This window comes from Nocardioides sp. Soil777 (assembly GCF_001428425.1).
In the GTDB taxonomy this organism is placed as follows: Bacteria; Actinomycetota; Actinomycetes; order Propionibacteriales; family Nocardioidaceae; genus Nocardioides; species Nocardioides terrigena.
In genome coordinates this window covers 167790-396271 of record NZ_LMSN01000015.1, presented here as the reverse complement: position 1 = coordinate 396271, position 228482 = coordinate 167790, and the positions used below count along the sequence as shown (strand labels likewise).

Below are 228482 nucleotides of genomic sequence, written 5' to 3'. Positions count from 1 at the left end.
TGGCGCGCACGAACGTCCCGTCCGCCAGCACCAGCTCGACGGCCGTGATCGCGCTGCACTGCAGGCCGTGCTGCCGGGCGTACCAGCTCACCCCGCCGCCCAGCGACGACCCGACCACGCCCACTCCGGGGCTGGACATGTGCATCCCGGCCAGTCCGACCTTGCCGGCCCGGGCGATGACGTCGCCCCAGAGCACGCCGGCCTCGGCGCGCGCCGTACGGCTGGCGGCGTCCACGCGCAACCCGGTCATCGCCGAGGTGCGCAGGAGTACGGCGTCGCCGAGCCGCCCGGCGAGCGGCGGTGCTCCGTGGCCGGTGCCCTGGGGGGCGACCCGGAGACCGGACGCCGCGGCGGCCCGCACGATCCGGGCGACCTCGTGCGCGTCTGCCGGGTAGGCCACCGCTGCCGGGCACTCGTCCACCTGGAGGTTCCACGGCATCCGCGACTCGTCGTAGAGGGGGTCCCCGGGCAGGTGGACGGCACCGCCGGCCAGCCCGCGGAGCGCCTCGGCGTCCGCGGTGGGGAGGGGCGTGGACTCGGGCACGGTCACCACCTCATGGGCTGGGCACGCCAGCATGGCCGGGGTGACTTGAGGATGACTTGAGCCGCCGAGCCATCCGCTCGTGGAGGAGCGCCCGCTCGCCGGCCGGGATGTCGGCGTGGATCGCGTCGCGCACCAGCGGGTTGACGAACTCGAGCGGTTGACCGTCGACGAGGATCTCGCCGCGGGCCAGCACGTCGAGCGCCGCCGCCACGTCCTCCTCCGAGTGCTGCGCCAGGTCGGCCACCGTCACCAGGTCGGCCGCCGGACCCAACACGGCCACCGCACGCGCGACGGTGGTGACGGCCGCCGGCATCCGGCGCAGGCGGAGCGTCACGAGCGACGCGATCGCGCGCGACCCCACCGCCCGGACCGTGTCGACGTGGGCCGCGTCGGGTGGCACCCCCTGGTCGGCCAGTGCTCGCAGCAGCTGGCGCAGGAGGAGCGGGTTGCCCGAGGTCATCCGGTGGCAGGTGGCCACGAACGTGTCGGCGCCGCGACCGAGCCGGTCGGTCACCAGGGCGGCCGTGCCCTGCCGGGTCAGCGGCGCCGGGTGCAGCACCGAGACCGACTCGTTGCCGGCGAGCTCGGCCAGCAGGTAGTCGGCCTCGTGCGCCTCACCGGTGCGCATCGCCAGCACGACCCGCACGGGCAGTCCCTCGAGGCGCTTCACCAGGTAGGCGAGGAACTGCAGTGACGGCTCGTCGCCCCACTGGATGTCGTCCACGCACACCACGAACGGGCCGGTCTCGGCGAGCTGCGTCGCGTGATCGCACAGGCCGCGGAGCACGGCGAAGCGATCGTCCCTGCGTACGACGTCGTCGACGGCCGCGTCGAAGAGCTGCCGGACCACCCCGAAATCGAACCCCTGCTCCAGGGCGCTGCTCCGCGCCGACCTCACCGGCACGCCGGCTGCGGTCGACAGCCGGCGGACCTCGTCGAGCAGGCGGGTCTTGCCGATGCCGGCCGGGCCCTCGATCAGCAGGCAGCCGGATCCGCCGCCCTTGAGGTCGTCGATCATGGCCCGCACGACGGCCATCTCGCGCTCCCGGTCGACGAGCCCGTCGGGTGTCCGAGGTCGCGGGACGATTCGGGTGGCGTCGTCGGCGGCCGTGGGAGTGGGAGCGTCGAGGTCCGGCGACTGGGCCAGCACCTCCGCCTCGAGCGAGCGCAGCGCGGGACCGGGGTCGACACCCAGCTCGTCGGCGAGCACCTCGCGGGCCCGACGCAGCGCCGCCAGCGCCGCGGCCTGGCGGTGTGCCCGGTAGAGCGCGAGGGCGAGGAGGCGCCACCGCTCCTCGCGGAGTGGATCCTCGCTCACGAGCGCCTCGAGGTCGCCGATGACGAGCTGGGCCTCACCGAGGTCGAGACGCGTGGCGAGGAGGCGCTCGCGGGCCAGCGCCCGGAGCTCGGTGAGCCGGCCGATCTCCGCCTCTGCCCAGGTCTCCCCCGCGTAGTCGGCATACGCAGGTCCTCGCCACAGCCGGAGCGCGGTCTCCAGGGTGCACACCGCATCAGCCGGCGCCTGGCCCGCCGCCGACTCGACGGCCGCCTCGAACTCCCACGCGTCCACGGCGTCGGGTGCTAGGCGTAGCACGTAGCCGGGACCGGCGCGGGCGATGACGCCGTCGCGCTGCCGAGCCGTCGCGTCGGGCTCGAGCCGCCGGCGCAGGTGGCTCACGTAGGCCTGCAGCGCGCCGGTGGCGTTGGCCGGGGGGTGATCACCCCACACGCAGTCGATGAGTCGATCGGCCGGGACCACCTGGTCCCGCGGGATGATCAGACCTGCCAGTACGGCGCGCTGACGCCGCCCGCCGAGATCCACGATCGCGCCGTCTCGCGTCGCCGTGAGCTCGCCGAGCACGTGCAGGTGAAGGTGCGGCTGTCCGTCCACCCCATTTCCTCGCGTCGTCTCCGTCGAGGATAGGGCTCGGTCAGGCGTACTCGCTGCCCCGATTTGGGGCACGCGGGCTTACGTTGAGGCCCGTTCTCGGGGGCAGTGCGAGCCCAGCCGCTCGGGGCGGCTCGCGCTACAGGTGCTCGAGCTTGGCGTACGGGCTCGTGACGCGCACCGTCTTGTCGCCGAAGTCGATCGACACAGCGTGGGCCTCGACATTGATGACGCGCCCGAGGCCGTAGAGGTCGTGGCAGACCTGGTCGCCGACGGCGTACACCTCGATCTCCAGTTCAGGCTTGGGCTGGAAGGGGCTCGAGGACTTGCGCGTGGACCAGGATGAGGACGTCATAGGACTCCATTATGCGCCCCAGCCGAAGGAAGTACCTCTTTTCGCGGCCTATCCGTCACGCGGTGTTTGGTTTCTGTCCTCGGTCGTTTGGTCATCGCTACGGCACCCGCGACCCGAACCGTTTCCCTGTGCGGCCGCCGCACGCCTGGCAAGCTCGGCTCCATGGACACCTCGGGGGACCTGCCCATTGGCCTGCACGAGACGTTGTTGACCGATGGATTGAAAGAGCAGCTGGGCTCGATCGTTCACCAGATCCATGAGTACGACGCCGTGGACGACGCGGACCTCCCTCACGTGCTCGCGCAGCACTTGTCGGCCCTGGCCCTCAAGCGGCTGTCCGCAATCAAGGATCCGGTCGCTCGCATTACGCTGGCAAACGCGGTGCTCCAAGCGATCGACGAACTTCCCGACCCGGTCACGACCCCTGCCCGGCAGCTGCACGCCCTGCGTCTGCCGGATGGGCCCGGCACCGACGGCCGCCTGCGCAAGCGGCCGAAGACGCCGCTGAATGACGCAGCCCTGCTCACCAACGCCCCCGGCGAGCCGAGCCTGGCCTCGGAGCTTCGCGCCGAGATCGATTCCGCCGACTCGATCGACCTCCTCTGTGCTTTCGTCATGTGGCACGGCTTGCGCCTGATCGAAGGCGAGTTGGCTGCCGCTCGTCAGGCCGGCATTCCTATCCGAGTGGTCACCACGACGTACATCGGAGGGACCGAGCGTCGCGCGCTCGACCGTCTCGTTCAGGACTTCGGCGCCGAGGTGAAGGTTCAGTACGACGCCAAGCGGACTCGCCTCCACGCGAAGGCCTGGCTCTTCGACCGCCACACCGGCTATGACACCGCCTACGTGGGCTCGTCCAACCTGACCACGTCCGCGATGCTCGAAGGTGTCGAGTGGAACGTACGCCTGAGTGCGGCCGCTACGCCCGCCCTCCTCGACAAGTTCCGGGCGACCTTCGATGCCTACTGGAACAGTCCCGAGTTTGAGTCCTACGACCCGGAGCGGGACCGCGACCGGCTTGATGACGCCCTTCTCGAGGCAAAGGGAGCCAAGAGCTCGGGTCGGGTCACCATCTCGCTCGTGGGTCTCGACGTCCGTCCGTACCCCTATCAACAGCAGATGCTGGATGAGCTCGAGGCAGAGCGCGTCGTCCATGACCGTCATCGCAATCTCGTCGTTGCAGCCACGGGCACTGGCAAGACGGTGATTGCAGCCCTGGACTACCGGCGCATGTGTCAGCAAGCCGGCGGGCATCAACCTCGCCTGCTCTTCGTCGCACACCGCAAAGAGATCCTCGAGCAGTCCATCCGCACCTACCGGGAAGTCCTGGGCGACGCGAGCTTCGGCGAGCTCTATGTGGGTGGGCAGCGGCCAGAGCGGTGGAGTCACGTCTTCGCCAGCGTCCAGTCCCTCACGTCCTATGGCGTCACGGAGATCCCAGCGGACGCGTACGACGTGGTCGTCATCGACGAGTTCCACCACGCCGAAGCACGCACCTACCGGAGCGTCATTGAGCACCTTCGGCCCGCCGAATTGCTGGGCCTCACTGCCACCCCGGAGCGCGCGGATGGGACCGACGTGCGTTCGTTCTTCGACGGACGAACCGCTACCGAGCTACGCCTGTGGGACGCCCTCGGCGCGGACCTCCTTTGCCCCTTCCACTACTTCGCCATCGCGGACGGGACCGACTTGCGGGCGATCACCTGGACGCGAGGCAGGTACGACGAGCGCGAACTCGAGGGCGTCTTTACCGGCAACGACGCGCGCGCACGGATCATCCTGAAGCAGCTTCAGGAGAAGGTGGCCGACCCGCATCGCATGCGTGCCCTCGGATTCTGCGTCTCCGTAGCGCACGCGACCTACATGACCCGGGTATTCACTGAGGCCGGCATTCCTGCTCGCTTGGTCACAGGACAATCCACTGCGGATGATCGCGCGGCAGCTCTCCGCGATTTGCGGGCTGCCACGGTCAACGTGCTCTTCACAGTTGACGTCTTCAATGAGGGCCTGGACATCCCCGACGTGGACACCGTGCTGTTCCTTCGCCCCACTGAGAGTTCCACGATCTTCATGCAGCAGCTGGGTCGAGGCCTCCGCCGGACGCACAACAAGGCCGTGCTGACTGTGCTCGACTTCGTGGGCTACCACCGGCGAGAGTTCAGCTTCGCCAAGAAGTTCGCCGCCTTGACCGGTGTCCACGGGAAGCAACTCCAAAAAGCCGTCCAGGACGAGTTCCCGTTCCTGCCGTCCGGATGTCAGATTCAGTTGGATCGCCAGGCTCAAGAGATCGTCCTCGACAACCTCCGTACGCAGGTCTCCCCTCGCTGGGCGCATCTCGTCAGCGCGCTGCGCCAGGTGGGAGATACGGATCTGCCGACGTTCCTAGAGCGGAGCGGTGTCGAGCTGAGCGACATCAGCCGGCGCGGTTCGTGGACGGCGCTTCGAAGGGACGCAGGCTTCGACTCGCTGCCCGGCTCTGAGTTGGAGGAGCGACTCCTCAAGCGCGTGCGGGCCTTTGCCCATGTCGATGACCCCGAGAGGGCGGCCGCGTACGACGCGCTTTTGCATCAGGACGCTCCCAAGTACGACGAGCTGTCCGAGGGCGAGCAACGGCTGGCCCGCATGCTGTTCTATTCGTTCTGGTCTGACGGAGGTGGCTTCGATTCATACGGCGATGGCCTCGAGTCAATCCGCCGTGAGTCCGCAGCGCGCGCCGAGATCCGGGCAGTGGTCGATATTTCCTACGAGGCCACGCGTCACGTCCCACTCTCACTTGATGGGCCGCTGTCCCCCGTGCCGCTCAAAGTCCATGCCCGGTACCAACGTGAAGAGATCCTTGCTGCTCTCGACTTCCCCCGGCGGCCCAACAGCTTCCGCGAAGGGGTCCTGTATCTCCCGAACCACAACGTCGACGCCTTCTTCGTCACGTTAAAGAAGTCGGAGGCGGACTACTCACCCACCACCATGTACGCCGACTATCCGATAAGCCGGGACCTGTTCCACTGGGAGTCGCAGTCCACGACGTCGACGTCGTCCAAGACTGGCCAGCGCTACCTCACCGGCACTTCGACGGTCCTGATGTTCGTTCGACATGAGGCGAAAGATGACTTCGGTACGTCGCCCTACACCTTCATGGGCCCAGCTAGATACGTGTCCCACAGCGGGGAGCGGCCCATTGCGATTACATGGAAGCTCGAGCACCCGATGCCGATGGAGTTCTTCCAGCACGCCTCGGCGATTGCGCAGTAGGTCTGGGCATCGCTCGAGTGCATGAGCGAACCCCCCACGCAGAAGGGCCCAACACCGCAAGGTGTCGGGCCCTTCTTCAATGCAAGGATCAGCTGCAGCCGCTAGTGCTCCCGCAGCCCTCGCAGACGTAGCACGAGCCAGCCGGCCGCATCTTCGTGCCGCACGTCATGCACAGCGGCGAGTCGACCGCGGTGCCGGTGAGCTTCTCGAACAGCTCCGCCGTGGTCTTGGCCTCGGCGGGGGCCGGCTTGGCCGCAGCCTCGACGACCTCCTCGGCGTCCACGACCTCGGCGGCGACCGGGTGGTCCTCGACGAGCTCGGCGGCGGAGCCGGTCTCCTCGACGATCGGCTCGTAGGAGCCGGTCTCGAGGTGGCGCTGGCGCTCGTCGGCCGAGTAGATGCCGAGCATCGAGCGCTCCTCGAAGGACAGGTAGTCCAGGGCCAGGCGGCGGAAGATGTAGTCCATGATCGACTGCGACATCCGCACGTCCGGGTCGTCGGTGAGGCCGGCGGGCTCGAAGCGCAGGTTGGTGAACTTCGAGACGTAGGTCTCCAGCGGGACGCCGTACTGCAGGCCGATCGAGACGGCGATCGAGAACGCGTCCATGACACCGGCGAGGGTCGAGCCCTGCTTGCCGAGCTTGAGGAAGACCTCGCCCAGCTGGCCGTCGTCGTGGGCACCCGAGGTCATGTAGCCCTCGGCGCCGCCGACCGTGAAGGACGTCGTGCGCGAGACGCGCGACTTGGGGAGGCGCTTGCGGGTCGGGGCGTAGACGACCTTCTCCACGACCTTGGTCGCCGCGGCGTCCTTGGCGTCGGCCGCGTCCTTGGCGTCCTTCTTGGCCTTGCCGCCACCGTCGGAGAGCGGCTGGCCGACCTTGCAGTTGTCGCGGTAGATGGCCGTCGCCTTGAGGCCGAGCTTCCAGGACTGCATGTAGACGTCCTCGATCTCCTCCACCGTGGCGTTCTCGGGGAGGTTGACCGTCTTGGAGATCGCGCCGGACAGGAACGGCTGGGCCGCCGCCATCATCCGCACGTGGCCCATCGGCTTGAGCGAGCGGGCGCCCATCGCGGTGTCGAAGATCTCGTAGTGCTCGGTCTTGAGGCCCGGGGCGTCGATGACGTGGCCGTGCTCGCCGATGTAGGCGACGATCGCCTCGACCTGCTCGGGCTGGTAGCCGAGCTTGCGCAGCGCCCGCGGGATCGTCTGGTTGACGATCTGCATGGAGCCGCCGCCGACGAGCTTCTTGAACTTCACCAGGGAGAAGTCGGGCTCGATGCCGGTGGTGTCGCAGTCCATCATGAAGCCGATGGTGCCGGTCGGCGCGAGCACCGACGCCTGCGCGTTGCGGAAGCCGTTGACCTCACCGGTGGAGATGACGTCGGCCCAAGCCTCGGTCGCGAGCTTGAGCACGCGGCCGTCCTCGGTGTGAAGCACGCGCACCTGGTCGTTGGCGGCCTGGTGCTTGCGCATGACCCGCTTGTGGGCGGTCGCGTTGCGCTGGTAGCCGGCGTACGGGCCGACGATGCCGGCCAGCTCGGCCGAGCGCTTGTACGACGTACCGGTCATGAGCGACGTCAGCGCGGCGGCCATGGAGCGGCCACCCTCGGAGTCGTAGCCCAGGCCCATCGCCATCAGCAGGGCGCCGAGGTTGGCGTAGCCGATGCCGAGCTGGCGGTAGTCGCGGGTGGTGTCGCCGATCGACTCGGTCGGGAAGTCCGCGAAGCAGATCGAGATGTCCATCGCGGTGATGATGAACTCGACGGCCTTGGCGAAGAGGGCGGCGTCGAAGGTGTCGTCGTCCTTGAGGAACTTGAGCAGGTTGAGCGACGCCAGGTTGCACGAGGAGTTGTCGAGCGACATGTACTCCGAGCACGGGTTGGACGCGGTGATGCGGCCGGTCTCGGGGTTGGTGTGCCAGTCGTTGATCGTGTCGTCGTACTGCAGGCCCGGGTCGGCGCACTCCCACGCGGCGACGCTGATCTTGCGGAACAGGTCGCGGGCGTCGACGGTCTCGATGACCTCGCCGGTGCCGCGCGAGCGCAGCCCGAACTCGGTGCCCTCCTCGACCGCGCGCATGAACTCGTCGCTGACGCGGACCGAGTTGTTGGCGTTCTGGTACTGGACGGAGGTGATGTCGGCGCCGCCGAGGTCCATGTCGAAGCCGGCGTCGCGCAGGGCGCGGATCTTGTCCTCCTCGCGCGCCTTGGTCATCACGAACTCCTCGATGTCCGGGTGGTCGACGTCGAGGACGACCATCTTGGCCGCACGACGCGTGGCGCCGCCCGACTTGATGGTGCCCGCGGACGCGTCGGCGCCGCGCATGAAGGAGACCGGACCGGACGCCGTACCACCGGAGGAGAGGAGCTCCTTGGAGGAGCGGATGCGGGAGAGGTTGAGGCCGGCACCGGAGCCGCCCTTGAAGATGAAGCCCTCCTCCTTGTACCAGTTGAGGATCGAGTCCATCGAGTCGTCGACCGAGAGGATGAAGCAGGCCGAGACCTGCTGCGGCGACGGGGTGCCGACGTTGAACCACACCGGGGAGTTGAAGGAGAAGTACTGGTTGACCAGCAGCCAGGTCAGCTCGTGCTCGAAGATCTCGGCGTCGCCGTCGGTCTTGAAGTAGCCGTGGTCGATGCCGGCCTTGGTGTAGGTCTTCACGACCCGGTCGATGAGCTGCTTGAGGCTCCACTCACGCACGTCGGTGCCGACGGCGCCGCGGAAGTACTTGGTGGTGACGATCGTGGAGGCGTTGACCGACCAGAAGTCGGGGAACTCCACGCCGCGCTGCTCGAAGACGGTCTCGCCGGTCTTCCAGTTCTGCTGGACGACGTCGCGACGCTCCCAGGTGATGGCGTCGTAGGGGTGCGTGCCCTCGGTGCTGAAGACGCGCTCGAGGGTCAGGCCCTCGCCCTTGCCCTGCTTGGACGCGGCGCCGGTGCTCACCGTCTCGGTCATGGGTTCTCCTCTGGATCCCTCGTGCTTGGTCAACTCTGGTGGTCAGCCGAACTGCTCGGCTGGGAGTGGTACGCCCGGCACGCCGCTTCCCCACGACGTGCCGGGCAGTCTGTGTCAGCCCGTGGGGGCTGGATGTGCCGCCTCGTCCGGGGCGACCTCGTCGGGGACGAGGCGCTCAGCACGGAGCATGGCGATCTCGTCCTCGAAGTCGTCGGCGCTCTGGAACGCGCGGTAGACGCTCGCGAAGCGGAGGTAGGCCACCTCGTCGAGCTCGCGGAGCGGGCTCAGGATCGCGAGGCCGACCTCGTGGGCCGGGATCTCGGCCTGGCCGCTGAGACGCAGGGCGTCCTCCACGGCCTGGCCCAGGCAGGCGAGCTGGTCCTCGGTGACCGGGCGGCCCTTGCACGCCTTGCGGACGCCGGCGATCGCCTTGTCCCGCGTGAAGGGCTCTGTCGCGCCCGAGCGCTTGAGGACGGTCAGCTGCATCTGCTCGACGGTCGTGAACCGCTTGGCGCAGTCGTTGCAGGTGCGGCGGCGGCGGATCGAGCTGCCGTCGTCGGCGACGCGGGAGTCGAGCACACGGGTGTCGGTGTTGCGGCAGTAAGGACAGTGCATGTGCGGGCCTCCCCCCTCGCTCGTCCGGTCGGGTCGTCGGGGCGCGCTGCAGACACCCCTCATGGGGTGTCAACGCCTGTGGACCAGCCGGTGATTCCTGTGGACAAGTAGCCTCTGGCTGTGAGGTCAGCACCCGGTCCCTGTGGACTAGATGTGGAGAACCACAACGGTGTAACTACTAGATGTAGTGGTAACCGTACGTTGGCTCGGGGACATGTGCAAGTGGTTCGAAATGATCATCCGGGGTGTCGCGGGGGGCCTCGGTAAAACCGCAGGTCAGTGCCCTCGAGGGCCTCCAGATCCGGTCCTTGATGGCCCGTTCGGGCGGCGTGTCGGGGGTCATTCCGGGAGTGTTCCGGCCCCACGGCCAGCCGCCATCGGACACAATGCTCCCGTGGCATCTTCGGGGAAGCGGGCAGGGTCGCGGCGTGGCCCTCGCCAGAGCGGCGGGGTCAACAAGACCGCGCTCGCGCTGGCGGTCGGGATCACGCTGTGCGTGGTCGCCTGGGGCTACCTCGTCTACCTGGCCATCGACTTCGGTACGTCGGCCCGCAGCGGCGAGTCCGGGTCCTGGGCGCTCCTGGGGCTGGCCTCGATCGGCGCGATCGCCTGCCTCTTCACCGGGCTGCTGCTGATCGCCCGGCTGATGCGGGCGCTGGGCATCACCGCGCCCCCCGACGAGGAGCCCTCCGATCCCGCTCCCCCGCGTGTCCCGGGCGGACGCAGAGCGGCCCGCTGAGCGGCGTACGACGTGGTGCCGTGCGCGCCCAACGGGCCGGTGCGGTGACGCTCGCGCGTCGGTGCTGCTAGATCACTCGTGCATCGAGCGCGGGATGCTGGCGTTGGCGATGCGGTTCTCGGCGTCGATCATCCAGGCGAGCTGCTCGAGGCGCTCGAGGATGGTGTGGATGATGTCGGCGGACGTGGGATCGGCGGCGTCGACCTCGTCGTGGATGCGGCGGCCGGTGCCGGCGACGGCGTACAGCGCGGCGACGATCGCGTCGACGCAGTCCGCGGTGTCGATCTCGTCGGCGGGGAACTCGCTCAGCGACGTCTTCGCGGCGACGGTGGCGGCGCGGGCGTCGGGGGTGACGTAGACCGCGCGCATGCGCTCGGCGACGACGTCGGAGAACTCGCGCGCGGCGTCGACGACCTCGTCGAGGGCGAGGTGGAGGTCGCGGAAGTTCTTGCCGACGACGTTCCAGTGGGCCTGCTTGCCCTGCAGGTGGAGGTCGGTGAGGTCCACGAGGAGCTGCTGGAGGTGGTCGGCCAGCTGCTGGTCGGCCTGGAACGCCGGGTGGGCGGTGTGCGTGGGGCGGGGGGCGGTCTGGGTCATCGTGAGGTCCTCTCGTCGGGTGCGAGGACTACTCAACCCGCTTTTCTGGAATGGTTCCAGTAAGGGAAGGCTCGCCTCGTCGGGCTCAGCGGGTCCGGAAGAAGCGGACCGTGTACGCCGCGACCTGGCCCGGCACGCCGTCGACGACGATCCCGCTGACCGTCACCCGGGCCGTGCCGACGGGCTTGCCCGGCCACACGCGGGCCGGCATCTCCCAGACGAGGGTCGGCTTGCCGACGCCGTTGTCGGGGGTGCGGAGCTTGATGCCTTTGATGTCTCGCCCTCTGTGGGTGACGTCGACCGTGGCGCTCGAGAAGTCCGTGCTGTCGGTACCGGAGCTGAGCGACCAGCGGCCGCGGGGGTCGAGGCGACTCGGGAACCAGCCCGCCGTCGGCCACGACACCCACTGCGGGTTGGGGGCCGCCTCGTCGAAAGGCGAGCCGAAGAGGTGGGTGACGTTGGCGGTACGGGTGCCGCCGATCCCGACCGCGTCGAGGTAGGGGTAGAGGAGCCAGCGCCGGTGGCCGACGCGGTGGTTGCCGCCGCCCCAATCGTCGAGGTAGGCCTCGATCTTGTCGCTGTTGCTCTCCCGCGACGTGCCCTCGTAGAGGTTGGACTCCCCGGCCGCGTCGTAGCCCGCGCGCGTCCAGCACGGCCAGTCCCGCGGCGGGTAGTGGCTCACCGCGTGCTTGGCGGTCATGATCAGCGCGGCCGCCTGGGCTTCCTTGACCGTGCTGTCGTCCAGGGTGAGCGGGGTCAGGCCGGACATCCGACGGGCGAAGTTGATCGCGTTGAGCTGTCGCTTCGTGGATTCGTTTGCGAGCCGTCCCGGTCGGCACTTCGCGGTGCTGCCGCCGCGCCAGCGCGGCCGGCTCTGCTGCCCACGGACCCACAGGCGCCGGTAGGCCTGCTTGACCGCCGCCTTGCTGCTCGTGTCGATGGACGTGGTTGCTCGGGGGGTGACGGGGCCCGTGACCTCTCCTCCGGGGTGTGCCGGGGGCGGCAGGTCGTCTCCCGTGGCTGCGTTTGCCTGGGCGAGCGGCGCAGCCAGCAGCGGCAGGACGAGGAGGGCGGCGAGCGAGCGGCGTACGCGCATGGTCTGGCCTATCGAGCGATGGGGGTGGCGAGAACGTACTCCCCCGCGGCCCTGCTCGTCGTCCATCGCCGTACGTCGTCGTCCACAGGGCACGAAGCAGGGGTCGATCTCGCGGCGTTCTTGGCTTAGTTTCTGATGCGTCGGCCGCGCTCGGGCATGGATCCGGCGTTCTCGGGAAAGAAGGTCTTCATGAAGCTTGGCCCCGTACGCCGCGCTCTCGCGGCCGCCTGCATCCTGCCGCTCCTGCTTGCCGGCTGCTCCGACGCAGCGCCCACGCCGGAGATTCCCGATCCGACGACCTCGTCGCCCTCGCCGGACGAGACGGAGACGGGTCCGGTGGAGCCGACGCTTCCACCGGAGGCGGAGGGGGACGGGGTGGAGGCAGCGGAAGCGTTCGTTTCGTACTACTTCGACCTGCTGACCTACGCCCAGGCCACGGGTGACACGTCGAAGTTGTCGAACGTGGCGATCGAGGGTTGTGAAACCTGCCAAGGATCCCTCGAGGCCGTCCGTAGGACCTACGAGGCCGGTGGCTCAATCTCCGGGGGAGCGTACGAAGTGACTGCCATTCGAGCTTCGGAGCAGGGCGCCCTCCCGGGCGGGGGCTCCTCATTCGTAGGGCGTGTCAGCGTCGACCACTCCAGGCAGGTCATCAGCGGCAGCAAGGTCGATGGGCTTGACGGCACCTACCCGGCCGGCACCTCCGAGTTCGACTTCGCCGCTGTTATTCAGACCAGCGGCGACTGGCAAATGGCGGATTGGACGCTCCTGTGAACCGCCGCTCTCATTTCCTGCGAGGTCTCGTTGTGGCAGTCGCTGTGACCGCATCGACCATCATGGGCCTGGGTACTGCTACCGCGGGAGACGAGACGGGAACGGGCGCCAACGCGAGTGGTACGGGAGTGGTCATCTTCGGCCAGCAGCAGCAGGAGCCGAACGAGCAAGGTGGGACACAGCAGAGCGTTGCGCAGCCAGTCGACTCCGGCGAGGACGTGAGCCCTACTCGCTGGGTTCTGCAGCCAGCCTGCGACACGGTCAGCGCCTCGGGGTGCATCGCTACGTACATCTGCGAGGACGGCTCGCCCGCTGCGACGTGGTTCCAGTTGGCGGAGAACGGGGATGTCATCGATCAGTACACCCAGTGCCCGGGGGATCCCGAGCCCGCGGAGACCACCCCGACACAGACCGTCGACATCCCCGCTGAGGTCCTGAACGCCTTCAAGCGGGTCGCGCTCCCCCAGTCCACGATCAACGTGCAGCCTCCCGGCGGCGAGACACTGGTCAACCTCCCGACGATCCTGTCCACGAGCGCGGAGAGGCACCAGATCCCGGTTCGCCTCGAGCGGGTCAACGTCGACGTGCTGCTCGAGGTGTGGCCCAGCCGGTTCGTGTGGCACCACGGGGACGACACCAGCCAGGAGACCGCCGAACCGGGCAAGGCGTGGACCGAGGGCGCCGACGTGGGCGACCTGATCACCCACACCTACGCCAAGACGTCCGAGGGACTCGATCTGAGCGTGGACACGACCTGGTCCGCCCAGTTCAGGGTCGTGGGCCAGCCCAACTGGCGACCGGTCGACGGCACCGTGACCATCGACGGCACACCCGTCACCGTTGCCGTCCTCGATGCCAAGCCGCAACTCGTCCGCTGATGCGGGCGCCGGGATGATGGCGGCCCACGAGACCCACCGGGTGGACCACGTGGGCCGCTATGTCCGAGCGACCCGGCGGGGGCATCCGGACGACCCGCGCGCCGACTGCGACCTGCGGTCGTGGGTACCGCAGGTCGTACTCCGCGGCGGGAGTCTCGAGAGGTTCCGCCGACTGGGACCTGCGGTCGTGGGTACCGCAGGTCGTACTCCGCGGCGGGGGCTTCGAGAGGGGTCCGAGAGCGGACTACGAACGGAGTCACTGGGGACTAGCTCGTAACCGCCGCGAGCACCGTGAACACGCCCCGAAATGCCGCAAGGGGCGGGCCCGATGGGCCCGCCCCTTGTCTTCCCCGGTCCCGCCAGCCGGGGTCGAGTCGGCTGGCGGAGAACTAGAAGGTCAGTCGTCGCTGACCGGCACGCGGAGCTTCTGCCCCGCGGAGAGCGCGACGGTGTCGAGCGCGTTGAGGCGCTCGATCTCGCGCATGGTCGTGCGGACGTCACCGGAGTCGGTGAGGTCGGAAGCGATGCTCCAGAGGCTCTGGCCGGGCTCGACCATCACGATCTCGGTGGCCGGAGTCTGGCCGGCCTCGTTGGTGCCGACGGCGACGGAGCCGAGGAAGAAGCCGGCCATGAGGACCAGGGCCAACGACGCCATGAGGACGACGACACGGCCCCTCCGCGTCAGCCGCACTGCAGACCGCGACGACGTGCGGGCGGTCCGCGAGCTGCGGGTCGGGGCAAAGGCGGGCGAGACGGTGATGGTGCTCATGTTGGCCTCCAGGGGAAGAGTCAGCCGGTGGGTGGTGTCGATCGGTTGATCTGGGATCTGTCTAGAGGAAGCCACCGACAACGCCGCCGAGACTGCCGGTGACTTCGTCCGTGGATCGCTCAGGTGTTCGATCGAGCACGTGTTCGACAGTAGAGCGTGTGTTCGAACGACGCAAGGGTCTGGACGAACATTTGTTCGACGTGTCGCAATCGAGTTCCACACGACACGCGGTTCGAACAAATGTTTGAAGTCGAGTCCGCGACAGGACTACGGTTGGCGTCAACGCAGCACGGACAGGCCCAGCAGCAGGACCGCTCAGGAGGAACCCCATGGCCAGCAAGGACCGCAAGGGCAAGGTCGTCGAGATGCCCGACGGCCCCCCGGACGCGACCGGACTCACCCCGCGTCAGCAGCGCGTCCTCGCCACCATCAAGGAGGCCATCGAGACGCGGGGCTACCCGCCGAGCATGCGTGAGATCGGCGCGGCCGTCGGGCTGACCAGCTCCTCGAGCGTGGCCCACCAGCTCAAGGTGCTGGAGGAGAAGGGCTTCCTCAAGCGTGACCCCAACCGGCCGCGCGCGATCGAGGTGTTCCTCCCCGAACTCATGGCCGCCCGCCGCTCCATCTCCAGCGCCGACGAGACCAGCATCGACGAGACCGACATCGGCAACACGGCTCCCCCGGCGACGTACGTCCCGATGGTCGGCCGCATCGCCGCCGGTGGACCGATCCTGGCCGAGGAGCAGATCACCGAGGTCTTCCCGCTGCCCAAGTCGCTGGTCGGCGAGGGCACCCTGTTCCTGCTCGAGGTGTCCGGCGACTCGATGATCGACGCGGCCATCTGCGACGGCGACTACGTCGTGATCCGCCAGGAGCAGACGGCGTCCAACGGCGAGATCGTCGCCGCGATGATCGACGGCGAGGCGACCGTCAAGACGTTCCAGCGCAAGGACGGCCACGTGTGGCTGCTCCCCCACAACGACGCCTACGACCCCATCGACGGCACCCACGCCACGATCCTCGGCAAGGTCACCGCGGTCCTGCGCCGTATGTGACCCACCCCGGCCTCCGGGCCGGTAGACCCCGGGATCCCCTGACACCCGTGTCGGGGGAACCGCGGGGAAAATCCCGATGCGCCCGGGCGCCTCGCCGCGAACACTGGCCGGGTGGCCTCTCTCGTCGCTCCCGCAGTCCGGACCCGTACGGCGCGCACCACCCCGCCGGTCCGTCGGCCCGGCCTGCGCGAGCTCGGGGTCCTCGCGCTCGTCTACATGGGGTACGCCGTCAGCCGGGTGCTGGCGGACGACTCACTGGCCCCGGCGATCACCCGGGCCGCCCGCATCCTCGACCTCGAGCGGACCCTGCACCTCGACGTCGAGGCCGGCCTCAACCGGTGGTTCCTCGAGCACGACACGGTCGGGGTGGTGGCGTCGTTCCACTACGCGAGCGCCCACTACCTGCTGACCCTGGTGGTCGTCGTCTGGCTCTACGTCCGGCACCGGGCGGCGTACGGACCGGCGCGGCTCGCGCTGGTCGGTGCCACCGGGGTGGCGCTGCTCGCCTACCTGGCCATGCCGACCGCACCCCCGCGGCTGATGGACGGCTGGACCGACCTGCTCGCCGTGCACTCGGCCGCGGGCTGGTGGGGCGGCGAGGCGTCGGCCCCCCAAGGGCTGGGCTGGCTGACCAACCAGCTGGCCGCGTTCCCGAGCATGCATGCCGGGTGGGCGCTGTGGGTCGCCCTCGCGGTCAGCCACGTCACCCGGCGACGGGCCGTCGCGGCGCTTGCCTGGGCCCACGCGCTGATCACGGCCGTGGTGGTCGTCGGGACGGGCAATCACTGGGTCCTCGACGTGGTGGCCGGCTGGGCGGTCGTGCTCATCGCCTGGCGGACCGTCGGCCCGCAGCGGGCGTACGACGAGGCTGCCGGCAGCGACGTGGGCGCTCCCTCGTCACACCTGGCCGACCGGCACTGAGAAGGTGTGGCCTGCTCACCGCCCCCGGCGAGGCGCGAGGCAGCAGGCACCAAGAAGCGGGACCCAGCCCTCAGCCCGACGCGAGCCGCGCGAGCGCCTTCCGCACGAGCGCCGGGTCGGTGGTGGTCCACATCGGCGGCAGCGATGCCTTGAGGAAGCCGCCGTAGCGCGCGGTGGCCAGCCGGGGGTCGAGGACGGCGACGACGCCGCGGTCCGTGGTGGTGCGGATCAGCCGCCCGGCCCCCTGCGCCAACAGCAGCGCGGCGTGGGTGGCCGCGACCTGCATGAAGCCGTTGCCGCCGGCCTTGTCGGCCGCCCGCTGGCGCGCGGACATCAGCGGGTCGTCGGGGCGCGGGAAGGGGATGCGGTCGATGATCACCAGCTGGCAGGTGTCGCCCGGCACGTCGAGGCCCTGCCACAGCGACAGGGTGCCGAAGAGGATCGTGTGCGGGTCCTCGACGAACTGCTTGGCCAGCTCGGGGAGCTGGGCGTCGCCCTGGGCCAACGTGGTGAGGTGCGGCAGCGCGGTGCGGACGTGCTCGGCCGCGGCCTCGGCGGCCCGCCGCGAGGAGAAGAGCCCCAGGGTGCGCCCGTCGGCCGCGTCGACCAGCTCGCAGATCTCGTCGAGCTGGCTCTTGACCAGTCCGTCGCGACCGGGCGGCGGGAGGTGGCGGGCGACGTACAGGATGGCCTGCTGGCCGTAGTCGAACGGCGACCCCACGTCGATGCCGCGCCACGGGAGCACCCCGTCGGCGGTGTCGGCCGGGGCCGCAAGACCGTCCTCGACCCGCTCGGTCGGCTTCAGCCCGATCGAGGAGGCCACGGCGTTGAAGTCTCCACCGAGCATCAGGGTGGCGCTGGTGAACACCACCGTCTTGTCGGACAGCAGCTTGTCGCGCATCTGCCCCCACACCTGCAGCGGCGCCACGTGCAGCCGCGGCGGGATGCGGGTCGACATGTTGGGCGGCGGCTCGCTGAGCCACAGCACGTCCGATTCCAGGTCGGCGGCCATCCGCTCGGCGTTGGCGAAGACGTCCTGCACCATCCCCTTGGCCTGGGTGCGGCCCGGGTCGGCCTCGCCCCCGTCGCCGGCGCTCTCGCGCGGGTAGGCCGACAGGCAGGTGCGCGCGGCGTCGCGGACCAGCGCCAGCGCCTCGCCGAGCTGGTCGGGCATCCGCTCGATCCGCCCGGCCATGGTGGCCTCGAAGGCGTCGGACAGCGCATCCGCGGCCTCGGCCAGCGCGTCGGCCGAGCCGTCCTCCACGATCCGCTGCGAGCGCCGGGCGGCCCGCTCGACGTCGTTGACCGACAGCTCGTCGGTGGCGGCCTGGGTGACCCGGGCGGTGAGCTCGTGGGCCTCGTCGATGACCACGGCGTCGTACTCCGGGATCATCGGCACGCCCTCGATGGCGTCGATGGCCAGGAGCGAGTGGTTGGTGACGATGAGGTGGGAGCGCTGTGCCTTCTCCCTCGCCAGCTCGGCGAAGCACTCCTGGCCGAAGGGGCACTTGGCCGCCCCGAGGCACTCGCGGTGGTTGACGCTCACCTGGCGCCACTCGCGGTCGGTGTGCCGCGGCGCGTTGTCGCGCTCGCCGGTGCCGCCGTCCTCGGCCTCCTTCTCCGCCCAGCCGCGTAGCTCGAGGACCGTCTCGGCCATCGACCCCACCGGGACGTCGACCAGGGCGCCTTGGTCGTCGGGCACGCCCTCGCGGATGCGGTGCAGGCAGGCGTAGTTGGAGCGGCCCTTGAGCACGGCGTACGACGTGTCGACCTTGCTGCCACCGGGCGCACCGGCCACCGCCGACATGAGCCGCGGGATGTCGCGCTCGACGAGCTGGTGCTGCAGCGCGAGCGTCGCGGTCGCGATCACCACGCGCTGGTCGTGGAGCAGGCTGGGCACGAGGTAGGCCAGCGACTTGCCGGTGCCCGTGCCGGCCTGGACGAGCAGGTGCTCGCCGGTGGTGAAGGCGGTCGCGACCGCCTCGGCCATCCGGACCTGGCCGGTGCGCTCCTGGCCCCCGAGCGCCGTCACGGCCTCGTGGAGCAGGGGGGTCACACCGGAGTCGGAAGTTGGCACCGGAGCACCCTATGCGGCGAGACCGACACAGGCCGAAGCCACTCCACAGGGCCGCCCGGTGAGGACGGTCCGACGGAGCGGACGGTCAGACGACGGCCCCGGAGTCGTCGAGCTCGCGGACGACCTTCTCCTTCTTGACCCGGCTCATCGGCGCCCGCTCCTGGAGGTAGGTCAGCAGCGGCGTGGCGGTGAAGACCGAGGAGTAGGTGCCGACCACGAGGCCGACGAGCAGGGCGATCGCGAAGTCGCGCAGCGAGTCGCCCCCCAGCACGGCGAGCGCCACCAGGATGAACATGGTGCCGAGGCCGGTGTTGATGGTGCGCGGCATCGTCTCGATGGCCGCCCGGTTGGCCATCGTGTTGAACTCGTCCTCCGGCCGGGACCCGTGCCAGCGCTCGCGGATGCGGTCGAAGACCACGACGGTGTCGTTGACCGACAGACCGATGATGGTCATCGCCGCGGCCAGGAAGATGCCGTCGATCGGCTTCTCCAGCCACGCGAAGAGACCGACGACCAGGACCACGTCGTGGGCCATCGCGACCACGGCGGAGACGCCGAAGGTCCACTTGAAGCGGACCGCGAGGTAGAGCAGCTGGGCCAGCAGGGCGATCCCGAAGGCGATGAGAGCCTTGTCGCGGAGCTCCTGGCCGAGGGAGGCGCCGATCGTCTGGTCGTCCTCCTTGGTGACGGTGCCGCCGATCGACTCGAGGGCATCCTCGATCTTCTGCTCCTCCTCGTTGGAGATCACGCCGGTGCGCACCGTGAAGTCGGCGGTGTCGGCACCCTGCACGACAGCCTCGCCGAAGCCGGCGCCGGCGATCGCCTCGCGCGCCTCGTCGACCGTGACCTCCTCCGAGACCGAGTAGTCGAGCTGGCGGCCGCCGGAGAACTCGACACCGAGGTTGAGGCCCTGGGTGACGATGCCCGAGACGGCCAGCACGAGCGCGGCCCCGGAGATCCCGAGCCACATCTTGCGCTTGCCCATGATGTCGAAGTCGGAGCGGTCGAGCCACGCGCGGACCCGGCCGATGTTGCCGAGGCCGCTGATCGCGGGACGACGCTCGACGGCCTTCGAGGAGACACTCAGCTCGGAGAGGACCCGGGCGATGACGAGGGCGGAGATCATCGACGCGATGACACCGATGGACAGCGTCACGCCGAAGCCCTTGATCGGCCCGGAACCGAGGATGAAGAGCAGGGCGGCCGCGAGAAGGGTGGTGACGTTGGAGTCGATGATCGCGCTCCACGCCTTGTTGAAGCCCACCGCGAGGGCGCGCCGGAGCCCGGCCGACGGGTAGGCGGCGTACTCCTCCCGCGCGCGCTCGAAGACGAGCACGTTGGCGTCGATCGCCATGCCGATCGCGAGCACGAAGCCCGCGAGGCCGGGCAGGGTCAGCGTGGAGCCGAGGGCAAGCAGCATCGCGTAGGCGATGAGGGCGTACGACGCCAGCGCGATCGTGGCCATCGCGCCGACGAGGCGGTAGACCACGATGATGAAGATGCCGGTGAGGATGAGGCCGATGATGCCGGCCTCGATCGAGGCGTCGATGGCCTCCTCGCCGAGGGTCGGGCCGACGAGGCGGTCGGAGACCAGCTCGAGCTCGAGGGGCAGCGCGCCGCCCTCGATGAGGGCTGACAGGTCGCTGGCGGTGGCCAGCGTGAAGTCACCGGTGATGTCGGTGCTGCCGGTGATGTTGGCACCGCACTGCACCTGCACCTCGGGGCTGGAGATCACCTCGCCGTCGAGCACGATGGCGATCCGGCGCTGGTCGCCGGTCGCGCACGCGGCGTCGCCGGAGAGCTTGCCGAAGGCGTCCGAGCCGGCGCCGCTGAAGTCGACCGCGACGGCGTAGCCGACGCTGTTCTCTCGCTGGACTGCCTCGGCGCCGGTGATCTCGTCGCCCTGGAGGGCGGTGGGGCCGATCTCGAGGAACTGGCCGTCCTCGGCCGGGAGGACCTCGTTGCCCTCCTTGCTGGGCTCGGCGTCCGGGCCGTTGGCCACCGCCACGACCGGGTGCACGCTGAGCTGGGCGGTCTGGCCGATCCGCTCCTCGGCCTCCTGCGCCTCGTCGTCGTTGGTGACGCCCGGGAGCTCGACGAGGATCCGGTTGTCGCCCTGGCGGACCAGGGTCGACTCGGCGACGCCGAGGGCGTCCACGCGACCGCGCAGCACCTCGACGGTCTTGTCGACGTTGGCGGCCGTGGCCTCGGTCGTCTCGGTGTCGTTGGCCTCGAAGACGAACTGCGCGCCACCGCGCAGGTCGAGGCCGAGGTTGGGCTTGACGCCCAGCGCGATCGCGGCACACCCCGCCAGGAGACCGAGGACGAGGAGGAAGCGAAGAACGGCACCGCGTGACATGCGCGACATCCTCTCCCACGACTGGTGAACGCCGTCAATCGCCTCTCCGATCGCGTCATGACGCGAGTGGCTCACGAGATCGGCCCGGGGTCATCCGTGCCGCACGCGCGAAGATGGTTGACTCGTCCCATGCGTAGGGAGGCGGACCGCCGGCCATCGACCAGGCCGACTTCGCGGCCCCCATCGGCACCGACCATCCCCACCGCGCGGGGTGCCGGCGAGCTCCTCCGGCTCCTGCGCGAGCACGAGGGACTGACCCGCAGCGAGCTCATCGAGCACACCGGGTGGTCGCGCTCCACCCTCGGCGCCCGCCTCGACTCGCTGACGGCGGCCGGCCTCGTGCAGAGCTCCGGGGTCGGCGCCTCGACCGGCGGACGGCCCGCCACACGGCTCTCCTTCCACCCCGGGGCGTACGTCGTGCTGGCCGCCGACTTCGGCGCCACGCACGTCACGGTGGCCCTCACCGACCTCGCCGGCACGGTCATCGCCGAGACCACCAGCGAGCTGCACATCGCCGACGGCCCCGAGCCGGCGCTGGGCTGGCTGGTCGACGCCGCGCGGCAGCTCATGGACGAGGCTGGCGCCACCACCACCCAGCTCGCGGGCATCGGGATCGGCCTGCCCGGCCCGGTCGAGCACACCACCGGCGTGCCGATCAAGCCGCCGATCATGCCCGGCTGGGACGGCTTCAAGGTCGCCTCGTGGGTCGAGGAGCGCCTCGGCGCCCCGGTCTACGTCGACAACGACGTCAACCTGATGGCCCTCGGCGAGCACGCGAGCGCCTACCCCGGCGTCGACCACTTCGTCTTCGTCAAGGTCGCCACCGGCATCGGCGCCGGCCTGATCAGCGGCCGTCGCCTGCACCGCGGGGCGGTCGGCTCCGCCGGCGACCTCGGGCACGTCCGGGCGCCGCACGCACCCGACGTACCGTGCGAGTGCGGCAACACGGGCTGCCTGGAGGCCGTGGCGAGCGGCCGCGCGATCGCCGCCGAGCTCTTCCCCGGCCGCCCGCGCGAGGACATCGGCACCCGGGAGGTGCTGGAGCTGCTCGAGCGCAACGACGCCCGGGCCACCGCCGCCGTGCGCCGTGCCGGGCGCGACATCGGCGAGGTGCTCGCCACGGTCGTCAACCTGCTCAACCCGTCGGTCATCGTCGTCGGCGGCAGCCTCGCCGCGGGTGCCCCGAGCCTGATGGCCGGGATCCGCGAGGTGGTCTTCGCCCGCAGCCTGCCGCTCGCCACCAGCCACCTGGACCTGGTGCCGTCGCGGGTGGGCTCACGGGCCGCCATCACCGGGGCGGCAGTTACCGTGATCGAGGAGTTCCTCCAGCCCGACAGCGTCGACGCGCGGCTGGCCACGCTCGGCGTGACCGCCTAGCTGACGGCGTAGGCCTCGAGCTCGCCGGCGAGGTCGGCGTTGGCGCGGCCGCTGACGAGAGACCCGTCACCGGTGTGCTCCAGCGAAGAGATCTCGCCCTCCTGGTGCAGCCGGTTGATCAGGTCGCCGCGCTCGTAGGGCAGCAGCACGGAGAACTCGACGGTCGGGCGCGGCAGGTCGGCCTCGAGCGCCGTGATGACGTCCTCGATGCCCTCCCCCGTCCGTGCCGACACGACGACGCTGTGCGGCTCGCGCGCGCGCAGCCGGGCCAGCACGAGCGGGTCGGCGGCGTCGGCCTTGTTGATGACGACGAGCTCGGGGACCTTGTCGGCGTGGATCTCGGCGAAGACCCCCCGCACCGCGGCCAGCTGGCCCTCGGGGTCGGGGTGCGAGCCGTCCACGACGTGCAGGATCAGGTCGGACTCGGCGACCTCCTCCAGCGTCGAGCGGAAGGCCTCGACGAGCTGGTGGGGCAGGTGCCGCACGAAGCCGACAGTGTCGGACATCGTGTAGATGCGCCCGTCGCGGGTCGTCGTACGCCGCGTGGTCGGGTCGAGAGTCGCGAACAGCGAGTCCTCGACCAGCACGCCGGCGTCGGTGAGCCGGTTGAGCAGGGAGGACTTGCCGGCGTTGGTGTAGCCCGCGATCGAGACGCTCGGGATGTGGTTGCGCGAGCGCTCCTGGCGCATCGTCTCGCGGGTGCCCTTGAGGTCCTTGAGCTCGCGGCGCAGCTTGGCGATCTTGGTGTTGATGCGGCGCCGGTCGGTCTCGATCTTGGTCTCACCGGGACCACGGCCGCCGATGCCGCCGCCGTCAGCGCCGACCCGACCACCGGCCTGCCGGGACAGGTTGCCGCCCCAGCCGCGCAGGCGCTGCTTCATGTACTGCAGCTGCGCGAGCTCGACCTGCGCCTGGCCCTCCTTGGACTTCGCGTGCTGGGCGAAGATGTCGAGGATCAGCCCGGTGCGGTCGATCGCCTTGACCTTGAGCTTGTCCTCGAGGTTGCGCAGCTGGCTCGGAGCCAGGTCGCCGTCGAGGATCACCGTGTCGGCGCCGGTGGCCTGCACGATCTCGCGCAGCCCGTCGACCTTGCCGCGCCCGATGTACGTCGCGGGGTCGGGTTTGGTGCGGCGCTGGTAGATCGCGTCGAGGACCTCGGAGCCGGCGGTCTCGGCGAGCAGGGCGAGCTCGGCCATGGAGTTCTCGGCGTCGGTCACGGTGCCCTCGGTCCACACCCCGACGAGCACGACGCGCTCGAGGCGGAGCTGGCGGTACTCGACCTCGGTGATGTCCTCGAGCTCGGTGCGCAGTCCCGCGACCCGGCGCAGGGCGTGGCGGGCGGCGAGGTCCTGCTCACCGGTGGTGAGGTCCTCGTCGAGCTCCTCGGGGTCCGGGCCGTCGGCCGACACGAGGTCGACGTCGGAATCTCCGTCGGCGTCGGCCTCCTGGTCGGCGTAGCCGCTCTCCCAGTCGGATCCAGCGTCGGGGTCGGCGTCCCACGTGCGGGTCGCGTCGAGCTCGGCGTCGAGGCTGAAGTCAGGTGCGTTCGTCATATGCCGTCAAGAGTAGGCCGACGCTCCTGATACCGCGAGGCGATTAGGAGCCCCCGCCCACCAGCGCGGCCAGGGCCGGCTCGGCCACCTCGCGGGGCAGGTGCCCGAGCATGACGAGCTCGGCCATCCCGTGCACGGTCGCCCACAGGGCCGCGGCCAGCGCCGCCGGGTCACGCCCCACGAAACCCGGGACCTGCACGAGGGCCGCCACCTCGCGGGCGAGCAGCTCCTCGTTGCGCGTGATCAGCGGCGCCATGTCGGCCGCCGGGTCGCCCGGCGGGCAGTACTCCGGGTCGAAGACCAGCGCGAACGACTGCGGGTGGTCGGCCGCGTAGCCGACGTACGCCGCCCCGAGGGCGCGGACGCGGTCGACGGGCCCGGTGGCCGCCACCACGGCTGCCTCCTGCGCCTCGAGCAGCTCGCGCATCGCCCGGACGCCGAGCGCGTGCAGCAGGGCCGCCCGGTCCCCGAAGTGGTGGTAGGGGGCGTTGTGGCTGACGCCCGCCCGGCGGGCCACCTCGCGCAGGCTGATGCGTGCCGCCGGCTGGGTCTCCAGCAGCGACAGCGCGGCGTCCTCCAGCGCGGACTGGAGATTGCCGTGGTGGTAGGACGAACTGGATCTTGACACGAGCAACATCGTACCGGACAGTGGGCACTGTCCAGATTGTTGACACTGTCCAGATCAGGAGCTCGCCATGACCCGCACCCTCGTCATCGACGGCCACCCCGACCCCGACTCCCTGACCGCCGCCCTCGCCCGGGCGTACGTCGAGGGGGCGGGCGACGACGCCGTCCTGCTGTCCCTGCGCGACCTCGCGATCGACCCCGACCTCCACCGCGGCTACCGGTCCGGCCAGGAGGTGGAGCCCGACCTCGCCCGCGCCCGCGAGCTCATCGAGTGGAGCGAGCACGTCACCGTGCTGACCCCGGTCTGGTGGGGCTCGGTGCCGGCGCTGCTCAAGGGCTTCCTCGACCGCGCCCTGGTCATCGGCTGGGCCTTCCGCTACCGCGACGACGGCCGCCCCGAAGGCCTGCTCGCCGGTCGCACCGGGCGGGTGGTGGTGACCTCGGACTCCCCGCGGTGGTACCTGCCCCTCGTCGGGGACACCACCGTCAAGCAGCTGAAGGGCCGGACCCTGGAGTTCTGCGGGATCACGCCCGTCCGGGTCACCCGCTTCACTGACGTGCGCAACGCCGACGGCGACCGGCGGGCGCAGTGGCTCGAGCGGACCCGGGTGCTCGGCGCCGCCGACGCGGGGGTGGAGAGCCGCCCGCTCGCGGGCCGGCCCGCCTGACGACTGCTGGACCGTCGTCCGGATGGGCCGGGTCGACACCGTTACCGGCGGCGCACCCGCACGACCTTCGTCCGGTCGGCGGCGCACTCGGCCACGCCGAGGACGTAGGTCCGCTGGACCGAGGCGTAGTACTTCCCGGGCTGGCGGGGCAGCCGGACCGCGTAGCGGCCGGTCGAGGAAGACCTGACGACGGCCAGGCGCCGGTCCTTGCCCGGTCGCTTGTGCCAGAGCGCCACCGCCTGGTCGCGGCGGCAGGGTCGGACGTCGGAGGAGAGCCGACCGGTCAGCCGACCGGACGCCTTGCGCACGGTGAGCGACGCGGTGCGGGCCGCTCCCGGGCAGCCGCTGGCGGTCGAGGCGGGGAGGCCGGCGCAGCCGTCCTCCCGGTCGGGCACCGCGTCGCCGTCGTCGTCGAGGTCGCAGTCGTTGCCGGTCCCGTCGCCGTCGGAGTCGACCTGGGCGGAGTTGGCCAGGGTCGGACAGTTGTCCCCCACGACGATGCCGTCACCGTCGCGGTCGCCGTCGCAGGCGTCGCCGGTCCCGTCGGCGTCCAGGTCGGCCTGGTCGGAGTTGGCGACCCCGCGGCAGTTGTCGCCGTGGTCCTCGACGCCGTCGCCGTCCGCGTCGCACGACGAGCGGGTCACCGTGATCGACCACGCCGTGAGCCGGCCTGCCACCTGGGTGGCGTGATTGTCGACCACGAGTCGCCAGGTCCGCTGGATGCCGAGGCCGTCGTGCAGGGTGAGCGAGTGGGCCGGGAGGTAGCGACCGGCCGGCGAGCCGTCGGCGTACGGCGCGGCGGCCTCGTCGTCGAAGGTCAGCGCTCCCGGCTGCGCCCCGGGACGGTCGCCCGCGGCCTGCAGGACATTGGTCGCCCCCTCGCTCGCGCCCAGCGCGACGGTGAGCTTGCCGCCGCGCTCGTGGTCGATCGTGTAGCTGACGTCCACGTCCTCCACGGTGGCCGGGTCCTGCACCACGAGCGGCACCCTGGTCCGCTGGAAGTCACCCGCCGCCGGCGCCGGCGGCAGCTCAACGGCGCCGCCGTCGTAGGTGTGGGTGACGACGCAGGGCACCACGGTCGCGGCGGTGGCCGGGCTCGCGGTGGTGGTCGTCGGCGCGGCGGCGAGGGCGCCCGCCAGCAGGGTCAGCAGAGCGGCACGGATCCCGAGAGTCATCGCAGTCATGGCGCGCTCAGGGTAAGCACGACCGGACGCGCCGTGCACCCGACCGGCAGAAGTCAGGCGCGGTGCCGGCCCGCGCCCACGGACTCGCGGGCGTCCAGGAACCCGAGGTCGACGAACTCCTCGCACAGCGCGCGCACGTCGTACGGCGTGTCCGTGGGCCCGAAGGCCAGCACCGGGATGCCGCAGGCGTTGAGCCGCTGGAGCAGCGGGTGGCCCGACGCCAGGTCACCGACGAGGACGAGGACGTCGACGGCGGAGTCCCGGGCCAGGTCGACGGCGTCGATGGTCATCGCGACCATCGATCGCTGGTCGTGCTCGGTCGGGAAGTGGTGGACCGGCTGGATCGCGTGGTGGCGCAGCTGGGGCATCCACTCCTGGGAGCCCATCGGGCTCCAGTCGCCGTAGGCCCGCGACACGCTGACGGTCCCCTCGTCGACCAGCGCGTCGAACAACCCGTCCAGGGACTCCGGCAGGGTGGTGTGCGCGTCGATGAGCACGCCCATGCGCCGCGCCGGTGTGGACCGGGGCAGCTCCCTGCGGCGGCGGGGCAGCGCGGCGCGCGGGTCGTCCAGCGCGATGTGGGCCGCCTCGTCCGACGGCTCGGGGCCGGTCCTCTCCTCGGCGGTCGGAAGCTGGATCACGTCACCGGCCGGACCGCCGCTCGCCCGCAGGTCGGTCCGGGTCGCCATCCACTGGCGCACGAGGGCTGAGAGCTCAAGGCTCCTGGGCTCGGGCTCGGCTTCGGCTTCGGCCTCGACGTCGGCAGCGGTGGGGACGTCGTCCGCCTGCGGTGCCTGAGCCACCTCAGCAGGCTCGGCTGCCTCGGCAGCCCGCAGCGAGGAGTGGATCAGCTCGCTGAGAGAGACCTCGCCACCCTCGTCCGCACCGCCGCGCGAGGCAGGCTCGCCCGTCCGGCCGTGCTGCGCCTTGGGCGCGTTCTGGGCATTGTGCAGGAACCACCGTGATCCGTACGCCATGTCTGGTTCACCATCCCCCCGGAGGCAACGTGTTGTCGCCCCGACAGTGCACCCGTCACGCAGGGCTGTCCGTGGACCCGTCCAGATGTTGACGGTTTGTGGGTGATCTGTCTGGACCAGCGGCCCTCGGTGCTGCCACTCGAGGACCACCAGTCCCACTGGTCACTTGGGAGGCATCCGGATGCCGCCGTCGACGCGGATCGTCTCACCGTTCATGTACGAGTTGGTGAGGCACTCGACCACCATGCTGGCCAGCTCCTCGGCGTGCCCGAGGCGCTTGGGGAAGAGCACCGACTCGCCGAGCTTGGCCTTGAAGGCCTCCGGCTCGGGGAACGCGTCGTAGATCGGGGTGTCGACCAGGCCGGGGGCCACCGTGTTGAGGCGGATGCCCGACGCAGCGAGGTCGCGGGCCACGGGCAGGGTCATGCCGACCACGCCGCCCTTGGACGCGGAGTACGACGCCTGGCCGATCTGGCCGTCGAACGCCGCCACCGAGGCGAGGTTGACGATCGCGCCGCGCTGGCCGTCCGCGTCGGCCTCGTTGCGCGACATCAGGGTCGCCGCCTGTCGGGTCATGTCGAAGGTGCCGATGAGGTTGATCTCCACGACCTTGCGGAAGGCACCGAGGTCGTGCGCGGAGGCGAGCTCCCCGTCGCGGCCGATGGTGCGCTGGGCCCAGCCGATCCCGGCGGAGTTGACGCAGGCACGCAGCGGGGCGATCGCCGCGGCGGCCTCGACGGCGGCGGCGATCTGCTCGGTGTCGGTCACGTCGACGCGCGCGAAGACGCCCTTGATCTCCTCGGCGAGGGCCTCGCCCTTCTCCGCGTCGATGTCGGCGACCACGACGATCGCGCCGCGGGCGGCGAGGGCGCGGGCGACGGCGGCGCCGATGCCCGACGCCCCTCCGGTGACGATGGCGGAAGCTCCGGTGATGTCCATGCGCGCGAGCATATTCGGCGCTCTCCCCGGCTCGCGCGCGGCGTCGGCCCGCTCCGTTCCTGCGCACGTGCGCAGGACTGGAGAGTCATCACACCCGTTTGCCTGCGCACCCGCGCAGGGGAAGAAGCTCGACGTCATCTTCTTCCCTGCGCACCTGTGCAGGGACTCGACCGGTCATCGTGGCCATGACTGCGCACGTGCGCAGGGAACAGGGCCAGCACCCCCGTCAGAGCTGCGCACGTGCGCAGGGAACAGGACCGGCAAGCCCGTCAGAGCTGCGCAGTTGCGCAGGGAAACGACCCCGCGCACCCGGCAGAGCTGCGCACCCGCAGGAATCAGAGGTCGGTCTCGCCCTCCGCGACCAGCACCGCCGGCCCGGTCATGAGCACCCGGTCGTCCTCGGTCCACACGATGTCGAGGCGCCCGCCGGGGACGTCGACGCGGTACGACGTGCCGCGCGGTGCGTCGTCGGCCAGCGCGGTCGCGACCATCACCGCGCACGCGCCGGTGCCGCAGGACCGGGTCTCGCCGGAGCCACGCTCGTGGACGCGCATCGCGACGTGCCGCTCGCCGCGGCGTACGACGAACTCCACGTTGACGCCGTCGGGATAGACGGCGTGGTCGTAGGCGGGCTCGGTCAGCAGCGAGCCGGCCTGGGCGAGGTCGTCGACGAAGGCGACGGCGTGCGGGTTGCCCGTGGAGACGTGCCGGGCGGCGTGGCCGGTGCCGTCGACGGTGACGGTCGTGGTGTCGTGCACCTGCGGGGTGCCCATGTCGGCGGTGAGCAACCCGTCACCGGCGTCGCTGACGACCTTGACGCCGTCGCGGGTGTCGATGGACACCGGGTAGGGCTCCCCCTCGTGGTCGTGGAGGTAGCGGGCGAACACGCGCACGCCGTTGCCACACATCTCGCTCGTCGAGCCGTCGGCGTTGCGGTAGTCCATGAACCAGCCGTCGTCGCCGCGGACCGCCCTCAGCACCCCGTCGCCGCCGATGCCGGCGCGGCGGTCGCACAGCGCGCGGACCCGGGCGGGGTCGAGATCACCGTGGACGGTGCCGTCGGCGTCGGGCAGGACGACGAAGTCGTTCTCGGTGCCGTGGCCCTTGAGGAAGCGGTAGCTCACTCCCCCAGTGTGGCAGGACCGACCAGGGCGGCTGAGCGAGCCGGACGGACTGGACGCGCGCTGGACGAACCGGGATGACCGGGCGGGCCGGTCGGCGAGCCGGCCGGTCAGCCGTCACCGGACCACGCTGTGCCGCAGGCAGGCGAAGTCGCGGTTGCGCGTGACCTCCTCGAGCCGCAGCTCGACGTGGCGCGGCAGCACCGGGGCGCCGGCGCCGAGGGTGACGGGGGCGTACTGGATCCACACCTCGTCGAGGAGCCCGGCGTCGTGGAACTGTCCGACCAGGTCCCCGCCGCCCACCAGCCAGACGTCCTTGCCGGCGGCGACGTCGAGTGCCGCGGCGTGCACCTGCTCGACCGGCTCCGCGGAGAACGTCACGGCCTTGACCGGCTCGAAGGTGCGGTGCGTCATCACCCAGGTCGGCAGGTCGCCCCAGGGGTCGTCGTCGTGGTCGAGGATCCACTGCCACGTCGTGGCCCCCATGACGCAGGCCCCGATCCGCTCGCGGAACGACGCGTAGTGCATCGGCCCCTGCTCGTCGATGTCGCGCGACGTCAGCCAGTCGAGCGAGTGGTCCGGCGTCGCGATGAAGCCGTCGAGCGAGCAGCCCGTGTAGTAGATGGTGGTCATGCCTCATACCTCCTGCGGTTCCAGGTGATCGGATCACCGTCGTCGATCTCGTGGCCGCCGGCACGGAGCATCAGCCGCGCCAGCTGGCGCCGGTGGGCGCCGAAGGACAGGACGTGCGCGATGACGCTGCCGACCCGGAAGGACTCGGGCGGGTCGCACAGGGCGTCGATGAGCCGGTCGTCCCACGCGCCACGCTGCTCCACGTCGCGGCACACCGCGAGCCAGCGCGGGGCGATCGCCTCGTGCCTAGCGCGGAGGCTCGCCGGGTCGTCGGACCCGCGGTCGGGGAAGTCAGCACCCTCGAACGCCGCGACCCAGACCTCCTTGCTGAAGACCTGGTGCTCCAGCACGCTCGCCGCCGACGGCTCCTCGCCGTCGAAGGACAGCACGGTGTGCCGCGGCAGCACCTCGCGCCGGTAGTCCTCGTCGGGGACGGACGCCGCCACGTCGATCAGGTGGGCGGTGTCGTCGATGTCGTGCTGGACCAGCTGGGCGGACACGTGCATGGGATGGACCTCCTCGGACTCGTGGACCCACAGGCTGAGTGGCGGGTGGAAGTGCACGCCGTTGGGCGCGGGGAGCCAGTGCGCGCGGACGTCGCCCGGACCTGCGAAGGTGCTGGGCGGAAAGCCGTACGCCCGGACGAAGGCGCGACCGAACCCCTCGACCGACTCGTACCCCGCCTCGAAGGCCGCGTCGGTCACCGACAGCCCGCGCGAGATCCGCCAGGCGCTCCGCTCGAGCATCACCCGACGACGCAGCGCCACCGGGGTCTCGCCGGTGCCGCGCGCGACTTCCCGGCTGAAGTGGAAGCGCGAGGCGTACGCCGTGCCGGCCATGTCGTCGAGGCGTGGGTTGTCCTCGTCGAGCACGGCGTCGAGCAGCTCGCGCAGGCGGTCACGTCCGGTCACGGATCCAGTGTGGACCGGTCGGGTGCCACAGCACCCGACCGATCTTGCTCGACCCGAGGCCCCGACGAGAGCCGGGACGGGGGTCGGGAGGGGCGACTACCGCGGGTCGACGACCCGGGCCGCCCCGCCGCCGCGCCGCACCGGCTCCGAGACCGCGGTCATCAGCCCACCCGGGCCGAACTCGATCGCGGTGGCCGCACCGATCTCCGCGGCACTGGTGAAGGCGTCGCCGGCCGGGGCCAGCTTGTGGCCCAGGGCCGTGAGCCCCGCGCCGTACGCGGTGATGAAGTCCGGCTCGGCCGTCACGTTGGCGGTGTTGCGCTGCGAGGCCCGCGGGGCCGCAATGGCGCCCGCGACACCCATCCGCAGGTCGATCCGGTTGACCAGCATCTGCAGCACGGTGGTGATGATCGTGGAGCCGCCGGGCGAGCCGAGGGCCATGAAGGGCTTGCCGTCCTTGAGCACGATCGTCGGGCTCATCGACGAGCGCGGGCGCTTGCCGGGCTGGATGCGGTTGGGGTCGGCCGGGTCGTAGACGGTCGAGAAGTCGGTGAGCTCGTTGTTGAGCAGGAAGCCGTAGCGCGGCACCGCCATGCCCGAGCCGCCGGTCTGCTCGATGGTGAGGGTGTACTCCACGACGTTGCCCCACTTGTCGGCCACGGTGAGGTTGGTGGTCGAGATGTTCTCGGTGTCGGCATCGACCGTCCCGCGGGCGGCGGGGGCGCCGCACACGCCGTCATACGACGCGACGTCACCGGCCGCGGTCGGCTTGGTGAGCGCGGTGGTCGGGCTGATCGCGCAGGCCCGCTCGGCGGCGTACCGGTCGCTGAGGAGCTTGCCGATCGGGACGTCCACGAACGCCGGGTCGCCGACGTACTTGCCCCGGTCGGCGAAGGACAGGGCGCTCGCCTCGAGGTAGTGGTGCAGCGCCTGGGTCGGCGTCATCGAGGACAGGTCGTAGCGCTCCAGGATGTTGAGCGCCTCGCCGACCGTGGTGCCGCCCGAGGAGGACGGGTTCATCCCGTAGACGTCGTAGCCGCGGTAGCTGCTGCGGCTCGGCTTCTGGTTGAGCACCTTGTAGTTCTTCAGGTCCTTGCGCGAGAGGTAGCCCCGCGGGACCGGCAGCTCCGTGCTCGGCGTGGTGCGCGGCTTGCGCACGATCTTGACCATCAGGCGCGCGAGCCGGCCCTCGTAGAACGCGTCGAGGCCCTCCTCGCCGAGCATCGTGTACGTCGTCGCGAGCTGCGGGTTCTTGAAGACCGAGCCGACCTCGGGGGCGTCGCCGCCGGGGAGGAACAGCTGGCGGCTGGCCCAGAAGGCGTTGAAGCGCTCCTCGTTGTCCAGCGTCTGCTGGCGGAAGGTGTCGTCGACGACGAAGCCGCGCTGAGCAACGCCGATGGCCGGCTTGAGCGCCTTGGCCATCGACAGCGTGCCGAAGCGCTTGAGGGCGCGCGCCCAGGTGGCCGGGGTGCCGGGCACACCGACGCTCACGCCGCTGGTCACCAGGTCGGGGGTGAAGGGGTAGGGCTTGCCGGTCGCCGGGTCGACGAAGGCGTCGGTCGGCATCTTCGCCGGGGCGGTCTCACGACCGTCGATGGTGCTGACCTCGCCGGTCTTCGCGTCGTAGTGGACGAAGTAGCCGCCCCCGCCGATGCCCGCGCTGTAGGGCTCGGTGACGCCCAGGGTGGCCGCGGCCGCCACGGCGGCGTCGGCGGCGTTGCCGCCCTTCTTGAGGATCTTGAGCGCCGCCGCGCTCGCCTCGGGGTCGACGGTGGAGACCGCGCCGCCGTAGCCGACCGCGGTCGGGATCTTCGCCGTCGGCCGGGCGGCCGGGGTCGGGGACGGCTCGTCGGCGGGTGCCGGCGGGGCGGAGACGAGCAGGCCCGCGACGAGTGCGGACGTGGCGAGGGCGGGTAGGGCGATGCGCATGCGGGCCTCCGAGAAATGACCGACCGGGTGTGGGTGCCCCCACCCTGCGCCTCAGGCGTCCGGTTGTCGATCCCCTCCGGGGTGGAGTGCCGCGACGGCCTCGAGCGTGCGCTCGAGCCGGTGCGGGTCGTCGTACGGGACCCAGACGACGCGGGGGTCCTTGCGGAACCACGAGTCCTGGCGGCGGGCGAAGCGCCGGGTGGCGGCCTGGGTGCGCGCGATCGCGTCGTCGCGGCCCATCTCGCCGCGCAGGTACGCCGCCGCCTCGCGGTAGCCGATCGCCCGGCCGGCGGTGAGTCCCCGCTCGAGCCCGAGGTCGAGCAGCCGCTCCACCTCGTCGACCAGCCCCTCGTCGTACATCCGGCGCACCCGCTCGTCGATCCGCGCGTCGAGGGCGGGGCGGTCGATGTCGACTCCGACCTGGAGGGTGAGCGGGTCGGCGTACTCGAGCTGCGGCAGGCTCGCGGAGTAGGGACGCCCGGTGAGCGCGATGACTTCGAGGGCGCGGACGACCCGGCGGCCGTTGTCGGCGAGGATCCGGTCGGCGGCCTCCGGGTCGAGGCGGGCGAGCCGGTCGTGCATCGCGGGGTGCCCGAGCCGATCGAGGTCGGCCTCCAGCTCGCGGCGCAGAGACTCGTCGGTGCCGGGGAACTCGAAGCGGTCGAGGATCGCGCGGGTGTAGAGCGCCGACCCGCCGACCAGCACCGGCGTCGCACCCCGGCGGCGGATGTCGTCGATCGCCGCGCGGGCCCACCCCTGGAACTGCGCCACCGTGGCCGTCTCGGTGACGTCGAGCAGGTCGAGCAGGTGGTGGGGGATGTCGCGGCGCTCGGCCGGGGGGAGCTTGGCGGTGCCGACGTCCATCCCGCGGTAGACCTGCATGGCGTCGGTGTTGACCACCTCGCCACCCAGCCGCTGCGCCAGGTCGAGGCTCAGCCCCGTCTTCCCGGAGGCTGTGGCCCCCACGACGGCGACCGTGACGGGGTGGGTCGCGGCGGGCATGGTCGGTAGTGTTCCAAACGAGGCGCGGTCCGTCCGGGCCGCACTCCGCACACCGACTTTCGTGGAGGACCAGATGGGTTTCCTGGACGACGCCAAGGCCAAGCTCACCGACGCCGTCGACAAGCACGGCGACAAGATCGCGGACGGGCTCACCAAGGCCGGCGACGCGGTCGACAAGAAGACCGGCGGCAAGTACACCGAGCACATCGGCACCGGGGTCACCAAGGCCCAGGAGGGCCTGGACAAGCTCGACGGCAAGAACGACGACTTCTCGGCCACCACGACCGAGCCGGCCCCGGACCCCGACGTGGTCCCCTCCCCGGGACCCGAGCCGACCACCGACCCGGCTCCCGTGCCGACCCCCTCGCCCGACGCGCCGGGCCTCCCCACCGACCCGACCAACCCGGCCACCGGCTCCGCACCCCGCCCCTGAGGCGGGGCCGCCGACGCTCGCCCCTGAGGCGGGGCCGCCGACGCTCGCCCCTGAGGGGGTGAGCGTCGCCCGTCGGCCACCACTAGGTTGGCTGCCGTGACGGATCGCTTCGTGGTCGTGCCGGCCTCCTACGTCTACCTCCTGCGCGAGGGCGACGGGGGGACCGAGGTGCTGCTCCAGCTCAGGCAGGGCACGCCCTACATGGACGGCCACTGGGCCGCCGCCGCGGCCGGTCACGTCGAACGCGGCGAGACGGCGTACGACGCCGCCCGCCGCGAGGCCGCCGAGGAGCTCGGGCTGACCGGCGCCGACCTCGACTTCGAGTTCACCATGCACCGCACCCGCGGTGGCGAGGCCATCGACGAGCGCGTCGACTGGTTCTTCACCGCCCGATCGTGGGAGGGCGAGCCGCGGGTGATGGAGCCCGACAAGTGCGCCGAGCTCCGCTGGTGCCGCCTCGACGCGCTGCCCACCCCGGTGGTGCCGCACGAGGCGTTCGCGCTCAGCCGGCTCGGCAGCGGCGAGCGCTACCTCGCCCACGGTTTCGACCATTTCCATCAGGCCCATCTCAACGAAGACCCGGAGGGACAACGATGAACAACGAGGACCTCGGCCCGCTCCCCGAGCCGGTCATCGAGGACAAGGAACCCAACCCCGGCGGCGTCGACGCGGTCGGCGGTGACCCCGAGGACGTCAACCTCGCCCGGGACCTCGACCCCGAGGACAACCCGGCCGTCGACGACGTGCTCCCCGACGAGATCGCGGAGGCCGACGACAAGCAGCAGGCCCCCGAGGGCGAGGCGGACGACCAGGAGTCGGGCACCGCGCAGGACCCCGAGGCCGGCCAGGAGTCCGAGGACGGGTCGGTCGAGCCGCCCGCCTGAGCGTTCGACGGCAGCACCGAGATGGCGGCCCCGCAAGTCCACGTGGTGGACCTGCGGGGCCGCTGTCGCGTTGTCCACAGGCGGCGACCTCGTGGTTGCGGCGATGCCCGGCCGGACACAGCATCGAGACATGCCCACCGAGGAGTACGCCGCGCTGCTGCGTCATCAGTCGGGCGTCATCTCGCGGGCCCAGGCGCTGTCAGCGGGACTGGCTCCCCACGACATCAAGCGGCTCGAGCGTCGCCGTGACCTGGTCCGCCTCCACCCGCGCGTCTGGTTCGACCACTCGGGAGATCCCACGTGGCTGCAGCGGGCGTGGGGTGCCGTGCTCGTCGCCTGGCCGGCGGCCCTGTGCCACCAGTCCGCCCTGCGTGCCGAGGGCGGCCCCGGTCGCCGCGAGGACGAGGCGGTGGTCCACGTGGCCGTCGACCGGATGCGTTCCCTGGCCGTCCCCGAGGGCGTGCGCCTGCACCGCCTGGCCGACCTGGGGAGCAAGGTCCGCTGGAACACCTCCCCACCCCGCGTCCGGGTCGAGCACGCCCTGGTCGACGTGGCCGCCGAGGCACGCGACGAGATCACCGCGGTGGCGACCCTCTCGGATGCCGTGCAGGCCCGGTGGACCACTCCACGCCGGTTGCTGGACGCCATCGAGGTGCGCACCCGTCTCCCGCGCCGCGACTTCCTCGTCGGGGTCCTGCGCGACGTCGACGAGGGAGCCTGCTCGGTGCTCGAGCACGGCTACCTCACCCTGGTCGAGCGAGCCCACCACCTGCCCTCGGCCAGCCGCCAGGTGCGCGACTCGCACCGAGGCCCGCTCTACCGCGACGTGGTCTACGAGGAGTACGACCAGGTCGTCGAGCTCGACGGCCGACTGGGACACACGTCCGGCCTGGCCCGCCACGCCGACCTCGAGCGTGACCTCGAGGCCGCTGTCGACCGGCTGGGCACCATCCGTATCGGGTGGGGCCAGGTCTTCACGGGTGCGTGCTCGACGGCCTTCCACGTGGGTCGGCTCCTCCAGGCGCGGGGCTGGACCGGGACCGTCGTCCCTTGCGCGTCATGCAGGACCGGGAAGTGCCGCGCCAGCTGACGCACGTGGGACAGCGGCCCCTGGAATCCACCGGGTGGACCTGCTGGGCCGCCATCCCGAAGAGCCCTCGGTCCGGACGAGCAGCCGGTCGACTCAGCTGCAGGCGGGCGCCGGGGGCAGCGGCGCGGGCACGCCGATGCCCGGCATGCCGAGCCCGACGCCCGACCCGGGCCCTGCGGGCGCCGAGCTGCGGGCCTCCCACGCGTCGCCGGCGCGGGTGCGGCGTACGTCGAGGACCGGGCCGTCGGCGACGAGGTGGTGCGGGGCGGCGTACGTGATCTCGACGACGACCATGTCGCCCGGGCGGACCCCGGCGGCGCCCTCGGGGTTGAAGTGCACGAGGCGGCTGTCGCGGCCGCGACCGGACAGCCGGTGGGTGGCGGCGTCCTTACGGCCCTCGCCCTCGGCGACCATCAGCTCGACGCGGGTGCCGACGAGGGCCTTGTTCTCGGCCCAGGCGATCTCGGTGACCAGCTCGGACAGGCGCAGGTAGCGGTCCTTGACGACCTCCGGCGGCACCTGGTCCTCCATGGTGGCGGCGGGGGTGCCGGGGCGCGGGGAGTACTGGAAGGTGAAGGCGCCGGAGAAGCGGGACTCGCGCACCACCCGCATCGTCTCGAGGAAGTCCTCCTCGGTCTCGCCGGGGAAGCCCACGATGATGTCGGTGGTGATCGCCGCGTCAGGCATGGCCGCGCGGACCCGCTCGATGATGCCGAGGAACTTCGAGGAGCGGTAGGAGCGGCGCATCGCGCGCAGCAGCCGGTCGGAGCCGGACTGCAGGGGCATGTGCAGCTGGTGCATGACGTTGGGCGTCTCGGCCATCGCCTCGATGACGTCGTCGGTGAACTCGGCCGGGTGCGGCGAGGTGAAGCGGACCCGCTCGAGGCCCTCGACCTCGCCGCAGGCGCGCAGCAGCTTGGAGAAGGCCTGCCGGTCGCCGAACTCCACGCCGTACGCGTTGACGTTCTGGCCCAGCAGGGTGATCTCGGTGACGCCCTCGGCGACCAGCGCCTCGACCTCGGCCAGGATCTCGCCGGGGCGGCGGTCCTTCTCCTTGCCGCGCAGCGCCGGGACGATGCAGAAGGTGCACGTGTTGTTGCAGCCGACCGAGATCGAGACCCATGCGGCGTACGCCGAGTCGCGCTTGGTCGGCAGGGTCGAGGGGAAGACCGACAGCGACTCGAGGATCTCGACCTGCGCCTCCTGGTGCGAGCGGGCGCGATCGAGGAGGGCCGGCAGCGAGCCGATGTTGTGGGTGCCGAAGACGACGTCGACGTACGGCGCCTTGTCCGTGATCGTGGCGCGGTCCTTCTGCGCGAGGCACCCGCCGACGGCGATCTGCATGTCGGGGTTGGCGGCCTTGATCGGCGCCAGGTGCGAGAGGTTGCCGTAGAGCTTGTTGTCGGCGTTCTCGCGGACCGCGCACGTGTTGAAGACGACCACGTCGGCCTGCGCGCCGGCGGGAGTGGCGACGTACCCCGCGTCCTCCAGCAGCCCGGTGAGGCGCTCGGAGTCGTGGACGTTCATCTGGCACCCGTAGGTGCGGACCTCGTAGGTGCGTGCAGGCGTCTCAGGCAGCGTCTCGGGAATGGCAGTCATGACCGGTCAAGGGTACGGCGGGCGCTCGGGGCCGGTGGAATCGCGCAACGACCGCCGCCGACCGCGGCCCGCTGCTAGCGTCCGCCCACGATCCCGGCCGAGGGCCGCGACGAGGTCTAGGGGGACCCATGTCGACACGTACCGCACCCGCGCTCCTGGCCCTGGCGTGCGCCGCGAGCCTGCTCACCCATGCCACGCCGAGCACCGCCTCGGCGGCGAGCTGCGACGGTCGCCGGGCCACCATCGTCACCTCTGACGAGCGGGTGACGGGCACCGCCGGCGACGACGTGATCGTGGCGCTCGGGGCACGCGCCCAGGTCGAGGCCGGGGCCGGCGACGACAGGGTCTGCGTGCGCGGTAGCGGGGGCTGGAAGAGCGTGACCGGTGGACCGGGGGATGACCGGGTGCTCGTCGAGACGCGCACCCGGGTGTTCGCCGATCTCCGTCTCGGGACCGACACCTTCCGGGGTGGCCCGGGCACCGACCTGGTGATCTCGGGCTGGCCCGGCGCTCGCAACGCCGACCGCGTCCTGCTGGGCCGGGGGGCCGACGCGCTCGTCCTCGCGGAGGGCGCGGACCACCGTCGGGCGGTCCTGCGCGGCGGTCGGGGCACCGACCTGCTGAGGGTCACGCGCAGGTCCGGGTCCCTCCGCCTCGACGCGGGCACCGCGAGCGCGTCGCTCGACGACGAGGCCCACGCGCGCTGGGACTCCTTCGAGTCGTACGCCGTCTCCTCCGGGACACACCAGGCCTTCGTGGGCAGCCCCGGAGACGACGCCGTGTCCTTCGACGGTCGCGGGGCCGTCGAGGCGGTCACCGGGGACGGCGACGACGTGGTGGGTCTGCGCGTCGACCCCGGACCCACGGCCCTCGTTCCCGGCAGCCGCCCGGACGGGGATCGACACCGGGGCGCCGGGGTCGTGCTCGACACCGGGACCGGCCGGGACCGGCTCGAGCTCGGCACCTCGGCTTCTCTCGTCCGCGGCGACCTGGTCACGGATCGCATCGAGTTCTCCGAGGAGGGCGCGTTGGTCGGCGTCCTCGCGGCCACCGGCGTCGAGGACCTGACGGTGAGCGCTCCGGTCGATGCCGGCGCGCAGGTCCGCAGCCGCGTCGAGCTCGTCGGTGACGATGCGACCAACGAGCTGAAGGCCAGCGCCTGTCACGTGGTGCTGCTCGGCGCCGAAGGGGACGACGAGCTGGGGGTGGGTCTCGACCCTCGAGGCGGCTTCTTCGTGAGCGCCGGTGGCATCGACCGCGGGTGCCGTCGCACGTCGGAGGTGTACGGCGGCCCCGGTGACGACGTCATGACGAGCCGGGTCACCACCTTCGACACCCGTGGCCTGGAGGTCGGCGAAACCGTCAAGGACGTGGAGCTCCCGGTCAAGGACCTCCTCGACGGCGGTGAGGGCGACGACTCCGCCCGCGCGGGTGCCGGGCAGGACACGTGCATCGCAGAGACCCGCATCGCCTGCGAGGCCTGACCTACCCTCGGACCCATGCCGCGCCTGCACGCCTTCGAGCTGCTGCCCGACGACGAGGGACGCGAGGCCGTCCTCCGTGACTGGCAGGCGCTGCGCGACGCCGGGCTCCCGTCGCAGCTCGACCACAAGGGCATGACCAACACCCCGCACGTCACCGTCCTCACCGCCGAGACCCTCGGGCCGGACCACGACGAGGTCGCGCTCGAGCGCCTCGGCCCCTCGCTGCCGGTGGAGTCGCGGGCGTCGGGGATCGCGCTGCTCGGGGGAGCCCGGGTGTCCGTCGTCCGGCTGCTCGACGTCCCCGACGCGCTCATCGGTGCGGTGCTCGCACTGCGCGGCGAGGTACCGCACGCCAAGCACCCGGGATGGCTGCCGCACGTGACCCTGGCCCGGCGGGTGCCGCGCTCGGCGGTCCCGGCCGCGCTCGAGGCGATCGGCCACGAGGACCTCGCCCTCCGCCTCGTCGAGCTGCGGCGCTGGGACCCGGACGCCGGGACGGTCCGCACCCTCTGACCTGCTCCCCGAGGCGGATCAGTGCCGGTCGACGGCACCGGCGAGGACCTTGGCCCCTGCCCCGCCGACGGCGGACGGACGAGGATCGAGACATGGAGGCGCCGACGAACCGCCGCGACGTGTGGACCCGCTGGATCGCGTGGACCACGGTCGCGGAGGTGGCGGGATTCGCCGCTCCGGGGGTCGTCGGCGTCGCCACCTCGAGCCGCACGGGGACGGCCCAGTGGGTCCCGCTCGTCGCGGCCGGCATGGTCGAGGGTGCCGCACTGGGCGCCGGCCAGGCGCACGTGCTCCGCGACGTCCTCCCCGGGCTCCGGGTGCGGGCCTTCGCCGTCGCGACGTCCGTGGCCGCCGGTGTCGCGTACGCCGTCGCGATGCTCCCCGCCGCGTGGCACGGGTGGTTCGCCGACCTGCCCGTGCCGCTGCTCGTGCTCCTCGCCGCCCTCGGCGGCGGGGTCCTGATCACCTCGATCGGGACCGGCCAGTGGCTGGTCCTGCGCGAGGTGCTCCCCCGATCGGCGAGCTGGGTGTTGACGACGGCCCTCGCCTGGCTCGCCGGTCTGGGGGTGTTCCTGGGGGTCGCGACGCCGTGGTGGCACGAGGGGCAGTCAGCAGTGGGAGCCGTCCTCGTCGGCCTGGTAGCCGCCACGCTGATGGCCCTCACCGTGGCGGTGGTCACCGGTGCCGCGTTGCTGCGGTTGCTGGCCCGTGACCGCGAGGTCGCTCAGGTGAGGTGACGCCGCGCGACGAGCTCGCCGAGGTCGGCGAGCAGCCGGGCCGGCTCGCGCAGGCAGACCTCCACGTCGGGCTCGACGTCCGTCAGGGCGTACGCCGCGCCGATGCCGCCGGCGGCCAGCTCGTCGTCGTCGAGCAGCCGTCGCCCGCAGACCGCGACGACGGGCACTCCCGCGGCACCGGCCGCGGTCGCGACCCCGACCGGCGCCTTGCCGCGCAGGCTCTGCGCGTCGAGCGAGCCCTCGCCGGTCACCACCAGGTCGGCGCCCGCCACCCGGTCGGCGAAGCCGAGCAGGTCGAGCAGCAGCCCGATGCCGGGGCGCAGCTCGGCACCCAGCGCGGCCACGAGGGCGAAGCCGACGCCACCCGCGGCCCCCGCCCCCGGGGCATCGCGACGGTCGGCCCCCGTCGCGGTCGCGAGCACGTCGGCCCAGTGCGACAGGGCCGCGTCGAGCTCGACCACCTGCTCGGGCGACGCGCCCTTCTGCGGCCCGTAGACCGCCGCCGCCCCCTCCGGACCGGTCAGCGGGTTGTCGACGTCGCAGGCCACCACGACCCGCGCGTCCGCGAGCCCGGGGTGCATGTCGTCGAGCGCAAGGGCCGAGACGTCGGCGAGGCCCGCGCCGCCGTCCGGGACCGCGGGCGAGGCCACGGCCCCGAGCGCGGCCAGCAGGCCCGCGCCGCCGTCGGTGCTCGCGCTGCCCCCGATGCCCACGACGAGCTCCCGGCAGCCCGCGTCCAGCGCGGCCGCCATCACCTCGCCGAGGCCCCGGCTCGAGGCGGTGAGCGGGGCCGGCACCCCGCCGGGCAGGCGCTCCAGCCCGCACGCGTCGGCCATCTCCACCACCGCGGTCGTCCCCTGACGTGCGTACGCCGTCTCCACCGGCTCGCCGGTCGGGCCGGCCACCGTCACCGGCACCCGCTCGAAGCCGGCAGAGATCGCCGCGTCGAGCGTGCCGTCGCCCCCGTCAGCCACCGGCAGCAGCTCGACCTCGGCGTCCGGGTGCACCCGCCGCAGGCCGAGCGCGACGGCCCGCGCGACGTCGTACGCCGGGAGGGTGCCCTTGAACTTGTCGGGCGCGACGAGGACCCGGGTCATGACGCCGGCACCGCGGTCGAGTCGCGCACGACCAGGTCGCACTCGGCCGTACGACGCCGTGGTCGCGCCGAGGGCTCCTTGAGGGCCATCAGCAGGGCCTGCTCCCCCATGTCGACCATCGGCAGCCGCACGGTCGTGAGCGCGGGGGCCAGGTCGACGGCGACGGCCACGTCGTCGAAGCCGGTGACCGACATCCGGCCCGGCACCGCGATGCCCCGGTCGCGCAGCACCGAGAGCACGCCGATGGCCATGTCGTCGTTGAGGGCGAGGATCGCGGTGACCTCGGGGTGGGCGGCCAGGATCTCCTCCGCCGCCTGCTTGCCGCCGAGGCGGGTGAAGGGTGCCTCGACCACCGGCACGTCCGCGAAGGGGATGCCGGCCGCGGCGAAGGCCTCCTCGATCCCGGCCAGCCGGTCGGCCACGGTGGTCAGGGACCGCAGGCCGGCGACGACGGCGATCCGGCGGTGGCCGAGGTCGAGCAGGTGGCGAGCGACGGCCCGGCCCCCGGCCTGGTTGTCGGGCAGCACGGCGTCGGCGCTGAGGTGGTGGCGCCCGATCACCGCGACCCGGCCGCCGAAGCGGCGGTAGCTCGCCAGGTCGGCCTTGGCCGCGGCCTGGTGGGCGGGGTCGACGAAGCCGGAGCCGGCGATGATGATCGCGCCGACGCGGTTGGCGATGAGGGTGCGGATCTGCTCGAGCTCCTGCTGGGGGTCGCGACCGGTGTGGCAGATCTGCACGGTCAGTCCCTCCCGGGCTCCCACGCGCAGCACGCCGCTGGCGATCTCGGTGAAGTAGGGGTCGCCGATCTCGTGGACCAGCAGCCCGACCGACCGGGACGCACCGCCGGCGAGGCTGCGGGCGTGGATGTTGGCGACGTACCCCATGTCCCGGGCGACGCCGCGCACGCGCTCGGCGACCTCCTCGCTGACGCCCGACGTGCGCGACAGGCTGCGCGAGGCGGTCGCGATCGAGACGCCCGCGGCCTCGGCGACGTCCTGCAGCCGCAGCGTGGGCCTGTCCTTCGCCAACGTGTCCCCCTCCGGGTCCTCGGACACGAGAAGTGCTGTGACCCTTGCCACATCCGTCGTGTGTTGCCTACAGTAACCGAAAGCGCTTACGAAAGCGCTTACGTTCAGCGTAGAGGAGCGACATGAAGGTCACCACCCACCACCGCCTCGGCGTCCTCGCCCTGGCTTCCGCCCTCACCCTCTCCGGGTGCATGAGCTCCGGCTCCGGCGCCGAGGGCGAGGAGGGCGACGGTCCCATCACCATCGGCATCTCCCTCCCGCTCACCGGTGACTTCAGCGAGCCGGGCAAGGGGGTCCAGCGCGGCTACGAGGCCTGGGCCGACTACGTCAACGAGAACGGCGGCCTGCTCGGCCGCGACGTCGAGCTGACGATCCTCGACGACCAGTCCAACGCCGACCGGGTCGCGTCCGACTACGAGAAGCTCATCAACCAGGACGGCGTCGACCTCGTCTTCGGCCCCTTCTCCACCCGCCTCGTCGTCCCCGCCGCCCAGGTGGCCAAGGACTACGGCTTCCTCTTCGTGGAGCCGGCCGGCGCCGCGGAGGAGGTCTTCACCCAGGGCTTCGACAACCTCTTCTACGCCGCTCCCGCGGTCGCGGACGACCACTACAACTACCTCGCCGACGCCATCGAGGCGCTGCCGGAGGCGGAGCGGCCGAAGACCGCGGCGTACGCCGCCATGGACGACCCGTTCGCGATGGGCACGGCCTACGGGCTCAAGACCCGCCTCGAGGAGCTGGGCGTCGAGACCGTCGTGGACGAGGTCTACCCGCCCAACACCACCGACTTCGGCTCGATCGCGGCCAAGATCGCCGACAGCAAAGCCGACGTCGTGGTCGGCGGCACGCAGTACCAGGATGCCGTCAACATGATCGTCTCGTTGCGCCAGCTCGACTACCAGCCCAAGATGGCCGCCTTCTCGACCGCGCCGACCAACCCGGAGTTCCCCGAGGCGATCGGCGACGAGACCGAGGGGATCCTGTCCCCCACCGGCTACACGCCCGAGGCGGACTACCCCACCAACGCCGAGTTCGTGGAGTACTACACCGAGCGCGAGGGGACCCCGCCGGCCGAGGACGAGGCCAACGCGTGGACGACCGGCCAGGTCGTGGCCGCCGCCGTCGAGGCCGTCGGCTGCGCCGACCCCGACCCGGAGTGCCAGCAGCAGCTCATCGACTGGCTGCGCGACAACGAGGTCGACACCGTCGTCGGCCCGCTGACCTGGGACGCCGAGGGCCGCCCCGAGGGCGCCCACCTCATCCAGCAGTACGTCGACGGCGAGATCCGGATCGTGCTGCCCGAGGACGCCGCCGAGGCCGACCTCATCCTCGAGAAGCCCGAGTGGTGACCGGAAGCCCGACCCACCGAAAGGCATCCTGATGTCCCTGTTCTTCCAGAGCCTGGTGCTGGGCGTGCTGCTGGGCGGGCTCTACGCCCTCCTGGCCGCCGGCCTCACCCTCTACTTCGGCGTGATGCGGGTCGTGATGATCGCCCACTCGGCGTTCCTCATCCTCGCGGCCTACCTCGCGTGGTTCTTCACCACCGAGACCGGCCTCGACCCGCTGCTGTCGCTCGTCGTGACGGTCCCGCTGTTCTTCGTCACCGGCGTGCTGATGCAGCGGCTGCTCATCTCGCGGCTGCGCCCGGCGACCCTGACGATGATGTCGGTGCTCCTGACCTTCTCGATCGCCCTGGTGATCGAGGGGATGCTCGGCTTCGTCTTCAGCGGCACCCAGCGCCGGATCCGACTCCCCTACAGCGGTGACAGCATCGAGCTCTTCGGCGCCAACATCGCCGTGGTCAAGCTGATCGCCTTCGGCCTCGCCGCCGTCTCGCTCGGCGCGCTCTTCCTGATCCTCAAGAAGACGCAGTTCGGGCAGGCGCTGCGGGCCACGATCCAGCACCCCGACGCCGCCCGCCTGATCGGCATCAACACCGACCGGATCGCCGGCTACGGCTTCGGGCTGGGGCTCGCCACCGCCGCCATCGGCGGCACGGCACTCGCCCTGGACTCCACGATCTACCCGTCGCTGCACTGGCACTGGATCGGCCCGCTGATGGCGATCATCGTGGTCGGTGGCCTCGGGAGCATCCCGGGCGCCGCGATCGCGGCCATGCTCCTCGGCCTCGGCCAGAGCCTGCTCCAGATCCCGCTCGGGACGACCTGGGCCCAGACCATCTTCTACGTCGCGTTGTTCGCCACCTTGATGGTGCGACCGCAGGGATTCTTCGGAGGTCGTCTTGCCCAGCGCTTCTGACACCACGAGCCGCGGAGGGATGCTCACCAAGGGCATCGGCCTCCTCGTCCTGGCCGCCGCCGTGCTGGCCTTCCCGAGCCTGGCCCCCGACCCCTTCATCCTGTCGGTCGGCGTCGTCATCATGAGCTACGCCGTGCTCGCCACGTCGTGGAACTTCGTCGGCGGCTTCACCGGCTACATCTCGCTCGGCCACGCGTCGTACTCCGGGCTCGGTGCCTACGGCACCGCCCTCCTGGTGATCCACACCGGGATCAACCCCTGGGTCGCGATGATCCTCGGCGGCCTCGGGGTCGCGGTGCTCGCGGTGCCGATCGGCATCGCCAGCCTCCGGGTCCGCGGCGCCTCCTTCGTGATCGTCTCGATCGCGATGGTGCTCATCCTGCTGCTGGTCTTCCAGTCGTGGGGCGAGGTCACCGGCGGCTCCAACGGCCTGCGGGTCCCGCGGCCCTTCGACGAGTCGGTGCTGCGACCCGAGCAGCACGAGCGCTTCTTCTACCTCCACGCGGCGCTGCTCGCGGTGGCGCTGCTGGTCTGGTGGGCGATCGACCGCTCCCGCTTCGGCACCGGCCTCAAGGCCATCCGCGAGGACGAGGACAAAGCCCAGTCGCTCGGCGTGCCCACCTTCAACTACAAGCTGACCGCGTTCGTGGTCTCGGCGTTCTTCACCGCCCTCGGCGGCGGGATGTACGCCCTGTGGTTCGGCTTCCTCGACCCGATCTTCCAATTCTCGATCCTGGTCGGCTCCTACATGGTGCTGATGAGCCTGCTCGGCGGCATCCGCAGCCTGCTCGGCCCGTTCCTCGGCGCCGTGATCGTCGGGTACGCCGTGGAGTTCTTCAAGAACCAGTACGGCGACACCCAGTTCCACCTCGTCGCCATGGGGCTGCTGCTCGGCATCGTCGTGCTCTTCATGCCCGACGGGATCATCCCGGCGGTCTCCCAGCTCATCGACCGGTTCCGCCCGCAGGCCGCCTCCATCCGCGAGGTCAGCGCCGGCGAGCTGGCCGAGCAGCGGCGTACGGCGTCCGGTCCGGGTGCGAGCGCCACGGCCGATCCGGGCGCCGACGACGAGTCGACCGACCGCCTCTCCGAAGGAGTGCAGCGATGACCACCATCTCGACCGGCGCCGGGAGCGGCGCTGCGACCGGCACCCGCATCGGGCTCGCCACCGAGGGCCTGAGCAAGTCGTTCGGCGGCGTCACCGCCGTGGACGGTGCGTCCGTGCAGTTCCACCACGGCAAGGTCAACGCCCTGATCGGCCCCAACGGCTCGGGCAAGACCACGTTCTTCAACTGCGTCACCGGGATGATCAAGCCCGACTCGGGCCGCGCGACCTACCTCGGTGACGACATCACCGGCAAGGCGTCGCACAAGATCGCCCGCGCCGGCATCGGCCGCAGCTTCCAGCTGTGCCGGGTCTTCCCGCGGATGACCGTCATGGAGAACATGCTGGTGGCGGTCCGCTCCACCAGCCTGCGCCACCTGGCGGCCCCGGCCCGCAGCACCGCCGAGGTCGACCGGGCCCGCGAGCTGTTGAGCCGGGTCGGCATCGACCACCTCGAGAACAGCGAGGCCCGGGACATCTCCTACGGCCAGCAGAAGCTGCTCGAGCTGGCCGGCGTGCTGATGGCCGACCCCGAGACGATCATGCTCGACGAGCCGGCGGGCGGCGTGAACCCCGCCCTCATCGACCGGATCGCCACCCTCGTGCGCGACCTCAACGCCGAGGGCAAGACGTTCCTCATCGTCGAGCACAACATGGACCTCGTCATGAGCCTGTCCGACCACGTCGTCGTCTTCGACCGTGGCCGACAGATCTGCGAAGGCCCGCCGTCGGTCGTGCAGAGCGACCCCCGAGTCCTGGAGGCCTACCTTGGCATCTGAAAGCCAACCCCTGCTCGAGCTCACGGACATCGAGGCCGGCTACGGCCGGGCGGCCCTCGTGCTCCGCGGCCTCACCGTGACGGTCCCGCCGGCCACCGTGGTCTGCCTCGTCGGCCCCAACGGCGCCGGCAAGTCCACGGTCCTCAAGGTGGCCAGCGGGATGCTCACCCCCCGCTCGGGCACCATCCGGGTCGCCGGTCAGGACGTCACGAAGAACTCGCCGCAGCAGATGCTGACCGCAGGGCTCTCCCACGTCCTCCAGGGCCACAGCGTCTTCAAGGAGATGACGGTCGCGGAGAACGTCCTGCTGGGCGCCTACTCCGTCAAGGACAAGTCCGTCGTGTCCGACCGCGTCGACTTCGTCAAGACGCTGTTCCCCGTGGTCGCCGAGCGCTGGACCGCCCTCGCGGGGGCCCTGTCCGGAGGCCAGCAGAAGCAGGTGGAGTTCGCCCGCTCGCTGATGGTCAGCCCGCAGGTCGTGCTCCTCGACGAGCCGTCCATGGGCCTGGACCCCAAGGCCACCGGCACCGTCTTCGAGCAGGTCGTGCGCATGCGCGACGCCGGCACCGCGGTGCTGCTCGTCGAGCAGAACGCCCGCCGTGCCCTCGAGACCGCAGACCTCGGCTGCGTCCTCGACCTCGGCCGGGTGCACATCTCCGGACCGGCCGACGAGCTGCTCCGCGACCCCCAGCTGGCCGAGCTCTACCTGGGCGGCCGTCCCTCGACCGCCCCCACGACCTGATCCAGGAGACACCGTGTCCGACACGACCTACCGCATCCTCATGAACGGCGTCACCGGCCGGATGGGCTACCGCCAGCACCTGCTGCGCTCCATCCTCGCCATCCGCGACGACGGCGGCATCGCGCTGCCCGACGGCACCCGCCTCCAGGTGGAGCCGGTGCTGCTGGGCCGCAACGCCGACAAGCTCGCCCGGATGGCCGACCAGCACGGCATCGCCGACTGGTCGACCGACCTCGACACCGTCCTCGCCGAGGACCCGGCGCCGATCTACTTCGACGCGCAGGTCACCAGCGAGCGCAAGAAGGCGATCCTCAAGGCCGCCGCGGCCGGCAAGCACGTCTACACCGAGAAGCCGATCGCCGAGTCCGTCGAGGAGGGCAACGAGCTCGTCGACGCGGCCGCCCGGCACGGGATCATCAACGGCGTCGTCCACGACAAGCTCTACCTGCCCGGCCTGATGAAGCTCAAGCGGCTCGTCGACTCCGGCTTCTTCGGCCGGATCCTCTCGGTCCGCGGCGAGTTCGGCTACTGGGTCTTCGAGGGCGACGGCCTGCCCGCCCAGCGCCCGAGCTGGAACTACCGCGCCCAGGACGGCGGCGGGATGGTCCTCGACATGTTCTGCCACTGGAACTACGTCCTGGAGAACCTCTTCGGCGGCGTCGAGGCGGTCACCGCCAAGGCCGTCACGCACATCCCGGAGCGCTGGGACGAGCAGGGCGAGCGGTATGACGCGACGGCCGACGACGCGGCGTACGCGATCTTCGAGCTGGCCGGCGGGATCATCGCCCAGGTCAACTCCAGCTGGGCGGTGCGGGTCGAGCGCAAGGAGCTCGTCGAGTTCCAGGTCGACGGCACCCACGGCTCGGCGGTCGCCGGCCTCTTCAACTGCCGCATCCAGCCCCGCGAGTCGACGCCGATGCCGGTGTGGAACCCCGACCTCCCCACCACCGAGGACTTCCGCGGCCAGTGGCGCGAGATCCCCGACAACCAGGAGTTCGGCAACGGCTTCCGCGCGCAGTGGGAGGAGTTCCTGCTCGACGTGCACCACGGCCGGCAGCACCCCTACGACTTCGCCGCCGGCGTGCGCGGCCTGCGGCTCGTCGACGCCGGTCTCCAGTCCTCGGCCGAGGGCCGTCGGATCGAGATGCCGTGAGCGCACCCACCCTCACCGGATCCACCCGCCACCGGTCCGCCGTCGGGATCCCGGGTCCCGACGGCGGATGGCGCGACGTCGAGCTCCGTGAGCCGCGCGAGTGGCAGCCACGACCGGGCGGCTCGACCAGCCGGGTCTGCTTCGCCGCCGCGCACGTGGTGGCCGACCCGCGCGGCGAGAACGTCCCCGGCGCCCCCGCCGTCGTCGACTGGGACGCGACCCTGGCCTTCCGGGCGCACCTGTTCTCCCACGGCTTCGGCGTCGCCGAGGCGATGGACACCGCGCAGCGCAACATGGGCCTCGACTGGCCGGCCGTGCAGGAGCTCGTCCGCCGCAGCGCCGACCAGGCCCGCGAGCACGGCGCCCGGATCGCCTCCGGCGCCGGCACCGACCACGCCACCGACCTCACCTCGCTGGCCGACGTGCGCGCGGCCTACCTCGAGCAGGTCGCGTACGTCGAGTCGTGCGGCTCGCAGGTCATCGTGATGGCCTCGCGGCACCTCGCCGCCCTCGCCCGCACCCCCGACGACTACCTGTCGGTGTACGACGCGGTGCTCGGCCAGGTGCGCGAGCCCGTCGTCCTGCACTGGCTGGGCGAGGTCTTCGACCCGCACCTGCGCGGCTACTGGGGCAGCACCGACGTGGACGCCGCCACCGCGACCTTCCTCGACCTCGTCCGCGCCCACGCCGACAAGGTCGACGGGGTCAAGGTCTCGCTGCTCTCCGCCGAGCACGAGCTCGGCCTGCGCGCCGCCCTGCCCGCGGGGGTGCGCCTCTACACCGGCGACGACTTCAACTACCCCGAGCTGATCCGGGGCGACGGCACCCACCACTCCGACGCACTGCTGGGCGCCTTCGCGGCGATCGCGCCTGCGGCCTCGGTGGCGTTGGCGGCGCTCGACGAGGGCGACCTCGCGACGTACGACGCGGAGATGGCGCCGACGCTGCCGCTCTCGCGCCACGTCTTCGAGGCCCCGACCTACCACTACAAGACCGGCATCGCCTTCCTGTCGTGGCTCAGCGGCCACCAACCGGGCTTCACCATGGTCGGCGGCCTCCAGTCGGCGCGCAGCGCCGTGCACCTGGGGCGACTCTTCGAGCTGGCCAACGACGCCCGGCTGCTGCCCGATCCCGACCTCGCCGCCCACCGCCTCGGCGTGTGGCTCGAGGGCGCGGGGATCACCCGATGACCACCACCCAGCAGGCCCTCGACGTCCCCTCGGGTGCTCCCGCCCGCACGGCCACCCCGCAGCAAGGCGACCCGCGCCTGGCGCGGCTGTCGCTCAACCAGAAGACCGTCGACGGCTGGTCGCTGCGCGAGGCCATCGACGGGTGCGTGCGGGCCGGGCTCCCCTCGATCGGGGCGTGGCGCGAGCCGGTCCTCGAGGTCGGCGTCACCACCGCCGCCGGCTGGCTGCGCGATGCCGGTCTGCGCGTCTCGTCGGTCTGCCGCGGCGGCTTCTTCACCACCGCCGACCCCGCCGAGCAGCGCGAGCGCCACGACGACAACCGCCGCGCCCTCGACGAGGCGGCCGAGCTCGGCGCCCCGTGCCTCGTGCTGGTGCCCGGCGGGCTGCCCGCCGGCGACCGCGACCTGGTCGGCGCCCGGGCGCGGGCCGCGGCCGCGGTCGAGGCCCTGGTCCCGCACGCCCTCGAGGTCGGCGTCCGTCTCGCCATCGAGCCGATGCACCCGATCTTCGCCGCCGACCGCGGCGTCGTGTCCACGCTGGCCCAGGCCCTCGACATCGCCGAGCCGCTCCCGGTGGAGGCCGTCGGCGTCGTCGTCGACACCTTCCACGTCTGGTGGGAGCCCGGGGTCGAGGAGCAGGTCGCCCGCGCCGGCGCGCGCATCGCGAGCTACCAGGTGTGCGAGTGGATCACCCCGCTCCCCGCCGACACCCTGCTCTCCCGCGGGATGATGGGCGACGGGCACATCGACTTCCCCCACCTCACCGCCTGCGTCGCCGCTGCCGGCTACCGCGGCGACGTCGAGGTCGAGATCTTCAACGCCGACGTCTGGGCCGCCGACGGCGACGCCGTCCTGGCCACCCTCGCACGTCGCTACGTCGAGCTCGTGGAGCCGCACCTCTGACCCACGGCTCCCGGTCGCGCACCACTCACATCAACTCGGAAAGGACGTGAGCACATGCAGCACAGACGGAGGACGATCACGCTCGGGATCGCCGCGTGGGCGGGGGCGCTGGCCCTCACCCCGGCCCTGGCGGGAGCCGCCCCGGAGGCGGCGGTCGGGCCGGAGCAGGTGCACGTCGTCGCCCCGGCGACGCCGCAGCACTGGGACCCGCTGACCGACGACCTGTGGGACTACGAGGGCAACCAGCTCGTGCTCACCCGGCCCGGCACCAACCCCAACGACGGGGTGCGCCGTCCGTTCGAGTACGCCATCGTCTCCAAGGGCCCCGAGCTCACCGACGTCACCATCGACGCCGAGGTCCGGCTCGACGAGTCCGTCACGGTGAGCAACCGCGACGTGATCGTGGTGTGGAACCACCAGGGCCCGAAGCGCTTCTACTACGCGCACTTCTCGCAGGACAACACGATCTATCCCCACAACGGGATCTTCGTCGTCGACAACGCCGACCGCCGCCGCATCGACGACCAGTGGAACGGCTCGGTGGGCGCTCCCCCGGCGGTGACGGACGCCGAGTGGCACGACGTGCGGGTCGAGTACGACGCCGCCAGCGGCGAGATCGCGGCGTACGTCGACGGGGCGAGCGAGCCCCTGATGACCGCGACGGACACCACCTTCTCCGGCGGACGGGTCGGCTTCGGCTCGTTCGACAACTACGGCCGCGCGCGGCACTTCCGCGCGGTCGGCACGGTCTCGTGACCGTCTCCTGATCCCCGTCGGTCCCCTGACTGCGTCGGGGGACCGACGAGGGCTGCCACGGACCCGGCCAAGGAAACCGCGGCAGCAGTTGTCTCCAACCACCACAACAGTAGGGACAGCCCATGCGAACGACACGCTGGTGGGTCGCTGCCGCCACCACTTCACTGATGGCAGCAGCTCTCTCCCCCCTGGCCACCCCGGCCACCGCGCAGGACCCCTCCGGGCCCGGTGCACCCCCGATCCCGCCCGACCCGCTCCCATCCACGCTCGGGCTCGTGCTCGAGGAGTACGCCCAGCTGCCGGCGTCGACACCCAACGGTCCGTGGACCGACGTCCGCATCGGCACCCGCCACAACCGCATCAACCACATCGGCGAGCTGCCCGACGGCTCGGACCGGCTCTACGTCCCGGACCTCAACGGACAGCTCTACTTCCTCGAGGACCGCCACCCCTCGGTCTACCTCGACGTCAAGGCCGAGTTCCCGGAGTTCCTGGCCTGGCGCGGACTGGGCTCGGGCTTCGGCTTCGTGACCTTCCACCCCGAGTTCGAGGACAACGGGAAGTTCTACACGACGCACACCGAGAACCCGACCGCTCCCGGCGAGCAGACCTACCCCGGCCAGCCGCTCCGCTCGAGCGGCGTGCAGAGCGTCGTCACCGAGTGGACCGCCGACGACCCGGCCGCCGACACCTTCGCCGGCACCAGCCGTGAGCTGTTCCGCTACCGGTTCGCCTCGCAGATCCACGCCATCCAGCAGATCGACTTCAACCCGACCGCCGAGCCCGGCGACGAGGACTACGGCCTGCTCTACCTCGCCGTGGGCGACGGTGGCTACGGCGTCGAGTCCGACATCCCCCAGCGGCTGTCCGACCCGTCCGGCAAGATCCTGCGCATCGACCCGGCCGGCACGGACTCGCCCAACGGTCAGTACGGCGTCCCCGCCACCAACCCGTGGGTCGGCGAGGCGGGCGCGCTCGGAGAGATCTGGGCGATCGGCATGCGCGACCCGCACAGGTTCAGCTGGGACGCGGAGGGCAAGCACGAGATGTTCCTCGGTCACATCGGCCAGCGCGCCATCGAGGCCGTCTACGAGGTCGACCGGGGTGACGACTTCGGCTGGCCGGACGTCGAGTCGCGCCTGGACTACCAGAACGACACGCAGTGCCGCCTCGACCCGATGACCGAGGAGCAGGCCGCCCGGGGCTACGACTTCCCCGTGGCGTCGTACGCGCACGAGACACCGGCCAACTGGGGCTGCAACTCCGACTCGGGCCACGCCATCTCCGGCGGCCACGTGCACCGGGGCGACCTACCCGGGCTGAAGGGCAAGTACGTCTTCGGCGACCTCGTCAAGGGAGAGGTCTACTACACGACCGCCGCGCACATGCGCGACGACTCCGGCCGGGAGGCGACCGTGCAGGAGCTCCAGCTCTACGACACCGCCGGCACGCGGATGCGGATGTCCGACTTCGTCGGCGACGGTCGCGTCGACCTGCGCTTCGGCACCGACGACGACCGCAGCCTCTACCTGCTGGCCAAGGCCAACGGGATGGTCTGGAAGGTCGTCGACACCACCCGCGCCCCGGTGCCGCAGGACGTCGAGCCGGCACTCGCGGACGACGTCGTGGCGGCGTACGACTTCGAGCACCCCTTCGCCGCCAACGACTCCTACGAGGTGGACCAGGGCCCGAGCCGGACGCTGATCCGGCTCGTCAACGGCGGCGAGCAGATGCGGGTGGACGACGGGGCCTACCCCGGCTCCAACAACGCCCTCCAGCTGCACAGCACGGCCGAGTCGCCGACCGGCACGCCGTGGAAGGCGGGGGTCTACGAGTCCGACAGCGACGGCGTGGCCTCCCTGTCGCGGTTCGCGGGCGCCGAGGGCATCACCGTGATGGGCTGGTTCAAGATGGGCGGCACCAACCCGACGGCGGGCTTCAACGCCATCGGCCTCGCCGGCGTGCTGTCGGGCAACTCCGACGGGCACGGCGTCCGCGCCCTCCTCGAGCTGATCAACGTCAACGGCGAGCTCAAGCTGGTCGCCCTCGGCCGGCGGCTCGACACCGGGTCGTCGCAGACCTTCGCGGCCACCGCGCCCTGGCAGGAGCTGCTGCCGGACGGGGAGTGGGTGCACCTGGCGGCGACGTTCGACTACACCGCCGGCACGATGGCGCTCTACCGCAACGGCCAGGCCGTGGACGGGTCCTACACCAACCCCGGCGACCCGTGGCAGGTCGACGGGACCGGGACGTCCCCGACCAACCCGCGCGGCATCAAGATCGGCGGGTCCTTCCCGCAGGACGGGTCGCAGCGCAACCCGTGCAACTGTCGCATGGACGGGCTGATGTTCCTCGACGACGCGGCCTCCGCGTCCGAGGTGGCCCGGCAGTACCGCCGCCTCCTGAGGTGAGCACCCTCCCGCGCGAGTGAACGCGCGCGGGACCGACCCGCCCGGCGACCCACGCGGTCGCCGGGCGGCGTCGTTCCGGTCACGATTGCGCGTGCCACCGCGACGTCGATGGCCCCCGAGGGTCGCCGCGCTATAGGTTGCGCTCATGACGACGATGGAGCACGGGTCCGTCAGCGCCGGCCGCGGAGAACCACTGGTCGTGCTCGACGGGGTGCAGAAGTACTTCGGGCAGATGCAGGCCCTCAAGGACATCGAGCTCACCGTGACCCGCGGTGAGGTCGTCGTCGTGATCGGCCCGTCCGGCTCCGGCAAGTCCACCCTGTGCCGCACGATCAACCGGCTCGAGACCACCGACGCCGGCACCATCACCCTCGACGGCCAGCCGCTCCCGCAGGAGGGCAAGGCGCTCGCCGCCCTCCGCGCCGAGGTCGGCATGGTCTTCCAGAGCTTCAACCTCTTCGCCCACAAGACGATCCTCGAGAACGTCACCCTGGGTCCGATCAAGGTCCGCGGCATCGGCAAGGCCGACGCCGAGAAGAAGGCCCGCGAGCTCCTCGACCGCGTGGGCGTCGGGCACCAGGCCGAGAAGTACCCCGCCCAGCTCTCCGGTGGCCAGCAGCAGCGCGTCGCGATCGCCCGCGCGCTGGCCATGGAGCCCAAGGTGATGCTCTTCGACGAGCCCACCTCGGCCCTTGACCCGGAGATGATCAAGGAGGTCCTCGACGTCATGGTCGACCTCGCGCAGGGCGGCATGACGATGATCGTGGTCACCCACGAGATGGGCTTCGCCCGTACGGCGGCCGACCGGGTGGTCTTCATGGCCGACGGCGCGATCGTCGAGGAGAACACCCCCGAGGAGTTCTTCACCAACCCGCAGTCGGATCGGGCCAAGGACTTCCTCGGCAAGATCCTCAAGCACTGATCGACCCACCAACACACGAGGGAGAAGCAGATGCGATTCATCCGGACCAAGGCCGCTGTGGCCGGCATCGGACTGGCACTCAGCCTGGCGGCCTGCGGCGACGCGGGCTCCGACACCGAGTCCGTCGACGTCGAGGTGTCCGAGGACGCCAGCTTCGACGACGGCACCCGCATGAAGGAGCTCGCCGACGCGGGCACCATCAATGTCGGCGTCAAGTACGACCAGCCCGGCCTCGGCTTCAACGAGACCGGCTCGGACATGCCCACCGGCTTCGACGTGGACATCGCCAAGATCCTGGTCGCCAGCCTGGGCATCGACCCCGAGGACACGTCGAAGGTCAAGTACATCGAGACCATCTCCGACAACCGCGAGCCCTTCCTCCAGGAGGGCAAGGTCGACCTGGTGCTGGCGTCGTACTCCATCACCGACGAGCGTCGCCAGGTCGTCGGCCAGGCCGGCCCCTACATGGTGACCGGCCAGCAGCTGCTGGTCCCCGAGGACTCCGACGCGGCCGGTCCCGAGGACCTGCAGGGCAAGGAGGTCTGCTCGGTGACGGGCTCGACCTCGCTCGACAACGCCAAGGCCGAGGGCATGAAGCCGGTCGGCTTCGACACCTACAGCCAGTGCGTCGACAAGGTGCTCGACGGCACCGTCGAGGCGATGACCACCGACGGCACGATCCTCGCCGGCTACGCCGCGCAGAACGAGGGCCAGCTCAAGGTCGTCGGCGACCCGTTCTCCGAGGAGCGCATCGGCGTCGGCTACTCCAAGGACTCTCCCGAGATGTGCCAGTGGATCGTCGACACGCTGACCGCGGCCAACGAGGACGGCAAGTGGGCCGAGGCCTTCGAGGCCAACCTCGGCGCCTCGGGCGTCGAGACGCCCGAGTTCCCCGAGATGGACTCCTGCGAGTCCTGACCTGACGCACCACTGATCGGTCCGGACCCGCTCGACGCGGGTCCGGACCGATCACTGCACCACCGGACCACCACAGGAGAGGAGCGGCGTGGACGCCGTACTCGAAAGCCTTCCCGACGTCTTCAAGGCGTTCGGCTACACCGTGCTGCTCTTCCTCGTCTCCGGGGTCTTCTCCCTCATCGGCGGGACGATCCTCGTCGCGATGCGCGTGGGCCCCATCTCCGTGCTCGCCAAGGCCGCGGCTACCTACGTGACGCTCGTGCGCAACACGCCCCTGCTCGCCGTGTTCTTCTTCTTCTCCTTCGCCGCTCCGAAGATCGGCATCAACTTCAAGTGGGTCGACGTCCACATCGGGACCTTCGACTTCACCTCGTTCTTCTCCACCGCGGTCGTGTCCCTCACGCTCTACACCTCGACGTTCGTGTGCGAGGCCCTCCGCTCGGGCGTCAACGCCGTGCCGCTGGGCCAGGCCGAGGCGGCCCGGGCGGTCGGACTGCCCTTCACCGGCGTGATGCGCCAGGTGGTGCTCCCCCAGGCCGTCCGTGCGTCGGTGCCGCCGGTGGCCAGCGCGCTGATCGCCCTGCTGAAGAACACGTCGGTGGCCGCCGTCTTCGGCGTCATCGAGGCGACCGCGCAGATGAAGATCATGACCAACAACAACGCCGATGAGCGGTGGGGCATCTTCATCGCCTTCGCCATCGGGTACGTCGTGCTGGTCGAGCTCGTCTCGCTCGTCGCCGGCACCTTCGAACGACGCTGGAGGATCGCGTAATGGCTTCTGGAGTCCTCTTCGACGCACCGGGACCCAAGACGGTCGCCCGGCACCGCATCTACACCATCGTCGCGGTGGTGGTGCTCCTCGCGCTCGTCGCCTACGCCGTCAAGCGGCTCTACGACGCGGGTCAGTTCGAGTACGCCCTGTGGGAGCCGTTCGTCACACCCAACATCATGCGGGCGATCGGCGAGGCCTGGCTGGACACGATCACCATGGCCGTCCTGGCCGTGCTCGGCGCCCTGGTCTTTGGCCTCGTGTTCGGCGTCGGCAAGCTCTCCGACCGCAAGCCCGTGCGCTGGGTCAGCTGGCTGGTCGTGGAGTTCTTCCGGGCCGTGCCCGTCATCATGCTGATGATCTTCTCGTTCTACGCGATCTTCAACAGCATGTCGATCGAGGACGGCGCCTACTGGTCGGTCGTGCTGTCCCTCACCGTCTACAACGGCGCCGTGCTCGCCGAGGTGTTCCGCGCCGGCGTCAACGCCGTCCCGCGCGGGCAGGCCGAGGCGGCGTACGCGATCGGGATGCGCAAGTCCCAGGTGATGAATGTGATCCTGCTCCCCCAGGCGGTGAAGATCATGATCCCGGCGATCATCAGCCAGATGGTGGTGGCGCTGAAGGACACCAGCCTGATCCTGATCGTCTTCGGGGTCGGCCTGACCAAGATCCTCAAGTCGTTGCCGCTGAGCTTCAACAACATCGTGCCCACCACGATCGTGATCTCGGCCCTCTACGTCATCACCAACCTCGCCCTCACCTACCTCGCCACGCGGGCGCAGCGGCGCTTCGTGGGCGAGAAGGAGATGCTGCAGGTCAGCAACGTCGCCGAGCCGGTCAGCAACGTCGCCTGATCCCGCTCGCCGGCCCGGGCCCCGGCGCCTGGCCCGGCGTAGTTTGGGACGATCTGGTGGTCGGATCGGCCGGATCACCGACGAGATCGTCCCCAACTACCCCGCCGGGCCCGGACGACTACGTCCGCTGCGGCTTCTCCGTCACCCACAACCGGATGACGCCCTCGATGACGACGGTGCCGTCGCGTCGTACGCCGCGGACCCGGACGCCGACCTCGGGGTCGTCGCCGGTCCACTGCTCCGGGTCGGTCTCGGCGATGCAGGTGACGTCCGAGTCGGCCTTGGCCGTGTAGGAGACCTCCATCCCCTTAGGGATCCAGCGCCGGTCCGCGGGGATGGTCGCCTCGGCGAGCGCGCCCATCGCGGCCTCGAGGCCGTTGCACAGCGCGATGGCGTGCACGGTCCCGATGTGGTTGGTCACCGACCGGCGCTTGCGGATCACCAGCTCGGCGCGGTTCGGGCCGATCTCGGTGAAGCGCGGGTGGATCGAGGCGAAGTACGGCGCCTTCTGCGCGAAGAGCACCGAGAAGATGCGCTGGCCCTGGGGCAGCCGGGACGTGGACTTCCAGAGGTCGAGGACGCGAGTCATGCCCGCATCCTACCCACGGGTAACTTCCGTGTCCGACCGCCGGACGGACCGAACGGCCGTCCTCGGTCCCGCACCCCGCCGGCCGGGCCTCCGGTCGGTGGCGATCGGTCCGTACGTCGGCGCGACCGCGCCGCCGGAGCTGCGGGTCAGCGCGGCTCGAGGAGCTCCACCCGGTTGCCGTGCCCGTCGAAGCAGTGGCAGCGCACGTGCCCCGGGAAGCTGTCGCGCTGCGAGTGGTCGACCTCGAACCCGAGCTCCTCGAGGCGGGCGGCGACCGCCCCGACGTCGGCGACCACGAACGCCGGGTGCGCCTTGCGGGCCGGGACGAAGGGGTCCTCGACGCCCACGTGGAGCTCGGCGGCGACGGCGCCGTCGTCGTACGCCCGGAACCAAGCGCCGCCGCGAGCCCGCAGGTCAGCCGGCTTGTCGACCTCCGTCATGCCCAGCCCGTCGACCCAGAAGCGGCGGGCCATGCCCTCGCCGCCCTTGGGGCAGGCGACCTGCACGTGGTGGAGCCTCATGGCGACCTCCCGGGTCCTCGACAACGCCTCGGTCGCGACGATCCTCGTCCGCCAAATGTCTTGATGTCAAGATTCTCGACCGATCTGGCAGAATGCCGCCATGCGGGACGAGGTGGACGGCCTGGTGGAGGCGTGGGCGCGCGAGCGCAGCGACCTCGACCTCGGCCCGGTCGAGGTCTTCAGCCGCATCAGCCGGCTGGCCCGGCACCTCGACCTCGCCCGTCGCGACGCCTTCACCGCCCACGGGATCGAGTCGTGGGAGTTCGACGTGCTGGCCGCGCTGCGCCGCGCCGGCGCGCCGTACGAGCTCTCCCCCGGTCGCCTGCTGCGCGAGACGCTGGTGACCAGCGGGACCATGACCAACCGGGTCGACCGGCTCGCGTCGCGCGGGTTCGTCGAGCGGCTCCCCGACCCGCACGACCGGCGCGGGGTGCTGGTGCGGCTCACCATGGAGGGCAAGGGGACCGTCGACGGCGCGTTCGGCGCCCTGCTCGGTGCCGAGGCGGCCCTGCTCGATGGGCTGCCGCCGCGCGACCGGGCCACGCTGGCCCGGCTGCTGCGCACCCTGCTCGCGCCGTTCAGCCCCAGCGACACGTAGACGCGCGGACACAACCCTGCTCCCGCGGCCCGGCCACGCCTGCGCGGGGCGAGGTCGGCGGAGTTGGGTCCGCGTGTCTACGAGGCGGCTACTCGACGGACTCGGAGACCTCGAGCCACTCCAGCTCGAGGTCGTCCTTCTCCGCCGCCAGCTCGCCCAGCTGGGCGCCGACCCGCGCGAGCAGGTCGTAGTCGCTGAGGTTGGCCTCCATCTCGGCGTGGAGCGAGGCCTCCTGCTCGGCGATCCGCGCCAGCCGCTTGTCGATGCGGGCGAGGGTCTTGCGGGCGGTCCGCTCCTCGGCGCTGCCGGAGCGGGGACGGGTCGAGCCGCCAGCCGGTGCGGCGGACGAGGCCGCAGCCGGCGCCGTTGCAGCGGCGTACGACGCGGCGGCGGCGGCCCGGACGTGCACGCGACGCTCGAGGTACTCGTCGACCCCGCGGGGCAGCATCGAGATCTTGCCGTCGCCCAGCAGCGCCCAGACCGAGTCGGTGACCCGCTCGAGGAAGTAGCGGTCGTGGGAGACGACGACCAGCGTGCCCGGCCACCCGTCGAGGAAGTCCTCGAGGACGTTGAGGGTCTCGATGTCGAGGTCGTTGGTGGGCTCGTCGAGGAGCAGCACGTTGGGCTCGGTCAGCAGCAGCTTGAGCAGCTGGAACCGCCGGCGCTCGCCACCGGACAGGTCGCCGAGGCGCGCGGTCAGCCGGTCGCCGGTGAAGCCGAAGCGCTCCAGCAACGAGGTGGCCGTCAGCTCCTGGCCGTCGGCCGTGCGGGTGACCCGACGGATCGACTCCACGGTCGGGAGCACGCGCCCGGCGGGGTCGATGTCGTCGAGGGCCTGGGTGAGGTGCTGCATCGCGACCGTGCGCCCGTGCTTGACCTTGCCGGACCGCGGGGCGAGGTCGCCGGACAGCAGCGAGAGCACCGAGGTCTTGCCGGCGCCGTTGACCCCCACGATGCCGACCCGGTCGCCGGGACCGAGCCGCCAGGTGGCGTGGTCGAGCAGCTGCCGCTCGCCGCGGTAGAGGTCCACGTCCTCGACGTCGAGGACGTCCTTGCCGAGGCGTTGGGCGGCGAAGCGCTGGAGCTCCATCCGGTCGCGCGGAGGTGGCACGTCCTCGATGAGCTGGTTGGCGGCCTCGATGCGGAACTTGGGCTTGGCCGTGCGGGCCGGGGCACCGCGGCGCAGCCAGGCGAGCTCCTTCTTCACCAGCTGCTGGCGACGCTGCTCGGACGCGCCCGCCTGGCGCTGGCGCTCCGCCTTGGCCAGCACGAACGACGCGTAGCCGCCCTCGTAGGAGTCGACGGCGCCGTCGTGGACCTCCCACGTCGTCTGGCAGACCTCGTCGAGGAACCACCGGTCGTGGGTGACGACGATGAGGGCGCTGGTCCGGCCGACCAGGTGCTCGGCCAGCCAGGCGACCGCCTCGACGTCGAGGTGGTTGGTGGGCTCGTCGAGCACGATCAGGTCGTGGCGCCCCAGCAGCAGGGCGGCCAGCGCGCAGCGCCGGCGCTCCCCACCCGAGAGCCCGAGCACGGCCCGGTCCAGCGAGATGCCGGCCAGCAGCTCCTCGACGATGCCGCGCATCGTGGAGTCGGCGGCCCACTCGTGGTCGGAGCGACCACCGAGCACCGCCTCGCGCACCGAGTGGGTGTCGACCAGCTCGTCGCCCTGGTGGAGGTAGCCGATCTCGACGCCACGGGTCATCGACACCCGGCCCGAGTCGGGCTCCTCGAGACCGGTCATCACCTCGAGCAGGGTGGTCTTGCCGTCGCCGTTGCGACCGACGATGCCGATCCGCTCCCCCACCGAGACGCCGAGGGAGACCTCGGCGAGCAGCGGGCGGACGCCGTACGACTTGGAGACGCGCTCCAGGTTGATCAGGTTGCTCATGCGATCTCCACGCTCATCCCACCTCGACGACTTGGGCGCCCGGGACCGGGCCGGCGGCGACGAGCACGACCTCGTGACCGTGACCGCGGAGCGCCACGGCCAGCGCGTGCGCGGCGGTGGGCGACTCGGCGAGGAACAGGCAGGTCGGACCCGAGCCCGACACAAGACCCCGGATCGCGCCCTCGGACTCGCCGCGGTCGAGCAGGTCGCCGAGGTCGGGCCGCAGGTCGAGGGCGGGCTCCTGGAGGTCGTTGTGCAGCACGGCGCCGAGCCGGTGCGGGTCCGAGGTGGCCAGCGCCGCCAGCAGGGCGTCGGCGGGCGCGGGGTCGGCGTCCGCGCCGGGGAACATCTCGTCGAAGCGCCGGTAGACCGCGGGCGTGGAGAGCCCGCCGGCGGCGGACGGTACGACGACCCACCACCACGGTCCGGCGTCCGGCACCGGGGTCACCAGCTCGCCGCGCCCGGTGCCGAGCGCGGTGCCGCCGATGAGGGCGAAGGGCACGTCGCTGCCGAGCTCGGCCGCCAGCGCGAGCAGCTCGTCGTCGGGCGTCTGGGCGTCCCAGAGCCGGTCGAGGGCGAGCAGCGCGGCGGCCGCGTCGGCGGAGCCGCCGGCCATGCCGCCGGCGACCGGGATCTCCTTGTGGACCAGGAAGTCAGCCACCGGCTCGCGTCCGACGCGGGCCGCCATCAGCGCGGTGGCCCGGGCGACGATGTTGCCGGCGCCGGCGGGCACGTCCGTGACGTCGACGTACGCCGCGCCGTGGGTCACGACGCGGAGCACCGAGTCCTCGGTGGCGACCATCTCGTCGTGCAGCCCGATCGCCTGGTAGACGGTCACGAGGGGGTGGAAGCCGTCCTCGCGCGCCGCCCCGACCCCGAGGTGCAGGTTGATCTTGGCGGAGGCGCGGACGTCCACGCTGGGTGGGGGCAGCCGCCCGGGGCTCACCATCCGCGGCCGTCGCTCTCGCGGCGGCTTTCGTCCCAGGGCATGCCCTCGGCGATCCGGGCGAAGTCCTCGACACCGATCACCTCGCCGCGCGTCGTGGGGTCGATGCCGGCGTGCACCAGCGCGGCCTCGGCGCCCTCGCTGGACCCGGCGAGCGGGCGCAGCGCGGCCCGCAGCTGCTTGCGGCGCTGGGCGAAGGCCGCGTCCACGACGGCGAAGACCTGCTCGCGCGTCGCGGTGGTCCCCGGGGGCTCGCGACGGGTCCAGGCCACCAGGCCGGAGTCGACGTTGGGGGCGGGCCAGAAGACGTTGCGCCCGATGGAGCCGGCGCGGCGTACGTCGGCGAACCAGGCCGCCTTGACGCTCGGCACGCCGTAGGTCTTGGACCCCGGCGGCGCGGCGAGCCGGTCGGCCACCTCGGCCTGCACCATCACCAGCCCCCGCTCGAGGGAGGGCAGCAGCGTGAGCATGTGGATCAGCACGGGCACCGAGACGTTGTAGGGCAGGTTGGCGACGAGCGCGGTCGGCGGCGGTCCGGGCACGGACTCGACCCGCATGGCGTCACCCAGCACGACCTCGAAGCGGTCGACGTGGTCCGGCGCGTGGGCGGCGATCGTCTCGGGCAGCAGGCCGGCCAGGGCCTCGTCGAGCTCGATGGCGACGACCCGGCCCGCCACCTCGAGGAGCGCCAGCGTCAGGGAGCCGAGGCCGGGGCCGATCTCGACCACCACGTCGTCCGCGGTGACGTGCGACTCGCGCACGATCCGGCGGACCGTGTTGGGGTCGATGACGAAGTTCTGGCCGCGCTGCTTGGTGGGCCTCAGGTCGAGCCTGGCGGCCAGCTGACGCACCTCCGCCGGACCGAGAAGGCTCGGTCCGGCGGAGGGGGTGGTCATGCGACTCAGGCTAGTGCCCGAGGGGTGCCGTCACTGGGGCAGGCCCAGCTTGGCCGAGCAGGACGGCCACGAGCCGTAACCGCCGGCGGCGTCGCGGAGCCGGGTCGCGACGGCGATCTGCGTCTCCCGCGAGGCGTCGCTCGGGAGGCCGGTGCCGCCGTACGCCTGCCACGTGCCCAGGTTGAACTGGAGGCCGCCGTAGTAGCCGTTGCCGGTGTTGATGGCCCAGTTGCCGCCCGACTCGCACTGCGCGAGGGAGTCCCACACGGTGCCGCCGGAGGCGAAGTTGGGCTCGCTGACCGGCTCCTTGGTGCCGACCCGGACGATCGCGGCGACGGGCGCGCGCTTGACGTCGGAGGACAGGACCTTGCGGGCCACGAGCTGGTCGTTGCGGAAGCGGAGCTCGTAGGTGACGTCGCGGACACCGGCACGGCCGGCGCGGACGGTCTCCTCCTCGCCCTCCAGCATGGAGTCGTCCTCGCGGGTGATCGTGTCGAACCCGATCGTCTGGCCCTTCTCGCGGCGCGAGACGACCCGGATGTCGGTGACGACGACCTTGTCCCCGTCGGAGATCTCCTTGGACAGCGCCGGCGTGACCTTGTCGCGCCTGCTCAGCTGGACGTCCATCTCCGCGAGCACGTCCTCGACGGTGAGGGCGGTGAGCTTCTTGCGCTTGAGCTTGGCGTCGCCGACCTTGACGTCGAGGACCTTGGGGGTGACGACGTCGAGGGTCGTGCCGGTGCGACCGAGCGGCGCGCTGCGGCTGGTCGACAGGTCGGCGCCCTCGAAGCGGCGGCCGATCTCGCCCAGGGCGCTGGCGATGGTGGTGGAGTTGACCCAGTAGGTGCGCTCCTCACCGTCGACGCTGAGGGACAGCGGACGACCGAACTGCACCGAGATGCGGGTGCCCTCCTCGATCGGCTCGTCGAGAGCCGGGGCCACGAGGTCCTTGTCGGTCACCTCGATGCCCTGCTCGGTGAGCACGTCACCGACGGTGCCACCCGTCGCGCTGACGGTCTGGGCCTGCCCGTCGAGCGACAGGGTCACCGACTTGTTGAGGGCGGCATAACCGACCGTGGTCCCACCGACCGCGGCGACGATCACGGCGACGAGGGTCACCAGGAGAGCCCTGGACTTGCTGAGATGGGCGATGCGTGAGCGCACGATGCTCCGAACGTCGAGCTTCCCGGGCCTCGGGCGACAGCGCGTCCGCGTGCAGCCGTGGTCATCTCGGGAACGATCACGTCGTGCGAGCGGGGGCTCGCGGAGGGGCTCATACCCACCTCCGGGCGCTGGCGGATCAATCCCGATCCCGGCCAACAGTCACAGGACGATAACGGTGATGGAGGCTCTGTCAAACTCCCCGCGCCCCGCCGCGCGGGTCGCGTGACGCTCGTCTCGGTGACCCCGCGGGGCCTTCCGGGCGGGCCGATCGCCCCACCCGTCACACCCGTCACACCTCACCAGGTCCCGCCGAACGCCCTCTCGGTGTTGGTGTCGATGGCGTGGCAGAGCCCCTCGAGGTCGTCCCCGCGCACCTCGGCCATCGCCCGCACCGTCAACGGCACGAGGTACGACGCGTTGGGGCGGCCGCGGTACGGCGTGGGGGTGAGGTACGGCGCGTCGGTCTCGACGAGCACCCGGTCCAGCGGGGTCACGGCCAGGGCGTTGCGCAGCGGGGCGGCGTTCTTGAAGGTGACCGTGCCGGCGAAGCTGAGGTGCGCCCCGCGGTCCAGGCAGCGCCGGGCGAAGGCGTCGTCGCCGGAGAAGCAGTGCATCACCCAGCGCTCGGGTGCGCCCTCCTCGTCGATCACCCGGAGGACGTCGTCGTGGGCGTCGCGGTCGTGGATGACCAGGGTCTTGTCCAGCCGCTTGGCCAGGTCGATGTGCCGCCGGAAGCTCTCCTCCTGCACGGCCCGACCGTCCTCGCCGGTGCGGAAGTGGTCGAGGCCGGTCTCGCCGACCGCCCGGACCTTGTCGTGGGCGCCGGCCAGCCGCTCGATCTCGGCCATCGCCGCGTCGAGGTCGCCGACGCGCGGGGCCTCGTTGGGGTGCAGGGCGACCCCGGCCACCAGCTCGGCGTGCTCGGCGGCGGCCTCGACGGCCCACCGCGCGCCCGGCAGGTCGCAGCCGATCTGCACGATGCGGGCCACGTTGACGTCCCTGGCGCGCCGGATGGCCGCGGCCGTCTCGACCCAGTCGCCGTCGGCGATGTCGAGGTGGCAGTGGTTGTCCACCACGGGCAGGGGCAGCGGCTCCGGCGCCGGGGGGCGCTCGCGGTCCCGGCGGGACCCCGACGCCTCCTCGGTGGCGGCGCGGCTGCGGGTCGGGCCCTCGAGCGGCTGGTCGGACGGCTGGTCAGGCATGGCCCGAGGCTAGCGAGGACGTCAGGTCAGGTGGACCGCGGCGTAGACCTCGCGCTTGGGCAGCCCCGCGCGTCGGGCGACGTCGGCGATCGCCTCCTTGCGGGTGGCCCCGGCGGCCTCCTCGTCGGCCACCGCGGCCCGCAGGGCGTCCGGGTCCTGGCCGACCTCGGCGGCCGGCACGGCCCCCTCCACCACGATGGTCACCTCGCCGCGCACCCCGTCGGCGGCCCAGGAGACGAGCTCGGCGAGCGGGCCGCGGCGTACCTCCTCGTGCGTCTTGGTGAGCTCGCGGCAGACCGCGGCGGGGCGGTCGCCGCCGAGCACGTCGGCCATCGCGGCCAGCGCCGCCTCCGTACGGTGCGGGGCCTCGAAGAAGACCATCGTCCGCTCCTCGCGGGCCAGGTCGGCCAGCCGCCGCGACCGCTCCCCCGCCTTGCGGGGCAGGAAGCCCTCGAAGCAGAAGCGGTCGACCGGCAGCCCGCTCACGGCCAGCGCGGTAAGCACGGCGCTGGGCCCCGGGACGGCGGTGACTCGGACGTCGTGCTCCACGGCCGCGGCGACGAGCCGGTAGCCGGGGTCGCTCACGCTGGGCATCCCGGCGTCGGTGACGAGCACGACCCGCTCGCCGGCGAGAAGGGCCTCGAGCAGGAGCGGCGTACGGGCCGACTCGTTGCCCTCGAAGTAGGACACCACCCGGCCGCCGAGGGTGATGCCGAGGTCGCTGGTCAGCCGCTTGAGGCGCCGGGTGTCCTCGGCGGCCACGACGTCGGCCCCGGACAGCTCCGCGGCCAGCCGGGGCGGCGCGTCGGCGTACTGCCCGATGGGCGTCGCGGCCAGCACGAGCACACCGGGAGCGGTCATGGCTGGAGGGTATCGGTGGACCGTCGAACTAGAGTGCCCGCGTGACCGCGCAGCCCACCGTCAGCCTGTCGCGGACGGCCGCCGGCAGCGAGGTGCCGTCCGCCGCCGAGCGGGCCCAGCCGCGATGGCGCGACGAGGACCCCGTCGTCGGCTGGACGGGCGCGCTGCTGGTCGCCGGCATGGCGTTCTTCCTGCGCTGGTGGCGGCTGGGCACGCCGCACCAGTTCTCCTTCGACGAGACGTACTACGCCAAGGACGCCTGGTCGATGCTCAACCACGGTTACGTCCGGGACTACGTCGAGGACGCCGACAAGTCGATCCTCAACGGGCAGCTCGAGGGGCTGTGGGAGCCCGGGCCTTCAATGGTGGTCCACCCCGACGTCGGCAAGTGGCTGATCGCGCTCGGGGAGAAGGCCTTCGGGATGGACCCCTTCGGCTGGCGGATCGCGGCCGCGGTCGTGGGTGCGCTGATGGTCCTGGTCATGTGCCGGTTCGTACGCCGCGTCACCGGCTCCACCGCGCTCGGCCTGGTCGGCGGGCTGCTGCTCTCCCTGGACGGCCTGCACCTCGTGCTGTCCCGGCTGGCGCTGCTCGACATCTTTCTCGCCTTCTTCATCCTGTGCGGGGTCCACTGCGTCGTCGCGGACCGCCAGTGGTTCCGGGAGCGCCTGGCCGCCGGCGCCACCCGCCGGCTCTTCCGGCCGTGGCTGCTGGCCGGCGGGGTCGCCTTCGGCCTCGCGGTGGGCACCAAGTGGACGGCGCTCTTCCCGCTGGCCGCCTTCGGGCTGATGGCCTTCGCGTGGAGCTGGGGAGCGCGGCGGTCCTTCGGCCACCCCCGCGCGCTGCTGCGTGCCGTGGTCCTCGACGGGGTGCCGGCCTTCCTCCACCTCGTGGGGATCGCGCTCGTCGTCTACGTGGCCACCTGGAGCGGCTGGCTCGCCCACGCGGCGGAGTACGAGGAGGCGCTCAGCAACACGCAGTACACGACCTACGAGGGCGGGACGCAGTGGCCGACGGCCACCGAGGCGGACGCGGAGGGCGCCGGCGAGGTCGTCCAGTCGCTGCGCTCGCTCTGGTACTACCACCAGGACGTCTACACGTTCCACGCCCACTTCCTCAACGACAGCGAGCACGTCTACGCCTCCAAGCCGGCGGGGTGGCTGCTGATGAGCCGGCCGGTCGGCGTCGACGCGCAGCTCGACATCCAGCCGGGCTCGCAGGGGTGCGACGCCCCCGAGGGGTCCACCTGCCTGCGCCAGGTGCTGCTGCTCGGCAACCCGCTGATCTGGTGGGGCGGGGCGCTCGCGCTGCTGTTCGCGGTGGTCCGCTGGGTCGGCGCCCGGGACTGGCGCTTCGGGGTCGCGGTGGTCGGCACGGGGTCCACGTGGTTGCCGTGGCTGATGTACGACGACCGGCCGATCTTCATCTTCTACGCCGTGGCCTGCCTGCCGTTCGTCGTGCTCGCGCTGGCCCTGGCCCTCGGCTCGATCGTCGGGCGCTCCGACGTGCCCAGCCCGCGGCGGACGGCCGGTGTCGTCGTCGCCGGCTCGTACGTCGTCCTGGTGCTGCTCGCCTTCGCGTGGTTCTGGCCGATCTGGACCGACCAGCTGATCACCAACTCGGAGTGGCTCGACCGGGTCTGGTTCACCCGCTGGATCTGACCCTCGCCGGCCCTGGCTCCTGGCTGCCGCTGAGTCGGCGCGCCCCCAACTGGCGGCGTACGACAACGGGCTGCACCCCCGCGCCACAGTTGGCGGCGTACGACAGGGCGACGTCCGATCCACCCGTTGTACGCCGCCAGTTGGGCGGCAACCCATGGCCTCGCCCCGTGACTGGCGGCATACGACATGGGGTGGCCGATCGACCCGTCGTACGCCGCCAGTCACGCGGCGAGGCGTCGGTCCGACCCCGGGTGGCCGCACATCGCCACCTCCGCCGCTCCGGCCACCCACTCGGCCGCCGAAGTCCGCCACAACTGGCGGCGTACGACATGGAGCTGCACCGCCGCTCCACAGCTGGCGGCGTACGACAAGGGGGTGCTCGATCCAGCCGTCGTACGCCGCCAGTCACAACAGGGCCCGGGCGCGGGCCGGCCCGGACCGAGGACGAGCCCCGGAAATGACGAACGGCCCGCCGATCGGCGGGCCGTTGGTGCTGGGTGGAGGTGAGGGGACTCGAACCCCTGGCCTTCTCGATGCGAACGAGACGCGCTACCAGCTGCGCCACACCCCCCAGACGAGGAGAAAAGATAGCACCGGCGGCAGGGGCGGACCCAATCAGCCCCGCCCGTCCCGGTCAGCGGAGCAGGACCGACTCGACCTCCTCGAGGGCCTGCCGGGCGTAGCCGCGCCACATCCGCGCGAACGCCGGCATCGCGAACCGACCTGCCGCCGTCGGGGTCACGTCCCACTGCCAGGTGATCCGGGTGCCGGTGCCGACGGGCTCGAACGACCACCGCCCCTCGATCCGCTCGACCAGCGGCCGCATGGGCCCGCGGACGTCACCGATCGAGTAGGCGGCGCGGTGCGGTCGCTCGACCGACGTGAGCGTCTCGAGCAGGGTGCCGCCGTCGGCCGTCACGATGGTGCGGGTCTGGCCGACCTCGCGCCACGGACCGATCTGGCCGCGCACCTCGCGGATCGGGGGCATGGCCAGCATCCGGCGGCGGAAGATCTCCGGCAGCGGGTGCTCGAGCACCCCGACGAACGCCTCGTCCACGGGGACCGGGACGGCTCGGGACTGCGACAGGTGCAGGGTCATGCCCGCCAGCGTACGGCGGTCGGGACCGCTCAGGAACCGGTGGCGCGGCGGCGCTCGGCCTCGCGCTCGGACCGCTCGGCCGCCTGCTGCTGCTCGGCCTCGCGGGCTAGGGCCGAGTCGCTCTCGCTGCGACCCGACGACCAGACACCGGTGGACTCCAGGTCGATCGTCTGGACCGTACGACGCGTGGCGGCGGGCTTGGAGACGTACGTCGGCAGCGTCGTGGGCACCATGTCCCAGGACCCGGGGGCCCGCATGACCGGGGCGGCGACGGGCTCGGCGAGCGGCACGTCGACGGGCTCGACGACACGCTCCTCGACCGACTCCTCGGCGTCCGCCTGCGGCTCCGCGGGGCCGACCTCCGGGGAAGGGGGCTCGGACACGGTGGCCGTGGCACGGGGCGCGACGGAGGTGCGACGGGCGGCGGCCCGCTCCCCCTTGACCATGACCCGGCAGGCGACGAGCCACGCCAAGAGCAGGGTGGCGGGCAGCGCGACCCACGGCCAGGTGAGGACCTTGGCCACGGCGAGGCCGATGACGACGGTGTTGGCGAGCAGGACCAGGCCGAGCACGCGGCGACGACGACGGGCGGCGCGCTGGGCGGCGGCGCGGCGTACGGACAACGGGGTGGCCGGGAGCGGGGCGTCGGACAGCGGGGTGCCGGCGGAGGACGAGCGCGTCGAGGCCTTGGTGGAGACGGTCGGCACCGACGCGGAGCGTCCGGGAGTCACGACCAGGCGGGCCTCGCGGCGACCGACCGGCTCGCGCCGGGCCAGCACCCGCATGGTGTGCGAGAAGCGCTCGACGGAGCGGCTCCGCACCGCCTCGTCATGGTGCTGGAGCGCCTTGGGGATGAGATAGACGGCCCAGGCCACCGCCAGGGCGACGAAGATCAGTGCGCTCGGGTCCACACGCCCGAGGTTAGGTTCGCCAGCACACCATGGGGCGGATGTCTACAGGTGTGTCGCGAAACAACTGGTGTGACTCGTGGGAAAACGCCTCAGGAGAGCCGGTCGAGGACGCTCCCGTGGGACTCCTCGACGGTGATGGCGAAGATCCGGTGGTCGCGCCAGTCGCCGTCGATGTGCAGGAAGAGCGGGGCGTAGCCGATCTCCCGGATCTCGAGCTTCTCCACGACCCGCAGCGAGTTGGTGTTCTCCGGGCGGATGCAGATCTCGATGCGGTGCAGCCCCACCTCGGCGAAGCAGTGGTCGATGACCATCGCCACCGCGGTCGGCATCACCCCGCGACCGGCGAACTCGCGGCCCAGCCAGTAGCCGATCGAGGCGAACTGCGCCGAGCCACGCACGATGTTGTTGACCGTCACCTGGCCGGCGAACATGCCGTCCACCTCGATGGCGAACGGCATGGCGTGGCCCTGCCGGGCCTGGCGGAGCAGCCGGCGCGCCACCTGGCGGTAGCTGCCGGCGCGCCTGGCGCTGCCGGGCGGCATGGTCGCGTCCCAGGGCCGCAGCCAGTCGGCGTTGCGGCCGCGGACCTCGCGCCAGGCGCGACTGTCGCCGGCCTCCAGCGGCCGCACCACGACGTGTCCGTGGACGAGCCGCGCCGGCCAGCCCGGGCTCACGGGTGGTCGCTCCCGACGATCTGCTCCACCGCGTGCCGGAGCACGGGCTCCAGCACGGCGAGCGCGTCGCGCACGCCGCCGCGCGAGCCGGGGAGGTTGACCACCAGGCACTGTCCCGCGACCCCGGCGAGACCGCGCGACAACATCGCGGTCGGCACCCCGGCCTGCAGGCCGTAGGCCCGGATGGCCTCGACGATGCCCGGGACCTCGCGGTCGAGCAGCGGTCGGGTGGCCTCGGGCGTGCGGTCGGTCGGGGTGAGGCCGGTGCCGCCGGTGGTGAGCACCACCCGGGCCCCGCCGTCCACGGCAGCGCGGATCGCCGCACCGACCGGGTCGCCGTCGGGCACCACCGCGGGCGCCCCGCAGGCGAAGCCCTGCTCCACGAGCCAGTCGACGATCACGGGACCGGTGGCGTCGTCGTACACGCCGGCGGCGGCGCGGTTGGAGGCCACGACGACGGCCGCGGGGAGCAGGTCGGTCACCGGACCCAGTCCCCGGACCTGCCACCGGTCTTGGTCTCGACGCGCACGTCGGTGATGACCGCGCCCTTGTCGACGGCCTTGACCATGTCGATGACCGTCAGCGCGGCGACGGACACGGCGGTGAGCGCCTCCATCTCCACCCCCGTGCGGTCGGTGGTAGCGACGGTGGCGACGATCTCGACCGCGTCGTCGGCGACGACGAGGTCGACGGTCACCGACGAGAGCGCCAGCGGGTGGCACAGCGGGATGAGCGAGGGCGTCTGCTTGGCGCCCATGATGCCGGCGAGCCGGGCCACGGCGAGGGTGTCGCCCTTGGGCATCCCCTCCCCGCGGAGCAGCTCGACGACGGCGGGCGAGACGAGCACCCGACCGGACGCGGACGCCGTACGGGCGGTGACGTCCTTGGCGGAGACGTCGACCATCCGGGCGGCGCCGTGCTCGTCGACGTGGGTGAGCCGGTCGGAGGTGGCCATCAGAACTCCTCGTCGAGCTTGAGCACCTGCACCATGTCCCCGGCGCTGAGCGAGGTCACCTCGGGCGGCACCACGATGAGCGCGTTGGACGTCGCGAGGTCGCCGATGAGGTGCGAGCCGTGGCCGCCGACCGGGGAGACGAAGGCGCCACCGCGGTCGGTGGCGTACGCGCCTCGCACCATCTGCTGCTTGCCCTCGGGCGAGCCGATGCCGTGGGTGAGCCGGGCCCGGCCGAGCGGACGGGAGTAGGGCAGCTTGCCCATCATCCGGCGGATGGCGGGCAGCACGAAGGTCTCGAAGGAGACGTACGCCGAGACGGGGTTGCCCGGGAGGGTGAAGATCGGGGTGGCGTCGTCGCCCACCGTGCCGAACCCCTGCGGCTTGCCGGGCTGCATCGCGACCCCGCCGAACCACACCGTGCCCAGCTGGCCGAGCGCCTCCTTGACGACGTCGAAGTCGCCCTGGCTCACTCCCCCGCTGGTCACGACCAGGTCGGCCCGCACGAGCTGGTCGCTGAGCGCGTCGGTGAAGGTGCGCGGGTCGTCGGGGACGATGCCGACGCGGTAGGCGATGGCGCCGGCCGTGCGGGCGGCCGCGGCCAGGAGGTAGGAGTTGCCGTCGTAGATGGAGTCGTGGCCCAGCGGGGCGCCGGGCTCGCGCAGCTCGGAGCCGGTCGAGATGACGACGACCCGGGGGCGCGGGCGGCAGCGGACGGTGGCCCGACCGACGGCGGCGAGCAGGCCGAGGTGGCGGGGCCCGAGGACGGTGCCGTGCTCCATCAGGAGGTCGCCCTCCCCCACGTCGTCGCCTCGGGTGCGGATGTGCTGGCCCGCGGACGGCACCTGGGTGATCTTCACCTGGGCGACACCCCGGTCGGTCCACTCGTAGGGGACGACGGCGTCGCAGCCGCGCGGCACGGGTGCGCCGGTCATGATCTTGACCGCGGTGCCGGGCGACAGGGCCACCAGGTCGGCGCGACCGGCGCCGATCTCGCCGACGACCGGCAGGTGCACCGGCTGCTCGGGGGACGCGGTGAGGACGTCGTCGCGGACGACGGCGTAGCCGTCCATCGAGGAGTTGTCGAAGCTGGGCAGCGCCATCGGGGCGTGCACGTCCTCGGCGACGGCCAGGCCCAGGGCGTCCATCAGCGGCTGGGGGAAGTCCGGGAGGGGCGAGACCGAGGCCAGGATCCGCTCGACGAGGTCGGGGACCGGCAGCAGGTCAGCCATCGGCGTCCCCGGTGAGCACGGTGCCGGCGGCGACCCGCTGCGCCGAGGGCGACTCGAGCTCGACGTCGCCCACGACGCGGACGCCGTGGCCGAAGGTGAAGTCGCCGTCGACCTTGAGCGAGTCGGCCTCGCGCAGCGACGGGGCGCCCTCGGGGAAGCGCTTGTCGAAGTCGCCGACCAGCTTGTAGAACTCGCCGTCCAGCTCGATGTAGGGCACCTCGTCGGACGCCTGGTCGAGCACGAAGTCCTTGCCCAGGTCATAGATGTCCGAGCGCAGGACCAGCAGGTCGTTGGTCGTCTTGACCGGGACGAAGCGGTCGCGGCCGACCTCGATCGTGCGCGCTCCCTCGAAGACCTCGATGGCGGCGCCCATGGCCGTCTCGATCTGGATCACCTCCGGCGTGGACGGGTCGGCCGGGTCGAGGTGCTTGACGTTGCGGATGAGCGGCAGCCCCAGCACGCCCTGACGGGCGTCCAGCGCGTCGCTCATGGCCTGCAGGTCGAACCACAGGTTGTTGGTCGAGGTGAACTGGTGACGGGTGAGGTCGGCCAGCGCCTCGCGGTCGGAGTCCAGCGTCTGCGCCGACTCGCGCAGCACGATCCGGCCGTCCTCCTTGCGCCGGGCGAAGTGGCCGCCCTTGCGGTCGGAGGGGGTGCGCCGCACGGCCTCGATGGCGAAGGGGGCGCCGGTCGAGGCGAACCACCCGGCCACCCGCGCGTCCGGCACCGCGCCGAGGTTGTCGGAGTTGGACACGAAGACGTAGCGGTAGCCCGCCTCGATCAGCCGGCCGAGCAGGCCGGAGCCGCGCAGCGCCGTGTAGAGGTCGCCGTGCCCGGGCGGGCACCACTCGAGGTCGGGGACCTTGGGGTACGACGCGGGGAGCAGGTCGGCGGCGAGCAGCTTGGGCTCCTTGTTCTGCAGGAACTCCAGCGGCAGCCCCTCGACCGGCAGGTCGTCGTAGCGGGCCAGCGCGGCCATCGTGTCGCCGGAGGTGCGGAACGAGTTCATGAACATCAGGGGCAGCGTCGCGTCGTACTGCGAGCGCAGGTGCAGCACCTGGCGCGCGATGATGTCGAGGAAGCTCAGCCCGCGGCGCACGCACAGCAGCGACTTGGCGCGGTCCATGCCCATCGAGGTCCCGAGGCCGCCGTTGAGCTTGACCACGGCGGTGTGCCGGATCGCCTCGGCGGCGACGTCGTCGGCCACCTCCACGTCCGCGAGCGCCTCCATGTCGAGGGGCTCGATCGACGACTCGGGGATCATCCCGGTCTCGCCGTGCTCGAGCAGCCGGTAGTAGTGCGCGAACGTGTCGATGGCGACCGGATCGACGCCCGCTTCCTGCATCTTGGCGCGTGCGAGCTCGAGGCCTTTGCTACCCATGCTCCGATCGTAGGCTCATCTCGTGGCAACACCACCCGAACCCCCGTCAGGGGAGACCCACCCGACCTCGCGGGACGCCAAGCGCGACCTGCGCCGGCGGCTGCTGGAGGCCCGTCGCGGGCGCTCGGTGGCCGACCTCGGCCGGACCGCCGCGGTCATCGCCGACCACGCCCTGGCGTGGGAGCCCGTACGCCGCGCGCGCACGGTCGCGGCGTACGTCTCGGTGGGCGCGGAGCCCGGCACCGGGCCGCTCCTCGAGGGTCTGCACGCGGCGGGTGTGCGCGTGCTGCTCCCCGTCGTGCTCCCCGACCTGGACCTGGACTGGGCGGCGTACACGGGTCCGGAGTCGCTGGCCGCCGCGCGCCTCGGCCTGCTCGAGCCGACCGGCGCGCTGCTCGGCGTGGATGCGGTGCGGGACGCCGACGTGCTCCTGGTGCCGGGCCTCGCGGTCTCCCCGTCCGGGGAGAGGCTCGGTCGCGGCGGCGGCTGCTACGACCGGGCGCTGGCGCGGGCGGCAGGTCGCCCCGTGGCCGTGCTGCTCCACGACGACGAGGTCGGGGTCGACGTGCCCACCGAGCCGCACGACCGGCCGGTGACGCACGCCATCACGCCCGCCGGGGTGCACGCCCTCGGAGCCCGCTGACGGGCCCGTGCGAACTCAGTCGTCGTCGGGGTCCGGGACGAGGGTCATCGAGTCCTCGCCCGCCGCCTCGACGGCGTCCCGCGAGAAGGCCCACGGGAGGTAGTCGCCGGCGACCCACAGCTCGGTCTGGTCGGCGTAGTGGGAGGACGCCGGGTGCCCCGAGACGCCGGTGAGGTTGATGTACCGCGAGCGGTCGAGGTCGGCCAGCGACACCACCATCCGCATCGACGGCGCCGATGTGACCTCGTAGCCCACCGAGGCGTCCCAGGCGGTCGCGTCGACGATGCTGGAGCCGCCGCCGACCTCGTGGCCGTCCCGGTTGAGGAGCCGCTCGACCGGCGCGATGCCGGACTCGCCCAGCGTCGAGCTGCGCAGGTCGAGCCGGTGCAGGTGGCCCCACCTCCACTGGCCGGGGTCGCGCGCCTGGCGTCGCGTCATCTCGTCGCGGGCGTCCACCATGGCCTGGCGCAGCACGTCGTCGCGCGACTCGGTCTCCTCGGTGTCGACGTCGTCCCACCAAGGGCCGGCCGGGTCCTCGAGCAGCTGCTCGACGACGCCGAACCAGCGGTCGCCGCCGTCGGGCCGGATGTCCTCGCGCAGCTCGTCGTGGAAGGTCAGGCGCAGCAGGTTGCTCCACACGACGTTGTAGTAGGCCGCCGCCGCGCTGTCGGCGGGCTGGGAGAAGTCCCAGTCGGCCAGGAGCTCCTGCCCGTCGCGGTAGTAGCCACCGGGCAGGTCCTCCACGTCGAGCAGGTAGGGCACCAGGGTGGCGGCCATCGGGTTGGTCGAGTCGAGCTGGAGCCGCGTCATCTCGTCGACCGAGAGCTCGCCCTCCTCCTCCAGCACCTGGCGGATGCGGGTCGACCGGTAGCCGCGGTCCCAGTCACCGGTGAGGAAGTAGGGGTAGTCGGGCCCGATGACGGCCTGGTTGGCCGTGACGACGAAGCCCTCCTCCGGGTCGAGCACGCTGGGCAGGCCGTCGAACGGGACGTACTCACCGGTCCAGTCGTTGGCCGACACCCAGCCCTCGGCCGGCATCCGGCCGTCGTTGCCGGACTTGCGGATCGGGATCCGCCCCGGCGCCTGGTAGCCGATGTGGCCCTCACGGTCGGCGTACACGAGGTTCTGCGCCGGGACCTCGAAGTCGGCGGCGGCCGCCCGGAACTCGTCCCAGTTGCTGGCCCGGTTGAGGGCGAGGATCGCGTCGGCGGTCGTGCCGGGCTCGAGCGCGGTCCACTGGAGCGCGACGCCGTAGCCGTTGCCGGGACCGGTGGGGTCCGGCTCGTCCGTCGGGGCGTTGGCCCCCACCGAGCTGAACTCCTGCGACACGTCGCTGATCAGCGGCCCGTGGGCCGTCTCGCGGATCTGGAGCTCGAAGTCGTCCCCGCCGCGGACCTCGATCGTCTCGGTGCGGATGTCCAGCGGCTGCGGCTCGTCGTCCTGCAGCCACGTCTCCCCCTCGACCTTCTCGAGGTAGAGGTCGGTGACGTCGGGTCCGAGGTTGGTGAAGCCCCACGCTATGTCGGCGTTGTGGCCGATGATCACGCCCGGGACGCCGGAGAACGTGAAGCCGGAGGAGTCCAGCGTGCAGTCGGCGGTGACCTGGCGGCAGTGCAGGCCCATCTGGAGCCAGATGCCGGGCATGCTCACGCCGAGGTGCGGGTCGTTGGCCAGCAGCGGCGCGCCGGTGGCGCTGTGCTCGCCGTCGACCACCCAGGAGTTGGAGCCGATGCCGTCGCCGCGGCCCATCAGGTCGGGGACCCGGGCCACCGCGTCGCGCACGCCCTCGAGGGCGTCGACCATCTCGCGCGAGTACGCCGGGCGGCGCGGGTTGCGGGTCGCATTGCCGGAGGCGTTCTGCTCGAAGACGCCGTCGACCACGCCGCCGCTGCCCACGATCGGCGGGTGCCGGTCGTACGGGTACTCGGGGTAGAGCCGGTCCACCTCCTCGGGCGTGTGGTCGAGGCTGGCCAGCACCCGGTCGACCTCGTCGGTCATGTTGCCGCGCAGGTCCCACGCCATCGCCTTGAGCCAGGCCAGCGAGTCGACGGGCGTCCACGGCTCGGGCTCGTAGGAGAGACCGGTGGCGGCGAGGAGGGTGTACTCCACGGCCATCTCGGTCGGGCCGTGCGACTCGAGGTAGGCGTTGACCCCCTCGGCGTACGACGCGAGCGCCTCACGGGTCTCGGTGTCGAGGATCGCGAGCTCCTGCTCGGCGACCCGGCGCCAGCCCATCGTGCGGATCACCTTGTCGGTCTCGAGGCCGTCCTCGCCGAAGAGCTCGGAGAGCCGACCAGCGGTGACGTGGCGGCGCACGTCCATCTCGAAGAAGCGCTCCTGGGCGTGGACGTAGCCCTGGGCCCGCAGAAGGTCGGCGTCGGTGTCGGCGTAGACCTGCGCGATGCCGTGCGCGTCACGGATGACCTCGACCTCGGCCCCGAGGCCGGGGACCTCCACCTCACCGGTGGTGGCCGGGACCGGGCGCAGCGCGAAGGCGACGGTGACCACGAGCAGCAGCACGACGAGCACCGCGAGGCCGGCGACGGCGTACGCGGACCACCGCAGGACGCGTGGCGCGGCCCGGAAGGTCTGCCACCACGTCGGGTCGGTCTCGGGGGGTGCGGGCTGCTCGCTCATCGTGGGGGCATTGTGCCGTACCCTTGGCAGTCGGGAACGGCGAGTGCCAGCGTGTCCCCGCCACCGTCCCCGCACCTCCCCCGATCCACCGCAGCCCGGAGTCACGAAGGTCCCGATGCCCACCTACCAGTACCTCTGCACCGAGTGCGGCCACGCGTTCGAGCAGTTCCAGAGCTTCAGCGACGAGTCCCTCACGCACTGCCCGGAGTGTGACGGCCGGCTGCGCAAGGTCTTCAACGCCGTGGGCGTGGTCTTCAAGGGCTCGGGCTTCTACCGCACCGACAGCCGGTCCTCATCGACCGCGTCGGAGCCTGCGACCGCGGGCTCCTCCTCCTCCAAGGAGTCGGGGCCCTCCGGATCGTCCTCCGACTCGGGCTCGTCCTCGTCGGGCTCGTCGGGGTCCTCGTCCGGCTCCTCGTCGTCCTCCGCGGGCCCGTCGTCGTCCACAGGGTCCTCCTCGAGCTGACCGATCCCCAGGGTCGTCCCGACCGTCGGCCATGGTCGGTGCCGCCGCCTAGCGTCGGCGCATGCCCCTGATCGACGACGTACGCCGCCGCTGGCGCACGCTGCGCCGCCACGTGCTGGCCCGCCGGCGTCCCCTCGCCGCAGCGTGCGCGGCTGTGGCGGTGCTGGTCGGGCTGCGGGTGGGCGCGGGTCCGCCTCCCCCGACGGTGGCCGTCCCGGTGGCGGCTCGCGACCTGTCGGCGGGCGTGGTCGTCGGACCGGCCGACCTCACGACCGCGGCCTTCGCGCCGGGCACCGAGCCCTCCGGGATGCCCGACGACCCCGTGGGCCGGGTCCTCGCCGCCCCGGTCGTGGCCGGCGAGCCGGTCACCGACGTCCGCCTGGTCGGGGAGGGCCTGGCCGGCGCGCATCCCGACCTGACCGTCATGCCGGTGCGGCTGCCCGACGCCGGGGTCGTCTCACTGCTGCGCCCCGGTGACCGCATCGACCTGCTGGCGGCCGACCCCGGGTCCGGCGAGGCCACCCCGGTCGCCGACGACGTCCTGGTGCTCGCCGTGCCCGCGGCGGACGACGCAGCCGCGGCCGACTCGTCGGCCCCACCGGGGCGCCTCGTCGTGCTCGGGATCAGCCCCGCGGCCGCTCCCGACGTGGGTCTCGCCGCCGTGACGCTGTTCCTCGTGGTGGCCTTTTCGCGCTAGCGTCGTGCGTGTCCCAGCACCTCACCGGCCCCGGTCTCGGGGTCACGCAAGGAGTCACCCCATGAGCGGATTCAAGAACTTCCTCCTCCGAGGCAGCCTCATCGAGCTGGCGGTCGCGTTCATCATGGCGACGGCATTCGCCGCGGTGGTCACGGCGACGGTCGCGCTCATCATGGACCTCATCGGCAAGGCCGGCGGCACGCCCGACTTCTCCAGCTACTCCCCCGGCGGGGTCTCGGTCGGCGCCTGGCTGACCGCGGTGATCTCGTTCGTCATCATGGCCACGATCGTCTACTTCTTCATCGTGCTGCCCTACACGAAGGCCAAGGAGCGCTACTTCCCGGCCGAGGACACCGGCACCCCCGCCGACGTGGCCGTGCTCGAGGAGATCCGCGACCTGCTGCGCGCCCGCAACGGTCAGGTCTGACCCGAGGTCCGACCCCGGGCCTGACGCTGGTGCCGGACGGCTCGCCCTTCGGGGCGGGCCGTTCGTGCGTCCGGCCGTGGTGCGGGGTCAGCCGTGGTGCGGCGGCACCTGGTCGCGGTAGTAGCCGTCGCCGAGCGCCTGGCCGTGCGCGCCGTCGCCGAAGACCGCCTCGAGCCGGCGGCGGCGTACCCACTCGGGCTCGACCTGGGCCTCCGGCGACGACACGTCGTCGTCGCGCTCGGTGCTGACCTTCTCGGCTCCTGCGTCCGCAGCGCCGGCGCCCCCGGTGGTGACAGCCTCCGCGTCATCGCCGGGCCGGCCGGCGTCAGGGGCGGGCCCGGCCGTCACGCGCACACGCCGGGGACGGGCTCCTCCGTGGGCGCCGTCTCGGTGGGAGAGGCTTCCTCCGACGGCGAGGCCTCCTCGCTCGGGGACTCGCTGGGAGTCTCCTCGGGCTGGGGCGTCTCGGACGGGGTCTCGCCCGCTCCGCCGCCCTGCGCCTCGCTCGAGGTCGCCGGCGGCTCGGCCGTGATCGCGGTGTCGAGGACGGAGCGCGGAAGCGGCTTGTCCTCGTTGATCAGCTGCCAGATCGTGTCGGCGTCCTCGGTCCAGAAGACGCTGCCGAAGTGCTCCGACTCGCGGGGGTAGTACTCCGTGGGCACCGTCACGAACTGGATCTCGTCGAGCCCGACGTTCTGCAGCTGCATGGCGATCTTGCCGATGCGGGTCACGGTGCCGAGGCCGGTGTCGGTCTTGAGCGAGTCGGTGGCGGCGTCGAGGAAGCGCACCACCTTGTCGAGGCGGGTGAGGGTGCCGGCCGACTTGACCTCGCGGATGAGCGCCGCGATGAAGGTCTGCTGTCGGCGGATGCGGCTGATGTCGTTCTGCTGGGCGAGCTCACCGACGTACCGGGCCCGGACGTAGTCGAGCGCCTCGTCGCCGGTCAGCAGGGAGGGGTCGCCCGCCGGGACGAAGATCTGGTGCTCCGGGTCCTTGATGTCCTCGGGGACGCACACCGGCACGCCACCAACGGCGTCGACCATCTCGCCGAAGCCGTTGAAGTCCACGACCACGAAGTGGTCGACGAAGACGTCCGCGTTCTCCTCGAGCTGCGCCACGGTGCACAACGGGCCGCCGACGGCGAAGGCGGTGTTCCACTTGACCTCGCTGGCGGCATCGCTGCCCTCGCAGTCGGGGCGCTGGACGATGGAGTCGCGCGGGATGGAGATGGCGTAGGACCGCGTCCGGTCGGCGGAGAGGTGGACGAGGATCGTGGTGTCCGAGCCACCACCGCCGGCCTCGCCGTCGATCTCGTTGCCCTCGCCGGAGCGGGTGTCGTCGCCCATCACCAGGATGTTGAGGGGCTCACCGTTGCCGCGGTAGATCTTCTCCGGACGGTCGTCGCCGAGCGCCGAGAGCGACTCGGTCTCGATGTTCCCGTTGAGGTGGCGGTAGAAGAAGACGACGCCGAGGGCAGTGACCAGCGCCAGCACGATGCTGCTGGCGAGGACGACACGACCGACGGTGTGCTTGCGCTTGACCTTGCCCTTGCGCTTGGGCGCAGGCGGGTCGGTGGCAGCGCTGTGGGCTCCTGACACTGTTGCTTCACACCTTCGTCGGTGGGATACCTCAGCGGCACCCCGGGGTCAACATCGCAACCTACGCGACGTCGACAAATTGTCGCCGCAGACTCGAGCAGGACAAATTCCTCATCCCCGGTCGCATGACAGGATGACGCGGTCCACTCGTCCTCGGCTCCAGGGACTCCTCGTCGTGCCGCACCGCTCCACCCGCCCCCTCCGCCGCCCGCTGGCCGCCCTCGTGGTGGTCGCCGGGCTCGCCCTCGTCGCGCCGGTCGCCAGTCCGGGCACGAGTCCCGTGGCCCGCTCGGCGACCGCCGGCGCCGGCTCCCCCGTCCCGGGCACCGCCACCACGGCCGGTCGCGGCACCGCGGTCGCCGAGGAGCCGCCCAACGTGGTCATGGTGCTGACCGACGACATGCGCAAGGACGACATGCGGCACATGCCGCACGTGCGCGAGCTCCTCGTCGAGCGGGGCATGACCTTCCGCCAGGCGCAGTCGCCGCACCCGCTGTGCTGCCCGGCCCGCGCGGAGATCCTGTCCGGGCAGTACGCCCAGAACAACGGCGTGCACCACAACTCCGGCCCGTACGGCGGGTGGCAGGCGTTCGACCCGAGCTCCACCATCGCCACGTGGGCGCAGGACGAGGGCTACCGCACCGCCCTGCACGGCAAGCACCTCAACCACTTCGAGGAGGGGTCGCCGGCCGATCCCGGCTGGACCAACTTCGACATCCTCCTCGAGCCGGCGACCGACTACGCCAACTTCGACTTCTTCGGCGGCACCTCCTATCGCAACGACTACGTCACCACCCGTCTCGACCAGCGCACCGTGTCCGACCTCGAGCGCTGGGCGGGCCCCACGCCGTACCTCGTGATGGCCAACCACGTGGCGCCGCACATCTGGATGCCGCGGTCGGCCCGCGGCGATGGTGACGGGGACCGCGGTGGGCGACCGCCCAAGGTGGCTCCTGAGCACAAGCGGGCGCTGGCGCGACTCAAGCCGGCCGCCTTCAAGGCCCCGAGCTTCAACGAGGCGGACATGAGCGACAAGGAGAAGGGTGTCCGCACCCGCGCCAAGCTCTCGCGCCGCGAGATGAGCACGCTCAACCTCGCCCGCATCCGCTCGCTGCTCTCGGTCGACGACGCGGTGAAGCACCTCGTGGACACGCTGCGCGAGACCGGCGAGCTCGACAACACCTACATCGTCTTCACCAGCGACAACGGCTACGCGCTGGGCGAGCACCGCTTCACCGGCAAGGACCGGCTCTCCGACGAGATCCTCGACGTACCGCTGGTGGTGCGCGGACCCGGTGTCCCCGCCGGGAAGAAGTCCGACCGCCTCGTCTCCCTGGTCGACCTCACCGCCACCCTGACCTCCCTGATGGACCTCTCCCCCGACATCACGCTCGACGGCGAGGACTTCTCCGACACCCTGCTCGGCGGCAAGGCCACCCACCGGCGCGACACCATGCTGATCCAGACCGGCGGCAAGGCCACCGGCGTGCGCGACCCCGGCTGGACCTACCGCGGTGTCCTGACCGAGCGCTACGCCTACGGGCGGCGGGTCAACGACCGGTTGAGCGACGGGTTCCTCTACGACCGCGCCGAGGACCCCTACGAGCTGCGCAACCTGATCCGCTCGAAGCGCTACGCCCCCGTACGCCGCGAGCTCGAGCGCCGCCTGCGGGCCCTCGGCGACTGCGCGGGCAGCGAGTGCAACCGGCACTTCGGCCGGACGCCCAGGCCGCGGGGCTGACGTCGCCCGGCCCGCGTCCTGCGTGCCTCACACGGCTGCGCCACGTCTGACGACGACGGGGCCGCGGCCCTGAGCCGCGGCCCCGTCGGAGGTCAGATCACTTCCGGGGGATCCTGAACTTCTGTCCCGGGAAGATCAGGTTCGGGTCCTCCACGTTGTTGACCCGGGCGATCTCACGCCAGTCGACGCCGTAGCGCTGGCCGATCTCCGAGAGGGTGTCACCGGACTTCACGGTGTAGACCTCGTCTGCGGCCGCCTCCTGGCGGGCCTCCTGACGAGCCTCCGCGCGCTCCTCCTGCCGCTCCTCGCGAGCCTCCGCGCGCTCCTCCTGCCGCTTCGCGCGGCGGGCGTTGGCCTTGTCGATGGCCTTCTGGGCCTTCTCCTCGGCCTTGCGGTCGGCCTCGGCCTGCGCCTCCTGGGCGGCCTTGGCCTCGGCCTCGGCCTGCTGGCGGGCCTCCTCCGCCTGCGCCTTCTCCTCGTCGGTCGCGGACGGCAGGCCGGCCTTCTCGGCCGCAGCATCGGACTTGCGGCGTGCCTCGTCGGCGCGGGCCTGTGCCTCGACCTTCGCCTTGTCGGCCTCCGCCTGGGCCTCCTCGGCCTCCTTGCGCGCCTCCTCCGCCGCCTCGGCGTCGTCGGTCGTCACGGCGTCCTTCAGCTTGTCCCACAGAGACATCCGGATTCCTCTCGTTGTGGCCGGACGGGAGAACCCGTCGCACGGACCGCTTCCGAACCTAGGTGCGCCCTTCGCGGCTCAGCAACGGCGCTTCACCCGGGAGGGGGGCGGCATGCGACCACCCGCCTTCATCGGGGGTCGCGTTGGCCATGCCCGCCGCCTGCTGACAAAATGACCGCGCCCCGCGTGGGGCACGCCCCAGTAGCTCAGTGGATAGAGCAGCCGCCTCCTAAGCGAAAGGTCGCAAGTTCGACTCTTGCCTGGGGCACAGGTGAGTCCCTCGGGACCACGACAGGCCGGACCCGTCCTCGGGTCCGGCCTGTGCCACGTCCACCGACTGCGCAAGAGCACAAGATGGAAGATCCGACGGCTGTGGGGCGTCGGATCTTCCAGGCTGGACGGCACGTGCTGGGTACGACGCCATGAGGGCGGGTGAGCAACCCTCAGGAGCCCGGGAGGACGTCCTTCACCGCGTCGACCACCTTGGCGACGACGGGGCGCTCGTCGCCCCCACTGGCCCAGGCGGGGTCCTGGGGCATCGGGCCCATCGGGTCGGCGTGCTCCGGAGGCATGGTGCGCGGGGCGAGGGCTCGGTTGATCGCCTCCGCCAGCCCGACGAGCCGGTGGCCGGCGGGCAGCAGCAGCTCCACGAAGTCCTCGTCACCCGCGACCATGTCGTGGTGGAGGCTCTCCACCAACGCCTCCACCGTCGGCCGGGGCACGTCGGTGAGGCTGCCGACCAGGGTGCCGACGAGCGCCGTCGGCAACAGCGGGACGTGGACCTGCGGACGGGTGAGCCCGGCGTGCGTGGTGTAGGTGTCGAGCAGCGCGCCGTAGCGCAGCGTGTCGGGCCCGCACACGTCGAAGGAGCGCGACGGGCCGGCGTACTCGAGCGCTCCGACGAGGGCGGCCAGCACGTCGACGACCGCGATCGGCTGCACGAGGGAGTCCATCCAGGTCGGCACCGTGTGGACCGGCATCCGCTCGCTGACCTGCCGGATGATCTCGAACGACGTGGACCCGCTGCCGAGCAGCACCGCGGCCCGCAGGACCACCACGGTCGCCGGGGTGTCGAGGAGGATCCGCTCCACCTCGCGCCGGGACGTGATGTGCTCGGACAGCTCGTCGTCAGGGGCGTCCGGCACGAGCCCGGAGAGGTAGACGACCCGGCCGACGCCGTGGGCCCGCACGGCGCTCGCGAAGTGGGAGGCCGCCGCCCGGTCGGTCTCGGCGAAGTCGTCGCCGCCCATCCCGTGGATCAGGTAGAAGACCGCGTCCACGCCCTCGCACGCGTCCGCGACCTGGTCGGGGTCCAGCGCGTCCATCACGACGGTCTCGACCCGGTCCGCCCACCACGGCATCTCCCGCTCGGGGTCGGACGTGGTGGTGCGCACGTCGTGACCGCCCTCGAGGAGCAGCGGCACCAGCCGGCCGCCGACGTAGCCGGTGGCACCGGTGACGAGGATCTTCACAGCGTCTCGAAGCGCAGGCCGCCGGCCTGCACGCGTGCGAGCAGGTTGTCGCCCATCGCCTGTGCGGTGGTGACCTGCCCGGCGGTGGACGGGTTGTCGTCGAGGGCCAGGCACAGCGCCGACTCGGCGAGCATCATCGACGTCTCGGTGTAGCCCGGGTCACCGCCCGAGACCCGGGTGTGGACGGTCCGGCCGCCGGACTCCCCGACGAAGTCCACGGTGAACCAGGACGCGTCGCGACGCGCCTCGTCGGGCCCTTCGCCCTGGGCGACCCGGTCGAGCAGGAACCGCCGCACCGGGCCGACCTGCGCCGCCGCGGCCAGCGCGCCGACGACGACCGCGCCGCCGGCGGCGTACCGGATCGTCTTGGTGCCGGCGTAGTGCGAGTAGCGGAAGTCGGGGCCGTACGCCGGGAGGGCCGCGCCGCTGCGGGCCACGACGATCGGGTCGATGGTCGGCAGCGGGAGCAGCCAGTAGCCGAGCACCGAGTCCTTGTGCGGCGTCCCCGACACGGCACGGGAGCGACGGCCGTCGGCCGGCCTGCCCTCGGCGCGGCGGCGGGCGGAGTACGCCTCCTTCATCCGCCGGGCGCGGGCGAACTGGTTGAGCGCGGAGTGGATCGTGCCGCCCGACGCCGTGCCCCCGGAGCGGACGACCCCGCGCAGCGTGATCGGCGCGTCGTCCGGCAGCTGCTGCACCGTGTAGAGCGCGCCGAGGTCGTGCGGGATCGAGTCGAAGCCGCATGCGTGCACGATCCGGGCGCCGCTGGCGACCGCGGCCCGGTGGTGGCGCAGGTACATCCGGTCGACGAACTCCGGCTCGCCCGTGAGGTCCACGTAGTCGGTGCCGGCATCGGCGCACGCGGCGACCAGCGGCTCGCCGTACGCGAGGTAGGGCCCGACCGTCGTGATGACCACGCGGGCGCGCTGGGCGACCTCGACCAGGCTCGTCGGGTCGGTCACGTCGGCGTGCAGCAGCTCGAGGTCGGCGGCGCTGCCGGAGATCGTCGCGAGGTGGTGGCGGACCTCCTCCAGCTTGTCGCGGTTGCGCCCGGCGAGCGCCCAGCGCAGCCCGTCGGGCGCATGGCGGGCGAGGTACTCCGCGGTGAGCCTGCCGGTGAAACCGGTCGCCCCGAAGAGCACGATGTCGAAGTCACGGTCAGCGTTGCGGTCGTCAGCCATGCCGCCATCCAAACAGGTCGCCGGAACCCCCTCGTCCGGGGCGGCGTCCCACAGCCATGACGAAGTGGATCTCGGTCGTGCTGGGGCTGGTGGCCCTGGTCGTCGGCACCGTCCTCACCACCCTCGCCCTGACGGGGCCGGGAGGACGGGCAGCCGCCGACCGGCAGGAGACGGTCGACCCCGCGAGCGACCTGCGGCTGGCGTCCGCGAGCCTGCGGGCCACCACCTCGTGCGCCGACCTGCTCGCGCAGTACGTCGACCGTGGCCTGGCCCAGGTCGGCCCCTACGGCTGGGACGCCGGGCCGATCGTGATGTTCGACGCGATGGGCTCCGCCACCCGCTCGGAGGCGTCCGCGCCGACACTCCCCACGACCACCGGGTCGCAGAGCACGGCGTCCGGCACCAACGTGCAGGAGGCCGGCGTCGACGAGCCCGACGTGGTCAAGGTCGCGGGCGGCCTGCTGTTCCGCGTCCAGGACGACGTCCTCACGACGTACGACGTCTCGGGTGCCGAGCCGCGGGAGCTGTCCTCCCTCACCCTGGACGGCCTCGGCGAGGGCGAGCTCCTCGTCAGCGGTGACCGGGTGGTCGTGCTGGGCACCGTCGACGGTGCGTACGACGCGCAGCTGACGACGAGGGTCGTCGTGCTGGACGTGTCCGACCCCGGCGCCCCGCAGGTCGTGAGCGCCACCGACCTCGACGCCGAGCTGGCCGCGGCCCGGCTGCACGACGACCGGGGTGACGACGTCGTCCGGCTCGTGCTCCGGTCCTACCGTCCCGCCCTCGACTTCGTGCAGCCCGGTCCCCGCCAGGGCGAGCGGACCGCGTTGGAGCGCAACCGGCAGGTCGTGCGCGACTCCACGCTCGCGGACTGGCTGCCCGGCGTCGACGGCGAGCCGGTCGTCGACTGTGCCGACGTCGCCGTCCCGACCGACGACGACGCCGCGCTGGGCACCACCACGGTGGTGGGCTTCCGGCCCGCTGACGCCGACCCGCTCGCGAGCCCGACCTCGACCGCGGTGGCGACGGACGCGGCGACGTCGTACTCCTCCCCCGACCGCGTCTACCTCGCGACCGCCGCCCCGTCGGGCTGGTGGGGCTCACCGACGATCGACTGCATCGACCGGTGCCTGCCCCCGTCGGGCGGGGGCCCGGGCAGCACCGACGGCACGACCGACCTCTACGCCTTCGCCCTCGACGGCGTCGCCACGACCTTCGTCGCCGGCGGTGAGGTCGAGGGGTCGGTGCGAGACCGCTGGGCGATGGACTTCTCCGACGGGACGCTGCGGGTCGCCGTGGGCGCGACGTCGAGGACCGCGGACGCCAGCTCGGTGCTCACCCTGCGCGAGGAGGGGACGGAGCTCGTCGAGGTGGGCCGCGTCGACGGGCTCGGGGTCGGCGAGGAGATCAAGGCGGTGCGCTGGTTCGACGACCTGGCGATCGTGGTGACCTTCCGCCAGGTCGACCCGCTGTACGCCGTCGACCTCACCGACCCGGTGTCCCCGCGGCTGCTGGGCGAGCTCAAGATCCCCGGCTACAGCGAGTACCTCCACCCGCTCGGCGGCCGGCGGCTGATCGGCGTCGGCCAGGCCGCGTCCCCCGACGGCATGGTCCGCGGCGCCCAGGCAGCCCTCTTCGACGTCACCGACCTGACGTCGCCCGAGCGGCTCGACACCGTCGCCTATCCCCGGTTCTCCGTCGCCGGGGCGGGCACCGACCCCCGGCAGTTCACCTGGCTGCCCGACCGGCGGATCGCGCTGACCGTGGTCTCCGAGGCGTGGCGGGGACGCACCGGCTGGGTGTCCGTGCTCCGGCTCGGCCGGGACCGGATGGACGACGAGATGGTGGCGGTCGAGGTCGGCGACGAGGTGGCCCAGGTGCGGCTCGTGCCGCTGGCCGACGGCCGGGTCGTGCTCGTCACCGGCGACGGGGTGTCGTTCTTCGCCCTGTGAGCGACGGGCCGGGCCGCCTACGCTGGGGGCATGTGCCGCAACATCCGCCCGCTCAACAACTTCGAGCCGCCGGCCACGCGCGACGAGGTCACCGCCGCCGCGCTGCAGTACGTCCGCAAGGTCGCCGGCACCACCAAGCCGTCCCAGGCCAACGAGGACGCCTTCTACGCGGCGGTCCGTGAGATCGCCCACCTCACCCAGCACCTGCTGGACGACCTGGTGACGACGGCGCCCCCCAAGGACCGTGAGGTCGAGGCCGCCAAGGCGCGCGCCCGCGCCCAGGCCCGGTACGCGTGACCCTCCGCGCCGAGCCACGGGACACCTCGAGCGTCGACGAGGTCCTCGATTTCCTGGCCGACCGTCCCCTCGTCGCGCTCACCGGGGCCGGGCTCTCCACCGACTCCGGCATCCCCGACTACCGCGGTCCGGGCGCGCCCGTGCGGATGCCGATGACCTACCAGGAGTTCGTCTCCGGACCGGTCCCCCAGCAGCGCTACTGGGCGCGCAGCCACCTCGGCTGGGCCCGGATGGGCCACGCCGAGCCCAACGCCGGGCACCGGGCGATGGCCCGCCTCGACCCCGGCCTGCTCATCACCCAGAACGTCGACGGCCTCCACGAGGCGGCCGGGTCGCGGCAGGTGGTGGCGCTGCACGGGCGGGTGTCGGAGGTCGTGTGCCTCGGCTGCGGTGCGATCACGCCCCGGGCCGCGCTCCAGGAGCGCCTGGCCGAGCTCAACGCCGGCTGGCTCGCCGAGCACGCCTCCGCGGCGATGCGCCCGGACGGCGACGTCGAGCTCGAGGAGACCGACGGCTTCGTGGTGCCCGGCTGCGACGGGTGCGGCGGCCTGCTCAAGCCGCACGTGGTCTTCTTCGGGGAGAACGTCCCCGCCGAGCGGGTGGCCCGCTGCTACGCCGCGGTCGAGGCCCTCGGCGACGACGGCGTGCTGCTGGTGGCCGGCTCGTCGCTCACGGTGATGAGCGGGCTGCGCTTCGTCAAGCGGGCGGCGCGGGCCGGCACCCCCGTGGTGATCGTCAACCGGGGCACCACCCGCGGGGACGACCACGCGACGTACACGTTGAGCGTCGGGTGCAGCGAGTTCCTCACCGACCTCGTCGAACGCCGCGGCTGAGCACCGACGGTCGAGCAAGGTCGGGGCCCGGGCGGGGTCAGGACCCGCTCAGAGCCGCCGGACGAAGATGTGGTCGGCAGCCTCGTGCACGACCTCGGCGGTCTCGCCGCCGGAGCCGACCAGGATGCCCTCGGCCGTCGTGGCCACGGTGACGGTCTTGTCGGGCACGGCGCCGACCCGGCGCAGGGTGCCCATCAGGTCCTCGTCCTTCTGCATCTCCTCGGAGATGCGGCGGACGAGCACCCGGGACTCCTCGGGACCGGCGACCGCGGACAGCGGCTCGACGCCCTCCATGAAGCCCTCCCCCAGCGCGCTCTCGCCGAGCTCGTCGAGGCCGGGGATCGGGTTGCCGTAGGGCGACTCCGTCGGGTGGTCGAGCAGCTCGACGAGGCGTCGCTCGACGGTCTCGGACATCACGTGCTCCCAGCGGCACGCCTCGGCGTGCACGAGCTCCCAGGGCAGGCCGATGACGTCGGTCAGCAGGCGCTCGGCGAGGCGGTGCTTGCGCATCACCCGGGTGGCGAGGCGGCGGCCCTCCTCGGTGAGCTCGAGGTGCCGGTCGCCCTCCACGGTGAGCAGGCCGTCGCGCTCCATGCGGGCGACCGTCTGCGAGACGGTCGGGCCGCTCTGGTGCAGGCGCTCGGCGATGCGGGCGCGCAGCGGCACGATGTCCTCCTCCACGAGCTCGTAGATCGTGCGGAGGTACATCTCGGTGGTGTCGATCAGGTCGCTCACGGCGTCATTGTGTCCCATGTCCGGCAGTCCCGCCGACGTGGCACAGTGAGGGGGGTGACCGAGCTGATCGTCCCGCGGCGCTTCTGCGGACCGCCCGACTCGGGCAACGGCGGGTGGACCGCCGGAGCCCTCGCCACCACGCTCGCCCGCGAGCCCGACGACCACGTCGCGGGCTGGCCGACGATCGAGGTGTCCCTGCGGCAGCCGCCGCCCCTCGACAGCGCGCTGGCCGTCGCCCTCGGGGACGACGACACGGCCACCGCGACCTTCGGCGGGGCCGTGATCGCCACCGCCCGGCGCGCGTCGGACGTGGCGCTCGTCGAGGTGGACACGGTGGAGCCCGCCGTCGCGCGGGCGGCCGAGGCGGCGTACGCCGGTCACGCCTTCCACCCGTTCCCGACGTGCTTCGCGTGCGGCACGGGGCGCGAGGAGGGCGACGGGCTGCGGATCTTCCCCGGCCCCGTGGGTGACGAGGCCGACGGGGGCGACGCCGACCGCGTGGCCGCGACCTGGACGCCGCACCGCAGCGTCGGCGAGGACGCCCCCACCTACGTCGACGAGGAGCCGCGTGCGTCGGTCGCCGCGACCTGGGCGGCCCTCGACTGCGTCGGCGGCTGGGCCGGCGACCTCACCGAGCGGCTGATGGTGCTGGGCCGGATGACCATGCGGGTCGACACGCTGCCCGTCATCGGCGAGGAGCACGTGGTCGTCGGGTCGGGGCGCCGGCGCGAGGGACGCAAGACGTTCACCGCCGCGACCCTGTACGACGCCGACCGGCGGGTCGTCGCGACGGCGGAGCACATCTGGATCGCGGTGGACCCGGCGCTCTTCGGCGGGCAGCGCCCGCCGGATTGACCCACGCCCCGGCGGCTGGTGAGAATAGTGGGCATGGCTGATTTTAACGATCCAATCCAGGCCGGACCCTCGTGGTGGCGCAACGCCGTCGTCTACCAGGTCTACGTCCGCAGCTTCGCCGACAGTGACGGTGACGGCATCGGCGACCTCCCGGGCATCACCTCGCGCCTGCCCTACCTGCGCGACCTCGGTGTCGACGCCCTGTGGATCACGCCGTTCTACACCTCGCCGCAGCACGACCACGGGTACGACGTCGCCGACTACACCGACGTCGACCCGCTGTTCGGCACGCTCGGCGACGCCGACGCGCTGATCGCGCGGGCGCACGAGCTGGACCTGCGCGTCATCGTCGACCTCGTGCCCAACCACACCTCCGACGAGCACGTCTGGTTCCAGGCCGCGCTGGCCGCCGGTCCGGGCAGCCCGGAGCGGGCGCGCTACATGTTCCGCGAGGGCTCCGGCCCCGACGGGTCGCTGCCGCCCAACAACTGGGGGTCCGTCTTCGGCGGTCCGGCCTGGACCCGCGTCGAGGACGGCCAGTGGTACCTCCACCTCTTCGACTCCACCCAGCCCGACCTCGACTGGCGCAACCCCGAGGTCGGCGACATGTTCGAGGACGTGCTGCGCTTCTGGCTCGACAAGGGCGTGGACGGCTTCCGCGTCGACGTCGCCCACGGTCTCTACAAGGAGGAGTCGCTGCGCGACCAGGTCGTCGAGGAGGGCGAGCGCCCGTCCTCCGGCCAGGTCAACAGCGACCACTCGATGGTGTCCCTCGAGCTCAAGGACGAGCCGATGTGGGACCAGCCCGAGGTGCACGACGTCTACCGCCGCTGGAGCGCCGTTCTCGACTCCGTCGGCGACGACCGGATGGCGGTCGCCGAGGCGTGGACCCAGACCCCCGAGTCGATGGCCGCCTTCGTCCGCCCCGACGAGCTCGACCAGGCCTTCAACTTCGCCTGGCTGCTGGCCGAGTGGTCGGCCGAGTCGTTCCGCGAGGTCGTCGTCGACACCCTCGCGGCCGTCGCCCCGGTCGGCGCGTCCCCGACGTGGGTGCTGAGCAACCACGACGTGGTCCGCCACGTGACCCGCTACGGCGGGGGCGAGCAGGGCCTGGCCCGCGCCCGTGCCGCGACGCTGGCGATGCTCGCGCTGCCCGGCTCCTCCTACCTCTACCAGGGCGAGGAGCTCGGCCTCGAGCAGGTCGACGTCGCCCCCGAGGACCGGCAGGACCCGTCGTGGTTCCGCACCGGCGAGGTCGGCCGCGACGGCTGCCGGGTGCCGATCCCGTGGGGTGGCGACTCGGCCCCCTTCGACTTCGGCCCGGGCGAGGCCCAGCCGTGGATCCCGCAGCCGGACGAGTTCAAGGGCCTCACCGTCGAGGCGCAGACCGGGGTCGCGGGCTCGACGCTGGAGTTCTACCGAGCCGCGCTCGCCGCCCGCCGCGCGCACGCGCTGCCGGCCGGTGACGAGGTCACCCACGCCGGGGTGGACGGTGACGTGCTGGAGCTGCACCGCGGCGACCTGCGGGTCCTGCTCAACTGCGGCACCACTGCGGTCCCGCTCCCCCAGGGCACGGTGCTCGCGAGCAGCCGCTCGGTCACCGACGTGCTGCCGCCCGACACCTGCGTCTGGCTCGGCTGAGCCACACCCGGACGCCGCACGGCCCGCCCCCTCGATCGAGCAGGGGGCGGGCCGTGCGTACGTCGGTCGGTCAGCGCTCGTCGAGCGTCGCGTTGTAGCGGGAGAAGCGGGAGACCAGCTCGTCGAGGTCCTCGGCGGTCCACTCGGCGAGTCTTTCGTCGAGCTGCTCGATCCGGAGCCGGCTGACCTGGTCGACCCGGTCCTTCGCCTCGGTCGTCGCCGTCAGGATGGTGGCGCGGCCGTCGGCGGGATCAGGCGTGCGCTCGACCAGGCCGAGCTCGACGAGGTGCTGCACCTGGCGCGACACCGCACCCTTGTCGAGGTCGAACGCCTCGGCGATGTCCGCCGAGCGTCGCGGCCCCGCCTCGATGAGGTGGGCGAGCATGACGTACGACGAGGGCTGCAGCGACGGGTGCACGAGCGCGGCCCGCTCGCTGAGCGCGCGGCGTACGCGTCGCATCAGGATGCCCATCTCCTGCTCGAGGGCGTGCAACGTGCGGATCCGGTCGTTCACCGCTCCAGCACCGCCGTCGCCCCGGGCGCCGGGGCGGCCTCGCGGGGCTCGTCCTCCAGGGTCTCGCGCATGGGCACCTCCTGGATGAAGAGTACGGCGACCAGCGCGGCGACGGCGAAGGGTGCGGCGACCAGGAAGATGTGGCCGGTCGCGACGCCGAAGGCGTGCTCGACCACCACCCGCACCGGCTCGGGCAGCGTGGCCAGGTCGGGGATCTGGTGGGTGTCACCGGCTCCGCCCTCGATGCCCAGCTTCGCGAGTCCGCGGGTGATCTCGTCGGCGACCTGGTGGCCCAGCACGGCACCCAGCGCCGAGACGCCCACGGAGCCGCCCATCGAGCGGAAGAACGCGACGACCGCGCTGGCCGCACCCATGTCGGCCTGCGAGGTGTTGTTCTGCACGGCGAGCACGAGGTTCTGCATCGTGGCTCCGAGGCCGAGCCCGAGGACCGCCATGAAGGCGCCGACGACCCAGAGGTTGGTCGTGTCGTCGATGGTCGAGAGCAGCAGCAGGCCCACGATCACCAGCACCATGCCGCCGACCAGGAACTTCTTCCACCTGCCGGTCTTCGTGATGAGGCGACCACTGATGATGCTGGAGACGAGCAGCCCGCCCACCATGGCGACCGACATGAGGCCGGCCTTGGTCGGGGACATGCCGCGGGCGAGCTGGAAGTACTGCGACAGGTAGACGGTCGCGCCGAACATCGCCAGGCCGATGAGCACCGAGGCCAGGGTGGCCAGCGACGTCGTGCGGTCGCGGAAGAGCCGCATTGGGATGATCGGGTCGCGGGCGACCTTGATCTCGACGTAGATGGCCGCGGCCACGACGACCAGGCCACCGAGGACCAGGGCGATGCTGGTGGTCGAGGTCCAGCCGAACTGGCTGCCGGCGAGCGAGACCCAGACGAGGAGGAGCGAGACGCCGCCGACCAGCAGGGTGGCACCGAGGTAGTCGATGTGCACCTCGCGCTTGACCACCGGGATGCGCAGCGTCTTCTGGAGGACCACGAAGGCGACCAGGGCGACCGGGATCCCGAAGAAGAAGCACCAGCGCCAGCCCACGGTGTCCACCAGCAGGCCGCCGACGAGGGGGCCGGAGATGGTGGCCATCGCGAAGACGGCGCCGATGTAGCCCGAGTAGCGACCACGCTCGCGCGGCGGGACCATGGTGGCGATCACGACCTGCACCAGCGCGGTGAGCCCGCCGACGCCGAGGCCCTGGATGGCGCGCGCGCCGATCAGGACCTCCATGGTGGGCGCGAAGCCGGCGATCACCGAGCCGATGGAGAAGATCACCAGGGCGCTCTGCACCAGGATCTTCTTGTTGAACTGGTCGGCGAGCTTGCCCCAGATCGGCGTGGTCGCCGTCATGGTGAGCAGGGTGGCCACCACGACCCAGGTGTAGCCGGTCTGGCTGCCGTCGAGGTCGGTCACGATCCGCGGCAGCGCGTTGGACACGATGGTGCTCGACAACATGGCGACGAACATCGCGAGCAGGAGGCCGCTGAGCGCCTCCATGACCTCGCGGTGGCTCATCTGGCCGGGCTGCCCGGACGCCGGCGTCGCGACCGGTGCGGGGGCGGGCTGGGGGTGGGACACGGAGGCTCGATTCATGAGGACTAGAAGGTTGCCAACGGCAACTATATTCCTCGGAGCGCTCCCCGTCTGCCCGGCGGGCACGTGACGTCGGCCACGGAACGCTCACGGGCCGCTCGCGGGGTGCTCACGGAGCGCCCGCGGAGCGCTCATGGAGCTCCCGCGGCGGTGGCGACGATCATGCCCGGGGATGGCCCGGACAAGCAGCGACCCGCAGGCCTGCTGCCCCTGCCGGACTCGTTCGGTCGGAGGGGCCCCGGGGGATGACGTCCGGGGGCCTGCGGGTCGGGTGGCTGCGATGGATTCGCCGGCAGCTCGTCGGCGACTAGGGCTGGTGCTGCCTAGCGGGCAGCCACCTCACTCATCCGAAAAGACTTCATTCTTCGGACCACCTCCTTTCCGTGTGCCACCACCGTAGGTCGCGATCCAGCGGCGGCCAAGGGGTTTTCGTCCACGTTCTCGAGACGGTCCTCGCGGCGTGGTCAGGCCGCCTCGAACTGCGACCGGTAGAGCGCGGCGTACTCACCGTCGCGCTCCAGCAGCTCGTCGTGGTCGCCCTGCTCGACGATGTCCCCGTCGCGCATCACCAGGATCAGGTCGGCGTCGCGGATCGTGGAGAGCCGGTGCGCGATGACGAACGACGTCCGGTCGGTGCGCAGCGCCGCCATCGCGTGCTGCAGCAGCAGCTCGGTGCGGGTGTCGACGGACGAGGTCGCCTCGTCGAGGATGAGGAGGTCCGGCGCGGCCAGGAAGGCACGCGCGATCGTCACCAGCTGGCGCTCGCCTGCGGAGAGGTTGGACCCCTCCTCGTCGATGAGCGTGTCGTAGCCGTCGGGCAGCGAGTGCACGAAGCGGTCGACGAAGGTCGCCTCGGCGGCCCGGTGGATCTCGACCTCGCTGGCGTCGGGTCGGCCGTAGGCGATGTTGTCGCGGATGGTGCCCGCGAACAGCCAGGTGTCCTGGAGGACCATGCCGATCTGCTGCCGCAGGGCACTGCGGGGCATCGAGGTGATGTCGACGCCGTCGAGGGTGATCCGCCCGCCCGAGACCTCGTAGAAGCGCTCGACGAGGTTGACGAGCGTGGTCTTGCCGGCCCCGGTGGGACCGACGATGGCGACCGTCTGGCCCGGGTGCGCGACCAGGGACAGGCCCTGGAGGAGGGGACGCTCGGGGTCGTAGGAGAACGAGACGTCCTCGAAGCGCACCTCGCCGTGGCGGTCCGTGGCCGGCTCCCCCGCGGCGTCGGGCTCCTGCTCCTCGGCGTCGAGCAGCTCGAAGACCCGCTCGGCGGACGCGACGCCCGACTGGAGCAGGTTGACCATGGACGCGACCTGGGTTAGCGGCTGGGTGAACTGGCGGGAGTACTGGATGAACGCCTGCACCTCGCCCAGCGACATGGTGCCGCTGGCGACCCGCAGGCCACCGAGGACTGCGATGACGACGTAGTTGAGGTTGCCGACGAACATCATGATCGGCATGATCAGGCCGCTCACGAACTGGGCGCCGAACGACGCCTTCCACAGCTCGTCGTTCTCCTCGGCGAAGACCCGCTCGGCCTCCTCCTGGCGGCCGAACACCTTGACCAGCGCGTGCCCCGAGAAGGTCTCCTCGATGTGGCTGTTGAGCCGGCCGGTACGCCGCCACTGCTGGACGAACATCCCTTGCGAGCGCTTCATCACCGCGCCCGTCACCAGCATCGAGACCGGCACCGAGACGAGGGCCACGAGGGCGAGCACCGGCGAGATCCAGAACATCATCCCGAGCACCGCGACCACCGTGAGCAGCGAGGTGAGCAGCTGGCTCAGGGTCTGCTGGAGGGTGGTGCTGACGTTGTCGATGTCGTTGGAGACGCGACTCAGCAGCTCACCGCGCGGCTGGCGGTCGATGTAGGCCAGCGGCAGCCGGTGCACCTTGTCCTCGACGTCGGAGCGCATCCGGCGCACCGTGCCCTGCACGACGTCGTTGAGGATCCAGCCGGCCAGCCAGCCGAGGGCGGCCGCGCCGACGTAGATCGCAAGGACGACGAGCAGCACCTCCCCCACGGCCGCGAAGTCGACGCCCTGGCCGGGCACCACGTCCATGCCGCTGACCATGTCGGCGACCTGGTCGTCGCCGCGCTGGCGGAGCAGGTCGACGGCCTGGTCCTTGGACAGCCCGTCGGGCAATCGACCGCCGATCACGCCGCTGAAGATGAGGTCGGTCGCCCGGCCCAGCACCCGCGGGCCGACCGCCGTCGCGAAGACGCTGACGACGGTGAGCGCGATGACGGCCAGCGTCCTGGTGCGGTAGGGCGCCATCCGCCGGACGAGGCGCCGGGCCGACGGCCCGAAGGCGCTGGCCTTCTGGGCGACCACCATGCCGGCACCCATCGGACCGCGACCGGGACCACCCGGCCCGGCCTCGATGCGCTCGGTCTCCTTGAGCGTCCCCGGCTTCTGCGGGGCCTCGGCGCCGCTCTTCTCGCTCGTGCTCATGCGACCTCACCCACCGTCAGCTGCGACTCGACGATCTCGCGGTAGGTGCCGCAGGTCGCGAGCAGCTCGTCGTGCGTGCCGCGACCGACGACCGCTCCGTCCTCGAGCACGACGATGAGGTCCGCGTCGCGGATCGTGGAGACCCGTTGCGCCACGATCACCACCGTGCTGTCACGGGTCACTGGCGCGAGCGCGGCCCGCAACCGGGCGTCGGTCGTCAGGTCCAGCGCGGAGAACGAGTCGTCGAAGAGGTAGATCTCCGGTCGGCGGATCACCGCGCGGGCGATGGCCAGGCGTTGTCGCTGGCCGCCGGAGAAGTTGCTGCCGCCCTGGGACACGCTCGACTCGAGGCCGTCGGGCATCGCGGCGACGAAGTCGCGCGCCTGGGCGATCTCGAGGGCGTCCCACATCTCCTCCTCGGTGGCGTCGGTCCTGCCGTGGCGCAGGTTGTCCGCGACGGTGCCGGAGAAGAGGAACGCCTTCTGGGGGACGAGGCCGAGCCGCGACCAGAGCAGCTGCGGGGACAGGTCGCGGACGTCGACCCCGTCGACCCGCACGGCGCCGGAGGTGGCGTCGAAGAGGCGCGGGACCAGGTTGAGCAGGGTGGACTTGCCGGCGCCGGTCGAGCCGATGATCGCGACCGTCTGTCCGGCCCGGGCGCTGAGGTCGACGCCGCGCAGCACGGGCGACTCGGCGCCGGGGTAGGCGAAGGTCACGCCGTCGAGGACGAGGGTGCCGTGCTCGGTGACCTCGGTGACCGGGTCGGCGGGAGGCACCACGCTGCTCTCGGTGTCGAGCACCTCGACGATGCGGTCCGCGCACACGGCCGCGCGCGGGATCATCATCATCATGAAGGTCCCCATCATCACGCTCATGATGATCTGCATGAGGTAGGTGAGGTAGGCCGTCAGCGCCCCCACCTCCATCGCCCCGGACTCCACGCGGTGGCCGCCGAACCACAGCACGGCGACCGAGGCGACGTTGGCCACGAGCATGACCACGGGGAACATGCCGGCCTGCCAGCGACCTGCCCGGATCGCGACCACGGTCAGCTCGTCGTTGGCCTGCGCGAAGCGCCGGGTCTCGTGCTCCTCGCGGACGAACGCACGGACCACCCGGACGCCGGTCACCTGCTCGCGGAGCACCCGGTTGACCTCGTCGATGCGCACCTGCATCACCCGGAAGCTGGGCACCATCTGGCGCACGATCAGCCCGACGGCCAGGGCGAGCACGGGCACCACGACCACGATGAGCCACGAGAGCCCGACGTCCTCGCGCATCGCCATGACGACGGCGCCGACCATCATGATCGGCGCGGACACGAACATCGTGAACCCCATCAGGACCAGCATCTGCACCTGCTGGACGTCGTTGGTTTCGCGGGTGATCAGCGACGGGGCGCCGAAGTGCTGCACCTCGCGGGCCGAGAAGGTGCCGACGCGGTGGAAGATCGCCGCGCGGATGTCGCGGCCGAAGGACATCGCGGTCCGTGCGGCGAACCACACCGCAGCGACCGCGCACAGCGCCTGGACGATCGAGACGGCGAGCATCACCGTGCCGCGCTCGACGATGTAGGCGGTGTCGCCGAGCACGACCCCCTGGTCGATGATCTGCGCGTTGAGGCTGGGCAGGTAGAGCATCGCCAGGGTGCCGAGGAACTGGAGCGCGACGATGGCGGCGATCGGGCGCTTGTACGGCGCCAGGTGGGTGCGGATGAGCCGGAGGAGCATCAGTCGCCCTTCGTGAGCAGGCCGTCGAGGACGGTGGAGACGATCTCCTCGGCGGTCAGGATCCGACCGTCGGAGAGGTGGGGGTGGCTGCCGGAGAAGGTCAGCAGCCGCGTGACGTGGACGAGCTGCGCCACCGGGACGCGGACCTCGTCGGCGTGCGGGGCGAGCAGGTCGGCCATCACCCGGGCCGCCTCCTCGCGCGGGTGGTGCTCGTGGCTGCGCCCCTTCGGGGGACCGACCATGCCGACCGCCGTCATCAGCGTGAAGATCCCCCGGAAGCGGCTCTGGAGCAGCGTCACCATCTCGGTGACGAGGGCCCGCAGCGGCTGGTCCGGGTCGATCCGGCGCAGGTCCTCGAGGAAGGGCTCGATGTCGAAGGCCCGGTCGAGGGTGGCCTGCACGAGGTCGTCCTTCGACTCGAAGACGCGGAAGATGGTGCCCTCCGCGACGCCGGCCGCCTCGGCGATCTGGCGGGTCGTGACGGTGCGGCCGTGCTCGAGGAGCAGGGGCAGGGTGACGTCGACGAGGGCGCGGCGGCGGTCGTCGGCGGACATGGCGGTGGCACGGGTTCGCACCGGCCCAGCCTAGGTGAGTGAGCGCTCACTCACAAGGCGTCGGCTCCCGCCGTCACGGGGCCAGGCGCTCGACGGACCAGCCGTCCCCGGCGCGCCGGTAGACGAGGCGGTCGTGCATCCGGCTGGCGCGCCCCTGCCAGAACTCGACCACCTCGTGGCGCACCCGGTAGCCGCCCCAGTGGTCCGGCAGGTCCACCTCGTCGGGAAAGCGCTCCTCGACCCGGGCGTAGTCGGCCGCGAGCGCGGCCCGGCTCGGCACCACCGACGACTGTCGCGACGCCCAGGCGCCGAGCTGGGCACCGCGCGGGCGGGAGCGGAAGTAGGCCGCCACCTCGTCGCGCGGCAGCGGCGACGCCACCCCCTCGATGCGGACCTGGCGCTCGACCGGGTGCCACGGCAGCAGCAGGGCGCACCGCGGGTTGGCTGCGAGCTCGTCGCCCTTGCGCGAGGTGTGGTTGGTGAAGAAGACGAACCCCGCGGCGTCGACGCCCTTGAGCAGCACCATCCGCGACGACGGGACGCCGTCGGGGGTGGCCGTCGAGAGCACCATGGCGTTGGGCTCGTGCATCCCGGCATCGACCGCGTCGCGCAGCCACCGGACGAACATGTCCACCGGGGCGGGCTCGAGGTCGGGGAGGTCGAGGCCGCCGCGGGAGTACTCCTCGCGCAGGGCGGCCAGGTCGACGGCGTGGTCCATGACTCCCGACAGTAGACCGGAGGTGCACAATGAGTCGCCCGCCGTCGCGGGCCCCCATCTCAGGGCCGACCATCGCCGGGCCCCGACGCAGAGGAGCGCACACCCCATGACGCAGGTGCACCACGGACTCGAGGGAGTCGTCGCATTCGAGACCGAGATCGCGGAGCCCGACAAGGAGGGGTCGGCGCTGCGCTACCGCGGCGTCGACATCGAGGAGATCGTCGGACGGGTCCCGTTCGAGAACATCTGGGGCCTGCTCATCGACGGCTCCTACACGCCCGGCCTCCCCGCCGCCGAGCCCTTCAACCTGCCGGTCCACACCGGTGACGTCCGCGTCGACGTCCAGGCCGCGGTCGCGATGCTCGCCCCCGCGTTCGGCTTCGGCCAGACCTACGACATCAGCGACGAGCAGGCCCGCGCAGACCTCGCCCGCGTCGCGGTCATGGTCCTGTCGTACGCCGCCCAGTCCGCGCGTGGCCTGCACCTCCCGGTCGTCTCGCAGAAGGACGTCGACCAGGGACACACGCTCGCCGAGCGCTTCCTGATCCGCTGGAAGGGCGAGGCCGACCCCAAGCACGTCAAGGCCATCGACGCCTACTGGTCCTCGGCCGCCGAGCACGGCATGAACGCCTCGACCTTCACCGCCCGCGTCATCACCTCGACCGGGGCCGACGTCGCGGCCGCCTTCTCCGGGGCCATCGGCGCCATGAGCGGTCCGCTGCACGGCGGCGCGCCCTCGCGAGTGCTCGGCATGATCGAGGAGGTCGAGAAGCGCGACGGCGACGCCGCGTCGTACGTCAAGGAGCTGCTCGACAACGGTGAGCGCCTGATGGGCTTCGGCCACCGCGTCTACCGCGCCGAGGACCCGCGGGCCCGCGTGCTGCGCCGCACCGCCAAGGAGCTCGACGCCCCCCGCTACGCGGTCGCCGAGGCGCTCGAGCAGGCCGCGCTCGCCGAGCTGCGCGAGCGTCGCCCCGACCGCGTCCTGGAGACCAACGTGGAGTTCTGGGCGGCGATCGTCCTCGACTTCGCCGAGGTCCCGGCCCGGATGTTCACCTCGATGTTCACCTGCGCCCGCACGGGTGGCTGGTCGGCGCACATCCTGGAGCAGAAGCGCACCGGTCGGCTGATCCGCCCGTCGGCGATCTACACCGGTCCGCCCTCGCGCCCGGCCTCCGACGTCGAGGGCTGGCAGGACGGGTGGGGCGCCTGAGGCCCCAGGCCTCGGACCACCCGTCAGACGACGGGCACAGCGAACGCCTGCTCGACGTACCAGCTCGTGCGACCCATCGCGCCGGCCCTGCTCAGCGATATGTGCATGTGGTCGCGGTGGCGCAGGGTCACCGAGCAGGTGCGTCGGGTGCGGCAGCCGGAGCTGAGGTACTTCTTCGGCTCGAAGCCGTCCCAGGCGGCGTACATCCGGTCGTTCCAGATGACGTACATGATGCCCATCCGGCGCGCGAGGGCGTCGGTGTCACCGAGCTCGTCGTCGGCGAACGCCTCGACCAGGAACGCGTCGGCGACGGCACTGTCGTCGGGGTCCTTCGCGTCGAGCATCCAGTCGAAGGCCCGGCCGTCCTTGTGCTCGGACTGCCCGCCGCTCCCGCACGAGCGCAGCGTCCCGCCGTACACGCCCCCGCGGGCGACCAGCCACCGGCCGAGCGCCACGGTCCCGGGCTTGTCCTTGCGGGCGCAGGTCCGCTGCGGCTGGTACGGCGCGTAGGACTCCACCGGCAGGGCGTAGCGCTGCGACGACGTGGCCTGCGAGGGCACCGCGAGCAGGCAGGCGGAGATGGCCAGGGCGAGCACCACCATCAGTCCCCTGCGCATGTCCCCTCCTCGTCGCCCGTGCAGCACGGGACGAGGCTAGGTGCGCCCGGAGGGACGCGTGGGACGAACGGGAAAAGAAGTACCTACCGTTCGGCGTGTCGGCTGGACAAGCCCGGCGCGTCCCGGAGCGACTTGCCGAAGCAGCGGCTCAGGGGCGAGTCGCGGTAGTAGCCGAAGCCGGCGATCCGCCGGTAGCCCGCGGAGGAGTACAGCTCGATCGCCTCGGGCTGCTTCTCCCCCGTCTCGAGCACCACGGCCTCCAGGCCGGCCGCGTGCGCGGTGACCTCGAGGTGGGCGAGCATCCGGCGGGCCAGGCCGAGCCCCCGGGCGGTCGGCGCGACGTACATCCGCTTGACCTCGGCGGTGAGCCGGGTGCCGTCCACCAGCACGTCCGTACGCCGTCGCCAGGCGCCCGAGACCACGGGCAGCGCGCCGAGTCGACCGACGAAGAACATGCCCGTCGGGTCCTCGAACTCGCTCGCGTCGATCGGCGACTCGTCGCGACCGCCGTAGCGCGCGACGTACTCCTCCTGCACCTGCTCGACAAGCAGGACCGCGTCCGGCGCGGTGATGGGAAGACGCTCGATCACCAGCCCGGCGGCCGCCCCGACAGGTGGACCCGCTGCCACGCCGGGGCCGTCGGATGAGAGGCTGTGCACGCTGACAGCGTAGTCAGGGACCTCTCACCACTGACTCCCCGGAAGGCTTCTTCCCGTGAACGACGCGATCCAGATCCCCACCGACCTCCTGCCCGCCGACGGCCGTTTCGGTGCCGGCCCGTCGAAGATCCAGACCAGCCACCTCGACGCGCTCGCCGCGACCGGCAGCACGCTGATGGGCACCTCGCACCGCCAGGCGCCGGTGAAGAACACCGTCGGCCGCGTGCGCGAGGGCCTCGCGTCCCTCTTCGACCTCCCCGAGGGCTACGAGGTCGTGCTCGGCAACGGCGGCGCGACGGCGTTCTGGGACATCGCGACCCACGGCCTGATCCGGCGCAAGAGCCAGCACCTGAGCTTCGGCGAGTTCTCCTCCAAGTTCGCCAAGGCCGCCCAGCAGGCGCCGTGGCTCGACGACCCGACCGTGATCACCAGCGACCCGGGCTCGCGTCCCGAGGCGGTCGCCGAGGAGGGCGTCGACGCCTACGCGTGGGCCCACAACGAGACCTCCACCGCGGTCATGGCCCCGGTCGTGCGTCCCGTGGACGACGACTCGATCGTGCTCGTGGACGCCACGTCCGGCGCGGGTGGCCTGCCCGTCGACCTCGCCGAGGTGGACACCTACTACTTCGCCCCGCAGAAGTGCTTCGCCTCCGACGGCGGGCTGTGGATCGCCCTGATGTCGCCGAAGGCGCTCGAGCGCGCCGCCGAGATCGCGGCGAGCGACCGGCACGTCCCGGCGTTCTTCGACCTGCCGACCGCGATCGACAACTCGGCCAAGAACCAGACCTACAACACCCCGTCGGTCGCCACCCTCTTCCTGATGGCCGAGCAGCTGGACTGGATGAACTCCCAGGGCGGCCTCGCCGGCATGGTCGAGCGGACCACGGCCAGCTCCGACGCGCTCTACGGCTGGGCCGAGCGGACGTCGTACACCACGCCCTACGTCACCGACCCGGGCCACCGCTCGCTGGTGATCGGCACGGTCGACTTCGACGACGCCATCGACGCCGCTGCGATCGCCAAGGTCCTGCGGGCCAACGGCATCGTGGACACCGAGCCCTACCGCAAGCTGGGCCGCAACCAGCTGCGCATCGCGATGTACCCCGCGGTCGACCCGGGCGACGTCGAGAAGCTCACCGCCTGCATCGACCACGTGGTCGAGCGCCTCTGACCCGGACGTCCGAGTGGCGGCCGCGACCTCGTCGCGGCCGTCTCAGGCGTACTCGAGCAGGCGCAGCACCGCGCGCTCCACGAGACCGCGGCCTTCTCAGGCGTCCTCGAGCAGGCGCAGCACCGCGCGCTCCACGAGACCGCGGCCTTCTCAGGCGTCCTTGAGCAGGCGCAGCACCGCGCGTTCGAGGGCGGCCTGGCGCGCGTCGGCGGTGTCGTACGACGACCGCACCCGGATCGTCTTCCCGTGCTCGTAGGCCTCGACCACCCGCGGGTCGACGTACGCCGTCCGGGCCAGCGTGGGGGTGTTGCCGAGGAACTCGGAGACCTCCTTCATCGTCGCGGCGACGGCCCGCTTGCGCGACGCCTTGGTCTCGCCAGGCTCGTCGGTGTCCGCGAGCGCGGCGGCCGCGATGACCGTGGCGTGCCAGGTGCGGAAGTCCTTGGCGGTGGCCTCGACGCCGGTCGCCTCGCGGACGTAGTCGTTGACCTGACCGGAGTCGAGGCCGCGCCAGCGACGGCCGTCCTTCCACGCGAGCAGGCGGTCGCCGCCGCCACGCCGGGCCCGCATCACGTCGAGGGCCTCGATGGTCGGCTCGTCGTCGATCTCGATGCAGTGCTCCACGCCGGACTTGCCGACGAAGCAGAAGGTCAGCCTGCCGCGGCGCTTGGTCACGTGCTCGCGCAGCAGGGTCGTGAGGCCGAAGGAGCCGTTGGTGTCGGTGTAGACGTCGTTGCCGATCCGGAAGTAGCCGAGGTCGAGCAGCCGCACGGCGACCGCGCAGGACCGCTCCTGGGTCATCCCCTCGGTGCCGAGGTCGGTGAGCACCCGCTCGCGGGCCTTGGACATCGCCTTGCCGAAGCCGATGATCCGGTCGAACTTCGCGGCGTCCCGGCTGGCGCGCCAGTGCGGGTGGTAGAGGTACTGCCGCCGCCCGGCGTCGTCGGTGCCGACCGCCTGGAGGTGGCCGTTGACGTAGGGCGTGATCCACACGTCCTCCCACGCCGGCGGGATGACGAGCTCCTTGCAGCGCTGCACGTCCTCGGCTGCCAGGCGGGTCCCGTGCTGGTCGAGGTAGGTGAAGCCCTTGCCCGCACGTCGGCGGGTCCAGCCCGGCTGGTCGGGAGCGGTGCGGCGCAGGCGAGGCATGCGGTGAGGCTAGTGGGGCCTCAGGCTCCTCCACAGCACCCCCAGGGCCAGAACCCCGACCACTCCCCCGACCACCCAGGGCCAGGCGTCCACGTCCGGTGGCGTGAACACGTCCTGGGCGACGGTGCCACCGTCCGGGGACGGGGCGGGCGTCGCCGGGGAGGCCGACGTCGTCGACGTCGGGGACGAGGCGGCGGAGGTCGTCCCGGCCATCGCCCGCTCGATGCGCGGGGGCACCACCACCAACAACACCTCCGAGCGCTGGCCCTCGCTGCTGATCAGCAGGTCCCCCTCGGGCGTGACCGCGATCCCCTCGCCCTGCTGCTGTGCGGGCAGGTCCCACGAGCCGAGCGACTCCAGGTCGGGGAAGGTGTAGACGGTGGCGCGCGAGTAGGTGCGGAGCACCACGTGGCGACCGTCGGGGAAGAACGCGCCGTCGGTGACCAGCCCGACGACCTGCCCGACGAGGCCGAGCTGGTTGGGCGCGTCGTCGGCGATCTCCGGGGGTGCGGCGTAGACCTCGCCGGCGAAGACCCCCTTGGTCACGACGTGGAGGCGACCCGTCGTGGGGTGGACCAGCAGCGCCTCGGCGTCCCGGGCCCCGTCGGGGTAGACGAGGTCGATGGTCTCCTCGTCGACCGTGCGGTCGCCGTCCCCGACCGGCACCCGGGTGACCCGGATCGAGTCCCGCGCGGCCGCGTTGTCGCCGATGTCGCCCACCCAGACCCGTCCGGGACCGGCCGGGGCGAGTGCCTCGACGTCGACCGGGCCGTCGGCCCAGTAGGTGACCCCCACGGTCTCGCCGGTGGTGGTGTCGACGGTGAACACCCGGCCGGTGTCCCCGGAGTCGTTGGTCGTCCAGGCCCGGTCGCCGGTGGCCACCAGCCCGCTGGACTCGACGATCTCCGGGTCCGCGAAGGTGAAGAGCACCCGGCCGTCGTCGGGCTCCGCGCCGGCGGCCAGCCCCATCGCGAAGGGCGCGGCGACCGCGGCCCCCGCGGCGACGGTCAGCACCCGGCGACGGAGGTCAGTCACGGGAGAGGCCCAGCAGCTCGTCGAGGTGCGGGTGCACTCCCCACGTGGCCACCAGGTCGTCGTACTCGCGTCGCAGGTTGCCACCGGAGACGGCCTTGCCCGTCCGGGTGGCGCGCAGCAGGGTGTTGCGGGGCGTGTGCTCGCTCCCGACGAACTCGACCACGTCGACGCGGTAGCCGACCAGCCGCAGGATGGCGGCGCGCAGCCCGTCGGTGAGGGTGTCGGCGAAGCGCTCGCGCAGGATCCCGTGCCGGGTGAGCGCCGCGTACGGCGCGGGGGTGGGCGCCTTGCGCAGCTGCGCGGCGATGTCGTGGTGGCAGCAGGGGGCCGCCAGCACCAGGGCCGCCTCCCACGCGATCGCCCGGGCCAGCGCGTCGTCGGTCGCGGTGTCGCAGGCGTGCAGGGCGAGCACCACGTCGGGCGGCTGCGGCAGCACCGCCTCGCCGATGGTGCCGACGACGAAGTCGGCGTCGATGCCGAGCGTCACGGCGACGGCGGTGTTGTGGTCGGCCGACTGCTGCTTGACGTCGACCCCGGTGACGCGGACCGGGAGGCCGCGCACCGCGGAGAGGTAGCGGTGGGCGGCGAAGGTCAGGTAGGCGTTGCCGCAGCCGAGGTCCACGACGCGCAGCGGGTCGTCCTCGGTCGGGGTGCGCAGCTGTCCCTTGGCCAGCGCGTCGCCGATCGCCGCGTCGAGCAGGCGCAGGAACTCCTCGACCTGGCGGTACTTCGCCTGCCGCGTGGGCTTGATCCGGCCCTGCGCGTCGGAGATGCCCAGGGCCCGGAGCACCGGGTCGTCCTCGGGCAGCAGGCGCTGCTTGGCCTTGTCGTGCCCGCGCTCCGCCTCGACGGGGGCGGCCCGGTCCTGGGTGTGGGTGACCGCCTCGAGCTTCTTGGTGGCCCGCACCTGGTGGGTCTGGGTGGTGGTGTCGACGTGCCAGCTGCCGAAGGGCTGGTCGAGCAGGTCGTCGACCGCGACCTTGGCCGCCTCACCCGCGGCGACGTTGGTCGTGTGCGCCTGGGTGTCGTCGTACGACGTGACCTGGAGGTGGCGCCCGGCCTTGAGGTCGACGTAGCGCAGCTCCACACGGCGCACGGGACGACCCGCGACCTCCGGGACCCGGCCGCCACGCTGGGCGCCGGACGCCACTGCGCGCACCAGCGACTCCGGGTCGAGCAGGTGCCCGCGCATCCGGGAGAGGGCCCGCAGGAGGGGTTCGGTGGCCATGGTCAGTCGTCCCGGCTCACAGGAACGACGCGACGAGGACGATCAGGAGCAGTGCCCCCAGCGCGACCGGGATGACGAGTCGACGCTGACGGGGGTTCATGTCCTCATCGTAGGGCGGCGGTTCACGCCCGACCCAAACGCGATGGCTCCAGCCGGAGGGCGTAGGTGACCACGTCGAGCACCGGCACCGCGCCCGACTCGACGTCGCGCACGGGGACCCACGCGACCTCGTCGGTGGTGCCCCCGACCTCGACCACCCGCGCCTCGGCGTCGTCGGCGACGGTGGCGGCGAAGACCAGGTGGACGCCGTGGTAGTCCTCCCACCGGCCGCTCGGGGCCGTCCCGGAGAAGTGCGCGTCGTGCACCCCGAGCAGGTCGCCGACCTCGCACGCGATGCCGCACTCCTCGGCGACCTCGCGGGCCAGGGCCGCGACCGGTGCCTCGCCGTGGTCGAGGCCACCCCCCGGCAGCGTCCACGCGCCGGGGTGGGCGGCCCGCCCGGAGAGACGGGTGAGCAGCACCCGGTCGTCGCGCCGGAGCAGGGCGTACGCCGCGACCCGCTGCAGGCGGAACGGCCGGTGGTCGGCGAGCGCCTCGGCCACCGTGGCCACCACCGGCACCGCGCCCGACTCCACGGCCGACACCGGGTGCCAGGCCGCCTCGACGGTCGATCCACCCACCTCGACGACCCGCGGCGACGGGGCGTCGGCGGGCACCCACGCGTCGTACACGATCCGCAGGGCATGGAAGTCGGTCAGCACCCCGTCGCGCGAGGCCCGCGGCAGGTGCGCGCTGTAGACGCGCGCCGAGTCCCCGACGACGGCCTCGAGGCCGGTCTCCTCGACGATCTCGCGCAGCAACGCGTCACGCGGGTCCTCGCCGTGGTCGAGACCGCCCCCCGGGAGCGTCCAGAGCTCCTGGCGGCTGATGCGCGGCGCGAGCCGGCACAACAGGATCTCGGGGTCGGTCGCGGCGCCGCCGGAAGTGATGGGTCCCGAGGAGGAGGCCGGGGTCCGCAGGATGACGGCGTACGCCGCCACGCGCTGTCGTCTGGGGAGAGAGGCCATGGCACCAACCTGCCATGAGCGGGGTCGTCTGCCGTAGCCTCACCCCGTGGCACCAGCGCAACGAGACCCATGGCTCGACAACACCAAGATGGTGCTCGTCACCCTCGTCGTGGTCGGCCACGCGATCGGCCTCGTCGAGGAGAGCCAGGGCAGCCACTGGGTCTACGACTTCATCTACCTGTGGCACATCCCGGCGTTCGTCTTCGTGAGCGGCTACCTGTCGAAGTCGTTCGAGTGGGACCGGCGCCGGATGAAGGGCCTGGTCTACACGCTGCTGGTGCCCTACCTGATCTTCGAGCCGGCGCTCTTCTACTACCGCCGGACCGTGGTCGACGAGAACGTCACCGGGCCGTTGTGGATCGAGCCGCACTGGACGATGTGGTACCTCATCGTGCTGCTGATGTGGCGCCTCGTGACCCCGATCCTCAAGCTGCACTGGCTCTTCCTGCCGCTGTCCGTGATCGTCAGCCTGGCCGGCGGCCTCTGGGACACCGACGCGCTGATGATCCCGCGCTTCCTGGGACTGCTGCCGTTCTTCGTGCTCGGCCTGCACCTCAAGCCGCGCCACCTGGCGCACCTCGACGACGTCTGGGTGCGGGTCGCCGCCGTCCCGATGCTCATCGGCATCGGGGTCATGGCGGTCTACACCGACACGTGGGCCGAGACCGCGCTGCTCTGGTACGACACGGGCTACAACGAGCTCCCGATCGACAACGAGATCGCCTTCCAGACCCGCCTGACGGTGATGATGGTCGGCCTGCTCGGCGCCTTCGCCGCCATGTCGCTGGTGCCGCGCCGCTCGCTCGGCTGGTTCACCACCATGGGCGGCGCCACGATGGTCATCTACCTCTTCCACGGCTTCGTGATCAAGACCTTCAAGGCGCTCGGCTGGCCCGAGTTCACCGCGTCCTACCCCTCGCTCGGCCTGGTGCTGACGATCCTCGGGGCGATCGCGCTCACGCTGCTGCTGGCCAGCCCGCCCGTACGCCGGGTGCTCGAGCCGTTCACCAACCCCCTGGGCTGGCTCGAGGCGCGGCGCCACCGCACGCACGGGTCGACCGCCCCGGCCGCAGCGCCTGCCCCGGCCGCTCCTCCCGCCCCGGGCCCGGCCACGACAGCGCCTACGGCAGGGGCACCGGACCCCACGTCGGAGGCACCGCCGAGCGAGGCACCGAGTCCAGCTCCTCCGCCTCGCGTCGACTCGGAGCCGCTCCACCCAGGTGGGCCGGGTGCCACGTGGCCCGTTCCCCCGGTCGCTGCCGGTGGTGCGGCAGACCCTGCAGCCCCTCCAGCAGCGACGTCATCCGACGACCGAGGTCCCGCGTCCACTCCGTGAGGTCGTCCCCGGGCTTCACGGTGACGGGCTCCCCCATGACCACGTCGACCCGACGCCCGCGGTCCAGGCTCGGCCGTGGCTTGCGCCCGTCCTCGTCCGGCATCCCGACGCTCCAGATCCGCTGGCTGCCCCACAGGGCCACCGGGACCACCGGGGCTCCGGTCTCCCGGGCCAGGCTCGCGACGCCGCGCATCAGCGAGCGCACGGTGTAGGAGTAGGAGATCCCGGCCTCGGGGAAGGCGCACACGGCCTCGCCCTCGCGCAGCAGGCGCCTGGCCCTCAGGTAGGCCCCCGCGGGCGCCTCGCGATCGACGGGCACGTGCTTCATCCGGTCCATGGCGGCCCGCACGCCAGGGACGTTCCAGACGTCGTGGCGACACATGAAGCGGACGTAGCGCTCCCGCTCGATCGCAGCCTTCTCGAGGAAGAGGAAGTCGGGATAGCTGACGTGGGTCGCTGCCATCAGCACCGGCCCGCTCGTGGGGAGGTGCTCCGCGCCGGAGGTGTGCGTGTCGATCCCCAGCACCCGCAACGCCGCCCGGCCCAGGGCGTTGGTCATCCGGTAGCAGGCCTCGCTCATGCACCCTCTTCGTTCCGGACGCGGCCGCGGATCGGCCGGGCGGCAGGGTATCCCGTGCGGCCGTCCGTCGTGGGGCAGGTGTCAGGCGAACGGCGGTCGCGCGTCGCGGGCGATCGAGCGCCGCCCCGCCCAGCGCCACACCCGGGCAGCCCGGTCGCGGTCCTCGTCGTCGACCAGGTTGCCCATCCAGCGCAGCGCGAGCGTCATCAGCCAGTCCGAGCGCATGCCGGCCGGGCCCAGCGCCGCGACGACCTGCGGCACGGTGGCGACGCCGGCCAGCCGGCGGGCGATCGAGAAGGCCTCGCCGTAGTGCTCGCGCAGGACAGCCGGCCACACGCTGCCGAGGTGCTCCCCCGCAGCCATCGCCTCGGCCACGAACCGGCCGGTCTCGAGCCCGTAGTCGATGCCCTCGCCGTTGAGCGGGTTGACGCAGCCGGCGGCGTCGCCGACCAGGGCCCAGTTGTCACCGGCGACGTGGGACACGGCACCGCCCATCGGCAGCAGCGCCGAGGTGGGCACCCGCAGCTCGCCGGAGAGCCTGAACTCCTCGCGGCGCTGGTCGGCGTAGTAGGACATGAGCGGCTTGACGGCGATGTTGGCGGGTCGCTTGGCGGTCGCCAGGGTGCCGACGCCGATGTTCACCTCGCCGGTCCCGAGCGGGAAGATCCAGCCGTAGCCGCTGAGGATCTCGCCGTCCTCGCCGCGCAGCTCGAGGTGCGAGCTGATCCACGGGTCGTCGGACATCTCGGAGGCGACGTACGCCCGGCCGGCGACGCCGTAGACGGTGTCGCGGTGCCACTCGCGGCCCAGCAGCTTGCCCAGCGGCGAGCGCACCCCGTCCGCCACGACCAGCCGCTGGCAGGCGATCTCGAAGGTCTCCTCGCCGCGGCGGAACACCACGGCGGCGACCCGCGACCCCTCCATGCGTACGTCGACCGCGCGGACGCCGTCGAGGGCGAGCGCGCCGCTCTTGATCGCGACGGTGCGCAGGTGGTCGTCGAGCTCGGTGCGGGCGACCGCGGACCCCCACGACGGCAGGCTGCTGCCCGGCTGCGAGGGCCACGGGAGCAGCAGGGTCTGGCCGAAGCCGTGCGCGCGGAGCCCGTGGTTGACGGTGTGGGCGCGGAGCCAGTCCTCGAGCCCGAGCCGCTGCAGCTCGCCGGTCGCGCGGGGGGTGAGGCCGTCGCCGCACGTCTTGTCGCGCGGGAAGACCTGCGCGTCCACGAGCACCGTGTCGAGCCCGGCCCGGGCGCTCCAGGCGGCGGCCGCCGACCCGGCGGGTCCGGCGCCGACGACGAGGACGTCGGTGGCTGTGGGGGTGGTCACCCGGAGATTCTCCCCCGCGGCCCCAACGGCGACGAAACCGCCGCCCCCGAGGTCTGCCCCACGAACCCCCGACCCGACCTCTTGTGCCGCATGCTTGACACAAGTCGTCCGCCGCCCCCACACTCATTTGTGCCAAGCATCTGGCACAAGTCATCACCACCAGGGGGCACCATGTTCGTCGGCCTGTTCACCGTCCTGATCCCGGTCCTCTGCGGCGCCGGCCTGGCGTGGGGGCTGTCACGACGCCCCGTCGAGGTCCTCGACCAGGACGATCGCGACCTCGTGTGCCGCCTGCGCCGACGGGCGCAGGTGTCGCTGCTCGTGGGACTGGTGGCGGGCACGGCGGTCGCGATCGGCACGACCTGGGCACTGCCCGGTCCGGGCGTCGGGGCCGCGATCGCCCCGCTGGTCGGCGCCAGCGTCCTGCTGCTGTGCCTGTGCGTCGCGGAGCTCACCACCCCGCACGTCCGGTCCTCGGTGCGGACCGCGTCCCTCGGGACCCGCCGGCTGGGCGACGTCCTGGACGCCCGGAGCCGGGCGGCCGCGGCGGCAGGTGTCGGGCTGCTGGCGACCCTCCTGGCCATCGGGTGGCTCCTGGGGGACCCGGACGGCCTCGGCCGGGCCGGGCGGACCCTGGCCACGCAGTGCGGCTCCTTCGCGCAGGCCCGCGGCCCGTGGCCCGGCTCGTTCTACGCCGTGCCGATGCTCCTCGCACTCGTCGTCGTGGTGGTCACCGCGGTGGCGACCCTGCTGGCGATCACCCGCCGGGCGCGCACCAGCGCGGCCACCGTGGCGGGAGACGACGCCGTACGCCGCGCGGCCGGGCGCCGCGTGCTCCTGACCACCGCCGCCGTGACCCTGTTCTCCTCGGTGCCGGTCGGCCTGCTGATGGCGTCCGCCCTGCTGGCCCTCGACTGCCGGCCCGACTGGTACCCGGTCCTCGGCACCGTGCTCCTGGCGGTCTGCGCCCTGGCGGGGCTCGTCGGCGCCGCCTGCTTCGGCTCCGCGGTCGTGGGTCCCCGCATCGTCGTCCGGCAGGACACGACCACCACGGCCTCACGGTGACGGCCACCCTGCGGGTGGACCTCGACGACCCCACCCCGCCGTACGAGCAGCTGCGTCGCCAGCTCGTGGGCATGATCGCCGCGGGGGACCTCCGGGTCGGCGACCGGCTGCCTCCCCTGCGCCAGCTCGCCGGCGACCTGGGACTGGCGGTCGGGACCGTCGCACGCAGCTACCGGGAGCTGGAGGCCGCCGGGCTCGTCACGTCCCGGCGGGGAGGTGGGACCCGGGTGGCCGCGACGCCGACCCCGCCCGACGGGTCCGGCACCCTCGGCGAGGAGGCCCGCCACTTCGCGCATCGCGCCGCCAGCCTGGGCGTCGGCCTGGAGGACGCGGTGCGGGCGCTGCGCGACGCCTGGTCCTGACCGGCCGGCCCCGCGCGACTCACGCCCAGATGGCGGCCGGCCACCCGTCGGAGAACATCTCGGGCACCTCCGGGTGCGACCGCGCCTCCCCGCGCACCACCCGGGCCGCCGTCCACGCGACGGCGCAGGCGTCGAGCAGGTCGTCCTCCCCGACACCGCCACGCGGTCGCTCCGGTGGCTCGATGCCGGCGTCCCGCAGCGCCGTACGCCGCGCCTGCCGACCCTCGGGAGTCTTCTTGCCCTCGGCCACAGGCTCCCCCAGCATCACGGCGAAGGACGTCTCGGGGTGCATCTCGACGACCCGCACGGGGACCCCGCCCCGGACCCAGGCGTCGACCTCGAGGATCTTGTGCCGCAGGCCCCACGACTGCTGGCTGAAGCCCGTGCCGGTGGCCGCACGCTGCACGAGCTGCCCCGCGGCGTACGACGGTGCGGCGTACGCCTCCCGCACCAGCGTGCTGAAGACCGTCGACCGGCGGCGGCCGAGCAGGGCGCGGACGAGCCGCTCGGCCTCGCGGGGACCGTCGTCGGGCAGGCCGATGGGCATGTCGATGCCGACGCACTCCAGCCCCGGCCCCGCCGCCTCGACCAGCTCGCCGATGGTCGGCGCGACGTACGCGGTCGGAGTCGGGTCGCCCAGTCGCACGCCGACCCAGCCGCCCCGGCAGCCGTCGACCCCGAGCACCGTCGGCCACGTCATGGCGCCCAGCCTAGGTGGATGGACTCCGACGCAGGTGCGTGGAAGTACAGGCCGGCAGCCACCTGCCGGGCCGCGCTTCCACGCAGGAGCGTGGGACTCCATCCCGACCGACAGGAAGCCGGGAGATGCACCGGGCCCCGGCCTCCCGTGAGGGAGACCGGGGCCCGGTCATGACTACTGGTGACTCGGTTTCGAGACGCGTCGCGCGCCCGGACTACGTCCGGTCGTGCCGACGCTCCTCGACCCGGTTCGTCACACCAGACCTGAGCTGCGCTCAGTTCTGGTACGAACCGAAGTCGAAGTCGTCCAGCGCGACGGCCTGGCCGCCGTTGCCGAAGTCGTAGTCGTAGCTGTCGTAGCCGGTCACGGAGTACGCCGCGGCGCGGGCCTCCTCGGTCGGCTCGACCCGGATGTTCCGGTACCGCTCCAGGCCGGTGCCGGCCGGGATCAGCTTGCCGATGATCACGTTCTCCTTCAGGCCGCGGAGGCTGTCGGAGCGGCCGTTGATCGCGGCGTCCGTGAGCACCCGGGTGGTCTCCTGGAAGGAGGCCGCCGAGAGCCACGACTCGGTCGCGAGCGAGGCCTTGGTGATGCCCATGAGCACCGGACGACCCGAGGCGGGCTTGGTGCCCTCGGAGACCGCGCGGCGGTTCTCCTCCTCGAAGCGCACGCGGTCGACCAGGTCGGACGGCAGCAGGTTGGTGTCGCCCGACTCGATGACCGTGATCCGGCGCAGCATCTGCCGCACGATGATCTCGATGTGCTTGTCGTGGATCGACACACCCTGCGAGCGGTACACGTTCTGCACCTCGTCCACCAGGTGCTCCTGCGCCTTGCGGACACCCAGGATGCGCAGGACGTCCTGCGGGTCCTCGGTGCCGACGGTGAGCTTCTGGCCGACCTCGATGTGGTCGCCGTCGGTCACCAGCAGGCGCGAGCGCTTGCTGACCGGGTACTCCTGGACCTCCGAGCCGTCGTCCGGGGTGACCAGGACCTTGCGGGCCTTGTCGGTCTCCTCGATCTCGACACGACCGGCGGCCTCCGAGATCGGCGAGCGACCCTTGGGCGAGCGGGCCTCGAAGAGCTCGACCACGCGGGGCAGACCCTGCGTGATGTCGTCGGCCGAGGCCACACCACCGGTGTGGAAGGTACGCATCGTCAGCTGCGTGCCGGGCTCACCGATCGACTGGGCCGCGATGATGCCGACGGCCTCGCCGATGTCGACGAGCTTGCCGGTCGCCAGCGAGCGGCCGTAGCACTTCGCGCAGGTACCGGTGCGGGCGTCGCAGGTCAGCACGGAGCGGACCTTGACCTCCTCGATACCGGCCGCGATGAGCTCGCCGATCTTGACGTCGCCGAGGTCGTCGCCGGCTCCCGCGAGCACCTCGCCCGAGTCCGGGTGGGTGATCTCGACGGCCGACGAGCGGGCGTACGCCGCGGTCTCGGCGTTCTCGTGCTTGCGCACGATGCCGTCCTCGCCCCGCTCACCGATCCGCTTGGGCAGACCGCGCTCGGTGCCACAGTCGTCCTCGCGGATGATGACGTCCTGCGAGACGTCCACCAGACGACGGGTCAGGTAGCCCGAGTCGGCGGTACGCAGCGCGGTGTCGGCGAGACCCTTGCGGGCACCGTGGGTGGAGATGAAGTACTCCAGGACCGACAGGCCCTCACGGAAGTTGGCCTTGATGGGCCGCGGGATGATGTCACCCTTCGGGTTGGCCACCAGTCCACGCATGGCCGCGACCTGACGGATCTGCATCATGTTTCCGGAGGCACCCGAGTCGACCATCATGTAGATCGGGTTGGTCCGGTCGAAGTTGGCCTCCATCGCCTTGGCGACGTCGTTGGAAGCCTGGGTCCAGATCTCGATGAGCTCCTGGCGACGCTCGTCGTCGGTCACGAGACCGCGCTCGAACTGCTTCTGGACCTTCTCCGCCTGCGCCTCGTAGTCGGCGAGGATCTCGGCCTTGTTGCCCGGCGTCGTCACGTCGTCGATGGAGACGGTCACACCGGAGCGGGTGGCCCAGTGGAAGCCGGCGTCCTTGAGGGCGTCGAGCGAGGCGGCGACCTCGACCTTGGTGTAGCGCTCGGCGAGGTCGTTGACGATCGCGCCGAGGGCCTTCTTGCCCACCTCGTAGTTCACGAAGGGGTAGTCGGCCGGCAGAGTGTCGTTGAAGAGCACCCGGCCCAGCGTGGTCTCGAGCAGGACCGAGCGGCCCTCCTCCCAGTCCGCGCCGGCCTCGTCCTCGAGCGGCGGGACGATGTCGTCGAGACGGATCCGCACCTTGCTCTGCAGGGTGATCTCGGCCCGGTCGTAGGCCATGATCGCCTCGGACGGGGTCGAGAAGACCCGGCCGTCGCCGACCTGGTCGTCACGGTCGGTCGTCAGCCAGAACAGGCCGATGATCATGTCCTGCGAGGGCATGGTCACCGGACGGCCGTCCGACGGCTTGAGGATGTTGTTGGTCGACAGCATCAGGATCCGCGCCTCGGCCTGGGCCTCGGCGGACAGCGGCAGGTGCACCGCCATCTGGTCACCGTCGAAGTCGGCGTTGAACGCGCCGCAGACGAGCGGGTGGATCTGGATGGCCTTGCCCTCGATCAGCTGGGGCTCGAAGGCCTGGATGCCGAGTCGGTGCAGCGTGGGCGCACGGTTGAGCAGCACGGGGTGCTCGGTGATGACCTCTTCGAGGACGTCCCACACGACCGGGCGGGCGCGCTCGACCATCCGCTTGGCGGACTTGATGTTCTGCGCGTGCGACAGGTCGACGAGGCGCTTCATCACGAACGGCTTGAAGAGCTCGAGCGCCATCTGCTTGGGCAGGCCGCACTGGTGCAGCTTGAGCTGGGGACCCGACACGATGACCGAGCGGCCCGAGTAGTCCACGCGCTTGCCGAGGAGGTTCTGGCGGAAGCGACCCTGCTTGCCCTTGAGCATGTCGGACAGCGACTTGAGCGGGCGGTTGCCCGGACCGGTCACCGGCCGGCCGCGACGACCGTTGTCGAAGAGGCTGTCGACGGCCTCCTGCAGCATCCGCTTCTCGTTGTTGACGATGATCTCGGGAGCACCGAGGTCGAGCAGGCGCTTGAGGCGGTTGTTGCGGTTGATGACGCGGCGGTACAGGTCGTTGAGGTCGGAGGTCGCGAAGCGGCCACCGTCGAGCTGCACCATCGGACGCAGGTCCGGCGGGATGACCGGGACGGCGTCGAGGACCATGCCGATGGGCTGGTTGCCGGTCTTGCGGAAGGCGTCGACGACCTTGAGGCGCTTGAGGGCGCGGACCTTCTTCTGGCCCTTGCCGTTGGCGATGGTGTCGCGCAGCGACTCCACCTCGGCCTCGATGTCGAAGTCCTGGAGGCGCTTCTGGATCGCCGTGGCGCCCATGAAGCCCTCGAAGTACTTGCCGAACCACGTCTTCATCTCGCGGTAGAGGAGCTCGTCGCCGAGCAGGTCCTGCACCTTGAGGGATTTGAACGTGTTCCAGACCTCGTCGAGGCGGTCGATCTCGCGCTGCGCACGATCACGCAGCTGCTTCATCTCCCGCTCGGCGCCGTCCTTGACCTTGCGGCGCTGGTCGGCCTTGGCACCCTCGGCCTCGAGGGCCGCGAGGTCCTCCTCGAGCTTCTTGGTGCGGTCGTCGATGGAGGTGTCGCGACGCTTCTCGAGGCGCTCGCGCTCCAGGCCGACCTTGCCCTCGAGCGAGGACAGGTCGCGGTGACGCGCGTCCTCGTCGACGGAGGTGATCATGTACGCCGCGAAGTAGATGACCTTCTCGAGGTCCTTCGGGGCGAGGTCGAGCAGGTAGCCGAGGCGCGAGGGGACGCCCTTGAAGTACCAGATGTGGGTCACGGGAGCGGCGAGCTCGATGTGGCCCATGCGCTCGCGACGCACCTTGGAGCGGGTGACCTCGACGCCGCAGCGCTCGCAGATGATGCCCTTGAAGCGCACGCGCTTGTACTTGCCGCAGTAGCACTCCCAGTCCCGGGTGGGACCGAAGATCTTCTCGCAGAAGAGGCCGTCACGCTCGGGCTTGAGCGTGCGGTAGTTGATGGTCTCCGGCTTCTTGACCTCGCCGTGGCTCCACGTGCGGATGTCGTCCGCGGTGGCCAGGCCGATCTGAAGCTGGTCGAAGAAGTTCACGTCGAGCACGATGGCTGCAACCCTTCAGTTGGTACGAAATTCAGTGGGTGAGGGACCGAGGAGGGGCGGTGCGCCGGGGACCGGCGCACCGCCTCGTCACTCAGACTTCTTCGACCGAGCTCGGCTCACGACGCGACAGGTCGATGCCCAGCTCCTCGGCGGCCCGGAAGACGTCTTCCTCGGCGTCCTTGAGCTCGATGGCCGACCCGTCGTGCGACAGCACCTCGACGTTCAGGCACAGCGACTGCATCTCCTTGACGAGCACCTTGAACGACTCGGGGATGCCGGAGTCGGGGATGTTCTCGCCCTTGACGATCGCCTCGTAGACCTTGACGCGACCGGGCACGTCGTCGGACTTGATCGTGAGCAGCTCCTGCAGGGCGTAGGCGGCGCCGTACGCCTCCATCGCCCAGACCTCCATCTCACCGAAGCGCTGGCCACCGAACTGGGCCTTACCGCCCAGCGGCTGCTGCGTGATCATCGAGTAGGGGCCGGTGCTGCGCGCGTGGATCTTGTCGTCCACGAGGTGGTGCAGCTTGAGGATGTACATGTAGCCGACCGAGACGGGCGCCGGGAACGGCTCACCGGAGCGGCCGTCGAAGAGCGACGCCTTGCCGGTCTCGTCGATCATCCGGACACCGTCGCGCGTCGGGTACGTCGCACCCAGCAGGCCGGTGATCTCGTCCTCGCGCGCACCGTCGAAGACGGGGGTCGCGACCTTCGTGCCGGGCTCGGACTTCTCGGCGTGGATCGACATCAGTCGGTCCTTCCACTCCGCGGAGCCCTTGTCGTCGTGCAGGTCGAGGTCCCAGCCCTGCTTGGCGAGCCAGCCGAGGTGGAGCTCGAGGATCTGGCCGATGTTCATACGACGCGGCACACCCAGGGGGTTGAGCACGACGTCGACCGGGGTGCCGTCCTCCATGAACGGCATGTCCTCGATCGGCAGGATCTTGGCGATGACGCCCTTGTTGCCGTGACGACCGGCGAGCTTGTCACCGACCGAGATCTTGCGCTTCTGGGCGACGTAGACGCGGACCAGCTGGTTGACGCCCGGGGGCAGCTCGTCGCCGTCCTCGCGGTCGAAGACGCGGACGCCGATGACCGTGCCGGACTCACCGTGGGGCACCTTCATCGAGGTGTCGCGCACCTCGCGCGCCTTCTCACCGAAGATCGCGCGGAGCAGGCGCTCCTCGGGGGTCAGCTCGGTCTCGCCCTTCGGCGTGACCTTGCCGACGAGGATGTCACCGGTGGTGACCTCGGCGCCGATGCGAATGATGCCGCGGTCGTCGAGGTCGGCCAGGCCCTCCTCGGAGACGTTCGGGATGTCCCGGGTGATCTCCTCGGGGCCGAGCTTGGTGTCGCGGGCGTCGACCTCGTGCTCCTCGATGTGGATCGAGGTGAGGACGTCCTCCTGCACCAGGCGCTGGCTGAGGATGATCGCGTCCTCGTAGTTGTGGCCCTGCCACGGCATGAAGGCCACGAGCAGGTTGGTGCCGAGCGCCATCTCCGCCTGGTCGGTGCACGGACCGTCGGCGATCGGCGAGCCGACCTCGAGGCGGTCGCCCTCCACCACCAGCGGGCGCTGGTTGATGCAGGTGCCCTGGTTGGAGCGCTTGAACTTGGCCAGCTTGTAGGTCTGGTAGGAGCCGTCGTCGTTCATCGTCTCGATGGCGTCGGCGGACACCTCCTTGACGACTCCGGCCTTCTCGGCGACGACGACGTCACCGGCGTCGACCGCGGCGCGGTACTCCATGCCGGTGCCGACCAGGGGCGAGTCGCTCGTGATGAGCGGCACGGCCTGGCGCTGCATGTTGGCGCCCATGAGGGCACGGTTGGCGTCGTCGTGCTCGAGGAACGGGATCAGGGCCGTCGCGACCGACACCATCTGGCGCGGCGAGACGTCCATGTAGTCGACCTCCTCGGCCAGGATCGCGTCGACCTCGCCGCGCTGCTGGCGCACGAGCACGCGCTCCTCGACGAACTTGTTGTTCTTGTCGAGGGGGGCGTTGGCCTGCGCGATGACGTAGCGGTCCTCGTCATCGGCGGTGAGGTAGTCGATCTTGTCGGTGACGACACCCTTCTCGACCCGGCGGTAGGGCGTCTCGACGAAGCCGAACGGGTTGATCCGTCCGTACGACGCGAGCGAGCCGATCAGGCCGATGTTGGGGCCTTCCGGGGTCTCGATCGGGCACATGCGGCCGTAGTGCGACGGGTGGACGTCACGGACCTCCATGCCGGCGCGGTCGCGGGACAGACCACCGGGGCCGAGCGCGGAGAGTCGACGCTTGTGCGTCAGGCCCGCGATCGGGTTGGTCTGGTCCATGAACTGCGAGAGCTGCGAGGTGCCGAAGAACTCCTTCAGCGCCGCGACCACGGGTCGGATGTTGATCAGGGACTGCGGCGTGATGGCCTCGACGTCCTGGGTCGTCATCCGCTCGCGGACCACGCGCTCCATGCGGGCCAGGCCCGTGCGGAGCTGGTTCTGGATCAGCTCGCCGACCGTGCGCATGCGGCGGTTGCCGAAGTGGTCGATGTCGTCGGCCTGGACCTTGACCGGCTTGTCGTCGGGACCCATCACCACGTTGCCCGCGGCGTCGACGAAGTCGGGCGCCTCGACGGGCGCACCGGCTGCGTGCAGCTCGACGATGTAGCGGATCGCGGCGACGATGTCGTCGACGGTCAGCGTCTGCTGGTCGAAGGCCTCGGTCACGCCGAGCTTCTTGTTGATCTTGTAGCGACCGACCTTCGCCAGGTCGTAGCGCTTGCCGTTGAAGTAGTAGTTGTTCAGCAGCGTCTGCGCAGCCTCACGCGTGGGCGGCTCGCCCGGGCGCAGCTTGCGGTAGATGTCGAGGAGCGCCTCGTCCTGCGTCTGCGGGGTGTCCTTGTCCAGCGTGAGCATCATCGACTCGTACTGGCCGAACTCCTCGCGGATCTGCTCGGTGGTCCAGCCGAGCGCCTTGAGCAGCACGGTGACGTTCTGCTTGCGCTTGCGGTCGAGACGGACGCCGACGAGGTCGCGCTTGTCGATCTCGAACTCGAGCCAGGCGCCGCGGCTCGGGATGAGCTTGGCGGTGTAGATGTCCTTGTCGGACGTCTTGTCCGCGGCACGCTCGAAGTAGACGCCGGGCGAGCGGACGAGCTGCGAGACGACGACGCGCTCGGTGCCGTTGATGATGAAGGTGCCCTTGCGGGTCATCATCGGGAAGTCACCCATGAAGACCGTCTGGCCCTTGATCTCGCCGGTCTCGTGGTTCATGAACTCGGCGGAGACGTAGAGGGGGCGGGAGTAGGTGAAGTCCTTCTCCTTGCACTCCTCCTCGGTGTACTTCGGGTCGACGAACACGGGGTTGTCGAACGAGAGCATCATCGTCTCGGAGAAGTCCTCGATCGGGGAGATCTCCTCGAAGATCTCCTGAAGACCGGACTTCTCCGACACGTCCTCGCCCGCGGCCCGACGGGCCGCGACCATCTCTTCCCACTTGTCGCCGCCGACGAGCCACTCGAAGCTGTCGGTCTGGAGGGAGAGGAGAGCGGGAACCTCGAGAGGTTCGGCGATCTTCGCGAAAGAGGTGCGGTTGGACTTGAGCAGGGAGTTACCAGCGGAGCTGCGCGCGGCCAAGAGGGTGTCCTTCGAAGGATCGTGATCCAAGAGATCGCCAGCCGACCACCGCGGCACCCGTCCTGACAGGGTGAAGGGCATATGAGGGCAGGCGCAAAGTGACAGGCTACCGCAACACAGGGCTCGCTTCAAAGGCGGGGTCGATGGCTCCGCACTCGTCGTGCTGGCCGTTCGCTCACGCGTTGCCGACGATGATGACCCCCGACCGGGGACAGGTCAAGCACCGACCCGCCTCCGGACCGCACCGCCACCCTCTCGGGTGCCCCGGCCGGCCGGCGTGACGGGCGGCGTACGACGGGAGCGCTGCCAATACTGGCGGCGTACGACCGTCCCGGTCACGGCACCGGTGTCGTCCGCCGCCAGTCCCCTGCGGGTGCGGCCCGCCGGCGTGCATGGCGGCGTACGCCGGGAGCGCCCCCGTGACTGGCGGCCCGCGACAGTCCCGGTCACGGCCCCGGTGTCGTCCGCCGCCAGTCCCCTGCGGGTGCGGCCCGCCGGTGTGTCCGAGCCGCCGGGGTGCCGGCCGGCGGCGCTCAGCCCTGCGCCGGCGAGGTGACCAGGTTGTCGACCAGCCACTCGTCGCCGACCTTCTGCATGGTCACGGTGACCTGGTCCTTGTAGGTCTCCGGCTCCGGGGTGAGCTTGTTGGTGGTGGGCCGGTCGACGAAGACGAGCACGTCGACGCGGTCCACGCCCGAGCGCACGATCCCCGACGCCACCACCTCGGCGTCGACCGTGGTCTGGGTCTGCGGCGCGTTGTCGGAGATGACCGCGAAGAGCTGGTCGTAGTCCTCGCGGTAGTCGGAGGTGAGGTAGCCCTGGGCGCGGGCCTGGTCCTCCTCCAGCGTCTCGAAGCCGTAGGACAGGACCGGCACGATCGCGCGCTCCGCCGCGGCCTGGGCCGCGCGGGTCGCCTCCTCCTCGGTCTCCCCCGAGGTGGACTGCCACGCCCAGGCGCACCCGGCGAGCAGCGCGACGAGCACCAGCCCGCCCACGGCCAGCAGCCAGGTGGGGACGCCGCGGCCGGCGGGGGCCGCGGTCTCGGGACCGGGGCCCCGGGTGCCCTCCTCCACCAGCGGGGGCGCGAGGCGGCCCTCCTCGACCGGCGACACCGGCGACACCGGCGGCTCGGTCTCGGTCTCGGTCTCGGTCTCGGTCTCGGTGAGCGTCGCGTCGTACGCCGCCCGCCGCCGCGGGTCGAGGAGCACCTCGGCCGCCGCGTTGAGCGAGGCGAAGCGCCGCGAGCCCGGCTCGAGGTCGGCGATGCTCGCGCGCCAGGCAGCGCGCACCTGGTCGGCGGAGGCGGCGCGGTCGACGTCCAGGACGTCGTACCAGCTGGGGCTCCGGGTCGAGGACTGGGTGTCGGTCATCGCTGCGCCCCCTCGGGCTCGGTCGGGGCGGCCTCGTCGGTCGTCACCGGGTCGAAGTCGTCGACGCGCCACTCGCCGTCGACCTTGACCAGGGTGACCTCGATGCGGAACGGGATCGGCTCCTGCTCGACCGTCTCGCCCTTGACCTCGTAGGAGTCGCTGAAGGTGCCGGCGACGAGGGCGCGGGCCGAGTCCTGGTCGATGCTGGAGACGCCGGTGGCGAAGACGTCGGCGGTCCGGTCGACCCCGGCCTGCGCCACGAGCTGCTCGGCGGTGCCGGCCTCGGAGTCGAAGGACGCGGCGAACTTGTCGGTGATGACGCCCTTGACGCGATCGCGGTACTCCGGCATGGCGCCCTGCTCGTCGAGCAGGTCGGGTCCGTAGGTGCCCATCCGCAGCATGAACTGCTCCGTCTGCGCCATGACCTCCTCGCGGGAGGACCGGACGTCGTCACCGTCGCCGCCGCGCGCGAGGAGCACCCACGCGAGGAGGCCGGCGGCCGCCACGGCGAGCGCCACCAGGACGGCGAGCAGCACGGTCCGGAATCCCGCCCGGTGCGTCGGGGTGGCGGTCGGGCTCGTCACTGCTGTGTCATGAGGGGCTGGAGGAACAACCACTTCCACGACTCCTTTCCTAGAGTGGCCGGGGCCGCGCTGGAGCGCGACTCCAGCCGGCGTGCCTCGGCCTCGCCCCAGACCAGCTCACCGGTCGAGGGGTCGAAGGCGGCGACGGGCGGGTCGTACGACGCCGCGGCGCGAGGAGCGTAGGACGCTCCGGCGCGCGGGGCGTGCTGGCCGCCGCGGGCGTTGGACTCCGACGCCGGCTCGGTGCAGCGGGCAGCCTCGTTCATGGGCCGGTTCTCCCCGTCCTGGGGGGGCCGCCGGTCGGTGCCCTCGTAGCCGCGGGTGCACACGTGCGGCTCCGTGGTGAGCACCATGCCGAAGTGGGCGTCGTAGTTGCCGGTCGAGGGGGTCCTCGACACGACGGTGAAGCCGCCCTCGACGACGTACGGGTAGATGACCAGGAGCTGCTCGACGCCGGCGATGTTCTCGACGACCACCTCACCGGTGGTGACCAGGTTGTTGAGGAGCTCGCCGAGCTCGACCTCGTTGTCCTCGATGAAGGTGCGCAGCTGGGTCGCGGTCGCGCTGCCGTTGTCGATGACCGAGCGGAGGTCCTCGTCGGAGCCGGCCAGCGAGGTCGAGAAGGTGCTGAGGTCGCGGGCGAAGGACCGCAGCGCGCTCTCCGAGGCGATCTGGCCGTTGAGGACGGTGTTGCCGTCCCGGATCAGCTTGGTCGTGATCTCGAAGTTGGCGTCGGCGGCGTTGATGAACGCGCTCCCGGAGTCGATGATCGTCTGGAGGTCCTGGCCCGCCCCGCCGAAGGCCGCACCGAACTCGGTGGTGACGGTCTGGAGGTCCCGCTCGTCCACGCTGCGCACGGTGTCGGACAGGTTGGTCAGCAGGGTGTCGGTCTGGATCGGGGTGCTGGTGCGGTCGGCATCGATCTGCGAGCGGTCCTCGAGGAAGGGCCCACCGTCGACCTGCGGCTGGAGCTCGACGTACTGCTCCCCGACCGCGGACCGGTTGCCGACCAGCGCGAGGCTGTCGGCCGGGATCCGGTCCTGCTCCTTGTCGATGTCGAGGTGGATGTCCACGCCCTCGTCCGTGAGGACCATCTCGGACACCTCGCCGATCCGGACACCGCGGTAGGACACCTCGGCCCCGGCGAACGCGCCGCCGGAGTCCCTGAAGTGCGCGACCACGGTGTACGTGTCGTCGATGAAGACCCGGTCGAGGCGGGCGTAGCGGGCGCCGACGTAGCTGACGCCGACCAGCGTGATGATCGCGAAGACCAGCAGCTGGAGCCGGGTGCGGCGGGTGATCATCGCAGCACCATCCCCGGGACGAGCAGGCTCACGAGGGCCGGGTCGAAGGAGTCCATCAGCTCTCCGTACGTCGGGCCCCGCACGGTCCGCTCCTGGGTGCCGGCCCGGCCGAGGCCCGGCACGGTGGGCAGGCTCGGCAGCGGGACCGGGACGCCCGGGACGGAGGTCGTCTCGGTGGGCAGCGGCAGGTTGGGCACCTGGTTGACCTCGCGGCACACGTCCTTGTCCTTGTTGCGCTCCTCGCGGCACTCCTGCTGCAGCTTGAGCAGGTCGGTGGGCGTCGCGAGGACCTTCTGGCAGGCGGCGCTGGCGAGGTCACCGCTGGCCAGGCAGTCGAGGACGTTGTTGACGATCACGGTCGGGTCGACCTGCGTGGGCAGGTTGGTGGGCAGCGTGGGCAGCCCGGTCGTGCCCTGCGAGAGGTCGATGTCGAGGGTCACCGACAGGTTGGTGTAGTCGCCCATGTGCAGGTTGCGGGCCACCTGCGGGTCCCGGCCGACGACCTCGTCGACGAACGGGTAGGTCAGGAACACGTGGAAGGCCTTGGTGAAGTCGTCCCCCGACGCCGCGAGCTGGGTCAGCACCGGGTCGAGCGCCTCGAGCGAGTCGATGGTGGCGTCCTTGGACGCCCGGATCACCCGGACCCCGACCGAGCTCAGGTCCTCGAGGGACTCCAGCATCGCCACGAGGTCCTCGCGCTGGCGGTCGATCGAGTCCAGCGCGCTGGGCAGCTCCTCGAGCGCGGCGTCGATCGTGGGCTGCTCCTCGCGGATGCTGAGGGCCAGGCGGTTGAGCTTCTCGATCGCGTCGACGATGTCGCCCTTGTTGTCGTCGAGCTGCTGCATGAAGTCGCGCACCTGGCGCAGCACCGACCGTGCTGTCCCCTCCCGGCCCTCGAGGGCGAGGTTGAGCTCCTGGGTGATCGTCTTGAGCTGCGCCACGCCGCCGCCGTTGAGCAGCAGGCTCAGGGCGCCGAGCACCTCCTCGACCTCCGGGTTGCGGCCGGTGCGCTCCAGCGGGATCTCGTCCCCGCTCTGGAGGCGGTTGTCGCTGGGGGCCTCGGTGGGAGCCGCGAGCGAGACGAACTTCTCGCCGAGCAGACTGGTCTGGCGGATCTCGGCGACCGCGTTGTCGGGCAGCTCGACGTCGCCGCGCATCTCCAGCTCGACCACGGCGGAGTAGCCGTCGAGGGACACGTCGGTCACCTGCCCGACGGTGACGTCGTTGACCTTGACGGTCGACTTCGGCACCAGGTCGAGCACGTCGACGAAGTGCACCCGCACGGTCATCGGGTCGGAGCCGACGTCCGGGCCACCGGGCAGCGGCAGCTTGTAGACGTCGAAGTCGCACGCCGACATGGTCAGCGCGGTCATGAGGAGCAGCACCACGGCCTTGACGCGCTTCATCGCGACACCTCCACGAGACCACCGAGGGTCGGGTCGAACTGCTGGTCCGGCCGGGCCGGGACGGGCCCCTTCGGGAGCGTGCCCGCGCGCGGCAGCACCTGCTGGATCGTGTCGCACACGCCGCCGGCGCCCTTGACCTGGCTGGTGAGGCCGCAGAGGTACGTCGCGGGGTCGGCCTCGATCTGGCCGAGGAGCTCGCCGATGTTGGCTCGGGTGTCGAGCGTGCCTGCCTGCGGGTTGTAGGTCAGCGCGAGGTTGTTGAGCGCGAGCGGCCCGACCTTGAGGATCTCGTCGAGCGCGTCGCGCTGCTTGACCAGCACCTTGGACACCCGGTTGAGCCCGGAGATGTTGCGGCCCAGGACCTCCCGGTTGTCCTTCACGAACGACGACACCTCGGTGAGCGCGACCGACAGGTTGCGCAGGGAGGCCGAGAGCTCCTCCTTCTCCCCCTCGAGCAGGCCGGACACGTCGGACAGCGACTGGTTGAAGCTGCGGACGGTCTGGTCGTTCTCGGCGAGGGTGCTGATGAACTTGCCGAGCTGCTCGGCGCTGCCGAACAGCTCCTCCTTGTTGTTGTCGAGGGTGGACGTCAGCTGGGCGAAGTTGCCCAGCGTGGTGCGCAGGTCGGCGCCCTGGCCGTCGAAGTTGTCGGCCGTGACCGCGAGCAGGTCGGAGAGCGCTCCGTTGCGGTTGGCGCCGTTGGGGCCGAGCGCGACGTTGAGGGTGTCGAGGCTCTCGTAGATCTGGTCGAGCTCGAGGGGCACCGCGGTCTGCTCGACCGGGAGCGCGACGCCGTCGGCCAGCACCTCGCCGCCGGTGTAGACGGGGGTGACCTGCACGTAGCGGTCGCCGACGATCGACGGCGCCACGATCGCGGCCTTGGCGTCAGCGGGCAGCTGGACCTCGCTGTCGTAGGTCATGGTCACCACGACGTCGGTGCCCGAGGGCTCGACCGACTCGACGGCGCCGATCGGCACCCCGAGGACGCGCACCTCGCTGCCCTCGTAGACGGAGATCGTCCGGGGGAAGTGGGCGACCAGCCGCTTGGAGTCGGAGCCGGTGAACATCGTGATGGCCGCCGCGGTCACCAGGGCGATGACGACGAGCGGGACGGCGAGCTTCCTCAGGGTCTCCATGTCAGCCCACCTGCGGTGCCGGAGGCAGGTTCTGGATGTAGGTGTCGAACCACGGGCCGGTGCCGAGCGTGCTGGCGAAGACCCGGTAGAACGGCGCCATCAGCCGCAGGCTGTTGTCGAGGTTGTCCTCGTTCTTGTTGAGCACGGCGACGACGTTCTCCAGGTTCGTCAGGCCGGGCTTGAGGTCGTCGCGGCTCTGGCGGACCAGCAGCGTCAGCTCGCGCGACAGGGTCGAGGTCGACTCGAGGAGGTTGTGGATCGCCTCGCGCCGGCCCACCAGCGCCCGGAAGAGCACGTCGGCGTCGCGCATCAGGGCGATGATGTCCTCGTCGCGCTCGTCCAGCACACGGGCCACCTTGTCGAGGTTGACCAGCAGCTCGTTGATCTGCTGGTCCTTGGCCGCGACGTTGGCCGAGAGCCGGGTGACCCCGTCGAGCGCCGAGCGGAACTCCTCGGGGGTGTTGCGGGTCAGGTCGGCCAGCGTGGTCAGCGCGCCGGCGAGCTGGTCGGTGTCGATCCTGTCGGTGGTGCCGGCCAGGCCCTCGAAGGCGTCCACGACGTCGTACGGCGAGGAGGTGCGCTCGACCGGGATGGTCGAGCCCTCCTCGAGCTGGCCGCCGCCGGCGGGCTCGAGGGCGAGGTACATCGCGCCGAGCAGGGTCTTGACCTTGATGGCGGCCCGGGTGTCCGGACCGAACGCCTCGGCAGCGTCGACCTTGAAGGTGGCGACGACCAGGCCGTCGTCGAGGGCGACCTCGTCGACCTTGCCGACCCGGACGCCGGCGATCCGCACCTCGTCGCCCTTCTTGAGCCCGCCGGACTCGGTGAAGGCGGCGCGGTAGGTGTCGCCGCCGCCGATGAGCGGCAGGTCGTCGGCGCGCAGGGCTGCGGTGAGCACCAGCCCCAGCGCGAGGAGGCTGACGAACCCGATGACCACGGGGTTGCGCTCGCGGAAGGGTTTCATCCGAGATCACACCTGTCGGAGCCCGGCTGGTAGGACACCGGGACGTTGAGGTTGCCGGGCAGCCTGACGCGGCCCTGGAACTCGCAGAGGTAGAAGTTGAACCACGAGCCGTAGATCGCGGTGCGGCCGACCTTCTCCAGCTTGATGGGGAGGACCTGGAGGGCCCGGTCGAGCTCGGCCTTGTTCTTGTCGATGTTGCCGGCGACGGTCCGCAGCTCCTTGATGTCCTTGACGAAGGGCTTGCGGATCCCGGAGAGCAGGCTGGAGGTCTCGACCGACAGGTCGGAGATCTCCTGCAGGGAGCCGAGGATGGCCTGCCGATCGTCCTTGAGCCCCCCGACGAGGGTGCGGAACGAGCCGATGAGCCGGGACAGCTGCTCGTCGCGGTCCCCGATGTGGACCAGCACCTGGTTGAGGTTCTCGATGAGGTCGCTGATCACCTCGTCGCGGTCGGCGAGCGTCGACGTCACGGAGGCCGTGTGCTGGAGGAGTCCCTCCAGGGTGCCGCTCTCGCCCTGGAAGACCTGGACGATCTCGTAGGACAGCTGGTTGATGTCGGTCGGCGAGAGCGCCTGGAACAGCGGCTTGAAGCCGTTGAAGAGGACGGTGAGGTCGAGCGCCGGCTTGGTACGGTCGACCGGGATCGTCGCGTTGTCGGGCAGCCGGGCGGTGTCGCCGATCTCCTGGGTCAGCGCGATGTAGCGCTGGCCGACGAGGTTGCGGTAGCGGATGGTCGCGAAGGTGCCGCCCGTGACGGCTGTGTCCTCGTCGACGGTGAAGCTCACCATCGCCCGGGTGCGGTCCACGATCTCGATGTCCTTGACCACCCCGACCTTGACCCCCGCGACGCGGATGTCGTCGCCCTTGACCACGCCGGTCGCGTTGACGAACTCGGCCCTGTAGTCGCGGGTCGCGCCGAAGGTGAGGTTGCCGATGGTGACCACGAGCACGGCGGTGGCCAGCGTCGTCACCAGGATGAAGACCATCAGCTTGGTGAGGTCGATCGAGGTCTTCGCGTCGAGCAGCGGCATCAGCGGGCCTCCCCCAGCGTGACGGTGGCGCCGCGCGCCATGGGTCCGACGAGCAGCACGCCCAGGTCGGGGACGTCCTCGGCGGACGAGCCGATGGACGTGCCGAGCAGCCCCTTGAGCAGGGCCGCCTCGTCGCGGCCGCCGGTGTAGCCGTCGCCACCGGACCAGCCGGTGGTCCGGTCCGTGGCCCAACCGGTTGCCCACCCGGTGGCACTGCGCGAGGTGCCCTTGCCGGTCGGCTCGTCGATGCCGTCGACGAAGTCGGGCTGCGTGTTCAGGGGGTTCTCCTGGCTCCAGGGCGGAGCGGGCAGGGAGCCGCAGTGGGGCCCGCGGGTGTCGCCGTAGACGGGGGCGTCCTGCGGCCCGTAGCCGCGCGGCTGGTTGGGCAGGGTCTCGAGCACGATGTGCAGGGTGAAGCCGCGGAACGCCTCGGCCTGCAGGTCACCGGCCTTGACGATGCCCTCGAGCAGGCAGGGGTACTGCGGGGCGTACTTGGCGAGGAGGCGCAGCTGGGTGCGGCCGAGGTCGCCGAGGCGGATCAGGTTGTCGCCGTTGGCGTCGAGGAAGCGCTCGGTGGTCGCGGAGAAGCGGCCGATGTCCTGGAAGAGCGCGTTGAGCTTGTCCTCGCGGCCCTCGAGCGTCTGGGTGGTGGTGATGGTGTTGCGCAGGATGGTGGCGACCTCGGGCAGCACGTCGGCGTAGATGTCGGACACCTGCGCGGTCAGCCGCAGGTCCTCGACGAGCGCCGGGATCTCGGGGTTGAAGCGCCTGAGGTAGCCGTCGACGACCTCGAGGTTCTCGCCGATCTGGTCGCCGCGTCCCTCGAGGGCGGTGGCGATGGCGTTGAGGGTCATGTTGATCTCGGCCGGCTGCACGGCCCGCAGCAGCGGGTAGAGGTCCGACAGCACCTGCTCGACCTCGGTGGAGACCTCGGTGCGCTCGATGGTCGCGTCCACCGCGATGCTCTCGCCGGAGGCCTGCTCGGGCACGACCAGGGAGACGTACTTCTCCCCGAAGAGTGTCTTGGGGACGATCGAGCCGGTCACGTTGGCGGGGATCTGGCCCCGCTCGTCGGGGTAGAGCCCCAGCGTGAGGCTCGCCCCGTCGGTGTCGGCGTCGATCGCGATGACCTCGCCGACCTGCACGCCGCGGATCTTGACGTCGGCGCGCATCGGCAGCTGGAGGCCGATCTTGGAGGTCCGCAGGGTGACCTCGTCGTAGTCGGTGAACTTCTTGGTGAAGACGCCGTACGCCGCCCAGACCCCGGTGAGGATCAGGCAGAGGAAGACGACGCCGAGCACCTTGTGGTGGCCCGCGATCGAGCGCAGTGGACTCACGGCCGCCTCACCCCGCCAGTCTCACGGTCGTGGTGGTGCCCCAGATGGCCATCGACAGGAAGAGGTCGATCACGTTGACGGCCACGATGCTGGTGCGCACCGCGCGACCCACGGCCACACCCACCCCGGCGGGACCGCCGGAGGCGGTGTAGCCGTGGTAGCAGTGGATGAGGATGACCGTCACCGCGAAGACGAGCACCTTGCCGAAGGACCAGAGCACGTCGCCCGGGGGCAGGAACGCGTTGAAGTAGTGGTCGTAGGTGCCGGTCGACTGGCCGTAGAAGGTGGTGACCACGAGCCGGCTGGCGAAGTAGGACGACAGCAGCCCCACGACGTACAGCGGGATGATCGCGATCAGGCCGCCGACGACGCGGGTGGCGACGAGGAACGGCATGGACGGGATCGCCATCACCTCGAGGGCGTCGATCTCCTCCGAGATCCGCATGGCGCCGAGCTGGGCGGTGAAGCCGCAGCCGACCGTGGCCGCGAGGGCGATGCCGGCCACGAGCGGCGCGATCTCGCGGGTGTTGAAGTAGGCGGAGACGAAGCCGGAGAACGCCGCGGTGCCGAGCTGGTTGAGCGCGGCGTAGCCCGAGAGCCCCACCTGCGCACCGGTGAAGAAGGTCATGCCGAGGATGACGCCGACGGTGCCGCCGATGACGGCGAGGGCCCCCGAGCCGAGGGTGACCTCGGCCAGGATCCGCAGGATCTCCTTGGGGTAGCGGGTGATCGAGCGCGGGATGGCCCGGAGCACGCCGATGTGGAAGGCGAGCTGCCCGCCAAGGTCGTCGAGCGACCCGAAGGGCTTGCGGTAGATGTCTCTCAGATCGGCCATCGCGTCATCCCGTCTTCGGGGGCACGATCTGGAGGTAGATCATGCTGAGGACGAAGTTGGCCACGAACAGGAGCAGGAACGTGATGACGACGGACTCGTTGACCGCGTCGCCGACGCCCTTCGGACCGCCGCCGGCGTTCATGCCCTTGTAGGACGCCACGATGGCGGCGATGAGGCCGAACACGATGGCCTTGAAGAGGCCGATCCACAGGTCCGGCAGCTGGGCGAGCGCGGTGAAGCTGGCGACGTACGCCCCCGGGGTGCCGTCCTGGAGGACGACGTTGAAGACGTAGCCGCCGGCGACGCCGACGACGCTCACCATGCCGTTGAGGAAGAACGCGACGAGCATGCACGCGAGGACGCGGGGCACCACGAGCCGGTGGATGGGGTCGATGCCCAGCACCATCATCGCGTCGAGCTCCTCGCGGATCTTGCGGGCGCCGAGGTCGGCGGCGATCGCGGACCCGCCGGCGCCGGCGATGAGCAGGGCGGTGCCGATCGGGGCGGCCTGCTGGATGACCGCCAGCACCGACGCGGAGCCGGTGAAGGACTGGGCGCCGAACTGCTTGATGAGGCCGCCGACCTGGAGCGCGATGACCGCGCCGAAGGGGATGGCGACCAGGGCGGTCGGGACGATCGTGACCGACGCTATGAACCACGCCTGCTGGAGGAACTCGCGCAGCTGGAAGGGGCGCCGGAGGAGCGCTCGGCCGACGTCGAGGGCGAAGGCGAAGAGCTTGCCTGCGGCGCCGACCGGGGCGAGGGCCCGGGATGCGGTGAGGGAGGACACGATGCGATCAGGCCCCCGGAGCCAGGCCGGCGTTGGAGCTCTCGAAGGACCCGGGGGGCGGGGTGACGCCGTTGTCGCGGCACCACTCCCCCGGCGCGCGCTGGGTGCGCCGCGGGACGCCGTTGGAGGGGTCGAGCTGCATCGGGATGGGGGGCAGCGGCGGCAGCTCCTGGCCCTGCTCGGCAGCGAGCTCGTCGGCGTCCTTCTCCTCGGACATGCCGATCGGGCCGACCTTCTGGGCGTTGAGGAACTGGCGCACGACCGGCTCCTCGGAGCTGAGCAGCATCTCGCGCGGACCGAACATCGCGAGGTGCCGGTGGTAGAGCAGGCCGATGTTGTCGGGGACCGTGCGGGCGGTGTTGATGTCGTGGGTGACGATGAGGAACGTCGCGTCGATCTGCGCGTTGAGGTCGACGATCAGCTGGTTGAGGAAGGCGGTGCGCACCGGGTCCAGGCCCGAGTCCGGCTCGTCGAAGAGCACGATCTCCGGGTCGAGCACCAGGGCCCGGGCCAGCCCGGCCCGCTTGCGCATGCCACCGGAGATCTCGCCGGGGAGCTTGTCCTCGGCGCCGACGAGGCCGACGAGGTCCATCTTCTCCATGACGATGTCGCGGACCTCGGACTCGGACTTCTTCGTGTGCTCGCGCAGCGGGAAGGCGACGTTGTCGTAGAGGTTCATCGAGCCGAACATGGCGCCGTCCTGGAAGAGCACGCCGAAGAGCTTGCGGATCTCGTAGAGGTCCTTCTCCGAGCAGCTCGCGATGTCCGTGCCCTCGATGAGGATCGAGCCCTTGTCGGGCTTGATGAGGCCGATGAGGGTCTTGAGGAAGACCGACTTGCCGGTGCCGGAGGGGCCCAGCATCACGCAGATCTCGCCGGCCGGGATGGTCAGGCTGACGTCACCCCAGATCAGCTGCTTGCCGAACGACTTGGTGAGGTCGTCGACCGTGATCTCCACGCCCATGGCGCAGCCCTCCCTCCGAGACGGCATCGTCGTACGACGATGCGTGACACAGCGATCCGCGTCGCTCCCTACGGGGGGACCAACGCGGACGTGGCGGCGAGGTTACGGGGAAATTGCCACGGCGTCACCAGATGTACGCAGCGTGTCACTCCGAGTGACGATTTCTCGCCCCTCGGGAGGTGGAGGACGGGGCGTCAGCCCGCGCGGCGGCGCCGGATCTCGGCGTTGATGGCCGGGACGACCTCGTGGAGGTCACCGATCACGGCGTGGGTCGCCTTGGTGACCATCGGCGCGTCGGGGTCGGTGTTGATGGCCAGGATGGCCTTGGCGCTGCTGCACCCGGCCCAGTGCTGGATGGCCCCGCTGATGCCGCAGGGGATGTAGAGGTCGGGCGAGATCCGGCTCCCCGTCTGCCCGACCTGCTCGTGGTGGGGACGCCACCCCAGCGAGGTGACGACGCGCGAGACGCCGAGGGGCGCCCCGAGCAGGTCGGCCAGCTCGAGCAGGTCGTCGAAGCCGCCCTCGCTGCCGGCGCCGCGACCGGCGCCGACGACGACGCGCGCCGACTTGAGGCTGCCGGACAGGTCCGGGGCCGGCTCCTCGGTGGACACGACCCGGGCGACGAGGTCGGCCTCGGCCACCTCGGGCGCGTGCTCGACGAGGGTCGCGGCGGCCGGTGCCACGGCCGGCGCCGCCTCGACCGCGTGGCCCGCGACGGTGAAGACCGTGGGCCTGCTGGACAGCTGCATCTCCTCGACCGCCTGGCCGCCGACGACCTGGCGTCGTACGACGAACGGGGCGAGGCCGTCGAAGGCGACCACGTTGGCGGCCATCGCGACCCCGGAGCGGGCCGCGAGATGCGCGAGCACCTCGCCACCGCGGGGCGTGCCCGCGGCCATCACGACGACCGAGCGGGTCGCGGCGAGCACGGTCTCCAGCCCCGAGGCCCACGCGGCACCCGCGAACGCCGCGAAGCCGGGGCCGCCGAGGGCGTGGACGTCGCGCACGCCGTACGCCGCCAGCTGCGACTGCAGCGCGGGCGACACGTCGCCGACGACCACCGCGTCGACCGGGACCCCGCCTCCGGCGTCGGAGAGCGACCGGGCGAAGGTGAGGGTCTCCAGCGAGACCTCGACGGCGTCACCGGCGAGGTCCTTCTCCACGAGGACGAGGATCATCGGGCCAGCACCCCCAGCTGCTCGAGCAGGTCGACCACGGCCGGAGCGGCCTCGGGGCCCTTGCCGAGCACGTGCACGTCGCTGGGCGCTGCCGGGGGCAACGACCAGCGCACCCGGGCGGGACCGGCGGGGGCGCCGGAGAGCTCCCGCTCCTCGACGGGGACCTTCTTGGCCTTCATCCGTCCGGGGACGGTCGGGTAGCGCGGCTCGATGCCCCCCTCGAGCACCGTGACGACCGCGGGCAGCGGGACGCGGTAGGTCTCGTGCCCGTCGGGGCCGTCGCCGCTCGCGGTGACGACGGTCTGCCCGTCGACCTCCTCGACGACCACCCGGGTGACGCCGTTGACGACGGGGCGACCGAGCTCGTAGGCCAGCCGGATGCCGACCTGGAAGTCACCCGTGTCGGCGGCGTCGTGGCCCAGCAGCACCAGGTCGTGGGGGCGCCCGGCGGCCTCGTGGTCGCGGACGACCGCGGCGATCTCGCGGGCGACGTCGGCGGGGCCGAGCTGCTGGCTGTCGGCCACGACGTGGGTGGCCGCGGTGCAGCCGACCGCGAGCGCGGCCCGCACCTGCTCGAGGGCGTCCGCGTCACCGAGGGTGAGCACGGTGGCCTCGCCCCCGGTCGCCGAGGCGGCCTGGACGGCGAGCTCGACGGCGCACTGCTCGTGCTGGCTCATGGTGAAGCCGGCGAAGCGGCCGTCGACCGCCTGCCCGTCGTCGGTCAGCACGATCTCGCTGCTCGAGTCGGGGACCCGCTTGACGCAGACCAGCACGCTCGCCATCTACCTGATCCGCTCGTTGGTCGGGTCGAGGAGCGGGGTCGCGTCGACCGAGCCGACGGTGACCGGGTAGAGCTCCTCCATGTAGGAGACGGCGAGCCGGGTGCCGAGGGCCGCCTGCTCGGGCGGGAGGTAGGCGAGCAGCACGTGCTTGCCCAGCGACGGCGCCGACCCGGCCGAGGTGACGTAGGGGTGGTGCCCGTGCCCGTCAGTGAGCAGCGCGCCCTCGGAGGTGAGGATCGGCTCGCCACCGAGCATGTAGCGCTTCATGCCGCTGGCGGAGGTGTGGTCGTCGACCGTCAGCGTGCACAGGACCGCGGCCGGGTCGGCCCCCCGCTGCGCGAGGTAGGCCTCCTTGCCGACGAAGTCGGCCTGCTTGACCTTGGGCCGCTGCATGCCCGCCTCCACGATCGAGCGCTCACTGTCGAGCTCGGCGCCGTAGGCCCGGTAGCCCTTCTCGATGCGACCGGTGGTGCCGTAGACGCCGATGCCGGCCGGCACGGCGCCGTGCGGCGCCCCGGCCTCGAGCAGCGCCTCCCACAGGTCGGCGGCCGACTCCATGGGGACGTACAGCTCCCAGCCGAGCTCGCCGACGTAGGAGATGCGCGAGGCGAGGACGGTCGTGCCCCTGACGTCGATCTCGCGGCAGGACAGGAAGCCGAAGCCGGCGTCCGAGACGTCGCCCTCGGTGAGGGTGGCCACGATGTCGCGCGCCCGGGGACCCCAGATGCCGATCGTCGAGACGTCGTCGGTGAGGTCGGTGAGGGTGGTGGCGCCGTCGTCCTCGGGCAGGTGGCCGGCGAACCACGCCCGGTCGGCCATCCCGTGGGCGCCGCCGGTGACGACCCGGAAGTGGTCCTCCCCCAGCCGCATCACGGTCAGGTCGGAGCGGAAGCCGCCCTTGGCGTCCAGCACCGGGGTGTAGACGACCTTGCCCACCGCCACGTCGCACTGCGCGACGCAGGTGCCCTGGACGGTGGCCAGCGCGCCCGGCCCGGTGATGTCGAAGATGCAGAACGCCGACAGGTCGATCACCGCCGCCGCCTCGCGCATCCGCAGGTGCTCGGCGTTGATGATCGGGCTCCACCAGCGGGAGTCCCACTCGTGCTCGCGCGGCATCACCGCGTCGCCGTACTCCTCGAGCAGGCCGGCGTTGGACTCGTACCAGAACGGCCGCTCCCAGCCGGCCGTCTCGAAGAACACCGCGCCGAGCTTCTGCTGCGACGCGTGCATGGGCGAGAGCCGCTGGTCGCGGTCGGAGGCGTACTGCTCGGCCGGGTGGATGATGCCGTAGGTCTTGATGAAGGACTCGGTGGTGCGCAGCCGGGTGTGCTCGCGGCGCTTCTGGTGGTCGTGGAAGCGGGTGATGTCGCTGTGGTGGACGTCGATCTCGGAGTGGCCGTGCGTCATCCACTCGGCCATCGCCCGGCCGACGCCCGGGCCTTCCTTGATCCACACGGCCGCGGCCGTCCAGAGGCCGGCGACCTCGCTCTCGCCGAGGATCGGGTTGCCGTCGCAGGTCAGCGAGAGCAGGCCGTTGATGGCGTAGCGCATCTCGGCCCCCTCGGCGCCGAGCAGCTCGGGCATCAGCTCGTAGGCCTGCTCGAGCTGGGGGTCGAAGTCGTCGGAGGTGAAGGGCATCTCGGTGGGCGACAGCTTGGCCTGCTCGATCGAGGGGATGTCCTCGGGCTCGTGCAGGATCGCGCGGTGCGCGTAGGAGCCGACCTCCATGTCGGCGCCGTGCTGGCGCTCGTAGCAGAACGTGTCCATGTCGCGGACGATCGGGAAGGAGATCTCACCGTCGGTCTCCGCCAGCTGTGGGCAGGGACCCACGCTGATCATCTGGTGCACGGCCGGGGTGAGGGGGATGCTGATCCCGGCCATGTCGCCGAGCTTGGGGCTCCAGACGCCGGCGGCGATGACGACCGTGCCGGCCTCGATGTCGCCGCCCGTCGTCCGCACGCGGGTGATCCGCCGGCGCCCGTGGGACGCGTCCTCGGTGTCGAGCCCGACGACCTCGACGGTCGGCACGACGGTCAGCTCGCCGGTGGCCAGCGCCTGCTCGCGCATGATCGTGCCGGCCCGCAGCGAGTCCACCACGCCGACGCCGGGGGTCCAGAACGCGCCGATGAACTGGTCCTCCTCGATGAAGGGGACCTTCTCCTTGACGAAGGCGGGCGAGACCAGCTCGGCCTCGATGCCCCACGCCTTGGCGCTGGACATCCGCCGGCGCAGCTCCTCCATCCGCTCCTCGGTCCGGGCGATCTCGAAGCCGCCGGACTGCGTGAAGACGCCCATGTCCTGGTACTGCCGGACGGAGTCCAGCGTGAGGTCGGTGATCTCGCGGGAGTGGTCCACGGTGAAGATGAAGTTGGACGCGTGACCCGTCGAGCCGCCCGGGTTGGGCAGGGCGCCCTTGTCGATCTGGACGACGTTGCGCCACCCGAGGCGCGTCAGGTGGTGGACCAGGCTGTTGCCCACGATCCCCGCGCCGATGACGACCACGTCGGCGGTTGCCGGAACCTCTGCCATGCCGGACTCCTGTTGCGTAATGCGCAACGTGTTGCGCTATGTGCGTCTCAACGAAATGTACGCCGCCGTCCCCCGGCGGTGTCAAGGCGCGCGGGGGACGACGGCGTACGACGGGTCAGGCGCGAGGCTCCGTGATGGGCCCCGACGTGGGACCCGCCGCGGGCGGCTCGTCGTCGGGCACGGGCGCCGGGTCGGCACCCAGGCTGGCCAGCGCCACCGTCTGGTGGTCGGCCAGGTCGTACTTCTGCGCGTGCAGCACCGCCCGCCGGACGCGGGAGGGCAGGGTCGACTCGTAGGGCTCCGTGCGCAACGACTTCATCAGCGAGACGCACATCGCCACGATCACCAGCATGAAGGGGCCGGCCACGATGATCACCAGCGTCTGCAACGCGCCGAGCCCGCCGGACCACAGCAGGATGGCGGCCACCGCTCCCTGGGCGACACCCCAGAAGACGACCAGCCAGCGCATCGGCTCCTCCTTGCCGTGCTGGCTGAGCATGCCCATCACGATGGACGCGGAGTCGGCCCCGGTGATGAAGAAGATGGCGATGAGGAAGACGGCGAGGACCACGGTGACCGAGGAGAGCGGGTACTCGCGGAGCATCGTGAAGAGAGCGCTCTCGGTCCCCTCCTCGGCCAGCACCCCGCCCAAGTCGCGCACGCCGCCGAGCTGCACGTCGAACGCCGACCCGGCCATGATCGAGAACCACACGAACGACACCAGGCTCGGCACCGCGATGACGTAGACCACGAACTGGCGGATCGTGCGTCCCTTGGAGATCCGGGCGATGAACATGCCGACGAAGGGCGTCCACGACACCCACCAGGCCCAGTAGAAGATCGTCCACCCGCTGATGAAGGCGTCGCCCCCGAAGGCTCCAGTGCGGAACGACATGGCGGGCAGGTGCGTCAGGTAGCCGCCCAGGGACTCGGTGAACGTGCTCATGATGAAGACCGTCGGGCCCACCACGAAGAGGAAGAAGACCAGCACCAGGGCGGCGACCGCGTTGGCGTTGGAGAGGAACTGCACGCCCTTCTCGACGCCGGTGACCGCCGAGGCGACGAAGCAGGCGGTCAGGAAGGCGATCACCGCGACGGTGACCCAGTTGGACTCACCCGTGCCGAACACGTCGTCGAGGCCGCCGGTGATCTGCAGGGCACCCAGGCCCAGCGAGGTGGCCGAGCCGAAGAGCGTGGCGAAGATCGCGATCACGTCGATGGCCTTGCCGGGCCCCTGGGTGGCGCGGCGGCCGAGAAGCGGCCCGAAGGCTCCGGACACCAGGTTGCCGGCGCCCTTGCGGTAGGCGAAGTAGCCGATGGCCAGACCGATCACGGCGTACATCGACCAGGGGTGCAGGCCCCAGTGGAAGAAGGCGTACTCCATCGCGGTGCGCGCCGCCTCGGGCGTGCCCGCCTCGGCCCGGCCCGGCGGGATGCTGCCGGCCTCGGTGGCGGTGAGGTAGGTGAGCGGCTCCGCGACCCCCCAGAACATCAGGCCGATGCCCATGCCGGTGGCGAACATCATCGACACCCAGGAGAACGTCGAGAACTCCGGCGTGGAGTCGTCCGGGCCGAGCCTGATGTTGCCGTAGCGGGTGGCCGCCAGGTAGACCGAGAAGACCAGGAAGCCCGCACTCACCAGCACGAACATCCAGCCGAAGTTGCTGGTGAGCCACTTGAGGGCGTCGCCGGTGCCGGTCGTCATGCCGTCGGAGTCGAGCGCCCCCCAGAGCAGGAAGGCGGCGACGAGTGCGGCGGCCACCCCGAAGGTGACCTTGTCCAGCGGGACGGGGCCGGTGCTGCCGCGGTACTGCTCGTCACCGGGTCCGGGCGGGGCCTCGTGGGTGGTCTGGGCCATGTCCTGCTCCTTCTCGAGGCAGAGTTGCGTCCTCCGCAACCATGGGGCGGAGGACGCAACTACTGTCGTGCGTGACGTGGATCACGTCAAGGCTCGCGGCCTCGGGCCTCGGCACAGCCACGATGCGACGCGCTACTGGGGCCCTGCTGGATCCCTACTGCAGCCAGGCGTCCACCTTGTCCTGGTTCTCCTCGACCCACTTGGCGGCGGCGTCCTCGGGAGACATGCCGTCGGAGGCGATGTAGCCAGCCACGACGTTCTGGTCGTCGTTGGTCCAGGTGAAGTTCTGCACCAGGTCGACGGCCGTGGAGTCGGACGCCGCCCAGTCGGTGCCGACGATCTTCTTCAGCTCGGTCTCCGGGTAGTCGCAGGCCACGTCCTGCGGGTCGTCCTGGCAGCCCTCCTCGTACGGCGGCAGCGCGACCTTGACCAGCGGCACCTCGGCCATGAAGTACTGCGGCTCGTAGAAGTAGCCGATCAGGAACTCCTTGTTCTCCTCCGCCTTGCGGAACGCCTCGATGCTCGCGGCCTCCGACCCGGAGAAGACGACCTTGAAGTCGAGGTCGAGGTTGCTCACGATGGCCTCGTCGAACTGGACGTACGACGGGTCGGCACCGAGGAACTGGCCCTTGCCGTCGGACTCCGACGTGGCGAAGTCCTGCGCGTAGTCGTTGAGGTTCTCCCAGTCGGTGATGTCGGGGTTCTCCTCCGCGAGCCACGGCGGGACGTACCAGCCGATGATGCCCACGTTGCCCTGCGGCCCCATGTCCATCGCGGTGCCGTCGCCCTCGCCCTCGAAGAACTTCTTCTCCAGGTCGGGGTGTCCCCAGTCCTCGATGACGACGTCCACCTCGCCGGTGCCGAAGCCCTGCCAGGAGACGTCCTCCTTGAGCTCCTTGTACTCGACGGTGCAGCCCAGCTGGTCCTGGGCGACGGTGCCCACGACGTACGCGCTCGCCTCGTAGCCGACCCACGGGTTGACGGCCATCTGGAGGTCCCCGCAGTCGCCGCCACCTTCCGCGGCCTGCGACTCGTTGGCCTCGGTGGCGTCGTCGACGGATCCGCCGCCACAGGCGGAGAGCGCCAGCGTGGCGACGGCGGCGAGGGCCCCCAGACGAGCCCCCCGGCTTCTGGCAATCCTCATGATGCTGCTCCTCTGATCTCGTGGTTGGTTCGAAAAATCTGCGTGGTCACCGTGGCGGCCCGATCGGCAGCCGGATGTTGAAGGGCCGCCGCGGGCCGGGCCCGTCGTCGCGCCGCATGTCGGCGGCCGCCCGGGTGATCCGGTCGAGCATCACGCCGAGCAGGACGATGGTGATCCCGGCAGCGGCACCCTTGCCCCACGCCTCACTGCGGGAGAAGCCGTAGACGACGTCGTAGCCCAGTGCACCGGCGCCCACCAGCCCGCCGATGACGGTCATGGACAGCACGTAGAGCAGCCCCTGGTTGGTGGCGAGCACCAGCGAGCCCCGGGCCATCGGCAGCTGCACCTTGGTGATCTCCTGCCAGGTCGTCTGGCCCGTGGAGCGGCCCGCCTCGATGGTCGTGGGCGAGACGGCCTTGACCCCGTCGGCGACCAGCTTGATGGCGGCCGGCGCGGCGTAGACGATGCCGGCGACGATCGCGGTGAAGCGGGACGGACCGAAGAGGGCGAGGACCGGGATCAGGTAGACGAACGGCGGGATGGTCTGCCCGGCGTCGAGCAGCGGACGGATGCCGAGGTCGAAGCGGCGGTCGCGTGCCATCCAGACGCCGAAGACCAGGGCCAGGACCATCACCAGGACGGTGGCGACCAGGGTCATGGTCAGCGTGATCATCGCGTCGTGCCAGAGGTCGAAGAACCAGATGCCGGTGAGGCAGACGAGGGTGGAGACCAGCGCACGCATGCCTCCGAACACCAGGGCGAGCGCGGAGATGGCGACGTAGGAGACGTACCAGGGCGACTCGGCCAGCAGCGACTGCATGGGGTTGAGGAGCCAGTTGGTGACGAAGTCCTTGAACGCTCCGGTGACGCCCCCGAACGTGCTGGTGACCCAGTCCATGACCTCGTTGACGCCGTCGGCGAGCCGGTCGCCGATCGTGTAGACGGGGAACTCGGCCAGGCTGAGGTAGGTGCGGGAGAGGTAGACCGCGACGAGGGTGACGACGGCGCCGACCGCGAGGACGATGCGCCGCATGCGCACGTTGCCACCGCCCCCGCGGGCGACCTTCTCCGCGCGCTCGCTCGCCGCCGTGGTGGTGCGGTCGAGCATCACGGCCATCACCACGATCAGCACGCCCGGCACGAAGGCGGCGCCGACGTCGTTGATGCGCAGGCCCGCGAGGACGGGCTTGCCGAGGCCGGGACCGTTGACGAAGGCGGCGAGGGTGGCCATCGAGAGCGCGGCCAGCGTCGTCTGGTTGAGGCCGACGATGATGGTCTTGCGCGCCATCGGGAGCTGCACCTTGCGCAGCCGCTGCCAGTAGGTCTGCCCGGCCGAGTCGGTCGCCTCGATGGTCGTGGTCGACACCTCCCTGATCCCGAACCCGGCGATCCGGACGAGGGGCGGGAGCGCGTAGAAGATCGTGCTCACGACGGCGGCGCTGACGCCGATGCCGAAGAACAGCACGACGGGCAGGAGGTAGACGAAGGTCGGCATCGTCTGCAGCAGGTCCAGGACGACGGTGACCACCTTGTTGGCCCGCGGGCTGGTGCCGATCAGGACCGCCAGCGGCATCCCGATGACCACGACGATGGCGACCGAGATGCCGGTGACGATGAGCGTGTCGAGCGAGTCCTGCCAGAAGCCGAGGAGGCCGAAGGAGAGGAACGAGAGGCAGACCAGCACCGCGATGCGCCAGCTGGCGATCGCGAGACCGATGTACGTCGCGATCGCGACCACGCCGAGCCAGCCGATCTCCGGCACCGGTCGCGGCGGGTTGGGCACCACGATCATGCGCTGCACCCACTCGAAGGCGCTGCGGAGCATGTCGGCGATGGCGTTGGTGAACTGCATGACCGGGTTGGTGTCGCGGCCGGCGAGCAGCGCGTTGTTGATCTCCGTGAGCTCGTCGTGCAGGTCGGTGCGTGCGACACCGGGCAGGGCCAGCGTGTTCGTGCCCTGGGTGAAGTACCAGACCACGATCCACACCGCGATGACGCCGGCGGCCGGGATCCAGCGGCTGACCCGGGTCCGTTCGGGCGGCGGCGGCTCGGCCCCGGGCTCGACCGGCTTCGGGGCCGCCGGCGCCGGGGCGGTCGTGGTCACACCGCCTCCTCGGCCACGACGACGCGCATGATGTCCTCCTCGTCCACGACGCCGACGAGTCGGTCGCCGTCGAGGACCCGGATCGGTGCGTCCGACGCGATCGCCGCACGGGCGGCCTGGCGCACGATGGTCGAGACCGGCAGCGTCGGCCCGTCCATCGACTCCCCCGGACGTGGGTCGCGCATGACCCACTTCAGCGTGAGCACGTGCGCCTTGGGCACCTCGGAGACGAAGTCCTTGACGTAGTCGTCGGCGGGCTGGGCCACGACCTCGTCGGGTGTGCCGATCTGCACGATCGCCCCGTCGCGCAGGATCATGATCCGGTCCCCGAGCTTGAGCGCCTCGGCCAGGTCGTGGGTGATGAAGACCATCGTCTTGCCGAGCTCGCGGTGCAGCCGGATGACCTCGTTCTGCATGTCCCGCCGAATGAGCGGGTCGAGCGCCGAGAACGGCTCGTCGAAGAGCAGCATCTCGGGGTCGCCGGCCAGGGCGCGGGCCAGGCCGACCCGCTGCTGCATGCCGCCGGACAGCTGGTCGGGGTAGGACATCTCGTAGCCCGTGAGCCCGACGAGGTCGACGATCTCGGACGCCTTCGCCCGGCGCTCCTTCTTGGGGATGCCCCGCACCTCGAGGCCGTAGGCGACGTTGTCGATCACCTGGCGGTGCGGCAGCAGCCCGAAGTGCTGGAAGACCATCGACACCTGCGTGCGGCGGACGTCGCGCAGCTGGCTCTCCGAGGCCGAGGTGATGTCCATCCCGTTGAGGGTCACCGTGCCGCTGGTCGGCTCGATCAGCCGCGTCAGCAGCCGGACCAGGGTGGACTTGCCGGAGCCCGACAGCCCCATCACGACGAAGACCTCCCCCGGTGCGACGTCGAAGGAGACGTCCCGGACCCCCACGACGTTGCCCGTCTTGGTCTTGAGCTCGGCACGCGAGAGCTCTGCGTCGGGCGTGCCGATGATCTTGTCCGAGCGCGGGCCGAAGATCTTCCAGAGACTGTCGACCGACAGGGCTGCCGTCATGACTGCTCCTCCACTACATGGTCGGCGACGTCGTTGCGACGGTCGCCGGGCGGGTACAGCGGTGAGCCGCCATGGTGGCGGTAGAACGGCACGTCGGCGGCCGGGAGCGGCGTACTTCCCGAGATCAGGTCAGCGGCCTTCTCGGCGACCATCATCACGGGGGCGTAGATGTTGCCGTTGGTGATGTAGGGGAACACCGAGGCGTCGACGACCCGCAGCCCCTCGGTGCCGTGCACCCGCATGCTGGTGGGGTCGACGACCGACAGGTCGTCCGTGCCCATCTTCGCGGTGCACGACGGGTGCAGGGCCGTCTCGGCGTCCTCGCGGACCCAGTCTAGGATCTCCTCGTCGGTCTCCACCGACGGCCCGGGCGACAGCTCGCCGCCGTTGAACGGCGCGAACGCCGCCTGGTTGAGGATGGAGCGGGCCACCCGGACGGCCTCGACCCACTCGCGCCGGTCGTTGGGGGTCGAGAGGTAGTTGAACAGCATCCGCGGCTTCTGCCGTGCGTCGGTCGAGGAGATCCGGACCCAGCCCCGGGTGTCGGCGTACATCGGGCCGATGTGGACCTGGTAGCCGTGGGCGTACTTGTCCTGCCCCGCCGGCGGCGAGCCGTCGTAGCGGATCGCGATGGGCAGGAAGTGGAACATCAGGTTGGGCCACTCGACGTCGTCGTTGGACCGGCAGAAGCCGCCGCCCTCGAAGTGGTTGGACGCCGCCGTGCCCGTGCGCCTGAACAGCCACTCCAGGCCGACCAGGGGGCGGTTGCGCCACTTGAGGCCCTCGACGATCGACACCGGCTGCAGCGAGGCGTACTGGATGTAGACCTCGAGGTGGTCCTGCAGGTTCTCCCCCACCCCGGGGAGGTCGTGGACCATCTCGACGCCCAGGGGGCGGAGGTGGTCGGCGTTGCCGATGCCCGAGAGCTGCAGCAGCTGGGGCGAGTTGATGGCACCGCCGCACAGGACGACCTCGCCCGCGCCGACGTACTCGTGCCTGCGCCCGGCGCGGAGGTACTCGACGCCGACCGCGCGGGTGCCCTGGAAGCGCACCTTGGTGGCGTGCGCGAAGGTCTCGACCGTGAGGTTGGGACGCCCCATCACCGGGTGCAGGTAGGCGCGTGCTGCCGACATCCGCACGCCCTTGACGATGTTGCGGTCGAAGCGCCCGAAGCCCTCCTGCCGGTAGCCGTTGACGTCGTCGGTCAGGGGGTAGCCCGCCTGCTCCGCGGATTCGAAAAAGGCGCTGAAGAGGGGGTTGGTGGCCGGGCTCCGCTCCAGCCGCAGCGGCCCCGACCCACCGCGCCAGGCGTCCGCGCCGACCTGCCCGTCGGGCATGACCAGCGACTCCATCCGCTTGAAGTAGGGCAGGCAGTGGGCGTAGTCCCACGTCTCCATCCCCGGGTCCGCAGCCCACCGCTGGTAGTCCATCGGGTTGCCGCGCTGGAAGATCATCCCGTTGATCGAGGACGAGCCCCCGAGCACCTTGCCGCGGGCGTGGTAGACGCGACGGCCGCCCATCGCCGGCTCCGGCTCCGACTCGTACCTCCAGTCGTAGAGCGGGTTGCCGATCGGGAAGGGCAGTGCGCCGGGGGCATGGATCAGCGGGTCGAACCGGTCCGTGCGCCCCGCCTCCAGCACCAGCACCGAGGTCGAGGGGTCGGCCGAAAGCCGGTGGGCGAGGGCGCACCCGGCCGAGCCTCCACCCACGATGACGACGTCGTACCGGTCCTCGCCCATGTCTAGTCCCCGGACTCCTGGTCGGCGCCGAACCAGTGCTGCACGGCGGGCCTGATGTTGTGCCAGACGTGCTTCGTCTCGCGGTACTCGTCGAGCCCGGCCGCGCCGAGCTCGCGCCCGGTCCCGGACTGCTTGTAGCCGCCCCACTCCGCCTGCGGGACGTAGGGGTGGTAGTCGTTGATCCAGACGGTGCCCATCCGCAACCGGGCCGCGACCCGCTGCCCGCGACCCGCGTCCCGGGTCCACACCGCGCCGGCCAGGCCGTAGATGCTGTCGTTGGCGATCGCGACCGCCTCGTCCTCGTCGCGGAAGGTCTCCACGGTGAGCACCGGGCCGAACGACTCGTCCTGGGTCACCGACATCGCGCTGGTGCAGGCGTCGAGGACGGTCGGCAGGTAGTAGAAGCCGTCCGCGAGGGCCGGGTCGTCGGGTCGCGTGCCGCCGCAGCGAAGGACCGCGCCCTCGGCGAGGCCGCGGGCGACGTACGCCTCGACCTTGTCCCGGTGCGCGGCACTGGTGAGGGGGCCCGTCTCGGCCTTGTCGTCGAAGGGCCCGCCCAGCCGGATCTGCCGGGTGCGGGCGACCAGCTCGTCGACGAAGTCGTCGTGGACCGACTCCTCGACGAGCAGCCGGGCACCGGCCGAGCACACCTGGCCGGAGTGCAGGAAGACGGCCGTCAGCGCGTAGTCGAGCGCCACCTCGAGGTCCGCGTCGGCGAAGACGATGTTGGGGTTCTTGCCGCCCAGCTCGAGGGCGACCTTCTTGACCGTCGGGGCGGCCGCGGCCATCAGCCGGCGTCCGGTCTCGAGCCCGCCGGTGAAGGAGATCAGGTCGACGCGGGGGTCGGTGGCGAGCGGCGCCCCGGCCGTGGCCCCGGCGCCGAGGACCAGGTTGCCGACGCCGGCCGGGAGCCCCGCCTCCTCGAGCAGCCGCATCAGGTGGATCGCGGAGTGCGGCGTGAGCTCGCTGGGCTTGAGGACGAAGGTGTTGCCGGCCGCCAGGCAGGGGGCGACCTTCCAGGAGACCTGGAGGAGCGGGTAGTTCCACGGGGTCACCAGGCCGCAGACCCCGACGGGCTCGTGGACGATGCGGCTGACGACGTCGGCGTTGCCGGTGTCCACGACGCGCCCCGCCTCCTCGGCGGCGACCCGTCCGTAGTGGCGGAAGACCGACACGATGTCGGCGACGTCGTACTCGCTCTCGACGAACCGCTTGCCGGTGTCGAGCGACTCCATCCGGGCGACGACGGCGGTGTCACGCTCCAGCAGGTCGGCGACCCGCAGGAGCAGGTCGCCCCGCTCACGGCTGCTGGTGCCGGGCCAGGGCCCCTCGTGGAACGCGCGGTACGCCGCGGCGATGGCCGCGTCGGTGTCCTCGGCGTCCGCCTCGTCGACCTCGGCCACGAGGGTGCCGTCGGCGGGACAGCGGATCTCCCGGCGTCCGCCGGAGCGCGCGCTCGTCCACGTCGCGTCCACGTAGAGCTCGGGCAAGGCCAACCACCTTCCGGGCGGCAGCGTGGCGGTGAAGCCGACACGCTCGGCCCATCAATACCGTGGGCAGCAGCGTGGCAGCGAAGCCGACACGCTCGGCCCATCCATCTCCGTGTTGCGTATGTCGCAACCGGATGCTCCGAGCGCAACCAGCCAGACACTCCGAGGATGCTGCGAGGACACCGTGCCGTCAAGGGCGATTGGACCAGCCCCGTGACATGGAGACCTACCTGTGACCCCAGCCCAACCGGTGCGAGACCTCGACGGCGGCCTCGGTCACGAGGCGCACGACCTCCTCGAGGCGCTGGGGCGGCAGCCGGAACGACGGCCCGGAGACGCTCATCGAGGCCACCACGTCGCCGTGCGCGTTGCGGACGGGTGCGGCCACCGCGGTCAGGCCGACCTCGAGCTCGTCGACCGCGAGCGCGTAGCCCTGGGCGCGGACGCGGTCGAGCTCCTCGCGCAGCAGCGGGCGGCGGGTGATCGTGTGGGGGGTATAGGTCGCGAGGGTCCCGAGGACTGCTTCCAGCGACGCCTCGTCGAGGCCGCTCAGCAGGACCTTGCCGTTGCTCGTGGCGTGCAGCGGGATGTGCTGGCCGACCCAGTTGTGGGGCTGGAGGGCCGACGAGCCGGCGACCTGGTCGAGGTAGAGCGCGGAGCTCTCCGAGAGGACCGCGACGTTGACCGTCTCCCCGGTGTCCGCGGCCAGCTGGCGACAGATGGGACGGGCCTCCTGCACCAGGTCGAGCCGGGCCGTCGTGGCGCCGGCCAGCCGCAGGATGCCGACCCCGAGGCGGTAGCGACCCCGGTCCACGGTCTGCTCGACGAGGCGGTGCGCCTCCAGCGTGGCGACCAACCGGAAGGCGGTGCTCTTGTGGACGCCGAGCTCGGCGGCGATCTCGGTGACCCCGGCCTCGCCGGTGCGGGCCAGCACCTCGAGGATGCCGAGGGCCCGGTCGACCGACTGGACGCCCTGCCCCGTGACGGCCGTGGGCAGCTCCGTCGCCGTCGAGGCCGTCGGGATCCCGGCCGCGGACACGACCTCGCCATCGACCTCGCCGTCGACCGGGACAGCCTTGCTCATGGCGGGAGACTAGCGCACCTGCTGTTGCGTATCGCAGACTGCGTTCCGTCGAGCGCAACAACCGCGACCACCGAGTCCGACCCCCGAGGAGCCCCCATGGTGCAGGCGACGAGCGCCTCCGACCAGGCCGCCGCGCCGGACAGCACGGCGCCGGACAGCTACGTGCTGGTCCTCTCCTGTCCCGACCGGCCGGGCATCGTGCACGCGGTGTCGGGCTTCCTCGTGGAGCGTGGCGGCAACATCGTGGAGAGCCAGCAGTTCGGAGACCGCCTCACCGACCGCTTCTTCATGCGGATCGACTTCACGGTGTCCGGCCCCGCCACGGCCGACTCGCTGCGCGCCGACTTCGCGGCGGTGGCCAGGCGCTTCGACATGGACGTCGAGCTCTGGGGCGCGCGGGCGCCGTACCGCACCCTCATCATGGTCTCCAAGCATCTGCACTGCCTCAACGACCTGCTCTTCCGGGCCAGCACCGGGGCGCTCCAGATCGAGATCCCCGCCGTGGTCAGCAACCACCGCGACGCCGAGGCCCTGGTGCGCTCCTACGGCCTGGACTTCCACCACGTGCCGGTCACCCCGGACACCAAGGCGGACGCGGAGCGGCGGCTCATGGAGCTGGTCGACGAGACCGGCGCACACCTCGTCGTGCTGGCGCGCTACATGCAGGTCCTCTCCGACGACCTGTGCCGCCAGCTGTCGGGTCGGGCCATCAACATCCACCACTCGTTCCTGCCCAGCTTCAAGGGGGCCCGGCCCTACCACCAGGCCTTCGACCGGGGCGTCAAGCTCGTCGGCGCCACCGCGCACTACGTCACGGCCGACCTCGACGAGGGGCCGATCATCGAGCAGGACGTCATCCGCGTCGATCACACCTACGACCAGGACCAGCTCGTGGCCGCCGGCCGCGACGTGGAGGCGCAGGTGCTGTCCCGGGCGGTGCGCTGGCACGCGCAGTCCCGGGTCCTGCTCAACCGGGACAGGACCGTCGTCTTCCGCTGAGCGCAGAGAGTCGAGAGAACACGGCCAGTCGGGCAGAGGGTTCGGCGACCACAGGAGCACCACCGAGGAGGGACCCAGCCATGCTGTCGGACATCGAGATCGCCAACGCCGCCACCCTGCAACCGATCCGGGACGTGGCCGCCGCCACCCTGGGGATCTCCGAGGAGCACCTGGTGCCCTACGGCCACCACAAGGCCAAGGTCGACCTGGCCCACCTCGCCTCGCTGGCCGACCGCCCCCTCGGGCGGCTGGTCCTGGTCACCGCGCTGTCCCCCACCCCGCCCGGCGAGGGCAAGACCACCACCACGGTGGGCCTGACCGACGCGCTGCACGGCCTCGGCCACCGGACCGTCGCCTGCCTGCGCGAGCCGTCGATGGGCCCGGTCTTCGGCATGAAGGGCGGCGCGGCCGGCGGCGGCTACAGCCAGGTCGTGCCGATGACGGAGATCAACCTGCACTTCACCGGCGACTTCGCGGCGATCGCGGCCGCCAACAACCTACTGGCCGCCCTCATCGACAACCACGTGCACCACGGCAACGAGCTCGACATCGACGTCCGCAGCGTCACCTGGAAGCGGGTCCTGGACACCAACGACCGCGCCCTGCGCGAGGTGACCGTGGGGCTCGGCGGCCACGCCAACGGCTTCCCCCGCGAGGACGGCTTCGACATCGTGGTGGCCTCGGAGCTGATGGCGATCTTCTGCCTCACCGAGTCCTGGGCCGACCTCAAGCGGCGGATCGGCGACATCGTCATCGGCTACACCCGGACGATGGCGCCGGTGACGGCCCGCGAGCTCGGTGCCGACGGGGCGATGGCCGTGCTGCTGCGCGACGCGCTCGCGCCCAACCTGGTGCAGACCCTGGAGGGCGCGCCGGCCTTCGTGCACGGCGGTCCCTTCGCCAACATCGCGCACGGGTGCAGCTCGGTGATGGCCACCCGCGCCGGGCTGCGGCTGGCCGACATCGTCGTGACCGAGGCCGGCTTCGGCGCCGACCTCGGTGCCGAGAAGTTCGTCGACATCAAGTGCCGCAAGTCCGGGCTGCGGCCCGACGTCGCGGTCGTCGTGGCCACCGTGCGTGCCCTGAAGTACCACGGCGGCGTCGCCCTGGCCGACCTCGGCACCGAGGACGTCGCCGCGGTCGAGGCCGGCATGGTCAACCTGCGTCGGCACCTCGACAACATCCGCGGCGTCTACGGCATCCCCTGCGTCGTCGCGGTCAACCGCTTCCCCACCGACACCGACGCCGAGGTGGCGAAGGTCGTCGAGCTCGTCGCCGCCGAGGGCGTGCAGGCCTACCCGGCCACCCACTTCGCGGACGGTGGCGTCGGGGCCCACGACCTCGCCAAGGGCGTGCTCGCGACCTTCGACGAGCCCTCGCCGTACGACTTCTCCTTCACCTACGAGGACGACCTCTCGCTCACCGCCAAGGTCGAGGCGATCGCCACCCGGCTGTACGGCGCGGGGCAGGTCACGTGGGAGGCGAAGGCCCGTCGGCGGCTCCAGCGCATCGAGCGCGACGGGTACGGCGCGCTTCCGGTGTGCGTCGCCAAGACGCAGTACTCGTTCTCCACCGACCCCACCTCGCTCGGCGCCCCCTCGGGCCACGAGCTGCACGTGCGCGAGGTCCGCCTCTCCGCGGGCGCCGGGTTCGTCGTGGTGGTGTGCGGCGACATGATGACGATGCCCGGGCTGCCCCGCGACCCGTCGGCATCGCGCATCGACCTCGCCGACGACGGGACGATCAGCGGCCTGTCGTAGTGCCCGTCAGTCGCCGAGCTCGCGCCGGCGGCGGACGACGTACTCCTCGAGCTCCTGGCGGATCGCGTCGTCCAGCGGCGGCTGCTCGTAGTCGTCGAGCTTCTTCCGGTAGATCTCGGTGGCCCGGGCGTTGGCGTCGTGGCCGCCGTTGCGCATCCACTTCTCGTAGTTGTCCGAGGAGGAGAGCATCGGGCGGTAGAAGCAGGTGCGGAAGCGCTCCATGGTGTGCATCGCCCCGAGGAAGTGCCCGCCGTGGCCGACCTCCTCGTGGGCGCCGAAGGCCATCGAGGCCTCGTCGATCTCCAGCGGGGTGAACTCGTGGCGCAGCATCTGCAGGAGCTCGACGTCGACGATGAACTTCTCGTAGCCCGCCACCAGGCCGCCCTCGAGCCAGCCGGCCGAGTGCATCACCCAGTTGGCGCCGGCCAGGAAGGTCGGCATCAGGGTCATCAGCGCCTCGTAGCCCGCCTGGGCGTCGGCCACCTGCGATGACGTCAGCCCGCCGCCGGTGCGGAACGGCAGCCCGAAGTGCCGGGCGATCTGGCCGGTGCAGAGCAGGCCGATCCCCGACTCGGGGGTGCCGAAGGTCGGCGAGCCGGACTGCATGTCGATGTTGGAGAGGAACGACCCGAAGATCACCGGCGTCCCGGGCCGGATCAGCTGGGAGAGCGCGATGCCGGAGAGGGCCTCGACGATCTGCTGGACCAGCGCGGCCGGGATGGTCACCGGCGACATGGCGCCCATCAGGATGAACGGGGTGAGCACGACCGGCTGGCCGGCCGCGGAGTACTCGAACTGGGCCTCCAGCATCCGGTCGTCCCAGCGCAGCGGCGAGTTGCAGTTGATCAGCGAGATCGTCGCCGGCGTCTCCTCGATCGCCTCGCGGGAGCCGAAGAGGATCGAGGTCATGGCCAGGGTGTCGGCGGCGTTGACCCCCGACACGACGTTGCCCATGTAGACCTTGTCGGTCAGCGTCTGGAGGGCGTAGGTCATGTCGAGGTGGCGGCTGTCGAGCGGGGTGTCGTTGGGCTCGCAGATGATGCCGCCCGCGGAGTCGAGCACGGGGAACGACTGGGCCAGCTTGGTGAAGCTGGTGAAGTCGTCCATCGTCGCGTCACGGCGTACGTCGCCCTGCCGCACGAAGGGCGGCCCGTAGACCGCGCCGAAGGCCATCGAGTCACCGCCGATGTGGATGTCGTGCTCGTGGTTGCGGGCCTGCACGTCGAACTCCCGCGGCGCCTTGGCGACCTGCGCGAGCACGAAGTCGGGGTCGAGGAAGACCGTGTGGCCCTCGACCCGCTGTCCCGCCTTGCGGAACAGCTCGAGTGCCCGCTCGTCCATGAACTCGACGCCGATCTCGGTCATCAGCTTGCGCCAGCCCTTGTCGAGCATCGCCATGGCGTCCTGGGACAGCACCTCGTAGCGCGGCATCGTGTTGCGGAACACGGGTCCTCCTGGGTGTCGACGGGCCGGCCCGTCGGTGGACCGGTGCTTGACCGGACCGCGCGGCGGCTCCTAACCTCATGATGTGGAACCACGGTTCCACATCATGGAACCCATGGGAACCCCCCGACGCAAGGAGTCCGCGTGAGCGAGCCGGCAGCGAGCGGCGGTGCCAGCGGCACGCGCGCCGTGGACCGCGCCGCCGACCTGGTGGCCACGGTCGTCCGCGCCGACGAGCCGCTCACCTTCGCCGAGCTCCAGGACGCCAGCGGGCTGGCCAAGTCGACGACCTCGCGCATGCTCACCGCGCTGGAGCGGTCCGGGCTCCTCGAGCGCGACGCCGCGGGTTCCTACGTCGCCGGTCGGCTCTTCTGGCTGTACGCCGCGCGCCACGACCCGTGGGACGAGCTGGTCCGCCTGGCCCGCCCGGCCATGGAGGCCATCGGCGAGGACACCGGCGAGACGGTGCACCTGAGCGTGACCCGCGGCGACCGCGTCGTGCAGGTCGCCCAGGTCGACTCGACGTACCTCCTCGGCACGAGGGACTGGACCGAGGTCGACGTGCCGGCCCACTGCTCCGCGCTGGGCAAGGTGTTCCTCGCCTGGGGCGCGCTCGCGCCCCCCGGTGCGGGTCTCGAGCGCCTGACCCCGCACACGATCACCGGCCCCGAGGCCCTGCGGCGCGAGGGCGTCCGCACCCGCGAGCGGGGCTGGGCCCTCACCGCCGACGAGCTCGAGATCGGCCTCACCGGCCTCGCCGTCCCGGTCTTCGGGGTGCACGGCGACGTGGTCGCGGCGCTCGGCATCTCCGGGCCCACCCCCCGACTCGGCGACCGGCTCGACGAGCTCGGTCCGCGGCTGCTGGAGCACGCCACCCGGCTCTCCAGCCTGCTGCGCGGCAGCACCCACGGCACGCACACCCGGGCAGCACACAAGGAGGAGGTGGTCGCATGACTCCGGAGGAGATCCTGCAAGCCCTGTACGACGAGACCCTGGTGGGCAACGCCCCGCGGGTCCTCGAGCTCACCAACGAGGGCCTCGGCCTCGACATGGAGCCGCAGACCCTGCTCTTCGACGCCCTGATCCCGTCCCTGGAGGAGGTGGGCGCCCGCTTCGAGCGTGGCGACTTCTTCGTGCCCGAGATGTTGATCGCCGGCCGCGCGATGGCCGGGGCGATGGAGCGGCTGCGCCCGCTGCTGGCCGAGACCGGCGTGCAGACCATCGGCAAGTTCCTGATGGGCACCGTCAAGGGTGACGTCCACGACATCGGCAAGAACCTCGTCAACATCATGCTGGAGGGCGCCGGCTTCGAGGTGATCGACCTCGGCGTGCAGGTGGCCCCGGAGAAGTTCGTGGAGGCCATCGACCTGCACCAGCCCGACATCGTCGGCTTCTCGGCCTTCCTCACCACCACGATGCCGATGTTCAAGGCCAACATGAACGCCCTCGAGAAGGCCGGGATCCGCGACAGCGTGATCGTCATGGTGGGCGGTGCGCCCGTCACCCAGGAGTACGCCGACGCGGTCGGCGCCGACGGCTATGCCGCCGACGCCTCACAGACGGTCAAGCGGGCCAAGAAGCTGCTCGACGAGAAGCGCTCGAAGGTGCTTGCCTGATGGCCGCTCCCCGGCTCGAGACGGTCCTCCGATCCGCCACCCAGCAGGTCGTCATCGGCCACGACACCCGCTTCTGCCTCATCGGCGAGCGGATCAACCCGACCGGTCGCCGGATCTTCCAGGACCAGCTCCGCGCGGGCGACCTCTCGGCGATCGAGCGCGACGTCAAGGCCCAGGTCGAGGGCGGGGCCGACGTCCTCGACGTCAACATGGGCGTCCCCCTCACCGACGAGGCCGACCTGTTGGCCCGGGCCATCACCCTGGTCCAGCAGCTCAGCGACAAGCCGATCTGCATCGACTCCTCCGTGGTCGAGGCGCTGGAGGCCGGCCTGTCGGTCTACCAGGGCCGCGCCCTGGTCAACTCGATCACCGCCGAGGACGAGCGGATGGAGCAGATCCTCCCGCTGGTCAAGAAGTACGACGCCGCGGTCATCGCGCTGCCCAACGACGCCGACGAGATCCCGATGGAGGTGGAGAAGCGCATCGTGCTGACCCGCAAGATCATCGAGGTCGCCACCAAGGAGTACGGCATCGCGGCCGCCGACATCGTCATCGACCCGTTGGCCATGCCGATCGGCGCCGACCAGGAGGTCGTCAACACCACGCTGGAGACGATGCGCCGCATCCGCGACGAGTTCGGCGTCAACATGACCTGCGGGGCGTCCAACGTCTCCTTCGGGATGCCCGCCCGGCACAGCCTCGGAGCGGCGTTCCTCCCCATGGCCATGACCGCCGGCCTCACCTCCGCGATCATGGACACCCGCACCCCGCAGATCGTCGAGGCCGTCAAGGCCGCCGATCTGCTGCTGGGCCACGACGAGTGGGGCGGCAGCTGGATCGCCGCCCACCGCGCGCGGCAGGCGAGGGAAGCCGCAGCGGCCCAGTGAGGGGAGCCCGGTGAGCACCCCGGACGGGCCCGACTTCACCCTCGGGGACGTGGCCCGCGAGGGCCTGATCGAGCGCCCGGGGACCGACCCGGTGCCCCACGACGGCACCGGCCGGGTGGACCTCGCCTTCACGGTCCACACACTGGCCGAGGACGGTGCCGCGGTGCCGCCGACCCAGCGCGGCGTACGCGTGCCCCCCGGGGTGACGGTCTTCGACGCCGCCTCGTGGAACGGCATCGCCATCGACTCCACCTGCGGCGGCCACGGCACCTGCCACAAGTGCAAGGTGCGGGTGGAGGGCGGGGACGTGCCCGTCACCCGCCACGACGTGCGCACGTTCACCTCCGGCCAGCTCGCCGAGGGCTGGCGGCTCGGCTGCCTCGTGCACGCCACCCGCGACCTGACCGTCGAGGTGCCGCCGCTCACCACGCGACCCAAGGCCGCCACGGTCGGCATCGGGCGACAGGTGATCCTGCGTCCCGCCATCCAGAAGCGGTACGTCGAGCTGGCCGAGGCCACTTTGTCGGACCAGCGCACCGACCTGGCCCGGCTGACCGACGCCATCGACGACCTCGAGCTCACCGCCGACCTGCACGTCCTGAGGCGCCTCGCCACCGTGCTGCGCGAGGCGGACTTCAAGGTGACCGCGGTGGTCATCGACGAGGACCTCATCGACGTGGAGCCCGGCGACACCACGTCCGACCGCTACGCGATCGCCTTCGACCTCGGCACCACCACCGTGGTCGGCACCCTGCTCGACGTCGGGACCGGCACGCCGCTCGCGGTCGCGTCCACGCTCAACCGGCAGCAGCCGTTCGGCGGCGACGTGATCACCCGGATCAGCGCGACCATGATGGACAAGGAGGCACTGGGCCGGCTCCAGTCCGCCGCCGCGGCCACACTGGCCGACCTCGCCTCCCGGGTGTGCCGCGAGGCGGGCATCGACCCCGGGCACGTCTACGAGGTCGCGATCGCCGGCAACGCCACCATGACCGCCCTCGCCCTGGGCATCGACCCCGAGCCGCTGGGGGTCGCCCCCTTCGTCATGTCGTCGGCCCAGCCGCCCTCGGTCCTCGCCACCGACGTCGGGCTGTCCCTGCACCCGCGGGCCCGGGCCTACTTCTTCCCCGCCCTGGGGGCGTACGTCGGCGGCGACATCGTCGCGGGCATGCTCGCGACCGGCATGGACCGCGACAAGCGGACCCGGCTCTTCATCGACGTCGGCACCAACTGCGAGATCGTGCTCAGCGACGGCGAGACCATCCTGTCCACCGCGGCCCCGGCCGGCCCCGCCTTCGAGGGCGGGGCGATCCGGTGCGGCATGCGGGCCGCCGACGGCGCCATCGAGGTCATCAAGGTCGACCCGCACGCCACCGGCGACGACCCGGCGGTCACGCTGGGCGTCATCGGCGACGTCGAGCCCCGCGGGCTGTGCGGCTCCGGCCTCGTCGACGCGGTGGCCGAGCTGGTGCGGGTCGGGCTGCTCGACTCCTCGGGCCGGCTGGTGCCGGACGAGGCGGCCCACGACATCGCGCCCGCCCTGGCTGACCGGATGTCCCGCATCGGCGAGGAGCGGGTCTTCCTGCTGCACCGACCCACGCCGGACACCGACCCGGCCGAGTGCGTCTACCTGTCGCAGCGCGACGTCCGAGAGCTCCAGTTCGCCAAGGCCGCCATCTCGACGGGGTGGTCGCTGCTGCTCGAGCAGCTCGGCCTCGAGCACCGCGACGTCCAGCAGGTGCTCCTGGCCGGCTCGTTCGGCAGCTACCTCTCCCCCGCCTCGGCGGTGCGCATCGGCCTCGTGCCCCAGCTCCCGGTGCTGCGCATCGTGGCCGCCGGCAACGTCGCCGGGGAGGGCGCCAAGATGGCCCTGCTGTCGGTGCGCGAGCGCGCCGGCGCACTCGCCCTGCTGGAGGAGGTGACGTATGTCGAGCTCTCCGACCGTCCCGACTTCAACGACGCCTTCGTCGAGCAGCTCGCGTTCCACTCCTGAGCGGGCCGACCGGGTCGCGCTGGTCGCCTGCGGCGCCCTCGCCCAGCCGGCCGCCGCCGTGGTGGCCCGCCGCGGGTGGCCGGTCGACGTGCACCGGCTGCCCCCGTTGCTGCACAACCACCCGGAGCGGATCGCCGACGAGGTCCGCGCCCTCGCGCAGCGCCTCGCGCCGTCGTACGCACGGGTCGTGATCGGGTACGCCGACTGCGGGACCTACGGCGCGCTCGACGAGGTCTGCCGCGACCTGGGCCTGGCCCGGCTGCCGGGACTGCACTGCTACGACGTGTACGCCGGCGCGTCCCGGCTCGAGCGCTTCTTCGACGAGCAGCCCGGCACCTACCTCCTGACCGACTTCCTCGCCCGGTCCTTCGCCCGCACCGTGCTCCAGGAGCTCGGCCTCGACCGCTACCCGGAGCTGCGGGACACCTACTTCGGCCACTACACGCGGATGGTGTGGCTGGCCCAGGACCCCGACGACGAGCTGCGGGACCTGGCCGCGCAGGCAGCGGCGAGCATCGGCCTGCCCCTCACCGTCGTCGAGACCGGCGACCACGGGCTCGAGCACGCGCTGGCCGCCCTCCTCCCGGGGTAGTCCGTGACGGACGGACCCCTGGTCCCGCGATTCCGGGGTCCGTTCGTCACGGACTACCCCGGCGAGGGGGGTGCGAGATCAGCGGGACAGGCTGTCGAGCAGCTCGACGCGCCAGGCCTCGGTCTCGGCGATCTGGTTGAACGTGAAGACGTGCAGGCCCTCGACCAGCGCACCGGGCTCGCCGAGCGCCGGGGCGCACTTCTCCAGGAACGTCTCGCCCGTGAAGCCACCCGGTGCGGCGAGCCGGGCGAAGAGCCCCTTGTTCTTGGCGAGGAACTTCGTCGACTCCCCCACCCCGATCCTGGTCGCCATGGTGAGCAGCTTGGTCCGCTCGACGGGCCCCGGGACCCCCAGCAGCAGCGGCATCTCGACCCCGCGGGCCCGGAGCCGGTGCAGCCAGTCGCGCACCACCGATGCGTCGAAGGTGAGGTTGCTGACGATGTGCGTCGCGTGCCGGCGCTTGTCCCACATCGACTGCACGGTGAGATCGTCGTGGATGGACGGGTGCGACTCCGGGTAGCCGGTGATCCCGACGTGGGAGAAGGGTCGCCCGAGCAGGGCCAGGTCCTCGAGCAGCGCCAGCGCGTCGAGGTAGTCGCCCGCCGGCTCGGCGTCGCCGCCCGGCACGAACACCCGCGAGATCCCCTTGCCGGTGAGCCGGTCGACGATCTCCTCGAGCTCCGAGCGGCCGGCGACCATCCTGGCAGCGAGGTGCGGGACCACGGCATACCCGTGACCCGCCAGCCGTTCGGCGAGGTCGAGCGTGGCCTCGAGGCCCTTGCCCGGCGATGCGGTGACGGTGACGGCCACCTCCCGCGGGACGTGCGCGAGCACCTTGTCCTCGGTCGAGGCCGTGGGCAGCACCTCGTAGCGTGCGTGGCGGAGCAGCCGGGTCATCGTCTCGGCGGTTCGCTTGTTGCGCATGAGGCAACTCATTTCGTGATGCGCATCAGACGTCGCTCACTCTAGCCGCTCCCCCGGGCCCGGTACAGGGGTCCGCACACCCCGGGAAATGCCTCAGGGCGGCCACCCGGAGGTGACCGCCCTGGGGACGGATGCGATCAGTGACCGCGGGTGGGTGTCGGTCAGACCGGCACCCGAGGAGTCACTTGACGGTGACCTTGGCGCCGGCGGCCTCGAGGGCCTCCTTCGCCTTCTCAGCGGCGTCCTTGGTGGCCTTCTCGAGGACGGGCTTGGGAGCACCCTCCACGAGGTCCTTGGCCTCCTTCAGTCCGAGGGAGGTCAGGGCGCGCACCTCCTTGATGACGTTGATCTTCTTGTCGCCGGCAGCCTCGAGGATGACGTCGAACTCGTCCTGCTCGGCAGCGTCGTCGGCGGCGGCGCCGCCGGCAGCGGCACCCGGGGCAGCGGCAACGGCGACCGGAGCGGCGGCGGTGACGCCGAAGGTCTCCTCGAACTGCTTCACGAACTCGCTCAGCTCAATGAGGGTCATCTCCTTGAACGCGTCGAGCAGCTCGTCGGTGGTGAGCTTCGCCATGATGGCGTTTCCTTCCGTTCTTGGACCGGGGAGGTCTCCCTCGGTCCGTGGGTTTCAGGTGGTGTACGTCGGCCTTGCGACCCGGCTTGCGCCGTACCGATCAGGCGTCGGTGGACTCGGTGGCCTCAGCAGCCTCGGCGTCGGTGGCCTCGGCGGCGGGCGCCTCGGTCTCCTCGGCAGGGGCGGCCTCGTCGGCAACCGGAGCGTCCTCGGCAGCGGCCGGCGTACCGGCACCACCTGCGAGGATCGAGGGGTCCTCCTGCGCCTTCGCCTCCAGGGCGCCGGCGAGCCGGGCAGCCTGGGCGAGCGGGGCGTTGAGGAGGTAGACAGCCTGGGAGAGCGACGCGAGCATTCCGCCCGCGAGCTTGCCCAGCAGCACCTCACGCGACTCGAGGTCAGCCAGCTTGGCGACCTCGGCAGCGTCGAGGGACTTGCCGTCCAGGACACCGCCCTTGATGACAAGAGCGGGGTTTGCCTTGGCAAAGTCACGCAGACCCTTGGCGGCCTCGACCACGTCTCCATTGATGAAGGCGATGGCAGTGGGGCCGGTCAACAGGTCGTCGAAGCCTTCGATTCCCACCTCGGTGGCGGCAATCTTGGCAAGCGTGTTCTTGACCACGGCGTAGTTGGCGTTCTCGCCGAGGGAGCGCCGCAGGTCCTGCAGCTGCTTCACGGTGAGACCGCGGTACTCGGTCAGCACAGCGCCGGCGGACTCGTTGAACGACTCAACGATCTCCGCAACGGCGGCAGTCTTCTCTGGCCGCGCCATGGGTCTCCTTCCGGACGTAGACCCCGGGTCCGGCCCACACATGACGAACGCCCCGAGCACAGGCTCAGGGCGTGATCCACGGGGGACTTGCTCTGCACCTGCGCTGGACGTCCGCTGTTGCGGAACCTTCGATCTCGGGGCTGATGCCCGTCGACAACCGGCGGTCTCTGGTTTCAGTGGGTCACACTACGGCGGCGGGACCGACCGGACAAATCGCCGAACGCCCACGCGGGAGCCGTCGAGTTGGTTCCATGATCGGGTGAACGACGAACTCAGCACCATCGGCGCGACCCTGACCCTCACCGAGGACCGGATGCGGGGCGGTCGCCACACCTCGGAGCGGTTGTGGCCCACCGGCTTCGACGGCCTCGACCCCGTCATCGGCGGCGGCCTGCGCCAGGGCTCCCTGGTGCTGCTGGCCGGCGCCCAGGGACTGGGCAAGACGACCTTCGCGGTGCAGGTGTGCCGCACCGTCGCGCGCAGCGGTCGCCCCGTCCTCTACTTCTCCTACGAGCACGACGCCGAGGACCTGGTCCTCAAGCTGATGGCCATGGAGGCCGGGGAGCGCGACGACGCCCACCAGGTCCGGCTGACCGCGTTCCGCGAGGCGTTCGACGCCACCGACACCGGACCGATCGAGGAGCGGCTGGCCGGCGTCCCCGGGGCCCTGCGCGCCCTGGCCGAGGTCCGGGCGTACGCCGAGCGGTTGTTCGTGCACCGCTCGACCGGCAGCCGCACGGACCTCGCCGCCATCCGGGCCCGCATCGACGAGGTCCACGAGGCCACCGGCACGGTGCCGCTGGTGGTGGTGGACTACCTGCAGAAGGTGCTGGTCCCCGGCGGACCGGCAGACGAGGTCGAGCGGAGCACCGCCATCGTCGAGGGCCTCAAGGACCTCGCGATCGACATCTCGGCGCCGGTCCTGGCCGTCGTCGCGGCCGAGAAGGAGGCCCTGCGCTCCGGGACCCGGATGCGCACCCACCACCTGCGCGGCTCCTCGGCCCTGGCCTACGAGGCCGACGTCATCCTGGTGCTGAGCAACAAGTTCGACGTGGTCGCCCGGCACCACCTCACCTACGACCTCGGCAACGCCGAGCGCTTCCGCCAGTGGGCGGTGCTGAGCGTCGAGAAGAACCGCTTCGGCCGCGACGGGGTCGACCTGGAGTACCGCAAGCGCTTCGAGCAGGGTCGCTTCGAGTCCGAGGGGCGTGAGGTCGCCGAGCAGCTGATCGACGACCGCATCTTCACCGAGTAGGGGGTAGGCCGACCCTCACATGCCCGGCAGGTCGTCGGAGACCTCGGACGCGGGGGGCGCCTCGATGGTCACGTCGGTGCCGTAGTCGGAGTAGGTGCCCTCCGTCGTGCTGGAGCTGGCCTGGCCGCCGGCCATGGCAGGCACCTCGAGCTCCTGGCGGAACTTGCGCGGCAGGTTGTCGGCGTCGACCCACATCTCCACCGCGATGTCCTTCGGCATCGCGGACGACATCTGGGTCGGGATCTCCATCGCCTCGGCGTAGGCCGCGGTGTCCATGACGACGCGGTAGTGGTTGGTCTCGACGCCGTCGACCTCCTCGGTGCCGAGGAGCTCGAACTCCTTCGGCTCCTCCATCGCCTTGAACATCAGCGCGGGGTCGGTGGACTTGCCGAGCATGCCGAAGATGCTGTTGGGGTCGCTCATGTCGATCTTGAGCCACTTCTTGTCGCCGAGGTCCATGCCCATCCCCGCGCCGGTCAGGTAGAGGACCTTGTCGAGCATGATCATCTCGAGGCCGTCCGCGCCCTGGCCGCTCCCGGTGGCCTCCATGTCGATGCCGCCGTCGTCGTACCGCATGACGCCCTGCATGTCCATGGCGCCCGCGCCGGCGCTGTCGGTGCTGGTGCTGATCGAGAAGGCGAAGGTCTCGGCCTCCTGGAGCGCCCCCATCACGGCGGGGTAGAACTCGGCGGGCTCGAGCTCCTCGAGGTCACCCGACGACTCGCTCGACTCGCTGGACTCCTCCGCCGACGGCTCCTCGATCGACTCGCCGGTGTCGGTGCCGGTGGACGCCTCGGACCCGCTGTCGCCACCGCACGCGGCGGTGGTGAGGGCGAGGGTCGTCAGCAGGGCGGCGACGCCGAGGCGGCGGGAGAGGGTGGGGCGGGCCATGGCGGGCTCCTTCGTCGGTGGTCGTGCCGGACGTCCACCCGGCCGTCCCCGTGACTGGCCCGGCGTGGCGACACCCGCACGCCCTCTCATCCTCCCACCCGCCCCCAGGACGCGACGACGCCCCGGCCATCTCGAGGATGACCGGGGCGTCGGTGGAGCGGATCAGGCTGTCAGGCCTGGGCCTCGTCCTCAGCCGCGACGTTCTTGGTGCGGTTGGGGTCGACCTGGACACCGGGGCCCATGGTCGTGGAGACGGTGACCTTCTTGATGTAGCGACCCTTGGAGCTGGCCGGCTTGAGACGCAGCACCTCCTCGAGGGCGGCGGCGTAGTTCTCGGCCAGCTGGGCCTCGGAGAAGGACGCCTTGCCGATGATGAAGTGCAGGTTGGCGTGGCGGTCGACGCGGAACTCGATCTTGCCGCCCTTGATGTCCGAGACGGCCTTGGCGACGTCGGGGGTCACCGTGCCGGTCTTCGGGTTGGGCATCAGGGAGCGGGGGCCGAGGACGCGGCCGAGGCGACCGACCTTGCCCATCATGTCGGGCGTCGCGACGACGGCGTCGAAGTCGAGCCAGCCGCCGTTGACCTTCTCGATGAGCTCGTCGCCACCGACGAAGTCGGCGCCGGCCTCACGGGCGGCCTCGGCCTTGTCGGCGTTGGCGAACACGAGGACGCGGGCGGTCTTGCCGGTGCCGTGCGGGAGGAGCACGGTGCCGCGGACCATCTGGTCGGCCTTGCGCGGGTCGACGCCCAGGCGCATGACGACGTCGAGGGTCTCGTCGAACTTCTTCTTGGAGCCGGCCTTGGCGAGCTTGATGGCGGCCAGCGGAGCGTAGAGCTCGTCCTGGTCGATCGTCTCGGCCGCTGCGCGGTAGGTCTTGCTGCGCTGCATGTCTGTCTCTTTTCGTCAGTTGTGGTCAGTGGACCAGCGCGGTCCTGCCACGGGGTGTCGGCGTGAGCCGGATGTCCGTCGGTGGCGCCGCGGGTGCGGCACCGTCCGGGGTGATCAGTCGGTGGTGATACCCATGGAGCGGGCGGTGCCCTCGACGATCTTCATCGCGGCGTCGATGTCGTTGGCGTTCAGGTCGGGGAGCTTGGTCTGCGCGATCTCGCGGACCTGGTCCTTGCTCAGCTTGCCGACCTTCTCCTTGTGCGGGACGCCGGAGCCCTTCTTGAGGCCGGCGGCCTTCTTGATGAGCTCGGCGGCCGGAGGCGTCTTGGTGATGAAGTCGAACGAGCGGTCCTCGTAGATCGTGATCTCGACGGGGATCACGTTGCCGCGCATCGACTCGGTCTGCGCGTTGTAGGCCTTGCAGAAGTCCATGATGTTGACGCCGTGCGGGCCGAGCGCGGTACCGACCGGCGGGGCCGGGGTCGCGGCACCGGCCTGGAGCTGCACCTTGACCAGTGCGGCGATCTTCTTCTTGGGAGGCATTTCGATCCTTGTGAGTTGGTACGTCGTGGTCTTGTCGAGGTCAGGCCGGGGCCGTCGCTCTGCCACCTGGGTGTTGCGGTGGTGCGGTCGTGCGGTGGTGCTGGTGAGCCTCAGACCTTCTGGATCTGGCTGAAGCTCAGCTCGACCGGGGTCTCCCGGCCGAAGATCTCGACGAGGGCCTTGACCCTCTGGGACTCGGCGTTGATCTCGGTGATCGTCGCGTGCAGCGTGGCGAACGGACCGTCGACCACCATGACCGAGTCGGACACGTCGAAGTCGGCGACCTCGACCGGCTTCTTCGCCGCGGCGGCCGCGGCGGGCCTGTCACCGGCGGCAGCAGCAGCCTCGGCCTCGGCGACCGCGACGACGGCCGGGGCGAGCATGTCCTCGACCTCGGTCATGCTCAGCGGCACGGGCTGGTGGCTGTGGCCGACGAAGCCGGTGACCGACGGCGTGTGGCGCACGGCCGACCACGACTCGTCGGTGAGGTCCATGCGGACCAGGACGTAGCCGGGCAGGACGGTGCGGGTGACCATCTTGCGCTGGCCGTTCTTGATCTCGGCGACCTCTTCGGTGGGGACCACGATCTCGTGGATGTAGTCCTCCATGTTGAGGGAGATGATGCGGTTCTCGAGGTTCTGCTTGACCCGCTTCTCCATGCCGGAGTAGGTGTGCACGACGAACCAGTCGCCGGGCTTGGCCCACAGCTCGCGGCGGAACGCCTCGAGCGGGTCGTTCTCGTCGGGCGTCTCGTCGGCGGCCTCGTCCTCGGCCTCGCCATCGGCGACCTCGTCGTCGGTGGGTGCGGGGGTCTCCGCGTCGGTGAGCGCCTCCGTGGTGAGGGACGCGTCGACGGTCTGGACGCCGGACGGCACGGACTCGTCGGTCACCGCGTCGTCGCCGGGGGTGACGTCCTGCGACGCGACCTCGGGGGTCTCGTCGGTGGACGCCTCGGCGTCGTACTGGTCCGGGGAGTCGTTCTGGTCGGACACGTCTTGCTCCGTCACGTCGATGTACTGGTGTCCCGGCCGGATGGAGAGCCGGGGTGGGTGGGGACTGCGTGCCGGACGAACCGGCACCGGGTCACTGGTTGGAGTTGCCCGTGAACAATGCGAAGACGAGCCGGCCGAAGGCCAGGTCGAGCACCGACACGAACGCCATCATCACGATGACGAACACCATCACCACGATGAAGTAGGTCCTCAGCTGCTCCTGCGTCGGCCACACGACCTTGCGGAGCTCGGCGACCACCTGGCGGTAGAAAGTGGTCGGACCCGTGCGCTTGTCGCCACCGCGCGATCCCTCGCGCGGCTCGTGCACAGCCGGAGTGTCCGACACGACCTGCCACCTCATCACTCGTTGATCCGTTGTCCTTGCAGGGCACGAGGGACTTGAACCCCCAACCTTCGGTTTTGGAGACCGATGCTCTGCCAGTTGAGCTAGTGCCCTCCGACGGTCTTCCCCCCGCCGTGCCGCACCCGGTGACGGGCATGGCGAAGCAATGGGGAATCCACCAAACGGGAAGCATACGGGGCCGCCCCCAGCCGCGTCGAACCGGCATCGCTCCGCCTACGATCGCCGCCATGGGTCACGGCGGGGACGACGGCGACAACCCGGCAGACGCACGCCGCGAGGTGCGCGCGCTGCCCAAGGCACACCTGCACCTCCACTTCACCGGGTCGATGCGCCACGGCACGCTGCTCGAGCTGGCCGAGCGCGACGGGATCGCGCTGCCGGACTCGCTGGTCGAGGACTGGCCGCCGCAGCTCTCCGCGGCCGACGAGAAGGGCTGGTTCCGCTTCCAGCGCCTCTACGACGTGGCGCGCTCCGTGCTGCGCACCCCCGACGACGTACGCCGCCTGGTGCGCGAGGCCGCGGAGGACGACGTCGCCGACGGCGGGCGGTGGCTGGAGATCCAGGTCGACCCGAGCGGGTACGCCGCCCGTTTCGGCGGCATCACGGCCTTCACCGACCTGGTGCTCGACTGCGTCCGGGACGCCTCGGAGCGCACCGGCCTGCCGATGGCCGTCGTGATCGCGGCCAACCGCACCCGGCACCCCCTCGACGCCCGCACCCTCGCCCGCCTCGCCGCGCAGTACGCCGGCCGCGGCGTGGTCGGCTTCGGGCTCTCCAACGACGAGCGGCGAGGGGTCACCGGCGACTTCGCGCCGGCCTTCGCGATCGCCGAGCGCGCGGGGCTCCTGCTCGCCCCGCACGGCGGCGAGCTGCGCGGTCCCGACCACATCCGGCTGTGCCTCGACGAGCTGCACGCCGACCGCCTCGGCCACGGCGTCCGGGCGGCCGAGGACCCAGCCCTGCTCGACCGGATCGTGGCGGCCGGGGTGGCGCTCGAGGTCTGCCCCGTCTCCAACGTGGCCCTGGGGGTTTACTCCGACCTCACCTCCGTGCCCCTCCCCCAGCTGATGGCCGCCGGGGCCACCATCGCGCTCGGCGCGGACGACCCGCTGCTCTTCGGCTCCCGGCTCGCCGGCCAGTACGCCACGATGCGCGCCGCCCACGAGCTCACCGACGCCGACCTCGCGGGCCTGGCCCGGTCCTCCTTCGAGGCCTCAAGAGCGCCCGACGACGTACGCCGCGCCGCCCTGGCCGACATCGACGCGTGGCTCGCCGGATCGATCCCCCTCCACGAGGCCGCCGGGGCTGGAAGGATGTCCCCGTGAGCAACCAGGACGAGCCCGGCCAGTCGCCGGAGCCGGAGCACCGCCCCGAGGACTACCTGCAGACCAACCCGGACGGGTCGCAGACGCCGCAGTACCCCGGCCAGGGGTCCGAGCCACCGGCCAACCCCTACGGCGCGGCCGAGACGTCGTCGTACGGCACGCCCCCGACCCACACGCCGTACGGCGAGCCGCCCACCCAGCCCTATGCCGCGCAGCCGCCGGCCTACGGCCAGGACCCCTCCGCGCAGCAGTCGGGTCCCTACGGGCAGCCGGCCCAGCCCGGGCAGTACGGCGGCTACGTGCAGCCGGGCTACGCCGCGCCGCCGCCGCACCCCCAGGCCACCACCGCGCTGGTGCTCGGCCTGGTGTCGCTCATCGGGCTCTTCATCTGCCTCTTCCCTGTCCTCGCGGCGCCGTTCGCGTGGCGCACCGGCGGTCGCGTGGTCAAGGAGATCGACGCGCAGCCCGGTCGCTGGAGCGGGCGCGAGCAGGCCCAGGCCGGCCGGATCATGGGCATCATCGGCACCGTGCTCCTGGTGCTCGGTGTCCTCGCGATCGCCGGCCTGCTGGTCGTGGCGTTCGCGGTGTCCGGGGACGTGAGCACGGGCAACTCGAGCACCACGTTCGAGTCGGACTTCTGAGTCAGAGCTCGCAGCCCACGAGCACCGGCTCGTTGACCAGCCGCACGCCGTACGCCGCCTCGACCCCGTCGCGGACCTCGCGGGCCAGCGCCAGCAGGTCGTCGGCAGTCGCGTCCCCGCGGTTGGTGAGCGCGAGCGTGTGCTTGGTCGACAGGCTCGCGCGACCGCCGCGCAGATCGAGTCCGTAGCCCTTGCCGTAGCCGGCGTGCTCGATGAGCCACGCCGCGCTCGACTTGGTGCGGCCGTCGGGCTGCTCCCAGCGCGGGGCGTCGTCGGGCAGCGCGGCGGCCTGCTCGGGGGTGAGGAACGGGTTGGTGAAGAACGAGCCGGCGCTCCACGTGTCGTGGTCGGCCTCGTCGAGGACCATCCCCTTGCCGGCTCGCAGCCCGAGGACGGCCTCGCGCACGGCGGCCAGCGGGGCGCGGTCGTGGAGGTCGACGCCCAGGGTGCGCGCGAGCTCGGCGTAGGTCACCGGGGCGCCCAGCGAGCCCGTGCGGAGCTGGAGGTCGACCGTCAGCACCACGTGCCGACCCGGATCGGCCTTGAAGCGGGAGTGCCGGTAGCCGAAGTGGCAGTCGGCGGCCGCGAAGGTGCGGACCCCGCGCAGGGTGCGGTCCCAGACGCGCACCGACGCGATGGTCTGGCTGACCTCCTGGCCGTAGGCGCCGACGTTCTGGATAGGCGTCGCACCGACGCTGCCGGGGATGCCGGACAGCGCCTCGAGGCCCACCCAGCCGCGCTCGACGGCGGTGGCCACCAGGTCGTCCCAGCCCTCACCGGCGGCGACGCGCACCACGACCCCGCCGCACACGGCGCCGTCGTCCTCGCTGTCGGGGGCCACCCCGGAGGTGGCGACCTCGACGACCCGGCCGTCGAAGCCCGCGTCGGCCACGACCAGGTTGCTGCCGCCGCCCAGCACGAGGACCGGGGTGCCGGCCGCGTCGGCCTCGGCGACCGCGGCGACGAGCTCCTGCTCGGTGGCGGCGCGCACCCACTCGCGCGCGGGACCGCCCAGGCGCAGCGTGGTGTGGTCGCGGAGCAGCGTGGAAGGCATGGTGGGGGGCCGGGTGGTGCCGTCAGCCACGGACGACGGCCCTGGGCATGCCGAGCACCTTGGTGCCCTCGCAGGTGACCTCGAGCGCCAGCGTCACGAGGCCGTCGGCGACGGTCTTGACGGTGCCGGCCACCACGACCTCGGCCGCCCCCTCCGCGGGCACCACGACGGGCTGGGTGAACTTGCAGCCGAGCTCGACCACCTCGGCGCCGCCGGTCCACTCGTCCACCGCGCGACCGACGAGGCCGAGGGTGAGCATGCCGTGCGCGATGACACCGGGGAGGCCGACGCTGCGCGCGACCTCCTCGTCCTGGTGGATCGGGTTGGGGTCGCCGGCCGCCTCGGCGTAGGCCACCAGGTCGGCGCGGGTGATCGCGAAGGTGCGGGGGCCGAGGGCGTCGCCGGGGTTCATGCGGTCTCCTGCTGTCCGGAGGGGGCGCCACCGGAGTGGACCAGGGTGGCGCGGCCGGTGCACACGAGGGCACCGTCGGCGTCGTTAATCGCACTGCTGGTGCCGATGATGTCGGCACCACCGATCTGGCGGAGGCTCACGACGCTGAGCGTGGCGGTGAGGACGTCGCCGAGGCGCACCGGCCGCTCGTAGGCGAAGCGCTGCTCGCCGTGAACGATCCGGAAGAGGTCGATCTCCTCGGAGGCGAGGAAGGCCTGCATGGCGTCGAAGGCCAGGACGATGGGGTAGGTCGGCGGGACGGCGCCACCGGACGCGTCGAAGGGGGCGCCGAGGGAGGCGGCGAACGCGGCCACGCGCTCCCCGATCACCTCCAGCGGGGCGGTGGGCGGGAACTCTCGCCCCACGAGGGACTGGTCGACTGGCATGACCCGACCCTAAATGACACCGACCCATCGAGCGCTGCTCGACGGGTCGGTGGTGAAGAGGTGGGACCGCTCAGCGGGTCTCGCGGTGCGCGGTGTGCGTGCGGCAGCGCGGGCAGAACTTCTTCAGCTCGATGCGGTCGGGGTCGTTGCGGCGGTTCTTCTTGGTGATGTAGTTCCGCTCCTTGCAATCGACGCACGCGAGCGTGATCTTGGGGCGAACGTCAGAGCTCTTGCTGGCCACGGGAAGTCCTTCGTCGGTGTGCGGTGATGCGGGCTGCGCCTGAGTGGTACCGGTCTGTGGTGGTAGCGGGGGCGGGACTCGAACCCGCGACACCACGATTATGAGCCGTGTGCTCTAACCACCTGAGCTACCCCGCCGCCGGGAGGGGCGACCGCCGAAGTCTACGACGGTGCTCCAACCCAGAGCCCCTTTACGGAATCGAACCGTAGACCTTCTCCTTACCATGGAGACGCTCTGCCGACTGAGCTAAAGGGGCAACAGCGGAAGAGAATACACACGGCTCCGGGGATAGGAGAAATCGGCTCCTCCCGGTGGTCGCGGCCCGCTCATCCGGCCTGGATCCGGGGCCACGGAACGGCCTGCTCGAGCTCGAGCGCCAGCTCCAGGAGACGTGCCTCGCGACCGGCTCCGGCCCCCAGCATCATGCCCTGCGGGAGGCCCTCCGAGGTGGTCGCGAGGGGCAGCGAGATCGCCGGCTCGCCGGTGGCGTTCTGGAGCGGCGTGAACGCCACCCACTCCATCAGGCGGTCCATCACCTGCTCGTAGTCCGCGGTCGGGTCGAGGTGGCCGACCCGCGGGGTGCTGGTCGCGAGCGTCGGCGTCAACGTCACGTCGTACGCCGCGTGGTGGCGCGCCGCGAGGTGCTTGCTGGAGGCCATGGTGGCGATGGCCACCGGCAGCTTGTGCAGGTTGCGCCGGCAGTGCCGGGCCAGGCCGAGCGTGAGGTTGTCGAGCTGGGCGGGGTCCCACGTCGGCCCGAAGGAGCGCCGCCCCGTGCGCACGATCATCATCGCCAGCATCGACCAGTAGAGGACGAAGTGGTCGGCGAAGAAGGCCGGCACCGGGGGGTCGATCTCCTCGACCTGGTGGCCCAGGGACTCGAGCAGCGCCGCGGTCTGCAGGGTCAGCGCGGCCACCTCGGGGCTCGCGTCACGCCCGATGCCGCGGGTGACGACGGCGACCTTGAGGCGACCGCGGCCGGGCCGGGTGATGTCACCGACCGGGGCCAGGCGGGGGTCGCGGTAGACCTTCTCGGCCTCGCGGTAGAACGCCGCGGTGTCGCGCACCGAGCGGGTGAGCACCCCGTCGGAGACGATCCGCACCGGCATCTGCCGCATGGACCTGTCCTGGGCGAGCCGGCCCCGGGTGGGCTTGAGGCCGACCAGCCCGTTGACCGAGGCCGGGATGCGGATGGAGCCGCCGCCGTCGTTGGCGTGCGCGATCGGGACCACGCCGGTGGCGACGAAGGCGGCGGCGCCGGCCGACGAGGCGCCGGCGTAGTGCTCGGGGTTCCAGGGCGTGCGCACCGGCCCGAGCCGGGGGTGGTCCACGGCGCCGCTGAAGCCGAACTCGCTGAGCCGGGTCTTGCCGAGCGCCAGCAGGCCGGTGGCGAAGTACATCCGGGCGAAGTCGCCGTCCGCGGCGGCCGGGCCGGCGACGTACGCGTCGGTGCCGTTCTGGGTCGGCATGCCGGCGACGTCGACGTTGTCCTTGAGGAACGTCGGTACGCCGGAGAAGTAGCCGGGGTGCGGCGAGCGGGCCTCGGCCCGGGCCCGGTCGAACGCCTCGTACGCGAGCGCGCCCAGCTGGTCGTCGACGGCGTGGGCGCGGGCGATCGCGGCCTCGACCACGTCGATGACCGACAGCCCGTCGCGGTAGGCCTCGACGAGGCCGACCGCGTCGAGGTCCTGGAGGTGGTCGTCGCCGAAGGCGTGCACGCGGGGCATGGCGGGCAACCTAGGGGACGCGCGGCCCGGGGGGAAGGGCGCTCAGCGCCGGCCGGCCAGCAGGGCGTCCACCGCGCGTGGCGAGAGCACCGAGTCGAGGGCGAGCCGGACGCAGCCCACGAGGCCGGCGCGCTCGCCGTACGTCGCGGGGAGCACCTGGAGGTCGCGTCCGGCCAGGGCCGTGGTGCCCGGGAAGAGCGTGTCCCGCAGGCCGGCGGAGAAGGTGTCGAACGCACCGGCCATGTCGCCGCCGACGACGACGGCGCGGGGGTTGAGGACGGTGACGGTCGCGGCCAGCGCCTCGCCCACCCGGCGTCCGGACTCGCGCACGATGGCGCGGGCCTCCCCGTCGCCGCGCACCGCCTGGGCGACCAGGTCCCGGACGTGGTCGACCTCCTGGCCCGCGGCGCGCAGCCGCTCGACGAGGGCCCAGCCACCGGCGACCGCCTCGAGGCAGCCCGTGTCGCCGCAGCGGCAGGTGAGCCCGGCGGCGGCGGGGACCTTGACGTGGCCCAGCTCGCCGGCCGCCCCGCGGTGACCGCGGAGCAGGTGGCCACCGGCCACGATGCCGAGCCCGAGCCCGGTCGACGCCTTGAGGACGAGCACGTCGTCGTGGTCGCGCAGGTGGCCGTCCCGCTCGGAGGCGGCCATCACGTTGCAGTCGTTGTCGAGGACGAGCGGGGCGCCCGTCACGCCGGTGAGGTAGTCCGCGAGCGGGACGCCGTCCCAGCCGGCCAGCGCCGGGGAGTCCACGCTGACCCCGCGCTCGCGGTCGACGGTGCCGGCCAGCGACAGTCCGACGCCGCGCACCTCGTCGCCGGAACGGCCGAGGCCGGCCAGCATCGTCGCCAGGTGCTCGGCGACGACGGGCATGAGCACGTCCGGGCCGAGGCCGACCTCCTGGTCGTGGCTGGCCGAGGCCAGCTCCGTGCCGTCCAGGGAGGCCACCGACATCTGCGAGCGACTGCGCCCGACGGCCACCGCGAGCACCAGGCCGGCGTCGTGGTCGAGCACCAGCGTCGAGGCGGGACGCCCGCCGGTGGCGGACTCCTCCTCCCCCTCCAGCACCAGCCCGGCGTCGGCCAGGGACGCGAGCCGGGCGCTCACCGCCGTACGGGACAGTCCGGTGACCCTGCCCAGCTCGCCGCGCGTGGTCGCCCGGCCCGACCGGATCAGGTCGAGGAGGTCGCCGGCGGTGGCGCCGGGCGCCAGCAGCGGCGGGGTGGTCGCGGGGACGGGCCGGGAGGCGGACATGGTGCTGGGCATTCAAGCACTTCCCACTTCGGCACAACAAAAACCGAAGTTCTGTTGCTGATGTGCCTAACGGTCCGTACGGTGGTCTTCCATGAACGGACCTTCGGTCGGCACCCCCGTGGAGCCCTGTGACTTCACCGTCTTCGGCGGCACCGGCGACCTCGCGCTCCGCAAGCTGCTCCCCGCCCTCTACCTCCGCGACCGCGACGGGCAGCTGCCCGACGGGTTCCGGATCATCGGCGTCTCCCGCGCCGACGTCGACGACGACGGCTACCGCGCGATGGTCGAGGGGGCGCTCGCCGAGCACGTCGCCCACGACGAGCTCGCGGACGACGTCGTACGCCGCCTCCTCGGCCGCCTCCACCACGTCACCCTCGACGTCGAGGACGTCGGCGCCTGGCACCGGCTGCACGACCGGCTCAAGGACGGCGCCGCCGGCGAGGACGTGATCCGGGTGTTCTACCTCGCGGTCGCGCCCGCCCTCTTCGGCCCGATCTGCGAGCACCTCGACCAGGTCGGCCTGGCCACCGACCGCTCCCGCGTCGTGCTGGAGAAGCCGATCGGGACCGACCTCGCCACCGCCGAGACGATCAACGAGGCCGTCGGCCGCGTCTTCGACGAGTCGCACATCTTCCGCATCGACCACTACCTCGGCAAGGAGAGCGTCCAGAACCTCCTGGTCACGCGCTTCGCCAACACCTTCCTCGAGCCGCTGTGGAACAGCCACTGGGTCGACCACGTGCAGATCACCGTCTCGGAGGCGCTCGGCGTCGGCGAGCGGGGCTCCTACTACGACCGCTCGGGCGCGCTGCGCGACATGGTGCAGAACCACCTCCTCCAGCTGGTCTGCCTCGTCGCGATGGAGCCGCCGACGTACGTCGACCGCGAGACCGTGCGCGACGAGAAGCTCAAGGTCCTCCAGGCCCTGCGCCCGCTGACCCCCGAGCTCGTCGACCGCGACGTCGTCGCCGGCCAGTACGCCGCCGGCCTGAGCGGCGGGGTGCTGGCACCCTCGTACGCCGACGAGGTCGGCCACGAGAGCAGCACCGAGACCTTCGTCGCCCTCAAGACCGAGGTGCAGAACTGGCGCTGGGCCGGGGTGCCGTTCTACCTCCGGACAGGCAAGCGGATGTCCGAGCGGGTCTCGGAGATCGTGGTGGTCTTCAAGGAGCCGCCGCACCCGATGTTTCCGCACAGCGAGGGCCCCACCGAGCCCAACCGGCTGCACATCCGCGTCCAGCCCGACGAGGGCATGCGGCTGCACATGACCGCCAAGGAGCCCGGCCCCGGCGGCATCCGGCTGCGCCCGGTCTCGCTGGACCTGAGCTACGCCGCGGCCTTCGGCGGCCGCTCCCCCGACGCCTACGAGCGGCTCCTCATGGACGTCGTCCGCGGCAACACCACGCTGTTCATGCGCCGCGACGAGGTCGAGGCGGCATGGGCGTGGGTGACCCCCATCCTCGACCGCTGGTCCCGACCGTCGCACCGCCCGCGGCGCTACCCGGCCGGCACGCACGGACCCGTCGCCGCCGTCACGCTCCTCGAGCGCGACGGCCGATCCTGGCAGGAGACCGAATGAGCACCCAGAGCATCCACCCCGTCGTCGCAGAGGTCACCCAGCGGATCGCGCAACGCAGCGCGGCCACCCGCGCGGCCTATCTCGCGCGCATCGACGCCGCCGCTGACAAGGGCCCGGCCCGCGGCCGGTTGGCCTGCGCCAACCTGGCCCACGGCTTCGCCGCCTCCGAGGAGCCGGTCCGCTCCGGCCTGCGCTCGGGCCGCAAGCCCAACGTGGCCATCGTGTCGTCGTACAACGACATGCTCTCGGCCCACCAGCCCTTCCGGGACGTCCCGGAGGTGCTCAAGAAGTCGATCGTCCGGGCCGGCGGCCTGGCGCAGTTCGCCGGCGGCGTGCCCGCCATGTGCGACGGCATCACCCAGGGCCGCGCCGGCATGGAGCTGTCGCTCTTCAGCCGCGACCTGATCGCGATGTCGACCGCGGTCGCCCTCTCGCACGACATGTTCGACGCCACGATGATGCTCGGCGTCTGCGACAAGATCGTGCCCGGCCTGCTGATCGGGGCGCTGTCCTTCGGCCACCTGCCCACCGTCTTCGTCCCGGCCGGGCCGATGACCTCGGGCCTGCCCAACGGCGAGAAGGCGCGGGTGCGCCAGCTGTACGCCGAGGGCAAGGTGGGCCGCGAGGAGCTGCTCGAGGCCGAGTCGCAGTCCTACCACTCGAAGGGCACGTGCACCTTCTACGGCACCGCCAACAGCAACCAGATGCTGATGGAGGTGATGGGCCTGCACCTGCCCGACGCGACCTTCGTCAACCCGGGCACCCCGCTGCGTGCCGCCCTGGACCGCGCCGCCGGCGAGCGTGCGGTCGCGATCACCGCCGCGGGCGGCGAGCCGACCCCGGTCGGCCACCTCGTCGACGAGAAGGCGATCGTCAACGCCTGCGTCGCGCTGCTCGCCACGGGCGGCTCCACCAACCACACGATGCACCTGGTCGCCATGGCGGCGGCCGCGGGCATCACGCTGACGTGGGACGACCTGTCGGACCTCTCCGCTGCCGTCCCGCTGCTGACCCGGATCTATCCCAACGGCACCGCGGACATCAACCACTTCGTGGCCGCGGGTGGAACGCCGTTCCTCCTCCACACCCTGCTCAAGCACGGCTACCTCCACGACGACGTGCTCACCGTGTCGGGCCGGGGCCTGTGGCGGCACACCCGCGAGGCCCGGCTCGACGGCGACGCCGTCGTCTGGGAGGAGGGCCCCAAGTCCTCGCTCGACACGTCGGTGCTGCGTGCCGCCGACGACCCGTTCGCCCCCGACGGCGGGCTGCGGATGCTGTCCGGCCGCCTCGGCCGCGCGGTCGTCAAGACCTCCGCGGTCAAGCCCGAGCACCGGGTCGTGACCGCCCCGGCGATGGTCTTCGACGACCAGGCGGACTTCCTTGCGGCCTTCGCCGAGGGCCGGCTGGACGGGCGCGACCTCGTCGCGGTGGTCCGCTACCAGGGTCCGGCCGCCAACGGCATGCCCGAGCTGCACAAGCTGATGCCCGCCCTCGGCGTGCTCCAGGACCGCGGACAGAAGGTCGCGATCGTCACCGACGGCCGGATGTCGGGTGCGTCCGGCAAGGTGCCCGCGGCCATCCACGTCACCCCCGAGGCCGCCCTGGGTGGTCCGCTCGCCCGGGTGCGCGAGGGCGACCTGGTCACCGTGGACGCCGAGACCGGCCTGCTCGAGGTCGACGTCGCCGACGCCGACTTCGACCGCCGCGAGGCCACCGGTCGCGCCCCGCACGACGTCGAGTGGGCCGGCACCGGCCGCGAGCTCTTCTCCGGCTTCCGGGCCATCGTCGGCACCGCCGAGACCGGCGCCAGCGTCATCCGTCCCCTGCCCGCCCCCACCGAGGAGGCCCCCCTTGCCCAGCACGTCTGAGTCCCTGCTGTCCGTCGTCCCCGTGGTGCCGGTCGTCGTCATCGACGACCTCGCCCACGCGGTGCCCGTCGCGCGGGCGCTGGTCGCCGGCGGCCTCCCGGTCATCGAGCTGACCCTGCGGACCCCGGTGGCCCTCGACGCCATCGCGGCCATCGCCGCCGAGGTGCCCGAGATCCTGGTCGGCGCCGGCACCATCGTGACGCCCGGCCAGGTCAAGCAGGCCGCGGACGCCGGCGCGCAGTTCCTCGTGTCCCCCGGCTCGACGCCGACCCTGCTCGCCGCGATGGGTGACTCCGGCCTCCCGTTCCTGCCGGGCACGGCGACGGTCTCGGAGGCGCTGGCCGTCCTCGAGGCGGGCCACACCGAGATGAAGTTCTTCCCGGCCGAGGCGTCCGGCGGCGCGGCGTACCTGAAGTCGATCGCCTCCCCGCTGCCGGCCGCGCGCTTCTGCCCGACCGGCGGGATCACCGCCGCCTCGGCGCCGGCCTACCTCGCGCTACCCAACGTCGGCTGCGTCGGCGGCTCGTGGCTCACCCCCGCCGACGCGCTGGCGACCGGCGACTGGGACCGGGTCCGCGCGCTGGCCGCGGAGGCCGCGGCGCTGGGCTGAGGCGGTCCGGACCGCGGCCCAGGCTCAGGCCCAGACGCCGCTGGCCCCGCGCCGGTGGCAGCCGACGAGGTGGTCGTCGACGAGGCCGACGGCCTCCATCAGGGCATACATCGTCGTCGGGCCGACGTGGGCGAAGCCGGCCTTCTTGAGCGCCTTGCTCAGCGCGACCGACTCGGGCGAGGTGGTCGCCATCTCCCCGGTCCGCTCCGGCTCGGGTGTCGCGTCGGGGCGGAAGGACCAGATGAACGCCTCGAGGCCGCCCTGCTCGCGCAGCGTCACGGTGGCCCGGGCGTTGGCGACCGCCGCCTCTATCTTGCGGCGGTTGCGCACGATCCGCGGCTCGGCCATGAGCCGCTCGATGTCGACCTCGTCGTACGTCGCGACGACGTCGGCGTCGAAGCCGGCGAAGACCTCGCGGAACGCCTCGCGCTTGTTGAGGATGGTCAGCCAGGAGAGGCCGGACTGGAACGCCTCCAGCGTCAGCCGCTCGAGGTGGGCCGCCTCACCGCTGACCCGCAGGCCCCACTCGGTGTCGTGGTAGGCCCGGTTGACCGGGTCGCCGGCCGCCCAGGGGCAGCGCGCGAGGCCATCGTCGCCGATCACGGGTGCGCTCATGGCGTCATCCTCGCGCACGCCACCGACACCGGGCGCGCTGCGACCTGCGGTCGTGGGTGCCGCAGGTCGCAGGTCGGATCAGGAGCGGTACTCGGGGTTCTCGAAGTCGAACCGCGAACCGGCTTCCCACGCGGTGCGGCTGTTGCCGCCCACCGGGAAGCCACCGCCGAGGAGCCGGGCGGTGTGCATGAGGTTCCACGTCATGAAGGTCGTGTTGCGGTTGGTGAAGTCGTTCTCCGGCCCGCCGCTGCCCTCGTCGAGGTACGACGGACCCGGTCCGGCCTCGCCGATCCACCCCGCGTCGGCGTTGGGCGCGATGGTGCAGCCGAGGTGCTGGAGGCTGTAGAGCAGGTTGCTCGCGCAGTGCTTGATGCCGTCCTCGTTGCCCGTGATGAGGCAGCCGCCGACCTTGCCGTAGTAGACGTACTGGCCGCGGTCGTTGAGCTCGCCGGACATCGCGTAGAGCCGCTCGACGACGCGCTTGGTGACGCTGGAGTTGTCGCCGAGCCAGATCGGACCGGCCAGGACGATGATGTCGGCGGCGCGCACCGTCTCCCAGATCGCCGGCCAGTCGTCACGGGCCGCGCCGTGCTCGGTCATGTCGGGGTAGACGCCGGGCGCGATGTCGTGGTCGACGGCACGGACGACGTCGACGTGCACGCCGTGCTTGCGCATGATCGCGGCACTCGCCTCGATCAGGCCGTCGGTGTGGCTGAGGTCCGGGCTCGGCTTGAGGGTGCCGTTGAGGAAGACCGCCCGGAGGCCGTCGAACTCGAGGTCGCGGGACGCGTCGGATCGCTGGTCGCTCATGCTCCGAGCCTGCCCGGTGTGCCCAAGCGGGTAGGTTCGTCAGCGTGATCGAGCTGACCGAGGGCCAGGAGCTCAGCCTCTCCACCGACGAGGGCGCGCCCCTCACCCGCCTGCAGATGGCCGTCGGCTGGGAGCACACCCACACGGCCGGCTTCGCGGGCTCGGGCTCGGCACCGGTCGACCTCGACGCCTCGGCCGTGCAGTTCGCCGACGGTGCGCTCTTCGACCTCGCGTTCTTCAACCACCTGTTCACCCGCGACGGGTCGGTCGTCCACCTCGGTGACAACACCACCGGCAAGGGCGAGGGCGACGACGAGGTGCTCACCGTCGACCTGTCGAAGGTCTACGGCAAGGTGGACTCGATCGTGTTCCTGGTCAGCAGCTACCAGGGCCACAGCCTCGAGTTCATCCGCAACGCCTACTGCCGCCTCGTCGACGACGCGGGCACCGAGCTGGCCCGCTTCACCCTCACCCTCGGCGTGCGCGAGACCGGGCTGGTGATGGCCGCCCTCCGTCGCGAGGGCGACGGCTGGAAGCTCCAGGCGATCGGGACCGGCATCGCGCTCAAGACGCCGACCGACGACATCGCCGCCCTGCTGCCCTTCGCCTGAGGCACTCGGCGTACGACGTCAGCCGCGCTCGCGCAGCCGGGCGTTCGGCAGGGCGGGGGCCGGGATCGGCGGCAGGTGGTCGCCCACGACCACGCCGTACCGTCCGGGCCGCACGTGCTGGCTGTCGTCGACGCCGTCGACCTGCGCCTGCCACTCCTCGCGGAAGGCGACGACCTCATCGTGGGTGCGGCCCACGAAGTTCCACCACATGACGATGGACTCCCCGAACGGCGGGCCGCCGAGCAGCAGCGCCCGCACGTCCTCGTGGGCCTCGACGGTGAGCCTGTCGCGCCCGGGAGCGGCGTAGACGAGCTCGCCGGGCTTGCCCTCCTGGCCGTCGACGGTGGCCACTCCGCGGTCGAGGAGCAGGCCGTGCTCGAAGGTCCCGTCGACGTCCGGGACCACCGTGGTGCCGGCGGCGAGCAGCAGCTCCGCGCCGAGGAGCGGCGTGTGGGTCGAGACCGGCGACGTGACCCCGAGCAGCGAGCCGAGGAAGACCCGCGCCTCCCACCCGTCACCGGTGACCGGGTCCGGGGCGTGGTGCTCGAAGGCCGGCTCGACGTCGCGCGACTCCCCCGGCAGGGCCACCCACAGCTGGGCGCCGTGCAGCTCGGTGGTGCCGGCCGTGGACACCTCCGAGTGGCTGATCCCCCGGCCGGCGGTCATCAGGTTGACCTCGCCCGGGCGGACCATCGCGTGGTGGCCCGCCGAGTCGCGGTGCTCGATCTCGCCGGTGAAGAGCCAGCTCACCGTCTGGAGCCCGGTGTGCGGGTGCGGGGCGACCGACATGCCGCCGGTGTCGGCGACCCGGTCGGGGCCGTAGTGGTCGACGAAGCACCACGCGCCGATGAGCGAGCGACCGCGCTGCGGCAGCGTGCGGCGTACGGTCATCGCCCGCGGCCCCCCGAGCGGGACCTCCCGCGGCGCCAGCACCTCGACACCGCAGGCGGTGTCCCCGGCCGCCAGGGCCAGCTCGTCGGGGTCGCGCTCGGGGTTGGTCATGTCGTCCTCAGGCCAGGTGGTGCGGCTCGTCGGTGCGCTGGGACCCGGTGCCCTGGTCGGGCGAACCGTGGCCGTCCCCGCCGTCGGTGCCCGGTCGGTCGAGGCGCACCACCACGGACTTGGAGACGGGGGTGTTGCTCTTCTCCGCGGTCGAGTCGAGGGGCACCAGCGGGTTGGTCTCCGGGTAGTAGGCGGCGGCGCAGCCGCGCGGCTGGTCGTAGGACACGATGCGGAAGGACCGCGCCACCCGCTCGCTGCCGTCGCGCCACTCGCTCACCAGGTCGATGACGTCGCCGTCGACGAAGCCGAGCTCGCGGACGTCCTCGGGGTTGACGAACACCACGCGGCGCCCGCCCTTGACGCCGCGGTAGCGGTCGTCGAGGCCGTAGATCGTGGTGTTGAACTGGTCGTGCGAGCGCAGCGTCTGCAGCAGCAGCCGGCCGCGGGGCACGTCGAGAACCTCGAGCGGGGTGGCCGTCATGACGGCGCGCCGGCTCTCGGTCTCGAAGACGCGGTTGTCACGGGGCGGGTGCGGCAGCACGAAGCCGCCGGGCTGGTCGACCTTCTCGTCGTACGACGCGCAGCCGGGCACGACGCGGGCGATCCGGCGGCGGATCTCGGTGTAGTCGGACCGGAAGTCCGCCCACGGGACCGGCGAGTCCTCGCCGAGGGTGGCCAGCGCCATCGAGCAGACGATGTCGACCTCGGAGCGCAGGTGCTCCGACGGCGGGTCGAGCGGACCGCGCGAGGCGTGCACGGCCGACATGGAGTCCTCGACGGTGACCCGCTGGGCGCGGCCGCCCGTCATGTCCTTCTCGCTGCGGCCCAGGGCCGGGAGGATCAGCGCCTCGCCGCCGTGGACGACGTGCGAGCGGTTGAGCTTGGTGGACACGTGGACCGTGAGGGCGGCGTTGCGCATCGCGGCCTCGGTCGCCTCGGTGTCGGGGGCAGCGGCCACGAAGTTGCCGCCCATCGCGAAGAACACCCGGGCCTTGCCGTCGCGCAGGGCCCGGATGGAGTCCACGGTGTCGTGGCCGTGCTCGCGGGGCGGGTCGAAGCCGAACTCGTCGCGGATCGCGTCGAGGAAGTGGTCCGGCACCCGCTCCCAGATGCCCATGGTCCGGTCGCCCTGGACGTTGGAGTGGCCGCGGACGGGGCACAGCCCGGCGCCCGGCTTGCCGATGTTGCCCTGCATCAGGGCGACGTTGACGATCTCCTTGATGGTGGCCACCGAGTTGTGGTGCTGGGTGATGCCCATCGCCCAGCAGGTGATCGTCGCCGGGGAGTCCGCGAACATGCGGGCCGCCTCGGTGATCTGCTCCCGGGTGAGGCCCGTGGCGGCCTCCACCTTGGTCCAGTCGAGCTGCGCGACGTGCGCGGCGTACGCGTCGAAGCCGGTGACGTACTCGTCGATGAAGTCGCGGTCGATCGCGTCCCACTCGAGGAGCAGCGCGCCGATCGCCTGGAAGAGGGCCATGTCGCCGTTGAGGCGGACGGGCAGGTGCAGGTCGGCGAGCGCGGTGCCGACGGCCACCCCCTTCGGGGTCTGCGGGTTCTTGAAGCGGACCAGCCCGGCCTCCTCGAGCGGGTTGACCGAGATGATCTTCGCGCCGTTCTGCTTGGCGATCTCGAGGGCGGACAGCATCCGCGGGTGGTTGGTGCCCGGGTTCTGACCCACCACGACGAGGAGCTTGGCCTGGTGGATGTCCTCGAGGCTGACCGAGCCCTTGCCGATGCCGATCGTGTCGACGAGCGCGGAGCCCGACGACTCGTGGCACATGTTGGAGCAGTCGGGGAGGTTGTTGGTCCCGAAGGCCCGCACGAAGAGCTGGTAGACGAACGCGGCCTCGTTGGAGGTCTTGCCCGACGTGTAGAAGATCGCCTGGTCGGGGTCGTCGAGACGCCGCAGGTGCCCGGCGATGGTGGCGTGGGCGTCGTCCCACGAGATCGGCGTGTAGTGGGTGGCGCCGGGTCGCAGGACCATCGGCTCGGTGAGCCGGCCCTGCTTGCCCAGCCAGAACTCGGTGCGCCCGGCCAGGTCCTCCACGGAGTGGGTCGCGAAGAACTCCCGGTCCAGCAGCTGGCGGGTGGCCTCCTCGGCGACCGCCTTGGCGCCGTTCTCGCAGAACTCCGCGGGGTGCCGGTGGCCGGCGTCCGGGTCGGGCCAGGCGCAGCCCTGGCAGTCGAAGCCCCCGACCTGGTTGAGCCGGGGCAGCGTCGCCGCCGTGCGGCGTACGCCCATCTGGCCGATCGCGCGGCGCATGGCCACGGCGACGGCCGTGACCCCGGCAGCGGCGTGGGCCGTCGACTCGACCTCGACCTCCGTCTCGTCGATGTCGCGGGTCGGCACCTGGCGGGCCTCGTTGCGCAGTCGGGCGGGCACGTCTCGCAGCTGGGATAGGAGGGTCACGGCCCCATCCTGCCTCGCGGGTGGTGCGACGCACACCGCCCGGAGGGGTCCTGTCGGGGCGGCGTCCGTGCCGCCGCCCCGCCCCCGTGACGAACGTCGCGTCCGGGAATGCGGGGTGCGGGGCACCGGTTGGGCCCCTCGTGACCGACCTCTTCTCGCCCCTGGACCTCGGTGCCGTCACGGCCCGCAACCGCGTCTTCATGGCCCCGCTCACCCGGCAGCGCGCGGAGCAGCCCGGCGACCTGCCGTCGCGGCACGCCATCGACTACTACCGCCAGCGCGCCAGCGCGGGCCTGGTCATCAGCGAGGGCACCCAGATCACCCCGGAGGGCAAGGGGTACGCCGACACCCCCGGCATCCACAGCCCCGAGCAGGTCGCCGGGTGGCGTGAGGTCACCGACGCCGTGCACGCCGAGGGCGGGCTCATCGCCGCCCAGCTGTGGCACACCGGCCGGGTCGATCACGAGTCGCTGCACGACGGCGCCCTGCCCGTGTCGGCGACCGACAAGCCGTTCCGCTCACGCACGAGCCTCGTCGACCCCGACGGCGCCGTGTTCCGGGCCGACTGCCCGACGCCGCGCGCGCTGGCGACCGACGAGCTCCCCCGGCTCGTCGAGGACTACGCCGCCGCCACCCGCAACGCCCGCGACGCCGGCTTCGACCTGGTCGAGATCCACGGCGCCCACGGCTACCTGCTGCACCAGTTCCTGAGCTCCACCGTCAACGACCGCACCGACGGCTGGGGCGGCGACCTCGCCGGCCGGCTGCGGCTGCCGCTGGCCGTCGTGGACGCGGTCGCGGACGCGTGGGCGCCGGACCGGGTCGGCATCCGCATCTCCCCGACCGGGGCCTTCAACGGCCTCGAGGACCCGGACGGCGACGTCACCGGGCTCGCCCTGGCCCGCGAGCTGTCGTCGCGGGGGCTCGCCTTCCTGCACCTCTCCGAGCCCGACTGGGCCGGCGGGGTGCCGCTCACCGACGCGTTCCGCGACGAGCTGCGCGCGTCGTACGACGGCGTCATCGTCGGGGCCGGTGCCTACGACAAGGACAAGGCCGAGCAGATGCTGCAGCGCGGCTGGATCGACGCCGCGGCCTTCGGCCGCACGTTCATCGCCAACCCCGACCTCCCGCGCCGGCTCGAGGAGTCGCTGCCGCTCAACGAGCAGGACCGGTCGACCTTCTACGGCGGTGGCGCGGCCGGGTACGTCGACTACCCGGCGTACGCGGGCGCCTGAGCGCTTATTGCGTCGCGCGCCGTCGGCGCGGGCGCCTAGGCTGATCGTCCGATGCAGGACTTCCCACCCCGGATCGCGACGTTCTTCTCGGGCACGAGCGACGCACCCACCCCGGACCCCGACACCCGATCACCTGCGGCGTTCCTGCGATGGATGCTGCGCCAGCAGTGGCAGGTCATCGCCTTGGCGTCGCTGGCCTGCCTGCTGTGGCTGATGCCGCTGACCTTCGGCCCCTACATCTTCGGCCGGGCCGTCGACGACGGCATCCTCGGCGGCTCGACCGCCGACCTGCTGACCTGGGCCGGTGTGATGCTGGGCGTGGTCATCGTCGGCGGCGTCTTCGGCGTCGTCTTCCACACGCTGGTCGTGCGGAGCTGGCTCATCAGCTTGTACGGCACGACCCAGATGGTGACGCGCAAGATCGCCCAGATGGGCCACGTGCTGCCGCGCCGCTCGCCGACCGGGGAGGTGCTCAGCGTCGCGTCGAGCGACTCCGACGAGTTCGGTGCGCTGACCGAGATCCTGGCGCGGTCGGCGGCGCAGCTCGTCTCCTACCTGACCGTCGCGGCCATCGTGCTGTCGATGTCGTGGCAGCTCGGCGTGCTCGTGCTGGTCGCGGCACCGGTGCTCCTCGGCGCCGCCCTGCCGCTGCTCCGGCCGCTGCACCGCCGCCAGCAGACCGAGCGCAGCCGCAACTCCGAGCTGACGTCGATGGCCACCGACATCGTGGCCGGGCTGCGCATCCTCCGCGGCATCGGCGGTGAGGAGACCTTCGGTCGCAACTACGCCGTCCAGTCCCAGTCGGCCAGGCGGGCCGGCGTCTCGTCGGGCATCTGGCAGGCGGCCGTCGAGGCCGTCGGGGTCCTGCTCTCCGGCGTCTTCCTGGTCAGCCTCGTCTGGCTCGGCACCCGGCAGGTCAACGCCGGTGAGCTCAGCGTCGGCCAGCTGGTGAGCTTCCTGGGCTACGGGCTCTTCATGGTCGGCCCCATCCGCACGTTCTTCGAGCTCGCCCAGAAGTCCACGCGTGCCCTGGTGAGCGCCCGCCGGGCGATCGCGATCTTCGAGCAGCGCCCGCCGTGGCGCGAGCCCGCCGACCCGGTCCCGCTCGACGGCGGCGCCGAGATCGTCGACGACCTCAGCGGCTTCACGGCCCGCCCCGGCCTGCTGACCGTCGTCGTCAGTGCGGTGCCCGAGCAGAGCGCGGCGCTGGCCGACCGGCTCGGGCGCTACCTGCCGCCCGACACCGACCCGATCGGCGAGGACGACGCCGACGGGCTCAAGGGTCGTGCGGCCCGCCGGGCCCGGGCCGACCGCGAGCGCCGTCGCGCCCGCATCGCCGCGCGCGACGAGGAGACCGCGACCTGGGCGTGGGGCGTGCGGCTGGGTGGCGTCGACCTGTCGGCGGCGCGCCTCGACGACGTACGCCGCCAGGTGCTGGTCAGCGACACCGGCAGCGGCCTGTTCGCCGGCACCCTCCAGGACGCCATCGACCCGCACGGCCGGTTGACCCGCGAGCAGGCCGAGGAGGCGCTGCGCGTCGCCAACGCCGAGGACGTCTACGACGCGCTGCCCGAGGGCTGGCAGGGACAGCTCGACGAGCGCGGTCGCGGGCTCTCCGGCGGCCAGCGCCAGCGCGTGGTGCTCGCCCGTGCCCTCGCCGTCGACGCGCCGGTCCTCGTCCTGGTCGAGCCCACGTCCGCCGTCGACGCCCACACCGAGGCCCGCATCGCCGCGCGGGTGAGCGACCTGCGCCGGGGGCGCACGACCGTCGTCTGCACGGTGTCGCCGCTGTGGCTGCACCACGCCGACCGGGTCGTCCTGCTCCGGGACGGGATCGTGGTCGCCGACGGCGAGCACGCCGACCTGCTCGAGCACGATGCCGACTACCGCAGCGTCGTGGTCCGCTCGCTCGACCACCACGACGAGCTCGGCGAAGGGGTCCCGCGATGACCGACCTGCTGGCGACCTCGCCCGACACCTGGCGCGACCGGACCCTCGACCCGCCCGTGATCCCGCCCGAGCTGCACCCGCCCGTCGACGCGTCGCCGACGGAGCGCAACCGGGCACTGTGGGCGCGCCACGACCTGCGACGACAACGGGCCGAGGACGTCTACGACGCCTCTCGTAACCCCGTGCGGGGGTGGCCGGTGTCCGGCAACCGCGCCGTGCTCGCGTTCTTCCGCGACCTGCTGACCAGCCGCAAGGGCATGTTCGCCGCGCTCGTGGCCTTCAACGCGCTCGCCGCCGCCACCGGACTGGTGGTGCCCCGCCTGCTGGGCGAGCTGGTCAACACCACGGTCGACGGTGGCGGCCTGCCGCTCGACACGCTCGCGCTGGCCATCGTCGGGGTGGTGCTGCTCCAGGCGGCGTTCACGTTCATCGCGCAGCGCACCTCGACGATCTTCGGCCAGGACCTGCTCTCGACGGCCCGCGAGTACATCGTGCGCACGATCCTGCGGCTGCCGCTCGGGGCGGTCGAGAGCGCCAGCACCGGCGACCTCGTCACCCGCGTCACCCGCGACGTCGGCACGATGAGCCGCTCGGTCCAGTACGGCCTGCCGATGGCCATCATCTCGCTGCTGACGGTCGTCCTCTCGATCGGCGCGATGCTGCTCAACTCCGTCGTCCTCGCGGTGCCGGCGCTGCTCACCTTCGCCACCTCGGCCCCCGCCGTGCGCCGCTACCTGCGGCGCGCACCCAAGGGCTACATCACCGAGGGCGCGACCTACTCCCGCATCAACACCACGCTCACCGAGACCGTCGAGGGCGCCCGCACCCTCGAGGCCCTGGGCCTCTCGGGCGTGCGGGTCCGCGCCGGCGACGACGACATCGAGGTGTCGGCGCAGGCCGAGCGCTACGGCATGACGCTGCGCAACGTGCTGTTCACGGCGCTCAACTTCGCCTTCCAGACACCGCGGGTGATCACCCTGCTGGTCGGCGCCTACGCCTACACACGCGGGTGGGTCGACCTCGGCCAGATCACCGCCGCCGTCCTCTACGTCGAGGCGCTGGGCGACCCGCTCGACCGACTGATCGGCGAGGTCGACCGGCTGCAGGTCGGTGCCGCGTCGACGAGCCGGCTGCTCGGCATCGCCGAGGTCAGGCCCGACCGCGAGGCCGGCGACCGGCTGCCCGACGGCACCGACCTGGTCGGCGCCGACCTCCGCTTCGCCTACCGCGAGGGGCACGACGTGCTGCACGGCGTCGACCTGCGCCTCGGCGTCGGGGAGCGCCTGGCCATCGTGGGGCCGAGCGGCTCGGGCAAGTCGACCCTGGGTCGGCTGCTCTCGGGCATCAACCGGCCCCGGACCGGGTCGGCCAGCGTCGGCGGGGTCGAGCTGGTCGACCTGCCGCTGGAGGTGCTGCGCACCGAGGTCGCCCTCGTCACCCAGGAGCACCACGTCTTCATCGGCTCGGTGCGCGACAACATCGTGCTGGCCCGCGAGGGCTCCGACGACGACGCCGTGCGCGAGGCGCTGCGGGCCGTCGGCTCGCTGCTCTGGGTCGAGCGGCTGCCGCAGGGCCTCGACACCGTGATCGGCTCCGGCCGCTACTCCCTGACCCCGGCGCAGGCCCAGCAGGTCGCGCTGGCGCGGTTGATCATCGCCGACCCGCACACGCTGGTCCTCGACGAGGCGACCTCGCTCATCGACCCGCGGACCGCGCGCACCCTCGAGGGCTCGATGAACAACCTGCTCGAGGGTCGCACCGTGGTCGCGATCGCCCACCGGCTGCACACGGCCCACGACGCCGACCGCATCGCGGTGGTGATCGACGGCCGCATCGTCGAGCTCGGCAGCCACCACGAGCTCGTCGAGCTCGACGGTGAGTACGCCGCGCTCTGGCGCGCCTGGACGTCCTGACGCTCACCCACACTGCCAGGTGAACGACGCCTCCTCCGGGGGCGCGTCGTCACGGAGCAACCAGTGCAGCTGACCGACGTCACCCCACATCATGTCGGCGTTGTCCGATCCCACCTGGAGGAGCGACCGCCAGCGTGGCAGCGCAGCCGAGACCTCGGTCGAGCCCCACTCGAAGGGGACCCCGGCCAGGAGGCAGCGCAGCTGCTCGACCTCGTACTCGACCGGTGACTGCTGCGGCGTGGGGTGGCCGCCGACGAGGTGCTCGTCGTACCCGCTCCAGGGGAGGCTCGAGAGCGCGTCGCCGAGCGCTGACACGGCCGCCTCCGGCACCCCGTGCCGCTGCCATGCCTCCCCCACCCAGGCCAGCTCGAACGAGGGCCAGGTGAGGATGCGCGCCGGTGTGAGCCCGACGGCCGGATAGGCGTCGAGACCGGGCGGTGCCGGTGTGAGCAGGTCGGTGACCCGTTCGCGAGTGCTCAGGTCCGGCCGCAGGTGCAGCACCCGGGCGCCGTGCCGCGTCCCGGGGTCCCACGTGCCGACCGTCGTCGTGATGTCGTCGAGGTAGCGCCCGTCGTAGTAGAAGAAGGCCAGGGTGCCGACATCGGGCAGGGCGAGCTCGGGCAGCAGCCGGTCGACCGCCACCAGGTCGAGGGTCAGCACGTGTGACAGCGGTCCGTGCCCCTCCCAGACCGGCCAGCTGTTGAGCGGGAGCGTCGGCAGTCCTCCGAGCTGGGCGATGACGACCTCCCCCTCCTGCGCCTGCCGCAGCCTCAGCGCGGGTCGCAGCCATCCGAGGAACTCGGCAGCGGCGTCGACAGGGAGGTGTGTCATGGCGAGACGTCGGATCTCGGCCTCGCACTCGGGGGTCTGGTCGACGGAGGACTGCGGAGCCGGCTCGGGAGGCGCTGGCCGCCAGGGCGGGACCTCGGCAGGGTCCTCACCCGGGGCAGCGACGAAGCGGACGGTCTCCCCCCGGCCGTCGGGGTGTCTCAGCTCCAGCTCTGCATCGAGCGAGCCGTCGGGAGCGAGGCGCACGCCCGCCGTCGTGGCGCCATACCTGCCGCCCGGAAGCGGCTGCGATCGCGCGGAGGACTCCATGTGCTCACCCTGGCGCCGTCGCACGAGTGCCAGGACCGCCTCGTGGCGGGCCATCAGCTCGTCGTAGCGGTCTTCTCGCGCCTGGCGCGGCCCCCGTCGCATGGGGGGAGACTACGGCCGATCAGCTGTTGCTGTAGACCGCCGGCCCGCCGTCGGTGCCGTCCGCGTCGGGACCACGCCCCGCCCACGTCCAGGCGTAGGCCGGGTCCTCGACGGCGAGGCCGCCCTCGCCGAGGTCGAGCGGCGCGAAGGTGTCGACCATGACGGCGGACTCCTCGAAGTAGTCCGCGCCGAGCGACGCCTCGATGGCCGACGGCTGCGGGCCGTGGGCGTAGCCGCCGGGGTGCAGCGAGATCGAGCCGAGGTTGATGCCCGACCCCTTGCGCGCCTCGTAGTCGCCACCGACGTAGAACATGACCTCGTCGCTGTCGACGTTGGAGTGGTAGTAGGGCACCGGGATCGCCAGCTCGTGGTAGTCGACCTTGCGGGGCAGGAAGTTGCAGATCACGAAGTTCCACCCCTCGAAGACCTGGTGCACCGGCGGCGGCTGGTGCACCTTGCCGGTGATCGGCATGTAGTCGTCGATGTTGAACGTGTAGGGGTAGAGGCAGCCGTCCCAGCCGACGACGTCGAACGGGTGCGTCGCATACGTCATCCGGGTGCCGACGATGCCGGAGCTGGTGCGGTGCTTGACCAGCACGTCGACGTCGGTGACATCGCGGTGGCGCGCCACCAGCGCGTCGAGGTCGGTGGGGCCGTGCAGGTCGCGCTCGCAGTACGGCGCGTGCTCGAGGAGCTGCCCGAAGCGCGAGAGGTAGCGCTTGGGCGGGTGGATGTGGCTGTTGGCCTCGACGGCGTAGAGCCGGCTCGGTTCGGCGGGCACCCAGCGGTGGGTCGTCGCGCGCGGGATCACGACGTAGTCGCCGGTGCGGTAGGCGACGACGCCGAAGACGGTCTCGACGGTGCCGGTGCCGTGCTCGACGTAGACGCACTCGTCACCGATGGCGTTGCGGTAGAGCGGCGAGGGGTCGGTCCCGGTGAGGACGTAGGCGATCCGGACGTCGTTGTTGCCGAGGACCAGGCGGCGGCCCTCGACCGGGCAGGTGCCGGTCTCGAGGTCGTGCAGGCGCAGGTGGCGCGCCTTGAGCGGGTGGTTGGGCGTGCGCGACTGGTCGGAGAGCTCCCACGTCCGGCTGTCGACGAGCGCCGACGGCACGCCGTGGTGGTAGAGCAGGGACGAGTCGGAGGAGAAGCCCTCCTCGCCCATCAGCTCCTCGAAGTAGAGTCGGCCCTCGGGATCGCGGTGCTGGGTGTGCCGCTTCGGCGGGATGGATCCCGCGCTCCGGTAGTGCGCCATCGTCCACGTCCTGTCTGGGGAGAGCCGTCCGATAAACGGACGCGTTCGTCCGTTATGTGCGTGATGGCTAGGGTAGCCCCGTGCCCGTCTCCCAGCCAGCCCCGCTCCCGCCCGCCTGGTCCGGCCTGCTCGACGACGCCGCGATCTTCCCGCCCGGCGACGTCCCCCTCCACGACGCCACCGCGGCGCACGGCGAGCACCGCCGCGCCTGGTACGCCGACCTGCTCGGGTCGTTCGTGCTCCGGGACACCGACCTCCCGCTCGTGCGCGGGTTGCCCCACCCGCTGTCGGTCGTGGTCGCCGGAGGTGCGGGCCAGGTCGCCGGGCCCCTCGGCATCGCCGCCCGCCTCGGCCTGTCCGTCACCGGCCTGGAGATCGCGCTGCGCGACCCCGACGACCTCGCCGGCAACGCCCGGCGCGTCGTCGCCGCCGTCGACCACGCCCGCGGCGAGGGGCTCCTCGCCGACGACGTGACCGTCTTCGTCGAGCTGCCGCAGGTCGACCCGTCGTACGGCTGGGAGGCCGCGGCCGACGAGGTGGCGGCCGCGGAGCTGCGGATCAAGCTCCGCACCGGTGGCGTGGAGGCCCACCTCTTCCCCACCTCGGCCACGCTCGCCGCCTGGATCGACGCCGCGCTCGACCGCGAGGTGCCCTTCAAGTGCACCGCGGGCCTGCACCACGCCGTGCGGCACACCTCGGCCGAGGGCTTCGAGCAGCACGGCTTCCTCAACGTCCTGCTCGCCACGGTCCGCGCCTTCGACGGCGCCTCCCGCGACGACACCGTCGCGACCCTGGAGGAGCGCGACGCCACCCGGCTCGGGGTGAGCCTCGAGGAGGTCGCCCGGGCCCGCCGCTGGTTCACGTCGTTCGGCACCTGCTCGGTCGACGAGCCGCTCGCCGACCTCCTCTCCCTCGACCTCCTCCCCCACGACAGCACGGAGCCGCCGCGATGACCGAGACGACCACCACCTGGGTGGAGGGCGCCGCAGGCTCCCTCTTCGACCTCGACAACCTGCCGTACGGCGTCTTCTCCCTCCGCGACCGGGAGGGGGGTGGCGACGACCCCCGCGTGGGCGTCCGCATCGGTGACCACGTCCTCGACCTCGCCCCGGTCGCGCAGATCGGCGACCCCGCCTCCGCCCTCGCCGCCGCATGGCGGACCCCGAGCCTCAACGCCTTCATGGCGATGGGGCCCGAGCAGTGGGCGATCGCCCGGGAGTGGATCGTCGAGGTGCTCGGCCACGACGTGCACGAGGCCCGCACCGCCCCGCACGTGCACCCGCTCACCGCGGTGGAGCTGCACCTGCCGATCGACGTGGGCGACTACGTCGACTTCTACGCCTCCGAGCACCACGCCTCCAACGTCGGCCGGATCTTCCGCCCCGACCAGGAGCCGCTGCTCCCCAACTGGAAGCACCTGCCGGTCGGCTACCACGGGCGCTCCGGAACCATCGTCGCGTCGGACACCGACATCGTCCGCCCCTGCGGGCAGCGGAAGGCGCCGACGGAGGACACCCCGACGTACGGGCCCAGCCGTCGCCTCGACATCGAGGCCGAGCTCGGCTTCGTGGTCGGCACGCCGACGCGGCTCGGCGAGCGGGTGTCGACCGCCGACTTCGCCGCCCACACCTTCGGCGTGGTCGGTCTCAACGACTGGTCCGCGCGCGACGTGCAGGCCTGGGAGTACGTCCCCCTCGGCCCGTTCCTCGGCAAGTCGTTCGCCACCTCCATCAGCCACTGGGTGACCCCGCTGGCCGCTCTGGACGCCGCCTGGACGGACCTGCCCGGCCAGGACCCCGAGCCGCTGGACTACCTGCGCGTGGACGGCCCGGCGGGCCTCGACATCACAGTCGAGGTGGTCCTCGACGGCGAGGTCGTCTCCCGCCCGCCCTACGCCGCCATGTACTGGTCGCCCGCCCAGATGCTCGCCCACACCACGGTCAACGGCGCCACCGTGCGCACCGGCGACCTGTGGGCCTCGGGCACCATCTCGGGCCCCGACGCGGACCAGCGCGGCTCCCTGCTCGAGCTCAGCTGGGGTGGCAAGGAGCCGTTCACGGCCGGTGGTCGGGAGCGCACGTTCCTCGAGGACGGTGACGAGGTCACCCTGCGCTACACGGCGCCCGGTACGTCGGGTCGGCGGATCGCGCTCGGCGAGGTCACGGGACGGATCGTCCCGGCCCGCTGAGCCCCTCGACCGCTCCGGCGCCAGACAGTATCGAGTGGCCGCTCAGGACGGCTGAGGGTTGCGGGCCGGGGCTCAGTCGTGTGCGGTGCCGGCGTAGGAGACCCGCCACCCGTAGTCGGTGTCGGCGGGCTCCACGATCGCGTAACGGGTCACCTCCGGCGCGGCCTCGAAGGCGATCTCGCAGTCCTGGGTGCCCTCGCCGTTGTCACGGCAGCCGGCGATCTCGCCCCCACGGCCGTCGGCGAAGCCGACCAGCAGGTCCCACTCCGCGTCGTCGACGACCGCGGGGTCCAGCAGGCTGCCCCGGTCGCGGGCGGCGGCGGCCGCGAGAACGGCGTCCAGCGTCGACTCAGGCGAGTAGGCCCGCACCTCGGCCCCGGGGAGTGCCAGGGCGCGGCACTCCACGAGGGTCACGTCGCACCGCACCGGCAGCGGGGGCAGGTCGCCGTCGGGCAGCAGCACCGCGACCAGCGTCCGGTCGTCCTCCCACGCCCAGGTCCCCACCGCGAAGCCTCCGCCCTCGGGTGCGCGCAGCACGACCTCGTCGCCGCCCGCGACCGGCAGGGTGGTGAGCGTGTCGACCGCGGAGACCTCGCCGCCGAGGGTGCCGGGCGGCGAGAACAGCAGCCAGGTGCCTCCCGGGCTGATCCCCAGGTCGTCGTACCTCGGGATCGCGGCGGTGCGCTCGAGACGGCCGTCGGTCGAGAGGTCGGCGAGGTAGGGCTCGACGCTCTGCGGGTCGGAGTCCATGCCGTCGACGACGAGCAGGCCGGCGGGCGTTGCGGCCAGGACCTGCTGGTCGGGCGCCGTCTCGGCGAGGTCGATGACCGTGCGCTGGTCGCCGACCTGCGCGCGCCACACCAGGCTGGTGCGGCGGCCCTGCACGACGACGTCGCCGTCGTCGGTCACCGCGCGGACCCGGATCGGGACGCCGTCCTCGGTGCGCGGCAGGTCGATCGGTGCCTGCCCGAAGCCCTCGCCGGCCGGCTGGGTGTCGAAGCCGCTCAGTCGGGCCTTCCCGTCGCTCACGTCGACGAGGGCCACGAACCCGCCTCCGGGGGAGATCACCGGGGGCTGCTCGAGCTCGGCGCCGATGGGGCCGGGATCGAGGCCGGGGCCGCCCGACCACCACGAGCCGTCCCGCGCGTGCGCGATCCAGACGTCGTCGCGGAACTCCACGGAGTCGAACTCGCCCGGCACCCGCTCCCCGTCGACGGTGAGCCGGCCGTCGATGACGAAGGGCACGGTCGGCGGGGCCTCGGAGACTGAGTCGTCGTCCGCCGGCGCGGTCGTGGTCGGCGTGCCGGTCGAGCGCGCCGCCGGCTCCGGCTCGTCGTCGCCATGCTGGCTGACCACCAGCACCGGGATGCCGACCGCCAGCGCGGCCGCGACCGCCACCAGCAGCGGAGCGCGCAGCCGCGAGGAGGGTCGTGGGCGGTCGGCGTGCTCGTCGTACGGGTCCATCCGAGATCTCCCTCGCGTGTCTTCACCCGTACGACGCACCGGGGGCGCGATTCGTTGCCGCGGCCGCGGCCGGCATCCTGGGCGTCCACATGTCCAGGGAAGGACCGTGACGCCCACGCAGGTGGCGAGCGGCTGGACGCCGTGTCACCGACGTCCCTGCCGAGTACGGCTAGCGTGGGGACGTGAGGCAACTCGGCCAGTACCCGCCACCCCGGCACACGATCGCGCACCTGTCCGACCCGCACCTGCTGGCCGGCGGCCGGCTCCAGTACGGCGCCGTCGACACCGAGGCCGGGCTGGCCCGCGCCCTGGAGCGGCTCGCCGCCGTGGACCCGGCCCCGCAGGCGCTGGTCCTCACCGGCGACCTGGCCGACCGGGCCGAGCCCGCGGCGTACGCACGCCTGCGCGAGCTGGTCGAGCCCGCCGCGGAGGCGATGGGCGCGGTCGTGGTCTGGGTGATGGGCAACCACGACGAGCGGGCTCCGTACGCCCGCGGGCTCTTCGACTCCGACGACGACGGCCCCCAGGACCGGGTGCACGAGGTGGACGGGCTGCGGATCGTCGCCCTCGACACCAGCGTGCCCGGCTACCACCACGGCGACCTCACCGACGCGCAGCTGGAGTGGCTGGCCGACGTGCTCGCGACGCCCGCGCCGCACGGCACGCTGCTCGCGATGCACCACCCGCCGCTGCCGCTGCCGATGCTGCGCGCGGCCGAGCTGATCGAGCTGCACGAGCAGCACCGTCTCGCCGCGGTCGTCGAGGGCACCGACGTGCGCGGGATCCTCTCCGGCCACCTGCACTTCTCGACGTGGTCGACGTTCGCCGGCGTGCCCGTCTCGGTGGCGTCGGCGTCCTGCTACACCTCGGACCCCGCGCCGGTGGAGCGCTTCGTCTCCGGCGTCGACGGGTCGCAGTCGTTCACGATGGTCCATGCGTACGACGACCGGCTGGTGCACACGATCGTGCCGCTGGTCCCGGGCCCGGAGGTCAACGGGGTCGGTATCGACATCCTGGAGGCGATGGGGTCGATCAGCCTGGCGGAGGCCGTCGAGATGGCCTCGAGCAAGACGTCACCGTTCAACACGGGCGGCGGGGCGTAGACCCCACATCGTTGCCCCGCCGCCCGTGAGCTGGTGGGTCGGTCAGGAACGGTCGCTCGAGTCGCCGCTCACGACGACGTAGAAGCGCTTGCGGTTGTCGGCGGTGGTGACGCTGCCGTCGCTGAGCCGCGGGCTGACCACGAGGTGGCTGCTGTTGCCGGTGCCGGGAGGCGCGCAGTTGACGACGCCGGGCTGGCACACGGCGGCCGCGACCTCGCCGGAGAACTCCGGGTTGGCGTCGGCGCCGGCAGCGCGGCCGTTGGTCACGGTGTCACCGTTCTGGTCGACGGTGTTCTGCAGCGCGATGGTCGCGATGACGGCGTTGTCGGAGAGGTCCTCACCGGCGTTGATGTAGACGTTGCCGTTGGCGCGCAGACCGGCGGCGTCGGTGCCCATGGGGGCGAGGGTCGGGTAGGCCGCGGTCACCGAGAAGCCACCGGACTGGGCGATGATCGCACCGGCCGCGTCGACGAGGGCCCAGCGGCCGACACCGGCGGGACCCTGCGCACCGGCGGGGAGCTGGCCGTCGGCGAAGTCGCGGACCTTGAGCGACTTGTCGCGGATGTCCATCGAGCCGAGCGACCCGTTCTTCACGTCGCGGCCCTTGAGGTTGTTGTCCTTGACGTCCACGGACTTGATCGAGCCGTTGCGGATTTCGTCGGACCCGATCAGGCCGGTGGCGTAGGACGTGCCGGTCGAGGCGACCACGAGCGCCATCACGGAGACGGCCATGGACGGGGACGGGCGGCGGATGGAGGGGAGACGCATGGTGGAACCCTTCGTCGGCGGACACCGTCACTCGACGGCTGATCACCGTTCGGAGTGAGCCACGTCACCGGATTGGTCCGTCCTCAGACGCCCTCGGTGCCGATGCCGGGATGCACGAAGGGACGTCCCGCACGCAGCTGCTCGGTCGCGCCCGGGTGCACGCGAGCGAGGTGGGCGAGCCCCCGGCGCCGGTAGCGGAGGATCTGCACGACCCCGAGCCCCCAGAAGAGGTACTGCACGGAGAGCGCGAGGCGGTAGTCGTCGAGGGTGTAGGAGTCCATGCCGCCGGGCTCCACGAGGTCGAGGACGACACCGATCAGCGCCATCGTCAGCAGAGCGGCGGTGAAGCCACCGACGTTGACCAGGCCGTTGGCGCGGCCGATGGCGTGCACCGGCGTGAAGGTGCGGGCGAGGTCGAAGCCGACCATCGCGGCCGGGCCGCCGGTGGCGGTCGTGCACGCCATCACCACGACGATCCAGTCCGGCGCGGGTCCCGACCACAGCAGGACGGCCGTCCACGGCACCACCATCGCCACGACGATGCCGATGACGATCCACGAGCGCCAGTAGGGCAGGCGGCTGACCAGCCTCGCCAGCACCAGGCCGCTGACGACCGCCCACGCGGTCATCACCATCAGCAGGGTGCTGGCCGCCGCCTCCGACCAGCCGAGGCCCTGCACGAGGAACGGGTAGCCCCACAGCAGCGTGAAGACCGTCGCCGCGAACTGGGAGGTGAAGTGCGACCACATGCCGAGCCGGGTGCCGGGGTTGCCCCACAGGGTCCGCACCGAGAGCGCGAGCGCGCGCAGCTTGACCTGGACGACCTGGTCGCGCCGGTACGGCGAGTCCTTGACGAAGAGGGCGACGGCGACGAGCAGGACGATCCCCAGGCTGGACACCACCGCGAAGGCCCGCGTCCACCCGAGCCGGTCGAGGAGGAAGGCGAGCGGGGCGGCCGCGGCGATCGCCCCCATCTGGCCCACCAGCCCGGTGAGCTGGGTGACCATCGGCGCCTGGCGGACCAGGAACCACACGGTCACCAGACGGATCACGCTCACGAAGACCATCGCGTCGCCGGCGCCGAGCACGGCCCGCGCCACGACGGCGCCGCCGAAGGACGTGGTGAACGCGAAGAACAGCTGCCCGGCCGTCATCATCGCCAGGCCGGACAGCAGCATGGCGCGCGACCCGAAGCGGTCCAGCATCACGCCCACGGGCACCTGCATCGCGGCGTACACGACGAGCTGGAGGACGGTGAAGGCCGCCAGCCGGGTGGCGTTGATGTCGAAGCGCTCGGACGCCAGCAGCCCGGCGACGCCGAGCGAGCTGCGGTGGAAGACCGCGAGCACGTAGACCGCGAGGGCGACGAGCCAGATGGCCCACGCCCGTCGCCGTCCGATGTCGTGGACCTGCACATTCACGGGGCCCAGTCTGCCCGCGTGCGCCGGCCACAGCCGACGGGGTCCGATGTGTGGGGCTGCCACATTGCTGCCGTGTGACGTCGGTCACGACAGTGGCGGCATGACACCTCTCCCGCACGCCCTCGCCCGGGCAACCGCCGTCGTCGTGCTCGCCGGCAGCGCCCTCGTCGGCACCCTCGCCGGTGCCGCTCCGGGGGCGGCCGCGCCCGGTGCCGGCCGCCCCGAACCCACGGGTCCGGGCTGGTGCGCCGACCACGCGGGCCTGGTGGTCAAGGGCGCCGAGCGCCAGGAGTCGGCGTGCCTGGACGACCTCACCACGGCCGGCACGGTCGCCTCGGGCCACACCGTGCAGGCCGACTGGAACGGCCTGCACGCGGCCGGCACCCGCAACCCCAGCGGTGTACCCGGCATCCAGGTCGACGGCTACTTCCCCGACACCTCGACCACCAACACCCACCACGGGTGGGACCACGATGCCCAGTTCGTCATCCGCCTCCCCGAGGAGTGGAACGGCGGGATCGTGGTGACCGGCGCCCCCGGCGTGCGCGGCCAGTACGCCAACGACTTCATCATCGGCGACTGGGTGCTCAGCAAGGGCTACGCGTTCGCGTCCACCGACAAGGGCAACACCGGGCCGGCGTTCTACCGCGACGGCTCCTCGCCCGGCGGCTCGATCCGCGAGTGGCACCGCCGGGTCACCGAGCTCACCCGGGCGACGAAGCGCGTCGTCCGCCAGGCGTACGGCGCGCAGGCCGACCGCACCTACATGGCCGGCATCTCCAACGGCGGCTACCTCACCCGCTGGCAGCTGGAGAACAACCCGCAGCTCTTCGACGGCGGCCTGGACTGGGAGGGCACCCTCTTCCGCGCGGAGGGACCGAACATGCTCACCTTCCTGCCGACCGCGCTGAAGAACTACCCGGCGTACGCCGCGACCGGCGACCAGGCGGCCCACGACGCGATCATCGCTGCCGGCTTCGCGCCCGGCTCGGAGTTCCTGTGGGCGTTCCACCACTCCTACTACTGGGACCTCACCCAGCGGATCTACCGCGAGGAGCTCGACCCGACGTGGGACGGCGCGCTCGACGCCGGGATCCCGTTCTGCGCGAGCGGGACGCCCTCGTGCGACGCGGACTACGACTACGCCTCGCGCCCGGAGTCGGTGAAGGACGCCGTGCGCTCGGTGTCGCTGACCGGCCGGATCCGCCGCCCGATGATCACCGTGCACGGCTCCCTCGACACCCTCCTGCCGCCCGCCGTCGACTCCGACGTGTACGACGCCCTGGTCGACGAGGCGGGCAGCGGTCGCCTGCACCGCTACTACCTCGTCGAGGACGGCACCCACACCGACGGCCTCTACCCGGCGTACCCGGACCGGCTCCGGCCGCTCCTCCCCTGCGCCCGGGACGCCTTCGACCTGCTGACCGCGTGGGTGGAGGACGGGGTCGCCCCACCGCCCGACGGGTTCCGACCGCGGCCCGCCGGGGGCGACCTGCTCGGCACCTGCGAGCTCTGAGGCTCGGAAGACGCAGAACGGCCGGACCCTGCGGGTCCGGCCGTTCGTGTGTGGCAGATGAAGGATTCGAACCTTCGAAGGCGTAAGCCGACGGATTTACAGTCCGCTCCCATTGGCCGCTCGGGCAATCTGCCAATGCGTCACCCCTGTGGGGATCGACAGCAAGAGAGGATAGCGTCTGTCCGACGCACAGGAGAAACCGGAGGGACCCATGGCCGACTCGAGCTTCGACATCGTGAGCAAGCTGGACCGTCAGGAGGTGGACAACGCCCTCGGACAGGCGGCGCGGGAGATCGCGACCCGCTTCGACTTCAAGGGCACGGGCGCCACCATCGAGTGGCAGGGCGAGCAGGCCATCGAGATCACGGCCTCGGCCGACGACCGCGCCACCGCGGTGCTCGACGTGTTCAAGGACAAGCTCATCAAGCGCAACCAGAGCCTCAAGATCCTCGACGCCTCCGAACCCCGCGCCTCGGGCCAGCAGTCCAAGATCTCCATCGCGCTCAAGGAGGGCATCACCTCCGAGGACGCCAAGAAGATCGGCAAGCTGATCCGCGACGAGGGCCCCAAGGGGGTCAAGGCGCAGGTGCAGGGCGACGAGCTGCGGGTGTCGTCGAAGAAGCGCGACGACCTGCAGGCCGTGCAGGCGCTCGTGAAGGCGCAGGACTACGACTTCGCGGTGCAGTTCACCAACTACCGCTGAGACCCGCCGCGGCGGGCGCCCTCGCGGTCGGTGTCGCGGCCGGCGATTCCTCCGGGGGGCCGGAGGCACGTCGCCGGACGCGACACCCTCACCACACTGTGCCGCCGAGGCGGCTGGACACCCCTCCCGACCCGGGTGCCCGAGGATCGGTGTCGCCCCGCCGCACCTCTCGGGAAGGTCCGGCGGAGGGACACTGGTGCAACCCCGCGTCTCCGCTCCCCCCTGGGTTGCCCTGGTACTCCGGCAAGCCTCGTCGACGCGGGCGTCGACGGGACGTCTTTGCGCGGCTATACCCCATTTGGACTAGCGCAGCTGGGTAGGACGCCCCCCGGCACCGGACGGCGAGGTGACTAGGCCGGGGCGGTCTCGCGCGGACCGAGGTGCTCGAGCGCCTCGACCAGGTCCCGCGGCAGCAGCCGGCCGCCGACCACCCGGGCGACCTCCTCGTCGGCGCCGCGACCGGCGATGTAGACGGGGTGGTCCTGGGCCAGCTTCGCCAGCGAGGTGCTGTGCGCAGTCAGGGCGGTGGGCCGGGTGGCCGCGAGCACGACCGCGTCGGCGCCGACGCTCCGCGCCGCGCTGACGAGCGCGGTGACGGGGGTGTCGGCCCCCAGGAAGAGGGTGCGCCAGCCCCGCTCGCCGAGCAGCAGCGAGAAGCACAGGAGCATCAGGTCGTGCCGCTCCCCCGGCGGGCAGGCGAGCAGCACCCGGGGACGCCGCACCCCCGGCACGGGCAGCACCTCGTGCTGGTGGGCCAGGGCGGAGAGCCGTCGGCGCAGGAGGTTGCTCGCGAAGTGCTCGTGCGCGACCGACAGCGAGCCGTCCTCCCAGCGGTCCCCGAGCTGGGCGAGGAACGGGATCACCACGCGGGTGAGGGCCTCGCTGAGCGGGACGTCCCAGAGGAGTCCGACGAGCGCGCGGTCGGCGGCCTCCTCGTCGAAGGCCTCGATGCCCACCCAGAGCTCACCCAACGGATCCATCACCTTCACCAGCGCACGATAGCCGCAGGATCCCCCGCGGCGGCCCGGGAGCCGGGCCCACCACCGGGGATTCACCTGAATGGGTGACGTCGGTCCAGTCCGGCTCAGCCCGCCAGGGAGGGCCGCATGGACGGTACGACGGTCGCGCCGGCCGTGACGGTCAGCCAGACCGTCGCTCCCTCCTCGATCCCCAGCGACCGGGCGTGCGTGCGGGTGAGGACGACCGACACCTCCTCGCCGGCCACGGTCAGAACGACGAGGCGCACCTCGAAGCCGACCCGCACCATCCGGGCGACGGTGCCCTCGACGGCGCCGGCGAACAGCGGGGACGTGGCGACGTCGATGTCGTGGGGCCGGACCGCGGTCCCGGCGAGGTGGGTCACCTCGCCGAGGAAGCCCATCACGAAGTCGTTGGCCGGGTCGTCGTACAGCTGGTCGGGGGTGCCCACCTGCTCGACGCGACCCTCGTTGATCACCACGATCTCGTCGGCGACCTCGAGCGCCTCCTCCTGGTCGTGGGTCACGAAGATCGTGGTCACGTGCACCTCGTCGTGCAGGCGACGCAGCCACTCCCGGAGCTCCTTGCGCACCTTGGCGTCGAGCGCACCGAACGGCTCGTCCAGCAGCAGGACACTCGGCTCGACCGCGAGGGCACGCGCGAGCGCCATGCGCTGCCGCTGACCGCCGGAGAGCTGCGAGGGCAGCCGGTGGGCGAACTGCGACAGGTGCACGAGCGCGAGCAGCTCGTCGACGCGTGCGGCCACCTCGGCCTTGCTCTTCTTGCGGATCTCCAGCCCGAACGCGACGTTCTTGGCCACGGTCATGTGCTTGAAGACCGCGTAGTGCTGGAACACGAACCCGACGTTGCGCTTCTGCGCGGGCAGGTGCGTGGACTCGATCCCCTCGATCGTGACCGAGCCCGTGTCGGCCGTCTCCAGGCCGGCGATGATGCGCAGGAGGGTGGACTTGCCACCGCCGCTGGGGCCGAGGAGGGCCGTCAGCCGACCCGTCGGGATGGAGACGTTGACGTCGTCCAGGGCGACGAAGTCGCCGAACGTCTTGTTCAGGCCTGAGACCTCGATGCTCATGGGTGGACCTTTCTGGCAGTGCGTCTGGGGAAGGACATCGCTCTCACGCGTGGTTCTTGGGTCGGATGATGGCGACGATGACGATGCAGGCCACGGACACCATGGCCAGGAGGAACGCGGTCGCGTAGGCAGCCTGCTGGTCGAAGTTGAGGTACTTCTCCTCGACCACGAGGGTGGCGGTGCGGGTCTGGCCGAGCACGTTGCCCGAGACCACCTTGACCGCGCCGAACTCCCCGAGCGAGCGGGCCAGGGTCAGCACGACCCCGTAGACGATGCCCCACTTGATGGACGGCAGCGTGATGCGCCGGAAGCACTGCAGCCCGCTGGCCCCCAGACTCTGGGCCGCCTGCTCCTGCTCGATGCCGACCTCTTCCAGCACCGGCACGATCTCGCGGATCATCAGCGGCAGGGCCACGAAGGTGGTCGCCATGATGATGCCGGGGGTGGAGAAGATGATGTCGAGCCCCCACCCGGCCAGGGTGGGACCGAGCCACCCGTTGCGACCGCCGTAGGCGAGGACGAGCGCGAGCCCGACCACGATGGGCGACACCGACAGCGGCAGGTCGAGCAGTGCGTTGAGCAGCCGCTTCCCCGGGAACTCGTAGCGCACGAGCAGCAGGGACATCCCCACGCCGAACACCGTGTTGATCACGACCGAGAAGAACGCGACGTACACGCTCAGCTGGAGGGCGACGACGATGTCGGGGTCCTCGAGGAGCGCGCGGATCGAGCCGAGACCGTCCTCGAAGGTGTTCGTGGCGACCAGGGACACCGGCCAGGCGACGAGGAAGAACAGGTACGCCGTGGCGACGAGGCGCAGGACGTAGGTCGTCGGGGTCTTGCGGACGCGAGGGGGTCGCCGCGACGTCTCCACCGGTGGCGGAGCGGCGACGTCGTGGACCAGCGTGTCAGCCACGGGCAGCCACCCGCCTCTGGATCACGTCGAGGAGCACGATCACGGCCAGCGAGATCATCAGGAGCACCGTGGCGACGGCCGCGGCCGCGGCCACGTTGTCGTTCTCGATGCTGCTCAGGATCCGCACGGAGGTGACCTCGGTCTGGAACGGGAGGTTGCCCGACAGCAGCACGAGCGAGCCGTACTCGCTGACACCACGGGCGAAGGACAGCGCGGCGCCCGCGGCGATGGCCGGGGCAAGGCTCGGCAGGACCACCCGTCGGAACGTGGTGAACCGGCTCGCGCCGAGTGACGCGGCGGCCTCCTCGACGTCCTGGTCGAGCTCCTCCAGCACCGGCTGGACCATGCGGACCACGAACGGCAACGTCACGAAGAGGAAGGCCAGGAAGACGGCCGGCCGGGAGTTGGCGATGTCGACGCCCAGGGGACTGTCCGCGTTGCCGTAGAGCGACAGCAGCACGAGGCCGGCCACGATCGTCGGCAGCGCGAAGGGGATGTCGATCAGCACCTCGAGCACCGACTTGCCCCAGAAGCGGTCACGCACCAGCACCCAGGCGATGAGCGGACCCATGACGACGTTGACCGCGGTCACGCCCAGGGCGGTGAAGACGGTGAGCTTGATCGCGGCGGTGGTCTGCCCGTTGGTGATCGCGCTCCAGAAGGCTTCCCAGCCGCCGTCGATCGCCGTGACGACGACGCAGGCCAGGGGGATCAGGACCAGCGCACTGAACCAGATCATGGCGATGCCGAGCCCGATGCCCGACGACCGCGTGAGGGTGGAACGCGGACCCGACCGGCGAGGAGTCCTCGCCGGTCGGACGCGTGAGATCTCGATGGAGGTCATGAGGTCATTCGAGGGAGAGACCGGCGCCGAGGATGGCCTCGAAGACGATGCCGTTCTCCTCGTCGAAGAACTTCGTGGAGGCCTCGTCCCAGCCGCCGAAGTCCTCGTCCACCGTCAGCAGGGTGGGGACCTCGGGGAAGGGGTTCGACGGGTCCTTCGCACCCTCCACGGTGCCGCCGTAGTCGACGTCGTCGCGGATCGGGCGGAAGCCGGTGAGGGCGAACTGCACCTGGCCCTCGTCGGAGAGCACGAAGTCGAGCCAGTCCTGCGACGGCGCGGAGGCGTCCTTCAGGATGGCGCCGGCGTTCTCGATCAGCAGCGAGGTCTCCGGGAGGATGTACTCGAAGGGCTCGTCGTTCTGCGCGGCCAGGATGGCCTCGTTCTCGTAGGCCATCAGCACGTCGCCGGTGCCGCCGAGGAACGCCGTGGTGGCGTCGCGACCGCTGCCGGGGAGCGCGACGACGTTCTTGAAGAACTTGTCGACGTACTCGGTGGCCTCCTCCTCGGTGCCACCGTCGCTGATGACCTGTCCGTAGGCGGCCAGCGCGTTCCAGCGGGCCGCGCCGGACGACGCCGGGTTGGCCGTGACGATCTCGACGCCGGGCTTGACCAGGTCGGCCCAGGTCTGGATGTTCTTGGGGTTGCCGTCACGGACGCCGAAGACGACCACGGAGTGGGAGACGATGCCCTTGTTCTCCCCGTCGTCCCAGCTCGCGTCGACCAGGCCCTCGTCCTCGAGGCGCGTGACGTCCGGCGGCACCGAGAAGTGGACGTAGTCCGCCTCGAGGCCCGCCACGACGGCGCGGCTCTGGTCACCGGAGGCGCCGTACGACGTCTGGAACGCGACGCCTTGGCCCTCGGGGGTCTGCTTGAACTCGGCGGCGAGGTTCTTGTTGGCGGCCTCGGGGACGGCGAACCCGACGATGCTGATCGTCTCCTCCGCGTCGGCGTCACTGCTGCTGGCGCCGGGCGCGCACGCGGACAGGGCCAGCATCCCGGTGAGTGAAGCGGCGACCAGCCGCCGGGAGGTCTTGCTGGGGATGGACATGTGAGCTCTCTTTCGAATGTCCCGAGATGGACAGTTACTGACTAATGTCGCGCAGACTACATGACTTAAGAGAGATTGGGACGACTGGTCTGCACGTGTCGCGTGTCACCCGCCGCACCGGTCCACGCAGCGGCATCCGGCCGGCCCCGTCGGGCCTCCCGACTACAGTGGGCGGCCGGACATCAGGCAGTGAGGCATAGAGGTGACAAGGCCGTGACCAAGCAGGTCAAGCAGCTCGATCGGGTGATCATCCGGTTCGCCGGCGACTCCGGCGACGGCATGCAGCTGACGGGGGACCGCTTCACCCAGGAGTCGGCCGTCTTCGGCAACGACCTGGTGACGCTGCCCAACTTCCCCGCCGAGATCCGCGCCCCCCAGGGCACGCTCCCGGGCGTCTCGTCGTTCCAGGTGCACTTCGCCGACCACGACATCCTGACGGCCGGCGACGCCCCCGACGTGCTCGTGGCGATGAACCCCGCCGCCCTGCGCGCCAACCTCGGCGACCTGCCCGTCGGCGCGACGATCATCGTGGACACCCACGACTTCACGGCACGCAACCTCGCCAAGGCCGGTTACGACGCCAACCCGCTCGACGGCGACGGCCTCGCGGAGTTCGCGGTGCACCAGATCGACCTGACCGGCATGACGGTCGCGGCGGTCAAGGAGTTCGGGCTGTCCCGCAAGGACGCCGCCCGCGCCAAGAACATGTTCGCCCTCGGCCTGCTGTCGTGGATGTACGGCCGCCCCACCGAGTCGACGATCTCGTTCCTCGAGCGCCGCTTCGCCCGGGTCCCCGACATCCGCGACGCCAACGTGACGGCGTTCAAGGCGGGCTGGAACTTCGGCGAGACCACCGAGACCTTCATCGTCCGCTACGAGGTCAAGCCCGCCCCGATGGCCGCGGGCACCTACCGCAACATCACCGGCAACCTCGCGCTGGCCTACGGCCTCGTCGCCGGGGGCGTCCAGTCGGGCCTCCAGGTCTTCCTCGGCTCCTACCCGATCACCCCGGCCTCCGACATCCTCCACGAGCTCAGCAAGCACAAGTCGTTCGGTGTCACGACCTTCCAGGCCGAGGACGAGATCGCCGGCGTCGGTGCCGCCATCGGCGCGTCCTTCGCCGGACACCTCGGCGTGACCACCACCTCCGGGCCGGGCATCGCGCTCAAGTCCGAGGCGATCGGCCTCGCCGTGATGACCGAGCTGCCTCTGCTGGTCATCGACGTGCAGCGCGGCGGCCCCTCCACCGGACTGCCGACCAAGACCGAGCAGGCCGACCTGCTGCAGGCGATGTTCGGCCGCAACGGCGAGGCCCCGGTGCCGATCGTCGCGCCCCAGTCCCCCGGCGACTGCTTCGACGCCGCCCTCGAGGCCGCCCGCATCGCCATCACCTACCGCACGCCGGTGATGTTGCTCTCCGACGGCTACCTGGCCAACGGCTCCGAGCCGTGGCGCATCCCCGAGGTCTCCGAGATGCCCGTCATCGACCCGGACTTCGCCACCACCCGCAACCACGGCGAGGGCGACGACGCCGAGTTCTGGCCCTACGAGCGCGACGCCGAGACCCTCGCGCGACCGTGGGCGATCCCCGGCACGCCCGGTCTCGAGCACCGCATCGGCGGGCTCGAGAAGGGCGACGGCCACGGCAACATCTCCTACGACCCCGCCAACCACGACTTCATGGTCCGCACCCGCCAGGCCAAGGTCGACCGCATCGCCGACTCGCTGCCGCCGCTCGAGGTCGACGACCCCGACGGCGGGGCCAAGGTGCTCGTGCTCGGGTGGGGCTCGACCTACGGCCCCATCGGCGCCGGCGTACGCCGCGTGCGCAAGGCCGGCTACCAGGTCGCGCAGGCCCACCTGCGCCACCTCAACCCCTTCCCGAAGGACCTCGGTGAGGTGCTCGCCCGCTACGACAAGGTGCTGGTCCCCGAGATGAACCTCGGGCAGCTCTCCCTGCTGCTGCGCGCGAAGTACCTCGTCGACGTCGTCGGCTACAACGAGGTCCGCGGCCTGCCGCTCAAGGCCGCCGTGCTGGCCGACGTCATCGGCGGCCTCGTCGCCGAGGCGGAGGGCATCGAGGTCGACCTCACCCCCGTCAACGCAGCGGCCGGCATCGACGGCCCCACCGGAGAGGACGACAAGTCATGACCACCGAGCTTGGCCTGCCCGGGCTGAGGTCCGGCACCGACGGCGTTCCGACGATCGACGCGGGCGAGACGCAGACCGGCAAGGACTTCACCTCCGACCAGGAGGTGCGCTGGTGCCCCGGCTGCGGCGACTACGCCGTGCTCAAGGCCGTCCAGTCCTTCCTGCCCGACCTCGGCCTGCGCCGCGAGAACATCGTCTTCGTCTCCGGCATCGGCTGCTCCTCCCGCTTCCCCTACTACCTCGACACCTATGGCATGCACTCGATCCACGGCCGTGCGCCGTCGATCGCGACCGGCATCGCCACCGCCCGCGAGGACCTGTCGGTCTGGGTCGTCACCGGTGACGGCGACGCGCTGTCGATCGGCGGCAACCACCTCATCCACGCGCTGCGCCGCAACGTCAACATGACGATCCTGCTCTTCAACAACCGGATCTACGGCCTCACCAAGGGCCAGTACTCCCCCACCTCCGAGCCCGGCAAGGTCACCAAGTCGACCCCGATGGGATCGGTCGACCACCCCTTCAACCCGGTCTCCTTGGCCCTCGGCGCCGAGGCGTCGTTCGTGGCCCGCACCATCGACTCCGACCGCAAGCACCTCACCGCGGTCCTCGCCGCGGCCGCCGCGCACCGTGGCACGTCGCTGGTCGAGATCTACCAGAACTGCCCGATCTTCAACGACGGCGCCTTCGACGCGATCAAGAACCCCAACACCAAGGCCGACGCGATCATCCCGCTCGTCCACGGTGAGCAGATCCGCTTCGGCGCACCGCTCGAGTCCGGTCTGGGCTCCAAGGCCCTGGTGCGCGACACCGCCGGCGGAGGCGTCCTCGTCGTGGAGGCCGCCGACGTCGACGACGCCGACATCCTGGTCCACGACGCCCACCACGACGACCCGTCGACCGCCTTCGCGATCAGCCGGCTCACCGACTCCGGCTACCTCAACCAGTCGCCGATCGGCATCTTCCGCCAGGTCGAGCGGGCGACGTACGACGACCAGGCGCGCGCCCAGCTCACGACCGCCCGCGGCGACTCCGAGGACGACCCGCAGGCACGCCTGTCGGCGCTCATCGGTGGCGGCGACACCTGGACCGTCGTCTGACCCGTCCGGGCGCACACGCACCTCCGACGACGAACGACCCGGCGCGATGCGCCGGGTCGTTGGTCGTGGTGGAGTCTCGACTCAGTCGAAGAAGAGCGTCCACTTCTCGCCGAGGGTGGTCTTGTAGGTGGAGTTGCTCTTCACCTTGACGCGCCAGACCCAGCGGCCCCGCGCGGGCACGGTGAGGCGGGTCTTGAAGACGCCCTTGTCGTTGACCTTGACCTTGCGGACGGTCTTGAACTTGCAGGTCTTGCAGGCCTTCTTGGTCAGCATCACCTTGCCCTGGAAGGGCACGGTGGTGCCGTCGGCCTGCGGGTTGAGGACCTTGCCCTTGAGGCGGAAGGCGTTGTAGGCCACCTGGTGCCCGTCCGGCGGCACCTCGGTGAGGATGCGCTCGGGCTTCGCGGCGGCGTTGCTCGCGGTGGTCGGGCCGGCGACGGCGACCCCGAGGCCGACGAGCGTGGCCAGCAGGCCGGTTGCCACGGTGCGGAAGATCCGCATGATGTGTCCCCCTTGGACGATCGTGTGTTGTCAGGTGGTGCCCGCGTGGAGCTCGAGCGGGCACCCGTGCTGCGGTGCGCAGTGCACCACACGGTTTCGAGACCAGCCGAATCCTAGGTCATGACGCCACTAGGGTCAGGTCCGTGCAGGAATCCCGTCGCGGCTTCCTCCTCGGGGTGGCGGCGTACTCCCTGTGGGGAGCCTTCCCCCTCTACTGGCCGCTGCTCGAGCCGGCCGGGGCGGTCGAGATCCTCGCCCACCGGGTGCTGTGGTCGGCCGTCACGATGGCGCTGGTCGTCGCGCTGATGCGGCGTACGCCGGAGGTCATGGCGGTCGTCCGCGACCGCCGGGCCTTCCGGATCCTGACCTTCGCCGCGGTGGTCATCTCGTTCAACTGGGCGGCGTACATCTGGGGGGTCAACAACGGCCGGGTCGTGGAGACCTCGCTGGGCTACTTCATCAACCCGCTCGTCACGGTGCTCATGGGCGTCTTCATCCTCGGCGAGCGGCTGCGCCGGCTGCAGTGGGTCGCCGTGGGGATCGCGACCCTGGCCGTGGTGGTGCTGACCCTCGACTACGGGCGGTTGCCGTACGTCGCACTGGTGCTGGCGTTCTCCTTCGGCTCCTACGGGTTGGCCAAGAAGCAGGCCAACGTGGACGCCGTCGTCAGCCTCACCATCGAGACCGCCGTCCTCGCGCCGCTCGCGGGCCTGTACGTCGCGTGGCTGGTCCTCACCGGCGCCTCCAGCATGGGGTCCGAGGGCCTGGGCCACGCCCTGCTCTTCCTCACCACCGGCGTGGTCACCGCCATCCCGCTGCTGTGCTTCGGTGCCGCGGCGATCCGGGTGCCGCTGGTGGTGCTGGGTCTCCTGCAGTACCTCGCGCCGGTCATCCAGTTCGCGCTCGGGGTGCTGCTCTTCCAGGAGGACATGCCCCCCGGACGGTGGTTCGGCTTCGGCCTGGTCTGGGTGGCCCTGGTCATCTTCACCGTCGAGGCGATCAACCACCGGCGCCGGCAGCTGCGTCTCGTGACCGAGGCCTCTGCCTGTTGAGCGGAGCCGCGCCAGCAGATCCGCTGATGGTGGTTGAGCGAGCCGCGCGACCGAGAACGAGGTCGCGACCGGCGTGCCGAAACCCGGTGCCACCCCTCCACGGCCGCCAGGCGCCGGTGTCAGGAGGAGCGGTTGGCCACGATGTCGGCGAAGGACTCCAGCGCGGTCCGGACGGGACCCGGGTCGAGCACGGTGAGCAGCGCCTTGGCGCGCTCCGACTCGGCGAGGACGTAGCCGCGGGCCTGGTCCATGGCCGGGTGCTTGCGCAGCAGGTCCAGCGCCTCGGCGTGCAGGTCGTCGTCGGTCAGGTCGGTGTCGAGCAGCTCGAGCAGACGGGCGTCGGCCGGGTCCGCGGAGGCGCGCGCCATCAGCACCGGCAGGGTCGGGACGCCCTCGCGCAGGTCCGTGCCGGGCGTCTTGCCCGACTCGACCGACTCGGAGGCGACGTCGAGGATGTCGTCGGAGAGCTGGAAGGCCGCGCCCACGATCTCGCCGTACCCGCGCAGCGCGGTCCGCACCTCGGACGAGGCACCGCCGAACATCGCGCCGTACTCGGCGGACGTGGCGATGAGGGAGCCGGTCTTGCCGGCGACGACCTCGAGGTAGTGGGCGAGCGGGTCCTCATCGGGACCGGGCTCGACGGTCTCGAGGATCTGTCCCTCGACCAGCTCGGTGAAGGTCCGGGACTGGATGAGCACGGCCTCGGGGCCGAGCTGGGCGGTGACCTCGGAGGACTTGCCGAAGAGGAAGTCGCCGGTGAGGATCGCGACGTGGTTGTCCCACCGCGCGTTGGCCGTGTCGGCGCCGCGGCGCAGGGCCGCCTCGTCCATCACGTCGTCGTGGTAGAGCGACGCGACGTGGGTCAGCTCGACCACGCAGGCCGCGGCCAGCACCTCCTCCGCCTCGGGGGTGGCCCCCGCCTCGGCGGCCAGCAGCACCAGCAGCGGGCGGAAGCGCTTGCCACCCGAGCGCATCAGGTGGCCGGCCGCGTCCGACACGTACGCCGTCCGCGCGCGGGTGTGCCCGACGAGCATCTCCTCGACGACCTCGAGCCGCGCGGAGAGGCGACGGGCCAGGGCCTCGTCCACGACGGGGAGCGCCAGCGCCGGCGCGGAAGGGGTGCTCACCTGATGAATTCTCCCGCAAGGGCCGCGAGGTCGAGCAGCGGGCCCGGAAGGATGCCCAGCATCAGCGTCACCGCCGCCCCGAGGGCGATCGTCGTGGCCGTCAGGACGCTCGGGTAGGCCACGGTGGGACCGTCGCCGACGGGCTCGTCGAAGTACATCGCCTTGATGACGCGGATGTAGAGGAACGCGGCGATCACGCTGGCCACCACGGCCGCGATCACGACCGGCCACGCCCCGGCCGCCAGGGCCACGGAGAAGACGGCGAGCTTGCCGACGAAGCCGGAGGTGAGCGGGATCCCCGCCATCGCCAGCAGGAAGAAGGCGAAGACGCCGGCCACGATCGGCGACTCCTTGCCCAGCCCGGCCCAGCGCGACAGCGCGGTGGCCTCACCACCCGAGTCCCGGACCAGGCTGACCACGGCGAAGGCGCCGAGGGTCGCGAAGCCGTACGTCGCGAGGTAGAACAGCACCGCCTGCAGGGCGGTCAGCTCACCGTCGGCCAGGGCCGAGGTCTGCTGGACGCCGAGGACGCCGGTGAGCAGGAAGCCGGTGTGCGCGACCGAGGAGTAGGCCAGCAGGCGCTTGACGTCGGTCTGGGTGACGGCCAGCACGGCGCCGACCAGCATGGTGAGGATCGCGATGACCCACATCATCGGCTGCCACGACCAGCGGTCCGCGCCGAAGGCGACGTAGAAGAGGCGCAGCATCGCCCCGAACGCGGCGACCTTGGTGCCGGCGGCCATGAAGGCCGTGACCGGGGTCGGAGCGCCTTGGTAGACGTCGGGCGTCCAGGCCTGGAACGGCGCGGCACCGACCTTGAAGAACAGGCCGACCGACAACATGCCGATGCCGATGAGCAGCAGCGACTGGTTGGCCGTGTCGTTGCGGACGGCCTCGTTGATCTCGGCGAACTGCATGGAGCCGGCGTAGCCGTAGACCAGCGCGACGCCGTACAGGAAGAAGCCGCTCGAGAAGGCACCCAGCAGGAAGTACTTGAGCGCGGCCTCCTGGCTCAGCAGGCGGCGACGGCGCGCCAGCCCGGTGAGGAGGTAGAGGGGCAGGGAGAGCACCTCGAGGCCCACGAACATGGTGAGCAGGTCGTTGGCCGCCGGGAAGAGCATCATCCCGAAGACCGCGAACATCAGCAGCGGGTAGACCTCGGTGTGGTCGAGCCCGCGGGTCGACGCCTCGCGCTCGGCCTCGGTGCCCGGCAGCGCGGCCGCCTGGCCGGCGAACGCCGAGACGCCGCCGTCGAGGTGGCGCTCCGCGAAGAGCAGGGTGCCGGCGATGGCGAGCACCAGGACGAGGCCCCAGATGAACAGCGTCGGGCCGTCGACCGCGATGGTGCCGGACATGGCCAGGACGCCGCGGGCGGCACCGTCGGCGTAGACCTCGCTGTCGCGGGCGATGAGCACCACGCCCACCAGGGCCGCACCGAGGCCACCGAGGGCCAGCAGCACCTGGGCGAGGTAGCGGGCCGATCGGGGCGCGAACGCCTCCACGACCACGCCGAGGCAGGCGACGCCGAAGACGACGAGCAGCGGCCAGAGCTCGAAGTACTCGACTGTCGGCTTGATGAACTCGTTCACTCGTGGCCTCCCTGCGAGCTGGCCGCACCATCGGCTGAGCCCACGGTCGGGGGTTCGTCGGTGACACCGACCTGGGTCAGGGTGTCCTCGACGTTGGGGTTGATCACGTCGAGCAGCGGCATCGGGAAGAAGCCGAAGAGCACCAGCGCCAGCATGAGCGGCGCCAGCGTGCCGACCTCGCGCCGGTCGAGGTCCTTGACCTCCACCTGCTCGGGGCCGGTCATCGTGCGCTGGTAGAGCCACAGGACGTAGATCGCGGCGAGCACGATCGCGGTCACCGCGACGGCACCGGCCCACCAGGCGTGCTGGAAGGCGGCGATGATCACCAGCATCTCGGAGACGAACGGCGAGAGGCCGGGCAGGCCGCAGGCGGCCAGGCCGGAGATCAGGAAGATGCCCGCCAGGACGGGGGCGCCCTTCTCGATGCCGCCGCCCATGGCCCGGATCGAGGCCGTGCCCCGACGCTGGACCAGGTAGCCCGCCACCAGGAAGAGCGCGGCGGTCGCTATGCCGTGGTTGACCATGTAGAGGATCGCGCCGGAGCCGCCCTGGCTGCTGAACACGAAGATGCCCAGCACGATGAAGCCGAAGTGGCTCAGCGAGGTGAGGCCGATCAGGCGGAGGATGTCGTCCTGCCCGATCGCGACCAGTGCGCCGTACACGATCGAGATGAGCGCCAGCACGACCACCACCGGGGTGGCCCACTGCGAGGCGTCGGGCAGCAGCCCGAGGCAGAAGCGCAGCATCCCGAAGGTGCCGATCTTGTCGAGCACGCAGACCAGCAGCACCGAGGTGCCCGTCGTCGCGCGCTCGGTCGTGTCGGCCAGCCAGGTGTGCACCGGGAACATCGGGGCCTTGATCGCGAAGGCGATGAAGAAGCCGAGGAAGATCCAGCGCTGCGTGACCGGGTCGATGTCGAGCGCGGCGAGGTCGGTGAGCAGGAAGCTCGGACGGCCGGAGTCGGCCGAGACGACGTACAGGCCGATGACCGAGGCGAGCATCACCAGACCGCCGGCGAGCTGGTAGATCAGGAACTTCGTGGCCGCCCGACCGCGTCCCTCGCGGCCGAAGCCGCCGATGAGGAAGTAGGCCGGGATCAGGGTGGCCTCGAAGACGACGTAGAACAGGAACACGTCGGTGGCGGTGAAGACGGCCAGCGACATCGCCTCGAGCGCCAGCACCCAGGCGACGAACGCCCGGCTGCCGCCGTTGCCCGGGGCGTCGGCCTCGTGCCACGACGCGACGAGCACGATCGGGACGAGCACCGTGGTGAGCAGCACCATCAGCAGGCCGAGGCCGTCGACGCCGAGCGCGTAGTGGACGCCGAGCGCCTCGATCCACGTGTGGGTCTCGGTCAGCTGCATGCCGCCGTCGAGGGAGTACGACGTGAGCGCGGCGACCACGGCCCACACCAGCGTGGCGCCGGCGAAGCCGAGGCCTGCCAGGCGTGCGGTGGCGGCCGGGAGGAACGCCGTGACGAGCGCGCCCACGAGGGGCAGCGCGATCAGGATCGTGAGGACAGGAAGGTCGTTCATGCCAGGTTCACCGCCAGCAGGGCAAGGACGACGAGCAGGGCGCCGCCGAGCAGGGACAGGGCATAGGAGCGTACGAATCCGTTCTGGACGCGGCGGAGCACGCCGGACATGCCGCCGACGGCCGCGGAGCCGCCCTCGACGACCCCGTCGACACCCACCCGGTCGAAGGTCGCGAGACACCCGACCAGGCGGCGGCCCGGCTGGACGACCAGCCCCTCGTTGATCGCGTCGCCGTAGACGTCGGCGCGAGCGGCGCGGGTGGCGAAGGAGACGTCCTGCGGGGCCTCGCGCGGGACGTCGCGCTTGCCGACCAGGAACCAGGCGGCGGCGACACCCGCGGCGACGACGAGCGTCACGATGAGGGTGATGACGATCGGTGCGAGCGGGGGCTCGTGGTGCTCCGCGACCCCGGTGACGGGGGCGAGGAAGTCGACGATGAAGTCGTTCAGGATCAGCACCCCGCCGAGGACCGAGAGGGCCGCCAGCACGATCAGCGGGACGGTCATCAGGCGCGGCGACTCGTGCGGGTGCACGCCCTGCTCCCACCGCTTCTCGCCGAGGAAGGTCATCAGCATCAACCGGGTCATGTAGAAGCCGGTGATGCCGGCGCCCAGCAGGGCGCACAGTCCGACCACGAGGTTCTCCGCGAGCGCGGTCTCGATGATCTTGTCCTTGGACCAGAAGCCCGAGAAGCCCGGGAAGCCGATGATCGCGAGGTAGCCCATCGCGAACGTCAGGTAGGTGACCGGCATGTACTTCGACAGGCCGCCGTAGTGGCGCATGTCGACGTCGTCGTTCATCCCGTGCATGACCGATCCGGCCCCGAGGAACATGTTGGCCTTGAAGAAGCCGTGGGTGAGCAGGTGGAAGATCGCGAACGGGTAGCCGGCGGGGCCGAGACCGGCGGCGAGCATCATGTAGCCGATCTGGCTCATCGTGGAGCCGGCGAGCGCCTTCTTGATGTCGTCCTTGGCACAGCCGATCACCGCACCCCAGAGCAGCGTGACGGTCGCGACGACGACCACCGCGGTCTGTGCCGTCGGCGTCAGGTCGTAGATGAAGTTGGACCGGACGACGAGGTAGACGCCCGCGGTCACCATGGTGGCCGCGTGGATGAGGGCCGAGACAGGGGTCGGGCCCTCCATCGCGTCGAGCAGCCAGGCCTGCAGCGGCACCTGGGCCGACTTGCCGCAGGCGGCGAGCAGCAGCAGCAGGCCGAGGGCGTTGAGCGTGCCCTGCGAGGCGTCCCCGGTGGCCTCGCTGATCGCGGCGAAGTCGGTGGTGCCGAAGGTCGTGAACATGAGGGCGACGGCCAGCGAGAGGCCGATGTCACCGACACGGTTGATGACGAAGGCCTTCTTGGCGGCCGCGGCCGCGGAGTGCTTGTGCTGCCAGAAGCCGATCAGGAGGTACGACGCGAGGCCCACGCCCTCCCAGCCGAGGAAGACGCCGAGGTAGTTGGCCGAGAGGACCAGCACCAGCATCGCCGCGACGAAGAGGTTGAGGTAGCCGAAGAAGCGGCGCCGGCGGGCGTCGTGCTCCATGTAGCCGATCGAGTAGACGTGGATCAGCGCACCGACCCCGGTGATGAGCAGCAGGAAGAGCGCCGACAGCGGGTCGTAGAGCAGGTCCATGCCCACGTCGAGGCCACCGACCTCGAACCAGGTGTAGAGGTGCTGCCCGACCTGGCGCTCCTCCTCGGAGCGGCCCAGCAGCGAGACGAACATCGCCAGGCTGAGGCCGAAGGACCCGGCGACGGTGGCCGTGCCGAGCCAGTGGCCGACCCGGTCGAGGGCCCGCGGGGCCAGGGCGCCGCCGAGCAGCAGCACGACGGCTCCCGCGAGCGGCAGCGCGATGATCAGCCACAGGAGCGAGAAGACGCCGTCGGCGTCCACCGGGTGCACGACCGGGATGGCGCCGCCCTCGGCGGCGAGCACGATGGTCTGGAGGTTCACAGTCAGGTCCTCAGTACTTCAGCAGGCTGGCGTCGTCGACGGAGGCCGAGCGTCGCGTGCGGAAGATGGTCATGATGATCGCCAGTCCGATGACGACCTCGGCCGCGGCCACCACCATCACGAAGAAGGCGGCGATCTGCCCGTCGAGGTTGCCGTGCTGCTTGGCGAAGGTCACCAGGGCGAGGTTGCAGGCGTTGAGCATCAGCTCGACGCACATGAAGACCACGATGGCGTTGCGTCGGGTCAGCACCCCCACGCAGCCGATGGTGAAAAGGATCGCGGACAGCACGATGTATTCATTCGTCATCGGGGGACGTCCTCCTCGGTGGTCGCCGGGGCGCCGTCCTTGCCGCCCTGCTCGGGCATCCGGTCGGGGTCGGCGGTCGCGTCGCTGCGACCGGCGGCCAGCTGGCGGCGTACCTCGTCGATGTCGTCGGCGAACGCCGGCGCGGAGCGCACCGTGCCCCGCGCGGCCAGCACGCGGGAGACCGACAGCTCGGAGGCGGTGCCGTCGGGCAGCAGCGCCGGGGTGTCGACCGCGTTGTGGCGGGCGTAGACACCGGGCGAGGGCAGCGGACCGAGGTGCTTGCCGGTCTCGGCGTAGTCGCGCATCCGCTGCGCGGCGAGCGAGGACTGCGTGGCCTTGGGGGTGAGGCGCTCGCGGTGGGCGAGCACCATCGCGCCCATGGCCGCGGTGATCAGCAGCGCGCTGGTGGCCTCGAAGGCGAAGACGTAGCGGCTGAACAGGACGTTGGCGAGCTGCTGGATGTTGCCGCCCTCGTTGGCCTCGTCGAGGCCGACGGCGGTGCCGAGCGCGATCTGGGAGAAGCCGGTGACGAGCACCAGGCCGAGCAGGAGGCCCAGCACGGTCGCCATCGCCCGCTGGCCGCGGATCGTCTCCACCACCGAGTCGGAGGCGTCGACGCCGACCAGCATCAGCACGAAGAGGAACAGCATCAAGATGGCGCCGGTGTAGACGATGATCTGCACGGCGAAGAGGAACGGCGCGTCGAGGACGGCGTACAGCACGGCGAGGCTGATCATCACCACGGCGAGCAGCAGGGCGGCGTGCACGGCCTTGCGGACGAACAGGATGCCGAGCGCGGCCACGACCATGATCGGGGCCAGGATCCAGAAGGCCATCAGTGGCTCCCCTCCCCCGCGGTCGTGGTCCGGTCGGTCACCAGGTCTGTGGGGGCCCCGTAGGTCCCTCGGTAGTAGTCGCCCTCGTCGTCGCCGAGGCGCATCGGGTGCGGCGGCTGCTCCATGCCGGGCAGCAGCGGCGCCAGCAGGTCGGACTTCTCGTAGATGAGGTCGGCGCGGTTGGTGTCGGCCAGCTCGTACTCGTTGGTCATCGTCAGCGCACGCGTCGGGCAGGCCTCGATGCAGAGCCCGCAGAGGATGCAACGCAGGTAGTTGATCTGGTAGACGCGGCCGTAGCGCTCGCCGGGGCTGAAGCGCTCGCCGTCGGGACCGTCGCTGTTGGAGCCGCCCTCGACGTAGATCGCGTCGGCCGGGCACGCCCAGGCGCACAGCTCGCAGCCGATGCACTTCTCGAGGCCGTCGGGCCAGCGGTTGAGCTGGTGCCGGCCGTGGAAGCGCGGCGCCGTCGGCATCTTCTCGAAGGGGTACTGCTCGGTGACGACTTTCTTGAACATGGTCCGGAACGTGACGCCGAAACCGGCGACCGGGTCCCAGAACTGCTCCTTGAAGCCCTTGGACTCACTCATGACTTCTCCTCCTGCGACGCGGTCCCGGAGGTGGACGCGTCGTCGGCGTCGGACGTGCTCGAGGTGCCCGACACCGTCGTACGGCGATCGGCGAAGGTCAGCGGGGCGGCCGCACCGCGGACCGCACCACCGGCGGGCATCGGCGGGACGGGGAAGCCCCCGGCGAAGGCGTCGACCGGCTCCCGGTCGGCGGGGCCCTCGGCCTCGTCGTCCCCGGAGTCGCTGTCGCCGACGAAGAACAGCACCAGGAACAGCACCAGCAGGACACCCGCGGCGCCGAGGAGGTAGTCGCGGTTGATGCCGCCCTCCAGGGTCATCACCCGGATGGTCGCGACCGCGACGATCCACAGCAGCGAGATCGGGATGAGGCGCTTCCAGCCGAACGCCATGAACTGGTCGTAGCGCAGCCGCGGCAACGAGCCGCGCAGCCAGATGAACATGAAGATGAAGAGCAGCACCTTGCCGAAGAACCAGAGCAGGGGCCAGTAGCCGGAGTCGGCGCCCTCCCAGATCTGGATGATCGGCCACGGGGCGTGCCAGCCGCCCAGGAACAAGGTGGTGGCCAGCGCGGCCACGGTCGCCATGTTGATGTACTCGGCGAGGAAGAACAGCGCGAACTTGAGGCTGGAGTACTCGGTGTGGAACCCGCCGACGAGCTCGCCCTCGGCCTCGGGGAGGTCGAAGGGGGCGCGGTTGGTCTCGCCGATCATCGCGATCACGTAGATCACGAACGACGGCAGCAGGATCAGGGCGTACCAGGTGGGGATCGGGATGACGCCGAGCCAGTAGTCGGGCTCGGGGTTCTGGGCGGCCACGATCTCCGACGTCGACATCGAGCCGGAGTAGAGGAACACCGCGACGAGCGCGAGGCCCATCGCGACCTCGTAGGAGATCATCTGCGCGCTCGAGCGCAGGCCGCCGAGGAGGGAGTACGTCGAGCCGGAGGACCAGCCACCCAGCACGATGCCGTAGATGCCGATCGAGGCGATGGCCATCACGAAGAGCACGGCGACGGGCATGTCGGTCAGCTGGAGCGGGGTGGTGCGGTCGGAGAACGGCAGTCCCACCTCGGGACCGAACGGGATCACCGAGAAGGTGACGAACGCCGGGATGACGGCCAGGACCGGCGCCAGCAGGAAGACCACCTTGTCGGCGGCCTTGGGGATCAGGTCCTCCTTGAGCGCCAGCTTGACGCCGTCGGCGAGCGACTGGAGCAGGCCGAAGGGGCCGTTGACGTTGGGGCCGATGCGGTGCTGCATCCGGGCCACGACCCGGCGCTCCCACCAGATGTTGAAGAGCGTCAGCAGCACCAGGACCACGAAGATCAGCAGCGCCTTGACGAGGACGAGCCACCACGGGTCCTGCCCGAAGGCCTCGAGCCCGTCGCCCTGCGGCGTCTCCGCCGCGAGGGTGACCACCTGGGAGATGTTCACTTGCCGGCTCCCTTCACCGTGACCGTGCTGCCGGGCGAGGCCAGGTCGGCGAGCACGCCGCGCCCCACGCTGTGGGTCGGCAGCCACACGACGCCGTCGACCATGTCGTCGGCGACCTCGACCGGCACCGTGACGGACCCGCGGTCACCGGTCAGGACGACGTCCACGGCGCTGCCGAGGCCGTCGAGGGTGGCCGGGCTGACGAGGGCGACGGCCGGGCGCCGGGTGGCGGCCAGGTGCGGGTCGCCGTCCTGCATCGAGCCCTGGTCGAGCAGCTGCTTCCAGCCGGCGAGCACGAGCGCACCGGCCTTGGCGCGCGGCTTGCGCGGATCCTTGCCGAGGACCGGCTCGGGGCGGGTGCCGTCCCAGGGGCCCATGGCCTCCATCTCGGCGCGCACCTCGGGGACCGTGCGGAAGCCCAGCGAGCTCCCCTGCCCCAGCGCGGCGAGCTCGTCGGCGATGCCGGCGAGGACGCGCAGGTCGGGCAGCGAGCCCGGGTTGCTGAAGACGGCGTCGAAGGGGCGCGGGCGTCCCTCCCACGTGACGAAGGTGCCGGCCTTGTCGGTGACCGGGGCGATCGGGAGCACCACGTCGGCCAGCCGCGTCACGTCGGTCTCGCGCTGCTCGAGGCTGACCACGAACGACGCGGCCTCCAGCGCGGCCCGGGTGGCGGCCGGGTCGGCGGTGTCGTCGGGGTCCACGCCACCGACGACGACGCCACCGAGGCTGCCGTCGGTGAGCGCGGCGATGATCGCGTTGCCGTCGCGACCGGGCGCGTCGGGCAGGTGGTCGACACCCCACGCGGTGGCGGTGTCGACCCGGGCAGAGGCGTCGCCGACCGGACGACCGCCGGGCAGGAGGGTGGGGAGGCAACCGGCCTCGACCGCGCCGCGGTCACCGGCCCGGCGGGGCACCCACGCGAGTCGGGCGCCGGTGGTGCGGGCGAGCTCGACGGCGGCCGTCAGGGCGCCGTGGTGCTGGGCCAGCCGCTCGCCCACGAGGATGACGCCGCCGGAGTCCAGGGCGGTGGTGGCGTCCTCGGCCAGGGCGCGCAGCGCCTCGGCCTCCTCGCCCGGGGCGGTCGGGACCAGCCGGCCCTTCATCTTCCCCAGGCCGCGGGTGGTGAAGGGGGCGAGGGCGACGACCTTGGTCGAGCCCTTCGACGCCTTGCGCAACCGCAGGAAGATCGTGGCCGCCTCGTCCTCGGGCTCGAGGCCCGCAAGCACGACGACCGACGCGCGCTCGAGGTCGTCGTACGTGACGTCCATGGAGAGCGCGACGCGGGAGGCCAGGAAGTCGGCCTCCTCGGCGGTGTGGGGGCGGGCGCGGAAGTCGATGTCGTGCGTGCCGAGGGAGACCCGCGCGAACTTGGCGTAGGCGTAGGCGTCCTCGGCGGTGACGCGGCCGCCGGTCAGGACGGCGGCGCTGCCGGCCGCGTGGAGGCCGCGGGCCGCGACGGCGAAGGCCTCGGGCCACGACGCGGGCCGGAGCTCCCCGTCCTCGCGCACCATCGGGTGGGTGAGGCGGTCGTCCTGGCGGGAGTACTGGAAGGCGAAGCGGTCCTTGTCGCTGATCCACTCCTCGTTGACCTCGGGGTCGTTGCCGGCGAGGCGGCGCATGACCTTGCCGCGCCGGTGGTCGACGCGGATGGCCGCGCCACAGGAGTCGTGCTCGGCGACGCTCGGGGTGGAGACGAGGTCGAAGGGACGCGAGCGGAAGCGGTACTCCGCGCTCGTCAGGGCACCCACCGGGCAGATCTGGATGGTGTTGCCCGAGAAGTAGGAGAGGAACGGTGCGCCGTCGGCGATGCCGATCTGCTGCTGCGCACCACGCTCGACCAGCGCGATGAACGGGTCGCCGGCGATCTCGTCGGCGAAGCGGGTGCAGCGCTGGCACACGATGCACCGCTCGCGGTCGAGCAGCACCTGGGGCGAGATGTTGATGGGCTTGGGGAAGGTGCGCTTGACGCCGTCGAAGCGGGTCTCGCCACGGCCGTTGGACATGGCCTGGTTCTGCAGGGGGCACTCGCCGCCCTTGTCGCAGACGGGGCAGTCGAGGGGGTGGTTGACGAGCAGGAACTCCATGATCCCCTGCTGCGCCTTGTCGGCCACGGGGCTCGTCGCCTGCGTGCTGACGACCATGCCCTCGGCCACCGTGATCGTGCACGAGGCCTGCGGCTTGGGGATGGGCTTGCCGTTGCCGGCGTCCGGGATGTCGACCAGGCACTGGCGGCAGGCACCGACGGGGGCCAGCAGCGGGTGGTCGCAGAAGCGCGGGATCTGGACGCCGACCTGCTCGGCGGCGCGGATGACCAGCGTGTCCTTGGGGACGCTGACCTCGACGCCGTCGATCGTCAGGGTCACCGTGTCGATCTTGGCCGGGGTGGTCGTCATGCAGAGGCTCCGGTCTGGGCGAACGCCGTCGAGGCGGTCGGGTCGAACGGGCACCCACCGTGGGTGAGGTGCGCGAGGTACTCGTCACGGAAGTACTTGATCGAGCTCGAGATCGGGCTGGTCGCACCGTCGGCGAGCGCGCAGAACGAGCGGCCCATGATGTTCTCGCACTGGTCGAGCAGCATGTCGAGGTCCGACTCCTGGCCCTCGCCCTTCTCCAGGCGGGCCAGCGTCTGCACCAGCCACCACGTGCCCTCGCGGCACGGGGTGCACTTGCCGCAGGACTCGTGCTTGTAGAACTCGGTCCAGCGCAGCACGGCACGCACGACGCAGGTCGTCTCGTCGAAGATCTGCAGCGCGCGGGTGCCGAGCATCGAGCCGGCCGCGCCGACGCCCTCGAAGTCGAGGGGCACGTCGAGGTGCTCGGTGGTCAGCAGCGGGGTGCTGGAGCCGCCGGGGGTCCAGAACTTCAGCTCGTGGCCCTCCCGGATGCCACCGGCCAGGTCGATGAGCTGGCGCAGCGTGATGCCGAGCGGGGCCTCGTACTGGCCGGGACGCACGACGTGGCCCGACAGGCTGAAGATGCCGAAGCCCTTGGACTTCTCGGTGCCCATCGAGGCGAACCACTCGGCGCCGTTGCCGATGATGCTCGGCACCGAGGCGATGGACTCGACGTTGTTGATCACCGTGGGGCTGGCGTAGAGGCCGGCCACCGCGGGGAACGGGGGGCGCAGGCGCGGCTGGCCGCGACGGCCCTCGAGGCCCTCGAGCAGGGCGGTCTCCTCGCCACAGATGTAGGCACCCGCGCCGGCGTGCACGACGACGTCGAGGTCGTAGCCCGAGCCGTGGATGTCCTTGCCGAGGTGGCCGGCCAGGTAGGCCTCCTGCACGGCGCGCTGCAGCCGACGGATGACGTGCAGCACCTCGCCGCGCACGTAGATGAAGGCGTGGTTGGCGCGGATCGCGAACGAGCTGATGATGACGCCCTCGAGGAGCGTGTGGGGGCTGGCCATCATGAGCGGGATGTCCTTGCAGGTGCCCGGCTCGGACTCGTCGGCGTTGACCACGAGGTACTTGGGCTTGGGGTTGTCCTGCGGGATGAAGCCCCACTTCATGCCGGTGGGGAAGCCCGCGCCGCCGCGACCGCGCAGGCCGGAGTCCTTGACGGCGGTGATGATGGCGTCAGGGTCCATGCCCAGAGCCGTGCGCATCGCGCCGTAGCCGCCGCGACCTTCGTACGACGCCAGCGTCCAGGAGCGCTCGGCGTCCCAGTTGTCGGTGAGGACCGGGGTCAGGGTGTCTGTCTTCACTTCGCCTCCTCGGTTCCCTGGGCGTCGTCCTCGTGCTTGAGGTCGGCGTCGGAGCGCTGGACCGCGCCCTCGGAGTCCTGGCGGTCGGCCTCGTGGCTGCCGTCGGCACCCGTCGCGGCCGCGGCGGGCTCGTCGGCGGTGCGACCGGCGGCGTTGCCGCCCGGCGCCGTCCAGCCACGCTCGCGCGCGATGCCCAGGCCCACCAGGGAGGCAGGACCTGCGGACGGGCCCTCGTCGGCGAGGTCGTCGGGGAAGCCCGCGAGCACCCGCTCGGCCTCGCGCCAGGTGCACAGGCGCGGACCGCGGGTGGAGTGGACGTCCTTGCCGGCGCGCAGGTCGTCGACGACCTGGACGGCCGAGTCGGGCGTCTGGTTGTCCATGAACTCCCAGTTGACCATCATCACCGGGGCGTAGTCGCAGGCGGCGTTGCACTCGACGTGCTCGAGGGTGATCGTGCCGTCGGCGGTGGTCTCGTCGTTGCCGACGTCGAGGTGCTCCTTGAGCCGCTCGAAGATCAGGTCGCCACCCATGACGGCGCACAGCGTGTTGGTGCAGACCCCGACGTGGTAGTCGCCGACGGGCTTGCGCTTGTACATCGTGTAGAAGGTCGCGACGCCGCTGACCTCGGCCGGGGAGATGCCCAGGATCTCGGCGCACGCCTCGATGCCCTCGGGCGTCACGCGCCCCTCCTCCGACTGCACGAGGTGCAGCATCGGGAGCAGTCCCGAGCGGGCCTCCGGGTAGCGCGCAGCGATCTGGCGCAGCTCGGCCCACGTCTGCTGGGTGAGGGCCCGGTCGTTCTCGGTGAAGCGGTCGGGTGCGGGGTGATTCATCGGTCGACGCCTCCCATGACGGGGTCGATCGAGGCGATGGCGACGATGACGTCGGCGACCATGCCGCCCTCGCTCATCACGCTCGTCGCCTGGAGGTTGGTGAAGGACGGGTCGCGGAAGTGCGCCCGGAACGGTCGCGTGCCGCCGTCCGAGACGACGTGCGCGCCGAGCTCGCCGCGGGGCGACTCGACCGGGACGTAGGCCTGGCCGGCCGGGACCCGGAAGCCCTCGGTCACCAGCTTGAAGTGGTGGATCAGCGCCTCCATCGACTCGCCCATGATGTGGCGGATGTGGTCGAGGGAGTTGCCCATGCCGTCGGAGCCGATCGACAGCTGGCTGGGCCAGGCGATCTTCTTGTCACCGACCATCACCGGCGCACCCTCGAGGTCGGCGAGCCGCTTGGCCGCCTGCTCGACGATCCGCAGCGACTCGTCCATCTCGGCGAGGCGCACCCGGAAGCGGCCGTAGGCGTCGGCGGTGTCCCACGTCTGGACGTCGAAGTCGTAGTCCTCGTAGCCGCAGTAGGGCTGCGTCTTGCGCAGGTCCCAGGCGTAGCCGGTGGAGCGCAGCGGGGGGCCGGTGAGGCCCAGCGCCAGGCAGCCGGCCAGGTCGAGGTGGCCGACGCCCTCGAGGCGGGCCTTGAAGATCGGGTTGGCGTTGCAGAGCGCGGCGTACTCGGGCAGGCGCTTGCGCATCAGGGCGACGAAGTCGCGGATCTCGTCAAGCGCGCCGGGCGGGAGGTCCTGGGCGACGCCGCCGGGACGGATGAACGCGTGGTTCATGCGCAGACCGGTGATCAGCTCGAACAGGTCCAGCACCAGCTCGCGCTCGCGGAAGCCGATCGTCATCACCGTCAGGGCGCCGATCTCCATGCCGCCGGTCGCGATGGCGACCAGGTGCGAGGAGATCCGGTTGAGCTCCATGAGGAGCACCCGCATGACCTGGGCCTTCTCCGGGATGTCGTCCTCGATGTCGAGCAGCCGCTCGACGCCCAGGACGTAGGTCGCTTCGTTGTAGAACGGCGAGAGGTAGTCCATCCGGGTGCAGAAGGTCGTGCCCTGGACCCAGGAGCGGTACTCCATGTTCTTCTCGATGCCCGTGTGGAGGTAGCCGATGCCGCAGCGGGCCTCGGTCACCGTCTCGCCCTCGAGCTCGAGGATCAGGCGGAGCACGCCGTGGGTCGACGGGTGCTGGGGACCCATGTTGACGACCACCCGCTCGTCGGCGGCATCGCCGAGACCCTGGGTGATCGAGTCCCAGTCCTGGCCGGTGACCGTGAAGACCTTGCCCTGGCTGGTCTCGCTCGGGTCGGCGTACAGGTCCTGCTGGTTCTCTGTCGTGGGCTTCTGTGTCGTGGCCATCAGTTGTACGACCTCCGCTGGTCGGGCGGCGGGACGGACCCACCCTTGTACTCCACGGGGATGCCGCCCAAGGGGTAGTCCTTGCGCTGCGGGTGGCCCGGCCAGTCGTCGGGCATCAGGATGCGGGTCATGGCCGGGTGGCCGTCGAAGACGATCCCGAACATGTCCCACGTCTCGCGCTCGTGCCAGTCGATGGTGGGGTAGATGCTCACCAGGCTGGGGACGTGCGCGTCGCCGTCGGGGCACGACACCTCGAGGCGCACGCGACGGTTGTGGGTCATCGAGAGCAGGTGGTAGACCGCGTGCAGCTCGCGGCCCGTGTCGTCGGGGTAGTGCACGCCGCTCACGCCCGAGCAGAACTCGAAGCGCAGCGCCTCGTCGTCGCGGAGCATCTGTGCCACGAAGGGCAGGTCGTCGCGGCGGACGTGGAAGGTGATCTCGCCCCGGTGGACCACGACGGACTCGATCGCCGCGGTCAGGTCGGTCTGGCGCAGCCGCGCCTCGAGGGCGTCGGCGACCTCGTCGAACCACCCGCCGTACGGGCGCTGGGACGGGCTGGGGAACACGATCGGGGAGACCAGGCCGCCGTAACCGGAGGTGTCACCGGTGCCGGAGACGCCGAACATGCCGCGCCGCTGGCCCGCTGAGCGGACCTCGGTGCCCTCGCCGCCGGGGGCCGGGAGGTTCTCCGGCGACTGCTCGACGGCCGGCTGGTCGACGTGCGCCGTCTCCGGCTTGTCGGAGGGGTTGTCCTGCGGGTTGCTCATCGCAGCAGGCCTCGCATCTGGCTCGTGGGCAGCGCCTTGAGCGCGGTGGTCTCCAGCTCCTCGATCTCCGCGAGGCGGTTGGCACCGAGCTTGGTGGCCTGCACCTGGTCGTGGAGCTTCAGGATCGCGTCGATGAGCATCTCGGGCCGCGGCGGGCAGCCGGGGAGGTACATGTCGACGGGGACGATGTGGTCGACGCCCTGGACGATGGCGTAGTTGTTGAACATGCCGCCGGAGCTGGCGCACACGCCCATGGCGAGGACGTACTTGGGCTCGGCCATCTGGTCGTAGATCTGGCGCAGGACGGGAGCCATCTTCTGGCTCACCCGACCTGCCACGATCATCAGGTCGGCCTGGCGCGGGCTGGCCCGGAAGACCTCCATGCCGAAGCGGGCCAGGTCGTACTTGGGGCCGCCGGAGGTCATCATCTCGATGGCGCAGCAGGCCAGGCCGAAGGTCGCGGGCCAGAACGACGCCTTGCGCATGTAGCCGGCGACACCCTCGACCGTGGTCAGGAGCACGCCGCTCGGCAGCTTCTCTTCAAGTCCCATGATTCAGTCCCAGTCCAGTCCGCCGCGACGCCATACGTACGCGTAGGCCACGAACACCGTGGCGATGAAGATGACCATCTCGATGAGCCCGAAGAGCCCCATGGCGTCGAAGTGCACGGCCCAGGGGTAGAGGAAGATGATCTCGATGTCGAAGATGATGAACATCATCGCGGTGATGTAGTACTTCACCGGGATGCGGCCGCCACCGATGGGCTGCGGGGTGGGCTCGATACCGCACTCGTAGGAGTCGAGCTTGGCGCGGTTGTAGCGCTTGGGCCCGATGAACGCGCTCATGACGACCGAGCCGACGGCGAAGGCCGCGGCGATGGCCGCCAGCACGAGCACTGGCGTGTAGAGCTCCATCGAGCCTGTCCCTTCGTCGTCCCTGTGCACCGCCTGCCTGTGCACCTCATGGCCACCAGCGGGCCGCCGCGACCAGGTCGCATGTGGCTTTGTGAACTACTTCACTAGTGGCGCAGCCCACAGTGTAGGACCCGTCACGCCGGTCGTCACGTGGGGGGTTGTCGGCCTCTTCACCCCGCCTCACCTGCGGATTTAACGCACGCAGGCCTTGTCTAAATGGACTGCTCGGGGCCGGCTCTCAGGCCGTCGCGCGGTGCAGGGCGACGATGCCGCCCGAGAGGTTGCGCCACTGCGGCGACTGCCAGCCCGCGGCGGCGACCATCGCTGCCAGCCGCTGCTGGTCGGGCCACGCGCGGATCGACTCGGCGAGGTAGACGTAGGCGTCCGGGGACGACGAGACCGCTCGGGAGATCGCGGGGAGCGCCTTCATGAGGTACTCCATGTAGACGGTGCGGAAGGGCGCGAACGTCGGGCTGCTGAACTCGCACACCACGAGGCGGCCGCCGGGCCGGGTCACCCGGCGCATCTCGCGCAGCCCGGCCTCCGGGTCGACGATGTTGCGCAGGCCGAACGAGATGGTCACCGCGTCGAAGGTGTCGTCGGCGAAGGGCAGCCTGGTGCCGTCGCCCGCGGTGAAGGGCAGGTGGCGACGGGCCCGCTTGCCGACCTGCAGCATGCCGAGCGAGAAGTCGCACGGGACGACGTACGCGCCGGCGTCGGCGAAGGGCTGGCTCGAGGTGCCGGTGCCGGCCGCGAGGTCGAGCACGCGGTCGCCGTACGACGGGGCGACGGCGTCGATGACGTCGCGCCGCCAGCGGCGGTCCTGGCCCAACGAGAGGACGTCGTTGGTGACGTCGTACCTCTGGGCGACCGCATCGAACATGCGTCGGACGTCGGTCGGCTGCTTGTCGAGCTCTGCGCGGGCCACGCGGTGAGCGTAGTCGGACGCAACTTCTCGATGTCGGTCGGCGTCCCTACGATGACGACCACTTCCAACCTCGGAGATCCCATGCCTCTCGCCCGGTCCGCGCGCCTCGTCCTGGCGCTCGTGCTCACCCTCGGTCTCGCCGGCCTCGGCGCCACCGTCCCGCTCGCCCCCGCCCGCGCCGACGACGCCGCGTCCGCCCGCGCCTTCGACCCGCTGCGCCTCGGCGACACCGGCTGGCGGGTGCGGGAGCTCCAGAGCCGGCTGCACCAGCTCGGCCTCCACTCCGAGGTGGTCACGAGCCGCTTCGACGCGCAGACGCGTGCGGGCGTGCGCACCTTCCAGGCACGCCGGCAGCGCGAGACCACCGGCCGCGTCGACGCACCCACGTGGCGCAAGCTGGTCGCGGTCACGACCGAGCCGACCCGCGAGGCGCTGCACAACATCTACACGCCCGGCCCGGCGATCCTCGCCGCGGGCGACCGGGGCCTCGCCGTGCGCCGCGTCCAGGCCCGCCTGGCACAGCTGCAGTGGTGGAGCGGCGACGTGACCGGCATCTACGACGCCCGCACCACCGAGGCCGTGCGCGGGTTCCAGGCCAAGCGCCGCATCCCCGTCACCGGCGAGGTCGACCGGCGCACCCTCGACCGGCTCGCCGCGATGACCCGCCAGCCAACCAAGGCCGAGCTCTTCAACATCGAGCCGCAGGGCCCGGCGCTCGACCCGCGCTGCATGACCGGGCGCGCGATGTGCGTCGACAAGACCTCGCGGTCCCTGCGCTGGGTGGTCGACGGGGTGGTGCGGACCCGCGTGGACGTGCGGTTCGGCTCCGACGAGCTGCCGACCCGAGAGGGCGCGTTCACGGTCTTCCGCAAGAGCCGCGACCACGTGTCGAGCCTCTACGACACCCCGATGCCGTTCGCGATGTTCTTCTCGGGCGGCCAGGCGGTGCACTACTCCCCCGACTTCGCGGCGACCGGCTACGACGGCGCCTCGCACGGGTGCGTCAACGTGCGCGACTACGACGCGGTGCGCCGGCTGTTCGACCAGGTGCACCTCGGCGACAAGGTGATCGTCTACCGCTCCTGACGGCGTCGGCCACCCGTCCTGGCTCGGGCTCACGGGGCCCGTCGCAGTAGGCTCCGGGACGTGACGAGTGCGGCGACCACCCCCGTGACGACCGCGTCCAGCCCCCTCGTGGTGCGGACGACGGCGGTCGACCTCGGGGACCCCGCCACCACCCGCCTGCTGGACCTGCTGCCCGCCGACGCGCCGGTGACATGGCTGCGCAACGGCGAGGGCCTCGTCGGCTGGGGCGTCGCCGCCCAGGTCCGCACCAGCGGCACCGCCCGCTTCAGCGACGCCGACAAGTGGTGGGCCGAGACCACCGCCCGCGCCGACGTCCTCGACGAGGTCGTCGAGCCAGGCACCGGACTGGTCGCGTTCGGCTCCTTCGGCTTCGCCGACGACCCCGGCGACTCGGTGCTCGTCGTCCCCCGGGTGGTGCTGGGTCGCCGCGGAGACCGCGCGTGGATCACCACCGTCGGCGACTCGCCCGTCGCCGAGGCCCCTCGGGTCGCGCCGGCCGACGTCCCCCCGGCCCCGGTCGGGCTGAGCTTCGCCGACGGCGCCCTCAACGGGGAGGCCTGGATGACCGTCGTCGCCGACGCCGTCTCCCGGATCAACGCCGGCGCCCTGGAGAAGGTCGTGCTCGCCCGCGACCTCATCGCCACCTGCACCGAGCCGGTCGACGTGCGGTGGGCCCTGCACCGCCTCGCCGTCGACTACGCCATGTGCTGGACCTTCCACGTCGACGGCCTCTTCGGCGCCACGCCCGAGATGCTGGTGCGCCGCGAGCGTGGCCTCGTCACGTCCCGCGTGCTCGCCGGGACCATCCGGCGTACGGGCGACGACGAGCGCGACCTCGCGCTGGCCGCGACGCTGGCCCGCTCGTCGAAGGACCTCGAGGAGCACGAGTACGCCGTCCGCTCGGTCGCCGACGCCCTCGAGCCGCACTGCTCGTCGATGAACGTGCCTGAGGCGCCCTTCGTCCTGCACCTGCCCAACGTCATGCACCTCGCCACCGACGTGGCCGGGGTCGTCCACGACGCGGCCACGGTGTCCTCCCTCCAGCTCGCCGAGGCCCTGCACCCGTCGGCCGCGGTGGGCGGGACCCCGACCCCGGAGGCCGTCGCACTCATCGGCGAGATCGAGGGCATGGACCGCGACCGCTACGCCGGCCCGGTCGGCTGGATCGACGCCACCGGCGACGGCGAGTGGGGCATCGCGCTGCGCTCGGCGCTGGTGCAGGGCTCGACGGTGCGGCTCTTCGCCGGCTGCGGCGTGGTCGGCAGCTCTGACCCGGAGGCCGAGCTGGCGGAGTCCCAGGCGAAGTTCGTCCCGGTCCGCGACGCCCTCTCGGGCGAGATCTGAGTCGTCCGGGCCCTACAGGTCCTCGCCGGGCTGCCGGCGTACGAACTCCTGCCCCTCCGGCAGCAGGTTGCCCATGTGCGAGGCGACCATGTCGAGCCCGATGTCGCTGTAGACCCGGTCGTGGATCCCCAGCGAGCGCGGCGCCCCGACCTCGCGGACGAAGTCCACGGCCTCGCTCACCTTGAGCCACGGCGCGCTCACCGGCGAGAGGAGCACGTCGACCGCCCGTCCGGGCGCCGTGAGGGCGTCGCCGGGGTGGTAGACGGCATCCGCGCCGACGGTCAGGAGGTAGCCGGAGTTGTCGAAGCGGTCGTAGTCGGGGTGGATGACCGCGTGCTTCTCCCCCACCACCTCGACCGGCAGCCCGGACACGTCGAGACGGTCGCCGGGGCGTACGACGGTGACGCGCTCGGCGACGTCGGGTGCCTGCTCGCGGAGCAGCCGGGCCACCGCCTCGATCGTCCAGATCGGGGCGTCGGAACGGCGCAACAGGTCGGGGTGGACGTGGTCGGCGTGCTCGTGGGTGATGAGGACCGCGGTGGCGCCGTCGAGCGCCTCCGCCTCGGTGAAGACCCCCGGATCGAGGACGACGACGGCCCCGTCGTGCTCGATGCGCACACACGCGTGGCCGAACTTCGTGATCCGCATCTCGCCACAGTAGGCCGATCCCGGAATCCGGTCATCCCCGCCCGACACCGCCGTTCGATGCGGAGGATCAGGTCCCGGAAGTTAAGGTGTGGTCGCCCTCGAGTGCAGTGGGGGAACGTCAACCGCACCCGATCGAATGAGAGAACCCATGTCTGGACGCCGCGCCCTCGCAGGAAGCCTGCTCGCGCTGCTGATGCCCGCCTCGATGATCCTGGTCACGCAGACCAGCTCGTCGAGTGCCGACACCTCCGACTCCATCTCGACCTCCGTCAGTGAGCGTCGGGCCAAGACCCGTGTCAGCCTGGTGGCCCTGCCCCAGATCGTCGGCCAGGGCAAGCGCCCCGCGTCGGCCGGATCGGCCCAGGCCGGCCTGACCGCCACCGTCAAGCCGGGCAAGCCCGGTCGCACCGTTGCCCTGCAGGTCCAGAAGGGCAGCACGTGGAAGACGGTCAAGAAGACCAAGGTCAACAAGAAGGGTCGCGCCGAGTTCGGTGCGCCGATCTCCAAGGGCGGCCAGGCGCTGACCTACCGCGCCCAGGCGATGGCGTTCAAGGGCTCCAAGGCCGGCAAGAGCAAGTCGGTCAGCACCGCTCGCTGGCTGACCCCGACCTGGACCGACGAGTTCTCCGGCAACTCGCTCGACCCGGTCTGGAACCACCGCGGCGGCACCTACGAGCCCGAGAGCCTGCGCGCCTGCTCC

The 228482-nt window shown here is 71.5% G+C and carries 203 protein-coding genes, 6 tRNA genes and 2 pseudogenes (2 of these 211 cut by a window edge); 75 read left to right on the top strand and 136 right to left on the bottom strand.

Annotated features, from left to right (window positions below; translation table 11 throughout):
* From ASG88_RS12555 to ASG88_RS12545, 3 genes are all read right to left on the bottom strand, one after another.
* Positions 1-544 carry the 5' portion of an FAD-binding oxidoreductase gene (locus tag ASG88_RS12555; protein ID WP_200956424.1) on the bottom strand. Its footprint begins 839 nt before the window's first position, so the window shows 544 of its 1383 coding nt (coding positions 1-544); it begins with the start codon at positions 542-544; its stop codon lies beyond the left edge, outside the window.
* A 10-nt stretch (positions 545-554) separates the two neighbouring features.
* Positions 555-2435 carry a BTAD domain-containing putative transcriptional regulator gene (locus ASG88_RS23335; protein ID WP_056887739.1) on the bottom strand — a complete coding sequence of 627 codons (1881 nt, stop codon included), beginning with the start codon at positions 2433-2435 and terminating at the stop codon, positions 555-557.
* Between the two features lie 136 nt (positions 2436-2571).
* The gene (locus ASG88_RS12545) at positions 2572-2787 is read right to left on the bottom strand and encodes a hypothetical protein (protein ID WP_056887738.1); all 216 of its coding nucleotides are present in this window, start codon (positions 2785-2787) and stop codon (positions 2572-2574) included.
* Between the two features lie 162 nt (positions 2788-2949).
* Here ASG88_RS12545 and ASG88_RS12540 point away from each other — a divergent pair, with 162 nt between their 5' ends.
* Positions 2950-6036 (top strand): DUF3427 domain-containing protein, encoded by a 3087-nt coding sequence (locus tag ASG88_RS12540; RefSeq protein WP_056887737.1) that lies wholly within the window; start codon positions 2950-2952, stop codon positions 6034-6036.
* 88 nt (positions 6037-6124) lie between these two features.
* Here the strand turns inward: ASG88_RS12540 and ASG88_RS12535 are convergent, their stop codons facing one another.
* Both ASG88_RS12535 and nrdR read right to left on the bottom strand, forming a co-directional pair.
* A complete protein-coding gene (locus ASG88_RS12535) occupies positions 6125-8995 on the bottom strand; it encodes a vitamin B12-dependent ribonucleotide reductase (RefSeq protein ID WP_056887736.1) in 2871 nt (956 codons plus the stop codon).
* A 114-nt stretch (positions 8996-9109) separates the two neighbouring features.
* A complete protein-coding gene (nrdR, locus tag ASG88_RS12530) occupies positions 9110-9610 on the bottom strand; it encodes a transcriptional regulator NrdR (protein WP_056887735.1) in 501 nt (166 codons plus the stop codon).
* 394 nt (positions 9611-10004) lie between these two features.
* Here nrdR and ASG88_RS12525 point away from each other — a divergent pair, with 394 nt between their 5' ends.
* On the top strand, positions 10005-10349 hold the full coding sequence (locus ASG88_RS12525; protein WP_157559706.1) for a hypothetical protein: 345 nt from the start codon (positions 10005-10007) through the stop codon (positions 10347-10349).
* Positions 10350-10421: 72 nt separating this feature from the next.
* Here ASG88_RS12525 and ASG88_RS12520 read toward each other — a convergent pair whose 3' ends face one another.
* Both ASG88_RS12520 and ASG88_RS12515 read right to left on the bottom strand, forming a co-directional pair.
* Positions 10422-10946 (bottom strand): Dps family protein, encoded by a 525-nt coding sequence (locus ASG88_RS12520; protein WP_056887733.1) that lies wholly within the window; start codon positions 10944-10946, stop codon positions 10422-10424.
* Positions 10947-11031: 85 nt separating this feature from the next.
* Positions 11032-12042, bottom strand: a complete 1011-nt coding sequence (locus ASG88_RS12515; RefSeq protein ID WP_056887732.1) for a CAP domain-containing protein — start codon at positions 12040-12042, stop codon at positions 11032-11034.
* 156 nt (positions 12043-12198) lie between these two features.
* On the opposite strand from ASG88_RS12515, the gene ASG88_RS12510 reads away from it, so the two are divergent.
* Together ASG88_RS12510 and ASG88_RS12505 are read left to right on the top strand one after the other, a co-directional pair.
* A complete protein-coding gene (locus ASG88_RS12510; protein WP_157559705.1) occupies positions 12199-12816 on the top strand; it encodes a DUF6318 family protein in 618 nt (205 codons plus the stop codon).
* A gap of 329 nt (positions 12817-13145) precedes the next feature.
* Positions 13146-13694, top strand: coding sequence for a hypothetical protein (locus ASG88_RS12505; RefSeq protein ID WP_157559704.1), 549 nt, complete (start codon positions 13146-13148; stop codon positions 13692-13694).
* Between the two features lie 397 nt (positions 13695-14091).
* Here the strand turns inward: ASG88_RS12505 and ASG88_RS12500 are convergent, their stop codons facing one another.
* On the bottom strand, positions 14092-14463 hold the full coding sequence (locus ASG88_RS12500) for a LysM peptidoglycan-binding domain-containing protein (protein WP_082600351.1): 372 nt from the start codon (positions 14461-14463) through the stop codon (positions 14092-14094).
* A gap of 329 nt (positions 14464-14792) precedes the next feature.
* On the opposite strand from ASG88_RS12500, the gene lexA reads away from it, so the two are divergent.
* Both lexA and ASG88_RS12490 read left to right on the top strand, forming a co-directional pair.
* Positions 14793-15518 (top strand): transcriptional repressor LexA, encoded by a 726-nt coding sequence (gene lexA, locus ASG88_RS12495; RefSeq protein ID WP_056887728.1) that lies wholly within the window; start codon positions 14793-14795, stop codon positions 15516-15518.
* A gap of 111 nt (positions 15519-15629) precedes the next feature.
* Positions 15630-16439, top strand: coding sequence for a phosphatase PAP2 family protein (locus tag ASG88_RS12490; RefSeq protein ID WP_056887727.1), 810 nt, complete (start codon positions 15630-15632; stop codon positions 16437-16439).
* 70 nt (positions 16440-16509) lie between these two features.
* Here the strand turns inward: ASG88_RS12490 and ASG88_RS12485 are convergent, their stop codons facing one another.
* The gene (locus ASG88_RS12485) at positions 16510-18516 is read right to left on the bottom strand and encodes an ATP-dependent DNA helicase (RefSeq protein WP_056887726.1); all 2007 of its coding nucleotides are present in this window, start codon (positions 18514-18516) and stop codon (positions 16510-16512) included.
* 85 nt (positions 18517-18601) lie between these two features.
* Positions 18602-20875 carry a protein translocase subunit SecD gene (gene secD / locus ASG88_RS12480; protein WP_056887725.1) on the bottom strand — a complete coding sequence of 758 codons (2274 nt, stop codon included), beginning with the start codon at positions 20873-20875 and terminating at the stop codon, positions 18602-18604.
* Between the two features lie 129 nt (positions 20876-21004).
* Between secD and ASG88_RS12475 the strand changes: the two genes are divergently transcribed.
* Entirely contained in the window at positions 21005-22252 is a 1248-nt protein-coding gene (locus tag ASG88_RS12475) for an ROK family transcriptional regulator (protein ID WP_056887724.1), read from the top strand.
* On the opposite strand, the gene hflX is transcribed toward ASG88_RS12475, so the two are convergent.
* Positions 22249-23805, bottom strand: a complete 1557-nt coding sequence (gene hflX / locus ASG88_RS12470; protein ID WP_056887723.1) for a GTPase HflX — start codon at positions 23803-23805, stop codon at positions 22249-22251. The two genes, ASG88_RS12475 and hflX, sit on opposite strands and share 4 nt — an antisense overlap.
* 43 nt (positions 23806-23848) lie before the next feature.
* Positions 23849-24433, bottom strand: coding sequence for a TetR/AcrR family transcriptional regulator (locus ASG88_RS12465; protein ID WP_056887872.1), 585 nt, complete (start codon positions 24431-24433; stop codon positions 23849-23851).
* A 67-nt stretch (positions 24434-24500) separates the two neighbouring features.
* Here ASG88_RS12465 and ASG88_RS12460 point away from each other — a divergent pair, with 67 nt between their 5' ends.
* Positions 24501-25100: an NAD(P)H-dependent oxidoreductase gene (locus ASG88_RS12460; protein ID WP_056887722.1), complete on the top strand. Its 600-nt coding sequence runs from the start codon at positions 24501-24503 to the stop codon at positions 25098-25100.
* Positions 25101-25141: 41 nt separating this feature from the next.
* Here ASG88_RS12460 and ASG88_RS24215 read toward each other — a convergent pair whose 3' ends face one another.
* The 8 genes from ASG88_RS24215 to miaA all read right to left on the bottom strand — a co-directional run bounded on the left by ASG88_RS24215 (position 25142) and on the right by miaA (position 33796).
* Positions 25142-26284, bottom strand: a complete 1143-nt coding sequence (locus ASG88_RS24215) for a thrombospondin type 3 repeat-containing protein (protein ID WP_082600348.1) — start codon at positions 26282-26284, stop codon at positions 25142-25144.
* A 53-nt stretch (positions 26285-26337) separates the two neighbouring features.
* A complete protein-coding gene (locus ASG88_RS12450; protein WP_056887720.1) occupies positions 26338-27261 on the bottom strand; it encodes an NYN domain-containing protein in 924 nt (307 codons plus the stop codon).
* A 162-nt stretch (positions 27262-27423) separates the two neighbouring features.
* Positions 27424-28200, bottom strand: a complete 777-nt coding sequence (locus ASG88_RS12445; protein WP_056887871.1) for an SDR family NAD(P)-dependent oxidoreductase — start codon at positions 28198-28200, stop codon at positions 27424-27426.
* A gap of 335 nt (positions 28201-28535) precedes the next feature.
* Positions 28536-29324: a diaminopimelate epimerase gene (gene dapF / locus ASG88_RS12440; protein ID WP_056887719.1), complete on the bottom strand. Its 789-nt coding sequence runs from the start codon at positions 29322-29324 to the stop codon at positions 28536-28538.
* A gap of 114 nt (positions 29325-29438) precedes the next feature.
* Complete coding sequence (locus ASG88_RS12435; protein WP_056887718.1) at positions 29439-29954, bottom strand: dihydrofolate reductase family protein; 516 nt, start codon at positions 29952-29954, stop codon at positions 29439-29441.
* Positions 29951-30865, bottom strand: coding sequence for a helix-turn-helix domain-containing protein (locus tag ASG88_RS12430; RefSeq protein WP_056887717.1), 915 nt, complete (start codon positions 30863-30865; stop codon positions 29951-29953). Before ASG88_RS12430 ends, ASG88_RS12435 begins: the two co-directional genes overlap by 4 nt.
* A 96-nt stretch (positions 30866-30961) precedes the next feature.
* Entirely contained in the window at positions 30962-32794 is a 1833-nt protein-coding gene (ggt, locus tag ASG88_RS12425) for a gamma-glutamyltransferase (RefSeq protein WP_056887716.1), read from the bottom strand.
* A gap of 51 nt (positions 32795-32845) precedes the next feature.
* Positions 32846-33796 carry a tRNA (adenosine(37)-N6)-dimethylallyltransferase MiaA gene (gene miaA / locus ASG88_RS12420; protein ID WP_056887715.1) on the bottom strand — a complete coding sequence of 317 codons (951 nt, stop codon included), beginning with the start codon at positions 33794-33796 and terminating at the stop codon, positions 32846-32848.
* 73 nt (positions 33797-33869) lie between these two features.
* Between miaA and ASG88_RS24050 the strand changes: the two genes are divergently transcribed.
* The 4 genes from ASG88_RS24050 to ASG88_RS12400 all read left to right on the top strand — a co-directional run bounded on the left by ASG88_RS24050 (position 33870) and on the right by ASG88_RS12400 (position 36203).
* Complete coding sequence (locus ASG88_RS24050) at positions 33870-34229, top strand: antitoxin (RefSeq protein ID WP_082600392.1); 360 nt, start codon at positions 33870-33872, stop codon at positions 34227-34229.
* 96 nt (positions 34230-34325) lie between these two features.
* Positions 34326-34826, top strand: coding sequence for an NUDIX hydrolase (locus tag ASG88_RS12410; RefSeq protein ID WP_056887714.1), 501 nt, complete (start codon positions 34326-34328; stop codon positions 34824-34826).
* Positions 34823-35113 carry a hypothetical protein gene (locus ASG88_RS12405; RefSeq protein ID WP_056887713.1) on the top strand — a complete coding sequence of 97 codons (291 nt, stop codon included), beginning with the start codon at positions 34823-34825 and terminating at the stop codon, positions 35111-35113. The genes ASG88_RS12410 and ASG88_RS12405 overlap by 4 nt, the downstream gene beginning before the upstream one ends.
* A gap of 130 nt (positions 35114-35243) precedes the next feature.
* The gene (locus ASG88_RS12400; protein ID WP_056887712.1) at positions 35244-36203 is read left to right on the top strand and encodes a type IV toxin-antitoxin system AbiEi family antitoxin domain-containing protein; all 960 of its coding nucleotides are present in this window, start codon (positions 35244-35246) and stop codon (positions 36201-36203) included.
* A 93-nt stretch (positions 36204-36296) separates the two neighbouring features.
* Here the strand turns inward: ASG88_RS12400 and miaB are convergent, their stop codons facing one another.
* Positions 36297-37802, bottom strand: coding sequence for a tRNA (N6-isopentenyl adenosine(37)-C2)-methylthiotransferase MiaB (gene miaB / locus ASG88_RS12395; protein WP_056887711.1), 1506 nt, complete (start codon positions 37800-37802; stop codon positions 36297-36299).
* 128 nt (positions 37803-37930) lie between these two features.
* Here miaB and ASG88_RS12390 point away from each other — a divergent pair, with 128 nt between their 5' ends.
* The 3 genes from ASG88_RS12390 (at position 37931) to ASG88_RS12380 (ending at position 40536) form a co-directional block, all read left to right on the top strand.
* Entirely contained in the window at positions 37931-39286 is a 1356-nt protein-coding gene (locus ASG88_RS12390; protein WP_056887710.1) for a hypothetical protein, read from the top strand.
* Positions 39287-39301: 15 nt separating this feature from the next.
* Complete coding sequence (locus ASG88_RS12385; RefSeq protein WP_056887709.1) at positions 39302-39799, top strand: 2'-5' RNA ligase family protein; 498 nt, start codon at positions 39302-39304, stop codon at positions 39797-39799.
* Positions 39800-39891: 92 nt separating this feature from the next.
* Positions 39892-40536 carry a hypothetical protein gene (locus ASG88_RS12380; RefSeq protein WP_056887708.1) on the top strand — a complete coding sequence of 215 codons (645 nt, stop codon included), beginning with the start codon at positions 39892-39894 and terminating at the stop codon, positions 40534-40536.
* On the opposite strand, the gene ASG88_RS12375 is transcribed toward ASG88_RS12380, so the two are convergent.
* Positions 40524-41633, bottom strand: a complete 1110-nt coding sequence (locus tag ASG88_RS12375; protein WP_056887870.1) for a glycerate kinase — start codon at positions 41631-41633, stop codon at positions 40524-40526. The two genes, ASG88_RS12380 and ASG88_RS12375, sit on opposite strands and share 13 nt — an antisense overlap.
* Positions 41630-42661, bottom strand: coding sequence for a LacI family DNA-binding transcriptional regulator (locus ASG88_RS12370; protein WP_056887869.1), 1032 nt, complete (start codon positions 42659-42661; stop codon positions 41630-41632). Before ASG88_RS12370 ends, ASG88_RS12375 begins: the two co-directional genes overlap by 4 nt.
* Before the next feature lie 122 nt (positions 42662-42783).
* On the opposite strand from ASG88_RS12370, the gene ASG88_RS12365 reads away from it, so the two are divergent.
* The 14 genes from ASG88_RS12365 to ASG88_RS12300 all read left to right on the top strand — a co-directional run bounded on the left by ASG88_RS12365 (position 42784) and on the right by ASG88_RS12300 (position 57421).
* Positions 42784-44010, top strand: coding sequence for an amino acid ABC transporter substrate-binding protein (locus tag ASG88_RS12365; protein ID WP_056887707.1), 1227 nt, complete (start codon positions 42784-42786; stop codon positions 44008-44010).
* Between the two features lie 31 nt (positions 44011-44041).
* Positions 44042-44920: a branched-chain amino acid ABC transporter permease gene (locus ASG88_RS12360; protein ID WP_056887706.1), complete on the top strand. Its 879-nt coding sequence runs from the start codon at positions 44042-44044 to the stop codon at positions 44918-44920.
* Complete coding sequence (locus tag ASG88_RS12355) at positions 44904-46028, top strand: branched-chain amino acid ABC transporter permease (protein WP_235534831.1); 1125 nt, start codon at positions 44904-44906, stop codon at positions 46026-46028. Before ASG88_RS12360 ends, ASG88_RS12355 begins: the two co-directional genes overlap by 17 nt.
* On the top strand, positions 46025-46804 hold the full coding sequence (locus tag ASG88_RS12350; RefSeq protein ID WP_056887704.1) for an ABC transporter ATP-binding protein: 780 nt from the start codon (positions 46025-46027) through the stop codon (positions 46802-46804). Before ASG88_RS12355 ends, ASG88_RS12350 begins: the two co-directional genes overlap by 4 nt.
* Positions 46794-47546: an ABC transporter ATP-binding protein gene (locus tag ASG88_RS12345; protein WP_056887703.1), complete on the top strand. Its 753-nt coding sequence runs from the start codon at positions 46794-46796 to the stop codon at positions 47544-47546. Before ASG88_RS12350 ends, ASG88_RS12345 begins: the two co-directional genes overlap by 11 nt.
* A gap of 13 nt (positions 47547-47559) precedes the next feature.
* Positions 47560-48699: a Gfo/Idh/MocA family protein gene (locus ASG88_RS12340; RefSeq protein ID WP_199907391.1), complete on the top strand. Its 1140-nt coding sequence runs from the start codon at positions 47560-47562 to the stop codon at positions 48697-48699.
* The gene (locus ASG88_RS12335) at positions 48696-49889 is read left to right on the top strand and encodes a dihydrodipicolinate synthase family protein (RefSeq protein ID WP_056887702.1); all 1194 of its coding nucleotides are present in this window, start codon (positions 48696-48698) and stop codon (positions 49887-49889) included. The genes ASG88_RS12340 and ASG88_RS12335 overlap by 4 nt, the downstream gene beginning before the upstream one ends.
* On the top strand, positions 49886-50791 hold the full coding sequence (locus ASG88_RS12330; RefSeq protein WP_056887701.1) for a sugar phosphate isomerase/epimerase family protein: 906 nt from the start codon (positions 49886-49888) through the stop codon (positions 50789-50791). The genes ASG88_RS12335 and ASG88_RS12330 overlap by 4 nt, the downstream gene beginning before the upstream one ends.
* Positions 50792-50845: 54 nt before the next feature.
* Positions 50846-51547 carry a hypothetical protein gene (locus ASG88_RS12325; RefSeq protein WP_056887700.1) on the top strand — a complete coding sequence of 234 codons (702 nt, stop codon included), beginning with the start codon at positions 50846-50848 and terminating at the stop codon, positions 51545-51547.
* A 122-nt stretch (positions 51548-51669) separates the two neighbouring features.
* The gene (locus ASG88_RS12320) at positions 51670-53958 is read left to right on the top strand and encodes a PQQ-dependent sugar dehydrogenase (protein WP_056887699.1); all 2289 of its coding nucleotides are present in this window, start codon (positions 51670-51672) and stop codon (positions 53956-53958) included.
* Positions 53959-54112: 154 nt separating this feature from the next.
* Positions 54113-54880 (top strand): amino acid ABC transporter ATP-binding protein, encoded by a 768-nt coding sequence (locus ASG88_RS12315; protein WP_414858639.1) that lies wholly within the window; start codon positions 54113-54115, stop codon positions 54878-54880.
* A gap of 30 nt (positions 54881-54910) precedes the next feature.
* On the top strand, positions 54911-55798 hold the full coding sequence (locus ASG88_RS12310) for a glutamate ABC transporter substrate-binding protein (RefSeq protein ID WP_056887697.1): 888 nt from the start codon (positions 54911-54913) through the stop codon (positions 55796-55798).
* Positions 55799-55886: 88 nt separating this feature from the next.
* Positions 55887-56570 carry an amino acid ABC transporter permease gene (locus ASG88_RS12305; RefSeq protein WP_056887696.1) on the top strand — a complete coding sequence of 228 codons (684 nt, stop codon included), beginning with the start codon at positions 55887-55889 and terminating at the stop codon, positions 56568-56570.
* Entirely contained in the window at positions 56570-57421 is an 852-nt protein-coding gene (locus tag ASG88_RS12300) for an amino acid ABC transporter permease (protein WP_056887695.1), read from the top strand. Before ASG88_RS12305 ends, ASG88_RS12300 begins: the two co-directional genes overlap by 1 nt.
* Before the next feature lie 118 nt (positions 57422-57539).
* On the opposite strand, the gene ASG88_RS12295 is transcribed toward ASG88_RS12300, so the two are convergent.
* Both ASG88_RS12295 and ASG88_RS12290 read right to left on the bottom strand, forming a co-directional pair.
* Positions 57540-58010: a hotdog fold domain-containing protein gene (locus ASG88_RS12295; RefSeq protein WP_056887694.1), complete on the bottom strand. Its 471-nt coding sequence runs from the start codon at positions 58008-58010 to the stop codon at positions 57540-57542.
* Positions 58011-58156: 146 nt separating this feature from the next.
* On the bottom strand, positions 58157-58531 hold the full coding sequence (locus tag ASG88_RS12290) for a VOC family protein (protein WP_056887693.1): 375 nt from the start codon (positions 58529-58531) through the stop codon (positions 58157-58159).
* Positions 58532-58631: 100 nt separating this feature from the next.
* On the opposite strand from ASG88_RS12290, the gene ASG88_RS12285 reads away from it, so the two are divergent.
* Complete coding sequence (locus tag ASG88_RS12285) at positions 58632-59129, top strand: MarR family winged helix-turn-helix transcriptional regulator (RefSeq protein WP_056887692.1); 498 nt, start codon at positions 58632-58634, stop codon at positions 59127-59129.
* 88 nt (positions 59130-59217) lie between these two features.
* On the opposite strand, the gene ASG88_RS12280 is transcribed toward ASG88_RS12285, so the two are convergent.
* The 6 genes from ASG88_RS12280 to rsmI all read right to left on the bottom strand — a co-directional run bounded on the left by ASG88_RS12280 (position 59218) and on the right by rsmI (position 66089).
* The gene (locus tag ASG88_RS12280) at positions 59218-61020 is read right to left on the bottom strand and encodes an ABC-F family ATP-binding cassette domain-containing protein (RefSeq protein WP_056887691.1); all 1803 of its coding nucleotides are present in this window, start codon (positions 61018-61020) and stop codon (positions 59218-59220) included.
* Between the two features lie 13 nt (positions 61021-61033).
* Positions 61034-61969, bottom strand: a complete 936-nt coding sequence (locus tag ASG88_RS12275; RefSeq protein WP_056887690.1) for a 4-(cytidine 5'-diphospho)-2-C-methyl-D-erythritol kinase — start codon at positions 61967-61969, stop codon at positions 61034-61036.
* Positions 61963-62862 (bottom strand): 16S rRNA (adenine(1518)-N(6)/adenine(1519)-N(6))-dimethyltransferase RsmA, encoded by a 900-nt coding sequence (rsmA, locus tag ASG88_RS12270; protein WP_056887689.1) that lies wholly within the window; start codon positions 62860-62862, stop codon positions 61963-61965. Before rsmA ends, ASG88_RS12275 begins: the two co-directional genes overlap by 7 nt.
* Positions 62863-62892: 30 nt before the next feature.
* Positions 62893-63981 carry a ubiquitin-like domain-containing protein gene (locus ASG88_RS23810; RefSeq protein ID WP_321163825.1) on the bottom strand — a complete coding sequence of 363 codons (1089 nt, stop codon included), beginning with the start codon at positions 63979-63981 and terminating at the stop codon, positions 62893-62895.
* Positions 63982-64322: 341 nt separating this feature from the next.
* Complete coding sequence (locus ASG88_RS12260; RefSeq protein WP_082600346.1) at positions 64323-65228, bottom strand: TatD family hydrolase; 906 nt, start codon at positions 65226-65228, stop codon at positions 64323-64325.
* Positions 65229-65249: 21 nt separating this feature from the next.
* Complete coding sequence (rsmI, locus tag ASG88_RS12255) at positions 65250-66089, bottom strand: 16S rRNA (cytidine(1402)-2'-O)-methyltransferase (protein WP_056887688.1); 840 nt, start codon at positions 66087-66089, stop codon at positions 65250-65252.
* Between the two features lie 41 nt (positions 66090-66130).
* Between rsmI and ASG88_RS12250 the strand changes: the two genes are divergently transcribed.
* Positions 66131-67750: a dolichyl-phosphate-mannose--protein mannosyltransferase gene (locus ASG88_RS12250; RefSeq protein ID WP_056887687.1), complete on the top strand. Its 1620-nt coding sequence runs from the start codon at positions 66131-66133 to the stop codon at positions 67748-67750.
* A 498-nt stretch (positions 67751-68248) separates the two neighbouring features.
* Here ASG88_RS12250 and ASG88_RS12245 read toward each other — a convergent pair.
* From ASG88_RS12245 to ASG88_RS12210, 8 genes are all read right to left on the bottom strand, one after another.
* A tRNA-Ala gene (locus ASG88_RS12245) sits at positions 68249-68321 on the bottom strand.
* Positions 68322-68384: 63 nt separating this feature from the next.
* The gene (locus ASG88_RS12240; RefSeq protein WP_056887686.1) at positions 68385-68849 is read right to left on the bottom strand and encodes an SRPBCC family protein; all 465 of its coding nucleotides are present in this window, start codon (positions 68847-68849) and stop codon (positions 68385-68387) included.
* Between the two features lie 29 nt (positions 68850-68878).
* Positions 68879-69760: a hypothetical protein gene (locus ASG88_RS23100; RefSeq protein ID WP_056887685.1), complete on the bottom strand. Its 882-nt coding sequence runs from the start codon at positions 69758-69760 to the stop codon at positions 68879-68881.
* Between the two features lie 89 nt (positions 69761-69849).
* The gene (locus tag ASG88_RS12230) at positions 69850-70434 is read right to left on the bottom strand and encodes a GNAT family N-acetyltransferase (protein WP_056887684.1); all 585 of its coding nucleotides are present in this window, start codon (positions 70432-70434) and stop codon (positions 69850-69852) included.
* Entirely contained in the window at positions 70431-70916 is a 486-nt protein-coding gene (locus tag ASG88_RS12225) for a molybdenum cofactor biosynthesis protein B (protein ID WP_235534830.1), read from the bottom strand. The genes ASG88_RS12230 and ASG88_RS12225 overlap by 4 nt, the downstream gene beginning before the upstream one ends.
* Complete coding sequence (gene moaC / locus ASG88_RS12220; RefSeq protein WP_056887683.1) at positions 70913-71389, bottom strand: cyclic pyranopterin monophosphate synthase MoaC; 477 nt, start codon at positions 71387-71389, stop codon at positions 70913-70915. The genes ASG88_RS12225 and moaC overlap by 4 nt, the downstream gene beginning before the upstream one ends.
* Complete coding sequence (gene glp / locus ASG88_RS12215) at positions 71389-72618, bottom strand: gephyrin-like molybdotransferase Glp (RefSeq protein WP_056887682.1); 1230 nt, start codon at positions 72616-72618, stop codon at positions 71389-71391. Before glp ends, moaC begins: the two co-directional genes overlap by 1 nt.
* Entirely contained in the window at positions 72611-73999 is a 1389-nt protein-coding gene (locus ASG88_RS12210) for a UTP--glucose-1-phosphate uridylyltransferase (RefSeq protein ID WP_056887681.1), read from the bottom strand. The genes glp and ASG88_RS12210 overlap by 8 nt, the downstream gene beginning before the upstream one ends.
* A 22-nt stretch (positions 74000-74021) precedes the next feature.
* Here ASG88_RS12210 and ASG88_RS12205 point away from each other — a divergent pair, with 22 nt between their 5' ends.
* The gene (locus ASG88_RS12205; RefSeq protein WP_082600343.1) at positions 74022-74642 is read left to right on the top strand and encodes a 5-formyltetrahydrofolate cyclo-ligase; all 621 of its coding nucleotides are present in this window, start codon (positions 74022-74024) and stop codon (positions 74640-74642) included.
* Between the two features lie 15 nt (positions 74643-74657).
* Here the strand turns inward: ASG88_RS12205 and ASG88_RS12200 are convergent, their stop codons facing one another.
* Complete coding sequence (locus ASG88_RS12200) at positions 74658-77279, bottom strand: penicillin acylase family protein (RefSeq protein ID WP_082600341.1); 2622 nt, start codon at positions 77277-77279, stop codon at positions 74658-74660.
* Positions 77280-77394: 115 nt separating this feature from the next.
* Here ASG88_RS12200 and ASG88_RS23805 point away from each other — a divergent pair.
* Positions 77395-77535: pseudogene (locus tag ASG88_RS23805) on the top strand (FmdB family zinc ribbon protein); the annotation flags it as partial.
* Positions 77536-77549: 14 nt separating this feature from the next.
* Here ASG88_RS23805 and ASG88_RS23800 read toward each other — a convergent pair.
* Positions 77550-77726 (bottom strand): hypothetical protein, encoded by a 177-nt coding sequence (locus tag ASG88_RS23800; protein WP_235534844.1) that lies wholly within the window; start codon positions 77724-77726, stop codon positions 77550-77552.
* Between the two features lie 80 nt (positions 77727-77806).
* Here ASG88_RS23800 and ASG88_RS12195 point away from each other — a divergent pair, with 80 nt between their 5' ends.
* Both ASG88_RS12195 and ASG88_RS12190 read left to right on the top strand, forming a co-directional pair.
* The gene (locus tag ASG88_RS12195) at positions 77807-78442 is read left to right on the top strand and encodes an SAF domain-containing protein (protein WP_056887680.1); all 636 of its coding nucleotides are present in this window, start codon (positions 77807-77809) and stop codon (positions 78440-78442) included.
* A 61-nt stretch (positions 78443-78503) separates the two neighbouring features.
* Entirely contained in the window at positions 78504-78869 is a 366-nt protein-coding gene (locus tag ASG88_RS12190; protein WP_056887679.1) for an MscL family protein, read from the top strand.
* Positions 78870-78956: 87 nt separating this feature from the next.
* Here the strand turns inward: ASG88_RS12190 and ASG88_RS23095 are convergent, their stop codons facing one another.
* Both ASG88_RS23095 and ASG88_RS12180 read right to left on the bottom strand, forming a co-directional pair.
* Positions 78957-79217, bottom strand: a complete 261-nt coding sequence (locus ASG88_RS23095) for a hypothetical protein (RefSeq protein ID WP_157559702.1) — start codon at positions 79215-79217, stop codon at positions 78957-78959.
* Positions 79214-80467, bottom strand: coding sequence for an LCP family protein (locus tag ASG88_RS12180; RefSeq protein ID WP_056887677.1), 1254 nt, complete (start codon positions 80465-80467; stop codon positions 79214-79216). The genes ASG88_RS23095 and ASG88_RS12180 overlap by 4 nt, the downstream gene beginning before the upstream one ends.
* Before the next feature lie 133 nt (positions 80468-80600).
* On the opposite strand from ASG88_RS12180, the gene ASG88_RS12175 reads away from it, so the two are divergent.
* Complete coding sequence (locus ASG88_RS12175; protein WP_056887676.1) at positions 80601-82208, top strand: sulfatase; 1608 nt, start codon at positions 80601-80603, stop codon at positions 82206-82208.
* A 97-nt stretch (positions 82209-82305) separates the two neighbouring features.
* Here ASG88_RS12175 and ASG88_RS12170 read toward each other — a convergent pair whose 3' ends face one another.
* On the bottom strand, positions 82306-82881 hold the full coding sequence (locus ASG88_RS12170; protein WP_056887675.1) for a LysM peptidoglycan-binding domain-containing protein: 576 nt from the start codon (positions 82879-82881) through the stop codon (positions 82306-82308).
* 195 nt (positions 82882-83076) lie between these two features.
* Between ASG88_RS12170 and ASG88_RS12165 the strand changes: the two genes are divergently transcribed.
* Positions 83077-83149: transfer RNA gene (locus tag ASG88_RS12165), tRNA-Arg, on the top strand.
* 175 nt (positions 83150-83324) lie between these two features.
* On the opposite strand, the gene ASG88_RS12160 is transcribed toward ASG88_RS12165, so the two are convergent.
* Positions 83325-84353, bottom strand: a complete 1029-nt coding sequence (locus ASG88_RS12160; RefSeq protein ID WP_200956423.1) for an NAD(P)H-binding protein — start codon at positions 84351-84353, stop codon at positions 83325-83327.
* A complete protein-coding gene (locus ASG88_RS12155; protein ID WP_056887674.1) occupies positions 84350-85534 on the bottom strand; it encodes a saccharopine dehydrogenase family protein in 1185 nt (394 codons plus the stop codon). The genes ASG88_RS12160 and ASG88_RS12155 overlap by 4 nt, the downstream gene beginning before the upstream one ends.
* Before the next feature lie 56 nt (positions 85535-85590).
* On the opposite strand from ASG88_RS12155, the gene ASG88_RS12150 reads away from it, so the two are divergent.
* Genes ASG88_RS12150 through ASG88_RS12140 form a run of 3 tightly spaced genes read left to right on the top strand, consistent with a single transcriptional unit; the run spans position 85591 to position 88616 of the window.
* The gene (locus ASG88_RS12150; RefSeq protein ID WP_056887673.1) at positions 85591-87486 is read left to right on the top strand and encodes a beta-propeller domain-containing protein; all 1896 of its coding nucleotides are present in this window, start codon (positions 85591-85593) and stop codon (positions 87484-87486) included.
* 30 nt (positions 87487-87516) lie between these two features.
* The gene (locus ASG88_RS12145; RefSeq protein ID WP_056887672.1) at positions 87517-87783 is read left to right on the top strand and encodes a DUF2277 domain-containing protein; all 267 of its coding nucleotides are present in this window, start codon (positions 87517-87519) and stop codon (positions 87781-87783) included.
* Positions 87780-88616: a Sir2 family NAD-dependent protein deacetylase gene (locus ASG88_RS12140; RefSeq protein ID WP_056887671.1), complete on the top strand. Its 837-nt coding sequence runs from the start codon at positions 87780-87782 to the stop codon at positions 88614-88616. The genes ASG88_RS12145 and ASG88_RS12140 overlap by 4 nt, the downstream gene beginning before the upstream one ends.
* Positions 88617-88664: 48 nt before the next feature.
* Here the strand turns inward: ASG88_RS12140 and ASG88_RS12135 are convergent, their stop codons facing one another.
* Positions 88665-89351, bottom strand: coding sequence for a metal-dependent transcriptional regulator (locus tag ASG88_RS12135; RefSeq protein WP_056887670.1), 687 nt, complete (start codon positions 89349-89351; stop codon positions 88665-88667).
* A gap of 54 nt (positions 89352-89405) precedes the next feature.
* Between ASG88_RS12135 and ASG88_RS12130 the strand changes: the two genes are divergently transcribed.
* Positions 89406-90206, top strand: coding sequence for a hypothetical protein (locus tag ASG88_RS12130; RefSeq protein WP_056887669.1), 801 nt, complete (start codon positions 89406-89408; stop codon positions 90204-90206).
* Positions 90207-90239: 33 nt separating this feature from the next.
* On the top strand, positions 90240-91847 hold the full coding sequence (locus ASG88_RS12125) for a glycoside hydrolase family 13 protein (RefSeq protein ID WP_056887668.1): 1608 nt from the start codon (positions 90240-90242) through the stop codon (positions 91845-91847).
* Between the two features lie 70 nt (positions 91848-91917).
* Here ASG88_RS12125 and ASG88_RS12120 read toward each other — a convergent pair whose 3' ends face one another.
* The 6 genes from ASG88_RS12120 to pdxH all read right to left on the bottom strand — a co-directional run bounded on the left by ASG88_RS12120 (position 91918) and on the right by pdxH (position 99435).
* Positions 91918-92361 (bottom strand): MarR family winged helix-turn-helix transcriptional regulator, encoded by a 444-nt coding sequence (locus ASG88_RS12120; RefSeq protein WP_235534829.1) that lies wholly within the window; start codon positions 92359-92361, stop codon positions 91918-91920.
* Positions 92358-93977, bottom strand: coding sequence for an MDR family MFS transporter (locus ASG88_RS12115; RefSeq protein WP_235534828.1), 1620 nt, complete (start codon positions 93975-93977; stop codon positions 92358-92360). Before ASG88_RS12115 ends, ASG88_RS12120 begins: the two co-directional genes overlap by 4 nt.
* A 464-nt stretch (positions 93978-94441) precedes the next feature.
* Positions 94442-96433, bottom strand: a complete 1992-nt coding sequence (locus tag ASG88_RS12110) for an ABC transporter ATP-binding protein (protein WP_056887667.1) — start codon at positions 96431-96433, stop codon at positions 94442-94444.
* On the bottom strand, positions 96430-98163 hold the full coding sequence (locus ASG88_RS12105; RefSeq protein ID WP_056887666.1) for an ABC transporter ATP-binding protein: 1734 nt from the start codon (positions 98161-98163) through the stop codon (positions 96430-96432). The genes ASG88_RS12110 and ASG88_RS12105 overlap by 4 nt, the downstream gene beginning before the upstream one ends.
* Entirely contained in the window at positions 98163-98738 is a 576-nt protein-coding gene (locus tag ASG88_RS12100; RefSeq protein ID WP_235534827.1) for a TetR/AcrR family transcriptional regulator, read from the bottom strand. Before ASG88_RS12100 ends, ASG88_RS12105 begins: the two co-directional genes overlap by 1 nt.
* A gap of 52 nt (positions 98739-98790) precedes the next feature.
* Positions 98791-99435 carry a pyridoxamine 5'-phosphate oxidase gene (gene pdxH / locus ASG88_RS12095; protein ID WP_056887664.1) on the bottom strand — a complete coding sequence of 215 codons (645 nt, stop codon included), beginning with the start codon at positions 99433-99435 and terminating at the stop codon, positions 98791-98793.
* 106 nt (positions 99436-99541) lie between these two features.
* On the opposite strand from pdxH, the gene ASG88_RS12090 reads away from it, so the two are divergent.
* A complete protein-coding gene (locus tag ASG88_RS12090) occupies positions 99542-100648 on the top strand; it encodes a citrate synthase 2 (protein ID WP_056887663.1) in 1107 nt (368 codons plus the stop codon).
* A gap of 23 nt (positions 100649-100671) precedes the next feature.
* On the opposite strand, the gene ASG88_RS12085 is transcribed toward ASG88_RS12090, so the two are convergent.
* Together ASG88_RS12085 and ASG88_RS12080 are read right to left on the bottom strand one after the other, a co-directional pair.
* Complete coding sequence (locus ASG88_RS12085) at positions 100672-101265, bottom strand: hypothetical protein (protein ID WP_157559699.1); 594 nt, start codon at positions 101263-101265, stop codon at positions 100672-100674.
* Positions 101266-101348: 83 nt separating this feature from the next.
* A complete protein-coding gene (locus ASG88_RS12080; protein ID WP_235534826.1) occupies positions 101349-101924 on the bottom strand; it encodes a GNAT family N-acetyltransferase in 576 nt (191 codons plus the stop codon).
* A gap of 55 nt (positions 101925-101979) precedes the next feature.
* Between ASG88_RS12080 and serC the strand changes: the two genes are divergently transcribed.
* Positions 101980-103095, top strand: coding sequence for a phosphoserine transaminase (gene serC / locus ASG88_RS12075; RefSeq protein ID WP_082600332.1), 1116 nt, complete (start codon positions 101980-101982; stop codon positions 103093-103095).
* Positions 103096-103245: 150 nt separating this feature from the next.
* On the opposite strand, the gene ASG88_RS12070 is transcribed toward serC, so the two are convergent.
* The 4 genes from ASG88_RS12070 to ASG88_RS12055 form a co-directional block, all read right to left on the bottom strand.
* Positions 103246-104244, bottom strand: coding sequence for a DNA topoisomerase IB (locus ASG88_RS12070; protein WP_056887661.1), 999 nt, complete (start codon positions 104242-104244; stop codon positions 103246-103248).
* Between the two features lie 9 nt (positions 104245-104253).
* Entirely contained in the window at positions 104254-105279 is a 1026-nt protein-coding gene (locus ASG88_RS12065; protein ID WP_056887660.1) for a hypothetical protein, read from the bottom strand.
* A complete protein-coding gene (locus ASG88_RS12060; protein ID WP_056887659.1) occupies positions 105272-106507 on the bottom strand; it encodes a class I SAM-dependent methyltransferase in 1236 nt (411 codons plus the stop codon). Before ASG88_RS12060 ends, ASG88_RS12065 begins: the two co-directional genes overlap by 8 nt.
* Positions 106508-106629: 122 nt before the next feature.
* On the bottom strand, positions 106630-107574 hold the full coding sequence (locus ASG88_RS12055) for an NUDIX domain-containing protein (RefSeq protein WP_056887658.1): 945 nt from the start codon (positions 107572-107574) through the stop codon (positions 106630-106632).
* A gap of 46 nt (positions 107575-107620) precedes the next feature.
* Here ASG88_RS12055 and ASG88_RS23795 point away from each other — a divergent pair.
* Positions 107621-108523, top strand: a pseudogene (locus ASG88_RS23795) (acyltransferase family protein); the annotation flags it as partial.
* 172 nt (positions 108524-108695) lie between these two features.
* Here the strand turns inward: ASG88_RS23795 and ASG88_RS23790 are convergent.
* A complete protein-coding gene (locus tag ASG88_RS23790; RefSeq protein ID WP_082600330.1) occupies positions 108696-109490 on the bottom strand; it encodes a lysophospholipid acyltransferase family protein in 795 nt (264 codons plus the stop codon).
* A gap of 81 nt (positions 109491-109571) precedes the next feature.
* Complete coding sequence (locus tag ASG88_RS12040) at positions 109572-110816, bottom strand: geranylgeranyl reductase family protein (RefSeq protein ID WP_056887655.1); 1245 nt, start codon at positions 110814-110816, stop codon at positions 109572-109574.
* A 171-nt stretch (positions 110817-110987) separates the two neighbouring features.
* On the opposite strand from ASG88_RS12040, the gene ASG88_RS12035 reads away from it, so the two are divergent.
* Together ASG88_RS12035 and ASG88_RS12030 are read left to right on the top strand one after the other, a co-directional pair.
* Complete coding sequence (locus ASG88_RS12035) at positions 110988-111881, top strand: hypothetical protein (protein ID WP_056887654.1); 894 nt, start codon at positions 110988-110990, stop codon at positions 111879-111881.
* Positions 111878-112243, top strand: a complete 366-nt coding sequence (locus tag ASG88_RS12030) for a GntR family transcriptional regulator (protein ID WP_056887653.1) — start codon at positions 111878-111880, stop codon at positions 112241-112243. The genes ASG88_RS12035 and ASG88_RS12030 overlap by 4 nt, the downstream gene beginning before the upstream one ends.
* 19 nt (positions 112244-112262) lie before the next feature.
* Here the strand turns inward: ASG88_RS12030 and ASG88_RS12025 are convergent, their stop codons facing one another.
* The 24 genes from ASG88_RS12025 to ASG88_RS11910 all read right to left on the bottom strand — a co-directional run bounded on the left by ASG88_RS12025 (position 112263) and on the right by ASG88_RS11910 (position 147354).
* Positions 112263-112943, bottom strand: coding sequence for a DUF429 domain-containing protein (locus ASG88_RS12025; protein WP_056887652.1), 681 nt, complete (start codon positions 112941-112943; stop codon positions 112263-112265).
* A 274-nt stretch (positions 112944-113217) separates the two neighbouring features.
* Positions 113218-117093, bottom strand: a complete 3876-nt coding sequence (locus ASG88_RS12020) for a DNA-directed RNA polymerase subunit beta' (protein ID WP_056887651.1) — start codon at positions 117091-117093, stop codon at positions 113218-113220.
* A gap of 91 nt (positions 117094-117184) precedes the next feature.
* The gene (gene rpoB, locus ASG88_RS12015) at positions 117185-120703 is read right to left on the bottom strand and encodes a DNA-directed RNA polymerase subunit beta (protein WP_056887650.1); all 3519 of its coding nucleotides are present in this window, start codon (positions 120701-120703) and stop codon (positions 117185-117187) included.
* Positions 120704-121236: 533 nt separating this feature from the next.
* The gene (locus ASG88_RS12010; RefSeq protein ID WP_056887649.1) at positions 121237-122073 is read right to left on the bottom strand and encodes a J domain-containing protein; all 837 of its coding nucleotides are present in this window, start codon (positions 122071-122073) and stop codon (positions 121237-121239) included.
* Positions 122070-122657 carry a hypothetical protein gene (locus ASG88_RS12005; RefSeq protein ID WP_056887648.1) on the bottom strand — a complete coding sequence of 196 codons (588 nt, stop codon included), beginning with the start codon at positions 122655-122657 and terminating at the stop codon, positions 122070-122072. Before ASG88_RS12005 ends, ASG88_RS12010 begins: the two co-directional genes overlap by 4 nt.
* Positions 122654-123961, bottom strand: coding sequence for an MCE family protein (locus tag ASG88_RS12000; protein WP_056887647.1), 1308 nt, complete (start codon positions 123959-123961; stop codon positions 122654-122656). Before ASG88_RS12000 ends, ASG88_RS12005 begins: the two co-directional genes overlap by 4 nt.
* Positions 123958-125367, bottom strand: coding sequence for an MCE family protein (locus ASG88_RS11995; RefSeq protein WP_056887646.1), 1410 nt, complete (start codon positions 125365-125367; stop codon positions 123958-123960). The genes ASG88_RS12000 and ASG88_RS11995 overlap by 4 nt, the downstream gene beginning before the upstream one ends.
* Complete coding sequence (locus tag ASG88_RS11990) at positions 125364-126503, bottom strand: MCE family protein (protein WP_056887645.1); 1140 nt, start codon at positions 126501-126503, stop codon at positions 125364-125366. Before ASG88_RS11990 ends, ASG88_RS11995 begins: the two co-directional genes overlap by 4 nt.
* 1 nt (position 126504) lies before the next feature.
* A complete protein-coding gene (locus ASG88_RS11985; RefSeq protein ID WP_056887644.1) occupies positions 126505-127467 on the bottom strand; it encodes an MCE family protein in 963 nt (320 codons plus the stop codon).
* On the bottom strand, positions 127464-128498 hold the full coding sequence (locus ASG88_RS11980) for an MCE family protein (protein ID WP_056887643.1): 1035 nt from the start codon (positions 128496-128498) through the stop codon (positions 127464-127466). The genes ASG88_RS11985 and ASG88_RS11980 overlap by 4 nt, the downstream gene beginning before the upstream one ends.
* Complete coding sequence (locus tag ASG88_RS11975; RefSeq protein ID WP_235534825.1) at positions 128498-129835, bottom strand: MCE family protein; 1338 nt, start codon at positions 129833-129835, stop codon at positions 128498-128500. The genes ASG88_RS11980 and ASG88_RS11975 overlap by 1 nt, the downstream gene beginning before the upstream one ends.
* 7 nt (positions 129836-129842) lie before the next feature.
* Entirely contained in the window at positions 129843-130670 is an 828-nt protein-coding gene (locus ASG88_RS11970) for an MlaE family ABC transporter permease (RefSeq protein ID WP_056887642.1), read from the bottom strand.
* A 4-nt stretch (positions 130671-130674) separates the two neighbouring features.
* Positions 130675-131460 carry an MlaE family ABC transporter permease gene (locus ASG88_RS11965; RefSeq protein ID WP_056887641.1) on the bottom strand — a complete coding sequence of 262 codons (786 nt, stop codon included), beginning with the start codon at positions 131458-131460 and terminating at the stop codon, positions 130675-130677.
* Positions 131461-131467: 7 nt separating this feature from the next.
* Entirely contained in the window at positions 131468-132424 is a 957-nt protein-coding gene (locus ASG88_RS11960) for an ABC transporter ATP-binding protein (RefSeq protein WP_056887640.1), read from the bottom strand.
* A gap of 194 nt (positions 132425-132618) precedes the next feature.
* Entirely contained in the window at positions 132619-133602 is a 984-nt protein-coding gene (locus ASG88_RS11955) for an electron transfer flavoprotein subunit alpha/FixB family protein (protein ID WP_056887639.1), read from the bottom strand.
* Positions 133599-134384 carry an electron transfer flavoprotein subunit beta/FixA family protein gene (locus ASG88_RS11950; protein WP_056887638.1) on the bottom strand — a complete coding sequence of 262 codons (786 nt, stop codon included), beginning with the start codon at positions 134382-134384 and terminating at the stop codon, positions 133599-133601. Before ASG88_RS11950 ends, ASG88_RS11955 begins: the two co-directional genes overlap by 4 nt.
* The gene (locus ASG88_RS11945; RefSeq protein WP_056887637.1) at positions 134385-136913 is read right to left on the bottom strand and encodes a GcvT family protein; all 2529 of its coding nucleotides are present in this window, start codon (positions 136911-136913) and stop codon (positions 134385-134387) included.
* Between the two features lie 115 nt (positions 136914-137028).
* A complete protein-coding gene (locus ASG88_RS11940) occupies positions 137029-138771 on the bottom strand; it encodes a BCCT family transporter (RefSeq protein ID WP_056887636.1) in 1743 nt (580 codons plus the stop codon).
* A 154-nt stretch (positions 138772-138925) separates the two neighbouring features.
* Positions 138926-139915, bottom strand: a complete 990-nt coding sequence (locus ASG88_RS11935) for an ABC transporter substrate-binding protein (protein ID WP_056887635.1) — start codon at positions 139913-139915, stop codon at positions 138926-138928.
* A gap of 46 nt (positions 139916-139961) precedes the next feature.
* On the bottom strand, positions 139962-142019 hold the full coding sequence (locus ASG88_RS11930; RefSeq protein WP_056887634.1) for an ABC transporter permease: 2058 nt from the start codon (positions 142017-142019) through the stop codon (positions 139962-139964).
* Positions 142016-143041, bottom strand: a complete 1026-nt coding sequence (locus ASG88_RS11925) for a quaternary amine ABC transporter ATP-binding protein (RefSeq protein WP_056887633.1) — start codon at positions 143039-143041, stop codon at positions 142016-142018. The genes ASG88_RS11930 and ASG88_RS11925 overlap by 4 nt, the downstream gene beginning before the upstream one ends.
* Complete coding sequence (betA, locus tag ASG88_RS11920) at positions 143038-144780, bottom strand: choline dehydrogenase (protein WP_056887632.1); 1743 nt, start codon at positions 144778-144780, stop codon at positions 143038-143040. The genes ASG88_RS11925 and betA overlap by 4 nt, the downstream gene beginning before the upstream one ends.
* Positions 144781-144782: 2 nt before the next feature.
* A complete protein-coding gene (locus tag ASG88_RS11915) occupies positions 144783-146270 on the bottom strand; it encodes an aldehyde dehydrogenase family protein (protein WP_056887631.1) in 1488 nt (495 codons plus the stop codon).
* A gap of 226 nt (positions 146271-146496) precedes the next feature.
* Positions 146497-147354 carry an IclR family transcriptional regulator gene (locus ASG88_RS11910; RefSeq protein ID WP_082600326.1) on the bottom strand — a complete coding sequence of 286 codons (858 nt, stop codon included), beginning with the start codon at positions 147352-147354 and terminating at the stop codon, positions 146497-146499.
* A gap of 96 nt (positions 147355-147450) precedes the next feature.
* Here ASG88_RS11910 and purU point away from each other — a divergent pair, with 96 nt between their 5' ends.
* Positions 147451-148353: a formyltetrahydrofolate deformylase gene (purU, locus tag ASG88_RS11905; RefSeq protein WP_056887630.1), complete on the top strand. Its 903-nt coding sequence runs from the start codon at positions 147451-147453 to the stop codon at positions 148351-148353.
* Positions 148354-148433: 80 nt separating this feature from the next.
* A complete protein-coding gene (locus tag ASG88_RS11900) occupies positions 148434-150113 on the top strand; it encodes a formate--tetrahydrofolate ligase (RefSeq protein ID WP_056887629.1) in 1680 nt (559 codons plus the stop codon).
* Between the two features lie 6 nt (positions 150114-150119).
* Here ASG88_RS11900 and ASG88_RS11895 read toward each other — a convergent pair whose 3' ends face one another.
* Positions 150120-151559, bottom strand: a complete 1440-nt coding sequence (locus ASG88_RS11895; protein WP_056887628.1) for a trimethylamine methyltransferase family protein — start codon at positions 151557-151559, stop codon at positions 150120-150122.
* A gap of 141 nt (positions 151560-151700) precedes the next feature.
* Between ASG88_RS11895 and ASG88_RS11890 the strand changes: the two genes are divergently transcribed.
* From ASG88_RS11890 to ASG88_RS11870, 5 genes are read left to right on the top strand one after another with little or no spacing between them, the layout of a single operon-like run.
* Entirely contained in the window at positions 151701-152510 is an 810-nt protein-coding gene (locus ASG88_RS11890) for an IclR family transcriptional regulator (protein ID WP_056887627.1), read from the top strand.
* Positions 152507-153172, top strand: coding sequence for a corrinoid protein (locus ASG88_RS11885; RefSeq protein WP_056887626.1), 666 nt, complete (start codon positions 152507-152509; stop codon positions 153170-153172). The genes ASG88_RS11890 and ASG88_RS11885 overlap by 4 nt, the downstream gene beginning before the upstream one ends.
* A complete protein-coding gene (locus ASG88_RS11880; protein WP_056887625.1) occupies positions 153172-154059 on the top strand; it encodes a dihydropteroate synthase in 888 nt (295 codons plus the stop codon). The genes ASG88_RS11885 and ASG88_RS11880 overlap by 1 nt, the downstream gene beginning before the upstream one ends.
* Before the next feature lie 10 nt (positions 154060-154069).
* Positions 154070-156052, top strand: a complete 1983-nt coding sequence (locus tag ASG88_RS11875) for an ASKHA domain-containing protein (protein WP_200956422.1) — start codon at positions 154070-154072, stop codon at positions 156050-156052.
* Positions 155985-156644: a DUF1638 domain-containing protein gene (locus tag ASG88_RS11870; protein ID WP_082600322.1), complete on the top strand. Its 660-nt coding sequence runs from the start codon at positions 155985-155987 to the stop codon at positions 156642-156644. Before ASG88_RS11875 ends, ASG88_RS11870 begins: the two co-directional genes overlap by 68 nt.
* Positions 156645-156722: 78 nt before the next feature.
* Here the strand turns inward: ASG88_RS11870 and ASG88_RS11865 are convergent, their stop codons facing one another.
* The 3 genes from ASG88_RS11865 to rplJ all read right to left on the bottom strand — a co-directional run bounded on the left by ASG88_RS11865 (position 156723) and on the right by rplJ (position 158911).
* Positions 156723-157568, bottom strand: a complete 846-nt coding sequence (locus ASG88_RS11865) for a methylenetetrahydrofolate reductase (RefSeq protein ID WP_056887624.1) — start codon at positions 157566-157568, stop codon at positions 156723-156725.
* 181 nt (positions 157569-157749) lie between these two features.
* Entirely contained in the window at positions 157750-158142 is a 393-nt protein-coding gene (gene rplL, locus ASG88_RS11860; protein ID WP_056887623.1) for a 50S ribosomal protein L7/L12, read from the bottom strand.
* A gap of 100 nt (positions 158143-158242) precedes the next feature.
* Positions 158243-158911 (bottom strand): 50S ribosomal protein L10, encoded by a 669-nt coding sequence (gene rplJ / locus ASG88_RS11855; RefSeq protein WP_056887622.1) that lies wholly within the window; start codon positions 158909-158911, stop codon positions 158243-158245.
* 259 nt (positions 158912-159170) lie between these two features.
* Between rplJ and ASG88_RS11850 the strand changes: the two genes are divergently transcribed.
* Complete coding sequence (locus ASG88_RS11850) at positions 159171-160166, top strand: DnaB-like helicase C-terminal domain-containing protein (RefSeq protein ID WP_056887621.1); 996 nt, start codon at positions 159171-159173, stop codon at positions 160164-160166.
* A gap of 15 nt (positions 160167-160181) precedes the next feature.
* On the opposite strand, the gene ASG88_RS11845 is transcribed toward ASG88_RS11850, so the two are convergent.
* From ASG88_RS11845 to ASG88_RS11820, 6 genes are all read right to left on the bottom strand, one after another.
* Complete coding sequence (locus ASG88_RS11845; protein ID WP_056887620.1) at positions 160182-161057, bottom strand: hypothetical protein; 876 nt, start codon at positions 161055-161057, stop codon at positions 160182-160184.
* A gap of 170 nt (positions 161058-161227) precedes the next feature.
* On the bottom strand, positions 161228-161947 hold the full coding sequence (gene rplA / locus ASG88_RS11840) for a 50S ribosomal protein L1 (RefSeq protein WP_056887619.1): 720 nt from the start codon (positions 161945-161947) through the stop codon (positions 161228-161230).
* Between the two features lie 114 nt (positions 161948-162061).
* Positions 162062-162490, bottom strand: coding sequence for a 50S ribosomal protein L11 (gene rplK, locus ASG88_RS11835; protein WP_056887618.1), 429 nt, complete (start codon positions 162488-162490; stop codon positions 162062-162064).
* 110 nt (positions 162491-162600) lie between these two features.
* Positions 162601-163482: a transcription termination/antitermination protein NusG gene (gene nusG / locus ASG88_RS11830; protein ID WP_056887617.1), complete on the bottom strand. Its 882-nt coding sequence runs from the start codon at positions 163480-163482 to the stop codon at positions 162601-162603.
* Between the two features lie 91 nt (positions 163483-163573).
* The gene (gene secE, locus ASG88_RS11825) at positions 163574-163828 is read right to left on the bottom strand and encodes a preprotein translocase subunit SecE (protein ID WP_162259840.1); all 255 of its coding nucleotides are present in this window, start codon (positions 163826-163828) and stop codon (positions 163574-163576) included.
* A 38-nt stretch (positions 163829-163866) separates the two neighbouring features.
* Positions 163867-163939: transfer RNA gene (locus ASG88_RS11820), tRNA-Trp, on the bottom strand.
* A gap of 134 nt (positions 163940-164073) precedes the next feature.
* Between ASG88_RS11820 and ASG88_RS11815 the strand changes: the two genes are divergently transcribed.
* Both ASG88_RS11815 and ASG88_RS23520 read left to right on the top strand, forming a co-directional pair.
* Positions 164074-165171 carry an adenosine deaminase gene (locus ASG88_RS11815; RefSeq protein WP_056887616.1) on the top strand — a complete coding sequence of 366 codons (1098 nt, stop codon included), beginning with the start codon at positions 164074-164076 and terminating at the stop codon, positions 165169-165171.
* Positions 165168-165812, top strand: a complete 645-nt coding sequence (locus ASG88_RS23520) for a DUF4190 domain-containing protein (RefSeq protein WP_200956421.1) — start codon at positions 165168-165170, stop codon at positions 165810-165812. The genes ASG88_RS11815 and ASG88_RS23520 overlap by 4 nt, the downstream gene beginning before the upstream one ends.
* A gap of 1 nt (position 165813) precedes the next feature.
* Here ASG88_RS23520 and ASG88_RS11805 read toward each other — a convergent pair whose 3' ends face one another.
* From ASG88_RS11805 to ASG88_RS11770, 8 genes are all read right to left on the bottom strand, one after another.
* Positions 165814-166866, bottom strand: coding sequence for a UDP-N-acetylmuramate dehydrogenase (locus tag ASG88_RS11805; RefSeq protein ID WP_056887852.1), 1053 nt, complete (start codon positions 166864-166866; stop codon positions 165814-165816).
* A gap of 22 nt (positions 166867-166888) precedes the next feature.
* Positions 166889-167278 carry a MaoC/PaaZ C-terminal domain-containing protein gene (locus ASG88_RS11800; protein WP_056887615.1) on the bottom strand — a complete coding sequence of 130 codons (390 nt, stop codon included), beginning with the start codon at positions 167276-167278 and terminating at the stop codon, positions 166889-166891.
* Positions 167275-167703 (bottom strand): FAS1-like dehydratase domain-containing protein, encoded by a 429-nt coding sequence (locus tag ASG88_RS11795; protein WP_056887614.1) that lies wholly within the window; start codon positions 167701-167703, stop codon positions 167275-167277. The genes ASG88_RS11800 and ASG88_RS11795 overlap by 4 nt, the downstream gene beginning before the upstream one ends.
* 70 nt (positions 167704-167773) lie before the next feature.
* Positions 167774-167944 carry a 50S ribosomal protein L33 gene (gene rpmG / locus ASG88_RS11790; protein ID WP_056887613.1) on the bottom strand — a complete coding sequence of 57 codons (171 nt, stop codon included), beginning with the start codon at positions 167942-167944 and terminating at the stop codon, positions 167774-167776.
* A 60-nt stretch (positions 167945-168004) separates the two neighbouring features.
* Positions 168005-168081: transfer RNA gene (locus ASG88_RS11785), tRNA-Met, on the bottom strand.
* Between the two features lie 46 nt (positions 168082-168127).
* A tRNA-Thr gene (locus tag ASG88_RS11780) sits at positions 168128-168200 on the bottom strand.
* 70 nt (positions 168201-168270) lie between these two features.
* Entirely contained in the window at positions 168271-169671 is a 1401-nt protein-coding gene (locus ASG88_RS11775) for an amidase (protein WP_056887612.1), read from the bottom strand.
* Between the two features lie 42 nt (positions 169672-169713).
* The gene (locus ASG88_RS11770; protein WP_235534824.1) at positions 169714-170937 is read right to left on the bottom strand and encodes an ROK family transcriptional regulator; all 1224 of its coding nucleotides are present in this window, start codon (positions 170935-170937) and stop codon (positions 169714-169716) included.
* A gap of 79 nt (positions 170938-171016) precedes the next feature.
* Here ASG88_RS11770 and zwf point away from each other — a divergent pair, with 79 nt between their 5' ends.
* The 3 genes from zwf to eda are packed head-to-tail and all read left to right on the top strand — an operon-like array spanning position 171017 to position 174985.
* Complete coding sequence (gene zwf, locus ASG88_RS11765; RefSeq protein ID WP_056887611.1) at positions 171017-172504, top strand: glucose-6-phosphate dehydrogenase; 1488 nt, start codon at positions 171017-171019, stop codon at positions 172502-172504.
* Positions 172505-172515: 11 nt separating this feature from the next.
* The gene (gene edd, locus ASG88_RS11760; RefSeq protein ID WP_414858638.1) at positions 172516-174375 is read left to right on the top strand and encodes a phosphogluconate dehydratase; all 1860 of its coding nucleotides are present in this window, start codon (positions 172516-172518) and stop codon (positions 174373-174375) included.
* A complete protein-coding gene (gene eda / locus ASG88_RS11755; RefSeq protein ID WP_056887609.1) occupies positions 174359-174985 on the top strand; it encodes a bifunctional 4-hydroxy-2-oxoglutarate aldolase/2-dehydro-3-deoxy-phosphogluconate aldolase in 627 nt (208 codons plus the stop codon). The genes edd and eda overlap by 17 nt, the downstream gene beginning before the upstream one ends.
* 24 nt (positions 174986-175009) lie before the next feature.
* On the opposite strand, the gene ASG88_RS11750 is transcribed toward eda, so the two are convergent.
* Together ASG88_RS11750 and ASG88_RS11745 are read right to left on the bottom strand one after the other, a co-directional pair.
* Complete coding sequence (locus tag ASG88_RS11750) at positions 175010-175600, bottom strand: DNA-3-methyladenine glycosylase I (protein WP_056887608.1); 591 nt, start codon at positions 175598-175600, stop codon at positions 175010-175012.
* A 78-nt stretch (positions 175601-175678) separates the two neighbouring features.
* Positions 175679-176410, bottom strand: coding sequence for a flavodoxin family protein (locus ASG88_RS11745; protein ID WP_056887607.1), 732 nt, complete (start codon positions 176408-176410; stop codon positions 175679-175681).
* 44 nt (positions 176411-176454) lie between these two features.
* Here ASG88_RS11745 and ASG88_RS11740 point away from each other — a divergent pair, with 44 nt between their 5' ends.
* Positions 176455-177021 carry a TerD family protein gene (locus ASG88_RS11740; RefSeq protein WP_056887606.1) on the top strand — a complete coding sequence of 189 codons (567 nt, stop codon included), beginning with the start codon at positions 176455-176457 and terminating at the stop codon, positions 177019-177021.
* Between the two features lie 18 nt (positions 177022-177039).
* On the opposite strand, the gene ASG88_RS11735 is transcribed toward ASG88_RS11740, so the two are convergent.
* Both ASG88_RS11735 and ASG88_RS11730 read right to left on the bottom strand, forming a co-directional pair.
* A complete protein-coding gene (locus ASG88_RS11735; RefSeq protein WP_056887605.1) occupies positions 177040-178023 on the bottom strand; it encodes a pirin family protein in 984 nt (327 codons plus the stop codon).
* A 7-nt stretch (positions 178024-178030) separates the two neighbouring features.
* The gene (locus ASG88_RS11730) at positions 178031-180433 is read right to left on the bottom strand and encodes an FdhF/YdeP family oxidoreductase (protein WP_268790954.1); all 2403 of its coding nucleotides are present in this window, start codon (positions 180431-180433) and stop codon (positions 178031-178033) included.
* 140 nt (positions 180434-180573) lie between these two features.
* On the opposite strand from ASG88_RS11730, the gene nemA reads away from it, so the two are divergent.
* Genes nemA through ASG88_RS11715 form a run of 3 tightly spaced genes read left to right on the top strand, consistent with a single transcriptional unit; the run spans position 180574 to position 185531 of the window.
* Positions 180574-181668 carry an N-ethylmaleimide reductase gene (gene nemA, locus ASG88_RS11725; protein ID WP_056887604.1) on the top strand — a complete coding sequence of 365 codons (1095 nt, stop codon included), beginning with the start codon at positions 180574-180576 and terminating at the stop codon, positions 181666-181668.
* Between the two features lie 51 nt (positions 181669-181719).
* Positions 181720-183618: an ABC transporter ATP-binding protein gene (locus ASG88_RS11720; protein ID WP_056887603.1), complete on the top strand. Its 1899-nt coding sequence runs from the start codon at positions 181720-181722 to the stop codon at positions 183616-183618.
* Positions 183615-185531 carry an ABC transporter ATP-binding protein gene (locus tag ASG88_RS11715; protein ID WP_056887602.1) on the top strand — a complete coding sequence of 639 codons (1917 nt, stop codon included), beginning with the start codon at positions 183615-183617 and terminating at the stop codon, positions 185529-185531. The genes ASG88_RS11720 and ASG88_RS11715 overlap by 4 nt, the downstream gene beginning before the upstream one ends.
* A 3-nt stretch (positions 185532-185534) precedes the next feature.
* Here the strand turns inward: ASG88_RS11715 and ASG88_RS11710 are convergent, their stop codons facing one another.
* Together ASG88_RS11710 and ASG88_RS11705 are read right to left on the bottom strand one after the other, a co-directional pair.
* Positions 185535-186731 (bottom strand): DUF1963 domain-containing protein, encoded by a 1197-nt coding sequence (locus ASG88_RS11710; protein ID WP_082600316.1) that lies wholly within the window; start codon positions 186729-186731, stop codon positions 185535-185537.
* 19 nt (positions 186732-186750) lie between these two features.
* The gene (locus tag ASG88_RS11705; RefSeq protein ID WP_056887600.1) at positions 186751-187986 is read right to left on the bottom strand and encodes a homogentisate 1,2-dioxygenase; all 1236 of its coding nucleotides are present in this window, start codon (positions 187984-187986) and stop codon (positions 186751-186753) included.
* Positions 187987-188066: 80 nt separating this feature from the next.
* Between ASG88_RS11705 and ASG88_RS11700 the strand changes: the two genes are divergently transcribed.
* A complete protein-coding gene (locus ASG88_RS11700; protein ID WP_056887599.1) occupies positions 188067-188939 on the top strand; it encodes a hypothetical protein in 873 nt (290 codons plus the stop codon).
* Positions 188936-190174 (top strand): fumarylacetoacetase, encoded by a 1239-nt coding sequence (fahA, locus tag ASG88_RS11695; RefSeq protein WP_056887598.1) that lies wholly within the window; start codon positions 188936-188938, stop codon positions 190172-190174. Before ASG88_RS11700 ends, fahA begins: the two co-directional genes overlap by 4 nt.
* Positions 190175-190246: 72 nt before the next feature.
* On the opposite strand, the gene ASG88_RS11690 is transcribed toward fahA, so the two are convergent.
* The gene (locus ASG88_RS11690; protein WP_056887597.1) at positions 190247-191638 is read right to left on the bottom strand and encodes a hypothetical protein; all 1392 of its coding nucleotides are present in this window, start codon (positions 191636-191638) and stop codon (positions 190247-190249) included.
* 182 nt (positions 191639-191820) lie between these two features.
* Here ASG88_RS11690 and ASG88_RS11685 point away from each other — a divergent pair, with 182 nt between their 5' ends.
* Positions 191821-192741, top strand: coding sequence for a phosphodiesterase (locus ASG88_RS11685; RefSeq protein ID WP_056887596.1), 921 nt, complete (start codon positions 191821-191823; stop codon positions 192739-192741).
* A 42-nt stretch (positions 192742-192783) separates the two neighbouring features.
* Here ASG88_RS11685 and ASG88_RS11680 read toward each other — a convergent pair whose 3' ends face one another.
* Positions 192784-193509, bottom strand: coding sequence for a hypothetical protein (locus ASG88_RS11680; RefSeq protein WP_157559695.1), 726 nt, complete (start codon positions 193507-193509; stop codon positions 192784-192786).
* Between the two features lie 83 nt (positions 193510-193592).
* The gene (locus tag ASG88_RS11675) at positions 193593-194930 is read right to left on the bottom strand and encodes an MFS transporter (RefSeq protein ID WP_157559694.1); all 1338 of its coding nucleotides are present in this window, start codon (positions 194928-194930) and stop codon (positions 193593-193595) included.
* Positions 194931-195030: 100 nt separating this feature from the next.
* Here ASG88_RS11675 and ASG88_RS11670 point away from each other — a divergent pair, with 100 nt between their 5' ends.
* Positions 195031-196446: a tannase/feruloyl esterase family alpha/beta hydrolase gene (locus ASG88_RS11670; protein ID WP_082600314.1), complete on the top strand. Its 1416-nt coding sequence runs from the start codon at positions 195031-195033 to the stop codon at positions 196444-196446.
* 51 nt (positions 196447-196497) lie between these two features.
* Here ASG88_RS11670 and ASG88_RS11665 read toward each other — a convergent pair.
* Positions 196498-196580 (bottom strand) — tRNA-Tyr (locus ASG88_RS11665).
* A gap of 77 nt (positions 196581-196657) precedes the next feature.
* On the opposite strand from ASG88_RS11665, the gene ASG88_RS11660 reads away from it, so the two are divergent.
* Positions 196658-197149, top strand: a complete 492-nt coding sequence (locus ASG88_RS11660; RefSeq protein WP_056887594.1) for a YajQ family cyclic di-GMP-binding protein — start codon at positions 196658-196660, stop codon at positions 197147-197149.
* Between the two features lie 350 nt (positions 197150-197499).
* On the opposite strand, the gene ASG88_RS11655 is transcribed toward ASG88_RS11660, so the two are convergent.
* The 5 genes from ASG88_RS11655 to ASG88_RS11635 all read right to left on the bottom strand — a co-directional run bounded on the left by ASG88_RS11655 (position 197500) and on the right by ASG88_RS11635 (position 202025).
* Entirely contained in the window at positions 197500-198129 is a 630-nt protein-coding gene (locus tag ASG88_RS11655; RefSeq protein WP_235534841.1) for a B12-binding domain-containing protein, read from the bottom strand.
* Between the two features lie 104 nt (positions 198130-198233).
* Positions 198234-199217, bottom strand: coding sequence for a sulfate/molybdate ABC transporter ATP-binding protein (locus tag ASG88_RS11650; protein WP_056887592.1), 984 nt, complete (start codon positions 199215-199217; stop codon positions 198234-198236).
* 43 nt (positions 199218-199260) lie between these two features.
* Positions 199261-200133: a sulfate ABC transporter permease gene (locus ASG88_RS11645; RefSeq protein WP_082600312.1), complete on the bottom strand. Its 873-nt coding sequence runs from the start codon at positions 200131-200133 to the stop codon at positions 199261-199263.
* The gene (cysT, locus tag ASG88_RS11640; protein ID WP_056887591.1) at positions 200126-200977 is read right to left on the bottom strand and encodes a sulfate ABC transporter permease subunit CysT; all 852 of its coding nucleotides are present in this window, start codon (positions 200975-200977) and stop codon (positions 200126-200128) included. Before cysT ends, ASG88_RS11645 begins: the two co-directional genes overlap by 8 nt.
* A gap of 4 nt (positions 200978-200981) precedes the next feature.
* Entirely contained in the window at positions 200982-202025 is a 1044-nt protein-coding gene (locus ASG88_RS11635) for a sulfate ABC transporter substrate-binding protein (RefSeq protein WP_056887590.1), read from the bottom strand.
* Between the two features lie 213 nt (positions 202026-202238).
* Between ASG88_RS11635 and ASG88_RS11630 the strand changes: the two genes are divergently transcribed.
* Together ASG88_RS11630 and ASG88_RS11625 are read left to right on the top strand one after the other, a co-directional pair.
* The gene (locus ASG88_RS11630) at positions 202239-204176 is read left to right on the top strand and encodes a 2-oxoacid:acceptor oxidoreductase subunit alpha (protein WP_056887589.1); all 1938 of its coding nucleotides are present in this window, start codon (positions 202239-202241) and stop codon (positions 204174-204176) included.
* Positions 204173-205276, top strand: a complete 1104-nt coding sequence (locus tag ASG88_RS11625; RefSeq protein ID WP_056887588.1) for a 2-oxoacid:ferredoxin oxidoreductase subunit beta — start codon at positions 204173-204175, stop codon at positions 205274-205276. The genes ASG88_RS11630 and ASG88_RS11625 overlap by 4 nt, the downstream gene beginning before the upstream one ends.
* An 81-nt stretch (positions 205277-205357) precedes the next feature.
* On the opposite strand, the gene ASG88_RS11620 is transcribed toward ASG88_RS11625, so the two are convergent.
* Complete coding sequence (locus ASG88_RS11620) at positions 205358-205777, bottom strand: hypothetical protein (RefSeq protein WP_056887587.1); 420 nt, start codon at positions 205775-205777, stop codon at positions 205358-205360.
* Between the two features lie 143 nt (positions 205778-205920).
* Between ASG88_RS11620 and rarD the strand changes: the two genes are divergently transcribed.
* Complete coding sequence (gene rarD / locus ASG88_RS11615) at positions 205921-206829, top strand: EamA family transporter RarD (RefSeq protein WP_056887586.1); 909 nt, start codon at positions 205921-205923, stop codon at positions 206827-206829.
* Between the two features lie 119 nt (positions 206830-206948).
* Here rarD and ASG88_RS11610 read toward each other — a convergent pair whose 3' ends face one another.
* The 16 genes from ASG88_RS11610 to ASG88_RS11535 all read right to left on the bottom strand — a co-directional run bounded on the left by ASG88_RS11610 (position 206949) and on the right by ASG88_RS11535 (position 224704).
* Positions 206949-207956, bottom strand: a complete 1008-nt coding sequence (locus tag ASG88_RS11610) for a polyprenyl synthetase family protein (protein ID WP_056887585.1) — start codon at positions 207954-207956, stop codon at positions 206949-206951.
* The gene (gene nuoN / locus ASG88_RS11605; protein WP_056887584.1) at positions 207953-209545 is read right to left on the bottom strand and encodes an NADH-quinone oxidoreductase subunit NuoN; all 1593 of its coding nucleotides are present in this window, start codon (positions 209543-209545) and stop codon (positions 207953-207955) included. Before nuoN ends, ASG88_RS11610 begins: the two co-directional genes overlap by 4 nt.
* The gene (locus tag ASG88_RS11600) at positions 209542-211080 is read right to left on the bottom strand and encodes an NADH-quinone oxidoreductase subunit M (RefSeq protein WP_056887583.1); all 1539 of its coding nucleotides are present in this window, start codon (positions 211078-211080) and stop codon (positions 209542-209544) included. The genes nuoN and ASG88_RS11600 overlap by 4 nt, the downstream gene beginning before the upstream one ends.
* A complete protein-coding gene (gene nuoL / locus ASG88_RS11595) occupies positions 211077-213035 on the bottom strand; it encodes an NADH-quinone oxidoreductase subunit L (protein ID WP_414858637.1) in 1959 nt (652 codons plus the stop codon). Before nuoL ends, ASG88_RS11600 begins: the two co-directional genes overlap by 4 nt.
* 10 nt (positions 213036-213045) lie before the next feature.
* A complete protein-coding gene (gene nuoK / locus ASG88_RS11590; RefSeq protein WP_056887582.1) occupies positions 213046-213342 on the bottom strand; it encodes an NADH-quinone oxidoreductase subunit NuoK in 297 nt (98 codons plus the stop codon).
* The gene (locus tag ASG88_RS11585; RefSeq protein ID WP_082600310.1) at positions 213339-214178 is read right to left on the bottom strand and encodes an NADH-quinone oxidoreductase subunit J; all 840 of its coding nucleotides are present in this window, start codon (positions 214176-214178) and stop codon (positions 213339-213341) included. Before ASG88_RS11585 ends, nuoK begins: the two co-directional genes overlap by 4 nt.
* Complete coding sequence (nuoI, locus tag ASG88_RS11580; protein ID WP_056887581.1) at positions 214178-214765, bottom strand: NADH-quinone oxidoreductase subunit NuoI; 588 nt, start codon at positions 214763-214765, stop codon at positions 214178-214180. The genes ASG88_RS11585 and nuoI overlap by 1 nt, the downstream gene beginning before the upstream one ends.
* Positions 214762-216183: an NADH-quinone oxidoreductase subunit NuoH gene (gene nuoH, locus ASG88_RS11575; RefSeq protein WP_200956435.1), complete on the bottom strand. Its 1422-nt coding sequence runs from the start codon at positions 216181-216183 to the stop codon at positions 214762-214764. The genes nuoI and nuoH overlap by 4 nt, the downstream gene beginning before the upstream one ends.
* A gap of 11 nt (positions 216184-216194) precedes the next feature.
* Positions 216195-218591 carry an NADH-quinone oxidoreductase subunit G gene (locus tag ASG88_RS11570; RefSeq protein ID WP_056887580.1) on the bottom strand — a complete coding sequence of 799 codons (2397 nt, stop codon included), beginning with the start codon at positions 218589-218591 and terminating at the stop codon, positions 216195-216197.
* Positions 218588-219901 (bottom strand): NADH-quinone oxidoreductase subunit NuoF, encoded by a 1314-nt coding sequence (gene nuoF, locus ASG88_RS11565; RefSeq protein WP_056887579.1) that lies wholly within the window; start codon positions 219899-219901, stop codon positions 218588-218590. Before nuoF ends, ASG88_RS11570 begins: the two co-directional genes overlap by 4 nt.
* The gene (gene nuoE, locus ASG88_RS11560; RefSeq protein ID WP_056887578.1) at positions 219898-220734 is read right to left on the bottom strand and encodes an NADH-quinone oxidoreductase subunit NuoE; all 837 of its coding nucleotides are present in this window, start codon (positions 220732-220734) and stop codon (positions 219898-219900) included. The genes nuoF and nuoE overlap by 4 nt, the downstream gene beginning before the upstream one ends.
* Entirely contained in the window at positions 220731-222095 is a 1365-nt protein-coding gene (locus ASG88_RS11555; protein ID WP_056887577.1) for an NADH-quinone oxidoreductase subunit D, read from the bottom strand. Before ASG88_RS11555 ends, nuoE begins: the two co-directional genes overlap by 4 nt.
* A complete protein-coding gene (locus tag ASG88_RS11550) occupies positions 222095-222862 on the bottom strand; it encodes an NADH-quinone oxidoreductase subunit C (RefSeq protein ID WP_056887576.1) in 768 nt (255 codons plus the stop codon). Before ASG88_RS11550 ends, ASG88_RS11555 begins: the two co-directional genes overlap by 1 nt.
* Complete coding sequence (locus ASG88_RS11545; protein ID WP_056887575.1) at positions 222859-223413, bottom strand: NuoB/complex I 20 kDa subunit family protein; 555 nt, start codon at positions 223411-223413, stop codon at positions 222859-222861. Before ASG88_RS11545 ends, ASG88_RS11550 begins: the two co-directional genes overlap by 4 nt.
* Positions 223414-223416: 3 nt before the next feature.
* On the bottom strand, positions 223417-223776 hold the full coding sequence (locus ASG88_RS11540) for an NADH-quinone oxidoreductase subunit A (protein WP_056887574.1): 360 nt from the start codon (positions 223774-223776) through the stop codon (positions 223417-223419).
* A 238-nt stretch (positions 223777-224014) separates the two neighbouring features.
* Entirely contained in the window at positions 224015-224704 is a 690-nt protein-coding gene (locus tag ASG88_RS11535; protein ID WP_056887573.1) for a demethylmenaquinone methyltransferase, read from the bottom strand.
* A gap of 81 nt (positions 224705-224785) precedes the next feature.
* On the opposite strand from ASG88_RS11535, the gene ASG88_RS11530 reads away from it, so the two are divergent.
* Both ASG88_RS11530 and ASG88_RS11525 read left to right on the top strand, forming a co-directional pair.
* Positions 224786-225790 carry a L,D-transpeptidase family protein gene (locus tag ASG88_RS11530; RefSeq protein WP_056887572.1) on the top strand — a complete coding sequence of 335 codons (1005 nt, stop codon included), beginning with the start codon at positions 224786-224788 and terminating at the stop codon, positions 225788-225790.
* 60 nt (positions 225791-225850) lie between these two features.
* Positions 225851-227134 carry an isochorismate synthase MenF gene (locus tag ASG88_RS11525; RefSeq protein ID WP_056887571.1) on the top strand — a complete coding sequence of 428 codons (1284 nt, stop codon included), beginning with the start codon at positions 225851-225853 and terminating at the stop codon, positions 227132-227134.
* Between the two features lie 12 nt (positions 227135-227146).
* Here the strand turns inward: ASG88_RS11525 and ASG88_RS11520 are convergent, their stop codons facing one another.
* On the bottom strand, positions 227147-227782 hold the full coding sequence (locus ASG88_RS11520; RefSeq protein WP_056887570.1) for an MBL fold metallo-hydrolase: 636 nt from the start codon (positions 227780-227782) through the stop codon (positions 227147-227149).
* Between the two features lie 148 nt (positions 227783-227930).
* Between ASG88_RS11520 and ASG88_RS11515 the strand changes: the two genes are divergently transcribed.
* Positions 227931-228482, top strand: the start of a protein-coding gene (locus ASG88_RS11515; RefSeq protein WP_056887569.1) for a family 16 glycosylhydrolase. Its footprint extends 663 nt past the window's final position; 552 of the gene's 1215 nt are visible here — the first part of the coding sequence; it begins with the start codon at positions 227931-227933; its stop codon lies beyond the right edge, outside the window.

Excerpts from the sequence above, each read along its gene's own strand:
- ASG88_RS12545 (WP_056887738.1), bottom strand. The coding sequence starts at position 2,787 with ATGACGTCCTCATCCTGGTCCACGCGCAAGTCCTCGAGCCCCTTCCAG.
- ASG88_RS12540 (WP_056887737.1), top strand. The coding sequence starts at position 2,950 with ATGGACACCTCGGGGGACCTGCCCATTGGCCTGCACGAGACGTTGTTG.
- ASG88_RS12535 (WP_056887736.1), bottom strand. The coding sequence starts at position 8,995 with ATGACCGAGACGGTGAGCACCGGCGCCGCGTCCAAGCAGGGCAAGGGC.
- nrdR (WP_056887735.1), bottom strand. The coding sequence starts at position 9,610 with ATGCACTGTCCTTACTGCCGCAACACCGACACCCGTGTGCTCGACTCC.
- ASG88_RS12520 (WP_056887733.1), bottom strand. The coding sequence starts at position 10,946 with ATGACCCAGACCGCCCCCCGCCCCACGCACACCGCCCACCCGGCGTTC.
- ASG88_RS12515 (WP_056887732.1), bottom strand. The coding sequence starts at position 12,042 with ATGCGCGTACGCCGCTCGCTCGCCGCCCTCCTCGTCCTGCCGCTGCTG.
- ASG88_RS12510 (WP_157559705.1), top strand. The coding sequence starts at position 12,199 with ATGGATCCGGCGTTCTCGGGAAAGAAGGTCTTCATGAAGCTTGGCCCC.
- ASG88_RS12500 (WP_082600351.1), bottom strand. The coding sequence starts at position 14,463 with ATGAGCACCATCACCGTCTCGCCCGCCTTTGCCCCGACCCGCAGCTCG.
- lexA (WP_056887728.1), top strand. The coding sequence starts at position 14,793 with ATGGCCAGCAAGGACCGCAAGGGCAAGGTCGTCGAGATGCCCGACGGC.
- secD (WP_056887725.1), bottom strand. The coding sequence starts at position 20,875 with ATGTCACGCGGTGCCGTTCTTCGCTTCCTCCTCGTCCTCGGTCTCCTG.
- ASG88_RS12475 (WP_056887724.1), top strand. The coding sequence starts at position 21,005 with ATGCGTAGGGAGGCGGACCGCCGGCCATCGACCAGGCCGACTTCGCGG.
- hflX (WP_056887723.1), bottom strand. The coding sequence starts at position 23,805 with ATGACGAACGCACCTGACTTCAGCCTCGACGCCGAGCTCGACGCGACC.
- ASG88_RS12460 (WP_056887722.1), top strand. The coding sequence starts at position 24,501 with ATGACCCGCACCCTCGTCATCGACGGCCACCCCGACCCCGACTCCCTG.
- ASG88_RS24215 (WP_082600348.1), bottom strand. The coding sequence starts at position 26,284 with ATGACTGCGATGACTCTCGGGATCCGTGCCGCTCTGCTGACCCTGCTG.
- ASG88_RS12450 (WP_056887720.1), bottom strand. The coding sequence starts at position 27,261 with ATGGCGTACGGATCACGGTGGTTCCTGCACAATGCCCAGAACGCGCCC.
- ASG88_RS12445 (WP_056887871.1), bottom strand. The coding sequence starts at position 28,200 with ATGGACATCACCGGAGCTTCCGCCATCGTCACCGGAGGGGCGTCGGGC.
- ASG88_RS12435 (WP_056887718.1), bottom strand. The coding sequence starts at position 29,954 with ATGACCACCATCTACTACACGGGCTGCTCGCTCGACGGCTTCATCGCG.
- ggt (WP_056887716.1), bottom strand. The coding sequence starts at position 32,794 with ATGCGCATCGCCCTACCCGCCCTCGCCACGTCCGCACTCGTCGCGGGC.
- miaA (WP_056887715.1), bottom strand. The coding sequence starts at position 33,796 with ATGCCCGCCGCGACCCACCCCGTCACGGTCGCCGTCGTGGGGGCCACA.
- ASG88_RS24050 (WP_082600392.1), top strand. The coding sequence starts at position 33,870 with ATGGGTTTCCTGGACGACGCCAAGGCCAAGCTCACCGACGCCGTCGAC.
- ASG88_RS12405 (WP_056887713.1), top strand. The coding sequence starts at position 34,823 with ATGAACAACGAGGACCTCGGCCCGCTCCCCGAGCCGGTCATCGAGGAC.
- ASG88_RS12400 (WP_056887712.1), top strand. The coding sequence starts at position 35,244 with ATGCCCACCGAGGAGTACGCCGCGCTGCTGCGTCATCAGTCGGGCGTC.
- miaB (WP_056887711.1), bottom strand. The coding sequence starts at position 37,802 with ATGACTGCCATTCCCGAGACGCTGCCTGAGACGCCTGCACGCACCTAC.
- ASG88_RS12390 (WP_056887710.1), top strand. The coding sequence starts at position 37,931 with ATGTCGACACGTACCGCACCCGCGCTCCTGGCCCTGGCGTGCGCCGCG.
- ASG88_RS12385 (WP_056887709.1), top strand. The coding sequence starts at position 39,302 with ATGCCGCGCCTGCACGCCTTCGAGCTGCTGCCCGACGACGAGGGACGC.
- ASG88_RS12380 (WP_056887708.1), top strand. The coding sequence starts at position 39,892 with ATGGAGGCGCCGACGAACCGCCGCGACGTGTGGACCCGCTGGATCGCG.
- ASG88_RS12375 (WP_056887870.1), bottom strand. The coding sequence starts at position 41,633 with ATGACCCGGGTCCTCGTCGCGCCCGACAAGTTCAAGGGCACCCTCCCG.
- ASG88_RS12365 (WP_056887707.1), top strand. The coding sequence starts at position 42,784 with ATGAAGGTCACCACCCACCACCGCCTCGGCGTCCTCGCCCTGGCTTCC.
- ASG88_RS12360 (WP_056887706.1), top strand. The coding sequence starts at position 44,042 with ATGTCCCTGTTCTTCCAGAGCCTGGTGCTGGGCGTGCTGCTGGGCGGG.
- ASG88_RS12350 (WP_056887704.1), top strand. The coding sequence starts at position 46,025 with ATGACCACCATCTCGACCGGCGCCGGGAGCGGCGCTGCGACCGGCACC.
- ASG88_RS12330 (WP_056887701.1), top strand. The coding sequence starts at position 49,886 with ATGACCACCACCCAGCAGGCCCTCGACGTCCCCTCGGGTGCTCCCGCC.
- ASG88_RS12325 (WP_056887700.1), top strand. The coding sequence starts at position 50,846 with ATGCAGCACAGACGGAGGACGATCACGCTCGGGATCGCCGCGTGGGCG.
- ASG88_RS12320 (WP_056887699.1), top strand. The coding sequence starts at position 51,670 with ATGCGAACGACACGCTGGTGGGTCGCTGCCGCCACCACTTCACTGATG.
- ASG88_RS12315 (WP_414858639.1), top strand. The coding sequence starts at position 54,113 with ATGGAGCACGGGTCCGTCAGCGCCGGCCGCGGAGAACCACTGGTCGTG.
- ASG88_RS12310 (WP_056887697.1), top strand. The coding sequence starts at position 54,911 with ATGCGATTCATCCGGACCAAGGCCGCTGTGGCCGGCATCGGACTGGCA.
- ASG88_RS12300 (WP_056887695.1), top strand. The coding sequence starts at position 56,570 with ATGGCTTCTGGAGTCCTCTTCGACGCACCGGGACCCAAGACGGTCGCC.
- ASG88_RS12295 (WP_056887694.1), bottom strand. The coding sequence starts at position 58,010 with ATGACTCGCGTCCTCGACCTCTGGAAGTCCACGTCCCGGCTGCCCCAG.
- ASG88_RS12290 (WP_056887693.1), bottom strand. The coding sequence starts at position 58,531 with ATGAGGCTCCACCACGTGCAGGTCGCCTGCCCCAAGGGCGGCGAGGGC.
- ASG88_RS12285 (WP_056887692.1), top strand. The coding sequence starts at position 58,632 with ATGCGGGACGAGGTGGACGGCCTGGTGGAGGCGTGGGCGCGCGAGCGC.
- ASG88_RS12280 (WP_056887691.1), bottom strand. The coding sequence starts at position 61,020 with ATGAGCAACCTGATCAACCTGGAGCGCGTCTCCAAGTCGTACGGCGTC.
- ASG88_RS12275 (WP_056887690.1), bottom strand. The coding sequence starts at position 61,969 with ATGGTGAGCCCCGGGCGGCTGCCCCCACCCAGCGTGGACGTCCGCGCC.
- rsmA (WP_056887689.1), bottom strand. The coding sequence starts at position 62,862 with ATGACCACCCCCTCCGCCGGACCGAGCCTTCTCGGTCCGGCGGAGGTG.
- ASG88_RS12260 (WP_082600346.1), bottom strand. The coding sequence starts at position 65,228 with ATGCCTGACCAGCCGTCCGACCAGCCGCTCGAGGGCCCGACCCGCAGC.
- rsmI (WP_056887688.1), bottom strand. The coding sequence starts at position 66,089 with ATGACCGCTCCCGGTGTGCTCGTGCTGGCCGCGACGCCCATCGGGCAG.
- ASG88_RS12240 (WP_056887686.1), bottom strand. The coding sequence starts at position 68,849 with ATGACCCTGCACCTGTCGCAGTCCCGAGCCGTCCCGGTCCCCGTGGAC.
- moaC (WP_056887683.1), bottom strand. The coding sequence starts at position 71,389 with ATGGCCACCTCCGACCGGCTCACCCACGTCGACGAGCACGGCGCCGCC.
- glp (WP_056887682.1), bottom strand. The coding sequence starts at position 72,618 with ATGGCTGACCTGCTGCCGGTCCCCGACCTCGTCGAGCGGATCCTGGCC.
- ASG88_RS12210 (WP_056887681.1), bottom strand. The coding sequence starts at position 73,999 with ATGGGTAGCAAAGGCCTCGAGCTCGCACGCGCCAAGATGCAGGAAGCG.
- ASG88_RS12200 (WP_082600341.1), bottom strand. The coding sequence starts at position 77,279 with ATGAGCGAGCAGCCCGCACCCCCCGAGACCGACCCGACGTGGTGGCAG.
- ASG88_RS12195 (WP_056887680.1), top strand. The coding sequence starts at position 77,807 with ATGCCCCTGATCGACGACGTACGCCGCCGCTGGCGCACGCTGCGCCGC.
- ASG88_RS12190 (WP_056887679.1), top strand. The coding sequence starts at position 78,504 with ATGAGCGGATTCAAGAACTTCCTCCTCCGAGGCAGCCTCATCGAGCTG.
- ASG88_RS12175 (WP_056887676.1), top strand. The coding sequence starts at position 80,601 with ATGACGCGGTCCACTCGTCCTCGGCTCCAGGGACTCCTCGTCGTGCCG.
- ASG88_RS12170 (WP_056887675.1), bottom strand. The coding sequence starts at position 82,881 with ATGTCTCTGTGGGACAAGCTGAAGGACGCCGTGACGACCGACGACGCC.
- ASG88_RS12155 (WP_056887674.1), bottom strand. The coding sequence starts at position 85,534 with ATGGCTGACGACCGCAACGCTGACCGTGACTTCGACATCGTGCTCTTC.
- ASG88_RS12150 (WP_056887673.1), top strand. The coding sequence starts at position 85,591 with ATGACGAAGTGGATCTCGGTCGTGCTGGGGCTGGTGGCCCTGGTCGTC.
- ASG88_RS12145 (WP_056887672.1), top strand. The coding sequence starts at position 87,517 with ATGTGCCGCAACATCCGCCCGCTCAACAACTTCGAGCCGCCGGCCACG.
- ASG88_RS12125 (WP_056887668.1), top strand. The coding sequence starts at position 90,240 with ATGGCTGATTTTAACGATCCAATCCAGGCCGGACCCTCGTGGTGGCGC.
- ASG88_RS12115 (WP_235534828.1), bottom strand. The coding sequence starts at position 93,977 with ATGAATCGAGCCTCCGTGTCCCACCCCCAGCCCGCCCCCGCACCGGTC.
- ASG88_RS12110 (WP_056887667.1), bottom strand. The coding sequence starts at position 96,433 with ATGAGCACGAGCGAGAAGAGCGGCGCCGAGGCCCCGCAGAAGCCGGGG.
- ASG88_RS12105 (WP_056887666.1), bottom strand. The coding sequence starts at position 98,163 with ATGCTCCTCCGGCTCATCCGCACCCACCTGGCGCCGTACAAGCGCCCG.
- pdxH (WP_056887664.1), bottom strand. The coding sequence starts at position 99,435 with ATGGACCACGCCGTCGACCTGGCCGCCCTGCGCGAGGAGTACTCCCGC.
- ASG88_RS12090 (WP_056887663.1), top strand. The coding sequence starts at position 99,542 with ATGACGCAGGTGCACCACGGACTCGAGGGAGTCGTCGCATTCGAGACC.
- ASG88_RS12085 (WP_157559699.1), bottom strand. The coding sequence starts at position 101,265 with ATGCGCAGGGGACTGATGGTGGTGCTCGCCCTGGCCATCTCCGCCTGC.
- ASG88_RS12070 (WP_056887661.1), bottom strand. The coding sequence starts at position 104,244 with ATGCCTCGCCTGCGCCGCACCGCTCCCGACCAGCCGGGCTGGACCCGC.
- ASG88_RS12060 (WP_056887659.1), bottom strand. The coding sequence starts at position 106,507 with ATGGCCACCGAACCCCTCCTGCGGGCCCTCTCCCGGATGCGCGGGCAC.
- ASG88_RS12055 (WP_056887658.1), bottom strand. The coding sequence starts at position 107,574 with ATGGCCTCTCTCCCCAGACGACAGCGCGTGGCGGCGTACGCCGTCATC.
- ASG88_RS23790 (WP_082600330.1), bottom strand. The coding sequence starts at position 109,490 with ATGAGCGAGGCCTGCTACCGGATGACCAACGCCCTGGGCCGGGCGGCG.
- ASG88_RS12035 (WP_056887654.1), top strand. The coding sequence starts at position 110,988 with ATGTTCGTCGGCCTGTTCACCGTCCTGATCCCGGTCCTCTGCGGCGCC.
- ASG88_RS12025 (WP_056887652.1), bottom strand. The coding sequence starts at position 112,943 with ATGACGTGGCCGACGGTGCTCGGGGTCGACGGCTGCCGGGGCGGCTGG.
- ASG88_RS12010 (WP_056887649.1), bottom strand. The coding sequence starts at position 122,073 with ATGACCGACACCCAGTCCTCGACCCGGAGCCCCAGCTGGTACGACGTC.
- ASG88_RS12000 (WP_056887647.1), bottom strand. The coding sequence starts at position 123,961 with ATGATCACCCGCCGCACCCGGCTCCAGCTGCTGGTCTTCGCGATCATC.
- ASG88_RS11995 (WP_056887646.1), bottom strand. The coding sequence starts at position 125,367 with ATGAAGCGCGTCAAGGCCGTGGTGCTGCTCCTCATGACCGCGCTGACC.
- ASG88_RS11990 (WP_056887645.1), bottom strand. The coding sequence starts at position 126,503 with ATGGAGACCCTGAGGAAGCTCGCCGTCCCGCTCGTCGTCATCGCCCTG.
- ASG88_RS11985 (WP_056887644.1), bottom strand. The coding sequence starts at position 127,467 with ATGAAACCCTTCCGCGAGCGCAACCCCGTGGTCATCGGGTTCGTCAGC.
- ASG88_RS11980 (WP_056887643.1), bottom strand. The coding sequence starts at position 128,498 with ATGCCGCTGCTCGACGCGAAGACCTCGATCGACCTCACCAAGCTGATG.
- ASG88_RS11970 (WP_056887642.1), bottom strand. The coding sequence starts at position 130,670 with ATGGCCGATCTGAGAGACATCTACCGCAAGCCCTTCGGGTCGCTCGAC.
- ASG88_RS11960 (WP_056887640.1), bottom strand. The coding sequence starts at position 132,424 with ATGGGCGTGGAGATCACGGTCGACGACCTCACCAAGTCGTTCGGCAAG.
- ASG88_RS11955 (WP_056887639.1), bottom strand. The coding sequence starts at position 133,602 with ATGATCCTCGTCCTCGTGGAGAAGGACCTCGCCGGTGACGCCGTCGAG.
- ASG88_RS11950 (WP_056887638.1), bottom strand. The coding sequence starts at position 134,384 with ATGGCGAGCGTGCTGGTCTGCGTCAAGCGGGTCCCCGACTCGAGCAGC.
- ASG88_RS11945 (WP_056887637.1), bottom strand. The coding sequence starts at position 136,913 with ATGGCAGAGGTTCCGGCAACCGCCGACGTGGTCGTCATCGGCGCGGGG.
- ASG88_RS11940 (WP_056887636.1), bottom strand. The coding sequence starts at position 138,771 with ATGGCCCAGACCACCCACGAGGCCCCGCCCGGACCCGGTGACGAGCAG.
- ASG88_RS11935 (WP_056887635.1), bottom strand. The coding sequence starts at position 139,915 with ATGAGGATTGCCAGAAGCCGGGGGGCTCGTCTGGGGGCCCTCGCCGCC.
- ASG88_RS11925 (WP_056887633.1), bottom strand. The coding sequence starts at position 143,041 with ATGACGGCAGCCCTGTCGGTCGACAGTCTCTGGAAGATCTTCGGCCCG.
- betA (WP_056887632.1), bottom strand. The coding sequence starts at position 144,780 with ATGGGCGAGGACCGGTACGACGTCGTCATCGTGGGTGGAGGCTCGGCC.
- ASG88_RS11910 (WP_082600326.1), bottom strand. The coding sequence starts at position 147,354 with ATGAGCAAGGCTGTCCCGGTCGACGGCGAGGTCGATGGCGAGGTCGTG.
- purU (WP_056887630.1), top strand. The coding sequence starts at position 147,451 with ATGGTGCAGGCGACGAGCGCCTCCGACCAGGCCGCCGCGCCGGACAGC.
- ASG88_RS11900 (WP_056887629.1), top strand. The coding sequence starts at position 148,434 with ATGCTGTCGGACATCGAGATCGCCAACGCCGCCACCCTGCAACCGATC.
- ASG88_RS11885 (WP_056887626.1), top strand. The coding sequence starts at position 152,507 with ATGACTCCGGAGGAGATCCTGCAAGCCCTGTACGACGAGACCCTGGTG.
- ASG88_RS11880 (WP_056887625.1), top strand. The coding sequence starts at position 153,172 with ATGGCCGCTCCCCGGCTCGAGACGGTCCTCCGATCCGCCACCCAGCAG.
- ASG88_RS11870 (WP_082600322.1), top strand. The coding sequence starts at position 155,985 with ATGTCGAGCTCTCCGACCGTCCCGACTTCAACGACGCCTTCGTCGAGC.
- ASG88_RS11865 (WP_056887624.1), bottom strand. The coding sequence starts at position 157,568 with ATGCGCAACAAGCGAACCGCCGAGACGATGACCCGGCTGCTCCGCCAC.
- rplL (WP_056887623.1), bottom strand. The coding sequence starts at position 158,142 with ATGGCGAAGCTCACCACCGACGAGCTGCTCGACGCGTTCAAGGAGATG.
- rplJ (WP_056887622.1), bottom strand. The coding sequence starts at position 158,911 with ATGGCGCGGCCAGAGAAGACTGCCGCCGTTGCGGAGATCGTTGAGTCG.
- ASG88_RS11845 (WP_056887620.1), bottom strand. The coding sequence starts at position 161,057 with ATGGCCCGCCCCACCCTCTCCCGCCGCCTCGGCGTCGCCGCCCTGCTG.
- rplA (WP_056887619.1), bottom strand. The coding sequence starts at position 161,947 with ATGCAGCGCAGCAAGACCTACCGCGCAGCGGCCGAGACGATCGACCAG.
- rplK (WP_056887618.1), bottom strand. The coding sequence starts at position 162,490 with ATGCCTCCCAAGAAGAAGATCGCCGCACTGGTCAAGGTGCAGCTCCAG.
- ASG88_RS11815 (WP_056887616.1), top strand. The coding sequence starts at position 164,074 with ATGGGTCACGGCGGGGACGACGGCGACAACCCGGCAGACGCACGCCGC.
- ASG88_RS11805 (WP_056887852.1), bottom strand. The coding sequence starts at position 166,866 with ATGCCTTCCACGCTGCTCCGCGACCACACCACGCTGCGCCTGGGCGGT.
- ASG88_RS11800 (WP_056887615.1), bottom strand. The coding sequence starts at position 167,278 with ATGAACCCCGGCGACGCCCTCGGCCCCCGCACCTTCGCGATCACCCGC.
- ASG88_RS11795 (WP_056887614.1), bottom strand. The coding sequence starts at position 167,703 with ATGCCAGTCGACCAGTCCCTCGTGGGGCGAGAGTTCCCGCCCACCGCC.
- ASG88_RS11775 (WP_056887612.1), bottom strand. The coding sequence starts at position 169,671 with ATGCCCCGCGTGCACGCCTTCGGCGACGACCACCTCCAGGACCTCGAC.
- ASG88_RS11770 (WP_235534824.1), bottom strand. The coding sequence starts at position 170,937 with ATGCCCAGCACCATGTCCGCCTCCCGGCCCGTCCCCGCGACCACCCCG.
- zwf (WP_056887611.1), top strand. The coding sequence starts at position 171,017 with ATGAACGGACCTTCGGTCGGCACCCCCGTGGAGCCCTGTGACTTCACC.
- ASG88_RS11750 (WP_056887608.1), bottom strand. The coding sequence starts at position 175,600 with ATGAGCGCACCCGTGATCGGCGACGATGGCCTCGCGCGCTGCCCCTGG.
- ASG88_RS11745 (WP_056887607.1), bottom strand. The coding sequence starts at position 176,410 with ATGAGCGACCAGCGATCCGACGCGTCCCGCGACCTCGAGTTCGACGGC.
- ASG88_RS11735 (WP_056887605.1), bottom strand. The coding sequence starts at position 178,023 with ATGACCAACCCCGAGCGCGACCCCGACGAGCTGGCCCTGGCGGCCGGG.
- ASG88_RS11720 (WP_056887603.1), top strand. The coding sequence starts at position 181,720 with ATGCAGGACTTCCCACCCCGGATCGCGACGTTCTTCTCGGGCACGAGC.
- ASG88_RS11715 (WP_056887602.1), top strand. The coding sequence starts at position 183,615 with ATGACCGACCTGCTGGCGACCTCGCCCGACACCTGGCGCGACCGGACC.
- ASG88_RS11710 (WP_082600316.1), bottom strand. The coding sequence starts at position 186,731 with ATGCGACGGGGGCCGCGCCAGGCGCGAGAAGACCGCTACGACGAGCTG.
- ASG88_RS11705 (WP_056887600.1), bottom strand. The coding sequence starts at position 187,986 with ATGGCGCACTACCGGAGCGCGGGATCCATCCCGCCGAAGCGGCACACC.
- fahA (WP_056887598.1), top strand. The coding sequence starts at position 188,936 with ATGACCGAGACGACCACCACCTGGGTGGAGGGCGCCGCAGGCTCCCTC.
- ASG88_RS11690 (WP_056887597.1), bottom strand. The coding sequence starts at position 191,638 with ATGGACCCGTACGACGAGCACGCCGACCGCCCACGACCCTCCTCGCGG.
- ASG88_RS11680 (WP_157559695.1), bottom strand. The coding sequence starts at position 193,509 with ATGCGTCTCCCCTCCATCCGCCGCCCGTCCCCGTCCATGGCCGTCTCC.
- ASG88_RS11670 (WP_082600314.1), top strand. The coding sequence starts at position 195,031 with ATGACACCTCTCCCGCACGCCCTCGCCCGGGCAACCGCCGTCGTCGTG.
- ASG88_RS11660 (WP_056887594.1), top strand. The coding sequence starts at position 196,658 with ATGGCCGACTCGAGCTTCGACATCGTGAGCAAGCTGGACCGTCAGGAG.
- ASG88_RS11655 (WP_235534841.1), bottom strand. The coding sequence starts at position 198,129 with ATGGATCCGTTGGGTGAGCTCTGGGTGGGCATCGAGGCCTTCGACGAG.
- ASG88_RS11650 (WP_056887592.1), bottom strand. The coding sequence starts at position 199,217 with ATGAGCATCGAGGTCTCAGGCCTGAACAAGACGTTCGGCGACTTCGTC.
- cysT (WP_056887591.1), bottom strand. The coding sequence starts at position 200,977 with ATGACCTCCATCGAGATCTCACGCGTCCGACCGGCGAGGACTCCTCGC.
- ASG88_RS11635 (WP_056887590.1), bottom strand. The coding sequence starts at position 202,025 with ATGTCCATCCCCAGCAAGACCTCCCGGCGGCTGGTCGCCGCTTCACTC.
- ASG88_RS11625 (WP_056887588.1), top strand. The coding sequence starts at position 204,173 with ATGACCACCGAGCTTGGCCTGCCCGGGCTGAGGTCCGGCACCGACGGC.
- ASG88_RS11620 (WP_056887587.1), bottom strand. The coding sequence starts at position 205,777 with ATGCGGATCTTCCGCACCGTGGCAACCGGCCTGCTGGCCACGCTCGTC.
- ASG88_RS11600 (WP_056887583.1), bottom strand. The coding sequence starts at position 211,080 with ATGAACGACCTTCCTGTCCTCACGATCCTGATCGCGCTGCCCCTCGTG.
- nuoK (WP_056887582.1), bottom strand. The coding sequence starts at position 213,342 with ATGACGAATGAATACATCGTGCTGTCCGCGATCCTTTTCACCATCGGC.
- ASG88_RS11585 (WP_082600310.1), bottom strand. The coding sequence starts at position 214,178 with ATGGCCTTCTGGATCCTGGCCCCGATCATGGTCGTGGCCGCGCTCGGC.
- nuoI (WP_056887581.1), bottom strand. The coding sequence starts at position 214,765 with ATGAGTGAGTCCAAGGGCTTCAAGGAGCAGTTCTGGGACCCGGTCGCC.
- ASG88_RS11570 (WP_056887580.1), bottom strand. The coding sequence starts at position 218,591 with ATGACGACCACCCCGGCCAAGATCGACACGGTGACCCTGACGATCGAC.
- nuoE (WP_056887578.1), bottom strand. The coding sequence starts at position 220,734 with ATGAATCACCCCGCACCCGACCGCTTCACCGAGAACGACCGGGCCCTC.
- ASG88_RS11555 (WP_056887577.1), bottom strand. The coding sequence starts at position 222,095 with ATGGCCACGACACAGAAGCCCACGACAGAGAACCAGCAGGACCTGTAC.
- ASG88_RS11550 (WP_056887576.1), bottom strand. The coding sequence starts at position 222,862 with ATGAGCAACCCGCAGGACAACCCCTCCGACAAGCCGGAGACGGCGCAC.
- ASG88_RS11545 (WP_056887575.1), bottom strand. The coding sequence starts at position 223,413 with ATGGGACTTGAAGAGAAGCTGCCGAGCGGCGTGCTCCTGACCACGGTC.
- ASG88_RS11540 (WP_056887574.1), bottom strand. The coding sequence starts at position 223,776 with ATGGAGCTCTACACGCCAGTGCTCGTGCTGGCGGCCATCGCCGCGGCC.
- ASG88_RS11530 (WP_056887572.1), top strand. The coding sequence starts at position 224,786 with ATGCCTCTCGCCCGGTCCGCGCGCCTCGTCCTGGCGCTCGTGCTCACC.
- ASG88_RS11520 (WP_056887570.1), bottom strand. The coding sequence starts at position 227,782 with ATGCGGATCACGAAGTTCGGCCACGCGTGTGTGCGCATCGAGCACGAC.